Source organism: Yoonia maritima (assembly GCF_003003285.1).
GTDB classification, from domain to species: Bacteria; Pseudomonadota; Alphaproteobacteria; order Rhodobacterales; family Rhodobacteraceae; genus Yoonia; species Yoonia maritima.
Window position 1 is genome coordinate 1 of the sequence record NZ_PVTP01000001.1, and the last position, 229,767, is coordinate 229,767.

Here is a 229,767-nt window from a genome sequence, read left to right on the forward strand (position 1 = left end):
TTTGATTGCTCAAGCTATCATTACAAATCCCGTCGCACCGATCCGGCCGCGTTGAAAAAGCGCATTAAAGAGATTTGTGAGACTCGCGTTCGATATGGGTACCGACGCGTTCATTTTGTGCTTCAACGAGAGGGATGGCATGTGAACATCAAGAAAACCTATCGTATTTACAACGAAATGGGGCTGCAATTGCGCAACAAGACCCCGAAGCGGCGTGTCAAAGCCAAATTGCGCGATGACAGACAAGACGCTGTACAGACGAATGATGTTTGGGCGATGGATTTTGTGCATGACCAGTTGGCAACGGGACGTAAATTACGCGTTCTGACAGTTATTGATACGTTCTCGCGCTACGTTCCCATTCTTGACGTCAAGTTCAGTTATCGCGGCGAAGATGTCGTAAATTCCCTTGAAAGGGTCTGCGTCGATATTGGTTACCCCAAGACCATTCGAGTCGATAATGGGCCGGAATTTATCTCAAGGGACCTTGATCTGTGGGCTTACCACAAGGGCGTAGTTCTAGATTTTAGCAGACCGGGCAAGCCAACCGACAATGCCTTCATCGAAGCCTTCAACGGCAAGTTCCGTCAAGAATGTCTGAACGCGCATTGGTTCTTGAGCCTTGCAGATGCCGCAGAAAAGTTGGAGACTTGGCGTAGATACTACAATGAAGAACGGCCCCACAGCGCGATCGGGAATAAGTCTCCGATCATGCTAGTAAAATCAGACGGTGACACCAGCCCACCAATCTGACGAAAGCCGGAAATATCTAGATCCAGGTGGTCCAAGGTTGGGGGCAAGTGCAACCGGGCAGTTTACCATCATCAAAAACGGTGTCGAAATAGGTAGCCAAAACCTTGGCGTAGATGCTGTTCCTGATGATGTCGAACGCGATTCAAATCTGATCGGGCAGTCCAACTGGTTTTACGACGATGATCTTGATGGAACGGTGGAATCTTTAGTTGTTACCACCACGTTCGAGAACGGTATCGATATTACCGATACGCAATCACTTGAGATGGTCGATGATCTGACGCTGACCAATGCTGACGAGGTTATTGACGCATCAGGGACCACATCCAATTTAGTTGCCGACGGTAGCGGTGGGGCGGACACGATCACGGGCGGCTCAGGTGACGACGAGTTAACCGGCGGTGATGGAAACGATACGATTTCGGGCGGGGGAGGAAACGATACCTTAACCGGCGATGGCGGGTCGCCGGGCGAAACCACTGCAGTAGATTACAGTGATATCTCTGATCCCAGCGGTGACGGGTCAATCATCGATAACGGCGATGATGTAAGCAACGGATTCACCGTTAATGCCGGGAACGTTGATGTAAGTTATTCATTTGTTGATCAAAGTGGCAACGCTACGTTCACGTACGAGACAAATGAAGGGCAGTATATTGATGGCCTCGATGACGAGGTTGATCAACAAGCTATTCGGTTAGGCGGTGGTAACGCGAGTAACGGTGTTACGCCGACCTCTACAACAACGATTAGCTTTTCGCCCGAGAACCCGGATGTTCCTGACGAAGTTGAAAATGTATCGTTTCGTATCAACGACATCGATGACAATAATTGGAACGACGTCATCCGAATTCAGGCGTTTGATGCGGACGGTAACCCGGTTGAGGTCACCTTAACAGGTAGCCCAACAATGACGTTGACTGACACTGATGGGGTGTTAGGAAATGATACCGCTCGTGCGAATAACACCGGCGATAACCTAAACTCTGCGAACCCGAACGGTTCGTTGTTGGTTGAAATCAACGGACCGGTATCTTGGATAACGATCGAATACAGTAACGGCGAAACCAATAGCCAGCGTGTGGATCTAACCGAGCTGAGCTTTGATCCGGTTTCAAGTGGTTCCGACGATATTCTTGATGGTGGGGCTGGCGACGATACGCTCTATGGTGGGATTGGTGCCGATACGTTGATCGGTGGTACTGGCAACGACACTCTGGACGGTGGTGCCGGTGATGACTCGCTCGCTGGCGGAGGAGATAATGACTCGCTTGATGGCGGGGACGGTAACGACACGCTTGATGGTGGTTCCGGGAATGACACGCTCGATGGTGGTATCGGCGACGATACACTGAGCGGTGGTGCTGGCAACGATACGATCAGTGGCGGTGCTGGCACCAATATCGCTACCGGCGGTGGTGGGGATGATACGTTTGTTTATACAAACGGTGAAGGCTTAACGATCAATGATTTTGGGACTGGTGCGACTGACGCTAATGATGGCGACGCGACCAACAATGACTACATTGATCTGACCCCATACTATACAAACCAAAAAGAGCTCGAGGCCGATTTGGCCGACGATGGTTTGCTGAACCAAAGTGCGACTGGTGACGATGTCGATCTTACCGATAATACAGAACTTACCGGTACAATCACCGGTTTGTCCGGCTTGGATGGTATCACAGCATCAGAGCTTCTTGAGCAAACAGGCGTGGCATGTTTCGCAGCGGATACGTTGATTGAAACGACTGCAGGTGAGCAGGAAATAAATCGCCTATCCACTGGTGATTTTATTATGAGCACCGCGGGCCAGTCGCTTGAGATCAAGTGGATCGGTGGGCGCGAAGTGACCGCACAAGAGCTTGCTGATAACCCGAAGCTGCGCCCAATTCGTATCACGGCAGGTGCACTTGGCAACGGTTTGCCCAAACATGATCTGTTGGTTTCGCGTCAGCACCGAATGCAGGTGTCGTCCAAAATCACGCAGCGCATGTTCGGCGAGCAAGATGTTCTTGTTGTAGCGATTAAGTTAACTGAAATGCCTGGTATCTTGATTGACGAAACCGTTGATAATATCACTTATTACCACATGATGTTTGAAAAACATGAAGTGGTTCTGGCGAATGGTGCCCCATCAGAGAGCCTGTTCACTGGTCCCGAGGCACTGCGGTCTGTTTCTGATGAAGCACGCGAGGAAATTCTAACGATATTCCCGCAAATCGCCGACATTGACTATGGTTGTGAGCCGGCGCTGCCGCTTATCGAAGGTCCTGCGCGCCGCAATTTAATCGCGCGTCATGCCAAAAACGATCGAGCGCTTTTGGAAACGTGGAATGGTTCTGCATCACTTCGTTGAATGGTGCTTAACTACAAGTTTTTCAAAGAAAATTCAGAGCGGTAACTTCGTAGCGGCAGTCATACCATGAAGTTACCACTCTGCGAAGAAGCGTAACTGGACCAAGACGGGCAGGTCGTCGGTCGCAATTATAACGTCTAATGAGGCGCGCCATTTCCTAAATCGTCAGATGAAGGTCATTTCCGTGAGTGGTGTTTGCGTCAGGCGCCTTAGTAGATTTCTTCTTAACCTTATTGATAAAGAAAAAATTATCTTGTGCACTCGGGCAAAGGACTTGTTTGCGTTCTCAAAAGCGACGGGGAACTATCCTTTCGGGTAGTTAAAAGAGCCCAGCTTCACGCGCGATTAGCGCAGCTTGGGTTCTGTTTGTCGCATCAACCTTGCGGAATAGCGTTTTCATATGAAGCTTTACCGTGGGCTCTGTGATGTCCAAATCACGCGCGATTTCTTTGTTGGATTTGCCTTCGGTTACGCCTTTTAGAACATCAAGTTCGCGAGCAGTTAATTTTGCAGCAAGAGCGTTCGTGGGGGATTCTTCCGCGCTCGTCATGAAGTCTAGCGGGGCATATTGTTCACCCATCGCCATAAAGCGGACCGCATTGATCATGGACTTGGCGGGCAGAGTTTTCGGGACGAATCCCGCAGCGCCCGCTTCAAGCGCCTGTTCTGCGATTTCGCGCGTCGCTTCACCAGAGATAAGAGCGACACGTTGACCGCCATCTAGAACAAGAGTTTTAGAAAGTCCGGAAAGACCGTTCATTCCGGGCATGTTATAGTCGAGCAAGATAAGATCATAGTGTGGGTCATCTTTGATGCGCACGTGTGCAGCGTCAAGGGTTCCGACAGCGGCGACCTCCATGCCGTTGCCGTTTTCCAAAAACATAACAAGAGTATCACGAAGAAGCTCGTGATCGTCGGCTATCAAAACTCTCACAGATTATCCTTTCGACCACGTCATGGGTATGATGTTGATTATGTACTGATTTGTTATGGAACGTCACGTCACATTTTGCAGTAAAAGTGTATCCGGATGAGCCCCCCCCATCACTAAAGGTACATAATCGGCTCAGTTGCACCATACACCTATCCAATTGCGTGATTGGAGCTAGAGCAGCTTTAATACATTTTGCCTAGGTAAGTTAATTTGTCTCCCGCTGCGCTGCTAACGGGGTGAGTTAGTTTAGTGGCGGGATGCCGCGGTCTAAAAGTTCCTCAGGGTGCTTAAAGGCAGTTGTTCGTTCGAGAGCCTTAGCACAAGACACCTACCCGTTGGGGTAGGTGTCTATACATTTGCCTTAATGAGTGAGCAGTCGTTTTATGTAATACAAGTTCTAGGTGAGTAATTAGGAGACATTGATGTCCTACGTAAAAAGAATTTTCATATCCGCTTTGACCGCTGCAGTGGCTGCAACCGGTAGCGCAAAAGCGGACGAACTTACGGTACCTGAGAATGAAGTGATTTTGACCGTCAGTGGCGATATTGGTGTCATGAACATTGACCACACCGCACAGTTTGATCTTGCGATGCTGATGGATATTGATGCTGCGATTATTGAAACCGCCACGATATGGACAAACGGCTTGCAGACGTTTCAGGGCGTACCGTTGGATGTACTACTTGAATGTCTTGAGGTTTCTACCGGTACTTTGCTGGCGACCGCAATCAACGACTATACAGTTGAAATTCCAGTTTCAGACGTCGTGGAAGGCGGGCCTATGATTGCCTACATGTTGAATGATGATTTTATGTCTATTCGCGACAAGGGGCCATTGTGGATCGTGTACCCCTATGATGATAGCGCCGACTACCGCAGCGAAGTTATTTATTCGCGCAGCATCTGGCAGCTGGATCGGATCGAAATCGTACAATAGTGCGAGCGATCCCGCCGAGGGGGGGGCGACCGTTGAAGATCGATGTGTCCAAACAACGTTGGATCGGCCACGCGTATCTCGTGTTTGCGGGCTTTGCTATTATGGGCGCCATCGCATTTTTATCAAGTGCGGTAGCGCGCGATTTAGACGCGTTGGCGTCGGCTAGCTCTGACAATGTTCAATGGACCGTTTCACAGACGGAAGTAGAGTTCCTCGAATTCACAAAGCAAATCAATATGATCGTTGGCAGCCCTGATATCGGGCTTCAGGAAATGCGCAAACGATTTGATATTTTTTACAGTCGCATCGATACACTGCAATCGGCGTCAGTATATCGCGCTTTGCAAGAACAGCAGGCTTACGCAATTGCACTTGAAAATGTACGGCAGTTTCTAGACGAGACTGTTCCCCTCATTGACAGCGATGATGCTGTTGTGCGTGCTGGTCTTGTTGGAATGATGGAAAGTGCAGAACTTATGCGCCCGCAGGTCCGGCAGATTGCGAACTCTGCCTTAGATTACTTTGCCACCGAAGCGGACCGGCGGCGCCAGGTCTTTGCGACGACCTTGCTCCAGCTTGCAGTGCTTGTGTTGGTTCTGATTTTTGTTCTTGCCTTAGCGATCTATTACTTGCGGCGTTTGAATTTTTTGAACATCAATCGCCGGCGCGAATTGCAAGAATATGCTGAACGGATGAACACGGTTATTCAGACGTCGTTGGATGGTGTGATTGTCGTTGATTCCACCGGACAAATTTTGGCGTTTAATGCTGCGGCTGAATCTATGTTCGGCTATCGCACAAGCGAAGTTTTGGGCGATACGCTTGGCCCATTGATTGTGCCTGAGCACTTGCAGGCAGCGCACAAGCGAGGGATGAAACGCCTGCGGACAGGCGGGGAACGCTATATCGTTGGTAAAGGCCGGGTGGAACTTGAAGCCAAGCGTTCCAACGGTGAGGTCTTTCCTGTCGAGCTTGCGGTACAGTCCGCAAACACAGATGCGGGTGAAATTTTTATTGCGTTTGTCCGTGACATTTCTGCAAACGTTAAGGCCGAAAAAGAACTTATTTCAGCGCGTGATCGGGCGCTTGCTGCGGATCGATTGAAAACTGACTTTTTGGCGACCATGAGCCACGAAATCCGTACGCCTCTCAATGGGTTGCTAGGCAATCTTGCCTTAATACAAGATACGCAGCTTTCTCATCAACAAGAGCGGTATATCCGCAATATGAAAACATCAGGCGACCTGTTGCTGAGGCACGTAACAGACGTGCTAGACATTTCGCGTTATGACGTTGGTCAGCTCGCATTACGTGAGGTTCCCGTGAACCTCGCTGATTTGATTCAAGCGATCGTTGATAGTCAAAGTGGAATGGCGTCTGCCAATCTTACAACCGTCGATTGGAAATGGGAGGGTGAGCCGACAGAATGGGTTCTATCTGATCCAGATCGGTTGCAGCATATTTTGATGAACCTTGTCGGTAATGCCGTGAAATTCACCAAGGCAGGCAGCGTTATGGTTTCGATTGCCGCTAGAAATATTGAAGCGGACAATTATGAAGTGCGTTTTAATGTTGCCGACACAGGGCAAGGCATTGATGAAAAACTACGGTCGCGGATTTTCGACGACTTTGTGACGGGGACAACAGCTTACGACCGCACAGTTGGCGGAACGGGGCTGGGTCTTAGTATTGCGCGCCGATTTGCAACGGCCATGGGCGGAGAGATCACTGTGACTAGCGTAGTGGGTGAGGGTAGCACATTTAGTGTCACACTTCCGCTGAAGGCGACTGAAGCAGTGGTTGATGACGTGCTCGAACCGACGCCAGATCAAACGAGTATTGGGCTCAATATTCTCGTCGTGGAGGATAACGAGATAAACCGTGCCGTTGTACGGGGTATGTTGCACGCTGACGGTCATACAACCACCGAAGTTCACGACGGCGCCGCTGCGGTCGAAATCGCAGCCGAGCATGCCTTTGACCTGATATTAATGGACATAAGTATGCCAATTATGGATGGGCGTGCCGCAACACGCGCGATCCGTGGCGGCACAGGGAAATGTTCGAAAACCCCTATTATCGCTCTGACAGCGAATGCAATGGCGAACGAACAACAAGCCTTTATCAAAGACGGCATGAATGGAGTGTTGACAAAGCCATTGTCGCGGATTGCATTGTTAGAGGTGCTTCATCGCATTTCAAACGAAATTCGGGAGAATGATCCTGTAATGACTGACAACAAAAACCAAAATGAAATGCGCGAAATTTTAGGTGAAGAAGCCTACGAGCAGCTCAAAGTTCAGTTCATCACCGAGGTCGATGAACTGCATCTATGGCTGAGAGAAGTCCAAATTCATGAGCTGACTGAAGTCGCCGCGCGCTGCCACAAAGTTGCAGGCAGCGCCGCTGTCTTTGGTGCGACTGATTACCGTACAAAGCTGATCGACATCGAGAACGCAGCCAAAGCCGACCAACGTGATAAGGTCGCGACGGCAGTTGCATCCCTACCAGAGGTTTGGGGTTCCGTTAAAGAGTGGGTTTAAAACCTACGACAACGGGCCACACTGTTTGCTGCTTTGCCTTAATGACCGGATGCGATCTTGATCTGTAACAGATCCACATTGTGTTCTGTCAATGCATCGCGTTCGTTATCAAAGCGAGACCACACAACATAGTTAGTTTAACAGTACATCGTGTGATAGCGTGTCGTCGTTGCTGAACATAAGCCGCTGAGCGGGTCGTAGCCTCGTACCTAGGTACTGCCACGCCGGAATGCCTGCACGCATGGCGATACCCCCCATTTTTAATGGGGTTCAGCCATAGAATTCATGCGGCTGTTTTTGGTTGTAAGCTCTGGGCCAAACACGGGGCTCTCAAACGAAATACGCTATCGCGAGGCATCGTAGCTGCGCGACAGCGTGGCAGGTTTATTTTACCAATTGAAGATCACCGGACCGTGACAAATCACTGCCCGGTGATCGTCTTATGGGGAAATCGTGACGTCGAATGACACGGAATCTGCTTCTCCTGGTTCATAAACGCCAGTGCAATCCCAGCGGAGTGAGCCAGCATATCCCGCCACGTTGTTGGTTGGCTCAGATACCACGCAGATCAGACCATTACCCAATGTCGTGGGGCTTGCGATAGGGGATGCTAGCGCCGTGTACGACGGGGTTTTGTCATAGATGATCACGTCCGTTGCGACGGTGTCGCTCGGGTTTGATAGGTAGATGCGGTATTGTAGAATGTCGCCTATCGCACCTCCGTTTGACGCGCCTTCGGGGGTGTTTTGAGTGATATTGCGGACGGTCTTTGACAGCTCTAACCGACCTTCGCCGCCCCCAGCAACAACCCGGTCGGTGTTTTTACTGGTGCTCACCACAGTGGTGTTGGTCAGCAATGTCGATGCGATGATATCGTAGGTGTACGCGCTTCCCGCTCCAATGCCAGAGTTCGCAGTGACACGCGAAACGAGGCACACGCGATCCCCGGTAGAGACTGAAATCGGAGCCGTGATGACGGTGTCCGGTGTCGCGTCACAGCCTAGGTCACGATACAGCGTCGCGCTAAAGCTGTTCGCCGGTGACATCGCAGGGTTGGCATAGGAAAAGTCGACAGTGCCTGATGTGAATGCGGTGTATTCGTGACGAAGTGCAACGACTTGGCCGCTTTCAACACTCGCTTCTTGATCACGCGTGAGAGTCGGGGCCTTTACCAAGCCTAAGTCCAAGCCTGCGTAGTTGCTGTTCGCATCTGGCGTGAAAGTGTAACGGCCATCGTGCGGATCACTGTTGACCAAAGAAGGTAGGCCAGTTGTGTTTTCCGAGACCGCTATCAGGCCGGGTAGCGGGGTGACCGTGACCGTTAGTGGGCCAGTGTATGCGCCGTCCAATCCGTAGGCCCAGCTTCCGTCTGCTGCGATGGTTGGGTTAGCGATAAGGCTACCTGATCCATCCAAGATCGACAGAACTGCGCTTTGGGTGCCGACTTCGGCGCCATTTGGCACCGCATCATGGGGCGTGCCGCTGTTGATGCCATTGTCTAGGAACACGGTGCCAGAGAGCAAGCGTTCGCCCGTATCTAGAACGACTGTCACGCTTGCTTCGTCGTCGTCCGCAATACCGTCGTTCAGATCGTCGGTGACAATGCCGACGCCTGGATCACTGTCAGGATCTTCGACCGAACTTGCCGTGATTTCGGCGACATTGGTGTGGTTGCCGGTTGCCAGCATCGTTACGCGAATTTTAAGCGTCTCAGTCGCGCCGATCGCAACACTGCCGACGGTCCAAAGTCCGGTTGCCGGATCATAGGTGTCGCCCTGTGCCGCAGCATCATCTGAAACATATGCAAACCCACTGGGCAGGATGTCGTTCACAAGAACCCCTGCTACAGCTGCCGGGCCATCGTTGGTCACAGCCAAAACAAAGTCTAGTTCTGTACCTGCAAGGGCAGATGTTATCGTTGACCCATCGGCTGCCAATTCGACAGTCTTGATGATAGATAGATCTGCCAGTCCAGCGATAAAGCCAAAGTCCAGTCCGCCACGTGTACTACCAGCGGTTACCCTGATCCCTGACAGGGGGTTAGGTGTCGCTGAGGTATATCCGGGTGGAAGGTCGGCATCATTTTCTTCGACTTCGATCCGATAGGTGAATTGCGCCGATAGGTTTTCCACAAGATAGCTGCCATCGGCTGTGCTTACGACAGATGTAACCAATGTGTCGTCTACGGTCGTTCCCGGCGTGCCGTTGTCATTATAAACGTCGACGGAGATGTTAGGGATACCTGTTTCACCAATCTCGAACGCGCCAGACCCATTGGTATCTTCGTAAACTGTCCCAGCTAAGGCACCTTCTGGAGGAAGTGGTCCAAGCCGTGATGGACAACCTGCGCCGTCGTTGCGGAATTCTTCGCTGATGCTCAGTACGCTGATAAGCTGACGCTCTGCAGAGCCATTACCCGCGATGCCTACATCAACTTCGTACATTTCGTTTGATATGTTTTGGTTCACGTACATACGGCCATAAAAGTCAAACCAGATCGCGCCATAGTCCGCTGTCCAAACTGCAGGGCCAAACTCAACGGGCGTGCGTGTGCCAGCTGCACCACCCGCGGGATCAAAATAGAATAGGCGATTTGTTACATGGTTTACGCCATAGATCATTCCGTCATTTGGGTTGAATGCAATGTCGAACGGGTCAACAGATGATGTCAGCGTCACACGTCCCAGATCAATGGGGTTCAAAGGATCGCTGATATCTAACAGTTGGAAGTCGTTTGTATTTTGAACCTGATAGATCATCACCCCATTGGATAGAATATCGCCCGAGTTATAACCCGTTGCTGCGGATAGTGGGAGCGCTGCCACAACATTGAAACGGCCCAAAGAATCAAGCTGTACAAGGTCACGTTCAAATTCGCGCACGCCGTAGAACAGCCCATCAATAGCGTTGTAACCCCAGCCACCGTTATACGCGACACCCGCAGGTGAACCGATGTTCGTGACATCAATCGTGTGGCCACCAGATCCATCTTCGGTGAATACTAAACGCTGCAATTGTGAATCAACCCGCGCGATGCGGTAGAGAGTCCCGTCACATGTGAACGGGACAGCACCCGCAGATAGCACAACTCGGTAGTCCTCGACCTCGCCGTCAAAATTCAATCCATCAAATGGATCTGCAGCAAAGCCACTAGATGTCGACCAACGCAGCCGGGCGTAGCTGTAGCCACTTACAATGTTGTTAGGCACAGCAATGTCTAGGCTGATTTGGTTGTTGAACACCCCGTCGGTGTCGCCAGTGCCACCGTCACGGTAGTCTGTTGCGACTTGTTCTGACGCATCAAAAATTCCGTTTTGGTCAAAGTCGATCCAAACCTGTAGGTTCGTAATACCTTCTGTCACAGGAATACCAAGTGCGAGCTGTGCGCTGAGTGTTTCATGTGTTTGCACTGTTAACGATACCGTTGTTCCAGCCTCAAGGATTGGGAATGAGACAATGGAATCTTCATCATCGGCTCCTGCAAAGTCATCTGCGTCGGCCTCAACGCTATGTTGTGGAACAGTTTCAGAGTCAGGCAGAGCTGCGCCGAGGTAGATTTCGTTGACGATAATATTGCGCGGATCACCATAGCTTGCAGGTGCATCACCACGGTCAACAAAGTCGGCCGCAGCAATGACGAGAGAATAATCTTCGGCCTCGCCGTCGACTGCAAATGCAGATGGGCTTAGACCTGTGCTGGATGAATACCGAAACCGAGCGAAAGTTGTATTCGTTGTCGCGTCAGATGGAACAGCGACATCAACTTGGATCACGCCATCGCCCGCAACATTATCAAATGCCGTACCATCGTCGCGCAAATCTACAGCAACACGTTCACCAAGAGTCTCTTCAAATAGGCCGTTGCCATTAAAGTCGATCCACCCTTGCAATGCCCCATTGCCGGTCACGGTAATATCAAGTGTGCTGATTGTCCCTTGAGTGAGAAGCGGAAATACGATGGATTCTTCATCGTCGGTGTCGAGCAAGTCATCTGCGGTCGCTGCCGCGTCAGACTGCGCCACAAACTCTGCATCCGGTGGGACCGTACCAAGATAGATCGTCGGTATATCAGGGACAGAGTGCGGGGCCGTCAAATAGCTGACAGGTGCATCACCAAAGTCAAAACCATTACCTTCGAAAACGGATACAGTGACTTTGGCACGGTCACAATCGTCCGGAGTAATTGCATCACACAACCGATATTCAATCTCGTAAACACCAGCAGGTACGCCGACAGGCACCACAACGCGGCCAGCGTTTGCGCCGGCGGTTTCTAGCACCGGAACAGGATCGCCCGCATTTGCTGGTGTGGCTGGGCTAATGACTTCTATGGTTGCATTCAGCGGTGTAGCAGGGAGTCCGTTGATTGTATCGTTGGTCATCACCTCGCCAGCGGTACCGCCAGCAAGCGTATTTACCGGTGAAGCGGTGTAATCGTCATCTTCGGCAACAACGTTCGCTGAGATGTTCGAAATGGCACAGAGCAAGATACCAGATCCGCGAGTCGCTGGATTTGTTGAAGTACCAGTATATCCATGAATGAACTCACCTTCTGTGAATGTATCGAATTCGTAGGTTACGTAGTTGTCAAAATCTGTTTCGTTGGGTTCGTCCGTCCAATCAAGCGGGTTACCTGTTTTAGCCGGGTCCATAGCGATGGCGGAACCGCCGCTTGAGAACGACGCTAGCGGGGCCGTGTTGAAAAATGAGATCGCTGTCGCGGGTTCAATTGTGCCAACGACATCAGATGAATCATCGCTAGCTCCGCGGCTGTCGACATCAGTTTGTTGGAAGATAAGACCGTTTACGCGACTTTGATCAATCACTGTGCCTTGCGGGTTGGCAGGGGTGGCCGAACCATCCTGCACTAAGCGTATGTTGTACGTAACATAACCGTTGTCAACGGGGATCATGCGCGCTTCGAAACTCGTCGAGAGGCGCAAATCAATCGCGTTGCTGATTTGCGTTAGCTGAAAGATGACATCGATTGCATTGCCGCTCGAATCTGTTGTCACGTCTTCGTATAAAAATACGTCATTTGTCGTGGGCGATGCCGCGCTTCCTGAACCAGCAAGCTGTGTGCGTGGCTTATTCAGCAACGACACTGGCGTACAGGTTTGTGGGCCCGGCTGGCCTGGTAACAAAAGCGTCGAAAGTGCCAATGTCTGTGGATTCGACTGCAAGCGCGAAACAAATGGTTGCCCAATTGTGCCGATGCCTGCCGTGGCCGAACTGTCAACCGCACCAGTGAGTACATCAGCGGCAGTTACGGTGTAGGGCGCCGTACATGTTACTGTTCCGCCGGGCGCAACAGGGGCAGAGATCGCTGGGCAAGTCACCGTTCCCAAAAGGTCATCTTCAATAATGATGTCTTGGTTCGTGTTAAAGGGGAGGGCGCCAGTATTTGTTACAACATATTGGTAGGTTACGCTGTCGCCGGCAAACCCGGTTGCGGGCGACACTGTCCGAGAGAGCGATATGGTCTGCGGTACGTTGAAATCTGCATCAGAAAAGAACCCGCCGCCACGTGCTGCCGGATTTTCACCGAAAAACAAAGGACGCACGTTACCGATGGATTCATCATAAAATACTGTTGCCGTGGATGTATCGTTTGGAAAGGTTGCGACGACCGTTCCGGTATCATCATTGGGTGAGCTCGGCGACGTGCCAAAGCCGTCAACATATATACATTGCGCCTGGTTTGCAGCAAGTGCACCGGTCCCACCTGACCCAACGCCGGGTCCTACGAGCACGACAGGTGTCGCTGCAACCGTTGCCAGCGTAGGGTTCCCGTTGTCGCCGGTGATGGTCACAAAATCACATCGGTCGCTCGCGTTGTTATTATCTGATGCGTCAATATCAACGACGCTAATTTGTAAGCTATCGACAGGAAATCCGATCCCGCCGGATGAAAAGCTGATAGATGTGCTGACGGTCGCATCACCGATATTGGCCTGTCCTGCGGGTGCATCCGCGACGAGAATCAGGCTTTCTACATTGCCGCCAAAAATAGTGTCGTCGTTCGGGGAACTTGCTGGACCATAACTTGCGAACGTACCAAAAGCTTGGATAGCCGTGTCAATTTCAAAGCCATATTGGTCTTTCAGAACATATGTGAATGGGCCAAGAGCACCCTCCGGCCAATCGATCACGCTCCAATCGAGGCTGAAATCGCCAGCTTGCATTTTGGTCGGTGCGACTGCTGTCGACAGCGATGCCAAAGCGAGGGCCATCAGCCCCGCTTTGCGACGGACAGAACAGGACAAGGGGAATTTCTTTGTAATCGTCACAACATCAACCTCTCTGTACGTGCCAAATAGTCGGCGCGACATAATTCAACTTTCTCGTCAGCCATACGCGCCTAAACCTGTGATTGTGGGTTTTCGGCGCGGAATATGGTTCTGCTTAGATATCATCCTAGTAAATTGCATCTCGGTGCACCAAAGAGCGTATGCACATACCTTAGAGCATTCGGGTGATACACTATACTTCCGGATAGTATCACACATTGTCCGAAGTTCGATTTCATCATTGCGATGCAATATTTGCGCGATCACCCTTGGATTGAATTTATCACGCGTTAGTAAAAAATGGTTTGCCCCCGGTAGAGAGCTAACCGGGGGCAAACACAACGCTCGCAAAGTGGGCGGTTCCTGACTAGTTCAGAAGCGCAGTTGGGGGGCAGTCGGCTGTCTGAAAATAGACGCCATTTCCCGGTCAAATGTGGCCCAAGTGATGGTTGCTCGGTTGCCAGCATAGCCATCATAAGCGGACCGTCCGGTACTTGTTGGCAAACCAGCCCAAACCTTTGCGAGGTTGTTCATAAATCGTGTGCGGCCAATGCGGCCTTCGGTAAATGCGTCATATCCAGCATCCTTCAGCAAGATATCGGCAAGGTTGTCCTGCAAAGCAGGCGAGAATCTCATGTTGTGGGAATACCCGCCACGGCGCATCAGATCCCGTAGGGTGGATGGAATGAACTGATATCGTCCAATTGCATGCGGTTGACGTGGCGTCGCCTCGACCCAAGCCAGAACCTGTCCGACAGTCATATTCGTGGGTAAATCACTTGGCAGCCGTGTTGCGCCATGGTGTATGGTATCGTATCCGCGCGAGTCTGCTTCAGCGACCGCAATCAACGACAGAAGTCTTGATATTGAGCTTCCATTTGCTTGGAACTGCAACCGCGAATGTGACTGTCGTTGGCTTGCTACCCATTGATTCAAGCCGCCCGTCGTTTGCGCCGCTTTCCAAAACTGAGCAGTCGATATGGTGTCCCATTCGTGGCTGCTAGAAATGCTGTAAAATCCCGATAAATCAATGTCTTGTGCCGCCGCAGGACTAGCCAAAAGCGCGCAAAGGGAAATGAATATATGTCGTTTAATACCGGTCATACTCGTATCCTTGTTCAACGTAACAACAATAATTTCTGTCTCGGTTACCTTGCCATGCGTCGCGGCGGTTGGCGTGCTAGAGAAAGGATAATTAACAAGAACAAAGGATAGTTCACGCGACTTTAGGATAGTGTTGATGCCGAATGTAGTGTCGCGCTGGGCGGCGTATATGCTGCTCAGATTCCCGCTTTGACCCGGCGGTTGTCATATTGCCATAGGCCGATTTTACAGATTAGGTGCACGGCTTGCAGTCGAATCTCTATTGAGATCGCACGGTCTGCGTGCAACGCTATATTCAATTGTAAATTCTATGTATGATACCTTCGATGCCGTGTGTCTTCTCGAATAAGTGCATATGAAACGTCGGTTTTTGATGGATACGGAACGCGACGACGCGCTTAGCGAAGGTGGCAGTAAAGTAATATGGTCGCCCGTCCGTTTGGTTCGCGGGGGGAAAGAAGAGGGTACTGATGAAGATTTTAATTGCTGATGATCACGACATGGTTCGCGAAACGATTGCTTTATACCTACAACAAGAGCACGGCGAAAATGTTGTCCAAGCATCCAGTTTGGATCATGCGCTTACATCGATACAAAACAGCCCTCCTTTTGCTTTGGTGCTCCTTGATTACGAGATGCCAGGCATGAATGGGCTAGCGGGCCTTGAACGCACGCTTGCGGTGAATGGGGGCAACCCAGTTGCGTTGATTTCGGGAACAGCGAACAAATCCGTGGCTGAAAAGGCGTTGGGCATGGGGGCGGCTGGTTTCTTGCCAAAAACAATGGCTGCGAAATCGATGATTAACGCGGTGAAGTTTATGGTGATGGGGGAAATCTACGCCCCGCTTGATTTCATGACCGCAGAAGAAGAAGAGAATGCCGCCGCCAGTCAATTATCCCTGCGTGAAAAGCAGGTGCTAAAAGGAATTGCCGAAGGTAAATCCAATAAGGAAATCGCCCGTGACATCGATTTGCAGGAAGTCACGGTCAAGCTGCATGTGAAGACATTGTGCCGTAAGCTTCAGGCCAAGAATAGAACGCAAGCTGCAATGATCGCACGTGATCGACATATGATCTAAAAGAAAGCACCCAGTTTTTTGCACTGTGCGTCATTTGTATTCCGACTCTGATTGGACCCTTGCGTTGCTTTAAAGTGAGAATTTAAAGCCGAACGTCCAAAGGTGTTCGTAGTCCCCCAAATGTTCATCCCCGGGCAAATACTGAATGAATAGTGGGATTTTGTCATGCGTAAACTCTATTCCACCGATCGCAATTATGTCTGACCCGCCAACGCTAACGGGGGTGTCACTACCGGTATTAGGATAATGTGCAAAGCCAATAAAGGGATGAACATAAAAGCCGCCCGCGCTTATGCTTACAAAATCTGATGTAAACGTGGCTGATGCTGCAACTTTGGAAAAGCTGTTTTTGTGGACCCCTAACCGTGTACTTGCCATGTCACAGTCCCATGAAACAAAGATGCCAGGGTTGAATTCATCAAAATCTTGTTGTGCGTTTATGTGATTAGACCCGATCAAAACTGCGATCCCGTCTGGTTTCAGAATTTCACAATTTTCAGCAAAAATGGGACTGGCTATCGTTGTAAGAGCAACTGCAAACAGATGTTTTCTCATAGATGTGGATCCCTCTTTTCTTTGGTGACCTGCTGACCTTATGGGCATTTGATAAACGGTAAACTGCTAAGTTTGAGTTTATTTCCAAGTATGCGATGTCCCAACTTTGTAAGTTTTAGCTATAAACTGTGCTGTGCTTTAGCGGACATTCAGCTTGGCTGTGCTGCATCTATTGCCAGCATATTCTCTTAACGACGTTGCCAAGTAGCCGTTCTATATTGACCTTCATTGATACGATGAATTTGTTCATTTGACTGTGATAATTCTCACAAAACCAAGGAAATTGGTTTTGCGATTCTCCGCTGTAAAGGATGTGAGAATGGGTGTTTTCCCTTAGCTAAGGTAATTTCACGCCCGCTTTGCACCAGTAACCGTTCAGCTTCTGCTAGGCCGAATATACTTACCTACACCTTCGGATAGTCGTTTAGCTAAAGAGCCATGTGGTGACCTTTTGAGAGGATACCGCTGTCCCCTCCTTTCTAGAAATATTGAGACATCGACCTGCACTGGATTGCCCCAGAGCAGTCAATTTCAAATGCCTAGCTGACGATGCGTCGGCCCTTGAGAGAAGGAAAAGAAATTATGTCTATCAATGCAATTGCTTCAGCGATCAAGTTTTCGCTTGCTCCAGCGCTGGCACTTGTCGCGCACACGGCGGTCGCCCAAGATCTGAGCAGCACCGCGGATTACAAAATCGTTGAGATGTCCGCCGAAGGTGAAGAAATGCTTGTGCAGCGCAGCGAAGTGCGTCCCGGCGAAATCATCGAATACACGCTGACCCACAGCAACAACACTGAGATGGAGATGAATGGCCTTTCAGTGTTCGCACCCGTTCCGGAGGGCGTCACGCTCGCACTGGGCAGCGAATATTCAAGCGTTCAAGCGCAATTCGAAATCCAAGCCGAAATCGATCCGGATCAAGATGGTCTGGAGTGGTCGACGTTGCCAGCAATGCGCACCGTGATCGCCGAAGACGGTACGAAAATTCAAGAACCTGTTCCCGCTGAAGCCATCGAGGCGGTGCGTTGGAACTTGGAGGTCGCCCTCGCTGGCGGCGAGGCGACATTAAACACCTATCGGGTGGTCGTTAACTGAGCGGACGAAGCCCGCTCAGTTTGGTCGGGTTTGTCAATTTTAAATCGTAGAAAAGGTACAAGACAGTGAAATATCAAAAAATCTTACTCTCGAGCAGCGCTCTCGTTGCAGCAGCATTCGCTGGATCGACGGCATTTGCTGCGCCACCTGACGCAGGGACTGTGATCGGCAACCAAGCGGTTGCGACATATACAAACGGCGCAGGTGACACGATTACCGTGACATCAAACAAAGTTGAAACTGTTGTTCAGCAAGTTGCAGGCGTGACATTGACGTCCGACAACACAGAAAAAGTCGCACCCGGTGGTAAGGCATTCTTGCCGCACATCATCACCAACGATGGTAACGGTCCAGATGCGTTTGCGCTGACTGCGACTGAAGGCGCGGGCGGTTATGATTTTGCGTCTGTGACGTTCTACGCTGATGCCGACATGGATGGTGTCGCGGATAACGCCACTCCAATTACACAAACACCAACATTGGCCGCAGGCGAACGCTTTGGTGTTGTCATTGATGCAACAGCGCCGTCAACAGCAACGGCTGGTCAGACAGAAACGCTGACAGTTGCCGCAGCCAGTATCCTGACAGCTGCTGTTACATCGACGAACACCGATACTCTGACAGTTTCATCGCAAGCGATTATGGAGTTGGTCAAATCGATGGTTGTCGACAAAAGCGCAGGCGACCCAAATATCGTTGACGCAGGCGATACGGTCACGATCACGTTGACCTATTCGAACACCGGCTTGGCTGCAGCGACAGCATATGCGGTCGAAGACATTATCGACACGAACCTACCATACACGGTCAACTCTGCTCAGTGGTCAGATCGCGCTGTAGCGGGTGGCATGGATGAAACAAACGGCACCGGTGTCGATGCAACGAACGGCTCTGGCGAAACAATCGTCTACCAAGTCAACGCGGCCACAAACACGATCGATTTTACAATCTCAAACGTTGATCCAGGTCGTACAGGGTCGGTTACATTCGAAACAACAATCGGCACGCTTGCTGATGCTGGTTTGATTGAAAACACAGCCACACAGTCTGACGTGACTGGCAACTATCCACCATCAAATACCGCGTCTGTTACAGTTGATCCGCAGTACGCGCATGTGATGGACGATACGTACACGCAAGCTGATACAACTATTGTACGTTCGGCAACGGATGATGGCGCTGCAGGTGACGACGAAGTGACTGAAACCAGTGACGTGTCACAAGGTGGTGTCATTGCGTTCGAATTCGTTGTTGGAAACGACTCTAACAAAATTGACAGCTATACGCTCGACTTTGCAGATGTTGATTTTCCAGCAGGCACATCCTTCCGCTTTGTTGGCGCTGATGGCATCACGCCAGTTGTTGGCAGTGTCGGACCACTTGCACCGGGTGAAGCAACGAAAGTGACCTTGCTAGCAACATTGCCAAGCAACACAGCACCTACAGCTGCTGGCGCAACGAACTACACAGCGACAGTGGATGCGACTTCGGAAGCATCAGGCCAAGTGAACAGCTCGACTGCTGAATTCACAGGTGCTGTTCAGGCTGCTTCGGTCGATTTGGAAAACCGCGTCGCGGGTTCCGAAGGTGACGGCGCTGCGCCTACGAACGGTGGCAACCCATGGGTGATCACAAATACAGATCCTGGCGTTGCAGTTAGCTTCCCGATGTCGATCGAAAACCAAGGTCCAACGTCTGACAGCTACAACCTGTCTTTGGCAGCTCCACTGCCTGCAGGATGGTCGGTCGAATTCCAATTGGCAGACGGCACAATTGTAACCAACACTGGCACAATCCCATCTGGCGCGATCGCTGATATCGTTGTCGTGATCACACCTGAAGATGGTGCCGCACCACAGGATCAACTGGTTGAAATCGTACTCACGTCGCCTGTTTCAGGTCAAAGCGATAGTATCGTTAACCAAGTCACTGTGAACGAGGTCATCGACGTTGCAATCGTTGCGGATCAGACGGTCCAAGCTGCACCGGGTGGTGTTGTCGATATCCGTCACACTATCACCAACGAAAGTAACATCACAATCACTGAAGGTGCGATCACGCAAAGTGGTTTGACTGACTTCTCTGGTGCAATCTACTGGGATCAGAACGCTGATGGTGTCCTTGATCCATCTGATCCTGTCATCGACAACTTTGATGATATCGGTGGCCTTGCAGCAGGTGATTCAGCATCGCTGATCTACCGTGTGCAGGCAGGTTCCGTACCGGGTGTTTCTGAAATCGGCACACTGACGTTGGCAACGAGCCTGAACGGTGCGACCAAGACAGATGGCGATACAGCAGACAACGCTGTTGAAGATCGTATCGTGGTTGTTTCCGGTGACGTGACTTTGGTGAAAACCCAAGCCATCGATCCAACCTGCACAGGTGTTGTCGGAGCCTTTACGAAGGACCGCCAAGACGTCGAGCCAGGCCAGTGTATCCGCTACCGTGTAGAAGCCAGCAACACAGGCACCGCGCCAGTTGCAAACGTTGAAATCAAGGACGTTGTCCCTGCTTACACCACGTTTGAAAATTGCGGTGGCACATGTGACGCGACGGTTACACCAAGCGGCACCAGCACAGTGACGACAGCGACTGCTCCGAACATTGCCAGCTCTCACGGTACTGTTGATCCGGGCAGCAACGCGACACTCGAATTCACCGTGAAGGTGGATGAGTAAACCGTACTCACGGCTACAGCGTTTTTGTAGCTGATGACAAAGTCTCTCCCGGTTCAAAATCGGGAGAGACAGTTACCAGAGTTTTAGCGTGTTCCTTGGTTGAAGGTTGCAAAAAATGGAAAAGTTAAGGTCTTTAATATCCTCTACCGCCAGTATTGGCTTAGTATTCGGGGCAACATTATTCGGTTCTGCAGCTGACGTAACAGCCGCACCAGCAGCTTCAGGGTTGCGCATTGTAAACATCGCGGGGGCGACTTATTTCAATCCAAATTTGGGTGTGGTTGAAACAATATATTCCAACCCAGTAGAGGCAATTGTCGCAGAAGTTCCTGCCATCGAAGTGATTGGCTACTCTGACCTGACGCTATCACGTGGCGCAGTAGATCAGCATCACTTTGAAGTTTGGAATACAGGTAATACTGACCTTGCATTTAATGTGGCTATGGATACCTCGTTCGAAACCGGCGTGGTATCGACGAGCACTCTATTTTGGGATCAAGACGCCGACGGTATCATTGATGAAAACGAACCACGTATTGATCCCGGCTATGAAGTGTCATTGCCGATGGGCGAAAGCTTGAACTTCATCTACAGCTTTGGCGTTAGTGATCAAGTTGATCCGGGCGATATCGCGCTTTCGGGTCTAAATGTATCACCGCGTAGCTTGACCTCTGACGCGACAGTTGCGGGAAACCGCAAGGCGGCTGGACGTATTGTGATCGTCGAAGCTGGATTGGAAGTTTTGAAATCAGCATCGCGTCGCGCGGTTGATGGCGGCGAAGAGCTGACTTATAAAATAGCACTGCGCAACAACTCTGAAACTGCAATTGCGCCATATGGTGAAATCGACGGCAACGTCATTCGCATCGACGGCAGTGAGCGCCGCGGCGTTCTGGTACGTGATGTTGTACCGCTGAACACAGTTTTCACCGAATTTGGAAACTCTGCTGAGTTGCAGCGGCTTTACCATCTTCGGGGCCAGTTGGCGCAGGACTACCAATCTGCGGCCCCCAACGACCTGAGTGAGGTTGACGCCGTCGCATTTTTCCTTCCGCAAGAATACACTGTTGGTCGGTCGACTGATTTGTATTTCTCCGTATTCGTTCGCGATGATCTGGGTGACATGATTGTCCGAAACACGGCGGACACATATCTGCCTAATGCCGATGGTGTTGATACAATCCAATCAAATACCGTGACACTGCGCTATTCTTCGGACGCAGGTGTTGCTCTGGATTTTGTTGCGCCTGATACGCTTGAGAATACGGAATACGGTATCATCGGGTCTGACGCGATGCTGCGCCTAACGTCTGGTGCGTGTAACGTAACGTTGGGCGTCGATACCATCGATATCACTGTAATGAGCCGCATCACAGGCGACACAGAGACGATCAGCGCGCGTGAAACTGGTGCGAACACAGGCGTGTTTTACACTGCGGCCTTGCCGATGGCCTATATGGCTGATGCGGTTTCGGGCGATGGTGTTATCGCGACGACTGATGGCGATATCCTGGATAGCTACACCCTGTGTAGCGGTGAATCTGTGACCGATGTTTTGATCGTGAACCCTGGGAATTTTGTGTTCAACAGCGTGACTAATGCGCCAATCGAAGGAGCGGTTGTACGTATTGTGAACGCTGCTGGCGACGTCGTTACTGAAACAACAACTGATCAATTGGGTTTCTTTGCACTGGGCGAAGTTGCCGAGGGAGTTTATTCCTACTCAGTCACACCGCCACGCGATTTTGCTTTTCCTTCGTCACGCCTAAGCTTTCCGAACTATGACCGCCAGACTGACAATGAAGTGTCATACGGCGAAGCATTCCGTCACGCTGGTGGCGCGATGCATGTCGCAGATATTCCACTGGATCCATATTATGGCGTGCCATTGTCGCTTGAGAAATCAGCGGACAAGGACCAAGTACGCACAGGTGAATTCGTTGTCTACACAATCGATGCAACCAATAACATGGACGAGGCGCTGATTGGCGCTGAAATCCTAGACCGTTTGCCCGCTGGTGCGGTTTATGTTGCAGGTTCGACATTGCTTGACGGTCAGGCATGGCCGGATCCGATCGCTGACGGAACTGGTGACTATCGCTTTGAAATTGGCAATATGTTGCCCCTGCAAGAGCGTGAGCTGACATATGTCCTGCGCTTTACTTCATTGGCACGCGTTGGCCGCAACTATAACACCGCAATCCTTGACGGCCGTCAGGCTGGCACAGGTGATTACCGTTCGTCCAACATCGCGAGCACCTATGTTACGCATGATAATTCTGGCGGTGTGTTTGCCCGCGAAGCATCAATCGTTGGGTCTGTGTTCATGGATTGTAACGGTGATGGTCTGCGCGACGGCCCAGAGGAACCCGGTGTGCCCGGCGTTAAAATTGTAACCCAAAGCGGGTTGTCAGTTGTGACAGACATTGACGGTAAGTATTCTTTGTTCGGTCTGCGCCCTGTATCGCATGTGCTTGCGGTTATGGCGGATACGCTGCCTGTTGAAACAGAGGTCACAGTCACACGAACCACAGATATGCTTCGTGGTGGTTCACGTTTGGTGCCGCTGACACGTGGTGAATTGCAGACAGAAAACTTTGCCTTGGCGTCCTGTACGCCTGAGGCATTGGCAGACGTTGCTGACCGTGGAACCACATTCGCAGACCGTCACAGCGGTGACAGCAACACGATCTCTGATTTGCCAATGACACCGTCGCGTGGCGATCAGCGTTCGGCGCGTACAGAAGCAGGGATCGCGACAACGACGCAAATCTACACTGCAAACCGTCGTGCAGGTGCAACACCCGCGCCAGAGCTTGCTGAAAAAGCCCAGGCAACATCAGTTGACCGTCAAGGTCTTGAGCCTTTGATGCGTAGCCTCACTAATGAACCAGGCTTTATCGGTCTAACCGATGGCCAAGCCATGAGCCGCCGCACTGTCAACATTCAGGTGAAAGGCCCAGCTGATTTGACACTGAGCGTTCGCGTGAACGGCGATACAATTTCGGCTGCCCAGATCGGTGAACGTTCTGTTCTCGCAAGTGAAAACCTACAAGCGATGGCATATATCGCGGTTCCGCTGAGTGCTGGTAAGAACTCTATTGTTCTGGTGGGCGCAGACCCGTTTGGCAATGAGCGCGTTCGCGAAGAAATCACGCTGACTGCACCGGGAGACCCTGCAAAGATCGAGTTGATCGTTCCCGAAACTGCGTCTGCGACGCCAGGATCTATCGTGCCAGTTGTTGTACGTATTCTTGATGCTGCTGGCATGCCGCTTGATGCGTCTAGCACTGTCACACTGCGTGCACGCAACGCGACGTGGGATGTCACCGATATTCGTGACAACCAGCCGGGCCTTCAGGTTTATATCGACAATGGCGAAGCGACATTTGGATTATTGGCACCGCAAACGACGGGGCCGGACCTTATCGAGGTGCGCAGTAGCTTTGATAATGTCGAAGCCGAGATCTTGTTCACTCCAGACTTAGATGAACGTATCATGGTTGGCGTCATCGAGGGGGCGGTCGCACTGAATGGCCGTGGGGATCTGATCGAGGAAAACCGCATCAGTCCGTTCGAAGACACCGCAACAGGCCTGCGTGGCGAAGTATATCTTAAGGGCCGTATTCTGGGTGATGCACTGCTGACCCTGCGCTATAGCTCTGACAAAGATACAGATGATCGTTTGTTCCGTGATATCCGCGGCGACGAATACTATCCTGTTTACGGCGATAATTCAGAGCGTGGCTTTGACGCGCAATCATCTGGTAACCTTTATGTCAAAATCGAAAATGGACAGTCTTACGTTCTGTATGGTGACATGGCGATCGAAGCGGAAAGCTCTGCTTTCCGCCTAGGTGGGTACAACCGCGTTGCAACCGGTGCAAAGGCGCACTGGGAAAGCAATGATGTGTCTGTGTCCGTTTTTGCCGCACATATCGCGCAGCAGCAGCAGGTACGCGAAATCGCAGGGCGGGGTGTATCTGGGCCATATGATCTTGACCTTGATGGGTATCTTGAAGGCTCTGAAAAGATCGAAATCCTGATCCGTGACAGCGAAACCGGCAACGTGCTCGAGACATTCGCACAGCGCCGTGGAACTGACTATGTGTTGGATTTCTTCCGCGATGCAATTGTGTTTAACACGCCAGTGGCACAGGCCGATGCCGATGGTAATCCGGTCAGCATTCGCGTGACCTATGAAACGGAAGGCGATGATAGTGATCGTTACTGGTTGTATGGCGGTGAAGTGTCTTACCAAGCGACCGAAGCGACAAAAATTGGTGCGCGTGTTGTGCACGCTGACGCTGATGGTGTGTCGGTCGAACGTGAACGTATTCGTGCGGTTTATATGCGGACTGAACTTAGCCGTGCTGCGAACGTAGAAATGGAACTGGCCCAGTCTGAAAATAACGCTGGCGATACAGGAAACGCAGGCCGTATCGCTTATGAATTCGATGGCGCAGTTAGTACGCTGAAAATCGAGGCAACGCGCACCGATGAACATTTCGATCCGTCGGGCGCAAACACGCGCGCTGACAGCGATTTGGTGACCATCGACTTTGACCGTAAGCTCACTAGTAAAACAAGCGTGAACACGAGTGCACGTTATCTGGCTGACCGCATCGCCGATACAGAAACCGCGAGCTTGGAACTTACCTACAATCGCAAGGTAAATGACCGGCTAAGCAGCAGCATTGGCGTGCGGAGCAACGTTGATTTATCAGCAGAAGGGCAACCAACAGAGACATATGTTTTGTTGGGTAGTACTTGGCAGCCTGAATCTGCGCCATCACTGACGTTCACATCTGAACTTGAAGTTCCGGTTGAGGGAAGCCCGGTCACAACGGCTAATCTTGGTGCGAACTACCGTTTCGGCGAGGGATGGACATTGGGCGCATCTGTGGGCATCGAGTCCAACAGTCAAACCAACGAAGACAAAGTGACTGATGTACAGCTAAGTGCCGACTACCGCATTGGAGAGCTGGTTTCCGGCTACACCAACTACACTGCTAGCGGGAACGATCTTGAGCGTGCCCAAGTGGTGCAGGGGTTCCGCGCAGATTGGGCGATGAACGAGCAGCTTAAGCTACAAGCGAACTTTGAGCACACACAGCCATTGGGTGAAGACGGCAGCGCGCTGACCAGCCTATCTGTTGGTGCGTCTTGGGAAGCAGAAGATCGGTCTTGGATCGTTGACATGGATGTTGATCAAACATTCGAAGATGCAGGGCGGACGATTTACGGTGACTTTGGCACGGCTGCGCAAATCTCGCCTGATCTGACATTCCTTGCGCGTTCGCGCATCGGTGTTGATCGTCGCGGCGATGGCCCGGACCACATACGTCACCGCGCGCGGGTTGGGGTTGCATATCGGCCTGTCGATGATGCGCGTTTGAACATGCTTGCTTGGTATGAGCAGCAACTCGAAAAGCGCGAGCAGACTAACACAACACATCTGTGGTCCATCGACGGCACATACGAAGCTAGTGAAACAGTGAAGTTGAATGCAAAATATGCAGGCCAAGCCACCGAAATCAAAGTGGGCGAAGGTGCGAACACCGTGAATGCTGAAACTATGACACAGCTTGTGCAAGCAGGCATCGAATGGGACTTTGGCAATGACCAATGGATTGCGGGTCTGAACCTGATGCATCTTTGGGATGACGCGGACACAAGCACAAATGCAATCGGTGCAGAGCTAGGATACGCGTTCGACGAAGGCGCGATGCTATCTTTGGGTTACAATAAGTCCATAGGTCGGTCACCAATCAACAGCCCGCTGACCCAAGAAGGCATGTATGTTCGGATGCGCATCATGCTTGATGAAACCCTGTGGGACCGTCTGGACCAGTTCGGACAAAAGTAAGCCTAGGGTTTGCGAACGGTCACTGCGACCATGTGAAAACAAGTTGATGCATCAACATTGATATGTTGGTGCATCATTGTTTTTGGGTGCGTTCACACTCAATGATCCGCAGTTTTCCACTTATCCGGCGTAACGTAAACAACGCTGTCTTCAATGCTGACCATCATATCGCCGTCCTGGATACTTACGTTCATCTTCATGGACCGATTTGCTAGTTTTGCCAGCTCACTGGTGTGATCCTCGGAAAAGTTCACGACCTGAAGGTTATCAAAGCGGGTGGTGCTGTTTTTGATCTTTTCCCACCACATGTCAGCGGTCCTGCCGCCGTAGCTGTAGACAACCACCTTGTCAGCTTTACCACAGGATTGGCGGACAATCTTTTCACTAGGAAGTCCAAGGGCAACCCATAGCTCAAGCTCACCGCTCAGGCTTTTTTGCCAAATATCAGGCTCGTCATCGGTGGATATGCCCTTAGTCATTTCCAGTTGCTCGTCTGCGTTCAGCGCGAAAGCAAGAATGCGCACCATGAGCCGTTCATCCGTTTCAGAAGGATGTTTGGCAACGGTTAGTTTGTGAGTTTCATAATAATGACGATCCATATCGGACACGGAAAGTTCAACTTTATAAATGGTGGATTTTTGCGCCATGATATGTCCCGAAAATGCAAAGAAAGAGATGCCTAATGCGTCGCCACATCATAAACAAAATCGGCCAAATGGCCGATTTTGCGATTAAAAATGAGTGGGTGGCGGAGGCTCAGTCCGCCATTATGTTTATGTGTGACTCGTAGTGACTTGAAAACAAACGAATAGTGAAGACTTAATGTTTTATTATGTATGCCACAATGTATATCAGTTATTTGGACTGCAGCATCTGTTTGTGCCACGTGGCGCTACAGGAATTGTCTCCAAAAATTTGTTTGAAAAAGGTTGATCTGTCATGCTAACCGCTAATAAAGTCTTCAAGATAGGTGAATGTCTGACGTCAGCGCCTATGGGTGCAAATAGGGTCATTTGCTAAGAGAGTGTTTGTTGCTCATCGTAACCACCGAGGAGTGGACGATGAGAAAGACAACGAAGAGCCCCGGCGAGAAGATCGTCAGAGACATCAAACGTGCTACCCGCAAACATTATTCATCCGAAGAGAAGATCCGCATCGTGCTGGATGGCCTTCGTGGCGAGGACAGCATCGCTGAACTGTGCAGCCGTGAAGGGATCTCGCAGGGCATCTATTACAAATGGTCCAAGGACTTCATGGAAGCTGGTAAAAAGCGTTTGGCCGGCGATACGGCGCGTGCAGCAAACACTGATGAGGTGAAGGAACTGCGCCGGGAGGCAAAGGATCTCAAAGAGGTGGTTGCAGAACAGACGCTCGAACTCCGTTTACTTAAAAAAAGCATGACAGGCGATGGGGGCGACCACGAATGAGGTACCCTGCATCCGAAAAGTTAGAGATCATTCGTTTGGTCGAAGACAGCCATCTGTCTGCGAGTCTTACGCTGGCCAAACTGGGGATCCCTAGGACAACGTTCTACCGCTGGTATGATCGGTATCTGCAACGCGGTGAGGCCGGATTGCAGGACCAATCCCCTAAACCAACGCACGTCTGGAACCGTGTCCCAACGGAAGTGAAGAGCAAGGTCGTTCAGCTGGCGCTGCAGGAGACGGAGCTGTCACCACGTGAGCTGGCGGTGACGTTCACTGATCAGGAGCGCTACTTTGTGTCGGAATCCACTGTGTACCGCGTACTGAAGGCTCATGATCTGATCACCAGCCCTGCCTTCATCGTCATCAAGGCAGCCAATGCGTTCAAAGACAAAACGACTGCGATCAATCAGCTTTGGCAGACGGACTTCACCTACATCAAGGTTCTAGGCTGGGGCTGGTTCTATCTCAGCACGGTCCTCGACGATTACAGCCGCTACATCGTCTTCTGAAAGCCCTGCACCAACATGCGGGCTGAAGAGGTGACGGATACACTGGACCTCGCGTTGCAGGCATCTGGCTGCGATCAGGTGCATGTCGCCCACAAGCCGCGTCTGCTCAGTGACAACGGTTCAAGCTACGTCTCAGGGGATCTGGCCGAATGGTTGAAAGGGAAAGGCATGAAGCACTCTCGCGGTGCACCATAGTCTTCAAGCGCTAGCCTTTGTGAATGCATGTTGTCATGAGTATCAGCTTGGCGCTCGGTTGATACTCTCACAAAGCCGACAAATCCCTTCGGCTTCTTTTGCTTTTGCATCCTTGTTGTACCCTGTTTGTGTGTTTGATCTATGGTTTGTTAATGGTGTCATATGCGGTATTTGTTTATTGATAACAATAAGTAAGTTAGTTGTTGTGGGGGTGTTGAGAGCTTAAGCTTGAAACATCCTTTTGGGGTGGATTGAAGCTGTAGTTTGACTCTGTAATGCCAATAGCAATGCGGGCGGCATAATCATCACTGCGCCGGACGACGAACGTGGTTTTCTGGCTAAAATCGCGGGCGCAGCCTTGCAGTATGTTCATTTTTTGTTCTAATTGACTTTATGCCAGCCGGACACCCGCCAATCAGAGCACATCCTGCCAAGCCGTTCCGCACTTTGCGTGATGCGGCCGTCAGCGGTGAGGTTGTTTTGATACGTTGCGGACTATGTCGACGTGGTGCGACGTTCTTAGCGTCCGACCTTATTCAGGTCGTTGATCCTATGCATCCGGTTCATCTGCCGCCATTTGGCTGTTCGAAATGCGGGACAACTGAATATATCGATATTAGAATGGCCACACCACAATCGAAGGACGTTGGCCTAATGCAGGTTCGGCGATTGGTGGGGAGCAAGAAGGTCTGGCTTTGGCAGGACAAGGTTTTGGGGGAATAGGAATGTGTAACCTCTATTCAAGCACCACTGCCGTTGAGGCGATGCGCCAGATGTTCGACGTTAAACCCGCCAACAGTCATCTGGGCAACGCGGAACCTCGGACTGCAGTCTGGCCAAAGTACCCAGCCCCAGTCGTTCGCCTGACCCCGACGGGCGAGCGTGAACTCGTCGAAATGAATTGGGGCTTTCTGACCATGAACATCAGCAAGAAAACGGGGAAGGAACTGAAACCCGCAGCATGGAACAATGCGCGGGCCGATAAGGTGAACAGCAGCGGTCTTTGGAAAGAGAGCTTTCAGTTGCGGCGGTGCCTTGTTCCGGCATCGAGTTTTCGTGAAGCCAAGGGACAGCGGCCAGCGACAGACTATTGGTTTGCACTCAAAGGCGATGAACCACGTCCGCCATTTGCCATGGCTGGTCTATGGCAGCAGGTTCCAGCATCTCTTCGTCGCGACGATAGCAGTGACCTGACACACACAATCATCACCACCAGCGCCAACGAGATTGTACGTCCGGTCCATCCCGACCGCATGCCGGTCATCTTGCACGCAAAGGACTATGAAACATGGCTCACAGGGTCACCAGACCAGGCTCAGTCGCTGCTCCAACACTTTCCGTCTGAACTTATGACAATCGTGCAGCACGGGACTGGCGTGTTGGTTGATACTGGAACATGATTAACGTGGGTTAGGCTACGATCAAGGAATAGTTTTTCAACACAATGGGCGGATTCCGGTCATTCGCTGCAGGTGCTAATTGCCCGGCACGCTGCCTGCAAAGCTGCTGTTCGCTACACTCAGAACAGCGCTCCACAGGATAGGAAGATGAGTAATCCATTGGGAATGAAATGTCACAAGATTGCGCATCGAATTTGTTAGTTTATTCGCTTCGGATCTTTGACCTCTTGCAGAAGAACTCCCTCGAGCTCTTCTAGAGCAAATCGAAGATCAGATATCGCCTCTCGAATTTCACCGTGCGGGTCGTTTTGATCATCTCCCTTTTCCTTATCGTACACTACAACCTTCAAGACACTTAGAAAGCGTGTTTCTTCGTCTGGATCGGCAATGTCGGCAACCTCGGCAAGCTGGTCTTGGTCGATATCGAGCTCTGCCACGACTTCCTTGATCAACATGGAGGCCAAACATGTAGCATGGTGCTTCAGTTTTCTGGCCAAGCTGAGTTTATCCTCATTGGGACCATTCGGCGGTTCGAACGGCGTCCGGATTTGGAACACTGGATCACCAGTGGATAGCTGTAGCTCCATGGCAGAAAGTGCTTTTTCATATCGTTGCATTGGATTTCTGCCAAGGTAGTGGCGTCGTTCCCGCCAAAGCTTCAAGATCAGATCAGCAGTGTCTTGTTTGAGTGTTCCATCTTCCTCAGAGGTGATCATCTGCTCCGACAAGTAAGCAGCCATCCACTTTGCTGTTATGTCACGGTCATCCAGTTCACTGATGAGCTTACGCCCAAGCTCCTCTATCGCCTGATCTCGTTTCGTACGTTCCGTCGCGACCGAGCCGGATGACTTCGACTCTCTTTTGTGCGACTCGTTTTCTTCTGTTTTGGCCATAGTCGCTCCCAATTGAACGTTCAAAATTCACAGTTGCTATTAAATCGCATTCAAGTTCATCCATGCATTTTCGCAGGCTATGTTTGGTGATGCACAATCGATATCCGTCGATAAAGGAATATGATCTATGCCGCATAGACCTTTCGCTGTCGTTCGGAGTAGTGCTCCAAGTACGGTAGCGCAAATCTGTGATCCCATTTTCTGCAACACCCCACGACTGAGATGACAAAGCGCCAGCTGAAATTTGAAGGGCATCCAAAAGCGCGCTTGAAGGGGCAGCTTGAATACCTCGTGCGTCAACGGGAAAACGGAGATCCGGAGGCTCAAAGACTAGTTAATCATGCCTTCTGAGAGTTGGCATTGTCCACATTATGGGACGTCCGCTTTGGGGAAGCCGCGTCGCAGCAACTCTGGACGTGACGAGTGACCGCTACGGGCCGTTCTTAAAAGGGGGTGGCGGGACCCAATTGGCAAAATGCTGCGACCGATCTGATGGCGGCAGTGAGCCCAAAGCTACAGATGCTGCAAGACGCATGAATGTCGGCTTTGCACTGCCTAGGGTCCAGTGTGCCGTTAAGGGTCCGTCGCATTCGAAAGCGAATATTGGAAGAGGTCATTCAAGCCCCCCTTGGTACACTATCTAGCTTTGCTCAGATTCCCACCATTCGTGCATGGCGTGGAACATTTTTGTCAGCGCAATGGCGCGAGGCGTCGCGGTGTATTCGACCCGTGGTGGCACTTCGGCATAGATTTTGCGCGATACCAATCCATCCCGCTCGAGCGCGCGTAACTGATTGGTCAACATGGTCTGTGTTACCCCGTCAATCAGACGACGCAACTCATTAAAGCGCTTGGTTCCTTGGAAAATCAGGATCTGGAGTACGATCAGCTTCCATTTGCCACCAATCAATTGAGCGATGTCCGGCATCGGACAAAGGGCTGATGGTTCATCACCACGCACAGCGTTCTCTGCGTCTTTTCTGTCAAGCGCCATTGAGGTCTCCTTATCCAATAGTATCATTTTCCGCACTATATACGAAAATTCTGCCTTCTTGTGCTTTAATACCATAGAGTTAATTCTCTCCTAAGCAAACAGGAGAGAGAAAAATGTCGCTTGTTTTACATTTGTTCAGCGGTGCGCCAACAGGATGGCGCGTGCATCTGGGTCTGACGTTCAAGAACCTAGCCGCCGACATTCGCAGACTCAGTAACGATGACAAAGACCAGCTTCGTCCAGAGTTTTTGGCCATTAGTCCGCGTGCCAAGGCCCCTGTATTGGAAACCGAAACTGGTGTTGTGCGGGATTCGATCGCAATCCTAGCTTGGCTCGATCGTGCGTATCCAGAAAACCCGCTCTTTGGCTCAACCCCCGCGCAAGCGAGTGAAATTTGGCAGATAACAATGGAGTGTTGCGAATACTTGCGCGCGGCAAACCACCAGCTTTTATCGCGGGTTTTCCCAAGTGACGGATCGGTGCCAAGCGAGGGTAGCACCGAGCGGGACGCGCTCCAACTGGGTGCGAAAATGGCCCATGCTGAATGTAGATACCTCGAAGATATCTTGTCGGACGGACGTCTCTATCTTGGCGGTGATGTACCGAGTGCCGCTGATGCGGTCGCGTTTCCAGAAATTCGACTGCTTCAACGCGGCGTTGAAACAAAACACGCACTGATGTCGGCTTTTGGATTTGGGAACCCTCCAGAGACCTACCCTCACACAGCCTCCTGGAAGGCTCGTCTGAATGAGGATCCCCGTATCGCCGCCACCCTGCCACCTCACTGGGGTGAAACGCCTCAATCAACCAAGCCCGCTGCCTAACCAATGGAGACTAATTCTATGACCCACCCAAACACTGTAACCCGCGCTGAGTGGCTCGAAGCCCGCCGGGCACTGCTGGAGCAAGAAAAAGCGCATACCAAACAAAAGGACGAAATCACAAAAGCACGCATGGCACTACCCAGAGTGCTGTTGGAAAAAGAGTACGTCTTTGAGACAGAGGGCGGAGAAGTGCAGCTGGCTGATCTGTTCAAAAGCCGAAGCCAACTGATCGTCTACCACTTTATGTATGGACCCGAATGGAAAGCTGGTTGCGTCAGTTGCTCCTTTTGGGCCGACAGCTTCAACGGCCTCGCCCCGCATTTGGCAGAACGCGACACGGCATTTGTCGCGGTTTCGAGCGCGCCTATGTCGATGATTACCTCTTTCAAGAAACGCATGGGTTGGGACTTTGAATGGGTGTCTTCGCGGCCAAACACATTTAATGCGGATTTCAATGTGGGATTCTATCCAGATCGACCCGATGACTCTCCCATGATGTACAACTTCAAAGAAATTGAAGCTGCTCAAATGGACGAAATGCATGGCACAAGCGTTTTCGCAAAAGGCGGCGACGGTTCAATCTATCACACCTATTCGACCTACGGCCGTGGACTAGACATCACCAATGCTGCCTATGCTTACCTCGACATGACACCCGCTGGTCGAAATGAACCATCCAGTGGTAACCCGATGGCTTGGGTGAAACACCATGATGCATACTAAAGCCAGGCAACCGCCTGAGTTGGCAGCCCTCATATTTCCAACGCTTCTGGCCTGCTTCTGCTGGACTTATGTTCTGGCAGGAGCAGGCACAGGAATGAGCATTTGGGCAATGAGCACTCTGCAGTTGCCTCCGCCTATAGATATTCCACGCATGGCAACAAACTGGTCGACTCAATATGTGCTGATTGTAGTTGGAATGTGGTGGTCGATGATGATTGCCATGATGCTGCCGGGAGCAATGATCCATGTTCATTCGCGGAGATTTCCAGCCGGGCCGTCAACGCGGTTCTTTTTCCAATACGCCCTAATCTGGCTGGTATTCAGCTTTGCCGCGACGGGCCTTCAGTTCGCTCTGGAACAGCTTGGGCTGTTTCATGGAATGAAGATGTGGAGCATCAATGGGAACCTTTCAGTTGTTTTTCTGACTGCTGCGGGCGTTTATCAATTCCTACCGATGAAACGGACTGCACTAGCCAAATGTAGCTCGAACGGCAATGACGTCTCAGAGGCTATGTCAGGCTGGTACTTCGGCACTCATTGTCTGATGGCCTCTGCGCCGCTGATGTTGTTGCTCTATGTCGGGGGGGCGATGAACATATTTTGGATTTTTGGCCTGTCGGTTGTTGTTACGATCGAAAAATGGCGGCCACGGGCCCCAGCGTTTTCCAACTTTTTCGGTGTGACATGCTTTCTAATGGCGGCTTACATCTGAGATTAAGGCTGCCAAAACCGGTCTCAACTGCACGATGGATATGCAGAAGTTGCAAAGCGGACCTCTGGAAAGTGATGTTGATAGTCGGGTTTGTCCGTATAGCTGACCTCGGGCGTATCAGAATGTTGTGCTCATTCGCCAATGTCGGCTTTCGGGAAGCTGCATCGCAGCGTCGATAGTCACGGCCAATGTCAGCGAAGGGCCGGAAGCGGCACTCGACATGAAGGGCGGATTACGGACGTTCGCTGCGGTTGCGAAAGTTTGTTTCTTCAGACAGTGAAGCAGACCTAAGGCTGCATGTAGTTCGATCAACCGCAGAGAACGGCGGCAAAGAGGCCTCTTCAACGAATGCTGTTCGTTGCACCAAAGGCTGCTATCTTTATGTTTGGGTAAGTTTCTGCTCTCGGAAAAGTCACATGACATGTGTCTCTTGCGGCCGACCACTCTGGCCGCACATAGACCCACGGGGCGGGCATTGCCACAACGCCGCAAATCATCGCGACGCATCAAACCTGCCCGATATAAATCGAAGTCAGACCCAGCGGTGCCTTCAATTCAGTCGCCCTGCCGCGACTATTGAAACCAGCGCATCGACGTGGAGTTCGATGACGTCAATGGCCCTAAATCCAGGCGTTTGATTGTCGAATGCCAATCCCAGATCCGTTCCTGCAAGCAACACAGCGTCTGCCTGTTGGTCGTCGATCATTGCCTGCCCCGCTTCGAAAAACAACATGCGTTGTTCCTCACTGCAAATGCCAGTTTCCGCCATTTTCATGTAGGCGCTCCAAACACTCTCAAACTGATCTTGGGGCACAACAACCTCAACGGTTTTTAATAGGCCAAAGAGATTGGTTTCAAGGGTGGTTCGACTTCCCAGAATGCCTAAGGTTTTTATCCCGTTATCATGGCAATACGTCTCGATGATGCCCGTGCCGTCCATCAGCGTCATGGGTGATATGGCCTGCGTTTCTTCAAAGCAGAAATGTCCGGTAATGGCGGTGATCAATGCGATATCACTGCCTGCGCCAGCGAGGCGATCAAGGTGCGTCGCGAAGACCTCTGCCTGCTCTGCTCGCTGATCTTCGGCTGCTCGCTGCAGCAAAGCGTTCATATCAGCATGTTCAATCGTCAGTGACAGCAGCAATTCTGCCTTTTTGAATGCTGCAATCAACCGAGTGTAGTAGGATATCGTAGCAGCTGGTCCGAGGCCGCCGATGAGTCCGATATGCATGTTTCAATCTCCAAGTCTAAAAGCAGTTTCGGCGTGCCGTGCTCTGGTTGGCGTGCTCTAAGGTTTAGACTCGCAAGGTTTTTTGCCCGCCGTCAGGATTTCATGTTGCAGGTCTCCGTCGTCGACTGCGCGGGCTAAAATCAAGGCCCCGATCATTTGAGACATTCCCTGAAGCGCCTTTGTCCGACTCTCGGGATTGTTGCCGAGTGCTTGGGCCAAGTGTTCAATTTGCTGCGCGACAGCGTTTGTAAATATAGTTTGCAACGCCGGACGTTGACGAGTCGCCTCTGACGCAAGCGCGGCATAGGCGCAGCCTTGACCCACCGCCGGTACATGCCGAGGCGACAAGTACCACTGCGCTAGGGCGGCAAAAGGGTCGCTTTTCCCCTCTATCGTCTTTGCCCAAAGCTCGAAATTGTCGTTTAGCGCCAATTCGGTCGCCTCACATTCAAGCGCTTCCTTGTTCTCGAACTGCTTATAGAAACCGCCTTGGGTCATCCCCGCCGCCTTCATCAAGCCAGCGATGCCGATGCCATCATAGCCATGAGTACGAAACTGCTCGCTGGCCGTTCGCACAACATTTTGCCGGTTTTTCTGCGCTGTCTCGCGGCTCACTCTCATTGGCTTATCCCTTGTGCTAACGCCATCGTTCCCTCCCGCTGGGGTGGGCCGCAGGGGAGTTAGCTTAGATATAGAGCGACATCTAACTTACTGTCATTTAGATTTCAATCGAACTCTATCGTTGACTCTTTTAAATTACGATTTAAATCTAAAAGAACATCCCAACCAAGGACCATACCATGCACGATGCCAAAAATGCCGATCCGATATTTGCTCCGAGTGTAATGCCCGACGTCCCCTTTGGTGTCGCCCGCCCCGAGCAGGTAATCGGGCTTTCCGGACTCGAAGCCATTCGCGCGATTCCGTCCGGGGCTTTGCCCGCCCCACCGATGGCGCAAGCTATGCAGCAATGGATTGAAGTAGCCGACAAAGGCCATGCAGAATTTCGTGGTAACCCGTCTAACGCGTACCTGAATCCTATGGGGCTCATACATGGCGGCTGGACGATGGCTCTGTTGGACAGCGCGATGGGCTGTGCGGTGCAGACCATTCTAGACGCGGGCGAGATGTACGTGTCGCTCGGAACCGAGGTGAAGTTCCTGCGCCCCATCACCGTAAAAACAGGACAAGTCCGCGCCATCGGCACGGTCATTGATCGCACACGACAGACCGCTTTGGCCGAAGCGCGTGTCGAGGATCAATCAGGTCGCATCCTTGCGACGGGAACAAGTACCTGCTTTTTGAGATCAGCTATTCCGTCGCCCAAAGCGGAGCGTCAAGGATGAGCGCCGCGGTTGATCCCATCGTCATCTGCGCCGCAAAACGCACGCCATTAGGGGCGTTTCTAGGCGGAGCCAGATCACTGAAAGCGGCCGAGCTGGGTTCCGCCGCTATCCGCTCTGCGGTTGAAACAGCGGGCCTCGCACCCGAACAGGTTAGCGAGGTCTTGATGGGTTGCGTGCTTGGCGCAGGTCAGGGCCAAGCGCCTGCCAGACAGGCGGCAAGAGGCGCAGCGCTGCCAGATCACGTCGGGGCAACGACCATCAACAAGGTCTGCGGATCGGGAATGAAGGCGATCATGATGGGGTGTGATCTGTTGACACTGAACAGGGCTGATGTGGTTGTGGCTGGCGGAATGGAATCCATGTCGAATGCACCATTTCTACTTCCAGAAATGCGCAGCGGGCGCAAGGCAGGCGTGGGCGCGGTGTTTGATCACATGATGCACGATGGCCTTGAGGACGCCTATGAAGCCGGACGCCCTATGGGGTCTTTCGGCGAAGCTGCGGTGGAAAAATACGGCTTCACCCGCGTCGAACAGGACGCCTTTGCGATTGAGACGTTAAAACGGGCGCAGGCGGCGCAAGCATCAGGTGCCTTTGATGACGAGATCGTCGCATTGAAAGTGCCGACGCGGAAAGGCGAAGTTGTCATTTCGCAAGATGAAAAGCCGGGAATGGTGGACCCCGCCAAAATTCCGAACTTGCGGCCCGCATTTCAGACAGATGGCACGATCACTGCGGCAAGCGCATCTGCAAATGCAGATGGGGCGGCCGCGCTGGTCCTTACGCGGCAATCATTTGCACAGGCCGACGGATTGCCAATTCTGGCGACGATCACTGCTCAAGCGTCCCACGCCCAAGACCCCGCATGGTACACCACCGCCCCAATTCCCGCGATTGAGAAGCTGCTTGAGCGCGCAGGGTGGCAAGCGGATGATGTCGACCTTTGGGAAATCAACGAAGCCTTCGCCGTCGTCGCAATGGTTGCCGCAAAAGACATTGGCATTCCCCGTGACAAACTGAACGTCAACGGCGGCGCTTGCGCGCTTGGCCACCCCATCGGCGCAACAGGTGCGCGGCTTGTCGTCACCCTTTGCCACGCGCTGGCGCAACGTGGCCTGACACGAGGCGTTGCCGCCCTTTGCATTGGCGGGGGCGAAGCAACCGCCATCGCCGTCGAACTCAACACGAAATAGGAAATTAGAAATGCCACTGGATACAGACCATGCGAACAACAGCAACTTCACAGACGTAAACGGACACCAAATCGCTTGGCGCAGCACGGGCGCAGGACAGCCGCTGTTGATGCTCAATCGGTTTCGCGCATCTATAGATGATTGGGACCCTGCGCTCATTGAGGCTCTGGCCCGTCACCACCAAGTGATCACTTTTGATAACGCTGGTGTCGCCGCAAGCGGCGGCTCAGTTCCCGAAACACTCGAAGGGGCTGCAGACATCGCGATGGGATTGGCAAAGACCTTTGATCTGGACAGGCCTCATGTGCTGGGCTGGTCCATGGGGGGCATGATCGCCCAGATCATCGCCGCCAAATATGGCGATGAGGTTGGCGGTGTTGTTCTTGCGGCGACCACGCCCAGTTTTGTGCTGGAAGGGACAGTCCCAACACCACAGGAATGGCTGGCGACTGCAACAAAAGAAGAGAACACCCCAGAAGACATGCAGTTTCTATTTTATGCAGACACTGAAGCCAGCCGCAGCGCAGGCCTGTCCTCTCTCGCACGCATTGGCCAAGGCAATGCGACCGCAGGAGCAGCGTCCAAAACAACGATGCATACTGTTGGCGCTCAGGGGGCTGCAACGCGCAAATTCTTCTTCGGAGAAGACGGAGCGTTCAAAGGATTAAACGATATCAGCGCCCCTGTGCTTGTGGCAAATGGTGACAGGGACAGGGCCTTCGCAGTTGAAAACTCGCTTGCGTTGGTGCGTGCAATACCCGACGCGCAGTTGGCCATCTATCCTGATGCGGGACACGCGTTTCTTTTCCAGAACGCCGATCAGTTTAGCGAAGATGTGACGCGGTTTCTCGCTGGCCTTTAGATTCTGGTGCAAGGACATTTTCTTTCGGTTCGTGCATTCGCTATTTGCACTGAATGCGCCATTCGATCGCGTTGACCAGCGCAGTCGGCACAACACCATTGGAAACAAATACCGCCTATTAGTCTTGGCACTTTATGAGATTAGAAAAGTCCAGCTCAGCTCGCGGAACTTGCTTTGTTTGTATTTCGCGCAGGCGCAAGGGTTCCCATCGTAATTGTTGAGCTGCCGAAGGATCTGCTGCTCCCTTGCTTGATCCTCAAAAGAGTGATGTAGGCCGTAGAGTGTATGTTTTTCGGTCTCCATTAGCGTGTTGTCACGCAAGAATTTGTTAACCGTAGCAGACAAGCTGGCTGATGATCCTCGATAGCGCGGGAAGCCTAATGGAAACTCGCGTAGCGCATCTAATGATACGCCAAGCAATGGAATAACGCGTTTGGCATTGCGGCTTTTTAGGTGCCTACCTACAGCCTCAATGGAAATATGTGGTACGTCCGCCTCCAGCTTGATGCATTCTGGCGTCAGAGCCGCCAATTCGGAAGGGCGTGCGCCTGTGTTGATCATCGCCAAGACGATCGCATGTGCCTCTCTATTCAGACCTGACATGGCATCTGGCGCGAGCAGTTTTTCTTTGATCCATTCTTTGGAGAAGGGTGGTCGCTTACCAGCTTCACTCTGCTTAAAGCTAAGGTCAGAAAGTGGTAAAACAAGATTTAGGCGTTTCATTGTGTTGACCGTTTTGAGTATGCCGCTCAAATGTACGAGGTCTTTGTTAGCCGCATTTGCCGTTAACCCATCGTTTTGGATTCGATGCATCCACCATTCACGAAAATCAAGCATGTTGTCTGCGGAAATATCGTTAATCACCACATCACCAATGACGGATATAAAGTTCTTAATCGCCTTTATGCGTGGGTTTTTCCAGCGGCGTAACTGATCCGGTGATTTACCGAGTACTTTGTCAGTTGTAAGCTTCCAGTAGATTTCAAGAGCGCCACTGACGGTGATTTTGGCTCCTGGTGCCCCGCCAAGTGTGGCAGTTGCCTCATGTCTATCCGGTATGCCGTTGTGAGATGGTACTGCTTCGACCCGGCGTAGCACTTCTTCTAGCGGCAGCGCTGCTACGCGGCCAACGTCAAGGTACCTAAAACCACGAACTGCTGCCAACTCCTTTGCGGCTTCCAATCGTTTGTCTGCATCGCTCGTATCGCCTGCGAGGCGCGCTTCCCACCCCTCAATCAGTTGAGCCCATATGGTGTTCGCTTTATCTGTCGCGATAGACTTCGAGTCGGTGTGCAGTGATAGGTTTATTTGAGTGCGCGGCTCTACGACCTGATAACGCGTTGGAACGCGCCGGTAGAGTTGATATTTTTTTCCACGTAGTCTGATCACCACCGGCCCCGTCACATTTCAAGCAGCTATTTGCTTTGAGTGTATCGTAATGTGGTGCGGTTTGTATATCAAAATTGCTCATTGAGCGATGTCTGTTGTGCGTATTGCATGTAGATTTTTAATAAAATCAGTGTGTTGATAGTGCTGTATCGGTGAGTGGGTGGCGGAGGCTCAGGGATTCGAACCCTGGGAGGACTTTCACCCTCGTCGGTTTTCAAGACCGGTGCATTCGACCACTCTGCCAAGCCTCCGTTGGGCGGTCTCTAACGGGTCCGAAATGATTCGAAAAGCACCTTTTTGCAATGGGGAATTCCGCCGACAATTTTCTCAGTAGGGTTCCATAAAGGGCGAGGGGGCGTTATCGTCCACGCAGACAGGTGCTGCGTTGGTGTTTGGCGTTATTTTGCGATCAATCCGAACCAGTAGCGGGCAGAAATAAAAGCGACTGGTAAACAGTCGAAATCCCCTTAATTATGGGGCGCAACGTAGGGGCGAAAGAAATGACGGGCAAAAAATATTCTAATAATGTCTCAAGACCGCTGGTTTTGGCGCTTGTGACGCTGACGGGGTTGGCCGCTTGCGATGAGAATGGCGATTTTTCGTTTCCAAGCAAAGATGATGCAGCGGCTGAGACAAGCAGTCAGCCAACAAGGCAGCTTGTTCAAACAGATAGCGATGTCGAACGACCCGATGTGTTTGAAGTAACTGACCGTGGTTTATGGGATGGTCGCCCATCTTTGGGCGGTGTTTGGGTGGCGCATCCGGACGTGTCTGACCCAGAACGCGTTATGATCCGGAACCCAGAAAACGGGAAATCTGTTATTGGTGCGCTGTTCCGCCGTGAACGTGAGAACCCCGGTCCGTTGTTGCAGGTATCATCTGATGCCGCCGAGGAACTAGGCCTATTGGCAGGTGCCCCGACAGAGCTGAATGTGGTGGCTTTACGTCGTGTTGAAATCGAAGTGCCTGAAGAACCAGTTGAAACACCAGACGAAAACCCAGTTGTTGCAAGCCTTGCTGCGCCAGTTGGCGTCGCTGAAACCAGCTTGGATACGGAAAGCGACAGCCCGTCGGCGGCGGCACTGCCTGATGCACCTTCCGTTGATCCCATTGCGGGCGCTGCTGCTGCTATCGCTGCGGCCGAGGCAGGGTTGGCCGATGGTTCTACCCCGACCGAGGTCACGGTACCTGTTGCGGCGGCCGCGACCGGTGATGCAACGGCGCCATTGGCGCAAGTCGGTGTCTTTAGCGTTGAGCGGAATGCAAACGGCGCTGCGCAAAAAATCCGTAACGCAGGCATAAAGGCCAATGTGGAGCCATTTGATGCCGGTGGCCGTACTGTGTGGCGTGTTGTTGCTGGGCCAGTGTCTGACGATGCGGCCCTAGAGCAGTTGAAAGCCATTGGTTTTGTTGACGCGTTTGTTGTTCCAGCCGAGTAACACCCAAAAATTCGGAGAATTGATCAAATGATCTTATCCAAACTACGTTTCGCCGCGATTGCGCTTTGCTTTGGTGCCACTGCCAGTTTCGCGCAAACTTTTGATACTGCTGCGCGCGCTGCATATGTCTTTGATCAGACGACAGGAACAGTGCTGTTGGCTAAAGAAGAAGATGTGCCGCTTCCTCCGGCATCAATGTCCAAGCTCATGACCGTCTATATGGCGTTTGAGGCAATCGCGGATGGGCGTTTGACCATCGACGAAGAATTGCCCGTGTCGTCCCACGCCGCTGCCTATACAGGGTCGTCGATGTTTTTGGATACAACTGATCGTGTCAGCGTCGAAGACTTGTTACGCGGTGTGATTATTCTGTCTGGCAATGACGCGAGCGCTGTTTTAGCCGAAGCATTATCGCCTGATGGGTCCGAAGCCGGTTTTGCCCGTATGATGACCCAACGTGCGCATCAGATGGGCATGGTTAATTCAACCTTTGCTAACTCTAACGGGTGGCCCGCCGCGGGACATCGCATGTCTGTCGAAGATCTTGGTATTCTAGCCGATCATCTAATCCGTGATTTCCCAACCTATTACCCGTTGTTCGCCGAACGCGAATTCGCCTTTGATGGCCGTGTTCCTTCGAACTCACGTAATCGTAACCCGGTCCTATCGCTGGGTATTGGCGCTGACGGGCTGAAAACAGGTCACACCTCAGAGGCAGGTTATGGGCTTGTTGGATCTGCGAAGCAGGGTGATCGTCGTATTATTTTCGTTCTAACAGGGCTTTCGTCAGAGCAGGCACGCGCCGAAGAAGCAGAGCGTTTGGTCAATTGGGCCTATCGCCAGTTTGCACAAAAGGATGTGGTCGATGCGGGGCACCGTATCGCAACAGCAGACGTTTGGCGTGGTGCTGCGCCGACCGTGGGGTTAACTGTCGCCGAAGATCTGTCTTTGTTGGTGCCAGTCCTGAACCAAGGAAATGTTGAGGCGCAGGTCGTTTATAACGGACCCATCGAAGCGCCCATTGCTGCGGGCGATCAACTGGCAGAGCTGGTCATCAATCTTGATGGTTTGCCGGAAAAACGCGTGCCGCTTATCGCAGAAGCCGACGTGCCAGAAGGCGGCTTTGCGACGCGGTTGCGGACGGCTGCAACGGTGCTATGGACCAAATTCGGCCCGCAATCATCAGAGGCACCCGAAGAGGCATGACCACGCCCAAGTTCATTACGTTTGAAGGCATCGACGGTTCCGGAAAATCCACGCAGTCACGGTTGTTCGCAGATCATCTGCGGGCGCAGGGGCATGATGTTATCTTAACGCGCGAACCGGGCGGTAGCCCGGGTGCCGAAGAAATCCGGCAGCTTGTCTTAACGGGTGACCCGGATCGTTGGTCTGCCGAGACCGAGATTTTGCTATTCACGGCAGCCCGCCGTGATCATCTGGAAAAAACTATCCAACCGGCCTTGGCCGCTGGAAAGATCGTTATCTGTGACCGCTTTGCCGATAGCACTCGCGTTTATCAGGGTGCGACACGTGGTGATCTTCGCACGATGGTCGACAGCCTGCACGTACTGATGATCGGGCGCGAACCTGATCTGACCTTTATTATCGATATGGACCCAGCTACGGCGCTTGAGCGTGGTCTAGCGCGTAAATCTGGCGAAGACCGGTTCGAAGACTTTGGTTTGGGTTTCCAAGAAACGCTGCGCCACGGATTTCTAGCGCTGGCACATGCCCATCCCAATCGCTGTGTGCTGGTTGATGGTAATCGGACGCCTGAACAAATTGCCAGTGAAATCGCGGCCCATCTATGACTGTAGATACACTCCCTGAACCCGACCGGATCGAGGGCGCACCCCATCCGCGTGAAACAGCAATGCTGTTTGGACAGTCAAAAGCCGAAGCTGATTTTCTAGACGCGTTTCAATCCGGGCGGATGCATTCTGGCTGGTTGATCACGGGGCCGCGCGGTGTTGGTAAGGCCACGCTCGCGTGGAAGATTGCGACGTTCTTGCTGGCTGACGAAGGCGTCGGGCTGTTCGGTGATCCCACGCTTTATGTCGATCCAGAGCATCCAGATGCGCGGCTCGTGCATTCTGGCGCGCATCCGCGCCTATCGGTGATCCGTCGCCCTTGGGATGAAAAGACAAAGAAATTGCGCAGTGAAATCACTGTCGATGCTGTGCGCACGCTTAAAACATTTTTTCAGATGTCATCAGCGGATGGTGGGCGGCGTGTCGTGATTGTCGATGCGGCGGATGAATTGAACCGGAACGCTGCCAACGCGATCCTGAAAGAACTGGAAGAGCCGCCTGCGAACACGGTGATTATGCTGATCGCGCATCAGCCATCACGTCTATTGCCGACGATCCGGTCTCGGTGCCGGGAGTTACGCTGCAGTTCTTTGAACGCATCCGAATTGCAGCAAGCGCTAGAACAATCTGGTCACGCGGCTGACAACGCTGAAAGTCTTGCGGCCTTGGCTGGCGGTTCGGCAGGCGATGCGATCCGGCTATTGAACCACGATGGCCTGCAATTGTACGGGGAGCTAATCAAGCTATTCGAGGGAATGCCACGTATCGACCGGCCAGCGGCGCTCAAACTTGCGGATAGCTGCACAGGGCGTGCGGCCGATGTGCGCTTTGGTATGACGCTAGATTTGATTGATCTGTTCTTGTCGCGTGCCGCGCGGGCAGGGCTGATGGGTGAACCCAACGCCCAAGGCGCAATGGGCGAGGCCCGTTTGCTGACACGGATATCCCCGGATGATCGGATGGCCCGCAAGTGGGCGCAGCTTCAACAAGATTTGTCGAACAGATCTCGGCATGGGCGTGCGGTGAACCTTGACCCTGCTGCGCTGATCCTTGATATCATTTTCAAGATAGAAGAGACGGCGCTAGGCGTCGCTGCAGCCTGAAAGCCGCGCCATGAGCCAACCAACAATCGTCGATAGCCACTGCCACCTAGATTTTCCGGATTTCGAAGGCGAACTGCCTGATGTCATCCAGCGCGCATTAGATGCGGGCGTAGAACGGATGGTGACAATTTGTACCCGGCTTGATGCAGAACCCACAGTCCGCGCCATCGCCGAGACATATTCACCTGTCTACTATGCGGCTGGTGTTCACCCGATGCGTGCTGGCGAGGAACCATTGGTCTCGGCTGATCAACTGATCAGTTTTGCAAAGCACCCTAAGTTCGTCGGTGTTGGTGAGACCGGTTTAGATTACCACTACACTGCCGAAACCAAGGATATCCAACAGGAAAGCTTGCGGGTGCATATCGCTGCGGCACGCGAAACAAAGCTGCCACTGATTATCCACGCGCGTGCCGCTGACGATGATATGACTCGGATACTGTCCGAGGAATATGCGAATGGTGCGTATACTTGCGTAATGCATTGCTTTTCTAGCTCTGCCGAGCTTGGCAAGGCTGCACTGGACCTTGGGTTCTATCTGTCGATGTCAGGCATCGCTGCGTTCCCGAAAAGCAAAGAACTGCGCGATATTTTCGTGAGCGCGCCGATTGATCGGATATTGGTCGAAACGGACAGCCCGTACCTTGCGCCACCGCCGCACCGTGGCAAACGCAATGAGCCAGCTTACTCGGCACTGACCGCTCGCGTGGGTGCCGAAGCATTTGGTATGGACTACGCCGACTTTGCTCGCCAAACGACCGAGAACTTTGATCGGCTGTTCTGGAAAGCCGCGCGATGACAGATACCCTCACGGTTACCATTTTGGGCTGTGGTTCCTCTGGTGGGGTGCCAAGGCTTGGTGGGCTGTGGGGCGACTGTGATCCGACCAATCCCAAAAACCGGCGTCGCCGTTGTTCTATTCTACTGACCCGATCAAACGGGCAGTGCGAAACGCGGGTCTTGATCGACACGTCACCTGATCTGCGCGACCAACTGTTAGATGCAGATGTCGGGACCTTGGATGCCGTTATTTACACACATGGCCATGCTGACCATGTGCACGGGATCGACGATCTGCGGATGATCGTGTTCAACACACGTAAGATGCTACCTGTCTGGGCTGACGCGGAAACGGCTTTGGGTTTACGCAAACGTTTTGGGTACATCTTTGAAACCCCAGCAGGGTCATCTTATCCGCCGATCTGCGAGCTAAATGAAATTGCCCATGATGTGACTGTTACCGGGGCAGGGGGCGCGATTACGCTGTCGCCCTTTACAGTCAGTCATGGTGAGATCGACGCGCTTGGTTTCAGGATGAATGACGTTGCCTATATCCCCGACGTTTCCGGGATATCAGAGGCCGCGTGGGGCCAACTCCAAAACCTAGACTGCTGGATTATTGATGCGTTGCGCCGTTCGCCGCATCCTTCGCATTCACATCTTGAACAAACGCTGAATTGGATCGCAAAGGCGCAGCCAAAACAGGCAGTTCTGACAAATATGCATAACGATTTAGATTACGCGACGGTGGCGGCTGAAACGCCCGCGCATGTCGTGCCTGCCTATGATGGTATGACCCTGACGTTCGACGTTACCTGACCTTTATCAAGGAAGGGTTAAGCAAAGATTTGCGGCGCAGCCGTATCTAAAGGAATGGCTACTGATGACCGCGCTTATTGATGTGATTTTGCCCGTCTTTTTTGTGATTGGGTTTGGATACCTTGCAGTTTGGAAAGGTTATTTTGACGATAGCGTTGTCGATGGGTTGATGAAGTTCACCCAAGGCTTTGCGATCCCCTGCCTTTTGTTTCGTGCAATTTCGACGTTGGATTTGCAGCAAAACTTTGATGTGGCGTTGCTGTTTTCATTTTACACGGGGGCCTTGGTCGGGTTCGCCGCTGGTTTTGTTGGTGCGCGCGTGTTTTTCAAACGTGACTGGGAAGACTGCGTTGCTTTCGGGTTTTGCGGCCTATTCTCAAATTCGTTGCTATTAGGGCTGCCAATTACGGAACGTGCTTATGGCCCCGATGCGCTGGAATCCAACTATGCCATCATCGCGATCCATTCGCCGTTTTGTTACGGGGTTGGCATTACCGCGATGGAGATCGTGCGAAATTGGGGCGGAAGCGTCGCGGCGCTGCCACGCAAGGTGCTGACGGCGATGTTTAGCAACGCACTCATTATTGGTATCAGCCTTGGGTTTGTCGTGAACCTTGGTGGTATCCCGCTTCCTGGTGTTTTAACTGACGCGGTTGACCTTGTTGCACGGGCGGCTTTGCCTGCGGCGCTGTTTGGCTTGGGGGGCGTGCTTTATCGCTATCGACCTGAAGGCGACATGCGGGCGATTTTGTTCGTGGTGTCGATTTCGCTTTTGCTACACCCCGCAATCGTGTGGGTTCTTGGCGGGATGAATGACCTTAGCACGTCTGCCACAAGGTCTGCGATCCTGACCAGCGCGATGGCGCCCGGTGTGAATGCTTACGTCTTTGCCAACATGTATGGTCGGGCTCGTCGCGTTGCAGCCTCTGCGGTTCTGATGGGCACGGGGCTATCGATCATTACTGTCTGGGGCTGGTTGCACGTTCTTCCCTGATACGGATGATCAGAAACGAAAAAGGCGGGCCGTGATTGGCCCGCCTTTTGTGTTCAGAAAGTAGAATTGTTAGCTTGGTGACATACCGCGCAGGCGCTCTGACCGGCGACGCAGCAGTTCTACAGTGGCCAGCAGCAAGATCGAGATGCCAACCAAGACAGTCGCAACCGCTAGGATCGTCGGGCTGATTTGTTCGCGCAAGCCTGTGAACATCTGCCATGGCAGTGTTTTCTGTGCAGCGGCACCCACAAACAGGACCACGACGACCTCGTCAAATGACGTGATGAAGGCGAACAAGCCGCCTGAGATCACACCGGGCAGGATCAGTGGCATTTGGACCCGAAAGAACGTCACAGTAGGCGTTGCACCCATGTTTGCGGCTGCACGTGTCAGTGACTGGTCAAATCCCACTAGCGTCGCAGTCACAGTGATGATGACAAAAGGGATGCCCAGTGCGGCATGTGCCAAGATGACCTTGATATAACCGGATAGGGATTTGGAGATACCAAAGGTTTGCTCCATCCAAAGGCCCATCTGGCTGTAGAAAAAGAACATACCTGTCGCCGAGATAATCAATGGAACGATCATCGGTGAAATCAGGATCGCCATGATCCCACGGCGGAAGGGCACGTGCGATTGCGACAGACCGATAGCGGCCAACGTGCCCAGTGAAACCGAGATGATCGTCGCGAACGGCGCGATGATCAGAGAGTTCTTGAGCGGTCTGATCCAGTCAGGGTTCGTAAAGAAATCACGGTAGTGTTTCAGAGAATATCCCTCTGGGTCCAACGCGAGCATCTTTGGCGTGAACGTAAAGAAGTTCTCTGCGTTAAACGACAGTGGGATGATGATGATAATCGGGGCGATCAAGAAAAACAGGATCAGCCCCACGATAACGCGGAAAGAATAATACCAGATCTTCTGACCGGTGGTTGCGTAGATTGGCAAGCTCATCAGATCAGCCCCCTAGTTTCACGTTGTCGATGCCGACGATCCGGTCATAGGCCCAGTAAAGCGCCAGAACGATTGCCAACAAGATTGCGCCAAGTGCCGCAGCCAAGCCCCAGTTAAGCGAGCTAGAGATGTGGTATGCGATCCGGTTCGAGATAAAGACGCCCTTCGTCCCACCCACGATTTCAGGCGTGATGTAGTAGCCAATAGAAAGGATGAACACGAGGATCGAACCAGCGCCGATACCCGGTACGGACTGCGGAAAGTAGACGCGCCAGAAGGCTGTCCAGTTTGTAGCGCCCAGTGACTTCGCCGCGCGCAGGTAGGTAACTGGGATCGTCTGCATGACGGAATAGAGCGGCAAGATCATGAATGGCAGCAGGATATGTGTCATCGCGATGATCGTGCCTGTTGCGTTGTTGATCAGGGCCAAACGGTTGTCATCGGCAACAAAACCGATCCAGACCAGCAGATCATTAATGACCCCTTGGTTTTGAAGTAGAACTTTCCATGCGGATGTCCGAACAAGAAGTGATGTCCAGAATGGCAATAGCACAAGAATCATCAGCATGTTTGCTTTGCGCGCTGGTAGGTTCGCGAGCATCCAAGCGACTGGATAGCCAAGCAGGATACAGCTGATCGTAATTGTCATCGACATCAGCATCGTGCGCCAGAACAGGGTCAGATAGATCTGCTCGTTCTCTGGCTGCCATGCGACGCCTTCGTTTGTTTTCTGAAGATCAACAGAGTTCAAGAAGTAGCCATTCGTGTAGGCAGGGCTGTAGGTATAGATCGTTTCCCAAACCTCTGGGTTTTTCCAGTCGTCGTCAAAACCTTCAAAGGTGGCAACTACGTCTTCGGTCTCAAAGCTAGGGACTGCCGTCGCTGCAGAGCTAACGAGGCCGGATAGTGGGCCTGTGACCTCTAACGATGGGTTCGCGGTTAGGTCGTTATAAAGCGCCAAGTAGACAACATGCCACGGCTCTTCCTCGGCGGGGCTATCGTTGTCTTCGGTTTGGATCACACGTGCAAAGTCCGCATAAATGCTGGCAGTCTGCGGTAGAACGGTCTTAGCGGCGCGGGACATGATGAATGCAGGCTCATCGCCCGTGCCATCCCATGCCTCTCGTGCGGCAATCCATTTCGGATCAGCGAGTAGGCCGACCCACGTTGCAGGTTCTTCCCACGCTGGATCAAGCGCGACGAACTGATCGGTATAAACTTCGCCGATGTCGTCAACCTTACGGCCCGATTTGCGGAACAGGGACGAGATACCGGACATTTCATAATTCAGGCGGCTGCCAAGGCGCGTGTGCTCTTTCAGCTCGACTGCGACCATCAAATCTTGGGCAAGCGCATCGAAGACAGGGGCAGGGGGGACGGCATCAGCGTCGTGGTCCCAGCTATCAAGCGCCTCGACCGTGCGTGGAATTGTATCGCCAACGATCTGGTTCTCGACCGAGCGGAACAACATTTGTCCGATCGGGATAATGAACGTCAGCATAATGAACAAAAGCAGGGGCGCGATTAACAGCAACGCGCGCATCTTTTGGCGGCGTAATGCGCGGTTTAGGCTTGCCTTGAGTGGTGTGCCGTCTGCGGCAAGGACTTGCTCTGCCATGGTTTAGACCCCTTCGACCAAGATGATCATACTGGTTGCGTTTTCGCGGCGAATACGCGCGACCTCTTGGTATTCTTTGGAATAATATAGCGCTTTGGCGCTATCAAAGTCTGGAAACTCAAAAATCACGTGGCGGTCAAAGTCGGCCCCTTCGGGCGTTTCGGACTGTCCGCCGCGGACAATGGGTGTGCCGCCGTAAGCTTCGATCATGGGCGTATCTTTGACGATATACTCCTGATAGGCATCAGGATCGTTCACGGTGATATGACCGATGATATAGCCTTTTGGCATCTTGAATTCCCGTAGATGAAAATACGCAAGGTAGGTTACCCCACCTTGCGTAATTATTATGGCTTATTGAGCAAGCCAGCTTTGGAATTTTGCATCCAGATCGTCGCGGTAATCAGCCCACCATTCGTAGTTGTACAGGAAGGTGTTTGTCGCGTTTGCTGGGTCTGTTGGCATGTGTGGTGCCATGTCGATACCCAGTGTTGCGTGCTGACCAACAAGCGGCGCAGAAGATGCACGTGCAGGACCGTACGAGATGTATTTCGCTTGGTCAGCAAGACGCTGTGTGTCTGTTGCAAAGCGGATGTAGTCCAGTGCGCGTGCTTCACGCTCTGGGCTTAGGCCCGCTGGAATAATCCAACCGTCAAGGTCAAACACTTGCGCGTCCCACAGCATGCCAACTGGCTGCTCTTGCTCAACGATCAGGCTGAACAGACGGCCGTTGTATGTTGTACCCATGACGACTTCGCCATCAGCCAAAAGCTGTGGGGTGTCGGCACCAGCAGACCACCAAACAACGCTGTCTTTGATTGTGTCTAGCTTAGCGAATGCTTGCGCTTGGCCTTCTTCTGTTTCCAGAACGTCATAGACGTCTTCTTTTGCGACGCCGTCACAAAGCAAAGCCCATTCCATGTTGTTGATTGGGCGCTTTTCAAGCGAACGCATGCCTGGGTATGCTTCAAGATCGAAGAACGCACAGATAGATGTTGGCGCAGTGTCACCAACAAGGTCAGTGCGGTAGCCAGCAGTTGTCGAGTAAACGATCTGCGGGATAAAGCAATCAGATACGATCAGATCGCCAAAGTCGTCAGAAGCAGAAGAACCGTCATCGCCGGGTGCAAGCTGCTCGTCAGCGTCGATTTCCAGTGCAAGACCTTCGTCGCACAGGCGGATCGCGTCTGATGCAACAACGTCAACAACGTCCCATGTCACGTTGCCAGCTTCGTTCATCGCGCGCAGTTTGGCGACCGCTTCGTTCGAGCTTTCATCGTTGACGATAGTGACGCCAGTCATTTCCATATAGGGGTCGTGATACGCGGCTTGTTGTGACGCAGAGTATGCGCCGCCCCAGCTAACGATGGTCATTTCGTCTGCCATGTGGCCGTCTGCAAATGCAGTTGAACCGGCCAGCGTCAGAGCCGAAGTGGCCATGAGTGCTTTGGTCAAAGTCATTGTAGTCTCCCGTTATTATACCCGGTTTAGTTCGTTTGAGCCGGCCCTCCGGGTGAAGGCCTGCCCTATTTCAGCCGTTACGCGTCGAGCGCGCGGCAATCTTCTGCAAGCCAACCAATTTCGATTTGGCTTCCCGGTGTCAGACGGACTTGATCGGGGGCATTGCGTGTTTTGATGATGAATTCGTCGGTTCCAGCAACCCGAAGCCGCGTGCGGAAGATGTCACCCATATAGATGAACTCCAACACTTCGGCCTTTAGCGTATGTGCATCTGGACTTAGGCGGGATTTGTCGAACTCAACGCGTTCTGGACGGATCGATACTTTGGTACGTTCGCCTACTTTGCTGACATTTACTGGGATCGCGTCGATCACATCGCCACTGTCCAGTTTGACAATACAGGTGTTGCCTTTGATTTCCTGAACGACGCCTTCCAACGTGTTGTTTTCACCAATAAACTGCGCGACAAAGCTGTTTTGCGGCGCTTCGTACAGCTCATCAGGTGGCGCAAGCTGCTGAATTCGACCATCGTCGAACACTGCAACGCGGTCTGACATTGTCAGGGCTTCGGTCTGGTCGTGGGTCACGTAAACCACGGTAATACCCAATTCATGCGCAAGGTTTGTGATTTCAAACTGCAGCGTTTCCCGCAGCTGTTTATCAAGCGCGCCAAGCGGTTCGTCCATCAAAACAAGTTCTGGTTCAAAGACCAGCGCACGCGCAAGGGCGATCCGCTGTTGTTGACCACCCGAAAGCTGGGCAGGGCGGCGCCCTGCGAAATCTTGCATCTGCACCATACCAAGTGCGCGCATAACTTTTTCTTCGCGGTCCGACTTGCCAATTTTACGTACTTCCAATGGGAAGGACAGGTTTTCGGCGACGGTCATGTGCGGGAAAAGCGCATAGTTTTGGAAAACCATGCCGATGCCACGTTTATGCGGCGGGATGTTGTTGATCGAAACGCCATCAAGCCGGATCGACCCATGTGTAGCAGTTTCAAAACCAGCCAACATCATCAGGCAGGTGGTTTTCCCAGACCCTGACGGCCCAAGCATTGTAAGGAATTCACCCTTAGGCATTGATAGGTTCAGGTCCTTTACGACCAGATTTTCACCATCATAACTCTTTTGTACGCGTTCAAATTCTACGAACGCATTGTCGCTCTTGGCTTCTGACAAACCAGTTCCCCCGAGGATTGGCATTTTCGCCTCTAACTAAAACGGTCATCACAATGTTTTGCAACGCGAAAGGCGGAGTTTTTTTGTTTCAGGCCGTTTGCGTTAATAACTGGTGTGTATTTAGATAAATTATATCGTAAATTCCGAAAATTTGGTCGTTTTGGCTTTTCATCAATACATGCTCTCGTGTGCTGGTTGTGGTGCTCTAGACATTGTTGGGCACCTTAGTTGCACGCGTATCGTGCGATTGCGACTAATTGTGATGCAGAAGCGCCGTTGGTGAGATGGATGACCTGTTTACAGTTGCGAATAATTCTCATATGCATCTGCTGGCAGTCACAGATTGGAGCTTTGCTATGCGTCACCTATTAAAATGCACATTTTTTGGGCTTGTGGCTTCGTTGGCCGGAAATACTGTTTTGGCAGACGATGAACGGTTCAAAGCTGTTACCACATTTACAGTGATCGCGGACATGGCGCGCAACGTGGCAGGGGATGCAGCAATTGTTGAAAGCATCACGAAACCCGGGGCCGAGATACACGGATACCAACCGACACCGCGTGACATTATTCGCGCCCATGACGCTGATTTGATCCTATGGAATGGGCTGAACCTTGAACTTTGGTTCGAACAATTTCTTGCAAATCTTGGCGACGTGCCCAGTGTAACACTTACCGATGGTATTGTGCCAATCGGTATCACTGCAGGTGAATACGAAGGTAAGCCCAATCCGCATGCATGGATGAGTTTGGAAAGCGCTTTGATTTATGTTGACAATATCCGCGACGCCTTTGTCGCGCATGATCCGGATAATGCGGCGATTTATGCCGAAAATGCCGATACCTATAAGGCAGAGATCGCGGCAGCGATTGAACCGCTACGCGCAGCAATTCTTGAAATACCCGATGATCGGCGTTGGTTGGTCAGTTGCGAAGGTGCGTTTAGCTATCTTGCGCGTGATTTCGATATGCATGAACTATATCTATGGCCCATCAACGCGGACAGCCAGGGTACGCCGCAACAGGTGCGCCGGGTGATCGACACAGTACGCGATAACGATATTCAGGCTGTGTTTTGTGAAAGCACCGTATCGCAATCGCCTGCGCAGCAGGTCGCCCGTGAAACCGGGGCAAGCTACGGTGGCGTTCTCTATGTCGATAGTTTGACCGAAGAAGACGGTCCGGTGCCAACCTATATTGATTTGTTGCGTGTGACTTCAGAAACGATTGCAACGGGACTAGCTGAATGACCGCGAAGCCAGGCATTATCGCAGACGATGTGACTGTTACTTACCGAAATGGTCACACCGCATTACGCCACGCCAGTTTTGAGATTCCGTCTGGAACGATCACTGCGTTGGTGGGCGTCAACGGCGCAGGTAAGTCTACATTGTTTAAGGCGATCATGGGATTTGTCCCTGCCGCGGGTGGCAGTATCAGTGTGTTGGGGATACCAGTAAAAGAAGCCTTGCGGCAGAATATCGTCGCCTACGTCCCGCAGGCCGAAGAGGTCGATTGGTCTTTTCCGGTATTGGTCGAAGACGTCGTGATGATGGGGCGATATGGCCACATGGGGTTCTTTCGCACGCCTAAGCAGGCCGACCGCGATGCGGTAACTTCAGCGTTGGCGCGTGTCGGGATGGAAGATTTCCGCCATCGTCAGATCGGTGAATTGTCTGGCGGGCAACGCAAACGCGTATTCCTTGCCCGCGCATTGGCGCAGGAAGGCCAAGTCATCTTGCTTGATGAACCCTTCACTGGTGTCGATGTCCAAACTGAAGAGGCGATTGTTCAGCTGTTGCGCGATATGCGCGACGAGGGGCGTGTGATGCTCGTTTCGACTCACAACCTTGGTTCGGTCCCAGAGTTTTGCGATCGGACAGTATTGGTCAAGGAAACGGTGCTGGCTTACGGGCCAACGGAAACGACATTTACCCGTGAAAACCTAGAATTGGCATTCGGAGGGGTTCTGCGTCACTTTGTGATCGGTGGCTCTGACCTGCACGACGATGACGACGCTCGGCAGATCCGCGTGATCACCGACGATGAACGTCCCTTCGTCGTCTATGGCCATGACGAAGGCGACAGCACATGATCGAAACGCTGCTTCAGCCCTTTGGTTACAGCTACATGTTTAACGCCATGTGGGTCAGTGCTTTGGTCGGCGGGGTATGTGCGTTTTTGTCTGCATATCTGATGCTTAAGGGGTGGTCTTTGATCGGTGACGCGCTGTCGCATTCGATCGTTCCGGGCGTCGCTGGGGCCTATATGCTGGGGCTTCCGTTTGCGTTGGGTGCTTTCGCCGCTGGCGGCTTGGCGGCCGGGGCAATGCTATTCCTGAACCAAAGGTCGGGACTAAAAGAAGATACCATTATCGGGATCATCTTTACTTCGTTTTTTGGGCTTGGCCTGTTCATGGTGTCGTTATCGCCCACATCGGTAAGCGTTGAAACAATCACGATGGGTAATATCCTTGCCATTACGCCATCCGACACGCTGCAACTTGCGATTATTGGTTTCGTGACGCTGGCGATCCTGTTGGCAAAATGGAAAGACCTGATGGTCACGTTTTTCGACGAAACTCATGCGCGGTCTATTGGGCTGCGCGTGGATCTGTTGCGGGTGGTGTTCTTTACATTGCTATCAGCGTCATGTGTTGCGGCGTTGCAAACGGTTGGTGCATTCCTTGTGATCGCGATGGTCGTCACACCGGGCGCGACGGCTTATCTGTTGACCGACCGTTTCCCGCGTCTGCTGATGCTTAGCGTCGCCATTGGGGCAGGAACCAGCTTTGTCGGGGCCTATCTTAGCTATTTTGTTGATGGGGCGACTGGCGGGATTATTGTGACGCTCCAAACGGTGATTTTCTTGGCGGTCTTTATGCTCGCGCCCAAGCACGGCTACCTCGCTGCCCGCCGCCGCGCAGCCGAAGCATTGAGAGCGTCATAATGGAAACCTTGTTATTTCCCTTTCAGTTCGCGTTCATGAACAAAGCTTTTTTGATGATGGCAATCATCGCGGTGCCAACAAGCCTGCTGTCATGCTATCTCGTCCTCAAGGGGTGGTCATTGATGGGCGATGCAATCAGCCATGCGGTGCTACCTGGTGTCGTGATTGCATATCTGCTGAATATTCCGTTGATTATCGGGGCATTTGTGGCCGGGATGGTCTGTGCCGTGGGCACGGGTTTTCTGTCGGAAAACAGCCGAGTGAAACAAGATACGGTGATGGGGATCGTGTTTTCCGGGATGTTTGGATTTGGGATCGTGCTGTACACGAAAATCTCGACCGACGTGCATTTGGATCACATTCTTTTCGGAAACATGCTTGGCGTCGGCACGGTAGACCTGTGGACTGCGGGGATCATCGCGGGCTTTGTTGCTGCAGTGATCTTGGCGAAACGACGCGATTTCCTGCTGCACGCTTTTGATCCGGTTCAGGCCCAAGCTGTTGGACTGCGGGTTGGATGGCTGCACTACGGGCTGCTTTCTCTGATTTCGCTGACTATTGTTGCAACGTTATCTGCCGTCGGGATCATTCTGGCGATTGGTCTGCTGATTGCGCCCGGCGCAATTGCTTTTTTGTTAACAAAGCGGTTCGAATTTATGCTGCCCATTGCCGTGGCCGTGACACTGTTTTCCGGAATTGCAGGCGTCTACATTAGCTTCTTTATCGACAGCGCACCGGCACCAACGGTCATCCTTGTTCTGACAGCAATCTTCATTGCGGCTTTTATCCGGGCAGGGCGCAAGACGCGCCAAGCCGCTGCCGTTGTTTGATTTTTATTGATCCCAAACGCGTTGCATGAAAGCCTGCCTTTAGGGGCAGGTGAGTAGGCAAGACATATGGGGGATATCTGGGAAGGATTGGTCGCTGGCTTTTGGCTGGTTGTGACCCTTGATCCTGATCTTGTCGAAATCACGCTACGGTCTTTGCAAGTTACAGTTACGGCGACAGTGATCGCATCGCTGATTGCGCTTCCCTTTGGGGCTTGGTTGGCAATCAGACGGTTCAGACACAGGCGAGCGACAATTGCTGTACTGAATGCATTGATGGGCCTGCCGCCCGTTGTCGTCGGCTTGATCGTGTATCTGCTGTTGTCGCGTTCCGGCCCGTTTGGAGTGTTTGGCCTGTTGTTCACGCCCACCGCGATGATTATCGCGCAGGTCATTATTATCACACCGCTTATTGCGTCTATCGCCCATCAGTCCGTTCGCGACATCTGGGCCGAATATCATGACCTCCTGATCTCGTTTTCCACCACTAAACGCCAGCGGATTGCCACACTGATTTGGGATGGCAGACGGGCACTAATGACGGCAGCGCTGGCTGGTTTTGGCCGTGCCATAGGTGAGGTTGGCGCGATCATGATTGTCGGTGGTAACATTGACCATGCGACGCGCGTGCTGACCACAGCGATTGCACTTGAGACTGGAAAAGGCGATTTTGCCTTGGCGCTGGGCTTGGGCTTTGTCTTGATCGCTTTGGCGGTCGCGGTGAATATCGCAATTCACGCGATCGGCCAGACAGAGAGTGAGGGGAAATGGTGACCCCAATCCTTCCACTCGAGGTGTCACAGGCGTTGGTGAAACGTCGCGGTAAGACGCTGTTGGGGCCGGTTGATCTGACGGTTTCACAAACAGGGTTTACCATTGTGATGGGGCCGAATGGCGCGGGTAAAACGACATTCTTGCGCACGCTTCACGGGTTGGAGCGGCTATCGAAAGGAGAAGTAATATGGCAGGTTCCATTGACCGAAGCGCGGCTACGACAAGCCTTCGTCTTTCAAACGCCGATCATGTTGCGGCGCAGCGTGAGGGATAATCTGACCTATCCACTAACCCTGCGTGGAACCAAAAAAGCAAAGGCCCGCCAATTGGCCGAAGATTGGGCGCGTCGTGTTGGATTAGGCGGTGCGCTTGACCAACAAGCACCGCAATTATCTGGCGGCGAAAAGCAGAAGCTCGCATTGGCGCGGGCGCTGATATTGGACCCTGATATCATTTTTCTAGATGAACCCTGTGCTAATCTAGATGGGCGTGCCATGCGAGAGATTGAAACGATCCTGCTAGACGCCTGCGACGCGGGTACGCGCATCATCATGGCGACGCATGACATTGGCCAAGCCAAACGGCTGGCGACGGATGTTGTGTTTCTCATGCATGGGCATATCATCGAAAACAGCCACGCAAAGGATTTTTTCGCGGGGCCGAAAACGCCGCAAGCTGCGGCCTTACTTCAGGGAGATATTGTAGAATGATCCGCGTACTTGCATGTGTGTTGGCATTAACTGGTACTGCGTCTGCCGCCGAAGATTTAAAAATGGCGGTGACGACTTCGTTTCATAATTCTGGTTTGTCCGAAATTTTGTTGCCTGCGATCAAAGAAGACACCGGAATTGATGTACAGCTTTTGGTCGTTGGGACGGGGCAGGCGCTGCGTCTTGGCGAAGCAGGCGACGTTGATGCGATCTTTGTGCATTCGCGCGCCTCAGAGGAAGCGTTTATTGAAGGTGGCTATGGCACCCATCGCCGCGAAATTATGTACAACGACTTTGTCTTTGTCGGGCCTGGCGCAGACCCTGCTGCAATTGCGGAAGCCACCACCGCGGCCGATGCGCTGACCCGCATTGCGCAGATAGAGGCACCATTTGTAAGCCGTGGCGACGATAGTGGCACCCACAAAAAAGAGCTGTCTTTGTGGGATGCCGCCGGTGTGTCACGTGGTGGTGATTGGTATCGTCCTGTCGGGGCAGGGATGGGGGCATCCCTGAACACGGCGGCGGGTATGAATGCCTATATTCTTGCTGATCGCGCGAGCTGGCTCAACTTTGGAAACAAGGCGGATTTGGCACTGCTGTTTTCTGGCGACCCAGTGCTGTTTAACCAATACGCCTATATCCCAGTGAACCCGGAACTGCATCCGCATGTGAAGAATGAGCTGGCGATAGAATTGGAAGGGTGGCTCACGTCGCCACGTGCTGCAACATTGATCAACGAATATACCATCAGCGGTGAAACCTTGTTTACGTTCAACGCGCAGCCCGCGTTTTAGGTGGCGCGATCAAATTTCGCTAAATTTGATCTGGCTCATCCAGCGAACCATGAACCGCAAACTGATCCAGCCCGGCAGATTGCGGTTCAACCATGCGGTAGCTTTCTTTCACGCCAGCCTCTGTTAATTCACGACTAACCATCAGTAGCGTGTTGGGTGGTTGATCCGCGCATAGATCGCACATCTGGCTGATCTCTTCGTTCGCCACGCCCAGTGCGGCCTCAATGTTCGGTGCGCCATAGTGGCTGACGAAATGGGCGGCGAGCGCGTGTGTGAGCGCATCCAATTCCTGGTCTTCGATCTTTGTGATCGCGATGACAGTGACACGCCCGAATGTCTCGAGTCCCAACCATCCGTTGGAAAATGCCTGCCGCGCTTTGCCTGATAGGTCGCCTTCAGACCAGTTTGAAAATTCAAAACCGCCTGAAATGCACCATTCGCCGGTGCGTGCAGGGGTATGAAAGATCATCTGATCGCTTTCGTCGAAATGGATCGCACGGGCAAGGAAGCGGTCGGTCATACGGGCTCCAGTAATGTGGTGAGTGGCATCAGGATCATGACATCGTCTGATTTGGACAATAGCCCCAGATCAGGATCAAGGCTCAGTTCGCCTTCGTTTTTCTGCCATAGCACGGTGAATTCAGCGTGAATCGGGCGCGTACCTTCATCCAGCCAGCGGTTGATCCAGACAAGCGTATGCCGCGCCCAGCCTTCAAGTAGATCAACTGGGGTGATGTCAGAACAGCCTTCTGCATATAGTGCAGTGATATCAGGCGTTTCGCCCGGCGCGTCATTCTCGGGCCACAGCGGCACGGTCAGTCCGATAGTTAGCCAATCGGGCAATTGATTTTGCGCGCCTGTTGCGCTTTGCGCCGTCAACGCGCCGCATGCCGCCCCATTGACGATGATTGTACCGTCCCACTTGAGGTGCACGGCAACCTCGGGCGGGGCCACGGACCCTAGCGCGTTTTGAAAGCCGATGCCGCAGACCGGAAGCATCGCCATTGCCTGTGCAAGCGGAACTTCGGGGGCAAAGATGATCGCGGCGCGTAGATCGCGGCCAGATAGATTGTATACGATTGTTCCTGCGTCGCAGCCCTGACGCGCCATGTCGACGGCGACTTGCATCGGGTCATCGACGGTTGCCTGTCCCGTAAATAGTGGAGGGAAGACTGGTCCGGTCATGCATCTCCGCTTTCGATCAGCTTTCGTGCAACGGCGCGAAATGCTTGCGCTGGTGGGCTGTCAGGCTTTGATACCACAATCGGTGCACCGCCATCCGCAGCAAGGCGGATATCCAAGTGCAGTGGTAGCTCTGCCAGCAGGGGCACGTCCAGTTTGGCCGCCTCTTGCGCAACGCCACCGTGACCAAAGGTGTGTTCTTCGTGGCCACAGTTCGAACAGATGTGGGTGCTCATGTTTTCGATCATGCCGATGATGGGCGTGCGCAGTTGTTTGAACATGTCGATCCCTTTGCGGGCGTCCAGTAGCGCGATGTCTTGTGGGGTGGACACGACAATCGCGCCAGACAGGTCGAATTTCTGCGCCAGCGTCATTTGGACATCGCCGGTCCCGGGGGGCAGGTCCACGATCAGGACATCAAGCGCACCCCATTGGACTTGGTTCATCATCTGCTGCAACGCGCCCATGAGCATAGGACCGCGCCAGACAACGGCCTGATCTTCGTTTTGCATCAGTCCAATCGACATCATCGTGACACCGTGGTTGCGCATGGGCAGGATGGTCTTGCCATCAGGAGAGGCAGGGCGCCCAGAAACGCCAAGCATCCGTGGTTGCGATGGTCCATAGACATCTGCATCCAGCAACCCAACGCGTCGCCCTTCGGCTGCGAGCGCACAGGCAAGGTTGGCAGAAACCGTTGATTTTCCAACGCCACCTTTGCCAGATGCAATCGCGATGATCCGATCAATGCCGGGTACCTTTTGTGGGCCTGTTGGTTCCGACTGACGGTTTGGTTTCAGATCGGGTGGGGTAGCTGGCGTGCTATGCGCAGTCATAATTGCCGAGACTGCTCCAATGCCGGGTATGGCTTTCAGTGCTGCCTCTGCTGAGGCGCGCACAGGCTCCAATTGCTGTACAAGCGATGGGGCAACTTCGAACACGAAACGCACGTTGCCCTCATCCACGGATAGCGCCCGCACGAGGCCCGCTGCCATGATATCGTCGCCAGTAATGGGGTCTTTGATCGTCTTTAGGGTCGCGATAACCGCGTCACGGGTAATTGTCACTTTAGTCGTCCTGCCCCGTGATAGTGCCAGTCACGACATGTTCAAGATCTAGGTCCCCGATGGTCAGTACGACCTTGGCTTCAAATGATTTTCCGGCAGTGTCCGCGCCACGCATTGCCTCTTCGATTGCTTGTTGGGACGTGACCCCCACCTGTTTTAGAAACTTGCGCATGGACATGTTGAAATCGTCGCTCATGGGTTTTCCTTATTAATGATCGCGGCGCTTGGACAGGTAGTCGTCTGTCGTGCGAACGCGTGGGCGTTCTGCGCCGGTGAGTGGGTTGTCAGTAGAATGATACTGGGCCTGAATACGACAGTTGTCGCACATTTGAATCATCTTGGCAGCGTCAGGATTGCCAAACATCGCATGTTTGCCAGCCAGCTTTTCAGTAATCATCTCGATTGTGGATTTAACACCAAATAGGCTGCCGCATTCGATACAGGCGAAAGGTTCTTCTTCGTTTAATACGATTTGGGTCAGTGCCGTGTCAGTCGTGTTTAGGCGCGGTTCAAGCGTGATCGCTTTTTCCGGGCAGATATTGCTGCAAAGCCCGCACTGCAGGCAGGCATCTTCTTGGAACCGAAGCTGTGGCATGTCGGGGTTGTCAGCCAATGCACCCGATGGACAAAGCGAAACACAAGATAGGCACAGTGTACATGCATCGGTATCAACCAGAACAGCGCCATAGGGCGCGGTTTCAGGCAGCGTGATGATATCTGTCGGGTTCAGTGCCTTGGTGGCTGTGCGTGTCACCTGACGGCGTGTGCCAATCGGCAGGATCGGGGTTTCGACTGCGATGCTTGGAGTCGCGTCATATAATGCATCCGACATCGCATCAGGATCGGTCACGTCAAGAAGGGGCACTGCGCGACCGCTAAGCGCTGCGGCTAGTGCTGCCTCTTGTGTTATCGTGGCTCGGTCGGATTTGGGTGAAAGCAGAACGTGGACGTCTGCAAAACCTGCGCCAAAGGCGGCGAGCATCTCGGCATGACCAAAGCCAGCGAGCGCAGAAACTGCGAACGGGATTACATCACTCGGCAGACCGCGACCAAATCGAGCGGAAAGCTGTATCGTCTCAGCACCGTGTTCATCATCGTGAACCAACAGGCGGGGGTTCTGACCACCTGCATTACGGTATGTCCGTGCGAGCGTTTCAAGCCGTCGGAAGGTATCGTCGACGGGTGGGGCGTCATAGGTGATAGCGCCTGACGGGCATAAGGAAGAACATGCACCGCAGCCTGCGCAAATCAGCGGGTCAATCGCCACATGATCACCTGCGGATGTGATTGCCCCAGTTGGGCAGGCGTTTAGACAGTTAGAACAGGCGGCCTGTTCAGCACGTGAATGGGCGCAAAGGCTTTCTTCTAGTTTGACATAAAGCGGTTTTTCGAATGTCCCGACCATTTGTGCCGCATCAAAAACGGCCTTTGCCACGGATGGCGCGTGTTTCGGATCAGCACGAAGATAACCGTCACGCTTTTCATGTGCCGGGAACAGCGGGCTGTTGCCGCTTAGATCAAGGATAATATCGCAATGTGATTGGGCGCCATCTTGAGGGGCGGTGAATCGCTGTGCGCCGCGGCCAGTTGGGTCGACCTCTTGCAGAGCATCAAAATGGATTTCAAAATGTGCCAAACTGCCAGCCGCACGTGAGATCTGGCCCTTCACTGTATCAAAACTGCCACTCACTGGGGCATCATCCGCCGCAGTCAAAAGCAGCGTGACGCTTAGGACCTCTGCCAGTTGGGTGGCGGCGTCTATTGCGACGGGGCCTGTGCCGATAATCAGGCAAGTCCCTTCCGACGTGATATCGCGTACCTTTGGTTCAGGACGTGGCAAAAGGCCTTCGGCGATAAGGGCAGACATCTTTGGCGTGGGGGCGGTTTTGTCGGCCGTCCATCCAGCACGGTCACGTATGTCAACAAATTCGGGTGCGCTGACATTGTGGTCGTAGGCAAGTTCTTGGAAGCGTTCAGTTTCTTGCCCGCAGGCAATTATCACATCACCGCTACAAATTGCCTCCTTCGCGATCGCGATTTCGTGGGTGCAAAGTGCGGTGTGGACCTTGGAACACGATAGCCCGGTTGCGGCCGAGATCGCCTCTGGGTCGATCTGCTGTGTCCCAGAACAATCGCATGAAATCAGTCGCTTGCCGTGGGTTGGCTGGCTTGTCATTGGCTGTCTCTCCCCGCTCTACGTCACCGTAGTACGACGAGCTTAGCCATTGCTTGTCCCGCAATCAAACCCCAAAAATGCGGACACGCGATGCTGCGCTGCGGCGTAACCGCGTGATAATAATGCTTTTTTTGAAATCGGTTTTGGTGCAGCATGCTATTAGATTCTGGAAGAGGCAGCTTTGATACGCAACCCACAACAGTATCAGTCCATGCCAATGGGCATTGTCGTGCGTCGTACCCCGGGTGCAACGCGCTGGGCGAAATGGGCGTGGCGTGCGGTAGCGGTTCTGCCCGGTGCGGGTCCTGCTGACTGGGCAATTCTACGTGAAGAAGGTGACGTTGCTGAATTTCATGCACAGACGGTGCAACTGGAATTACATGGCGCCGAATGCGAAGCTTACCTAACCGGCATCTCAGATAAGGAACCTGCGATTTATGTGGTCATGCGTGGCACTGATGACGCAGCGCGCCCATTCCATGTGACATTGGTGACTGCATCACCTTACGAGGCCCAAGATTACGCTGACAATGGTGAAGACATTGTCGAGAAAGTTCCAATGCCTGCTGGCTTAGTTGCTTGGGTTCGTGATTTTGCACAGGCCTACTTTGAAGAAGAAGTATTCGTTAAGCGTCGCCGCGATCGCAAGCGCGTTGATGGTGCCGAAGATGGTGTAGGCGATGCAAGGATTGCGCAGCTTACCGACGTTTACCGTGCCCCGGCTCGCAAGGGGACAGTCGCATGACACAAGATTTCTGGTCACGCCGCAAAGCAAAAGTCGCTGCCGAAACAGAGGCGGAGACGGAGGTTGCAGTCGCAGAGCCAGAAATGACCGATGCCGAGGTCCTAGCTGCATTTGATCTGCCTGATCCTGATACGCTGATTGCGGGTGATGATATCAAAGGATTTATGGCGAAAGCTGTTCCAGACCACCTGCGCCGCCGGGCGTTGCGTCGGTTGTGGCGGCTGAACCCGGTTTTGGCGAATGTCGATGGCCTAGTCGATTATGGCGAAGACTTTACCGATAGCGCCAAAGTCGTCGAGCACATGCAAACAGCTTATCAGGTGGGCAAGGGCATGCTGACGCATCTTGAAAAATTGGCCGCACCGCCAGAGGTCGTGGCCGAAGACGCAGATGAAGAACCAGAAGAAGCGCCAGTTCAGATTGACGCAACGGTTACAGCCTACGCCGAAATTGAAACCGAATTAGACGAAGCCCCCGCACCGCGCCGTCGCATGCGCTTTGAATATCAGCAGGAGGTGGCATCGTGACAGCAATGCCTGACATCGCCCAAGTACATCCAGAGGACCGCATGCGTGCGGACCTGTACAATTTCCTTGGCGTGCTTTTGGCAGGGCCACCAGATGAAATGCTCCTTGCGCAATGCGCATCGCTTTCGGGTGATGACACGGCGCTTGGCCAAGCGATTGCGCAATTGGCGCAGGTTGCACGCGTTTCAAAGCCCAAAGCGGTTACACGTGAATTCAACGCATTATTCATCGGCCTTGGGCGCGGTGAACTGTTACCATTTGCCAGCTACTATTTGACGGGTTTCTTGAACGAAAAACCACTCGCGGTGCTACGCGCCGATATGTCTGCACGCGGAATAGCGCGGGCAGAAAACGTATACGAACCAGAGGATAACATCGCATCTTTAATGGAAATGATGGGCGGTTTGATCGTAGGTCGCTTTGCTGGCGGCGTCGCTGACCTAAACGCGCAAAAGACATTTTTTAACAAACATGTCGGCCCTTGGGCTGGGCATTTTTATAGCGACCTCGAGGCGGCAAAGAACTCTGTTCTTTACGCATCAGTGGGCGCAGTTGGACGAGAGTTTATGGGGATCGAACGCGAAGCGTTTCGAATGATTGCGGAGTAGTCCGCGTATTATCGGCGGCTTGGCCGCAATAAGTAAGGGGAGTGTATCTGATGGCAAAGAGCAAAGAGGACGGCAGCAGCCGCCGCGATTTTCTCAAACTTGGGGTGGCCGCACCAGCGGCAGCAGCAGTGGCGGTTTCGGGAACCGAAGCTGCGGCACAGCCGGTTGATCCGACCTCGGACAAGATGCAGGACACCGCACATACCCGCGCATATTTCGAGAGCGCCCGTTTTTAATGGGTGTCTAATTTAATAACCGAGCAAGCCCGCATTGACGGCGCCAGCAAGGGAGACAAGACATGTTAAGAAAGAAGACGACAGGCACCGCGCGCCGCGCTGGAATTCAATCAACCAGCACCAAAGGGGCCATTGATCGCCGTACATTTTTGCGCGGATCTGGCCTGACCATCGGTGGTCTAACTGCCATCGCCGCCACTGGCGGCACAGTCACCGCAGCAAACGCCCAAGAGGCGATGGCCGGTGCCGTTGAAACCATTAAATCAGTTTGTACCCACTGTTCCGTCGGTTGCACGGTCTTAGCCGAAGTCGATAACGGTGTTTGGGTTGGACAAGAACCCGCTTGGGACAGCCCGTTCAATCTTGGTGCGCATTGCGCAAAAGGGGCGGCCGTTCGGGAACACGCCCATGGTGAACGTCGCCTGCGCTATCCGATGAAACGTGAAAACGGCGAATGGGTTCGCATTAGCTGGGAACAGGCCATCGATGAAATCGGCGATGGTATGATGAACATCCGCGAAGAAAGCGGCCCGGACAGCGTTTATTGGCTGGGATCAGCTAAGCACAATAACGAACAAGCCTATCTATTCCGCAAATTTGCGGCCTATTGGGGCACAAATAACGTCGACCATCAGGCGCGTATTTGTCACTCGACCACTGTTGCTGGTGTGGCGAACACATGGGGCTATGGCGCCATGACCAACAGCTACAATGATATGCATCTGTCAAAGGCGATCTTTATCATCGGCGGTAACCCGGCCGAGGCGCACCCTGTTTCGCTACAGCATATTCTAAAAGCCAAAGAGCAAAACAATGCGCCGTTGATCGTGTGTGATCCGCGCTTTACCCGGACTGCGGCACATGCCGACGAATTTGTGCGCTTCCGTCCAGGTTCGGATGTTCCGCTTGTTTGGGGTATTCTCTGGCACATCTTTGAAAATAGCTGGGAAGATACTGAATTCATCCGCACCCGCGTTTGGGGGATGGATCAGATCCGTGAAGAAGTCGCGCGTTGGACACCAGACGAGGTAGAGCGTGTAACTGGCGTTCCCGGTGAACAGCTGCGTCGCGTGGCGTTTACGCTTGCGAACAACCGTCCCGGCACCGTCGTTTGGTGCATGGGTGGCACACAGCACACCACAGGCAACAACAACACCCGCGCATACTGCGTGTTGCAGCTTGCGCTGGGTAACATGGGCACTTCGGGTGGTGGCACAAACATCTTCCGTGGCCATGACAACGTGCAGGGGGCTACCGACCTTGGGGTGCTGTCGCACACATTGCCCGGATACTATGGCCTTGCCGAAGGATCATGGAAGCATTGGTCGCGTGTCTGGAACGAAGACTATGACTGGCTACAAGGGCAGTTCGAATCCAAAGATATGATGGAATCCACCGGTATTCCTGTTTCGCGCTGGATTGATGGCGTCTTGGAAGACCCTGAAAACATGGATCAACCGAACAAAGTACGGGCCATGGTTCTTTGGGGGCATGCGCCCAATTCGCAGACCCGGATGAAGGAAATGAAAACCGCGATGGAAGAGCTTGATATGCTTGTCGTCGTTGACCCATATCCGACCGTATCGGCAGTTCTGCACGACCGCACAGACGGGGTCTACCTGCTTCCGGCATGCACACAGTTTGAAACACGCGGATCAGTAACCGCATCAAACCGGTCGTTGCAGTGGCGTGACAAGGTCGTTGAGCCACTGTTCGAAAGCCTGCCAGATCATGTGATCATGGCAAAGTTTGCGAATAAATTCGGTTGGGCAGACAAATTCTTCCGCAACATCGAGATGGAAGACGACGAAACGCCGAATATCGAAAGCATCACCCGCGAATTCAACAACGGTATGTGGACGGTTGGGTATACTGGGCAAAGCCCAGAACGCATTAAGCTTCATATGGCGAACCAGCATACGTTCGACAAAACGACGTTGCAGGCGATTGGTGGTCCGGCTGACGGGGACTATTACGGTATGCCATGGCCATGTTGGGGCACGCCCGAGATGAACCACCCAGGCACGCCTAACCTCTATGACATGAGTAAGCCTGTCTCCAAAGGTGGTCTGACTTTCCGTGCCCGTTTCGGTGTGGAACGTGATGGCGACAACCTCTTGGCCGAAGGCGTCTATTCCGCAGGCTCTGAAATCACGGATGGTTATCCTGAATTCACCTATCAGATGCTGATTGATTTGGGTTGGGACAGCGATCTAACCGATGCTGAAAAACGTGTCATCGGTCATATTGCGGGCGTCGAAGGTATGACCTCTGATGTGGGGCAGTCTGATGACGGCGCCGATGAAGAAGTCGGCGAGGCAGGCATGTCGCCGTTCCCATCTGACTATGATGGGCGTGTTTCTGGGATTAACTGGAAGACTGACCTTTCTGGCGGTATCCAGCGCGTTGCGATTAAACACGAATGTGCGCCCTTTGGGAACGCCAAGGCGCGTGCAGTCGTCTGGACATTCCCTGATCCCGTACCCATCCACCGTGAACCGCTTTATTCGAACCGCCGGGATTTGGTGGCAGATTATCCGACCTATGAGGACCGGAAATTCTACCGTCTACCAACGCTTTACGCGTCGATCCAAAAGAATGATTTTTCAGAAGAGTATCCGATCATTCTGACTTCGGGTCGATTGGTTGAATATGAAGGTGGCGGGGATGAAACCCGGTCAAACCCATGGTTGGCCGAGCTTCAGCAAGACATGTTTGTCGAGATCAACCCGCGCGACGCTAACAACCTTGGTGTTCGTGATGGCACTCAAGTTTGGGTCGAAGGCCCAGAAGGCGGCAAAGTCAAAGTAATGGCCATGGTTACTGAGCGGGTCGGGGCTGGCGTTGCCTTTATGCCGTTCCACTTTGGTGGCCATTTTGAGGGCGAAGACTTGCGGGGCAAATACCCCGACGGTGCGGACCCTTACGTCTTGGGCGAAAGCACCAATACCGCACAGACCTATGGCTATGATTCAGTGACCCAGATGCAAGAGACCAAAGCGACCCTCTGCAAAATCTGGACAGCGTAAGGAGAAGTAAGATGGCAAGAGCAAAATTCCTCTGCGACGCCGAACGCTGCATTGAATGCAACGCCTGCGTCACCGCATGTAAAAACGAACACGAAGTCCCTTGGGGCATCAATCGCCGCAAGGTGGTCACGATCAACGACGGCAAACCGGGGGAAAGATCAATCTCGGTTGCTTGTATGCATTGTTCAGACGCGCCCTGCATGGCCGTTTGCCCAGTCGATTGCTTTTACCAAAGCGAAGACGGGATCGTGCTGCACTCCAAAGACCTGTGCATCGGTTGTGGCTACTGCTTTTATGCATGCCCATTCGGTGCGCCGCAGTATCCGCAAGCGGGTAACTTTGGATCGCGGGGCAAGATGGACAAATGTACCTTCTGTTCCGGCGGCCCCGAAGAAAACCACAGCACCGCAGAATTCGCCAAATACGGACGTAACCGGATCGCCGAAGGCAAACTGCCGATCTGCGCCGAGATGTGTTCAACAAAGGCGCTGCTGGCGGGCGATGGTGACACGGTCTCCAGCATCTACCGCGAACGCGTTGTGGCGCGCGGGTTTGGATCGGGCGCATGGGGCTGGGGCACAGCCTATGATCAAAAGGGCGGTTAAGCCGTTCACATCAGGCGAGGGGGCTCATCTATGATCCGGGCATTTATTGCAGGTCTTGTGATTTGTTTATTGGCGCTTAGCGCACGGGCGCAGGATGTTCCTGCGCCTGATAGAAGTGCGACCGGTGGCGCACAGACGCTTGCCGATATCCTTGCGCGCCAAGATGCACAAAAGATCGATGACCGTTTTCGTCGTGACAATATCGGTGATCCTGCCGCTGGCGATACGACACAACCATTGGGCACGCGCGGTGGGCAATCGGACCCGGATTTATGGCGCGCGCTCCGCTATGATGAGGCGGACGTGACGACGCAATCGCGAGGGCCAGCTGGTGATGTGCTGATCCAAGATGGCGGTATGCGCTGGCTCAAGTTTCGCCAAGGGCCGCTGGTGACCTATGGCGGTTACTTGTTGCTTGGGACCATTGGTTTGCTTGGGCTGTTCTATCTTATTCGTGGGCGGATTCGCATTGATGGTGAAAAAACAGGGCGCACGATTACGCGGTTCAAAGCGATAGAGCGGTTCGCACACTGGCTGATGGGCGGCTCTTTTATCTTGTTGGCTCTGACTGGGCTTTTGTCCCTGTTTGGTCGCAAGTTCATCATACCCGTTTTTGGTCATGATAGTTTTGCGATACTCGCGGTCGCATCGAAATGGGTTCACAACAACGTATCTTGGGCCTTTATGATTGGCCTAACGATGGTGTTTTTTATGTGGGTGCTCGAAAATATTCCCAATCGCCATGATCTGAAATGGGTCGCTGTCGGCGGTGGGCTGTTGAAAAAGGGTGTGCACCCGCCAGCAAAGAAATTCAACGCCGGTCAAAAGGTGATTTTTTGGTCGGTCATTTTGCTGGGTAGTTCGATCTCTGTTTCGGGACTGTCGCTGTTGTTTCCATTTGAACTGCCAATGTTTGCTAAAACATTCGCGCATCTCAACGAATTCGGACTGCCGCAATTTTTCGGCTTGGGAGAGCTCCCTGCAGTGTTAACGCCCCAAGAAGAAATGCAATATGCGCAGCTATGGCATGCAATTGTGGGCTTTATTCTTATCGCGATTATCATTGTACATATCTACATTGGGTCTGTCGGCATGGAGGGCGCGTTCGATGCAATGGGCAATGGCGAAGTCGAAGAGCAATGGGCGCGCGAGCATCACAGTCTTTGGGTGGATGAGGTGAAGGCCAAGCAGGCCAAGGCCCAAACCACCGCAGTAGAATAGGACGAGGGTGATATCATGAAAACGATGCTCTTGGCTTTTTGTGCCGTGATCGGGATTGCGGTAATTGCCTATTTTGGCTTGCACGCGGTCGGCTTTGGGGCGGCTGAATCAACCGCGAGCACAGCTGTACGCCTTCCTGATTAATCCAGATAAACTGTTAACGGACGTTGCGTAAATTGGGGGCTAGCACCCGTTTTCTAAATCGTTATAGTTTTCCCGAAACAAGGGAGGATTTCGATGAAAACGATTAAGGGACCAGGACTGTTTTTAGCGCAGTTCGCGGGGGATGAGGCACCGTTCAATACTTGGGATGGGATCACGAAATGGGCTGCAGACTGCGGCTATAAGGGCGTGCAAGTTCCCAGTTGGGATGGACGTTTTATTGATTTGGCTAAGGCCGCGTCATCCAAAGACTATTGCGACGAGTTCAAAGGTCAGGCTGCCGCGAACGGTGTCGAGGTGACAGAACTGTCAACGCACCTACAGGGTCAGTTGGTTGCAGTGAACCCTGCATATGACACTGCCTTTGACGGATTTGCTGCCCCAGACGTCCAAGGCGACCCGAAGGCACGTCAAGCTTGGGCGGTTGAGCAGGTCAAGATGGCGCTGTCCGCATCAAAGCATATGGGTATTTCTGAGATGGCGACGTTTTCCGGCGCGCTGGCTTGGCCCTATATCTATCCATGGCCGCAACGGCCGGCTGGTCTGGTCGAAACCGCTTTTGACGAACTCGCCGCGCGCTGGCGTCCAATTTTGGATCACGCCGAAGATTGCGGTGTTGATGTCTGCTATGAAATCCATCCGGGCGAAGACCTGCATGACGGCGTAACATTTGAGATGTTCCTAGAACGCCTAGATGGTCACGCGCGTTGCAACATGCTGTATGATCCGTCGCACTATGTGCTGCAGTGCTTGGACTATCTGGACAATATCGATATCTACAAAGACCGGATCAAAATGTTCCATGTCAAAGATGCAGAGTTCAACCCTACCGGCCGTCAGGGCGTATATGGCGGCTATCAGTCTTGGGTCGATCGGGCAGGGCGGTTTCGCAGCCTAGGTGATGGTCAGGTCGATTTCGCAGCGATCTTTTCCAAGATGGCCGCTAATGATTTCAGCGGCTGGGCCGTTGTCGAATGGGAATGCTGTCTGAAACACCCAGAGGATGGTGCCCGTGAAGGTGCGCAATTCGTCAAAGATCATATCATCCACGTGACAGAGCGTGCCTTCGATGACTTTGCCGGTGGCGATGTTGATGATGCCACTAACCGTAAGATGCTGGGGATATAACATGACACATAGGCCAATTAGACTTGGTATGGTGGGTGGCGGAAATGACGCCTTTATCGGCGGTGTCCACCGGATTGCAGCCCGTATTGATGGCTGCTTTGATTTGGTGGCGGGGGCACTGTCATCCACGCCGGAAAAAGCGCAAGCCTCTGGTGCTGCACTGGGGCTGTCGCCTGATCGCACCTATGACGATTTCAAAGCGATGGCCATCCGCGAGGCACGCCTGAAAGACGGGATCGAGGCGGTGGCGATCGTGACGCCCAATCACGTGCACTATGCCGCTGCCCGCGAATTCCTAAAGCGGGGAATTCACGTGATCTGTGACAAGCCGCTAACTGCGACGATGGCCGACGCCAAAAAGCTGGTGAAGGCGGCGAACGACAGTGATGCGCTGTTTGTCCTAACCCACAACTACACTGGTTATCCCATGATACGCCAAGCGCGTGAGATGGTGGCCAATGGAGATCTTGGGAATATTCGCCTTGTTCAGGTGGAATATGTGCAGGACTGGCTGACCCAACAGGACGACAGCAAACAGGCCGCGTGGCGCACCGATCCTGAACGGTCGGGGCTTGGTGGATCAACCGGTGATATTGGAACCCATGCGTTCAATCTCGCAAGCTTTGTGAGTGGGCTGACGCTTGAAAGCCTAAGTGCGGATTTGCAGTCCTTCGTTCCAGGGCGTGCATTGGATGACAACGCCCATGTGATGATGCGTTATGAAGGCGGTGCGCGAGGTACGCTGTGGTGTTCCCAAGTTGCCCCCGGTAACGAAAACGGCCTGCGCTTGCGTATCTATGGCGACAAGGGCGGGATTGACTGGCATCAGGAAAACCCAACGCAGCTTTGGTATACGCCGTTTGGTGAACCCAAGCGCCTGTTAACCCGTGGTGGTGTCGGAACTGGCGATGCTGCGGCACGTGTGACCCGAATTCCAGCCGGACACCCCGAAGGGTATCTGGAAGGGTTTGCTACCATCTACAACGAAGCCGCCGAAGCCATAGAGGCCCACAGGGATGGTAAGCAGGTCAGCGCAGACGTGCTTTATCCGACCATCGAAGATGGCCTGCTTGGTATGCAGTTCGTTGACGCTTGCGTTCGGTCGTCCAAACGCGATGCAGCTTGGGTAAAACTAGCGGGCTAGCTTACGCGCGATGTCTTCGGAAAGAACGAGCAGCGCCGCCGCCTGTGCGTTGGCGATGCTCGACAGTTCTTGATCCGCCATTGGCTGGCTGATCGCAAAGCGATGTGCGCTGTTTGGAAAATCGATCCCATCGCCGCCCACGAAGAATTGGCCAGACAGGCGGAATACACCGTCTGCACCCGCCAGCATTTGGGTAACGCGAACATCAACCGCAACATCGGGCAGGCCGACAAACGGCCAAGGATCGGGGCCGACATCGGTGTTGAGGATGTCACCAACCGTGTCCGCGATCGTAAGTGTCACAGCGCGTTGCGGATCATCCGCCCAAAGGACGCTTTCGTTACTGCTGATCAAACCACTTGGGCCTTCAACCGCCAGCTCTTCGGCTGCGGCGTAGGTCGGCAAGGATACGGTACGGACCATGGCGCTACGTACCAATGGGCGCAGTTCCAATGCAGAAGGTGCAGCAGTTAGCGCAAGCCGATCAGCGGGTGCAGAACAGGCCGCCATTGCGGTAAGAGCTAGAAAGGTGATCTTTTTCAACATCGTTAACGTCCTGTTAGCAGTGAACTCGGGTTACGTTGGATTGTCCGTGCAAGCGACGTAAGCGCGTCGGCAGCAGATTGAATGTCACGCATGGTTGCCAGCGTTTCTGCGCTAAACCGGGACCTTTCACCATAGCTGGAAATGACGGCTTCGGTTTGTGACACGAGGCTGTTTGCGCGAGCGGATAGATCCGGCAGCCCTGCAACCGCTTCTTCGATTGCTTGGGCGGCTTCGTTCGCTGAAGCCAGTGCGGCGTTGACGTTTTCGATCGCCCCACCTTCGCGGACCTCAGCCAAGAACAGGCGCATTTCTTCCAAAGCCCCATTGAGAGCGCCGGGTAGGTCCATCGTATCGTCACTCGCTATCAATGCGTCGATTGAATCAAGCGTGCTGTTGGCAGAGGCAACCAGTGCGTCAAGTTCAAGCGCATTGGCTTTTGCTGTCAGCGCCTCGATTTGGGCGGTGATCTCTGGAAGGTTGCGCGTAGCTTCTTCGATGTTGGCAGCTGCTTGGCTGGCGCTGGTGATCGCGCCGTCAAGGTCGCCAACAAGATCAAGCTCGGTCGCGCGGCTGACAATCGCGTCAAGCTCTGCAATGACATCACGCAGGTCTTTGGGGACGCTTTGTAGGTCGTCGTTTGCGATGAGTGCCCGGCTTTCGTCAAGCAAGGCTACCAATGATTCAGGTGCCATGCGCGTATTTTCATCGTTGGCTAACCGTTCGATGCTGTCCATCAGATCAATTGCACCGTCCATCAGTTCTTCGACCGGTAGCGCATTGATCCGCGCGAGGACGCCTTCTGCTGTAGCCGCGACATCGGAAATTTGTGATTCAGTGCTTGGAATGACCGGGTAGGGACCTTCAGTAATCGTCATGATCGCAGGAAGCGCATCTTCGATTTCGACCAGTTGGATCATCAATGTCCCAGACAAAATATTACCCGTTACCATGCGGGCACGTAGGCCGCGCGCGACGAAATCTGACAGCAATGCAATTGCGTCATCGGTTGTCGAGCCTTCGGGAAGCCCAAGCCGTGCCGGTTCAATTGCCAGAACCGTTTGTAGACGTACTTGCGCTGTGTCGCCTTCACCAACAACGATCGCGCTAATTTCGCTGACTTCACCAACACGGATACCTTGAAAACGCACTTCTGACCCTGTGGTCAGGCCGCTTACCGATTGTTCGAACAGCACAGCAACGTTTAATACTTCGGCGTCAGGGTCCGTGAACAGACTATCACGGGCGGTCTGTTCATCGTAGAAAATAGAAAACGTATGCCCGTCATCCACCGGGTCGCCGCCAGACACCACCGTGTCAAAGGCAACACCACCTTCAATCAGTGACGCGAGCGAATTCACATCAAGCGATACGCCACCGGTGCCGAATGAGACCGAAAATCCAGATGTGTCCCAAAACCGGGTGCTTGTGGTAATCCGGCGGTCATAGGGACTTTCGATGAAGGCTGAAACGACGACTTCGGTCCCGTCGTAATTCAATTCTGGTTTTTCTAGGTACCCGACTTCAATACCTTTGTGCAAAACAGGAGACCCCGCTGATACGGTACTCCCTTCAGTCGTTCGCAGTACAACGCGTGTGCCGCGTTGCCCCGCCAAAGTCAGAACAGGCGTTTCGAGACCAAAGAATTCCTCTTGGGCGACGTCCGCTTCTGTGTCCCAGTTGCCCTGAATGTAGACGCCAGACAACACGGTATCGAGACCAGTAATGCCGCGTACCGATACGTCGGGCCGGACGACCCAAAACTGTGCATCGTCATCAAGGTAAGGGGCGACTGTCTTATCAACACGCGCATGCACCAAGACATCGCCAAGACCGGGGGCAAATTCGACTTTTTCCACTTCGCCGACGGTGACATCGCGGTATTTAATTAGGGTTTCACCGGCGGCGATCCCTGCGGCATTTTCAAAGCTGATTGTAATCAGCGTGCCGCGATCTGCATAGTTTTGCCATGCCGCAAAAAGCGATACTGCCAGCGCAAAGATCGGAACAATCCAGACCAAAGACAGCCGACGCCATATGCGTTGCTTTACCGGGCGCACATCCATTGGTGCGGGGCCTGTCGAATTCGTTTCACTCATTCTGCATCCTATCGGCGTCCCATATCAGCCGAGAGTCAAAGCTCTGCGCTGCTATCATCGTAAAAATCACTGATAAAGCAAAGCTAACGGCTGCGATACCAGGGTTTATCGTTGCGATTGTATCGAGTTGCACGAGGGCAGAAAGGATTGCAACGACAAACACATCAATCATCGACCAGCGTCCAATAAATTCTACCAGTTCATATGCTTTGTGGCGTTCGTGTTGTTGACTGTTTGATCTGCGCTGAACACTGAGCGCGAGATAAATCACCGCGATAAACTTTCCGATTGGTATCATCACGGATGCAACAAAAACGATGATCGCAATCCCCCACGATCCATGGTGCATCAAGTCCACAACACCGCCAACGATGGTGCTTTCTGTATGTTCCACCAAAGTGTTGGTTAGCAGCATGGGGTATAGATTTGCGGGGATATACGCGATCATCCCGGCGATCAGCCAGGCCCAAACTTTTTGTAGGCTTTCAGTGTCGCGGCTTTGCAATGGGCCATCGCACCGTTTGCAATAGCGCACACCCTGTGGGTGTACTTGTCCGCACCGTTGACAAGCGACCAATCCCGCCTCACGGGCGGATATTAGTCCGGTTACTGTTCCAGAGCTTCCCAAATCGAATACCTACAAATCATTTGATCTTTTAGGACGGTGATAATCACAACCCCAGCAAAGGCCCAAAATGCGGGGCCCACAGTGACTGCGGCTAAACCCGCAACTTTAACAAGCGCAACTGTCACGCCGACAATGAAAATTTCGGCCATGCTCCATGGCCGCAAACGTTCCGCAAGGCCAAACGCGCGTTTCGCGCCCGCACGTGGCGGCTGTTCCCGTACTAAAGGACCAAGGGCATAGATCAGCGCGCCAAGCCGAATGAGCGGAATAACCACAATAAAGAACGCGACAGCGACGGCTAGCGGGATCGCATAGCCTTCGTTAAACGCGAGCACGGCATCTACAACTGAAGTTGCGTTGTGTAACCCCTTGGCATCAAGTGTTAAAAAAGGAAAGCTCACCGCAGCGATCATCATAACAAACGCTGTCAGCGCAAGGCTGATAATGCGTGCCATCGCCGCGGGCTGTGACGTCATCATGATCGTTCCACAGCGCTGGCAGTATGCGCGGGTATGATCAGGCAAATCTTGCGCTACATGCAGCGTGTCACACTGATGGCATGCAACAAGATCGTCCAAAGGTGGCAGTTGGTGCGACAAAGCGGGCGACGTCCTATTTATATCAGGGGCTTGCCCCTTGTGGGTGGCGAAGTTATCGCGTGTCTTACAGATAGGGTAGGCCCCACACTACGACAACGCAACAAAGTGAGAAATTTAAAAATGGCTCAGACTGTATTTGCGGCGGCAGCGACGCCGATCATTCCAATTGTCGGTAATGATGGCTTTCCTGTGCATCGTATTTTCTGTGTCGGCCGCAATTATGCGGCCCATGCTGCTGAGATGGGCCATTCAGTAGACCGCGAGGCACCGTTCTACTTCAATAAATCTGCTCATTCGTTGCTGCTGTCTGGCAACGACATGCCGTACCCGCCGCGCACGCATGATTTGCATCATGAAATGGAGCTCGTTGTCGCGATTGGCGCGCAGGCAAAGAATGTCACGGCTGACAAAGCGATGGATGTGGTGTTCGGCTATGCCTGTGGGCTGGATATGACGCGCCGCGACTTGCAGGCCGCAGCCAAAGACAAACGCCGCCCGTGGGACACTGGCAAGGATTTCGAGAACGCTGCGATTATTGCGCCGATCACAGTCGCGGCCGACGTTGGTCCATTAAAAGATCAAGCCATCCAGTTAACGGTAAACGGTGAAACACGCCAAGAGGCAACGCTGGCCGACATGGTCTGGTCAGTGCCAGAAATCATCGCGGACCTTTCGACCCTTTATACCTTGCAGCCTGGTGATTTGGTCATGACCGGCACGCCGGCAGGTGTTGGTGCAGTGACCCCGGGCGATGTTTTGCGCGGCACAATTGGTGACCTTACACCAGTCGAGACAACAATAACCTAGGCCGCTAGGGTGCAGATATTGCTACACTTTATTATTCAAAAAACTGCGCGCTTAATGGCGCTTCTTGGCGGACTTGTCTTATGTTTGGTCATCGTTGCCGTCTGTATCAGCGTCGCAGGGCGCGAAGCTGCTGACCTCGCGAACACCGGATATCTGGGTGCTTTGGGGGCTTGGCTACTGGACATCGGGCTTGGCCCAATCTTGGGTGATTTTGAATTGGTTGAGGCAGGCACTGCCTTTGCGATCTTTGCATTTTTGCCGATCACACAACTATCTGGCGCCCATGCGCGTGTTGATATCTTTACGGGCGGTTTTAGCGCGAAGACCCAGCATCGGATTGATACATTCTGGAGCATCGTGATGGCAGTGATCGTCTTGCTGATCACATGGCGGTTGTTTGAGGCGCTTCAAGATAAACACAGATATGGCGACACGACTTATCTGATCCAATTCCCCGTATGGTGGGCCTATGCGGCCTGCTTTGGGGCGGCATTGGTTGCCTGCGCGATCAGCCTGTATTGCGCGGCAATGCAGATCATGGGGAAAGAATACGATGCTCAGTGATCTTGCTCTTGGGTATTTGTCGTTCCCAGTTCTGCTTTTGCTTATCTTTGCGCGTGCGCCGATTGGTTTGGCGATGCTGATCTGCGGGATCGGTGGGTTATATTTTGCGACAGACGGCACGACGGTGTTCATGGCGCGCCTCAAGTCAGAGGTCTATTCGACGTTTTCAAACTATAACCTTTCGATCATTCCGATGTTTTTATTGATGGGTCAGTTCGCCACGCTTTCTGGCATGTCACAGGCGCTGTTTCGCGCAGCCCAAAGCTGGCTGGGCCACCGCAAGGGTGGCATGGCGATGGCCGCTGTTGGGGCCTGTGCTGGCTTTGGCGCGATTTGCGGGTCGTCATTGGCCACTGCCGCCACCATGAGCAGGGTCGCCCTCCCAGAGCTACGCAAATACGGTTATTCTGGCGGGTTTTCGACGGCGACGCTCGCGGCGGGCGGAACATTAGGTATCCTGATCCCACCGTCAGTGATCCTTGTGATCTATGCGATGCTGACAGATCAAAACATCGCCAAGCTTTTTGCCGCAGCGATAATTCCCGGTATCTTGGCCGCTGTTGGCTACATGCTGACCATTGCGATTTATGTTCGCCTTCACCCGGACGAGGCCGGAACACACCCAAGCATGCCATTTGGCGAACGCTTCAAGGCATTGATGGCGGTCTGGCCTGTGTTGCTGGTCTTCGGTCTTGTTGTAGGGGGCATTTATCAAGGGTGGTTCACGCCGACAGAAGGGGCCGCTGTTGGCGCCGCTGGAACGGGGTTGATCGCCTTACTTTCGGGAAGCCTGAACTGGAAGGTTCTGCGCGATAGTATTCTTGAGACGGCGACAGGTACGGGGATGATCTTTTTCATTGTCTTAGGTGCTGCGTTTTATAACGGGTTTCTTGCGCTGACCCATGTGCCACAAGAATTGTCGGGCTGGGTGACAAGCCAAGGCTTTAGCCCATGGGCGGTAATGATCCTGATCTTGGTGTTTTATCTGATCTTGGGTTGCTTGATGGACAGCCTTTCAATGATCCTGTTGACGGTGCCGATCCTATGGCCAGTAATCAGTTCACTTGATTTCGGCATGACAACCGAGGAACTAGCAATCTGGTTTGGCATCATCGTTTTGATCGTCGTCGAGGTGGGGTTGATCACGCCACCCGTGGGGATGAACCTATTTATTATCAACAGTATGGACAAAGAGACGCCCATCACGGCGACCTATCGCGCCGTGATGTTCTTTGTCGCGTCTGACATTGCGCGTGTTGCAATACTGTTGCTTTTCCCCGCGATAACGCTGGTCTGGATTAGGTGATCACGTCGGGAGCGTCGCGTCCGGTGCGTGTCTTGATTTCGGCCAGTTCTTCGGCGGCAGCGATGACTTCCGCAAGTGCTTCCTCAGGCGTCAGGTGCAGCTGGTTCGGCGACGTCTCGACCCGTTCAAGATAGACACGGATTGTTGCACCTTGGGTACCTGTGCCAGACAGGCGAAACACAACGCGCGAACCACCTGAAAACATCACGCGAATGCCCTGACCGCTGGTGTAGCTATCATCAACCGGATCACGATAGGCGAATTCGTCTGCCTCGGTCACCGTAAGCCCCGCGACGTGATGGCCCGGCAGGCTGCCAAGTTGGCTGCGCAAGTGATCCATCAGACCGTTGGCTGCATCGCTATCGACCGCCTCGTAATCGTGGCGAGAATAATAGTTGCGCCCGTATGTCGTCCAGTGATTGTCCATCAGAACAGCGACTGAATGACCGCTAGCCGCGATAATGTTCAGCCACATTAAAACAGCCCAAAGCCCGTCTTTTTCACGGATATGGTCAGAGCCGGTGCCAGCGCTTTCTTCGCCGCATAGGTTTGCTTTGCCTGCGTCGAGCAACGTGCCAAAGAATTTCCACCCGGTTGGCGTTTCAAAACATGGGATGCCCTTGGCCTTGGCAACCCGGTCAACGGCACCAGAGGTCGGCATAGACCGCGCGACGCCGGAAAGCCCCGCTTTATATCCGGGCGCAAGATGCGCATGCGCCGCAATCAGCGCAAGACTGTCGGAAGGGGTGACATAGGCTCCGCGACCCACAATCATGTTGCGGTCGCCGTCGCCATCGCTGGCCGCGCCAAAGTCGGGTGCGTCGTGCCCAGTCATAATGTCCATCAATTGATGGGCCCAAATTGGGTTTGGGTCGGGGTGGCCACCGCCAAAGTCGGGCGAGGGAACACCATTCAGCACGGTCCCCTTAGGCGCACCAAGTGTCCCTTCAAGGATCGCGGTCGCATAGGGGCCGGTCACCGCATGCATCGCGTCAAATGCCATACGAAATCCACCTGCAAACAGCGCACGGATTGCTTCAAAATCAAATAGTTCGCTCATCATTGCGGCGTAGTCTGACACGGAATCAATGACGGACACTTTCATGTCACCAAGTGTGGTCTCGCCAATTTTGGCAAGGTCGACATCATGGGCGTCAAGGATACGATATTCTGTCAGGGTCGTTGTCTGTTCAAAAATCGCTTGGGTCACGGCCTCGGTGGCTGGGCCGCCGTTGGCCATGTTGAACTTCAGCCCAAAGTCGGCGTCGATGCCACCGGGGTTGTGGCTTGCCGATAGGATAAACCCATCATCCGTTCCCAGCTTGCGGATCAGATGTGATGCAGCCGGGGTGGAAAGGATGCCGTTTTGGCCCACGATGACATGTGTTGCACCGTTTGCTGCGGCCATCCGCAAGATGACTTGAATAGCGCGGTCATTGAAATACCGACCGTCGCCACCAACAACAAAGGTTTTGCCAGACGCACCTCCAATGCCGTTTAAGATTGATTGAACGTAATTCTCTAAAAAATGCGGGGCCATGAACACGCGGGTTTGCTTGCGCAACCCCGATGTGCCAGCTTTTTGACCGTCAATTGGCTGGGTTGCAATAATCTGTGCTGTCATAATCAAGCCTATGTCGTTGTGCCGGGCTGCGGTTGCCCATCAAATGTAAAAGCGCACGGTAATGCATGATCGATCACGCGTTGTGCATTCGGAATGTCGTTACCTTCGGCGCGTCGGGTTGCGACAGCGCTCGAATAGCTAAGGCTTAGCCAGCGATGGATAAGCCGCGCCCGTAATTCGGGCATCGGAACTTCGAGCCGGACAGTCACGTCCCAAAGCGTTGCAAGATCGCGCCAAGGTGCCTCATCGAACATGAGGTAATTACCTTCGACGATGATGAACTGCGCATCTGATGGGACTGTGACTGCGCCTGCAATCGAAATGTCGCGGGTGCGATCAAATTTTGGGGCGTAAACGTCGTTGCCCAGTTTAAGCGCGCGGACAAGGCGAATAAAACCATCAGCATCAAAGGTTTCAGGCGCGCCTTTGCGTTGAACCAACCCTTTTTCCTCTAGAACGGTGTTATCAAGGTGGAAACCATCCATTGGTACGACAACCGCTTTGCGGCGCTGCGCATTCAGGCGGCGCGCGACTTCGGCTGCGAGCGTTGTTTTGCCACAAGCCGGTGCGCCGGTGATTGCGACCAGCTGTCTGGCATCACCTTTTTGCAAAAGGTTTTCAGCCAGTGTGTTGATGTGAAGTGTTAGGTTATCCAATGATCTATGGCCTGTGCTCGGGCTTTGCCCCTGTTTTACGTTGAGCCTATCGATAGTTCCAAGCACTGGCGACAGGTTTCTTGTTTATGTGCTGATGATTGCCGATTGTTAAGCGGGAAACGTGGCAATCCTTTCGACCTTGCCCTAGGTTGATGCAAAGGTTGAAGGTGGCGACAGGTGCTAAGGTGATTTCCAAGTTAAAGCGCGTCTGGCATATCTTTTATGCCGTTTGGCAAACTGCCGGAGAAAAGCATCTAGGTTTGATTGCTGCTGGCGTGGCATTCTTTGGCATATTCGGGATCTTTCCCGGCATTGCTGCGGTAATCGCGATCTTTGGGTTGTTGGCGGACCCCGTCGTGATTTCTGAGCAGCTGGTTTTGATGGATGAAATCATCCCGCCTGATGCTTATCGACTGTTGTCGTCACAGATAAACCGTTTGGTTCTTGCTCCACCTGAAAAACTTGGTTGGGCGACCGTGGTATCCATTTCCGTTGCGCTTTGGTCGTGTCGTGCGGGTGTCGGGGGGTTGATCGGTGGCTTGAATGCGATTGCGGGCCAGCGGCAGCGTAATGGCATTTTACAGGTGTTAATCGCATTTGCGCTGACAATTGCATTGGTCTCGCTTGCGATTGTTGCGTTGACCGCTGTTGTCATTCTGCCGATCGTTCTTGCGTTCGTCCCCGTAGCTGCGTCAACTATCTGGATTGTGGAAGGGACGCGTTGGTTGATCGCACTCGGGGTATTGATGATGGGGTTGAGCTTACTGTACCGCTTTGGTCCGGCACGTATTGGCCCGCGTGGGCGCTGGATGACTGTCGGTGCATTTACGGTGATCATTCTTTGGGTCGTTGTATCAATTGCACTGTCGTACTACCTGACTAATTTCACAAGCTATAACGAAGTCTATGGATCAATTGGTGCGGTGATTGGTCTTTTGCTGTGGCTGTATGTGACAGCCTATTTGATCTTGCTTGGCGCCGCCCTCAATGTCGAAGTTCATGGGTATGATGTGCCGCCATCCACAGGCGACACGTCATTTTTGGACGAAAACTAGGTAACCGCTGAACGGGCCTGATATGCGGGGCTATTCCAAAGCTTGTTTTGCATGACGTCGGCGATGATGCTGATTGCTTGATCAACATCCTCCGCGTCGATGAATAGTGGCGTAAATCCAAACCGCATGATGTTGGGCGCACGAAAATCGCCAACAACGCCACGGGCAATACAGGCCTGCATCGCCGCATATCCTTGATCAAACGCGAACGAAACCTGACTGCCGCGCTGTTCAGGGTCACGCGGGCTTGCAAGGGTTAGCATAGGGCAGGTGGCCTCGACGCCTTTGATGAAGCGTTCGCTGAGTTCGATCGAAGCGGCACGCAGTTTGCCCATGTCGACGGTGTCCCAGATATCCAACGCAGCACTCAACGCGGCCATTTGAATGACCGGGGGCGTACCAACACGCATGCGTTCGATTCCAGTGCCGGGGCGATAATCGAGGTCAAAGGCAAAAGGGGCTTCGTGTCCCAACCATCCAGACAGCGCGGGCTGACAGTTTTCGACATGCTGAGGTGCCACATAGATGAACGCCGCTGCCCCCGGTCCACCGTTGAGGTATTTGTAACTACATCCAACCGCAAAGTCGGCGTTGCATCCCATAACGTCGACAGGCAATGCGCCAGCTGAATGGGCCAAATCCCAAACGGTGACGGCCCCGACCGAGTGCGCCTTTGCAGTCAGATTGGCCATATCGTGCATCCGTCCGCTACGGTAATCGACTTGGGTCAGCATCAATACCGCGACTTCGTCGTTGATCGCGTTCTCAATGTCCTCGGGGGCCACGACGCGTAGCTCATGACCGCGACCAAGTGCCTTTATCAACCCGTCCGCCATGTAGATATCAGACGGAAAGTTGCCGCTGTCAGTCAGAATGACTTTGCGATCCGGGACCAAATCAACCGCCGCAGCGAGCGCTTGGTAAACCTTGATAGATAACGTATCGCCAAGCACGACATACCCTGTCGGCGCGCCAATCAACCGACCGATACGATCACCTAAGTTGGTCGGTTGTGCCATCCAACCGGCCTTGTTCCAGCCGGTGATTAGCATTTGTCCCCATTCGTCGCTCACTGTCTGGGCAACCCGTGATTTGGCCGCCTTGGGAAGGGGGCCAAGCGAATTGCCGTCGAGATAGATCATACCTTCTGGCAGGTCGAACTGTGCCTTCGTGACGCTAAAATCTGTCATAGGCCGACCAACATCACGAATAGCGCGAGTACCGCCGGGATAGATTGGAAGTAAAGTGCAGACTTAATGTCGCTTAGGTAGCCAACGACTCCAGCAACAAGCACACAAGCTACGACAAACGCGACCAGTTGGGTATTTCCCAACAGCATGCCAACAATAATGCCCGCCGCCAGAAACCCGTTATACAAACCTTGGTTCAGCGCGAGCGATTTTGTCTGCGTGGCGAATTCTTCGGTCGTACCAAAGACGCGCCGACCGCGCGGTTTGTCCCACAGCAGCATTTCAAGAACCGTGATGTAAACATGGATCGCAGCAACGATCAGCGCGAGAATTGTTGAAAGCATTTGCTTTTCCTTTTTAGGGGCAGGTTTGACCGCCCGCGATTTCAATCGTTTGACCGTTCACGCTGCGTGCACCATCGCTGCAAAGCCACAGCGCGGCTGATGCGATTTCATCGACACCCAGCAGTTTGTTATGCCGGTTGCCTGCGGCCATTCGTGCGGTTGCATCATCTTCGGTCATACCAAAACGGGCTTGCATGCCTGTGATCTGATTACGCACGATATCGGTGTCCACATAGCCGGGGCAAAGCGCGTTGAACGTGATGGGGCGGCCCATGTATTCCTCGGAAAGCCCATGAATAAGGCCAATGACCCCATGCTTGCTCGTGGTGTAGGGGACCGCGTTTTTCAATCCGCGTACCCCAGCGATTGAGCTGACAGCAATCATCCGGCCCGGCGTGTCGTCGATCAATGTTTCAAGAGCCGCCTGTAGGGTCAGAAACACACCGTCCAGATTTGTGGACATCATTTTGCGCCAATCTGAGAGGCTGGTTTTCGCGAATGACCCGGCAGTGGCGATGCCCGCATTTGCAACGCAGATTTGGATCGGTCCACGTTCTTTGGCTGCCTGCGCGATACCGTCACGAACTGATGCCTCGTTCGATACATCCATTTCAAGCGTGTGTAGGCGTGGATGTGCCTGTGCCAGTTCCGCCAGCTTTTCGACGCGGCGACCCGTGATCGTCACCTCTGCGCCGGCATTTGCCAATGCCACAGCAATCGCCGCGCCGATGCCCGTGCCGCCCCCGGTCACAAGTGCATGTTTCCCTTGGTGTTCCATCGCAAATCCCCCTTTTGAAATGCATGGTATCTCGCGCTGAACAATGGACAAGCCCAATCGCCCAAGTCAGTGTGATAAGGGCGGAATAGGGCGATCTGTTTTGTGTTGATTGTCGTTGTGTCGTTACGTTTAGTTAGAAGACTGTTTGTAGTCCTGTTTTCGAGATGTTTTATTGTCCTGATGAGGGGTGAATCATACCAAAAGTTTCGCGCAAAATTTGCGCGTTTTGTACGAGAAGCGCACTGTCCGTATGGGCTGTTAGCGTATGACATAAGGAAAACAGGGGTTTGGGAGTTGTAATATGCTAGTCTGCCATATAACAAATCGCGGATTGCTGACTGATTAATGGGGGATTGTCTGTGAAAATCGGCACACCAAAAGAGACGTTTGAAGGCGAGAATAGGGTCGCGATGACCCCGGCCTCGGCCAAAGATTTGCAAAAGCTGGGCTATGAATGCTTGATCGAAACCGGCGCGGGCACGGCTGCTGGTTTTTCGGACCAAGCTTATGCTGATGCTGGCGTTGAGGTCGTAAAAACGGGTGCTGCGCTGTTCAAGGCGGCTGATATCGTCGCCAAGGTTCGCCCACCGTCAGACACCGAAGTAAAGCGGTTGCGCGATGGGCAGACGCTGATTTCCTTCTTCTATCCAGCGCAGAACGCTGAGCTGATGGACGCCGCCAATAAAAAAGGCGCAAGCGTTATCGCGATGGACATGGTTCCGCGCATCAGCCGCGCCCAAAAGATGGACGCGCTTTCGTCGATGGCAAACATCGCCGGTTATCGCGCCGTGATCGAGGCTGGTAACAACTTTGGACGTTTCTTTACCGGGCAGATCACAGCGGCAGGTAAAGTTCCGCCAGCAAAGGTACTGGTCGTGGGGGCAGGCGTTGCCGGTCTTGCTGCGATTGGTACGTCAACCAGTCTTGGTGCGATCACATATGCATTCGACGTACGCCCAGAAGTGGCCGAGCAAGTTGAATCTATGGGCGCTGAATTTGTGTTCCTTGACTTTGAAGAAGAACAGCAAGACGGCTCCGCGACAGGCGGTTATGCCGCTGTTTCTAGCCCTGAATTTGCGGCGGCCCAATTGGCCAAGTTCCGTGAAATCGCGCCAGAAATGGACATCGTTATCACAACAGCCCTGATCCCAGGCCGCGACGCGCCAGAGCTATGGACCAAAGACATGGTCGAAAGCATGAAGCCGGGTTCGGTTATTGTTGACCTCGCGGCTGAACGTGGCGGTAACTGCAAGCTGACCGTAAAAGATGAAAAGATCGTCACGGAAAACGGCGTGACAATCATCGGCTACACAGATTTCCCAAGCCGGATGGCAGCGCAGGCTTCAACGCTTTACGCGACGAACATTCGCCACATGATGACGGATCTGACGCCCGAAAAAGACGGTGTGCCAAATCACAACATGGAAGATGATGTGATCCGGGGGGCGACTGCGACCCATAAGGGGGAAATTACTTTCCCACCGCCACCGCCCAAAGTGGCAGCGATTGCTGCTGCTCCGAAAAAGGAAGCTCCAAAAGAGCTAACAGCTGAGGAGAAGCGCGCGAAGGAAGTTGCTGACTTCAAAGCACAAACCAAAAACCAAGTGACCCTTCTAGCCGTTGGTGCGGCGCTGTTGCTTGGCGTCGGCCTTGTCGCTCCGGCCAGCTTTATGCAGCACTTTATCGTCTTTGTGTTGTCAGTATTCGTCGGCTTCCAAGTCATTTGGAATGTCTCGCACTCGCTTCATACACCGCTGATGGCGGTGACGAACGCGATTTCATCAATCATCATACTTGGTGCGCTTATGCAGATCGGATCAGGGTCAGCCCTTGTGATCATTCTGGCGGCACTGTCGGTCTTTATGACTGGTATCAACATCTTTGGTGGTTTCCTCGTGACACGGCGCATGCTCGCCATGTTCCAGAAGTCGTAAGGGAGTAAGGGACAATGGATTTCGGATTTACAACAGCGGCCTATGTGGTCGCAGCGATCCTCTTTATCCTCTCGCTTGGGGGGCTTTCGGGGCAGGAAAGCGCAAAACGCGCTGTATGGTATGGCATCGCAGGCATGGCGCTTGCGGTTGTCGCAACTCTAATCGGACCGGGTTCTGGTCTATGGTTCTTGTCGCTAGTACTGATCGCTGGCGGTGGTGCCATCGGTTACATGCTGGCCACAAAGGTTCAGATGACCCAAATGCCAGAGCTGGTCGCAGCGATGCACAGCCTCGTTGGCTTGGCCGCAGTGTTTGTCGGCTTTATCGCCCACTTTGAAATCGGGAATGTACAAAGCGGCATTTACGGCGATGATCTGGGCACGTTCGCTGACCTTATCGCGCATAAGTCAGCGGTTGAGATCAACATCCTGCGCGTTGAGCTGTTCCTTGGCATCTTTATCGGTGCGGTTACGTTCACAGGTTCGGTCATTGCGTATGGCAAGCTGGCTGGCAAAGTGAACTCTGCCGCGACGAAACTGCCGGGCGGTCACATGCTGAACGCGGGTGCTGCGATTATCTCAGTGATCGCGCTGATCTGGTACTTCAATACTGGTGCGTTCCTGCCTCTGTTCGTGATGACGCTGATGGCGCTGTTCATCGGTTATCATCTGATCATGGGAATTGGTGGCGCGGATATGCCTGTCGTTGTTTCCATGCTGAACAGCTACTCTGGCTGGGCGGCTGCCGCGATTGGTTTCAGCCTTGGCAACGATCTGTTGATCGTGGTGGGGGCGCTGGTTGGTTCTTCTGGTGCGATCCTGTCCTACATCATGTGTAAGGCGATGAACCGCAGCTTTGTTTCCGTGATCCTTGGTGGCTTCGGAGGTACTGCTGGGCCGCAGATGGAAGTCGAAGGCGAGCAGGTTGCGATCGATGCAGACGGTGTTGCAACTGCGCTGAACGAAGCTGACAGCATCATCATCATCCCCGGCTATGGCATGGCGGTGGCGCAGGCGCAGCAAAGCGTGTCTGAACTGGTGCGCAAGCTACGTGCCAAGGGCAAGAACGTGCGCTTTGCCATTCACCCTGTTGCGGGGCGTCTGCCGGGCCACATGAATGTGCTACTAGCCGAAGCCAAAGTGCCCTATGACATCGTGATGGAAATGGACGAGATCAACGAAGATTTCCCTGATACGGATGTTGCTATCGTGATCGGATCCAATGACATCGTGAACCCAGCGGCGCAAGACGATCCAAACAGCCCAATCGCAGGGATGCCTGTTCTGGAATGCTGGAAAGCGAAACAGGTGTTTGTATCCAAACGTGGTCAAGGTACTGGCTATTCCGGCATCGAAAACCCGCTGTTCTTCAAGGAAAACACGCGGATGTTCTATGGCGACGCGAAAAAGTCATTGGACGAGCTGCTGCCAAAAATCGACTAAGTTTGGTGGATTAAAATCCACCCTACGCAGGCCTCGCCATTTATTTGGCGGGGCCTTTTCGTTTTGCTGAGGACATGCTTCCAACGAATGTTAGAAGTTCGTGAGAACTTGGTGGAAAGCTAACGGCGACTAAAATCCCCGTAGTGGTTGCCGCCATATTAGCAAGAAATAGTTCCCACCTTACTGCTAAAGAATAGTTGTTTTTACTTGCCGTTAAGCTACCGCGTGAGCGACCCTGTAGATGCAGCCGCAGATATGGAGACTTCGTATGCCAGTCACAGTTGGCCCGATCACCCTATATATGGGCCCCGATACCGTGGGTGGTCCAGATAGCCTTGAGGCTCCGATTATTGAGTTCATCGGTGCCGCCCAGAATGAATTGTTGGTCTGTGTGCAAGAGCTTGACCATCGACCAATCGCAGACGCCCTCATTGCCGCGTCGCGATGCGGTGTGCGCGTGCGTGCGATTATGGAGCAGGATTACCTGCGAGAGAAAAACGCACCTGATCCCGATAGTCTTGGTACGCAAGAGGTAAACCGCGAATTACTGATGCGTATCTTGCGGGCGGGGGTGGACGCCAAAGCGGATTATAACCCAGCCATTTTCCATCAGAAATTTATGATCCGCGATCGGGCTTCTGTCCTGACTGGGTCGACCAATTTCACGACAACGGGTGTGACCAAAAACCTGAACCATATCTGCGTGATCCATGACGTCGAGGTCGCCCGCGAATATGGTCGTGAATTTCGGCAACTTCGGCAGGGGACATTCGGCGCACGCAGCCTATTGATGCCGCGCAAACCGCTTGAAGGGCATGTCGTGGGCGGCATTCGTATCAAACCACTCTTTGCGCCGGATCACATGCCAGAGATGGAGTTCATTAAGCAGATGATCAAGGCGGAGAACCGGATTGATTTTGCAGTTTTCACATTTGCGCAATCTTCAGGAATTGACGATGCACTGGTGAATGCACAACAAAAGGGATTGGTTGTGAACGGCGTTTTGGACCGGCGCCAAGCCAACCAAAAATGGGCGTCGAAACGCACCCTGACTGATGGCGGTGTAACATTGCACCAAAACCGCACGGGTACTGGCGTGCGCAAAATCCACCACAAGCTGATGGTTATGGATGATGGGCTGACGATTGTTGGTAGTTACAACTACACTGGTCCCGCGAATTTGGTGAATGATGAAAACATCATCGTACTAGGTGATCTTGATTTGCCTGACGGTGCAGACCGCGATGCGCAGATGGCGCTTGGCACTTATGCACGCTCCGAAATTGAGCGCATCATCACGCAGCAGTCAGAGCCGATCCCCGTTTGACGATTTTATGCTTGAGCTGGAGTGCACTCCAGCTTGTAGGCTGAGACGAATCAAAGACAAAGGTGGATAAATTATGCTGATTGGCGATGTTGCGAAGCAAAGTGGTCTGACGGTCGATACCTTGCGGTTCTACGAGAAAATTGGGTTGATCGCGCCGCCGATGCGCAATGACGGTGGGCGGCGTGTCTATGGCGAAGACGTGCTTGGGTGGATCAAGTTCTTAGAACAGTTGAATGCGACAGGAATGAAGCAGGCGGATCGTATCCACTATGCCGCTTTACGCCAGCAGGGGGATGCGACCCTAAGCGAGCGGCGAGAAATGTTAGAATTACACCGGGAAACGATCAAAGAACAGCTTGCGTTGATGCAGGATACCTTGGCTCTCATGGATCGCAAGGTCGCCGCTTATCAGGAAATGGAAGCCAAAGCGAAAGGGCACTAAGATGACGTTAACTGCATTAGAAAAAGGGCGTGCGCATATCGCGAAGATGAGCCCGGGTTTGGAAGAAACGCTTTCAGGCCGTTATGATCACTTAGTACCTGATATGGCCGAAAGCCTGATTGAATGGGCATATGGACGCCATTATGTCCGCGAAGGCTTGGATGTGAAAACCCGGCAACTTTGTACTGTGGCAGCATTGACGGCGTTAGGTGGCCAGACCGGTCCGCAGCTTAAGATTAACATCGCACATTCACTGGCAGTCGGGGTGACAGACAAAGAACTGGCCGAGGTCATTTGGCAGATGTCGGTTTATGGGGGCATGCCCGCAGCAATAAACGGTTTGAATGCTCTGCTTGAGGTGCAAGCAGAGCATTAGGTTTATTGACCGCGAATACGTGGGTCTAGCGCGTCACGTAGCCCGTCACCGATATAGTTGACGGCCAAAACAGTCAGTGAAATCGCGAGGCCAGGCCAGATGACGCGCTCTGGGAAAGCAGTCATCCGGTCGACGCTATCAAACAGGATTTTCCCCCATGTGGGGAAATCTGATGGAAACCCAAGTCCAAGGAAAGACAGCGCGCTTTCGGTGATGATAGCGGTGGCAAGACCCAGTGTCGCTGACACCATAATCGGTGACATTACGTTAGGCAGTAAATGCCGCGTTATCATACGGCGGGCAGGGGTCCCGATAGACCGCGCTGCCAATACAAATTCACGTTCTTTCAGCGCCATAACATCACCACGGACGATCCGCGCGGTTTGCATCCAAGATGTGATCCCGATGCCCGTCACGATCAAAATGAAGATCCCGTTTTCTGGCCCAAAAGTAGCACGCAGCGGGTCGCGGAATAGCAGCATCATGACCAGTAAAAGTGGCAGCAATGGCAGCGCAAGAACAAGGTCCGTAAAGCGCATCAACAGCCCGTCCAGTCGCTTAAAGTATCCTGCCAGAACCCCGATCAACGTCCCAAGGAACACGGCCAATATCATCGCGGTCCAACCAACGGCCAGCGACACCCGACCACCCGCCATGATGTTCGCCATGATATCGCGGCCTAGGTTGTCGGTGCCCATCGGGTTGGCCCATGCGACTTTGGCGTCGCCGCCGAACAATCCCATGTAGATCGGTCGCACGTTTTTATTACGGATATTGAGCTTACCCGGGTCCACGTCCCAAAGCACAGGACCAAGCGTGACAAACAGCGTGATGAAAATCAGAAAGCATAACCCGGCGACAGCACCTTTGTGCGTTCTAAACTGTGCCCAGACATCCCACCATTGGTTGCGTGGTTTTTCGACGGCGTTCAGGGTGGCATCAGTCATAGCGGATCCTCGGGTCAAGAATGCCGTATAGAACATCGGCAATCAGGTTCATCATGACGATCAGTACCGCCAGCAGGAATGTGATGGTCATGACCATCGGGATGTCGTTGCCTTGCAGCGCGATAATCAGCAACTGCCCAAGCCCGTTCACTTTGAATATCTGTTCGGTAATGATGGCTCCGCCAAAGATCGCGGGGATACCAAGCGCGATAACGGTCACAACTGGGATCATCGAGTTGCGCAGCACATGCTTTAGAACCACGACGCTTTCGGTCATGCCTTTGGCACGGGCAGTGCGGACGTAATCTTGGGTTAGGTTGTCGAGCATGGACGCACGCATGTATCGGCTGACTTGCGCCGTTGTTTGCAGGGCTAACACCATGACGGGCATCACCATCTGGCGCAGCTGAAACACAAAGCTATCCCAGTCGCTTACCACATGGGTAGTATCATAGATTGATGGGAGCCACTTGAGTTGAACCGAGAAAATAACGATTAGCAATACGCCGGAAAAGAAAGGCGGAACAGAAAAGCCGATCATCGACACGAACGTCCCCGCCTGATCAAAGACTGAATACTGGCGGTATGCACTGATGATCCCAATCGGCAGGGCAATCAGCACGCCGACGACATAAGACATACCAACCACCCAAAGTGTCTGCGGCATCCGTTCTGCGATGATTTCGAATACAGGGCTACGGGATTGAAAGCTAATGATCCGTTGCGCGCCATCGGCAAAGTTAGTCCCAAAGGCATTATCGATCCAATATTGGGGTTCGACGATAAAGAACTGCTTTAACCAAAGCGGAAAGCGCACCCACCAAGGTTCGCCAAGTCCCAGCGCAAGGCGCATTTTTTCTTTGACCTCGGGCGGGATGGTCAACGGCATTTGCGCCATTGGATCGCCAGGGGCGAGCTCAAGTAACATGAAGATCACGAAAGCGATGAACAAAAGCGTCGGGATCGAGATGAGCAATCTGCGAATAGTATAGATCAGCACTGGCAACGCCTTTGGTCAGAACTTTGGAGAAGAGGCAGGGCGAAAGAAGTCCGCCCTGCATTGCTTTGAAACAGGGGTGGGTTAAAACCCACCCTACATGGCCTTAGCGGTTGTCGCCGACACGGTACCAATCAGCTGCGTTCCACAGCTCACTGTCCCATGTGTTCAGTACAACGCCTGCAAGGCTGTTTGCATGCGCCGAGACGCGACCGCGATCAACCAGTGGCACGATGGTCATCGTGTCTTTGGTCAACATGTCGTTCAGCGCAATCGCGATGCGGCTACGCTCTGCTTGATCGGCTGTGGCGCCCAGTTCTGCGACCAATGCGTCATACGCAGGATCACAGAAACGGTTGATGTTTTCACCCTGCCACTGGCTTTCAGGCTTTGGTGCCTTATCGCAAGTGTATTGGCCAAGGTAGGCCTGCGGGTCGGTGCCATCAAAGTTGTTAGCGTACATTTCAACGTCTGCATAAAAACGCTGGAATGTGTCAGGCGAACCTGGGTCGCCACCAAAGAAGACAGAGGAATCGATATTGCGCAGTTCGGTTTCAACACCGATTTCGCCCCACCATTCTTTGATCAACGCTTGGAAATCCTGACGGACTGCGTTTGTCGATGTTTGGTAAAGGATGCGCAGTTCAACGCCATCTTTTTCACGGATACCGTCGCCATTGCTGTCGACCCAACCTGCGTCATCCAGCAGCGCATTTGCGCCTTCGATATCTTGGACCAAGCAACCTGTGTTTTCAGTCGACGCATAGATTTCGGGGCCAGGAACAAGGTTACAAGTCGGACGACCAGCCTGACCATAGCCAACTTCGACCAGAAGGTCGCGATCGATAGCCATGGAAAGCGCACGGCGCACAGCTTCGTCGCTCAGGAACGGGTGAGGTGCAGCAGCGGTGGCACGAACGCCTTCCTCCAAGGATGGAGATGGGTCGGTCATGTTCATTTCTAGACGTTCGACCAATGTGCCAAATGCCGATACAGGTGTACCAACGCCAGCTTCGGCCATGGATGCGATGACATCGGGTGCCAGTTGCAAGTTCCAAGCATAGTCAAATTCGCCGGTTTCCAGAACGGCACGACCTGCAGCAGTCGCGTCACCGCCACCTTTGAAAGTCACTGTTGCAAATGCTGGTTTGCTTGGGTCACGGTAGTTGTCGTTTGCGACAAGTTCGATCACGTCATTTGTACGGAAATCAGTCACAACGAATGGACCAGTACCAATTGGGCCAAAGTTAGCGTCCGTACATTCCGGGGCCTTAGCGCCAAGACATTCAGCGAATTGTGCGGCTTGGATGATTGGGGACTGCCCGCCCATGAATGGCTGATATGGGTTTGGCTGTGCTGCACCAAAAGTGACTTTTACAGTCAGGTCGTCCAGCGCTTCAACAGTTTCCACACCATCAAATTTTGACAACTGGGCGCAACCGCCTTCTGGGTCCATGCAGTATTGTGCCGTGAAAACGACGTCTGCGGATGTTACAGGTGTGCCGTCTGACCAAAGCAAGCCTTCTTTTAGCTTCCAAGTGATTGTCGTCAGGTCTTCGGAGACACCGCCGTTGCCTACCGTCGGAATCTCTTCTGCCAGATAAGGAACCATCGCACCTGTTTGATCATAGCGCGCTAGAGGCTCGATGATCAGGCTGGATGCTTCGATGTCTTTTGTTCCGCCCGACAGATATGGGTTTAGGATTGATGGCGCTTGCCAGTAAATGATGTTGAGCTGACCGTCGCGACCGCGTTCGCCTTCATGCGCATCGGCAAATGCCATTGGCGTAAGGGCGACTGTCGCAACAGCACTAAGCAGAGCTGTCTTGAGTTTCATCTTATCTTCTCCTTGTTGGTGCTCTTGTTTGACCTCGGGACCTGCCGTTTAATCGGCAGTGTCGTTTGTATTTTGGTAAAGGTGACACGCCGTGAAACGGCCTGGCGCGACCTCAAAATATTCGGGTTCTACTGTTTTGCAGATATCCATCACGGATGGGCAGCGGGTACAAAAATTGCAGCCCTCCGGTGGGTTCGCTGGCGACGGCACATCGCCTTGCAAAACGATACGTTCGTTACTCGTCGCGAGGCTGGGGTCCGGTTCGGGTACAGCCGATAGCAATGCTTTGGTGTAGGGATGCAGCGGTTCTGCGTATAGCTCTTCTCGGGGGGCGAGTTCGACGATTTTGCCAAGATACATCACCGCAACGCGCGTCGCGATATGGCGCACCATTGATAGATCGTGGCTGATGAACAAGTAGGTCAGACCAAGCTGTTCTTGCAAGTCTTCAAGTAGGTTCACGACCTGCGCCTGAATAGATACGTCAAGGGCGGCAATGGGTTCATCACAAACGATAAATTTGGGGTTCAGAGCAAGTGCACGTGCGATCCCAATACGTTGACGCTGTCCGCCGGAAAATGCTTGCGGATAGCGTTTGGCAAACTGGCGGTTCAGCCCAACGGCATCCATCAGTTCGCCTACCTTCTCACGCTTTTCAGCTTCGGAAAGCTTGGTGTGTTCGTCCAAAGGTTCTTTGATGATCGCCTCAACGGTCATACGTGGGTTCAAAGACGCTTGCGGGTCTTGGAACACCATCTGCATGGTCGGGCGCATTTTACGCAGCTTGCTTTGTGAGGTATCGCCGATCTCTGCACCGTCAATCGTGATTTCACCCGAAGTGATATCGTACAGGCGCAACACGGCCCGTCCACATGTGGATTTGCCGCAGCCTGATTCACCAACCAAACCCAGCGTTTCGCCTTCCATGACGTCAAAGCTGACACCATCGACGGCTTTTACTTCGCCGACACGTCGTCGCAAAAGTCCGGCGTGAATAGGAAAGTGCATTTTTAGATCGCGCACGCTGACCAGTGGCGTTTGAGGGGTATCAAGCATCGCGGGGTGCTCCGGTACGGGCGTTATAGAAACAAGCGGCGTCGTGACCGGCACCTAAATCATAGCGTTGCGGGTTTTCATTTTCGCAACGGTCAAACGCGACATCGCAACGATCGCGGAACGGGCAAGATGCGGGTGCCGCTGTCATAATAGGTGGCTGACCTTCGATGACGGTTAGCCGGGCCGCGCGTTCGCCATGGATCGTGGGGATCGTTTTTAGCAACGCACGTGTATAGGGGTGCTGCGGATCATTAAACAGGTTCGCCACTGGTGCATGTTCAACCACCTGACCACCGTACATAACCATCACGCGGTCGGCGATCCCTGCAATTACACCTAAATCATGGGTGATCCAGATAACCGCCATGCCCAGTTTGGTTCGTAATTCTTTCATGAGTTCAAGAATTTGGGCCTGAATAGTGACGTCCAGCGCGGTGGTTGGTTCGTCAGCGATCAATACTTGCGGATCACAAGCCAGCGCAATCGCGATCATCACGCGCTGACGCATTCCGCCTGAAAACTGGTGTGGATAATCGTCCAAGCGGCGCTTGGCGTCTGGAATGCCAACAAGCTCTAGCAGCTCTTGCGAACGTACCGCGGCCTGTTTCTTTGACATGCTCATGTGTTTGCGCAGCGGTTCCATGATTTGGATACCAACAGTAAACACTGGGTTAAGCGAGGTCATCGGGTCTTGGAAGACAAATCCAATCTTGCCGCCACGCACTTTGCGCAGTGTCTCTGCATCGACGTTGAGCAGATCCTTGTCGTCAAACATGACGGACCCGTTGCGCACATCCGCAGGCGGAGAGGGCAGGAGCCCCAGCAACGACATCATCGTGACAGATTTTCCCGACCCACTTTCGCCAACAACGCCCAGCAGTTCGCCGGGACGCAGTGAGAAACTCACGTCATTTACGGCGTGCACTTCGCCGGATCGAGTTTTGAATACAGTTTTGAGGTCCCGGACATCCAGAACAGGCAAAGCCCCATCGGGCATATAGAACCTCCCACGTGGTTCGGATTAATTATTAGCACATCCACTGTTTTTTAGGCATTGTGGATTTTTACCAAACGGTAACATTTATTTTAGGGGCCGCAAGGCGTTTCAAGTTTGCACCTGCTGCATAACCACGCAAGACTGTATTTGCTGACACTTTAAACAGATGCTCATTCAAGTGGCGGCAATTGTAGCAAAAGAAGGAAAACGTATGACGCTCAGCGCGCGCGCTCTCATGGATCGTTTGGTTTCTTTTCCGACGGTTAGTACGGATAGTAACCTAGAACTTATTGAATTCGTTGAAGTATATTTATCAAGCATCGGCGTGGATTCGCATCGCGTGCCAAATGAGGATGGAACCAAAGCGGCAATTTACGCCCACGTCGGACCGCAGGTCGATGGAGGAATCGTTCTATCAGGACACACTGATGTGGTCCCTGTGGAAGGGCAGAATTGGGACAGTGATCCGTTCACGGTGACGGAACGTCAGGGCAACCTTTACGGTCGTGGCACATGCGACATGAAAGGCTTTGATGCGCTTGCTTTATGGGCAGTGACACTCGCCAGCCAAAAAGAATTAAAGCGCCCACTGCAAATCGCACTTAGCTATGACGAAGAAATTGGCTGCACCGGCGCACCACCCATGATTGAACATATGATCAGTAATGGAATGCCACGCGCGGATACCGTTATCGTTGGTGAACCATCAATGATGAAGGTCGTTACCGGGCATAAAGGTGGCATCGGATATCATATGCATTTTCATGGATTCGAAGTGCATTCATCGCTGCTTCATACGGGTGTCAGTGCAATCATGATGGCGGCGAAACTGATTGATTGGGCGAATCAGGTGAACGCGGAAAACGCAGCCAAACCAGTCATAAGTATTAATGCGGGTTTTGTGCCACCTTATACGACACTGCATGTTGGGACGATTAAGGGCGGTACCGCGCACAACATTACCGCAAAGGACTGCACTTTTGATGTGACGTTCCGGGTTGTACCCGGCGAAAGTATCACGCTTTGGCGTGCGCGGTTCTTGCAAAAGGTCGCTGATTTACAAGCCGAGATGAAAAATATCCATCCAGATGCGGGAATCACAGCGGAACAATTCTTTGTTCTTCCGGGGTTGGTACCTGAAGCAGACGGCAGTGCAGAATCAGTAGCGCGTCAATTGTCTGGTGCAAATGATAGCGATGTCGTCAGTTATGGCACAGAAGCCGGGCATTTTCAGGCACGTGGATATTCGGCTGTGGTTTGTGGACCGGGCAACATTGCACAGGCCCATCAGCCAAATGAATACATCAGCACCGAACAATTCCAACAAGGTGAGGCGTTCATGACCGCTCTCATTGAAAGACTTAGCTAAAATGATGCCGTTTCCAATTTCTATCGACGACCCGATCTCGTACCCCGGACCTCCCCCCTCAGACACAGATGTCGTCGTTGTCGGCGGCGGAATTATTGGCGTTATGTCTGCGTGGGAACTCGCTAAGCGCGGTGTCAAAGTCGTGTTGCTGGAAAAAGGCCGCATCGCCGCAGAGCAATCGTCGCGGAATTGGGGATGGATCCGGGCGCAGGGCAGGGACGCGGCCGAAGTCCCTATCATGCAAGAAGCAGCCACGATGTGGCGTCAGATGGCAGATGAGATAGGCGAAGATATCGGATTACGCCAAAGTGGCGTCACCTATCTTGCGGAGAATGAAAAAAATCTTGCTCGTTACGAAGGGTGGCTGCCGATCGCACATGATCACGGGCTCGATACGGTGTTAATGAGCGCGAAAGAAACGGCCGCAAAATTTGAAGGATCAGCCACCACTTGGGCCGGGGCATTATGGACGCCGGGTGATATGCGTGCGGAACCTTGGGTTGCTGTGCCCGCGTTGGCCCGCGCTGCTGTCCGCGATGGCGTAACAATTGTGGAAAGTTGCGCCGCGCGCATGATCGAAACCAAAACAGGACGCGTGTCTGGTGTCATCACAGAATCGGGCACCATTAACGCATCATCTGTTGTTGTTGCCGGCGGGGCTTGGTCATCACTATTTCTGCGTCGTCACGGTGTCAAAATTCCACAGCTATCTGTGCGTGCGACCGTCGCGGCGACCGCGCCTGTTGAAAACGTCCACGATGGTGCCGCCGTCGATGATCGACTTGCATTTCGCAGACGTCAAGACGGCGGATATACCTTGGCTGCATCGGGGTTTCATGAGCTTTATGTAGGACCAGATGCGTTTCGGGCCTTGGGGAGCTTTGCCGGGCAGTTAATGCAAGACCCACTAGGGACACGGCTAAAACCAGTGCCACCTCGAGATTATCCAGATGCTTGGGGTACCTCACGCCGCTGGGAGGCAGATGCCGTTAGCCCTTTTGAGAAAATGCGCGTGTTGGATCCTGCACCGAACATGAAGAAAGTCGCGAGCATGGCTAAGTCATTTGCCGATACCTATCCACAGCTGGGTAAATTCGAGATTACGACAGCTTGGGCTGGTATGATTGATACCATGCCAGATGTTGTTCCCGTTGTAGACACCGTCAAGGAAATGCCCGGCCTGACGATTGCGACAGGGATGTGTGGTCATGGGTTTGGCATCGGTCCCGGCTTTGGCCGATTGGTTGCCCAGCTTGTGACGGGTGAGACCCTAAACCATGACATTAGCCGATTCCGGCTTTCCCGCTTTCACGACGGGTCCAAGCTGACGCTTGGCCCTAACCTTTGACCCACCTGTGACCTGTGCACAAACACGACACGATCACGCCTTACCTACTGGAGAGACCCAAATGCCCGTCAAAAACCGTTTTGCAGAGCTGCTGCCAGAAATCACCGCATGGCGACGAGACTTGCACGAAAACCCTGAAATCTTGTTCGAAACGCACCGGACCTCCGCGATGGTTGCCGACAAGCTTAAGGAATTCGGATGCGATGAGATCGTGACTGGCATCGGACGTACCGGCGTCGTTGGTGTGATCAAAGGTAAGACAGATAGCTCTGGCAAGGTGATTGGCCTGCGTGCGGATATGGACGCATTGCCAATCCACGAACAAACCGGGCTTGAGTACAAATCAAAGACTGACGGCGCAATGCACGCCTGTGGTCATGACGGCCACACAGCAATGCTACTGGGGGCTGCTAAATACCTGGCAGAGACGCGGAACTTTGACGGGACCGTTGTTGTGATCTTCCAGCCAGCAGAAGAAGGTGGCGGTGGCGGTCGCGAGATGTGCGAAGACGGCATGATGGACCGCTGGAATATCCAAGAGGTATACGGCATGCACAACTGGCCGGGCCACGAAGTCGGATCATTTGCCATTCGCCCCGGCGCGTTTTTTGCTGCCACAGACCAATTCGACATCACCATCGAAGGTCTGGGCGGACACGCAGCCAAGCCGCATCAGACAGTCGATTCTGTCGTTGTTGCCGCCCATGTCGTGACGGCGCTACAAACAATCGCCAGCCGAAATGCCGACCCAGTTGATCAGGTCGTTGTCTCTGTCACATCAATCGAATCTTCGTCCAAAGCGTTCAACGTCATTGCGCAGCGCGTCCATCTAAAAGGAACCGTGCGTACGATGTCGAAAGAGATGCGTGATCAAGCGGAAACACGTCTCAAAGCCATCTGCGAAGGGACAGCGGCGACATTTGGCGCGACTGCTGAAGTGACATATTATCGTGGCTACCCATGTATGGTGAACCACGAAGAACAGACTGAATTTGCTGCAGATGTGGCGAAGTCAGTTTCAGGCGACTGCGAAGATGCGCCACTGGTCATGGGCGGCGAAGATTTTGCATTCATGCTCGAAGAACGCCCGGGCGCGTATATCCTAGTCGGAAACGGCGATTCCGCCGACGTGCATAATCCGCATTACAATTTCAACGACGATGCCATCCCGGCGGGCTGTAGCTGGTGGGCCGAAATTGTTGAGAAACGTATGCCTGCTGCCTAACAAGAGGGGTGGGTTAAAACCCACCCTACGATCAGCCGCCTGTGTGTGACATGTGGCGGCTGACTTGTCCGTCGACCTTTTGCCGGGAATAGTCGAAATCGTGCCCTTTGGGCTTTAGGGCAATTGCGGCGCGGATGGCGTCGTCGAGCTCGGCGTCAGCTTCGGAGGCGCGTAGCGGACTGCGTAAGTCTGAATGCCCTTCTTGACCCAGACAGGTATAAATCTCGCCTGTGCAGGTGACCCGCACACGGTTGCAGCTTTCGCAAAAATTGTGGGACAGGGGGGTGATAAAGCCAATCTTCTGGCCTGTGCTTTCCATCCGTATGTAACGTGCCGGCCCGCCGGTTTTCTCGGCCAACTCAGTAAGGTCGGAGCGTGTAGCAAGTTGCGCACGCAGGTCCTTGAGCGACCAGTATTGACCAAAGCGATCTTCGTTGCCGATGTCGCCCATTGGCATGACCTCGATAAAGGTCAGATCCATATCGCGGGATGCACACCAATCAGTCAGCGTGAACAACTCGTCTTCGTTAAATCCCTTAAGCGCAACAGTATTGATCTTCACCCGTAGGCCAGCCTTTTGGGCGGCGTCAATGCCGCGGATCACTTGGGGCAGGCGGCCCCAGCGCGTGATGTCAGCGAATTTTTGTTCATCCAGCGTATCCAACGATACGTTAATCCGGCGGACCCCGGCAGCGTATAGATCGTCAGCAAAGCGTTCGAGCTGGCTCCCGTTTGTTGTGACGGTCAGTTCTTTCAACGCGCCACTATCAAGGTGCCGGGACATGCTGCGGAAAAACGTCATGATATCGCGACGGACCAAGGGTTCACCGCCCGTGATGCGCAGCTTTTTGACGCCAAGCCGAATAAAGGCTGAACACATGCGGTCGAGTTCTTCGAGTGTCAGTAGTTCTTTCTTTGGTAGAAAGGTCATGTTTTCGGACATGCAATAGACGCAGCGGAAATCGCAACGATCGGTTACCGATACCCGAAGGTATTCAATGGCGCGGGCGAATGGGTCGATCAATGGCTGGCTCATGCAGGTAACGTAGGGATGCGCGTTGATGAGCGCAAGCGCGCTGAGTGGTGTTGTAACCTTCCAAGGTGCTGATTAGGTTCACAGTATGAATGCAAAACTGATCCTCCCGCTTGTTGCCTTGGCTGGCTGTACGACACCTTCGTTTCAGGGTGTTTTCGCCCCGGCGAATACACCAGAGGTGTCCGCACCAACACCTACTTTGGACGAAACGCCTGCGCCGCCGCCAGCAAATGCCACAACGGTCGCACAATTTGACACAACAACAGAAGATGAACGCGCTGCGGCAGTGACGCAGGTTACAACCGCAGAGACACGTTTAGGCGTTTCAATTGCATCGCTTGGGTCGCCTGCAGACCCCGGGATTTGGTTGAAAACCCCGCTGGTAGATGAACTTAGCAAAGGGCGGATTGTTTATAACGGCGCCTCGGTGAACGTTGAATTGCGACCATCAGCGCGCGCGCCCGGCTCTGGCAGCCAAATCAGCCTTGCCGCGATGCGATTGATCGAAGCGCCGCTGACGAGCTTGCCGGAGTTGGAAGTGTTCAAACAATAGGTGGATTAAAATCCACCCTACGCCGGCAAGTTACGCTGGGCGGTTTTAACTGTAGATGGCTTCATGTCAGCAGCGTGGCGGGTCAAGAACATTTGAACGCGATCTGTGTCGTGTTTGGATAGCTCGCGTAGCCAAAGCCCCAACGCTTTTTGGATTTGACGGTCTTGATCGGTGATATAGCCAGCCGCCCATCCCATGACACGATCACGTACTGCAAGATCAGTCGGCTTTGGATTGTTTTTCTTTGTCCACGGTAGCGTCATGGTAAGTGCTGCGCGACGTGTCCACATGTGATCGGACACAGCCCATTTTGCGACGTGATCCAGACGGGTTGGGTCAGCAACAAGACGTTTTTGTCCTGCGGTGCTGACTTGATCTGCGATGGCCTCCTCGTCGAGATCAGGGACCCACGACGCGATCAAAGCCCATGCTTCGCTGTCGTCGGGGCGGATACGTGCCTGAACAAGCAATTTAGCGGCAGCGATGCGCGCTTCGTGGACATTACTTTTCCATAGCCCACGGGCCAGCGTAAGACGCGCGTCAAGGTCATCTTCGGCACGCCATTCTTTGACCATGTCGTCGATCGCCGGATTGGTCAGACCAAGGTAGGGGCGGTCGACCTTGTGGTACCGGTGCATTTCTGCGGCTTTGGCTGGATCGCCTGCTGCGCGTAATGCGTCCAAGGCTTCGCGTTTTGTGGTCATTCTACTGTCACCGATTTGGCTAGGTTACGTGGTTGGTCCACATCAGTACCCTTTGCGATGGCGGTATGATAGGCCAATAACTGCGCCGGAACCGCATAAAGGATCGGCGCAAGGAATGGATCAATTTCGGGCATTACAATCGTATCCCAGACACCTTGTCCGGCCTCGGCTGCGCCTTTCTGATCGGTGATTAAAAGAACCTTACCGCCGCGGGCCATGACTTCTTGCATGTTCGAGATTGTCTTGTCGAACAGCGCGTCACGCGGTGCCATGACAATCACTGGCACATGTTGGTCAACTAGTGCGATCGGCCCATGTTTCAATTCACCGGATGCGTAGGCTTCGGCGTGTATGTAGCTGATTTCTTTGAGCTTAAGCGCACCTTCGTGGGCGAGAGGATACATCGCGCCGCGTCCCAGAAAAAGGATATCGCGTGCTTCGGACAGCTCGGATGCGACGGATTTTATTTTATCTTCGACCCCAAGTGCCAAGTTTAAGATACCCGGCATACCGCGCAGGTTGCCCAGCTTTTCAGAGAGTTCGGCATCAGTCATTCGGCCACGCGCATGTGCGGCGTTCAAGGCAAGGATTGCCAGTGTCGTTAGTTGGCATGTGAAGGCTTTGGTTGACGCAACGCCGATTTCAGTACCTGCTAAGATTGGCAAAGAAAGGTTGCTTTCGCGTGCGATCGAGCTTTCGGGGACATTTACGACGGACACGATTTTTGCTGCTTTGCCGTCCATATAGCGCAGGGCAGCCAAGGTATCAGCGGTTTCACCTGATTGGCTGACGAATAGCGCAACGGTGCCCGGTGTGACCGGTGGTTCACGGTAGCGAAATTCTGACGCGACATCGACCTCTACCGGAATGCCCGCGATTTGTTCAAACCAGTATTTGGCAACCAAACAGGCATAGAACGCTGTGCCGCAGGCAACCATCGTCATGCGTTCGATTTGCGTGAAATCCAAGCCCGGTTCGGGCAGGGTCACGGCGGTTGCGTCAGCATTAATATAATGGGCGAGAGCGCCCTGCAGCACTGTTGGCTGCTCGGCGATTTCTTTGGCCATAAAATGTTTGTAACCGCTTTTGTCGACCTGCGCGGTGTCGATCTGGATCGTCTTAATCGCGCGATTAGCAATGTTTCCCGCACGGTCACGGATTTCGATTGAGGTGCGAGTGATGACTGCCCAGTCACCTTCCTCTAGGTAGCTGATCCGGTCTGTCATTGGGGCCAGTGCGATGGCATCGGACCCGACGAACATTTCTCCATCGCCATAACCGATTGCGAGGGGGGACCCTTTGCGCGCTGCTATGAGGAGATCTTCTTCGCCATCAAATAGGAAACAAAGAGCATATGCACCTTCGAGCCGGGCAATCGTTTGCGCTGCGGCATCCACAGGCGATAACCCTTGATCGCGGTAGTGCTGGGCGAGCAGCGCGACGGTTTCTGTATCGGTGTCCGTTTCGAACCCGATGCCTTCGGTGGCAAGAAACTCGCGTAGTTCGCGGAAATTTTCAACAATACCGTTGTGCACAACCGCAACGCCGCCAGCGCGGTGGGGGTGAGCGTTACCAACATTTGGGACGCCATGTGTTGCCCAACGGGTATGCCCGATCCCTGCCTTGCCTGCGAGCGGTTCATGAACAAGCAGATCGGAGAGGTTCACCAGCTTTCCAACGGCGCGACGGCGGTCCAGCCGCAGGTCATTCACAGTTGCGATTCCTGCACTGTCGTAACCGCGATACTCGAGCCGCTTTAACGCCTCGACTAAGATTGGCGCGGCTTCGTGATTTCCGAGCACACCTACAATACCACACATGGTTATTTTCCTTTTGCTTTAAGCGCACGCAATCTGTCGAACAGACGTACAGCGAGGCCAGCTTTGTTTTCTTGACGTGCACGGGCAAGGGCTAAATCGCCAGCAGGGACGTCACGCGTGATGATCGAACCAGAGCCAGTCATTGCCTCCGCGCCAACTTCGACAGGGGCAACCAGCATAGTATTCGATCCTATAAAGGCATCAGGCCCGATGGTTGTCTTGTGCTTAAAGAAACCGTCGTAATTGCAGGTGATGGTACCCGCGCCGATATTCGCGCGTGCGCCAATGGTTGCGTCGCCGATATAAGACAAGTGATTTACTTTGGCCCCTTCGTGAACCTGGGCATTCTTGATTTCGACGAAGTTCCCAACCTTTACGTCTTCGGCCAGCTCTGCGCCAGGGCGTAGTCGGGCATAAGGTCCGACAATTGCGCCGCGCGAAACATGGCAGCCTTCTAGATGTGAAAACGCGCGGATGGTTGCGCCCGTTTCAACGGTGACACCCGGCCCGAAAACGACATTGGGTTCGATAACTGTATCACGTCCGATAAAAGTATCATGAGCAAAGAACACGGTCTCTGGCGCGGATAGCGTCACACCGTCATTTTGGGCGTTCGCACGGGCGCGAGACTGATATAATGCTTCTGCACGTGACAGCTCTGCCCGAGAGTTGATACCAAGTGTTTCGGATTCGTCGCAGCGCACAACGGTCGCAGATAGGCCGCGTGCACGTGCAATCCCAACGATGTCGGTCAAATAGAACTCTTCAGCGGCGTTATCGTTTCCGACGGCGTCGATTAGATCAAAAAGAGCTTTTGAGTTAGCTGTAATAACGCCGCTATTGCAGAGAGTTACAGATCGTTCTTCGTCTGTTGCATCTTTGAATTCGACGATCCGATCTAATTGATCGTCTTTGGTGATCAATCTACCATAACGTTCAGTTACGTCTGCCTCAAATCCTAAAACAACCACATCGTGGGTTAGCCGCGCGGCCGTCATCGCAGCAAGCGTTTCTGGGCTGATAAATGGGGTGTCGCCATAAAGAACAATCGCGTCGCCGTCGAAACTAGATAGGGCTTCGCGGGCTTGTGCGACCGCATGCGCAGTACCAAGCTGTTCCGATTGCAATACGATTGTCGCATCTGGGTCATAGGCTTTCGCAGCTTTTTCGACCTCCGCTGCGCCATGCCCTGCGATTACAACAGTGTGTTCGGGATTGAGTGCGGCACCGGCCTTCATGGCATGCACAAGCATGGGCGCGCCAGCGATCTGGTGCAGCACCTTTGGCATGTCAGAGTTCATGCGGGTGCCCATACCGGCGCCAAGAATAATTAATGCGGTCGTCATTATTGCCTCAACCTATCTATTTGGTCCGTCTTCTACTTGGGTTTTTCATTATCACAAGGGGCAAGGGCTTCACATCAGTTTACATGGCGTTACAGATGGTGCCGACTGAATTCAAAAAGGGCCATCATATGCGCACCGTTATCTTTGACCTTGATGGAACACTTGCGGATACCAGTGGTGACCTGATCGCAGCCGCCAATAGCTGCTTTCGTGGGCTGGGTTTAGGTGATCTGCTGAATGTCGAACATGATGCAGGCACTGCATTACGTGGTGGGCGCGCAATGTTGACGCTGGGCTTTTCACGAGTTGAGGGCTTTGATCAGGATGAGGTTGATCGCCAATACCCGTTTTTGCTGAACGCTTATGCGGAAGACATCAACAGCCATACGGTGTTATACCCCGGCGCGATGGAGGCCGTCGAACAGCTTAAGTCATTGGGCTATGCTGTCGGTATTGCCACTAATAAGCCCGAAGGCCTTGCTGAAACCTTGATGCAAAGTCTTGGCGTGCGTAATGAATTCGCATCGCTTGTTGGGGCAGATACGTTGCCCGTTCGCAAGCCAGACCCAGAGCATCACTTTGAAGCGGTGCGCCGCGCGGGTGGGGACCCGCTCCAGTCCTTGTTGGTTGGCGATACTGCAACTGACCGTGATACATCCCGCAATGCTGGCGTGCCTTCTGTGCTTGTGACGTTTGGGCCGGGGCCGGATGATGTGCGTGCGTTAGAGCCTGAAGCAACGATTGATCATTTTGATGAATTGATCGGTGTCGTGTCAAAGTTGATCGGGTAACTATTGACGGCGCTAGATTTGGTGCACAAAGTTCGGCAATGAACGAGATTTTTACAGGTAGTTTCACCCAGCAAGAACCAATCCCTGCCGAAGGGATAGCTGCAGTGAACGTGGTTATGCAGCATGGGCGCCTGCATCGTTATAATACGGTGGACGGCGAAGTGGCCGAGGTCGCTTTGCTAGAGGAGGAATTCGCGGCCACTGTGGGCGCGAAATATTGTCTTGCAGTGGCGTCGGGTGGCTATGCGATGACGACTGCTTTGAGGGCATGTGGTGTCGGGCAGAGCGACCGAGTTTTAACCAATGCGTTTACCCTTGCCCCTGTGCCCGGTGCCATTGCTGCGGTGGGCGGGGTGCCCGTCTTTGTTGGCGTAACAGATGCGCTTGTGATCGACTTGGATGATTTGGCTGCCAAACTTGACCAAGCCAACGTACTGCTTTTAAGCCATATGCGAGGGCATATCTGCGATATGGAACGCCTGATGGCATTGTGTGACGCGGCTGGTGTGATTGTGATCGAAGATTGTGCGCATACGATGGGGGCATCGTGGAATGGCGTACCAAGCGGTCGATGGGGGCGTTTTGGGTGCTATTCGACGCAAACCTACAAGCACATAAATTCCGGTGAAGGTGGGCTGCTGATTTCCAATGATGCCGAAGGAATGGCGCGCGCAATCATGTTGTCTGGCAGTTATATGCTTTTTGACCGGCATCGCGCCGCGCCCGAACCCAAAGTGTTTGCTCAAATTAAGTATGAAACGCCAAATATCTCAGGTCGTATGGATAACCTGCGCGCGGCGGTATTGCGTCCTCAGCTAAGGCATCTGTCTGAACAAGCCGACAAATGGAACGCGCGCTACCGCGAGGTTGAAAGCGGACTGCGTGGTGTGCCGGGGTTAAGGCTGATTGATCGCCCGGAAAGCGAAAGTTTTGTCGCATCGTCATTTCAGTTTCTTTTGCTGGACTGGACAAGCGATGCGGTGAAGGATGTGATTCTACGCTGCGCGCGTCGCGGCGTGGAATTAAAGTGGTTCGGTGGTGCAGAACCCAAAGGGTTCACATCGCGCTACGACAGTTGGAAATACGCGCCAAGCACGCCGATGCCGCAAACAGATCGCGTATTGGCGGGTATCGTTGATATGCGATTGCCACTGACCTTTAGCATTGAAGATTGCGCGCTGATCGCGCGAATTATCCGCGCAGAGGTGAATAGGGTGTTTCAGGCGCAATGTTAACGGCGTAGTTCCGCCGTCCAACACATAAGGTCGAAATTCTGTCGCACTTCTGACTGAATTTGCCACTAACCGGTGCCAAAAGGGGAACTGAATGCCTTTTAGTTGGCCTACATTTGAACAAGCATTGTATCGGATCACACGGCTACGGCGCGTGATCTTTACGTCTGTTATTTTGGCCGGTTTGGTTCTTTTGCTTGTTGGTGCTTTGGATCCGACCACATTACCCATGCAGCGAGCTGCTAGTATCCTTTTGATCGTGAGCACGGTGATTATCGCACATGTGGTATTGTTTCCGAATGTTCCGCTCGAAGCTCTAAGTCTGTCGATTTCGATAAGCGGTTTCATGGCTGCTGTACCTTTGTTGAGTGTGCTCGGGAATTTTGCGCCGATGCCGTATCGCGATGCGGCTTTGGTACTGCTGATTGGTATGGGGATGCTGCTGGTTATCGTTGTCATGCTTGTTGCGCAGTTCTTAATCGAAGCAATTATCTACGTTGGCCCGGTGGTTCACTTTCGTCTAAAAACACATTTGGACGTTCCTTTCGCTGCATTTGTTGCAAGCCGGCAATTTGGTTTACGCCCAGATACGCGCCGTGGACGTGTCATGACGGGTAGCGCGGATGATAAGGGGTTTTTTGATGTGGCTGTGGTCTCGCAGCATGACTTAGACCCCGAAGACCCCACACAGCCAATGGTGGTGAAGCTAGACGCAAAGGTGCTAAAGTCCGACGTGTCAAACCACGAAGTCATGTTGGTACTTGCTGACGGCGCGGTGACTGTGACGTCGTATAGATTTGTCGCCAAAGACGATGGTTGTCAGGTTAAAATTACTGAAATACCCGGTGATTTCACACTTGGAATGCATGCTGTTTTTTGGCTGATGGACCAACAAACAGATAACTTGGTTGAAGTCGCCGAACTGTTGCAGGGTGGGCCAAGTTGCGCGAATGGCTTGTCGCATGCTGTATCGCTCCTTTCGATCGCCGGTATGATTTTATCCCCCCGGCAGCCTTTATTGGATTAAGCCTGCCTTTGTCCCCCTGATCTTATTGACCCTTCTTAGGGGCAGGGGTATGCAGCAGATAGCTATATTTAGGTGTGCGTAGACGCATGCTGTGCCAAAAAGGACCCGCTATGCAGGAAATGCTTGCTGAATATCTGCCGATCATGATTTTTCTGGGGCTGGCGGTCGCGTTGGGATTGATCCTGATTCTTGCGGCGGCGATTGTTGCGGTGCGTAACCCTGACCCTGAAAAAGTGTCGGCTTATGAATGTGGGTTTAACGCGTTTGATGATGCGCGGATGAAATTCGACGTTCGGTTTTACCTCGTTTCGATCCTGTTCATTATCTTTGATCTCGAAGTTGCGTTCCTGTTTCCGTGGGCTGTCGCATTCAAGGACATCAGCATGGTCGGTTTTTGGTCAATGATGGTGTTCTTGGGCGTTTTGACCGCAGGCTTTGCTTATGAGTGGAAAAAAGGCGCGCTCGAGTGGGAATAACCTAACTCTGTCGTTGGAATTTTTGAATGCCGGTTGCAATTGCGATCGGCATTTTTGTCATGATGTGCGACGTTCAATGCCGCCATGCACATTATCGGTTAAATTCAGCGCTATTCGTTGGAAACTGATCTGATTGATAGGCTGTAAGCGGCTGTGCTGTCTTGACCTTAGGGGGGACCAAGCGTAGTTCCTAACTTGCAAAAGGTAGGCCCTTGGTCTGCATGGTAACTGATAAGGAAAGACGCACTTATGGGGATCGCCACCGGCCCGAACGATGCGGGCGCCGACAAGGAAGCTGCCACCCAGACCCTTAATCGCGAATTGCAGGACAAGGGTTTCCTTGTGACCAGCACCGCAGATATGATTAATTGGGCGCGCACCGGATCACTGCACTGGATGACCTTTGGTCTTGCATGTTGCGCCGTGGAAATGATGCACACGTCTATGCCACGCTATGATCTGGAAAGGTTTGGCACAGCGCCGCGGGCTTCCCCACGTCAATCTGATCTGATGATCGTTGCTGGTACGCTGACCAACAAAATGGCGCCGGCGCTGCGCAAGGTTTATGACCAGATGCCCGAACCGCGTTACGTGATTTCTATGGGATCATGCGCAAACGGCGGCGGCTATTATCACTATAGCTATTCAGTTGTACGTGGTTGTGATCGCATTGTGCCTGTTGATGTCTATGTGCCGGGTTGCCCGCCAACCGCCGAAGCACTGTTGTACGGTATCTTGCAGCTGCAACGCAAAATTCGCCGGACCGGGACGATCGTGCGCTAAGGCGCGTGCTGAAAGGAAATAATATGACCGAAGCACTCAATGAACTCGGCGCTCTTTTAGAAGCCAAGCGCAACGACTGCGTCCTGTCGTGGGAAGTCACCCATGATGAGCTGACCGTCACTGTCGCACCGTCCTCGCTTGTTACGTTTGTGGAGTTTTTGAAAACCGATCAGGCCTGCAAATTTTCCAGCCTTGTCGATATCACGGCAGTTGATTACCCAAGCCGGGCAAAGAGGTTTGACGTCGTTTACCACTTTCTTAGCATGTATCAGAACCATCGCATCCGACTGCGCGTTCAGATTCGCGAAGATGAAATGATGCCGTCAATTTTGTCAGTTCACCCTAGTGCGAACTGGTTTGAGCGTGAGATTTTTGACATGTTCGGGATTCTGTTTTCTGGGCACCCAGATTTGCGCCGCATCCTGACAGACTATGGTTTCCGCGGATATCCGCTGCGCAAGGATTTCCCGACAACGGGTTACACCGAAGTGCGCTATGATGAAGTGCAAAAACGCGTCGTTTATGAACCAGTGAAGCTGGTCCAAGAATACCGCCAGTTCGACTTTATGTCACCATGGGAAGGGGCCCAATACATCCTGCCTGGTGATGAAAAAAAAGAGGAGGCGAAGTAATATGATGGACGGGAATATCCGTACGAATACGTACGATGACGGTTCTACTGACGCCGCGACGGACGAACAGCAAATTCGTAATTTCAACATCAATTTTGGCCCGCAACACCCTGCGGCCCACGGTGTGTTGCGCTTGGTTCTGGAGCTAGACGGAGAGATTGTTGAGCGTTGCGATCCACATATCGGGCTGCTGCACCGTGGCACTGAAAAGCTGATGGAAAGCCGCACTTATCTGCAGAACCTGCCGTATTTTGATCGGTTGGATTATGTGGCGCCGATGAACCAAGAACATGCTTGGTGTCTTGCGATTGAAAAGCTGACAGGCACCGAAGTGCCGCGTCGCGCATCGTTGATCCGCGTGCTCTATTCTGAAATTGGCCGTGTGCTAAACCATTTGTTGAACGTCACGACACAAGCGATGGATGTTGGCGCGTTGACCCCGCCACTGTGGGGCTTTGAAGAACGCGAAAAGTTGATGGTGTTTTACGAGCGTGCCTGCGGTGCCCGTTTACACGCGGCTTACTTCCGTCCGGGGGGGGTACACCAAGATCTTCCTGATCAACTGATCGAAGACATTGATACTTGGGCTGTTGAGTTCCCTAAAATTCTTGCCGACATTGACGGGCTGCTAACAGAGAACCGCATTTTCAAACAGCGTAACGCTGATATCGGCATCGTCACCGAAGAAGACATCCAAGAATGGGGTTTTTCTGGTGTGATGGTGCGCGGGTCGGGCCTTGCTTGGGATTTGCGCCGTTCACAGCCTTATGAGTGCTATGACGAATTTGAATTCCAAATTCCGGTTGGTAAAAACGGCGACTGCTATGACCGTTATCTGTGTCGCATGGAAGAAATGCGTCAATCCACTTCGATTATCCGTCAGGCCTGCGAAAAGCTACGCCATGAAAAGGGTGATGTGATGGCACGCGGTAAGATGACCCCGCCAACGCGCGGCGAAATGAAGACATCGATGGAGTCTTTGATCCATCACTTCAAACTATACACCGAAGGTTTCCACGTACCTGCAGGCGAAGTTTACGCTGCCGTCGAGGCACCTAAAGGTGAGTTTGGCGTCTATCTGGTCGCTGACGGATCAAACAAACCTTACCGCGCAAAACTGCGTGCGCCGGGTTTCTTGCATTTGCAGGCGATGGATCACGTGGCCGGTGGTCACCAACTGGCTGATGTTGCTGCGATTATCGGTACGATGGACGTCGTATTTGGTGAGATCGACCGCTAATGGGTTCGATCACGGTTGATATTTGGCTGCTGATGCTTGGTGCCGTTTCTGGCATAGCTGGTGGGCTTGTTGCGCGTGGCCGTGGTCGGTTTGTAAAATCTGCGATTGCTGGTGCAATTGCTGTGTTTCTGGTGACGTTGCTACGTGGCCAACTTTGAACCGCTTAGCGGATATTGGAAGGAATAGAAGACATGAAGCGTAAACTGATCGGTCTTTCGTTTGTTGTGCTTTCGGCCTGTACTGGCGGAACGTTTCAAGTGCCTGATTTTCGTCCTGATACTACGCCAGCGCCTGTGCCGGTTATTGCGCCTGTGGTTAATCCGCTGTCTGCCAAAGAACGGTTTGTCACCACAGTTGAACAAAACGGCTGTGTTGTGAACGAAAGCAACTCTTCCATCGTTCTTGCCGATGCGACGTTATCTGTCGAAGATCTGGGCCGCATCATGAACGAACTGAAAGCCGAAGGACGAGGGCAGGTTGCTGCCGATCAGCGGTCGTTTGAAATTATTTCCGCGAAGTGCCCATAATGGAATCCGTCAGCATGATTAATAATATCGGCCTGCCGGGCCTGCTGCTTTTGTTAGGTGGCCTTAATCCTGGTGGGATTGTTCCCACCACCTTGTTTGCACTGACCACATCAGCCGCCGTAATGACTGGGATAAACTAATGCTACGCCGCCTATACCACGAACAACCAGCCACGTTTGCATTTACGCCTGATAACCAAAAATGGGCCGAAGCGCAGACAAAAAAATTCCCCGAAGGGCGTCAGGCTTCCGCCGTGATCCCGCTATTGTGGCGCGCCCAAGAGCAAGAGGGATGGTTGACCCGCCCTGCAATTGAACACATCGCCGAGATGTTGGACATGGCCTATATTCGGGTGCTTGAGGTCGCGTCGTTCTACTTCATGTTCCAATTGCAGCCTGTGGGTTCGATCGCACACATTCAGGTTTGCGGCACGTTGTCGTGTATGATCTGTGGTGCAGAAGATCTGATTGGTGTCTGTAAAGACAAGATCGCTGACAAGGCGCATACGTTATCTGCTGATGGTAAATTTTCTTGGGAAGAAGTCGAATGCCTTGGTTCATGTGCGAACGCACCTATGGCCCAAATCGGCAAAGACTATTACGAAGATTTGTCCGCGGCACGTCTTAGCGAAATCATTGATGAACTAGCTGCAGGGCAGGTACCTGTGCCGGGGCCACAAAACGGTCGTTTCGCGGCCGAGCCGCTTAAGGGCCTGACGTCGTTGCGCGGCTATGACAGCGGAAAGACCAAGTATAACGCAAGCGTGCAGGCTGCTGTTGATATCGGTGACACGGTCAAGCGTATCGATGGCACCGAGGTTCCGCTATTGACGCCATGGATTAATGACGGCAGCGCTGCCCCTCAAAAGCCGAAAGCTGCTGACAAACCCAAAGCTGCGAAACCTGCGGCGAAGAAGCCGATCGATAAGACGGGTATCACGAAACAAGAAGCCGTCGCGAAATCGAAGGGTAAGCCGGAAGTGCAACCCGCACCGGCTGCAGACGTCGCAGAGAAAAAGCCACGGACAATGAAGGCACCACGCAAAGCAGGTGCCGATGATTTGAAACGCATTAGCGGTGTCGGTCCAAAGCTAGAGGGCGTCTTGAACGAACTTGGCTTTTGGCACTTTGATCAAATCGCAAAATGGACAGACGCAGAGGTCGTTTGGGTTGATAGCCGGTTGAAGTTTAAAGGCCGTATTGTGCGCGATAACTGGACTGCACAAGCTGCTGAGCTCGCAACGAAAGGCTAAGAACGCGGCGATTGGGTCGCATATTTGGCCTAATCGCTTGATTTTTCGACCTTTGCGATAAAATGTTTAGGTTTTTTCATCCTGACGGGTAATTGTTTCGGGAAGCGCGGTTCGGGAATGCCGAAATTGGCCGTGCTTTGACGAAACAGGACGGCGTCGGCGTGCTGCCGTCCGAGGGAGACTGAAAAGATGAACGAAGCAAAACCTATTACCACGCGTATGATTGCGATTGCGGCCTGTTTTGGCGGTGTTCTGGCTCTGCTCTTGCTGATTTTTAGCAAGCTTGGCTTTTTGGGCGCACTTTTGATTGGTTTGATTGTTGCAGCGATTGTTCTTGTTGTCCTGATGTTCGGCTGGGCCGACGCATTCATAAAGCCCGTTGAGCCACCAGCGTCTGCTGCTGCGACTCCGGAAACGACGCCTGCACCAGAAATGGCACCTACTCCGATTGTGGAACCTATTACGGCTTCACCAATTGTTGAACCAACGACAGAGGAGGTCGCGCCAGCGCCTGAACCTGTTGTTGAGCACGCGCCTGAACCGGCTATAGAAGCAGCGCCAGTTGCCGAACCAGAACCAACCCAAGCGGACCCAGTCGAAGAAGCGCCTGTCGCTGTTGCGGCAGAAGACGCCGGAAAACCTGTTGCACTAAAGGCTGCACGTGAAGGTGGGGCGGACGATCTGAAAAAGATCAAAGGCGTTGGTCCAAAGCTTGAAGCTATGCTCAACGGTATGGGAATTTACCACTTTGATCAGGTTGCATCATGGGGTGCGTCGGAACAAAAATGGGTAGATGAAAATTTGCAGGGCTTTAAGGGTCGTGCAACCCGTGACAAATGGGTAGAACAAGCCAAGACACTGGCGGCTGGCTAAGCCATCAGGTAAAGAAAACGAAAGGCGGCGTCGCAAGGCGCCGTTCCACACATGAGCCAAAAAACAGATGAAAAACAGGCAAAGGCCGGACAACGCACCGCGTTGATTCTTGCCGGAACTGGTGCTTTATGGATTTTGGCTACATGGGCGGGGTCACATTTCGGTTGGTCCATTCGGACACGCGCGTTATTTGACCTTGCAGCACTCGCTGGTTTTGGCTTTGCGCTGTGGCAGACATTTCAACTCTGGCGCGCGCGCCAGAACGACAAGGGCGAAAGCTGATGCTCAAAGACGAAGACCGTATTTTCACCAACCTTTATGGTATGCACGAGCGTACCTTGGCAGGCGCACAAGCACGTGGTCATTGGGATGGTACAGCCGCTATTATCAAAAAAGGGCGTGACTGGATCGTAGACGAGATGAAAGCCTCGGGCCTGCGTGGTCGTGGCGGTGCGGGCTTCCCGACTGGTTTGAAGTGGTCGTTCATGCCTAAAGAAAGCGATGGTCGTCCGTCTTATCTTGTCGTCAACGCCGACGAATCTGAGCCCGGTACATGTAAAGACCGCGAAATCATGCGCCACGATCCGCACACGCTGGTTGAAGGTTGCTTGATCGCGTCTTTCGCGATGAACGCGCATGCCTGCTATATCTATATCCGTGGCGAATACATTCGCGAACGCGAAGCGCTGCAAGCCGCCATTGACGAAGCATATGCTGCTGGTCTGGTTGGTAAGAACGCTGCGAAATCCGGTTGGGATTTCGACATTTACCTGACCCATGGGGCAGGGGCCTATATCTGTGGTGAAGAAACTGCGCTGCTAGAAAGCCTTGAAGGCAAAAAAGGTATGCCGCGGATGAAGCCGCCATTCCCTGCTGGTGCTGGTCTTTATGGCTGCCCGACAACTGTGAACAACGTCGAATCAATCGCTGTAGTACCGACGATCTTGCGTCGCGGTGGTGGTTGGTTCTCTGGTATTGGCCGCGCGAACAATGCAGGGACGAAGCTGTTTGCGATCTCAGGTCACGTGAACAATCCATGCGTCGTCGAAGAGGAAATGGGTATCACCTTTGAAGAGCTGATCGAAAAGCACTGCGGTGGTATAAAGGGCGGCTGGGATAACCTAAAGGCTGTGATTCCTGGGGGTTCATCAGTTCCAAACGTACGCGGCGAAAATATGCGCGATGCGATTATGGACTTTGATGGCCTGAAAGAAAAAGGGTCCTCGTTGGGGACTGCTGCCGTGATTGTAATGGATCAGTCAACTGACATGATCAAAGCGATCTGGCGTTTGTCAAAATTCTACAAGCACGAAAGCTGTGGTCAGTGCACGCCTTGTCGCGAAGGTACCGGCTGGATGATGCGCGTTATGGAGCGTTTGGTAAAAGGTGATGCATCGGTTGAAGAAATCGATATGCTTTTTGATGTGACCAAACAGGTTGAGGGCCACACAATTTGTGCGCTTGGTGATGCGGCCGCATGGCCAATTCAGGCTCTTATCCGGAATTTCCGGGACGATATTGAAGACCGGATTAAACATAAACGTATTGCGGGGATTGCTGCAGAATGATCATACGCGGAGTAATGTTAGGAGCAGCTTTAAGTCTTGCTGCATGTGCAACGGGACCGGGCGCAGCGCGTTCGTTCGATGATCCGGCGGTGCAAAAGCTATATAACATGTCGACACCACTGTATTATGCGACGCTTAAGGTTGCGAACGATGTTGCGCGCAGCTGTCCTCGTTATCGCTATGATGCGATCTTGGATGCGGAGTTGAATGAAAAACGCAACGAAGTCGGCCGGGGTTCGCTGTCTGCCATTCCGTTGCGTGTCGCTATTGAAACTGAAACAGGTGTGAGCGAGCGTAGCTTTGTCGCAAAACACGGCGTTGAGCTAACGGGTGCTGATCTTTGTGGCGCCGCTGACGCCGAAACGCTTGAAGGTACTGCACTAAGCGCGCTTTTGGTGCCGGTCTAAACGCCAATGGCATTTCGCAATATTCTTGATGGGGCCGCCAGTTTCTGCGCGGCCCTTGTCACGCTGACCGTTTGTGGCTTGCCTGCGTGGTTTACAGTTGTCGCTGTGCGGTCCGAAGTTGCGCCAATTTGGGCGTATGGTGCGGCCGCTGGGCTTGCGATCATTGGGGTGATTTTGACCGTCGCCTTTTTGCGTAAGTCGTTTGCAGGGATTGCTCCAACACGCCAACGTAGGCGTTGATACCCATGCGTAAGCGGGGATCGTTCGGCGTTTTGTCACCTAAAATCCCCCGTTGATATTGAATAACGTCGCGACAAACACACATTGAGGTTCAGCTAAGCGCATGAATCGCCTTCGCCTCATAGGAGAGACCGCATGACGAAAACATCAGGGATTGTCGCTGCAATTACTATTGCTGTCACTGGCATGGTTAGCCCTTTAGCCGCGCAAACACCGCTGAAGGATGTCGCTGAGGTGCGCAACGGTATTATCTATGTTGGTATGGCATATGAGATTTCGCGCAAATGTGATGACATCGGTGCGCGCACTTGGCGTGGGTTGAATTATCTTCAATCTCTGAAGCGGCGCGCAAGTGACTTAGGGTATTCGGATGCTCAGATAGATGCCTATGTTGATGATGACGCTGAAAAAGATCGTTTAGAAAGCATCGCACGGCAGCAACTTAGGCAGCTCGGAGTCGTTCCTGCAGAGCCCGCGACATATTGCGCCGTAGGACATGCGCAAATCGCTGCAAATACGCGCGTAGGCTGGTTGTTGCGCTAACACGCAGAATTTGACATGAAATTTGGCGTCTTTTTTGCCAAACCGACTGGCATCATGTTCCCGGTCGCGCTAGAACGCGTCCAACGCGGTCCCACCTCATATCGTTGGGGAAGGCGCGAACGGGAATATAAAGGCACGCCATGTCTGATCTACGCAAAGTCGTCATTGATGGAACTGAGGTCGAAGTTGATGGGGCGATGACCCTGATTCAGGCCTGTGAAGAAGCTGGGATCGAAATCCCGCGTTTCTGTTATCACGAACGTTTGTCGATTGCGGGTAACTGCCGCATGTGTCTGGTCGAGGTCGTAGGCGGCCCACCAAAGCCTGCTGCGTCATGTGCAATGCAGGTGCGCGATTTACGCCCCGGCCCAGAAGGCCAGCCGCCAGTTGTGAAAACCAATTCGCCCATGGTCAAAAAGGCCCGTGAAGGCGTGATGGAATTCTTGCTGATCAACCACCCTCTTGATTGTCCGATCTGTGACCAAGGTGGCGAATGTGATCTTCAGGATCAGGCGATGGCATATGGTGTAGACTTTAGCCGTTTCCGTGAACCAAAGCGCGCGACCGACGATCTGGATCTTGGCCCGCTTGTTGAAACCCATATGACGCGCTGCATTTCCTGCACACGCTGCGTACGTTTCACGACCGAAGTAGCAGGCATTTCGCAGATGGGTCAGACTGGCCGCGGCGAAGATGCTGAAATCACCAGCTACCTTGGAGAGACGCTTGATTCTAATTTGCAGGGTAACATCATCGACCTTTGTCCCGTTGGCGCGCTGGTGTCGAAACCATACGCATTTACGGCCCGCCCATGGGAACTGACAAAAACCGAATCTATCGACGTTATGGATGCGCTTGGTTCTAACATCCGCGTTGACACCAAAGGCCGCGAAGTGATGCGTATCATGCCGCGGAACCACGACGGTGTGAATGAAGAGTGGATTTCAGATAAAACACGTTTCGTTTGGGACGGCCTGCGTCGCCAGCGTTTGGACACGCCATATATTCGTGAAAACGGCAAACTGCGCAAAGCAGGTTGGGGCGAGGCATTGACTGCTGTCGCTGCGGCGATGAAGGGTAAAAAACTTGCTGGTCTTGTTGGCGACCTAGCACCTGTCGAAGCGACCTTTGCGTTGAAGCAATTGATTGAAGGGCAGAGTGGTATTGTTGAAAGCCGTATTAACGGTGTGAAACTGCCTGCTGATAACCGCTCTGCCTATGTTGGTACTGCGGCGATCGAAGACATTGATGATGCAGAAATGATTCTGCTGATTGGCACTGATCCTCGTCTTGAGGCACCAGTGCTGAACGCCCGTATTCGCAAGGCTTGGTCAAAAGGCGCAAAAGTTGCCCGTATCGGCGAAGCCACTGCCCTTACTTATGATGTCGAAGAATTGGGAACTGATCGCGCTGCGTTGGAAAAACTGGCAGCGATGGACCACTCGGACAAACAGGGCGTTCGCGGTGTTGTCATCATCGGGCAGGGCGCATTGAACGAAGTCGATGGCGAGGCCGTTCTGGGTCAAGCTATGAAGGCAGCCGGCAAAGCGGGCGCAAAGTTCATGGTGCTGCACGCTGCGGCATCACGTGTTGGAGCGCTTGATGTTGGTGCCGTTGCCGAAGGTGGCATGGACGCCGTTTCAGACGCAGAAGTTGTTTATAACCTTGGCGCGGACGAGGTGGATATCGCCCCCGGTGCATTCGTGATCTATCAGGGTTCACATGGTGATCGTGGTGCGCACCGCGCCGACATCATCCTGCCGGGCGCCGCCTACACCGAAGAAAACGGATTGTTTGTAAACACCGAAGGCCGTCCGCAGCTTGCGCTGCGCGCCAGCTTCCCACCGGGTGAGGCAAAGGAAAACTGGGCAATCTTGCGGGCGCTGTCCGCAGAATTAGGGGCGACCCTGCCGTTTGATAGTTTGGCGCAGTTGCGTCAGGCGATCGTCGCGGCGCATCCGCATTTGGGTCAGATTGACGAAGTCACGGAAAATGAATGGAAACCGATCCCGGTCAAAAAACCGGGTAAGGCGGATTTCAAGTACGCAATCACGGATTTCTACCTGACAAACCCAATCGCACGCGCGTCTAGCCTGATGGCTGAACTGAGTGCGAACGCCAAAGCACGGAATAATCCTGCGATGGCGGCGGAGTAAGACGGGGCTTGCCCCATGAATTTCGGCCCCTTGGGCTGGTACCTGCGGCGTGACATAAATACGCGCTGCATCAAAATGAGCACCGCCCAAAACGGTGTGAGGGAATAAAGATGGTCGAGTTCTTCACCAATACCAACCTTGGGATCGTTCTTGTGATCTTGGCGCAGTGTTTGCTGGTTCTGATCCCCCTGCTGCTGGCGCTGGCGTTTTTGATGTACGGCGACCGCAAGATCTGGGCTGCGGTTCAGATGCGCAAAGGGCCAAACGTCGTTGGTGCATTCGGTTTGCTGCAATCATTTGCCGATTTCTTGAAGTATATCGTCAAAGAAATCGTCGTGCCTGCGGGTGCAGACAAGTTCGTCTTTTTCCTCGCGCCGATGATTTCTTTTGTCCTCGCCGTTGTTGCTTGGTCGGTCATTCCGTTTAACGACGGTTGGGTTCTGTCTGATATTAACGTCGCGATCCTGTTCGTCTTTGCTGTTTCCTCGCTCGAGGTTTACGGCGTGATCATGGGTGGTTGGGCGTCTAACTCGAAATACCCATTCCTTGGCTCATTGCGGTCTGCCGCGCAGATGATTTCTTACGAAGTCTCACTTGGCCTGATCATCATCGGTGTGATTATCTCGACCGGTTCTATGAACTTTGGCGACATCGTTGCGGCCCAAGACGGGAAGGGCGGATTGTTCAGCTGGTACTGGGTTGCGCACTTCCCAATGCTGTTCCTCTTCTTCATCTCTGCGCTGGCCGAAACCAACCGCCCACCATTTGACCTTCCCGAAGCGGAATCAGAATTGGTTGCGGGTTATCAGGTTGAATACTCATCCACACCATTCCTGTTGTTCATGATCGGCGAACTGATGGCCGTGGTGCTGATGTGCGCTCTGATTTCACTACTGTTCTTTGGTGGATGGTTGTCACCGCTGCCGTTCTTGCCGGATGGCATCCTGTGGATGATCCTGAAGATGGCAATGTGTTTCTTCATGTTCTCGATGGTAAAGGCGATAACACCACGCTACCGCTATGACCAACTGATGCGGATCGGCTGGAAAGTATTCCTGCCACTGTCACTGGCTTGGGTTGTTTTAGTGTCGTTCCTCGCAAAATTTGAAGTACTCGGCGGCTTCTGGGCCCGCTGGACGATGGGAGGCTGATATGAGCCAAATGGATTACACCCGCGCAGTAAAGTATTTCCTGCTTCAGGATTTCTATGTCGGTTTTAAATTGGGCCTGAAGTACTTCTTTTCGCCCAAAGCGACGTTGAACTACCCGCATGAAAAGGGGCCGTTAAGCCCTCGTTTTCGTGGTGAGCATGCTTTGCGTCGTTATCCAAACGGCGAAGAGCGGTGTATCGCTTGTAAACTCTGCGAGGCGGTTTGCCCTGCGCAGGCGATCACTATTGATGCGGAACCTCGTGATGATGGTTCACGCCGTACGACACGTTATGACATCGACATGACCAAATGCATCTACTGCGGTTTCTGCCAAGAAGCCTGCCCAGTTGATGCGATTGTCGAAGGTCCGAATTTTGAATTTAGCACCGAAACCCGCGAAGAACTTTATTATGATAAAGAGAAACTGCTGGAAAATGGTGACCGTTGGGAAGCTGAGATTGCGCGCAATCTCGAACTCGACGCGCCGTATCGGTAGGGGACAAGACAATGGGCGCTTGGGGCGTAGGATCACTCGACAATGACGGCAGCCAAGATTGGCTAACGGATTTTAACGAATTCGGAGCATCTGCTGCATCTGATATTCTTGACGCTTGCTCAGACGCAATCGCCAGTGGGTATGTCGAAAGCGACATCGGCTCTGCGATTGTTGCATTGGCCGAAGTTGTTGTCGCAGCGCTTGGTAAACCGGATGAGGATCTGGCTGACCAACTTGAAGAACCCGTTGAAAATCACAAAGATGCGTTGTTGGACATTGATAATGTGCAGGCTCGTACAAGCGAGGCGTTGGAAGCACTGACCGCCGACGCCGACAGCTCTGAGCTATATGATCTTTGGCAAGAGGCGGATGAGCTTGAGCAATGGCTGTCCCAGATCAGTGCATTACGTACGAGGTTAGACGCGGCATGAGTGATCAAAACCCATTTGAAGCCATGATGAAGATGGGGCAGGACTGGGCCAAATCGATGAATGTCGATATGGATGCATTTACGCCAAAAGGTTTTGAAAACCTATGGCCGACGATGTCCAAAGAAACGATGGAAATGTTCTTTGGCAAGGGCGTTAACCCTGAAGGGCTTGATGCAAAGACGCGTCTTTTGTTGACCCTTGCCGGGTTGACCGTTTTGGGTGCGCAGGCTGAAGCACAAATCAGGCTGACAGTTCGGCATTTGACCGAAGCAGGTGCCACGAAACAGGAAATCGCTGAAACGATCGCCCAGATGGGTATGTTTGGCGGTGTACCTGCAATGAATAAGGCCATGGAATTGGCCAACGAAGTGTTGGAAAAGGACGAAACCGCATGAGTGTTTTCGCGTTCACATTTTATCTGTTTGCGATCACGACGGTCGTGGGTGGGTTGTTTACCGTCATCAGCCGGAACCCAGTGCACTCTGTGCTTTGGTTGATCCTTGCATTCCTGTCATCGGCGGGCTTGTTCGTGACCCTTGGCGCAGAATTCGTCGCGATGCTGTTGATCATCGTTTACGTTGGGGCGGTCGCAGTACTTTTCCTATTTGTTGTCATGATGTTGGACGTCGACTTTGCCGAACTAAAGGCGGAGATGGCGAAATACATGCCACTGGCTTTGTTGATCGGGATCGTGATCATCATGCAGCTGGCGCTGGCATTCGGCGTCTGGGGCTTTTCTGACGGTGTTACCGACCGTGTTGCGGCACCGCAGGGTGACGCGAATAACACTGCGGCCCTCGGGATGCTGATTTACGACAAATACATCATGCTCTTCCAATTGGCTGGTTTGATCCTGCTGGTTGCGATGATCGGGGCGATCGTCCTGACATTGCGCCACCGCGTGGACATCAAACGCCAGAATGTGATCGCGCAAATGCACCGTGATCCAGCGAAGGCAATGGAACTCAAAGACGTAAAACCGGGGCAGGGGCTATGATTGGACTTGAACATTATCTCGCAGTGGCTGCTGCGCTATTTGTCATCGGCATCTTTGGTCTTTTCCTGAACCGAAAGAACGTGATCATCCTGCTGATGAGCATTGAATTGATGCTGTTGGCGGTGAACATCAACTTTGTCGCGTTCTCAAGCTATCTGAATGATCTGGTTGGTCAGGTCTTTACGCTATTCGTTCTGACCGTTGCCGCCGCCGAGGCCGCGATTGGTCTGGCTATTCTGGTCTGTTTCTTCCGTAACCGCGGAACCATCGACGTTGAAGACGTCAACGTGATGAAGGGCTAACGCAAATGGAAACCACCATCCTTTTTGCCCCATTAGTGGGCGCGATTATTGGCGGCTTTGGTTGGAAGCTGATCGGCGAGACCGCCGCGCAGTGGATCACCACAGGCTTGCTGTTCCTTGCGGCGTTTCTGTCGTGGATCGTGTTCCTAACGTTCGACGGCACGACCGAGACAATCCACATCCTGCGTTGGATCGAAAGCGGCACACTGTCGACTGATTGGTCGATCCGTATGGACCGTCTGACCGCGATCATGTTGATCGTGATCACGACGGTTTCTGCGTTGGTGCACCTCTATTCATTCGGCTACATGGCCCATGATGAGCATTTCAGCGAAGGTCAGAACTACAAGGCCCGCTTCTTCGCGTATCTGTCCTTCTTTACCTTTGCGATGTTGATGTTGGTGACTTCCGACAATCTTGTTCAGATGTTCTTTGGCTGGGAGGGCGTGGGCGTCGCATCATACCTGCTGATCGGTTTCTACTACAAAAAACCGTCTGCTGGTGCAGCTGCGATCAAAGCGTTTGTTGTGAACCGTGTCGGTGACTTTGGTTTCGCGCTAGGTATCTTTGCACTGTATATGATGACCGACAGCATCCGCTTTGATGACATCTTTGCTGCAGTGCCGCAGCTAGCGGAACAAAACCTGCACTTTCTTTGGAGAGACTGGTCCGCAACGAACCTGATTGCGATGCTTCTGTTCATCGGTGCGATGGGTAAATCTGCGCAACTGATCCTACACACTTGGTTGCCTGACGCGATGGAAGGCCCGACGCCTGTGTCAGCGCTGATCCACGCTGCGACCATGGTTACTGCGGGTGTCTTCCTTGTTTGCCGTATGTCACCGCTGATGGAATACGCGCCGGAAACGACGAACTTCATTGTGTTCCTTGGTGCGACGACTGCATTCTTTGCTGCGACTGTTGGTCTGGTTCAGAACGACATCAAACGCGTCATTGCGTATTCTACCTGTTCACAGCTGGGCTATATGTTCGTTGCTGCGGGCGTTGGTGTTTACTCGGTCGCGATGTTCCACCTGCTGACGCACGCGTTCTTTAAAGCGATGTTGTTCCTTGGCGCGGGCTCTGTGATCCACGCGATGCACCACGAACAAGACATGCGGAACTACGGTGGTCTGCGCAAAAAGATCCCTTACACATTCTGGGCGATGATGATCGGTACGCTTGCGATCACAGGTGTTGGTATTCCGCTAACGCACTTTGGTTTCGCTGGCTTCTTGTCCAAAGATGCTGTGATCGAAAGCGCATACGCAGGTACTTCTGGTGGTTATGCCTTCTGGATGCTGGTTATTGCGGCATTCATGACAAGCTTCTACAGCTGGCGCCTGATGTTCATGACGTTCTACGGCGAAGCACGTGGCGACAAGCATACGCATGACCACGCGCATGAAAGCCCGAAGGTAATGCTGATCCCATTGGGTGTTCTTAGCCTTGGTGCGATCTTTTCTGGGATGCTTTGGTACAACTCGTTCTTTGGTGATCACCATAAGGTCGAAGTGTTCTTTGGGATTTCGGATGCGGAACTGCATGTCGAAGACGCTCACGGCGAAACTGATGACTACGCAGTCGCAACTGATACACATGCCGAAGTCGACGATCACGCGGTTGCAGATGAACACGCATCGGTGCCCGGTAAGGGCGCGATCTTTATGGCCGATAATAACCATGTAATTGATGACGCGCACCATGCACCTGTTTGGGTGAAGGTATCGCCATTCGTTGCGATGATCCTTGGCTTGGCTTTGGCTTATCTGATGTACATTCGTCGCCCCGATCTACCGGCCAAATTGGCCAAGCAGCAGGCGCCGCTTTACAACTTCTTGCTCAACAAATGGTACTTTGATGAGCTGTACAACTTTATCTTCGTTCGTCCAGCAATGGCGATCGGGCGGTTCCTGTGGAAGCAGGGCGATACAAAACTAATCGACGGTGGGATTAACGGTTTGGCAATGGGCATCATTCCATTCTTCACAAAGCTCGCAGGACGTGCGCAGTCTGGCTATGTGTTCACTTATGCGCTGGCAATGGTCATAGGGATTGCGGTGCTGCTGACCTGGGTCACGATGACCGGGGGGGCAAACTAATGGGCAACATTCTATCGCTGACCACGTTTATCCCGCTATTGGGTGCTGTCATCCTTGCGCTTTTCCTGCGCGGTGATGACGCTGCCGCCCAGCGGAACGCCAAATGGGTCGCCATGGTGACCACATTGGTTACATTCCTGACTTCGCTGTTCATCTTGTCGAACTTCAACCCTGACGACACTGGGTTCCAAATGGTCGAGACACGGTCTTGGCTTGCTGGCTTGCAGTATAAGATGGGTGTTGATGGTATCAGCATTCTGTTCGTTATGCTGACTACATTCCTGATGCCGCTTGTTATTGCGTCCTGCTGGAACGTCACAACACGCGTCAAAGAATACATGATCGCTTTCCTGATCTTGGAAACTTTGATGCTAGGCGTGTTCATGGCGCTTGATCTGGTGCTGTTCTACCTGTTCTTCGAGGCCGGCCTGATCCCGATGTTCCTGATCATCGGCATCTGGGGTGGTAAAAACCGGATCTATGCATCCTTTAAGTTCTTCCTATACACCTTCCTTGGCTCAGTGCTGATGCTGGTTGCGATGGTTGCGATGTTCTCGCAAGCGGGCACCACAGATATTCCGACACTGATGACATTCACGTTCGGGTCTGAAAACTTCAGCATCCTTGGCGTCCAGATCGTTGGTGGTATGCAGACCCTGCTATGGCTCGCGTTCTTTGCAAGCTTTGCCGTGAAAATGCCAATGTGGCCTGTGCACACATGGTTGCCAGATGCGCACGTTCAGGCGCCGACAGCTGGTTCGGTCGTGCTGGCGGCAATCCTTTTGAAGATGGGTGGTTACGGTTTCCTACGCTTCAGCCTGCCAATGTTCCCAATCGGGTCCGAGGTAATGGGGCCGCTGGTTCTATGGCTGTCCGCAATCGCGATCGTCTACACGTCGCTGGTCGCACTCGTCCAAGAAGACATGAAAAAGCTGATTGCGTATTCTTCTGTAGCCCACATGGGGTACGTGACGATGGGGATCTTTGCTGTGAACCAGCAGGGGATCGACGGTGCGATTTTCCAGATGATCAGCCACGGCTTTATCTCTGGCGCGTTGTTCCTGTGTGTTGGTGTGATCTATGACCGCATGCATACACGTGAAATCGACGCTTACGGTGGTCTGGTTAATCGGATGCCTGCATACGCGCTGATCTTTATGTTCTTCACGATGGCAAACGTTGGTCTGCCTGGCACATCTGGCTTTATCGGCGAATTCTTGGTTCTGGTTGGTATCTTCCAAGTGAACACTTGGGTTGCTGCTATCGCGACAACGGGTGTTATCTTCTCGGCGGCTTATGCGCTGTGGCTGTACCGCCGCGTTGTGATGGGTGACCTGATCAAGGAAAGCCTGAAGACAATCTCTGACATGACTAAGCGTGAAAGGGTGATCTTTGTCCCACTGGTTGTCATGACCCTGCTGCTGGGTGTTTACCCAGCACTGGTTCTGGACATCATCGGGCCAAGCGTTGCTGCGCTGGTTGAAAATTACGAAACGGCTGTGGCGGGGTTTGAAACCGTCGGCCAAGTTGCGTCGCATTAAGGAACGGATGACATGATTTCCGCAGATATCCAAATCGTCATGCCTGAAATCCTGCTGGCAGTTTATGCCATGCTGGCCCTTCTTGGCGCTGTTTACACAACTAAAGACAAGATGGCGTCACTGCTGACTTGGGTGACTTCTGGTTTGTTTGTTTTGCTGGCCCTTTGGATCGGCATGAACGGGCAGGGCACACAGACAGCCTTTGACGGCATGTTCAACGACGACGCTTTTGCGCGTTTTGCTAAGGTCACAATCCTGCTGTCCGCTGCAGCGGTACTCGTGATGTCCGAAGCCTATATGAAACGCCGCGGTCTGCTGCGTTTTGAGTACCCAATTCTGGTTGCACTTGCTGTGGTCGGGATGATGGTCATGGTGTCAGCTGGCGACCTGATGGCGCTTTACATGGGGCTAGAGCTGCAATCGCTTTCACTCTACGTCGTGGCGTCGCTGCGCCGTGATAGCGTGAAATCAACCGAAGCAGGTCTGAAGTACTTTGTTCTGGGTGCGCTTTCATCTGGTCTACTGCTGTACGGTGCATCGCTGACCTACGGTTTCGCAGGTACGACACTATTCAGCGGCATCATCGAGGCAACTGCACATCACCCATCACTGGGTCTGTTGTTCGGGATCGTCTTCTTGCTGGCCGGTTTCGCTTTCAAAGTATCTGCAGCACCATTCCACATGTGGACTCCAGATGTTTACGAAGGCTCGCCAACGCCGGTAACTGCGTTCTTCGCGACTGCACCAAAGGTTGCTGCGATGGCATTGTTTGCGCGCGTTGTGCATGACGCGTTCGGCGATATCGTTAGCGAATGGCAGCAAATCGTGGCGTTCTTGGCTGTTGTTTCCATGTTCCTTGGCGCGATTGCAGCGATCGGTCAAAAAGACATTAAACGTCTGATGGCTTACTCTTCTATCGCGCATATGGGCTTTGCCTTGATGGGCCTTGCTGCTGGTACTGCGCTGGGTGTGCAGGCGATGCTGATTTACATGGCGATCTACGTCACCATGAACGTTGGTACATTCGCGTTTATCCTTGGGATGGAGCGAGATGGTCGCCCGGTTACGTCGATTGAAAGCCTTAAGATGTATTCAAAGCGTCAGCCGCTACGCGCGCTTGCAATGCTGGTGCTGATGTTCAGCCTTGCTGGCGTGCCGCCAATGGTTGGCTTCTTCGGTAAATTTTATGTGTTGCGTGCAGCATATGACGCGGGCCTTGGCTGGTTGGCTGTGGTTGGCGTGATCGCATCTGTTATTGGTGCGTTCTACTATCTGCGCATCGTTTACTACATGTACTTCGGCGAAGAGACTGACGCGCTTGACGGTAAGATGAACCCAGTTCTTTGGACATTCCTGATGGCCTCTGCACTGATTATGCTTGTTGGCGTCGTGAACCTGTTCGGAATCGAACCAATGGCCGCTAGCGCGGCAGCAGCGCTTGTCAACTGACGGTACACACGCGCATTGGCCTACGGGCTATGGGCGTGTGATCCACGATAGTGTGGATAGCACAATGGCCGAGGCTGCGCGCCTCGCGCTAACTTTAGAACAACCCACTTGGATTATGGCCCGCACCCAAACCGCTGCACGCGGTCGGCGCGGTCGTCCATGGATCGTTCCCGCCGGAAACTTAAACACGACTTTGGTTTTTAAACCGGGCTGTAGCCCGGCCGACGCGGCAAAGCGGTCTTTCCTTGCCGCGAACGCGCTTCAAGCCGCACTTGCGATTTATGTCCAACCAGAAAAACTTGCGCTGAAGTGGCCTAATGATGTGCTGCTTTCGGGCGGTAAGGTCGCGGGCATTTTGCTTGAAAGTAGCGGGCAGGGTGGAGTTGTTGACTGGCTGTCGATTGGGATCGGCGTGAATTTGGCCCATACACCGGACGGCGTGACAGACGCGGCCTTTGCCCCAACGAGCCTACGTGCCGCTGGTGGCTGGGATGTAGTCCCAGAAGATTTTCTATCTGTTCTTGCTGATGCCTACGCCACGCAAGAAGAGAAGCTGCGGACGATCGGTTTTGCAGGTATCCGCGACGACTGGTTATCCAAGGCTGCACGGCTAGGAGAAGTCATCACCGCTCGTACGGCGCGCGAAGAAATTACAGGACTGTTTGAAACGGTCGATCTGGATGGCAATCTTGTTTTGCAAACAGCGCAAGGGCCGCGGGTTATTCCCGCTGCCGATGTCTATTTCTGATAAGGGGACGCTTCATGCTTTTGGCAATTGATTGCGGCAATACCAATACCGTGTTTTCGATCTGGGACGGCAAATCGTTTATTGCGACTTGGCGTACCAGCACCGAGTGGCAGCGTACAGCGGATCAATACTATGTCTGGCTGTCCACGCTGATGGAATTCCAAAAGATCGACGTGGCCATCAACGAGGTGATCATCAGCTCTACAGTGCCGCGCGTGGTGTTTAACTTGCGCGTGTTGTCGGATCGGTATTTCAATTGCAGACCTTTGGTCGTCGGCAAACCTGATTGCCTGCTGCCCCAACCACCACGCGTTGACGAAGGTACACAAGTTGGCCCCGACCGCGTGGTTAACGCCGCTGGCGCATTTGATCGCCACAGTGGCAACCTGATCGTCGTCGATTTCGGCACCGCGACCACCTTTGATGTTGTGGACACTGACGGGGCCTATGTTGGAGGTGTCATCGCACCGGGCGTGAACCTCAGCCTTGAGGCGCTGCACAATGCGGCAGCTGCCTTGCCACATGTCGACATTTCGAAACCTCAACGCGTTGTGGGCACAAATACTGTTGCCTGCATGCAATCGGGGGTCTTTTGGGGTTACATTGGCCTAGTCCGCGAGATATGTGCGCGGATCAAAGCAGAACGTGGCGTCCCGATGCAGGTCATCGCGACCGGGGGGCTTGCGCCTTTGTTCCAACAGGCCGAAAACCTGTTCGACGCGTTTGAAGACGACCTGACGATGCACGGCCTGACCGTGATCCACAAATACAACAAGGATAACACATGACCGACCGCCTGATTTACCTGCCTCTTGGGGGCGCCGGCGAGATCGGCATGAACGCTTATGTCTACGGATATGGCGCGCCGGGTAAGGAACGGCTGATCGTGGTCGATCTGGGCGTGACATTCCCTGATATGGACGGCACGCCGGGCGTTGACCTGATCCTGCCAGACATTGCGTGGCTTGAGAAACGCAAATCCCAGATCGAAGGTATCTTCATCACCCACGCGCACGAAGACCATGTCGGCGCGATCGGGCACTATTGGGAACGTCTGGGTGCGCCGGTTTATGCGCGTCCGTTCACCGCGAATATTGCACGGCGCAAGCTGAGTGAACATGGTTTGCCGGACAGCGTTGTAAACGTCGTTGATGTCTATCCACAAGTTATTGATTGCGGCCCGTTCAAAGTCTCCTACCTGCCAATCAGCCACTCTATTCCGGAAAGCGCTGGCTTGTTGATCGATACGCCTGACGGCCGCGTGCTGCATTCGGGTGATTTTAAGATCGACGAAACCCCAGTGGTCGGCGACCCATGGAATGCGGCGCTTTGGGAAGAAGTCTCCAAAGACGGTGTTAAGGCGCTTGTCTGCGATAGTACGAACATCTTTTCCAATGCAGAAGGCCGGTCCGAGGCCACAATCGGTGATGCAATCGCTGACATGATGAAAGAGGCGACAGGGATGGTCGTTGCGACAACCTTCGCTTCGAACATCGCACGTTTGAAAACGCTGGCAATCGCCGCGCAAAAAGGCGGCCGCTCTGTCGTGCTGCTTGGCCGTGCGATGCGCCGCATGGTAGAAGCCGCCACCGAAGTGGGCATCCTGAAGGGCTTCCCGCCAGTTGTATCGCCCGAAGACGCGCTGAACATGCCGCGTGAGAACGTGATGCTGTTGGTGACCGGATCCCAAGGCGAACGCCGTGCCGCATCCGCGCAGCTTGCCCAAGGGTCATATCTGGGCTTGAAGCTAAAGGAAGGGGACACCTTCCTGTTCTCATCAAAAACTATTCCTGGGAATGAGCGTGGTGTAATCCGCATCATGAACCAGCTGTCTGAACTGGGCGTTGACGTGATCGACGATGCGGGTGGCAAATACCACGTGTCGGGCCACGCGAACCGCCCTGATCTGGAAACCATGCACCAGATCGTAAAGCCGCAAATCTTGATCCCAATGCATGGCGAACACCGTCACCTGCGCGAACATGTGAAGGTTGGTAATGCAGCTGGGCTTACGGGTATCGTGGCTGTCAACGGTATGATGATCGACCTGTCAGGCAACGCGCCTAGGGTCGCTGAATACATCGACACAGGTCGGACATATCTCGATGGCACAGTGCAGATCGGCGCAATGGATGGCATCGTGCGCGACCGCATCCGCATGGCGTTGAACGGGCACATGATTGTGACGCTCATCATCGACGAAAACGACGAACCACTAGGCGATCCATGGGTCGAAATCTCTGGGCTTGCCGAAACCGGCCGCAACAACGCAGCCTTGGTCGAAGTCGTCGAAGAAGACCTGAGCCAATTCATCAACCGGGCCAACGCCAAAACTTTGCGTGACGAGGTAAAGCTGGAAAAAGAGCTTAGAACAATCGCACGCCGTTCCGCTCAAGGCGAGATCGGGAAAAAGCCGGAAGTGACGGTGATTGTCAGCCGGTTGGGCTGAGTTTGTGAAGTGGGTGGGTTAAAACCCACCCTACGGTCATTGGTCAGCCGTAGCCTAGAATAGTTTAGTAGTGATGCAGATTCTAATTTAGTTGCAACAGGCCAAGCAAAATCGCGACCCGTATGTTCGGACCATGTGAGGTGAACTCGGAAGAATAGATCTTCTAAGCTCATATGGGCAACGATCACATCGTCGGTGCAATCTGATTTTGCGACAATAACGAGTTAGTCTAGATGTTGCGCGAGTAAATGAGACTGCCCAACTTCATTTCTAAGTTGACTGGTCAGACGCATCGACAAATCGGTGTCGACACTCGACCAATCCGACGCATCTGGAATATTGAGTTGAAGGTGCTCGGGGAGGGAGGGAGTTCAACCCTTCGCCCGTTCCTCAAAGCTGAGTGCGATAAATGCGGGTGTGTCGTCGCCCATACCTACGATAGCAGGACCGTTATCACGTGGCTGGTTGCGGCCGCGGCTGCTGCGAGGCCGTTCTTCGCGTGGCTTTTGCTCGCGCTTGGGCTTTTCTTCGGGTTTCGGCGCGTCGGCTTTTACTTCGGGCTTTGCGTCTTCTGTCTTTTGATCAGACTTGCGGCTACGTGACCGGCGTACGCGTTTTGGTTTTTCGGCGTCTTCGTTTACCTCGGGGGTAGCTGCCGGGGCAGGGGCCGCCTTGGTCGGGATATCCAGACGTGGAATTTCTTCTTTGACCAGTTCTTCGACAGCCGCGAGATTTTTTTCGTCGCGTGATACGCAGATCATGATCGCGGTGCCAGTACGCCCAGCACGGCCCGTACGTCCAATGCGGTGAACATAATCTTCGGCGTGGCTAGGCACATCGAAGTTGAATACATGGGTTACGGCCGGAATATCGAGGCCTCGCGCAGCAACATCTGATGCCACAAGGAACCGCAGCTTGTTGTCACGGAACGCTTCGAGCGTGCGTGTCCGGTGGGCCTGATCCAAGTCACCGTGAATTGGCGCAGCCTCATAACCGTATTTGTTCAGTGATTTTGCAACGATATCGACGTCCGACTTGCGATTACAGAAAATAATCGCGTTTGTGCAGCTATCGCCTTCTTCGTCGATCAGGGCCCGCAGCAGAGCACGTTTTTCGGAAGGCTCTTTACGTTTGTCGGACCCATTGAACACCACAACACCTTGTTTGATGTTCGTGTTTGTTGTCGCCGCGCGGGCCACTTCGACCTTGGCGGGGTTCGACAGGAACGTATTGGTGATCCGTTCGATTTCAGGTGCCATGGTGGCCGAAAAGAACAGTGTCTGACGCGTAAACGGCGTGCGTTTAAAAATTTCTTCGATGTCCGGGATAAACCCCATGTCGAGCATGCGGTCGGCCTCGTCCACGACCATGATTTTCACATCAGTCAGGATCAATTTGCCGCGTTCTAGGTGATCAAGCAGGCGACCAGGGGTCGCGATCAGCACGTCGACACCTTTGTCGATCAACTTGTCTTGGTCTTTGAATGATGTACCACCGATCAGCAGCGCTTTGGTCAGTTTTGTGTATTTGGCATAGGCGTCAAAGTTTTCAGCAACCTGCGCAGCAAGTTCCCGCGTCGGCGCAAGAACAAGTGACCGTGGCATACGGGCACGTGCGCGCCCGCGGCCTAGCAATGTGATCATTGGGAGTGTGAAACTTGCCGTTTTCCCTGTGCCAGTTTGGGCGATTCCAAGAACATCGCGGCCTTCAAGGGCAGGGGGGATGGCCCCAGCTTGAATAGGGGTCGGTGTTTCGTAGCCAGTTTCGGCGACAGCTTTTAGAACCTTGGCGTCAAGGTTCAAGTCTGAGAATTTCGTCATGTGCGTCCTAAGTGTGCGGGTTCGATCCGCATATGTGAAAGGACGCAATTTCCCCAGCGCCCCGGCGTCGACGACCAATATCGTCGACTGAGCGCATACCGAAAAACATGCTTAGGGTCAAGCGAAGCGCCATACCGACTACATTTGGGTAGCAGTCAATCCAGCTCTCGGGTTAGGATTCGACGATAACGGCGTTTTCCAAAATCGCCGCGTTCCATGTCTGGGGATCATGAATGGGTGTCATGTCGCCGCGAAGCGTAATACGTGCCCCTTCTTCAAGTCCCGGAATTGCGGTTTCAAGTGAAACTTGGACGCTTGCCCCGTGACTTGGGTCACCGCAAAACGGGCAAAATCCCATGTCAGAAACAAGCACCAGTTCACGTATATCAGAACCCGGAGTTAACGGCACAGCATAGCCTGTCAAAACCATACCTTCACGCCCGTTCTGGATCGCAGCAGGGAAAGTTTTGTTCACCTGATATGATGTGTCCGTTATGACCTCATCTACGGTGATCCCGCGCAAGAGGTCCCAGTCATCCGCCCAAGCACCTGTGGTGATTGTGGATAGGGCAACGGTTAGAGCAGTGGTGCTTACATTTTTCATGTTCGTCTCGTGCTTGATGCGTTGAACTGTGTACGAAGATCTTACCGGAATACCGATGAATTAAACATCTTTGTCCGTACTATGACAGCGATATTTTGCTGTGCCAACTCACTATCGCGTGCGCGCCCAAGCAGGCGCGCGCTGCGCTTATACCATCATTTCCTTAGTCGCGGTTAGTTCGACGTCTGGATAGTCGCGGCCCACGCGGTCAATGTCCCACTGTAGGCGGGTTAGAAATACCGTGTCCCCGTCGTTATCGGTCGCGATATGCTGTTTGTTTGCGTTCGCAAATTTATCAATTGCGTCTTTGCCGCCGGACACCCAGCGTGCGGACGTGAATTGCGATTGTTCAAAGCGAACTGGCAGCCCGTATTCCATCTCGATTCGACTAGCGAGGACTTCGAACTGAAGCGCGCCAACAACGCCAACGATGAAACCGGAGCCGAAGGTTGGTTTGAACACCTTTGCAGCGCCTTCTTCGGCGAATTGCATCAGCGCCTTTTCAAGGTGCTTGGCTTTCATTGGATCGCCTGCGCGACACGCCTGCAGAAGTTCGGGCGCGAATGACGGAATGCCGGATACGCGAATTTCTTCGCCTTCGGTCAATGTGTCACCAATCCGTAGCTGTCCGTGGTTCGGGATGCCGATGATATCGCCAGCCCATGCTTCCTCGGCGAGTTCACGGTCAGCGGCTAGAAACAGCACTGGGTTGCTGATCGCCATTTGCTTTTTGCTGCGTACGTGCGTCAGCTTCATGCCGCGTTGGAAGTGACCGGATGCAAGCCGTACGAACGCCACGCGGTCCCGGTGTTTTGGGTCCATGTTCGCTTGAACCTTGAACACGAATCCCGCGACCTTGGTTTCTTCGGGGGCGATGTTGCGCGGTTGCGCAGATTGAATTTGCGGTTCAGGGCCGTAGGTGGCCAATCCATCCATCAATTCCTTAACCCCGAAAGAGTTCATAGCAGACCCAAACCAGATCGGTGTCATTGATCCGTTCAGAAGCGCCTCTGGGTCAAGTGTTGGCAGTAATTCCTTGGCCATCTCGATTTCTTCGAGGAACTTTTCAAGCAAATGTGCCGGAACATGTTCGGCCAGTTTAGGGTCATCCAAGCCGCTGATTTGGATGCTTTCAGAAATCTTGTTCCGATCCGCTCGGTCCATCAGTTCGAGCTTGTCACGCAAGATATCGTAACAGCCGATGAATTCACGGCCAACGCCAATGGGCCAAGATGCAGGCGTGACATCAATCGCAAGGTTTTCTTGGATTTCGTCAATGATCTCGAATGTATCGCGGCTTTCGCGGTCCATTTTGTTGCAAAACGTCAAAATCGGCAGGTCGCGCAAACGGCAAACTTCGAACAGTTTTTGCGTTTGGCTTTCAACACCCTTGGCGCCATCAATCACCATGACAGCAGCATCGACCGCCGTCAGCGTGCGATAGGTATCTTCCGAAAAGTCAGAGTGACCGGGCGTATCAACAAGGTTGAAACGATATTTTTCGAAATCAAACGACATTGCGGATGCCGAAACCGAGATTCCGCGGTCTTTTTCCATCTGCATAAAGTCAGAACGGGTCCGTCGTGCTTCGCCTTTTGCACGCACCTGACCCGCCATTTGGATGGCACCACCATACAAAAGGAATTTTTCGGTCAAGGTTGTCTTACCAGCATCCGGATGCGAGATGATCGCAAAGGTGCGGCGGCGGGCAATTTCTGCGGGAAGTTCAGGGCGATTTGTCATGGCAGATGCTTTATGCGTTTGCTGGACAAAGGGCAATCCACAGTGCGCTTAACGATTGCTTTGGATTCGTTCGCTAAGCTGTCTGGATGTTCGATCTAAAACACATTCTATTTTGCTGCATCATGTTGCTGGCTGCCTGTGGCGGGGGCGGCGGGGAAAGCGCGGGAAGCGGGATTGACCCGCGTATCGCCCGGATCGACAGCTATGATGCATTGAATGCGCGTGTGTTGGGGGATCAAAGCATCGGGGCCATCGGTATGTCCATCACCCCAGATGGCGCGCTGCCCGCTACAGGGACTGCGGAGTTTGAGGGTTTCGCTACAATACGTGTTGAAAACCCGGACACACCTCTTGTTCTCTACGGCGATGCGAATGTCGCAATCGGATTCGATGACCACTCAGTGCATGGCGGGATGGATCGTTTCTTCGGGACAAATGCTGACGGGGCTGTCACTGATTACAGTGGTGGGATTGTCATTGATGGTGGGTCTGTCAGTGATGGGCTATCGCTTGAGTACGGCGGAACGCTTGAGGCTGCAGGCGACACTTTGACGTTAAGCGGGACGATGAACGGTGCGTTTTTTGGTGATCCGGTGTCAGCGATTGCTGCCGCCGATTATGAGCCAGAAGGCGCATATAACGGTGCTTCCATTGATGCGACGGTTATTATCGTCGGTGAAGGTTCAGGCGCACCTTAACCGGTCGACGCGCGGCGCAATAAGTTGGCGACATCAAGCTTTGGCACAAGGTTGCCTTGAATTTCATAGCCTTGGTGATTGCGTGGCGTATGATTTTGCAACGCACCGTTTTGTGCAAGGGCGCTTCGGCTTCGTTGGTCGATCAGATGAGACTCTGCTGCGATGCCTTCGGCAAAGATGATATAATGTTCGTCAAAAACAAGTTGAAAATAATCAACAAACCCACCCTTGCGGCGAATCACAGTTGTGTTGTCGATAAGGTGACGCGCTTTGATCAGGACCTCTGCGCGTCCTGCGCCAAGGTAGTCTTCGCGTTGATATACCAATAATCTATGATCGGGGCGCAACACCAAATCGTTTTCGTTGTGCAGCGCGCCTTTGGTGATGACGACAGGCGCAAAGCGACCGGTGGCGCGCAACGTGCATTGGCCAACCATTTTAATCGGCTGCCGTCCGCTGTCGCGTGTCAGTATTTGATCTCCGGCTACAAGACTTTCAATCGGGCGCATTTCACCGCTGCCCATTGTGATCAATGTACCGTGTGCAAACGATCCGCCAGCTGCTTGCGCAAACCGGGTGGTCGCGGAATGCCGTTCGATGCCGATGAGCCTGTAATCTGTCCCAAGCACAAATTCACCCAGCGGGAGGATGTAGATTGCCTTTGCAATGTCATCCGAAACCTCGACTAAAACGAGCGCTTCTTGCGTACCCCCGTCCGGGGCAATCATCGTTAGGCAAGAATCGATATGCACCAAATTATGTGCGCCATGTGCACGGCGCAGCGACTCGCCGTTATCAAGGAGTGATAAATCGGAGCTGCGTGCATGCGGATGTAGCCGGTAGATATCATCCATCACCAAGTCGTCGGCAAATGATATTGTATCACCGATGCGTACGCCTTCGGTTGCCGTAAAATCTTCGGCCATATAGATATCAACGCTAAGTGCATGGTCCGTCATGCTTTACTAGCTACACGCGTATGCCGGTGAATGGAATAGACCCGGCGCGACCGTAGTGCTAGGTCTTTGACAAATCAAATTCGGAGGACATCCCATGGATCTTGGCATCAAAGGTAAACGCGCGCTTGTCTGCGCTTCTTCAAAAGGTTTAGGGCGCGGTTGTGCCGAAGCGCTTGCCGAAGCTGGCGTCAATCTGGTGCTGAATGCACGTGGGGCAGAGGCGCTTGAGGCGACCGCCGCCGAGATTCGTAGTAAATATGACGTGTCGGTCACGACTGTTGCCGCTGACGTGTCTACCGAAGACGGGCGCGCTGCGCTTTTGGCAGCAGCGGGTGATGTTGATATCTTGGTTAATAATGCTGGTGGGCCGCCTCCGGGGGTATGGTCTGACTGGGATCGCGACGATTTTATTGCAGCATTGGATGCGAACATGCTTGCGCCAATTGCGCTGATGAAAGCGTTGATGCCGGGCATGATTGACCGTGGATGGGGGCGCGTTGTGAACATCACATCTGGATCGGTAAAAGCCCCGATTCCACAGTTGGGTTTGTCGAATTCGGCCCGCGCGGGTTTGACCGGCTATGTTGCTGGCACATCGCGTCAGGTTGCGCAGCATGGCGTTAACATCAACAACCTGCTGCCGGGCATTCATGCCACCGATCGCGCCGCGAGCCTAGATGCGGGCGTATCAAAGGCGCAAGGTATCGATATCGCTACCGCAAAGGCGCAGCGCGAGGCAACGATCCCTGCGCGCCGTTACGGTACTGCAGCCGAATTCGGCGCGGCTTGTGCGTTTTTGTGTTCGCAGCATGCTGGGTTTATTGTTGGTCAGAACCTTGTCGTCGATGGTGGCGCGATCAACGCGACGATCTGATGGCGCAGGGCTTCAGCCTAAAAGACCAACTGTTCAATACCGATACTGTTGGACGACTTGGTGATCACTTTGAAAAGGCGGGCGTCTTTGATGCCGCCCCCTTTGTGACGGATGTGATGGCGCAAATCGCCCCGCTAGAGCTGAAGGCACGCATCAATATGATGGCTGACGTATTGGCGGGGTATTTACCGGCCGATTTTAATGCGGCGTCAGACGCGATTTTAGCTGCGTTGCCACCGGCATTAGATCCAACAAAATCGGACGATGATTTCGGCCATTTTATCTATGCACCGTTAGGGGTGTATGTCGAAACACGTGGTATTGAAAACCATCACGAGCGAAGCCTCTATTTACTTGAGCAAATCACGCAGCGGTTTTCGATGGAGTTTTCAATTCGGGCGTTTTTAAACAATCATGAAGCCGCGACGCTTGAGCGGATGCAGGATTGGATTAGTCACGATAGTTATCATGTTCGGCGTTTAGTGTCCGAAGGAACAAGGCCAAAGCTGCCGTGGGGGCAGGGCATCGGGCTTACCTATGATCAGACTTTGCCGCTTTTGGATCAGCTTTACAGCGATAGCACCCGGTTTGTGACACGATCGGTGGCAAACCATTTGAATGACATTACAAAAAAAGACGGTGCTTTGGTGGTTGATCGTCTAGACGCATGGCAAGCGGCACGTGGGCAGGTAAAGTCCGAGCTTGATTGGATACGCAAACACGCGTTGCGTGGATTGATCAAGTCAGGTGACCCCGCAGCTATGGTGCATCTTGGATATTCGCCAAATGCAAAAGTGACGGTGTCTGATTTTTCTATTGTACCTAGAGTTGTGACTGTCGGCGACACTGTTGACGTTTCACTTAATATAACTGCCGAAGAGAACACGCCGTTGATCGTCGACTATGTGATCGATTTTGTAAAATCGAATGGCAAGACAGCGCCAAAGGTTTTTAAGCTCAAGCAGTTGGAAGTCAAAGCGGGGCAGACCGTATCGATCTCCAAGAAACACAAGTTCAAAGGGGATGCGACGACGTTCCGTCTTTATCCCGGTGCGCATCGCATTCACTGTCAAGTAAACGGGCGTGTTGTGCAAAGCCTTGATTTCGATCTGCGAAGCTTGCCCTAACACGCATCGCTTGTTAGGTGCGGAAAATCCAAATGTTTCAGTCAGGGATAACCCCCCTTCCATGCAAGCCCCCCGCCTAGAGATCAAAAATATTGTCAAATCATTTGGCGGCCGTCGGGTTGTTGATGATGTAAGTCTTCATGTAATGCCGGGCCAGGTGACCTGTCTTTTGGGGCCGTCTGGTTGCGGCAAATCAACGACGCTCCGCATTATCGCGGGCGTCGAAATGCAAGATACTGGCACGATCCATGTTGATGGGCAGTTAGTGTGCGACACGATTCACCGGGTGCCACCCGAAGGGCGGTCAATCGGATTAATGTTCCAAGATTTTGCTCTGTTCCCTCATTTGAGCGTGGGGCAAAATGTCGCTTTCGGTCTTAAGAAGGGCCGTGACGTTGGTGCCCGCGTGCAAGAGCTTTTGAACAAAGTGGGCATGTCGCGCTACATTGATGACTACCCGCATCAGTTGTCTGGCGGTGAGCAGCAGCGTGTCGCGTTAGCGCGCGCATTGGCACCGCGTCCCCGGATTATGTTGATGGATGAACCGTTTTCAGGTTTGGATGACCGCCTGCGCGACGATATCCGTGATGAAACGCTCGAAGTGTTAAAAGGTGAAGGTACCGCCGTTCTGCTCGTTACACATGAACCCGGAGAAGCGATGCGCATGGCTGATGAAATCGCGCTTATGCGGGACGGTGAAATTGTTCAGCAGGGTGCGCCGTATAATATCTACAACACGCCAGTAGATTTAAAGTCTGCCTCATTCTTTAGTGATATCAATGTTATAAGGGGTGAAGTTAAGGGCGCTTTGACTGAAACACCTTTCGGCCAGTTTCTTGCGCCGGGTGTGCCCGATGGTACGGCTGTTGATATTGTTATCCGCCCCCAACACTTAAAAATTGACTTTGACCGCGGTGGGCGTGGACCCAACCCAACCTCGGTTGATGGCACGGCTGCGCGCTGCGTGGTCGAACGCGCACGGTTTATTGGTGCATCGAGCCTTGTTGAGTTTCGAATGGATCATGATGGCTCTGTGCTGAAAGCGACCGTTCCATCTGTGTTTTTGCCAAAGCCGGGTACCCCCCTTTGGTTGATGATCCGGCGCGATCGATGTTTCGTGTTTCCGGTTGGGTGAACGATAGCTACATAGATAGTCGGAGTGGTTCAGGCATAGCCAATTTTACCGCGTCATTATATGTGATAAAGGCCCATCTTAAATTAAGACTGTTGGCGTGTAGAAGGGGCTTATTTGGTATGTCTAATCCGGAAATTGGGTATCAGCCCGATATTATCGAAGAGTTTCGGACCGCAAACGTTAAGGGACAGCCTACTTCACTCAATATGCACTATTTCAAGGCGAAAGGGACCGGTCCATCGCCGGTGTTTGTTTGGCTTCACTCTGGCGGTTTTCGAACTGGACGCATCTCTCATAAAACCCATCGGATGTTAGCACGCTGGTTGACAGCGGCTAATATTTCCGTGGTTTTTCCCGAGTATCGACTGAAATCACGTCCAAGAGATTTGACAGATGTATCGAGACAAGGTCTGGAGGCATTGGAGATCTATGCGCGTCCCGATTTTCCAGGTGGCTTTCGTGGTGCCGCAGCGATGGCCGCTTTGGAAGATGCTATCGCTTTCTTAGCGTGGCTCGAGAGTAAACGAGATGAGTACGCATTTTCAGGGCCGATTGTGTTGGGGGGAAGTTCAGCCGGGGCGATCACTGCATTAAACGTGGTCTATCTTGCTCCGTTGCTTGAAATGACTAAGCAAGAAGTTGGAGGCGTAATATCCTGTTCTGGCGGATACGCGTATTCGCTAACGCCACCACTGGTGACCACTCCAGTGTTTGCTCTTCATAACCCGTCAGACCCAAGAGTACCCTCTCAGCCTATCATCGATCTTGCGAGTAAAAATTCGACAATAGAATTGATGTTGTCGGACCAGAACCATCATGGTTCTTGGAGCCTATCACCAAATGAAGCACGCCATAAAGCTTTTGCGCGTATGATTGGTAAAGTACGTGAATTCAGTGGTGTGAATGCGGCATAGCCGTGTTCAGTTTTATAACAGCTAATGAGGCTTTGCCCCTGACTAGCTGGAAGTCACTTCGAACCGGCGACCAAAATGTGATTTATGTGATACGCGCTTTGCTTATTCTTGCTGCGCGTCCACCGCGTCGTTTTGTTATTTTGCCTGCGCGGCTTGGTAAATCTGTCATGATTTGGTGACGGGCTGCGGGTGTCATTTGTAACCATGATCCAATTTCGTCGATGCTCCGAAGGCAGCCAGTGCAGAGCCTGCTTTCGGGGTGAATGACGCAAATTTTAATGCAGGGGCTTTCGATTTCATTGCGTGACCAGACGCCATCAGTATCATCTGGTCCGCTCATGATGCGTTCCTTAGATTCGCGAGCCTATCCAACATGCCTTGTAGAATATATCCGGCGGCCACGTGATCAATGACCTCGCTGCGCCGTTTGCGTGATGTGTCAGCTTCCAGCAAGGCGCGTTCGGCTGCGACCGTGGATAAGCGTTCGTCCCAATAGGTGATTGGCAAATCAGTGAGGCGTTCTAAATTGCGTGCAAACGCACGTGTTGCTTGGCAGCGCGGCCCCTCTGAGCCGTCCATATTCATTGGTAACCCTAAAACGATCCCTTTGATCTGGCGCGCCGTCGTTATCTCAAGCAGCTTTTCCGCGTCGATGCCAAATTTCTTACGTTTGATGGTTTCAAGCGGCGTGGCGACGTTCTTCATCAAGTCGGATACGGCGACACCGATTGTGACAGTTCCCAAATCCAGCCCTGCTATCGCCCCGAAGTCGGGGATGGCTGCGGCGAATTCCTGAGGCGTCTCACAGATCATTCTTGTATTCCTGCTTGCTCAGCTGCGTTGCGCAGCACTTCCATCGCCGCGTCGTTCGCACCAAATACATCTTGCGCCTCAACCCAGATGCCTCGGGCTGCATCCTGGTCGCCCAATACGCTATATGCTGTGATCAGTCGCGCCCAATCTGATGGTGATCCGCCTTCGTTTGCAAGCCGCGCTAATAAGCTTGCGACCATGCCTGCAATCATGGCGTCACGATCGGCTTGTGACATGTCTTGGGCGTTTGCGATATCAGCGACAGATGGGCCGCGCACTTCGGGTAGGGTGTAATCGACACCTGCGCGGAATGCGGCGCCTTCGATTTGAGAACGCGCTGACGCGACATGAAAATTCTGCGCGTCGCCGTTTTCAGCAATGTCACGCCACAGTCGATACGCGAAATCAGGGCGGTCGGTCTGATTATATAACGCACCAAGGTAATAACGCCCTGCGATATTCTGATCGTCGCGACCTAATATTTGGCGGATGGTTGTTTCTGCTTCGGGTGAAATCAGGCCGTTGGCTGCTGCAACTTGCAAGTCAACAAGGCGTTGTAAATCATCCGTTGATGCGTTTCCTGTGATCGAAATCAGGTGCTCTTGGGCGCGTGCCGCCGCTGCGAAATTACGCAGTTCTGCTTCGTGAAAGGCAAGGCGCGACCAAACTTCAGTGTCGTTTGGTCGTGTGGGAGCGATGACACGCAATTTTGCAATTGCATCAAGGTATTCTTGGGGCACTTCAACCGGGGCAGCTACAGGGGCTTTGGATTCAAGCTCAGCTTGTGAGGGGCGGTTTGCGCGCATTTCTTGGCTGGCCGCCAGACGTGCTTTAAGAGGTAAGTCACCATATCCTGGCGCGCCGAGGCTTGCGTAAATGCCGAACGCCGACACTGCTATCAACGCGACGCAGCTATAGATAATCATCGGGCGCGACTGCGTTGATGTTTGCGCAGGGCTTTCTGACTTGCTCGCGGCGAGCAGGCGGCGTGCGACCTCTGCGCGGGCGCGTTCGGCTTCATCAGCAGGCAACACACCACGTTCAAGATCGCGTGCGATCTCAGAAAGTTGGGCCTTATATACTGCAATATCGGGGTTTTCAGTGTTGATGGAGGGCGCACGTTTCATCGGCGCGGTCAAAACACCCGCGACACCTAAGGTTAGCAGTCCGCAAATTAGCCAAAAAATCATTATATTCCACCGATAGCGTTCGGTCTGACATAGCGGCCAGTGGCCTTGCTGAAAAGGGGCTGCGGTGTACTGGCGACTGAGGCGAAATGCCCTATGTCGTAAAATGACGGTCAGACGCCGCACATAGTATCCTCTTGGTTCTGCGATGCATACAGATAGAATGTAAGCCAAGGATCTGACCAAACTAGGGAATCGATGATCGCATGAAACGTTATTCCGCCTTTGCCATCACCCGCGAAGCTATGCGCCAGCACACCGGTTGGGACCGGGCCTGGGCCAAGCGTGAACCCAAAAAGAAATACGATGTAATTATCGTTGGGGCAGGTGGCCATGGTCTGGCGACGGCCTATTACCTTGGTAAGAACTTTGGCATCACGAATGTTGCGATCTTGGAAAAGGGCTGGCTTGGTGGCGGGAATACCGGCCGGAATACAACGATTATTCGTTCCAATTACCTCCAAGACCCATCCGCCGCGATCTATGAAAAGTCCCGCAGCCTATATGAGACCATGTCGCAGGACCTGAACTATAACGTCATGTTCAGCCCGCGTGGCGTGATCATGCTGGCGCAAACCCAGCACGAAATTCGTGGCTATCAGCGGACAGCGCAGGCGAATGCGCTGCAGGGCGTGAAAACAGAATGGATCGGTCCGCAGCGCGTCAAAGAACTGTGCCCGATCATGAATATCGATGGACCGCGTTACCCTGTTCTAGGTGGCTTGTATCAGGAACGTGGCGGAACGGCCCGCCATGATGCGGTCGCGTGGGGCTATGCGCGTGCCTGTTCTGACATGGGCATGGATGTCATTCAGCAATGCGAAGTAACCGGCGTTCGCCAAGAAAACGGCAAGGTCGTTGGTGTCGATACCAGCAAGGGGCCGATTGATTGCGATAAACTGGGTATGGTCGTGGCGGGTCACGCCAGCGTACTTGCCGAGAAGGCCGGTTTCCGACTGCCTATGGAATCAGTCGCGCTTCAGGCGTTGGTGTCAGAGCCGATCAAACCCTGCATGGATGTCGTTGTGATGGCGAACACCGTCCACGGCTATATGTCCCAGTCCGACAAAGGTGAGATGGTTATTGGCGGCGGTACAGACGGTTATAACAACTACACGCAACGCGGGTCGTTCCACCACATAGAGGAAACCGTACGCGCTTTGGTCGAGACATTCCCAATGATATCGCGGCTTAAGATGCTGCGCCAGTGGGGGGGGATCGTCGATGTAACGGGTGACCGCTCGCCGATTCTTTCAAAAACGCCGGTCGATGGTATCTTTGTGAACTGCGGCTGGGGCACCGGCGGGTTCAAAGCAATCCCTGGGTCGGGCTGGGCCATGGCCGAGCTGATGGCCAAGGGACAATCACCACTGACCGACGAATTCAGCATGTTCCGCTTCCGTGAAGGCAAGTTCATTGATGAAAGCGTTGCGGCCGGGGTTGCTCATTGATGACGCATAGTCCGTCAGTCATAAAAAACGGCATTCCTATGGCATCCATAAACCACGCGGCGGGTTTTGGCTTACCTGTGGTTGCGTATTCGGCTGTGAATAGCCAAAATTTCGCGGGGAATTTCGCGTATCTTTCAATGTTCAGCGGGATCAGCAAAGTAGACGCATCACAGCAAGGAGATGCGACATGCTTGATTTTACAAAAAAACCTCGGCGCAGCCGCGGCGGTTTTTCTTTCTTCTTCGGCGTGGGCATCGCGTTTGCTGCGATGCTTGCCGTCATTTTTGCGATGGGCCAAGCCTCTGCACAGGCCGCTCCCCACGGTCCTGCGCCGATCTACCCCATCACTGTGTCTACGCTTGACGGCACGCCTGTCTCTTCAGGAGCAGGCACCTTTTAACTACTCTCATACTTCTTCCCAAGTCGTGAAAGGCGGGCGCAGCAATGCGTTCGCCTTTTGCTCGTGGGTTCTGCGTCCGACCCTAAATACCGAGGCTTCGCTATGCTAATCTTGCATTGTCCCTATTGCGGCGTTGATGCCGATGAAACTGATCTACATGCAGGCGGCCAAGCGCACCTGAAACGCGAAGGGCCGGGATCGTCGGACGAGGCATTCGAAGATTACCTGTTTATGCGCGAGAACCCAAAGGGCGTCCATTTCGAGCGCTGGCGTCATGTCTATGGCTGCGGCAAGTGGTTTCACGCAGCACGCTGCACATCAACGCTAGAGGTGTTCGGAACCTATCCGGCCCAAACCCTAGAGCCACCACAAGACATCAAAGACAAGATCTCTGGGACGCGACCCGGCTGGTCATGGGGGATTTTTAAATGAGCACCCGTCTGGCCGGAATGGGCCGTTTGATTAATAATAACAAAGCGGTATCGTTTACCTTTAACGGAAAGCACTTGCGTGGGTTTGAGGGCGATACGCTTGCGTCGGCATTGCTGGCGAATGACCAGATGCTGATGGGCCGTTCGTTTAAATATCACCGTCCGCGTGGCGTTGTGGCCTCTGGTGCCGAAGAACCAAACGCCTTGGTGAACCTTGGTGAAGGCGGGCAGTTTGAACCGAACCAGCGCGTCACCACGACAGAGCTGTTCGACGGTCTAACCGCGACCTCACAGAACCACTGGCCGAGCCTCGAGTTTGACGTCGGCGCGATCAACACTGCTTTCTCTCGGTTTTTGCCGGCTGGGTTTTACTACAAAATGTTCATGTATCCGCGTGCGTTTTGGAAACATGTCTATGAACCGATCATCCGCCAGTCCGCTGGTTTGGGCAAAGCCCCGAAAGATCGCGATAGCAGCACCTATGAACATTTCCATGCGCATGTCGATGTATTGGTCGTTGGCGGTGGTATCGCTGGGCTTGCTGCGGCGCTTGCTGCGGGTGAGCGTGGCGCTCGTGTTCTGTTGGTTGAACAGGGTGCATATTGGGGTGGCCGTGCGGTAGTTGATACGCCAAAGATCGACGATTTACCTGCAGAGGAATGGATTAACAGCACCATTCAAGCACTTGAAAGTATGTCAAATGTTGACATGCGTTTGCGCTGCATGGGGGCGGGTGTCTATGACCATGGTTATGCCTTGGCCTATGAACGTCTTACAGATCACACGCCAGAGGTCGAAGGTCCACGCCACCGTTTGTGGCGCATTCGCGCAAAGCAAATTGTGACAGCAACTGGCGCGATTGAACGTCCACTATCGTTCGCGGGCAATGACATACCCGGCGTGACCTTGGCTGCTGCCGTGCGCGACTATGTTGTGAACTATGGCGTGTCGCTCGGCGACCGTACTGTGGTTGTGACGAATAACGACGACGCCTACCGGACGGCGATTGTGCTTAAGCGAGCGGGGCTAGATATCCCAGCGATCATCGACGCCCGCGCTGAGGCGGAAGGCCCGTTGATTGATGAGGCGCGCAACCTTGGTATCCGCGTTGAGCTTGGCAAAGGCATTGCCAAAGTCAAAGGCGGCAAACGCGTGAAATCGGTTGGTCTTTGTGCCCAAGCTGGTGAAGGCGCGATCCTTGAGGAAATCGAATGTGATTGCGTCGCGATGTCGGGTGGTTGGTCGCCTGTCGTGCACCTTTGGTCACATTGCGGCGGTAAACTCGTGTGGGATGCAGGTCAGGTTATGTTCCGGCCCGACCATGAAAAGCCGCCAACAGGTGCTGATGGGCAGCCATTTGTGAACACTGCCGGTATCGCGAACGGCCACCTATTCACGGCCGAGGCGGTTGCCGATGGCTGGGCAGCTGGTCGCGCAGCGGCCAAGGCGGCAGGTCACGCAAAACGTGGTGGCCAAGCCCCGATGGGCGAAGATATCGAGGAAGGTCCGATTTCTGCTGTTTGGCTGATGCCGCAGGGTGCTAAACACGCGTTACGATCTAAGGCGTGGTTGGATTTCCAGAACGACGTTAAGGTTTCCGATGTTCAGCTTGCTGCGCAAGAAGGTTTTGAAAGTGTCGAGCATGCAAAGCGCTATACCACGCTGGGCATGGCCACGGATCAGGGCAAGCTAAGCAACATCAACGGTCTGGCGATCCTGTCGAAATCGTTGAATGCGGATATCCCCAATGTGGGGACGACGACGTTCCGTCCGCCTTATACGCCGATCTCTATGGGGGCGATTACAGGTGCTGCGCGCGACGAGCTGTTCCAGCCAATCCGGAAAACCCCTGTTTCTGACTGGGCCAATGCAAACGGCGCAGATAATGAACCCGTCGGCCAATGGCGCAGGCCCTATACCTATCTGCGTGGCGAAGAAACGGTGCATGACGCCGTGAACCGTGAGGTGCGCAATGCCCGTGAAAACGTTGGGCTATTGGATGCGTCAACGCTTGGTAAGCTGATCGTCAAAGGCCCAGATGCGGGCAAATTCCTTGATCTGATGTACACCAACATGATGTCCACGTTGCCTGTCGGTAAATGCCGGTATGGTCTGATGTGTTCTGAAAACGGGTTCTTGATGGATGACGGTGTCGTTGTTCGGATGGATGACAACACGTGGCTATGTCACACGACGACCGGCGGCGCCGAACGCATTCACGCCCATATGGAAGACTGGCTGCAGTGCGAATGGTGGGACATGCAGGTCTATGTGGCCAATGTGACCGAACAATACGCTCAGATCGCGGTCGTCGGTCCCAAGGCGCGCAAGCTCTTGCGTAAACTGGGTGGCGATATGGATCTGTCGGCTGAGGCGCTGCCATTCATGCAGTGGAAGGCCGGAAAAATCGGCGCATTTGACGCGCGTGTTTTCCGGATCAGTTTCTCGGGTGAATTATCTTACGAGGTCGCTGTGCCTGCCGGGCAGGGTGCTGCGTTCTGGGACGCACTGTTTAAGGCAGGAGAAGAGTTCGGCGTGATGCCTTACGGTACCGAAGCGCTGCACATTATGCGTGCTGAAAAAGGCTTTATCATGATCGGGGATGAGACTGACGGGACCGTGATCCCGCAGGATTTGAACCTAAATTGGGCGCTATCCAAAAAGAAAGAAGACTACATTGGCAAGCGTGCACACACACGCAGCCATATGGCTGATCCAAATCGGTGGAAACTGGTAGGCTTGGAAACTGTCGATGGGTCTGTCTTGCCTGATGGCGCTTATGCGATTGCCGAAGGCGACAACGAAAACGGCCAACGCAATACACAAGGCCGCGTAACATCGACCTATTATTCACCAACCCTAAATAAGGGGATCGCTATGGGGCTTGTCCATAATGGCCCTGATCGCATGGGCGAGGTGATTGAATTCAACAAGGTTGACGGCACAACCATAGCCGCAAAAATCGTCGATCCGGTGTTCTACGATAAAGAAGGGGAAAAGCAGAATGTCTAATGCAGTCAGCGCATTGAATGGCAAAGTTGCCCCAGGCGAGGTCACAATCCGCGAGGCGGGCCTGCGTGGCATGATCACGCTGCGCGGCGATCTGTCCGACAGCAAACTGAAATCTGTCTGCACCGGACTTTCTGGTGTCGATTTACCTATGCCCGGCCACGCGAACTGCGTTGGTGAAAAGGGGCTTTGCTGGATGTCACCCGATGAAATGCTGGTCCTCGTGCCATATGCCGAAGTCGACGCCGCGTTGGAATTGATCGCAAAGAACCTGAAAAAGAAACACCATCTGGCAGAAAACGTGTCTGATGCGCGTGCGCTGATCTTTGTTGAAGGAGAATATTCACGCGACATGATAGCAAAATTGGCCCCTGTCGACTTGCATCCAGACGTGTTTCAACCCGGCAGTTTTCGACGCACGCATCTCGGCCAAGTGGCCGCTGCCTTTTGGATGCGGGACGTCGACACGTTTGAGGTCATTTGCTTTCGATCCGTTGCGGATTATGCATTCAATCTGCTTGAGACCTCTGCAAAGGCGGGGGCCGTGGGGCACTTTAATGCAAGGTAAATCAGACTATTGCAGGGAGTCATATGTGGCACGTGCTGCATTGACCTTTTGCAGGTTTGTGCAGGTCCAACTATATATCGCGCGGTAGGGTTCAAGTAACGACATGCCTAGCGGCGTTAGCGCGTATTCGACAGCGACAGGGGACGTGCTGCGCACAGTCCGCGAAATAATCCCATTGCGTTCCAATTTGCGCAATGTCTGCGTCAGTGATTTTTGTGATACGCCTTCAAGACAGCGTTTTATACCGTTGAAGCGGTGCGGACCGGTATCGAGTACTGATAAAATCATCATCGACCATTTGTCTGCAATTTCTGCAAACAACAGACGGTTAGGGCAATCTACGGTGAAATGTTTGGTCTCGGTGTTATCTTTGGGCATATGGTTTCCTCGAGTAAACCTAGTGAACCATTAGTGCCTAATTGAAACTAAGTCTATAAAATATACTTAGGCGTTGTAGATCATATGGAGTAGATCAAATGACGCTTGATAACCCAGCAACAACAGCGGATGTAGCGCCGCTTTTTAAACCATTTAAAAATGGATCGCTTGAACTAAAAAACCGAATTGTCATGGCGCCGATGACACGTGGCATGGCGCCAGACGGTGTCCCCGCGCAACAAAACGCTGATTACTATGCACGCCGCGCTGCGGGCGGCGTAGGGCTTATTTTATCCGAAGGGACGGTTATTGATCGCCCCGTTTCACGCAATGAACCGGGAATTCCTTTTTTTCATGGTGACGCTGCGTTGGCGGGTTGGAAAACTGTTGCTGATGCCGTGCATGCGGCGGGTGGCCGTATTGGCCCGCAGATTTGGCATACGGCCACCGCGCCCAGCTCTAGCGGATGGGAAGCGGATGCCCCGATGGAAAGCCCATCGGGTCTGTTTGCGCCGGGTAAACCAAGCGGCAATGTCATGACTGAAAAGGATATCGAAGATACGATCGCAGCATTCGCAAGCGCCGCCGCTGATGCAAAGCGTTTGGGCTTTGACGTGGCTGAACTTCATGCGGCGCACGGGTATTTGATTGACCAGTTTTTCTGGGAAGGCACAAACCAGCGTGAAGATGGATGGGGCGGTAAAACCTTGGCCGAACGGTCCCGTTTCGCTGTTGAAGTTGTCAAAGCCGTTCGCGCGGCCGTTGGTCCAGATTTTCCTGTAATTTTACGCCTGAGCCAGTGGAAACAACAGGATTACGCGGCGCGATTGGCGGCAACACCTGATGAACTGGAAGCATGGCTTGCGCCATTGTCAGACGCAGGCGTTGATATATTCCACTGTTCACAGCGTCGGTTCTGGGAGCCTGAATTCGCAGATATCGATGGCGAAGATGGTTTGAACTTTGCTGGTTGGGCCAAGAAAATCACAGGAAAGCCGACGATTAGCGTTGGCTCGGTCGGGCTGGACGCCGATTTCTTTAGCGCCTTTTCTGGTGGTGGTTCAGCGAATGTTGGGATCGAGAAGCTATTGACCCGACTGGATCGTGACGAATTCGATTTAATCGCGGTTGGACGCGTGTTGCTGAGCGACCCAGAGTGGGCCGAGAAGATCCGGACAGGTGATACGGCTTCGTTGTTGGGTTTTGATCCGAGCGATCTGGGCAAACTAACCTAAGCCATAAACACATAAGGGGTGCCGCAATTGATGTGGCACCCCATACTATGAAAGTCGTGTTTGGTTTCGCCCCGAGACGATAAGAACAAGCAATGCCAGCGTCGCCCATACTGTTGAAAGCAAGATCACGGTGCGAAAACCTGAAAATTGCGCCACAAGCCCCATCATAGGGCTCGCAATGAGACCACCTATGTACAGGCTGTTCATATATAATGACGTCGCCCGGCCAAGGCGATCACCTGCAAAGCTTTGAATGTAGAGCAACCCGACGGCGGCGAAGATGCCGTAGTACAACCCCTCTAGTGATGCGCCGATAACGAGGTGCGACAGTGACTGAACGTTTGCCAATGTGATAAATGCGCTGATAGCGACGACTGCTGCGACACCAAGACAGCGCCTGACACCCAAGTTCGTAATTAACCAAGGTGTCGATAGGATTGCTAGAATTTCAATGAACGTCTTTATCGAAAACGACAGGCCAGCCGCATAAACCGGGAGTCCCGCCTCGCGGATATAGAACAATGGCAATGAACTTGTGGTTGCCGAATGTGCGAGCGAAAAAAGAAGACACACGCCTGCTGCAGTCCACATCGCTTTGGCATTGTCAGACAGGCTTCCAACATCTGTTGACGGGTCTTTGATCCGCGATTGCTTTACGAAATCGCTCGGCATGACCTTCCACCATAGGGTGGCCCAAACGGCTGTCAGCACGAGCGCGCTGATCATAACATAGCGTGCACCAAACGCGCCTGCGATCAGAAAGGTGACGGCCGGGGCGATCATCCAACCAAGTGATGTTGTTGCACGCAGGTAGGAATTGTAACGCGCGATGTCCCATGCGTTTTGTTCCGCACTTAGGCGACCAAAGCTGTACATGGTCGACACCGCAGCGTTTGATAACGCAAAACATGGGGCGCAGATAATTATCAATACGACGTAGGTTTCAAAAACCAGCATCACAGATAATGCAAAGCCGAATGCCAATATTGATGTCAGAATCAGTGGGGCGATGCGCCTGCCGTTATCGATCCATTCACCATAAATGCGGTTTACAACCACCGTCAAACTTAGGGTCAACATGGCGTAGATGCTGATCAACCATGGGTCTTTGCCCAATACTTCGACAATGTATACACCCATAAATGGGATAAGCGATGCGGTGCATAAAGTGCCGGATAACAATAGAAGAAGAATAAAAACTGCGCGCGGGCTTTTGAAGCTAATCATACATTTGCCTGCTATCCCCGGATTGTAACAGCTGTGCAACATGGTCAATCGCGTGATGAATGTGCTTTAATGAACAAGGTGCTGTGAACAACCACTTCTAGCAGCTCTAGCCCTTGACGTTGCGCCGCTATGTGACATGTATCATTGCATCCTGTCCTCAACACAGAAAGTTAAGACAATGGCTTTTACACTCCCTGATCTTCCATATGCTCACGACGCACTTGCGGCGAAAGGCATGTCTGCAGAGACGCTGGAATTCCACCACGATCTGCACCACAACGCCTATGTCACCAACGGTAACGCAGCGATTGCTGGCACCGAATGGGATGGCAAGACTCTCGAAGAGATCATCGTAGGCACCTACAACGCGACATCTGTTGCGCAAAACGGTATCTTCAACAACATCTCGCAGCTTTGGAACCACAACCAGTTCTGGGAAATGATGGGCCCAGACGGCAACGCGATCCCAACCGAGCTTGAAAAAGCATTGGTTGAAAGCTTTGGCTCTGTTGAAGAGTTCAAAAAACAGTTCAGCGCTGCGGGTGCTGGTCAGTTCGGTTCAGGTTGGGCTTGGTTGGTTAAAGACACTGATGGCGCTCTGAAAGTGACAAAGACTGAAAACGGTGTGAACCCACTTTGCTTTGGTCAGACTGCGCTGCTTGGTTGTGATGTGTGGGAGCACTCATACTACATCGACTTCCGTAACAAGCGTCCAGTTTACCTGACCAACTTCCTAGATAACTTGGTCAACTGGGAAAACGTTGCAGGCCGCCTGTAACACTATCCTGACAAGCTGATTTGAAGGCCCGTCACGCATCGCGTGGCGGGCCTTTGTCTTGAAAACGCGCAAGCGCATACATATATATTTGGCTAGACCATTAATAACTAAACCTATTTCCGCGCAGGCCATGCGCATCTAGCCACGCGTCGCTGCATTCAGCAGGCGAACGCGCCCACCGACAACCGGCAAGAGGATCACTACGAATGCTTTCGTAGAGTCGATTTTTTTGCGTGCCGTGACAAAACCGATCTTTTGAAAGGAAACCAATTTGATTTTATTGCGCAGCTTGCCTCTGTCACTATCCATTTTGTGGCGCTTTTTACTCGTGATGCCGCTATGGGTTCTGTTTTATACAGTTATTACTGCTTTCACCGTCTTTGGCAGTCTCATGCTGATTGGTAGCAATATGATTGTGACCGTTTTCGCGCTCATAATTTTTCCGTTTGCGACGATGGCGATCATATACATTCTTTCGATGCATCCTTACCTGATTGGTATTCGAATTGGCTTGCAGGTTCTGGGTTTTAAAACGGACCCATCGCAAAAGCGGTTGCTTATCGGGGCCACTGGCTATGGTTTGCTTGAAGCAATCGTAGCGTTCATTTTTACAGCATTTCTGTTCGCGGGCTCCTTGATTTTGCTACAAAGCGAGGTTGGACTGGCTGCAGCTTTGAACGTTGACCCAACGCTTGATCCCATCGCGACCCTATCCCATGAATTGGCATTTGGTGCGCTGACGCTGCTTTCGTTTCTAAGTGCTGTTGCTGTAATGGCGTTGCGTGCGGCGATCCTTCCTGCGCTGGCAAGTTTCGCAGCGGGACGTAGTCCCAATCGCGTTTCTTATTCGCCGGTAGATGGATTTGGGGCAAACTTTGTTATGATGATGCTGTTGATGCTGATGATCACCGGGATATCTGCCGTGATCATTCCGTTTGCGGGGGATGCTTCTGAATATCTGGGGCTGATCAATCTGTTGACCAATGAGCTGGGAGAGGTTGTCCTGTTCGTCTTTGGTGATAAAGATGTGTCGTTCACGATGCTCCATGCGTTTATAATTTGTGGGGCGATTATCGTATCGGTTTGGCTGTTTTGTCTACAATGCGCAGGGGCCGCACTTAGCTATGCAAGCCGGGCGGACCAAAGCATTTTGAACCGCAAAGTCGCCGTTCAAGCCCAGCAAGCACGTTCCGAGGATATTGGTGAATTGCTACGGTCACGGATGCAAAAACATCAAAAATAGTGTACAATATTTGAACAGGGGGGAACGGTTTCATCCAACTCCCTTGTGGACAATGTTTTGGCGCCGTGGGACACAATTGCATCTGCTATTGAGGCTGCAATGACTGGTCCGACTTTACCCGAAATTCAAACGGCTGCTGACCTATTGTCTGGCTCCCTTATTCATACACCAATCCTACCGCTTGCGTCCGCGCGTTGGGAAGGTATTTTGCCCGACTGCGCAAGCATGACGGTCAAGCTAGAGCTGTTTCAGCAGGCGGGTTCGTTCAAGGCGCGTGGTGTCTATTTGGGGCTTAGCCGACTGGATGGCGCCCAGCGCGCTGCTGGTGTGGTTGCTGCAAGTGGCGGGAACCATGCGCTTGCTGTGTCTTGGGCTGCGCAGGCTGCAGGTGTTGATGCGTTGATATGTATGCCGCGTGCGGTTGACCCGTCCCGTATTCAAGGTTGTGAGGCCTTGGGTGCCACTGTTCAGTTATACGATGACATGGCAGCCGCCTTTGCCGCGATGAACGATGCTGCCGACGCGGGGCGTACTTTGATGCATCCGTTTGAAGGTGAACATATGACGCTTGGCTCTGCGGTCTGCGGGGCCGAATACCATGCCCAAGCCCCACAGATTGATACCTACGTCGTACCCATTGGGGGTGGGGGCCTGATTAGCGGGATGTCCTGCGCGATCAAACAGTTGAACCCGAAGGCGAGCGTCATTGGTGTTGAACCATTCGGCGCGGATAGCATGTATCGCAGTTTTGAGGCAGGCACACCCGCGACACTGGATCGGGTCGATACCATCGCCGATAGCCTAGGTGCGCCCTATGCAATGCCATATTCCTATAGCGTCGCGCGGGCAAATGTGGACCAGATCGTGCGTGTCGAAGATGCTGAACTGCTAAATGCGATGAACCACTATCAACGGATCCTGCGGATCACGGCTGAACCGGCCTGCGCTGCGTCGCTTGCTGCTGTGCTGGGGCCGTTGCGCGATGATCTGGCTGGACGGCATGTTGGGATTATCGCTTGTGGGTCGAATATCTCGATTACCCGGTATGCTGCGTTGATGGGTGATCTTGCGCAATGACCGACACGGTCAAGGGCATCATCGCAATTGTTGCGACCTGCGTGATCTGGGGGCTATCCCCGATCTATTACAAAGCATTGTCACATGTACCCCCGCTAGAGGTGCTATCGCATCGCGCGCTTTGGTCGTTCCTGCTGTTCGCGGTGATATTGATCGTGCAGCGCCGGTTTGGTCAGATGTTTAGCCTGATCCGCGAACAACCTGTACTGATGGGGCTGGCCGCGCTGATGATTTCCGCGAATTGGTTTCTGTTCATTTTATCGTCGCAGATTGATCGGTCGACTGAGGCGAGCGTGGGGTATTACATCTATCCGCTGCTATCGGTGTTGATCGGGCGCTTTGTCTTGTCAGAGCCGCTAAGCCCGCTGAAATGGATCGCAATTGGCTTGGTCTTTACTGCGGTGACGGTACTGACCCTTGGGCTTGGCGTTGTTCCGTTTGTGGCGCTTTCACTGGCTGTGACATTCGCGATCTATGGGCTGATCAAGAAGGGCGTCTCGGCAGGGCCAGTTCTAACGGTCGCGACAGAAGTCACGCTGGTGCTGCCCTTGGCAGTTATCTGGCTAGCGGGCGTGCATTTTGCTGGGTTCGAAGGGTTTAAGCCGACCACAGGCGGGGCGTTCGGCAGTAACTGGCGTGATAGTATCTTGCTGATCTGCGCGGGGCCGATCACGTCGATCCCGCTACTGATGTTCAGCTATGGCGCGCGCCGGGTGTCGATGGCGACAACAGGCATCGCGTTCTACATCAACCCGACCCTCCAGTTCTTGGTCGCCGTGCTGATCTTTGCGGAGCCATTCGGCACCGTGCACATGATCGCATTCCCAATGATCTGGGCAGCGGTGGTTCTGTATTCGGTGACAGCAATCCGGCAGGACAGGGCGGCACGTTAGGTTTTGCCAAGTAAGCGGCCAAGGAATGAGCGTGGTTTTGGTACCTGTCCGCTTGGCATTGAGAGCTTCGGAGTTTCATCCGTAGCCTCTTGCTCTTTCACAAACTGCAAGCCTGTTAGATTGAGTTTCATCAATCTCTCGGCGAACTCATCCGAGAACATGCGATCAGAATAGGCTTTGTCGACCCAAGCATGGCGTCCGCCAATAGCTTCGCTTGAAAAGACAATGCGGTCGTTTTCTCTCTGACCCAATGGGCTTGGATCCCACCACCCACGTTCGCTTAGTGGTGGGTAGCAATGCTCTCTACTGAGCGCACGAATACGGTGACAAGCGACAAACCAATACCGCAATGCGACCATCTCACCTTTGACATAAATCTCCATTGGCCAGAATTGATGAACGTCGGGTTCCAGCTCTTCCAGCAGATCTTTGAGGGTCTCGCATACTAGCAAGCTCCCACCCAGATAAGTTTCGACGTCCAACAACGGGACGCGATCAATACTCCACGGTTCACGGCTAAGCTTTGTCGGAATATGATCAGGTTTCAACGGTCGCCCCACGGCTCCGGTACCATCTACTATTCGATGCCCGTCATCCTGTGAGTTATCAACCAGTCTTATCAACGATCGATCACCATCCATATCCTCAAACGACGAGTTTCCTCGGCGTTCTTTGGCGTGAAAGCTTTCCTCAGGAAGTGGATGACCGCCTGTGATGAAATAAGCCATTATGGCTCCCTAACGATCTAAAGGGCTTCTTTCAGCGTCACCTCAAGCGATGCCACGTCAGGTACGATGGAAACGTAGGACAGGATATCGTCGCCGGCAAAGTCCTCCTTCACGACGTGTTCTAGCAACGTCCAAAGCGGGTCCCAAAACCCGTCGATATTCAACAGTACGATTGGTTTCGCGTGAAGTTTGAGTTGCCGCCAAGTGAGCGCTTCAAAGAACTCATCCAGTGATCCGGCCCCACCGGGCAGCACGACCACAGCGTCGGCGTTCATGAACATGACCTTTTTGCGTTCGTGCATGGTTTCGGTGATGACAAAGCTATCAAGGTCGCGCTTGCCGACTTCCCAATCCATCAAGTGGGTGGGGATCACCCCGAATGTGTTGCCGCCTGCGTCTTGGACCGCATTTGCGACCCGGCCCATCAGCCCGACATCACCCGCGCCATAGACCAGTCGCCAGCCATTTTTCACCAGCATTTCGCCGGTTGCTTTGGCCGCCTCTGCGTATGCGGGAGCAACGCCATCGCGGGACCCGCAATAGACGCAAACGGATTTAGGAAATGTGGACATGGGCAACCTTTTTGCGCAGCTAAACTTTGACGCCTGATTGTGGCGTTGTTACGGTGACTTAAGCATGTGCGGTAGGGACACCGATTACAATGGCTTGTTAGGGGAAAAGACGTGACCGAAGAAACCAAATCAAACACCGTTCCGATAATGCTAGGCGCAGTGGCTGCCGTTGTTGTTGGGGTAGGTGTTGTTATGTTTGTGCCGCAGGCTGAAATCTCGGGGATACAGGACCAATCAAGTGCGGATATGTCAACGCCGACAGTTTCTACGACACCAGTAGAAGATGTCGCTGAGGCGTCGTCGTCGCGCAAGCCATTTAGCCCGCAGTTTGACACATTCCGTGTTGAGGCAGATGGCAGTATGGTCGTCGCCGGACGTGCGGAACCGGGGCAGGTGATTGCAATTATGCTTGCCGGCGAAGAACTGGAAAGAGCAACAGCTGATGCGTCTGGTAATTTCGTGGTCTTACCCTTGGCCGGAGTATCGCCGCTTCCGCGCAGTTTAACGCTGATTGCTGATCCCGACGGGAAGGCCGTACAGTCCGAGACAAGCTATATCGTGTCACCAATCGCTGCGCCCGAAGTCGTTGTGGCGGCGTTAGAGCCGCCAGCGCAAGATCCAGATGTAACGCAGGACGAAATTGAAACCGCTGCGCCCCCAAGCCTTGAGGGTGAAGATCCGACTCCGACGCCAGATACGCCTGTTCGTCCAGAGCCCAGCGCCGAACCTTCCAATGTGCCGCAGGTGCCGTCAGCACCAACAGTGTTGCAAGCGGATGCTGATGGTGTGCGTGTTGTGCAGGCAGGGCCAAGCCTTGATACACCCAATGTGGGGCTTGATGCGATCACCTATGATCCCGAAGGTGAGGTGCAGCTATCTGGTCGTGCAGTCGGTGATGGTTCTGTGCAAGTCTATCTCGATAACGAACCTGTTTCGACGTCGCCTGTGACCGAAGGTGGCGACTGGCGCATTGACCTGCAGGATGTGGAAACAGGTGTGTATACTCTTCGTGTGGATGAGGTGGACACAGCGGGTGCAGTTGTGTCCCGGCTGGAAACGCCATTTAAACGCGAAGAGGCTGCGGATGTTGCCGCAGTTTTGGCGGAAGACACGCAAGTGGATGGTTTTGACGTTGCTGTTCGCACCGTTCAACCGGGTTCGACGCTATGGGCAATTGCCGAAGAAAGTCTTGGAAATGGCGTTTATTACGTCCAAGTATACGAGGCCAACAGTGATTTGATACGGGACCCTGATTTGATTTACCCTGGTCAGATTTTCCGTATGCCCGAGATCAATCAATAGCCCCATAGGGCTGGTATTCAGGCTAATGGCCCCCTAATTAGAGGGGCTGCTAGCCGGAGTGCCCACATGCGTCGTTTATCCACTACCTCTGCCAATCTCGATAACACTAAAGTGCAGGGATGGGATGTAATCCGCCGCGTTGCGCCGTACCTATGGCCCGACGGGCAAACATGGGTCAAACGCCGGGTTGTTCTGGCGATGATGGTGCTTTTCACTGCTAAGCTGATCGCGGTCACGACCCCTTTGTTTTATAAGCAGGCCGTTGACGCACTAGCCCCAGAGGGCGCGTCGGCTGCGACGTTCTTGGGCTTTGGCGCTGTTGGCCTGACATTGGCCTATGGCATTGCCCGGCTCATGAACGTCGGCTTTCAGCAGCTACGCGATGTCGTGTTCACCCCAGTGGGGCAGCGTGCATTGCGGCAGCTCGCGCTTGAGACATTCACACATATTCATCGTCTTTCGATGCGCTACCACATCATGCGCAAGACGGGCGGGTTAAGCCGTGTGATCGAACGCGGTGTGAAGGGCGTTGAATTCTTGCTGCGCTTTTTGTTGTTCAGCATCGGTCCGCTGGTGCTTGAATTGCTGATGATCGCTGCCGTTCTCTTTTTCCTATTCGATGTTTGGTACTTAGCCGCTGTTTTTGTGACGATCTCACTTTACATCGCCTTCACGTTCAAAGTGACCGAATGGCGGGTGAAGATCCGGAAGGTGATGAATGAACAGGATACCGACGCCAACCAAAAGGCGATTGATAGCCTACTGAATTTTGAAACCGTCAAATACTTTGGTGCCGAGAAATGGGAGGCTGACCGCTACGATGGCGCGATGGCCGAGTACCAAAAGGCAGCGATACGAACCAACTATTCTTTGGCTTTTTTGAACTTTGGTCAGTCGTTCCTGATCACCAGTGGCCTTGTCGCTGTCATGGTGATGGCAGCGATTGGTGTTGAACGCGGTGATCTGACTGTGGGCGATTTTGTGATGGTCAACGCTTACATGATCCAAATCACGATGCCGCTGAATTTCCTTGGGACTGTGTACCGCGAAATTCGCCAGGCATTGATCGACATGGGCGATATGTTTGATCTGCTCGAACAACCTGCCGAGGTCCAAGATAAGCCATGTGCCAAGCCGCTAGCTGTCACTGGTGGGCAGGTGACATTGGACAACGTTGCTTTCGGTTATGATGCAGAGCGCCCAATTCTGAAGGGGATAGACCTGACAATTGAATCTGGGCAAACAGTTGCGATTGTTGGTTCGTCTGGTTCGGGGAAGTCTACAATAGGGCGTCTGTTGTTCCGCTTTTATGATGTGAATGGCGGTGCCTTGCGTATTGACGGCCAAGATGTACGTGACGTGACCCAAGACAGCCTGCACGCTCAAATCGGTGTCGTGCCGCAGGATACGGTGCTGTTTAACGACACAGTGCATTACAACATTGCCTATGGCCGTCCTACTGCTTCCGAGGATGAAATTGTCGCCGCAGCGAAGGCCGCGAAAATCCACGATTTTATCGTCAGCCTACCAGATGGTTACCAAACCACGGTTGGCGAACGTGGCCTTAAGCTTTCTGGTGGTGAAAAGCAGCGGGTCGGCATTGCGCGAACGTTGCTAAAGAACCCGCCGATTCTGCTATTGGACGAGGCGACTTCGGCGCTGGACACGCAGACCGAAATGGAAATTCAGGCAGAGCTGAAGGCGATGGGGCAAGGGCGTACTGTCATTACGATCGCGCACCGCTTGTCAACGATTGCCGATGCAGATCAGATCGTCGTGCTTGAAAATGGTGTGATCGTTGAGCAGGGCAAACATGATGCGCTGCTGGCGCAGGCCGGTCGTTATGCGAATTTATGGAACCGACAGTCCGAAGAGGAAGTTGCCCTACTGTAGCGTCAAAATGCGCGGGTAGGGCAACATGCAGCAAGAGACACCAGTTTCGGATATCGTCGACAAAATCGATGAGACTGTGACTGACGATAACGTCAGAGCAGAAGAACTCCTTGGTGCTTTTGGTCACAGTGCGTTGCTGCCAACGCTGATTGTTCCGGCTTTGCTGGTCACATCACCGCTTAGCGCTATTCCGTTCTTTTCGTCGCTTTGTGGCATCGCAATAGTCCTGATCGCGATCCAAGGTGTGTTCGGCCGTGCGCGGCCGTGGCTGCCCCAGTTTCTACGACGCCGCCGACTGCCTGCTGAAAAGACGCATAACGCGACTAAGACCATGGGGCGTGTCGCAGGTTGGCTGGATGCTGTGACCCACCAGCGCTTTCAGTTTCTTGTTGTGGGACCTGCGCGACCCGTCATCTATTTGATATGTGCCTTAGCGGCGTCAATGATTCCGCTGTTAGAACTGGTGCCGATGTCATCGTCGTTGATTGGGGCAGGGGTATCGTTGCTTGCAATTGGCATGCTTGCACGTGACGGCATATTTGCTGTCGTCGGTTTCTTGTTTGTTTGCAGTGCGATGGCACTGCCTTGGTTCATTTTTGCACAGGGCTCTGCGCTCTTGACCTGATTGCCAGATCATTCCTTCGGGAATAACGTGACAGCGATTCACACAATTTCAGGTCCTCCCATGCCCATGTTACGCGCTGCCCTTATTCTAGGGCTTCTTTCTGCTGTTGGTCCCTTTGCGATCGACATGTATCTTCCAGCTATGCCCGCGATTGCCGCTAGTCTGAACGCCGATGTTTCGGCGGTTCAGCTAACGCTGACCGGTTACTTCGTCGCCTTTGGTCTTGCGCAGTTGTTTTACGGCCCATGGGCCGATCAGGTCGGGCGCAAGCTACCGCTTTATACTGGGATCGGTATTTTTATCATCGGTTCGATTGGCTGTGCGACAGCCCCGACCATTGGTTGGCTTATCGCGGCCCGTGCCGTTCAAGGGCTAGGTGGTGCCGTATTGATGGTTGTGCCGCGCGCGATCATTCGGGACATGCACACGGGAACCCAAGCCACAAAGCTGATGGCAATGGTTATGCTCGTGATTTCTGTGTCGCCCATGCTTGCTCCGCTTGCGGGTAGTGGCCTGATCGCGCTGGGCGATTGGCACATCATCTTTTGGGTGCTGGCCTTTGTCGCAATGCTAAGCTTGGCGCTGGTCGGGACTGTATTGCCTGAAACATTGACCGAAGAACACCGGGTGAAAGTGAACTTCGCCAACCTTTGGCAAGGCACCAAAGTCCTGATGCGTGATCCAGTCTTTATGGGGCTGACACTGATCGGTGGATTTGGGTTTTCCAGCTTTATGGTTTTCATCGCCAGCGCGGCGTTCGTCTATACCGAAGAATTCGGGCTTAGCCCAACAGGGTTTAGCATCGCCTTTGCTGTAAACGCGCTGGGCTTTTTTGGTGCTTCACAACTTGCCGGACCACTGGGCGAGAAATTTGGTATTTTGCCGGTGATGCGCTGGGCGATCATTGGGTTTGCAGGCTTTACTCTTGTGTTGCTGCTTATCGGTCTCGCAGGTTTCGCGAGCCTCTACGTCATCATCGCTGGCCTGTTTTTGGCCAATGCTTGCCTCGGACTCATTCTGCCAACGACAATGGTGGTCGCACTTGATCCGCATGGCGACATTGCCGGCCTTGCGTCCAGCCTTGGTGGAACGCTTCAGATGGTTACTGGTGGCGTGATGGTCGTCATCACCGGATTGTTCTTTGACGGAACAGCTGTTCCGATGATCGGGGCAATCGCACTTTGTGCTGTTCTGGCGCTTGTTTTGGCGCTGCGAACGCTGGGCATTATGTCGAAAGAACAAGCCGCATCAGCGGCCGCAAGCTGATAAATTTTCTGTGTAATGTTGATTAGGCGCCCCTTCGGGCGCCTTCTTACTTGTCCATCTGGCCAGCTTCGCGATATGAACGCAAAAACAGAATAGCGCGTTTTGCGTTAATTGGGGGCCAAGGTGAGCAACTCGGACAGTTTTATCGATGAAGTCACCGATGAGGTGAAGCGCGACAAACTCTATGCACAAATGCGGAAATACGGCCCCATTGCCGTGGCTGTGGTGCTTGCGATTGTTGGCGGTGCGGCGTGGACCGAATATCGGTCAGCCCAAGAACAAGCCCGCGCAGAGGCCGCAGGTGATGCAATTTTTGATGCGTTAGAAGAAACCGATGCCGAAGCCCGTGCCGCAGTGTTTGCCGATCTGCCTATTGAAGGTGATGCAAATGCGATTGCTGCACTGATGGCCGCATCATCCCAAGTCGATGCTGGTGAGTTGGACTCGGCTGCGTCAATTTTGACTGCATTGGCCGCTGACGACACGGCCCCAGAAATGTACCGTGATTTGGCAGCCTTAAAGTCCGCTATGCTGCCTAATGACGACACCGCTGCCAAAATTGCAGCGCTTGAACCACTGGCCCGGCCCGGTCAGCCCTATTATTTGCTGGCGATGGAGCAAATCGCTTATGCAAATCTTGAAAGTGGCGATACCGATGCTGCGATCACAGTGTTCCGTCAAATTGAAGAAGATGCTGCATCATCAAGGGGCTTGCGCGAGCGGGTGCAAAACTTGATGATCGCTTTGGGCGAACCGATGCCCGAGCCAGTGGCACAATAAAACTTGGATTGGAACGCACCGTGACGGCAAAAACAATTCTCGGCGCGAGCCTTGCAATCGCGCTTTTGGCTGCTTGTGGCGAAGAAGACGTGATCCTCCCCGGAGAGCGGTTTGCACTACGTGATACGCCTGTGTTCGAAAACACTGTGCAACCCATCAGTCTTCCTCAGGCGCGGGCGAATGCTGATTGGACGGACCGCAATGGTGGTCCTTCGCATCAGATCTCGCACCCAGCGCTTGGTGCGACGCTTACACCTTTGTTTACTGCTCCGATTGGTGCTGGCGACAGCCGTCGGGCACGGATTACAGCAGAGCCCGTTGTAGCAGGTGGGATTGTCTATACCGTTGATGCACGCGCAACTGTAACCGCAACGACTGTAGATGGCCGCACTTTGTGGTCACGTGACCTGACGCCAGCCCGTGCACGCACTGCTGATGCGTCTGGGGGCGCGGTTATGGTCGGCGGTGGACGAATTTATGCAACCACCGGATTTGGAGAGATCACATCGCTTGATGCCGCGACTGGCGCGACCATCTGGGTGCAGGACCTTGATGCGCCGGTAAACGCATCGGCGACATTGCGCGATGATCTAGTTTACGTCGTTGGACGCGACAGCACGGCTTGGGCGTTGGATGTGAACGACGGCCGTATTCGCTGGCAGCAAAATGGCACACCTTCGGTTGCGAATTTTGATAGTGGCGCATCGCCTGCTGTTTCGGGTGACACTGTTATTTTGCCATTCCCATCAGGTGAAGTGATCGCAACTTATCCTGCTGGCGGTATTCGTCGTTGGTCCGCGGTCGTTTCTGGCGATCGCCTTGGCCGCGCCGCATCGTTGGTCAGCGATATCGCCGGTGATCCCGTGATCGCGGGAGACCGGGTTTATGTCGGTAACTTTGGCGGCCGAATCGTTGCGCTTAATTTGAAGGACGGAAGCCGCATCTGGACTGCGTCCGAGGGCGCGCTTAGCCCTGTATGGCCGGTTGACGATGCCGTTTTCGTTATCAACGATGTGAACGAACTTGTGCGACTAGACGCAGAAACGGGGAACCCGGTTTGGCGCGTCGACTTACCGAACTTTACGGAAGGTAAAACAAGCCGTCAGCGCCGTGTTTATGCACATTATGGCCCTGTTCTGGCTGGTGGACGTCTGATTGTGACATCCTCAGATGGCTTTATCCGACAGTTCGATCCGACCTCTGGTGCGCTCATTGGGACCATTGATTTACCTGGAGGCGCGGCCTCAGCACCTGTTGTTGCAGGGCAAACGCTGTACGTTGTTAGCAAAGACGGCAAATTGCATGCTTTCCGTTAGCCGCTGATTGGTGTATCGGCGGGCCTCAACATCCGTCAGGAGCCGAAAAAGATGAGTTTTACCCTTGCTATTGTGGGTCGTCCCAATGTGGGCAAGTCCACGCTGTTCAACCGTTTGGTTGGCAAAAAGCTGGCTTTGGTCGATGACCAGCCGGGGGTAACGCGCGACCTACGCGAAGGCGAGGGGCGGATCGCGGATCTACGATTCACCGTGATCGATAGTGCTGGTCTGGAAGAAGCCACCGACGACAGCCTTCAGGGCCGTATGCGCCGCCTGACAGAACGTGCCGTGGAAATGGCCGATGTCTGCCTGTTCATGATTGACGCGCGTGCGGGTGTTCTACCTGCTGATATGGTTTTCGCGGAAATCCTGCGTAAGAAAAATGCAAACGTTATCCTTGCTGCCAACAAGGGCGAAGGCAAAGCCGCCGATGCAACAATCTTAGAGGCTTATTCGCTTGGCCTTGGCGAACCAATTCGTATGTCTGCTGAGCACGGCGAAGGCATGGGTGAATTGATGGATATGTTGCGCCCGATCTATGACGAACACGAAGAACGCGCTGCCGCTGACGCGCCAGAGGTTGATGTTGACGTTGGTGAAGACGACGAAGACGCACCACGCGTTCCAACAAATGCCAAGCCGCTTCAGATCGCTGTTGTCGGTCGCCCCAATGCGGGCAAGTCCACGCTGATCAACAAGATCATCGGCGAAGAGCGCCTGCTGACAGGCCCAGAGGCTGGCATCACCCGTGACGCAATTTCCGTCCAGCAAGACTGGGGCGGGGTGCCTATGCGGATATTTGACACCGCTGGTATGCGTAAAAAGGCCAAGGTTCAGGAAAAGCTAGAAAAGCTATCCGTTTCTGACGGTCTGCGCGCTGTTAAATTCGCCGAAGTTGTCGTTGTCCTGTTGGACGTTGAAATCCCATTTGAACAGCAAGATTTGCGGATCGCTGATTTGGCCGAACGCGAAGGCCGAGCCGTCGTTGTTGCCGTCAACAAATGGGACATCGAAGACGAAAAGCAAACAAAGCTGAAAGAACTGCGCGAAAGCTTTGAACGCCATTTGCCACAGCTGCGCGGTGCGCCTTTGGTGACTGTGTCTGCTAAGACAGGCAAGGGTCTTGATCGTTTGCAGCAGGCCATCATGCGCGCCCATGATGTGTGGAACCGCCGCGTGAGCACCGCGAACTTGAACCGCTGGCTTGTTGGGATGCTGGAACAGCACCCGCCACCCGCGCCTGGCGGTAAGCGCATCAAGATGCGTTACATGACCCAAGTAAAGACGCGTCCGCCTGCGTTTGTTGTGATGACCTCGCACCCTGATTTGATGCCGGAAAGCTATAAGCGATATCTTATCAATGGCTTGCGTGTCGATTTTGATATGCCAGGTACGCCGATCCGTCTGTACCTGCGTGATCAGGGCGACAAGAACCCATACAAAGACAAGAAGTCTTCGCAGCCTTCACGTCTATCTAAGCACCTTAAGAAGGGACCGAGTGACCGCTAGACGCGACGCTTAGTCCCAACAACACCACCGCCCCAATGCCCGCCAGAATACTGACACCAAGAGGGGCGGTGCCGTTTGCCACAACAATACCAACCAGCGCCCAAACCACAGCAAGCCCATAGGCTGGTCTGCGGCTATGGCGCATGGTGGTAAGCGTAACGATCAGCGCGCATATGATACCTATATAAGCCCAACCCAGCTGATCTGTTAGTATGCCGTATCCTGCTGCAGTGCTGCCGAGTGACACAAAAGAAGCTGCTGTCAGCCATCCTGCATAAAGCCCAATTGGCGCCTGAAAAGTCCAACGGTCATTTGGTGTGCGCAGCAGTGCCATGATGGCGGTGATCATCATCACAAAGATCAATATAGTGGCCCATATCGCACTCGTGTTTGCGATGGCTAACCACGGTGTGCCCACGGCAAGACTGACGATCAGCGGCGCGCGCGCGCGGTCCCATCTGGGGTCATCTTTGTGTTTCCAAAGCCCGTAAGCGGCTGACACCACGAGCCATACATAGATCACCCCCCATATCGCAAAAGCGTAACCTGCTGGTTGGATCGGCGGTTTAATCTGCGGAATAGGCAATTGATCAGCCGTAAACCCCGAAAAAGGGCTGGTCAGGAATGGCGATCCCACAAACGTCAATGTGAGGATGAGTGTCAATATTGCGCGCATGTTCTTCATATAGCACGATTTAGGTCGCGTTTGTAAAAATCAAATACAGGGTAGGGAATTGCAGACTTGCCAGTAAATGGCGGTTTTTCCCACCATATGCCTATTTATGGGGATGGATTTATTATGAAACGGATTGCTATTTTTTGTGACGGCACCTGGAACCGCCACGATGCAGAACACCCAACCAATGTTGTACGGCTTGCCCAAGCGGTGAAGCACACCGCGACAGATGGGCACAAACAAGAGGTGTTTTATGTGTTGGGTGTCGGCACGGGTCGCGGGTCAAACAAGGTGGCACGTTGGCTTGATCGTACGTTGGGCGGTGCGATGGGTATCGGCATGGTCGAGAATATCGAGGACGCATACCGCGGTCTTGTCTTCGCCTATGAACCGGGTGACGAGATTTACATCTTTGGTTTCTCGCGCGGGGCGTATACTGCGCGGTCACTTGCGGGGCTCATTCGGTCTTGTGGTATCCCGCCACGCCAAAATGTGCACCGGTTGGGTGAGGCCATGGCCCGCTATCGTTCGCGCGACAAGAATACCCACCCAGACGATCCCGAAAGCTTTCTCTTCCGCTCTGATTTCGCGCCCTACACGGCGACAAGCAAGGCGGAATGGAACTGGCGGCTAAAGACCCGCCCGCACCTATGTGTCAACCTTGGGATCAATTATCTGGGTGTTTGGGATACGGTCGGTGCGCTGGGTGTTCCGGGCCATTGGATCACCGCTAAGCTGTTCAACAAAAAACATCAATTTCATGACGCACACCTGAGCAGCATGGTTAAATCCGCCCGCCATGCCGTCGCAATTGACGAGCGTCGCAAGACGTTCCCGCCAGCGATGTGGTCAGAAAAGCTGGATGTGATGAACCGCGCGGCACTTGGCCTTGATGCCGACGTTTCGCTTGATCCAAAGAGCCGTACAGAATGGGCATATCGGCAGGAATGGTTCCCGGGAGATCATGGATCGGTTGGTGGTGGCGGTGACCGCGTTGGACTGTCGTCGTTTGCCTGTGACTGGATCGCCGAAGGGGCAGGGCGTGCCGGGCTTGAGATGGATAGCACGGTGTTGGAGCGCGTGCGTGAAACGCGAAATATTCGCGAACCGTTGATCAATCAAACCCGGATCGGGCTGATGAAGAAAGCGATGCTATGGAGCGCTATTGATCGTGATGGCCCGACACGGGTCGAAGATGTCAGTCAGATCACGTTGGATCGGATCGCGTGTGACAAGGACTATAAACCCAAAACACTGGCCAAGGTCATGACCAAGTTGCAAGAGCAGATCACCAGTGATGATCTGCTCCCGCCTGATTAAGCCAGTTGGCCGTCGGCAGAAATGCGTGTTTTGCCAGCCAAGTAGGGGTGCAATACGGCTGGTAGATCAACAGAGCCGTCTTCTTGCTGGCCGTTCTCTACGACGGCGATCAAGCAGCGGCCCACTGCAAGGCCAGAGCCATTCAACGTATGCACATACTCTGGCTTGCCGCCAGCCGCAGGTTTGAAACGCGCGTTCATGCGGCGTGCTTGGTAGTCACCAGCAACCGAAATTGACGCGATTTCACGGTAGGCGTTCTGACCGGGAAGCCAGACTTCGATATCATGGGTTTTGCGCATGCCTGCACCCAGATCACCTGTGCACAGAACAACGGTGCGGTAAGGAAGACCAAGCTTATCAAGAATGGTTTCCGCGCGCTTCGTCATCGCAAGGTGTTCGGCTGCGCTATCTTCTGGCTTTGTGACGCTGACCATTTCGACTTTTTCGAATTGGTGCTGACGCAGCATGCCGGATGTATCACGACCGGCCGAACCAGCTTCCGAGCGGAAACACTGCGTATGCGCGACATAGCGACGGGGCAGGTAGCTTTCTTCGATGGTTACACCGTTAACGATGTTGGTCAGCGTGACCTCTGCCGTAGGAATAAGCCACCAACCGTTTGTGGTTTGATAGCTATCTTCGCCGAATTTCGGCAGCTGACCCGTACCATACATCATTTCTTCGCGAACGAGCACAGGGGTGATGGTTTCGGTCAGGCCGTGTTCGTCGACATGTGTATCAAGCATGAACTGCGCAAGCGCGCGGTGTAGCCGTGCGACAGCGCCCGACAACAGCACAAAGCGGCTACCAGACAGTTTTGCAGCGGTTTCGAAATCCATGCCCGGGCGAATGCCGGGGATGTCGTAATGCTCGACCGGCGTAAAGCTAAAGTTGCGCGGGGCACCTTCGCGGTTGATTTCGACGTTATCTTCTTCGTCTTCGCCGTCTGGAATGCCTTCGTCTGGCAGGTTCGGTATGCGCATCAACAGATCGTTTAGCGCAGCATCTTGGGCTTTCGCTTCGTCGTTGAGTGCGGCGATTTGCGATTTCTTTTCAGCAACCAATGCACGTAGGCGTTCAAACTCTGCTTCGTCACCGCGACCTTTGGCGGCCCCGACTTCTTTAGCCGCTTTGTTGGCTTCAGCTTGCGCAGTTTCTGCTGCCAAGATCTTGGCACGACGGGCTTCGTCGAGTTCCAAAATTTCGGACGACGCAGCCGAGATCCCACGACGAGACAGAGCCGCATCAAAAGCGGCGGGGTTGTCACGGATGGCGCGAATATCGTGCATAGCATCGGTCCTTATTGGCGTTAATTCTGCGGGTGATATGCCCCATCTTGGGTTTCAAGTGAACCCGAAACTGGGATGGTGCACATGATTTAGAAACGAAACGTCGCAATTGTCATGTTTTCATGGATTTTCGGCGGCTTTAGCTGTAACAACGCGAGTAGCTAACGTCGTGTTCGCGTGGGGTTGGGTGCTTCTGAATGGTGGAAAACGATGGCTACTGTTACACTTACCTTACGCGGAGATCAGCTGGGTACTTATTCAAGTTTGTCGGCCAACGGTAACAATGCTGGCCGCAAAGTAAACCTGACTGACGTCGAGGCGCTTGGGGCAAGTAGTAAGATTTTTACTGTCGTTGTCGAACAGGTCAATAGCGGCGTCACAGAGTTTCAGAACGGTCAATTTGTCACGATACTCGACAGCAGCGGCAATGTCGTCATGCTGAGGACATCGATAAACCCTGATGCTGAACAAGGGATGGCGGCAGGTGACGAACACCTGATCATTGTTAACTCCAATTTCATTATTGATTTAGGTGGCGTACCCGTTGGGCCTGCAAGTGTGCGGTATGATAGGGACGACCAAGCCGCAGTCGCCGGAGAAGGTGATGACGATGGTGAATTGGATTTTTCAGAATTCCCGTGTTTTGGTCTTGGAACATTAATTGAAGCAGCGACTGGGCAGGTCCCCGTTGAAAACCTGTGCCCTGGAGACTTTGTAAAGACGGTGGGTGGGTATTTGGGACGCGTTATTTGGGTAGGGCGGCGTGAAATTGCTCTTAACGCTGAAACGAATAAGCAACGCCCAATTCTATGCCGCAAAGGTAGTCTTGGGGTGGATATTCCGCGTCGTGATTTGATTTTATCACCACAACATAGGCTGTGTGTTGGTGGGGCAGTCGTCAAAGACCTATTTGGTGATGAACGGGTTCTTGCTCCTGCAAAGGGGCTAACTGCGCTTCGCGGGGGGCGCTGGATGAAGGGTAAGAAAACAATTACCTATGTATCGATTTTGTTGGATACGCATGCTGTGATGTATGCAGAAGGCGTACCGGCAGAAAGCCTGTACCCGGGCAAGCAAGCGTTAAAAACACTTGGTCCCGTGCTAAGAGAAGAGCTTTATGCGCTTATTCCTAATCTGAAAGAGCAGGGTGTCGAGGCATACGCACCACCTGCCTTGCCACTGATCACGGTTCGTTCAGCAGCCAAACTTGTAAGGCGACTTGCACAGAGCGCAGCGCCGCAGCCGGATGTTGAGCAAAATTTCGCGATCCAGAGCCGCTAAGTAATCAAGCGCCGGATTGTGTCGCGGGTTTCCTGTTTCCACTGCATATAGACTTGCATCTGGTTGCTAATTGCTTATCTCGCCAGTAACGTGCCGCGACTTTTGGGTCGTACGGCCCTTGCGAATTTAAAGGATTGCGAAATGAGACCTCAAGACCTGATAATGCTGCTATTGATCTTCGGGATCATGTATTTTTTGCTTATCCGTCCACAGCAGAAAAAGCTGAAAGAGCATCAAACAATGCTTGAGGCACTGCGCCGCGGCGACCAGATCGTGACCCAAGGTGGCGTGAAGGGCAAAGTGGTTAAGGTAAAAGATGACAACGAAGTTGAAGTCGAAATTGCTGCAGGTGTGATTGTGCGTGTGGTTAAATCCACCATCACGACCGTTCTGAACAAAACCGAACCGGCGAAATCCTAACCGCCGAAGGGCCGCGTCATGCTGAATATTTCGATGCCAAAGCAGATCCTGATTTGGGGAACTGTTGTTATTGGCCTGCTGTTTGCGATGCCCAATGCGTTTTATACGCGGGTAGAAACACATAATGACGCGGTCGCTGTCATTGACAGCGGGCAAACCAATGCCACGCTCGACGCAGACGCGGCCCAATGGCCAAGCGTATTGCCTTCGGGTCTTGTGAACCTTGGGCTTGATTTGCGTGGTGGCGCGCATCTGCTGGTCGAGGTTGCGCTGGAAGAGGTGCACGGATCGTATCTAGAGGGTTTCTGGCCAGAAGTACGTGATACGCTTGCTGCTGAACGTGACGCTGTAGGTTTTGTAACGCGTGATGACAGCCCAGCTGATGAACTGCGTGTACGTATTTCTCAGGTGGATGGTGCCGCACGTGCGTTGGAACTGGTGCGCGGTCTTGGCCGCCCGGTGACATCCTTGACAGGGGCGGCCGGTAGCAATCTGGATGTGTCCATCAACGGTCCTGTCCTGACGATTAAGCTCAGCGAGGCCGAACAGGTTGCCATGAACGACCGCACGATGGCACAAACGCTAGAAATCGTGCGCCGTCGTATCGACGAAGCTGGTACACGCGAACCAACCATTCAACGCCAGGGCACTGATCGTGTATTGATTCAGGTTCCCGGCGTTGGTTCCGCACAAGAAGTCATCGACCTGATCGGTACAACTGCCCAGCTAACGTTCAATTCGGTTTTGGGTAGCACGAGCGACCCTGCGCAATCGCCTGGTACTGGCAATATCCTTGCGCCGGATGCCGAAAACGAAGGGTTGTTTTACATTCTGGAAAAGCGTGCGGTTGTAACCGGCGAAGATCTGGAAAACGCGCAGCTTGATTTCGACCAAAACGGGTCACCTGCTGTTGCATTCCGCTTTAACACGACTGCCGCACGTAAATTCGGTGATTACACGTTAGAAAACATCGGTTCACCATTTGCGATTGTTCTGGATGGCGAAGTTATCTCTGCGCCACGTATCCAAAGCCACATTCCGGGCGGTTCGGGTATCATCACCGGTAACTTCACTGTTGAAGAAGCAACCAATCTTGCGATCTTGCTGCGTGCTGGCGCACTGCCTGCACCGCTGACCGTGCTCGAAGAACGCACTGTTGGCCCCGAGCTGGGCCAAGACAGCATCGACGCAGGTAAAGTCGCTTGCATTGTCGCTGGTATCGCGATTCTTGTGTTTATGGTTCTTAGTTATGGCCTGTTTGGCGTGTTCGCAAACATCGCGCTGATCATCAACGTCGGGCTGATCTTTGGTCTGCTGTCGATCATTGGTGCCACACTGACGCTGCCGGGTATCGCTGGTATCGTGCTAACCATTGGTATGGCAGTCGACGCAAACGTCATCATCTTTGAACGTATCCGCGAAGAACTGAAAACTGCCAAAGGTGCGGCACGCGCCATTGAACTCGGTTATGAAAAGGCCCTGTCATCGATTATTGACGCAAACATCACGACGTTTATCACTGCTGTGATCTTGTTTGTGATCGGCTCTGGCCCGGTCAGCGGTTTTGCCGTGACGTTAGGCTTTGGTATCGTTACGTCGGTCTTTACCGCCATCTTTGTAACCCGGTCACTGATCGTGATCTGGTTTGCCCGCGCCCGTCCTAAGACAATTGAGGTTTAAAATGCGCTTGAAACTTGTACGCGATAACACCTCCATCGACTTTTTTAGTAAGGCACGGATTTGGCTTGGTATTTCCATTGTAATGATGGCTGTGGCGCTTGGGTCGTTTCTGATCCAAGGGCTTGCCTTTGGGATCGATTTCCAAGGTGGGACAAGCATTCGTACCCAGTCTGAGGTCGCAGTTGATGTCGCGGCCTACCGCGGCGCGCTCGAGCCGTTAGGGCTTGGCGATGTTTCTATCGCAGAGGTCAACGATCCAAGCTTTGCGGACAATCAGCACGTCGCAATGATCCGTATTCAAGCCCAAGAGGGCGACGAGCGGATCGCGTCTGACACTGTCGATGCAATCCAATCCGCGCTGGTTGGGCTTGATCCGACAATCACGTTTCAGTCGATTGAATCCGTTGGTCCGAAAGTATCAGGCGAGCTGATCAACACCGCTATCTTGGCTGTGACTTTGGCTGTTGCCGCGATTTTGTTGTATATCTGGATGCGGTTCGAATGGCAGTTCGCGGTCGGCGCGGTGTTGGCGCTGGTTCATGATGTGCTGCTAACAATTGGTATCTTCTCAGAACTGCAGATCAAATTTGATCTCGCTATTATTGCCGCACTACTAACGATCGTCGGTTATTCGATCAACGATACGGTGATTGTATTTGACCGGGTGCGTGAAAACTTACGCAAGTATAAGCAAAAGGACCTCAAAGAGGTGCTGAACCTGTCTATCAACGAAACGCTTAGCCGGACGTTGATGACATCTGTCACCACCTTGTTGGCGCTTGTGTCTTTGTATGTTCTGGGCGGCGATGTGATCCGTGGATTTGTCTTTGCGATGATCTGGGGTGTTGTCATCGGTACCTATTCGTCGATCTTTGTTGCTTCGACTGTTTTGCTTGTCTTGGGTGTAAAGCGTGACTGGTCTAAAAAGGACCCAGCCGCCGGCACGCGCTATGCACACTTAGATCAATAAGGATGCCCGATGCGTTTGAATGAAATCAACTATAACGATGCGACCCCGGTCGATGGATATGGTCCAGGTTTCTTTCGCATCGGTGGCACGAAATATGACGGCGCGGTCGCGGCTTTCGCGGCCGGTGTAAAGGCATGGGGCGGCTATAAAGATACTGCCACTTTGCTCGAGCAGGCCGAAACGCTGGATGTTTTGTTTGTGGGCACGGGCGCAGAGGTCGCGCATTTGCCCGCCGATTTTCGTACTACGCTAGAAGACGCCGGTATCGGGGTCGAGGCGATGGCATCGCCTGCTGCCTGCCGGACTTATAATATTCTACTGTCAGAAGGGCGCCGCGTCGCTATCGCCCTGATCCCCGTCTAATGCTGCGCGTTAGTAACATGACATGTGCGCGGGGCGGGATTCCTGTGCTAAGCGACATAAGCTTTGACGTACCCGCAGGGCAGGCACTGATCCTGCGAGGCCCAAATGGTATCGGGAAAACGACGTTGCTGCGGACATTGGCGGGGCTGCAACCCGCTTTGGCTGGCGAAGTCGAGCACCCGGCGGACGAGGCGGCCTATGCGAGCCACGCTGACGGTATCAAAACCGCACTAAGCGTCACCGAGAATCTGACGTTTTGGGCCGATGTTTACGGCCAACCAGTCCCTGACGATATTTGGGACACCTTCGATTTGGCCGATTTGCGAGAGCGCATTGCCGGCACGCTTTCTGCCGGCCAAAAACGGCGACTGGGTTTGGCGCGTCTTGGCGTGATCGGGCGCAAAGTGTTGTTTTTGGATGAGCCTACTGTGTCGCTTGACGGGTTTTCGGTTCGACTGTTTGCCGACTGGCTGCAAAACAAGCACCTTGCCAGCGGCGGTGTAGCTGTGATTGCGACGCATATTGACCTTGGCGTTACCGCACCTGAACTTGACCTGACGCCATTCAAATCAGCGCCAGAGGCAGGTGGTGCCACAGACGAGGCATTCTTGTGATCGCTTTGCTCCTGCGTGACCTGCGGCTTGCGGTACGGGCAGGGGGCGGGTTCGGATTAGGGCTCGCGTTTTTCCTGATCGTGGTTGTTCTTGTTCCCCTTGGGGTGGGGCCTCAGACCGAATTGCTATCGCGAATTGCGCCAGGGATTTTGTGGGTGGCTTCACTTTTGGCGGCCCTTCTTTCGCTGGACCGCATTTTTGCGTTGGATTTTGAGGATGGGTCGCTGGGCTTGCTCGCGACATCTCCGTTGCCTTTAGAGGGGGCCGCATTGGCCAAGGCGCTCGCGCATTGGATCACGACGGGACTGCCGCTGACGTTGGCCGCGCCCGCGCTTGGGTTTCTGTTGTCGCTCGCGCCAGAAGCCTACAAATACCTACTTTTGTCGCTGTTGTTGGGAACGCCTGCGCTGTCGATGATCGGGACGTTTGGCGCGGCGTTGACAGTCGGGTTGCGTCGCGGAGGATTGCTTTTGTCGCTACTCGTGTTGCCACTTTACGTTCCGACGTTGATTTTCGGGGCAGAAGCCGTGCGACGTGGCGCTGATGGTTTGGACCCAACTGGCGCTTTGATCCTGCTTGGCATGATTACGGCTGGGTGCTTTGCGGTGTTGCCGTTCGCGACTGCGGCCACGTTACGCATCAATCTGCGTTGATCGGGCGCAACGAGCAGGATAGGTAATCGAAATGTCGATCTGGGAATATGCAAATCCGAAAAAGTTTATGGGCTGGACAACGCCTGTGCTGCCCTATGCTTTTGGGCTGGCCGCGTTGTGCCTGATTGTGGGCTTGGTCTGGGGCTTTTTCTTTACGCCTGACGATTACCGCCAAGGATCGACGGTCAAGATTATTTACCTGCACGTCCCAGCCGCGCTAATGGCGATTAACGCATGGATCATGATGCTGGTGGCGTCCTTGATTTGGGTGGTGCGTCGGCACCACGTGTCGGCACTGGCAGCACGGGCCGCTGCGCCCGTAGGGCTGACAATTACACTGATTGCGTTGTTCACCGGTGCAATCTGGGGGCAGCCGATGTGGGGCACCTATTGGGCATGGGACCCGCGGCTTACGTCATTTCTGATCTTGTTTCTGTTTTACCTCGGCTACATCGCCCTGTGGGAGGCGATCGAAGACCCGGACACCGCCGCTGACCTAACATCTGTCTTGTGCATGGTCGGGTCGATCTTTGCGATCTTGTCGCGCTACGCGGTGAATTTCTGGAACCAAGGGCTGCATCAGGGCGCGTCACTGTCGCTCGATAAAGAGGAAAACGTATCAGACGTTTTTTGGCAACCGCTTGTGATTTGCATCGCTGGGTTTGTTCTGTTGTTTGTTGGACTGGTGCTACTGCGCACCCGTACTGAAATCCGTGCCCGCCGTATCCGGGCCCTAGAAGCGAGGGCGCGCCGTGCCTGATTTGGGAAAATACGCAGTTGAAGTCCTAGCTGCCTATGGTGTGAGCCTTGGGCTGTTGGCTGTCGTCGTTCTGCTAAGTTGGCGTCGATCTGTTCGCGTGCGGACTGCCTTGGAACGGATTGAAAACAATGGCTAAAATATCGCCTTTGATGATTGCACCACCCGCAATATTCGCAGCACTCGCTGGCATGTTTGCAGTCAGCATGTGGCAGGGTAAAAACGATGATCTGCCGTCCACATTCATTGGTCAACAAGCATCCGCCGTTCCGGTCGAGGCCGTAAATGGCACCAACCAGATCACTGATGCGGACCTACGTAGTGGTGAAATCACACTGGTGAATTTCTGGGCGAGCTGGTGCCCGCCTTGCCGTGCCGAGCATCCGCAACTGTTGGAACTTGCGGAACAAGGATACCGGATCGCAGGTGTCAATTTCCGCGATGCGCAGGATCAGGCGTCTGCCTATCTAACAGATTACGAAGACCCATTCTTTGCCACAGGGTTTGACCTGCGGGGCAGAGTGGCCATTGACTGGGGCGTCACCGCACCGCCCGAGACATTCATTGTGGATGGGGATGGAACTGTGCTGTTCCGGTTCGTTGGGCCCCTAGTCGGATCTGATTATGAGCAGCGGTTTTTGCCGGAGTTGATGAAGGCGATTGAGTAAGTTGACACTAGTTGGTTAGCGGGCCATCTGCTGATTGAGCGGCGGGCAAGTCGAGGATTGTTAGCGCCTCTAAGCCGCCAATGATTGAATCAATCGCAATTGTTGCGAGGATCATGCCCATCACCCGGCTGATCACACTTGCGCCTGTATTGCCGATAATACGGTGAACATAGGTGGCGACCAGCAGCAATCCCAAGGTAAAGATCATCACCAACACTAACAGGCCCGCAGTAATTGCCTGTTCGATCAACGGTTGTTCGTGATTGTCGGTTAGAACGACCACGGCCAACATTGCGCCGGGCGAAGCGATCGACGGCATGGCAAGCGGGAAAACTGCCCCTGCTAGGTGGTCCTTTCCGGCTTCTTCGATTTCGGTCTCAGGTTTTGAGTGCCCAAATATCATCGTAAGGGCAAAGAGAAATAAGATAATCCCACCTGCGATTTGAAACGACCCAAAGCGTAAGCCTAATGCCTCTAGCATGAACTGTCCGCCGACTAAAAAGCCAATCAAGACCAAGGTCGCAATCACGACTGCACGCAAGGCATAGCGTCTATGTAGATTTGCGGGGACTGAAGCGACCGCGAACAAAAAGACCGGGATAGAACCGACAGGGTCGATGACAACGAATAGGGTAACAAATTCACGAAGCAGGTTGGGCCAATCCACTAGAGACTCATTTATTTTAGGGGCAATAATTATGTCCTAAACGTAGTCACTGCTCGGATCAATCAACGAGCCCGTCGATGACGTAGATATTATCTGGTTTAACTTAATATGCACGAAAAAGGCCCGATCAAATTGACCGGGCCCTTTGTGTTGATATCGGTCCAGTTTAAGACGCTTTTGCCAAGTTCCGTAGAACATAGTGCAGCACGCCGCCGTTTTCGATGTATTCAATCTCGACCGCTGTATCGATCCGGCATTTGACCGTGATCTCTTTGGTGGTACCGTCTGCCATTGTGATCTGTGCAGTCATTTCCTGCAGCGGTTTCACGGCATCCAGACCTTCGATGGTCACTGTTTCTTCGCCAGTCAGGCCAAGCGTTTTGCGGCTGTCGCCGCCAGTGAATTCGAATGGAACAACGCCCATACCAACAAGGTTAGAACGGTGGATACGCTCAAAGCTTTCTGCGATGACCGCTTTGACACCTAGCAGGGCCGTACCTTTGGCTGCCCAGTCACGCGAAGACCCCGCGCCGTACTGTTCACCAGCAAAGATCACAAGCGGTGTGCCTGCTTCTTGGTACTCCATCGCCGCGTCAAAGATCGAAGTCTGCGCGCCATCTGGGCCTTTGGTGTAACCACCTTCGACGCCGTCCAGCATTTCGTTCTTGATGCGGATGTTGGCGAATGTGCCGCGCATCATGACTTCGTGGTTACCACGACGAGACCCGTAAGAGTTAAATTCGCGCACAGGCACCTGACGTTCGATCAGGTACTGACCGGCAGGGGTGGTGTCTTTGAACGAACCGGCAGGGCTGATGTGGTCGGTTGTGACCATGTCGCCGAGTACGGCGAGAACCTTTGCGTTCTCAACGTTTTTGATTGTGCCTGCATCCTTGGACATGCCGCGGAAGTAGGGTGGGTTCTGAACGTATGTCGAAGCCGCTGGCCAGTCGTATGTTTCAGAATCAGGTGTCTGAACGGCTTGCCACTTTTCGTCGCCTTTGAAGACGTCCGCATATTTCTTGAGGAACGCTTCGCGGGTAACTGTCTTTTCAACCAGTTCGTTGATCTCTTGGTTGGTTGGCCAGATGTCTTTCAGGTAAACGTCATTGCCGTTTTTGTCCTGCGCGATTGGATCAGTGGCAAGGTTGATATCCATTGTACCGGCCAGTGCATAAGCCACGACCAAAGGAGGCGACGCAAGGTAGTTGGCGCGGACGTCAGGCGAGATACGGCCTTCAAAGTTCCGGTTACCTGATAGAACAGATGTCGCGACCAGATCGCCTTCGGCGATCGCATCAGACAGTTCTTTTTGGATTGGACCAGAGTTACCGATACATGTTGTACAGCCGTAACCAACAAGGTTGAAGCCGATTTTGTCCAGATCTTCCTGCAGGCCAGCGGCCTCTAGGTATTCGGACACAACCTGTGAACCAGGTGCCAGCGATGTCTTAACCCAAGGTTTGCGATCCAGACCAAGTGCTGCCGCTTTGCGTGCCACCAGACCCGCGCCGATCATGACATATGGGTTAGAGGTGTTGGTGCAGGATGTGATCGACGCGATCACGACCTTGCCTGATTCCATAGTGTAGTCTTCGCCAGCGACTGGAACTTCTTTGCCCATTGGGCGCTTGAAGGTGTTTTCCATTTCGTTTGCGAAGGCGGTCTTTGCGCCTGTCAGTGCAACGTAATCCTGTGGGCGCTTTGGACCCGAGATCGCGGGGACGATTGTACCCATGTCGAGGTGCAGTTTTGCGGTGTAGATTGGGTTGTAGTCCGCATCGCGCCAGAAACCGTTTTCCTTGGCGTAGGCTTCGACCAGCGCAATGCGGTCTTCGTCACGGCCAGTGTTACGCAGGTAACGCAGTGTTTCGTTGTCGATTGGGAAGAAGCCACATGTCGCGCCATATTCTGGTGCCATGTTCGCGATTGTCGCACGGTCTGCGAGTGGCAGACGGTCCAAACCTTCGCCGAAGAATTCGACGAATTTGCCAACAACGCCAAGCTCGCGCAGCATTTCGACGACTTTCAGCACAAGGTCAGTACCTGTGGTGCCTTCAACCATTTCGCCTGTCAGCTCAAAGCCGACAACTTCGGGGATCAGCATGGAAACTGGCTGACCCAGCATCGCGGCTTCGGCTTCGATACCACCAACACCCCAACCAAGAACAGCAAGGCCGTTCACCATGGTTGTGTGAGAATCAGTGCCGACCAATGTGTCAGGGTATGCAACTTCGACGCCGTTTTGGTCTTTGTCAGTCCAAACAGTTTGCGCAAGGTATTCAAGGTTCACTTGGTGACAGATACCTGTGCCCGGTGGCACAACGCGGAAGTTGTTGAATGCTTTTTGGCCCCACTTAAGGAACGTATAGCGTTCTAGGTTGCGTTCGTATTCGCGGTCCACGTTCATTTGGAACGCACGTGGGTTACCGAATTCGTCGATCATGACCGAGTGGTCGATGATCAGATCGACAGGGTTCAGTGGGTTAATCTGCTGTGCGTCGCCACCAAGTGCCACGATACCGTCGCGCATCGCTGCAAGGTCAACAACAGCTGGAACGCCGGTGAAATCCTGCATCAGAACGCGGGCAGGGCGGTAGGCGATTTCACGTGGGTTTTTACCGCCATTGTCAGCCCATTCAGAGAATGCTTTGATATCGTCTACAGAAACCGAAAATCCGTCATCTTCAAAGCGTAGGAGGTTTTCTAGCACGACCTTGAGAGCGGCAGGTAGTTTCGAAAAGTCACCCAGACCAGCGGCTTGGGCGGCAGGAATAGAGTAGTAGGCGACCGACTGGTCCCCAACGCTTAGGGTTTTGCGGGTTTTGGCTGTATCAGCGCCGACTGTGATTGTCATGGCTATCCCTTTCAAAGGCAATTGCTGTGTAAGGCTATTTCATATTTCTGCATCAAGCAGCGAGAGCGTACAAGAGGCTGTTCATTTATTTGTATACTATTGTACACAATTCAACCTGTTGCCATTGAAACATACATAACAAACTGTTCTCAATTCATTGATTGGTCATTACAGCCGGGTCGGGCTACACCGATAGACAACTTGTAATAGGACGAACAATGCGTACGATTTTCTCTACTATTGCTGTATTTGGGGCCCTTCAGATAACCCCAATCATAGCACAAGCCGACCCGGTGGTCGTGGAGTTATATACGTCGCAAGGCTGCTCATCTTGCCCTCCGGCAGATGAAATGCTCCACGATTTAGCACAGCGTGATGATGTTATCGCGCTCGCGCTTCATGTGGATTATTGGGATTACATCGGCTGGACCGATATTTTTGGCAGCGCCGAGAATACAGCACGACAGCATGCCTATGCCCGCGCCGCACGTGCCACAACGGTCTATACACCACAGATGATTGTCGGTGGCGTCGATCATGTTATTGGATCACGACCAATGCAGGTGATGGATCTAATCCAAACTCATGGGCGCAACGATTATCCAGTTTCGGTGTCATTGTCCCGGACCGATGATCAGCTTCAGATATCGGCGACATCGACCGAGATCAGCAATTATATCGTGGAGCTCGTTCGCTATATTCCGACAGCGATCGTCGATATTCAGCGTGGAGAAAACGCAGGTCGTCAGCTGGAATACACAAATATTGTAAGCTCTCTTGATACAATCGCAGAATGGGATGGGGCAGGTACGCTTAAAATTACCGCAACCACACCCGGAAGCGATGCAGTCGTCGTGTTGGTTCAACAAGGCGGACACGGACCAATCGTTGGAGCCGCCCAGCTGCGTTAACCGTCTTTACGTGCTTTCCAGCGGCGGTGAACCCAAAACCATTGTGCAGGATCACGTGTGATTTGCGCCTCAAGCCGTTGGGTCATTTCGGTCATCATCATTTCAGGCGTCCCGGTTTTAATAGGCGCCTCAACTTCGATAGCGAACGAAAGCCCGTCTGGTTGCCTGATCCCGAAATAGGGGATGACCAAAGCGTCCATCTTAATCGCGATGTCAGCAGCAGATGTCGCGGTATGCGCAGGCTGTCCTAAAAACGGAATTTTGACGCCCTTTGCTGACACGTCAAATAGCAACGTTCCCATGCCGCCGGATTTCAAATGCCGGGCAAATCCCATTGTGCCGCGGCGACCCTGCTCAAACACGGGGCCGCCCCATGACGTCATCGTCTTCGCATAGTGGGCGTTAAAATACGGGTTCAGCATGGGCCGGTAAAGCCCCCCAATGGTGTGGCCCATCGCGGTTAGTATTTGGCGTGGGGCTTCGTGGTTGCCGTAGTGTGCCGTCACAAAGATTACAGGGCGCTGTGTTTTGGCTGCCTCTGCAAGCGGTTCAAGCCCTTCTCCGGTTGGCACTGTGCCGCTAATACGATTTGAAAATTCTTGCCAAGCGTAGTTTTCGATTAATGTCCTACCAAAGTTGTCACAGCAATCGTGTGCTATTTGGCGTCGTTTGTCGACAGCCATGTTCGGATAAATGAATTTGAGGTTTTCTTCGGCACGCTTTTGATAGCCAGCCAAAGGTGCGACCGCGCCGCGCAGGGCGCGCCCCATCGCAGGTACCCGCCGTTCATAAGGGAGACGCAGCATCGTACCGATGAGGCCGCGCAGAACACGATCTGCAAGCCAATCGGCGGTGGTACCTTTGGGTGTCTTTCTCGTGCTCATCTAAAAACTCGCGCCTGAATGTCGATTGATTTGGCGCGGAGCGCATGAGACCGTTTCATGCGCTATGATTAATTCAAATTACTATCATCTGTCCACGCGCTATTCGTTATCGTTTGCGTCAGGGTCAATAAATTCAATGGCTCCGTTTTCAGCTAATTCACGAATTGCAGTTGTCACTGCCGACATCGCCGTTTCGGCATCTGCTTTTTTGACTGCTCCGATTTCTTCTGCATCTTCGCGCATTTGAGCGGCCATCCGTTGCGAAACATTACCTAAGATAAACTCAGCGGCGGCAGACAGTGGGCCTTCGTCAGCTAAAGCCGCGGCAATTGCGCGTGTAAGCGATTCTGCTTCTACCGGTCGAATGCAGGCTGAAATGTCGGCAGGTTTGATCCGCACTGGGATATCTTTAAACGTAAAGATTGCTTTGCGTAGATCTGTTGCGAATGCAGGGTTTTCGCTATCAAGCCCTTCAAGAAGATCTTCACGCGTTTCTGCAACGGTCGAATTCAATATCGCGCCTAGTCGCTGGACTGGCGCATTTTCAAAGGCGTGATCGGCTGTGGTTGCATAATTTTTGGCTAGGGACTGGCCGATACGGTGGACGACATCTGGTGTTACCTTAGCGGTAAGTGACATGGCATATGTTATCCGGCGCGCGAGCTCTCCGGGAGTTTTTGTAAGAACCTCTGCTGCTTTTCCCACTGGCAGTTTTGATAGCGTGACTGCGCTTATCTCCACACTTTCGGTCGTCATAATGTCAATGATCCGGGATACTGGAAGGGCCGAGACAATTGGCCAGTGGTCGCCGTGCCGCACGCTGTCTGTCTGCTCTCTTAACCGTTCCGCAAGCGCCGGAGTGAGGTGTGCTGAGAGTGCATTAATTGCGTTATCTCTGGAGCCTGGAGCGCTCATTCCGACTGCCTCTAGCTGTGTTGTGAATTCCTTAGCAACCGATGCGACAGTCGTACGATCAACGAGGCGAATCGCTCCGAGTTCTTCGGTTAATAGCTCTTGTAGCGATTCGGGAAGTTGAGACAACGACAGGTTGCCGCCATCACTGATCATCATCTGGACGATCATTGCAGCCTTTCGTCGGCGAGAAATCGCCGACGTGCTGTGGTCGAGGGGTTTTAGTGTCATACCCCCGTCTAGCAAGACGGGGTAAATGAATGGTTATAGCGACAGCTTATGAGCCAGGATGTGTGAAAGAAATCGATAGGTTTTTCAGTTGTTGCACAGTCTCTGGTGTCAATTGCGCCTTGTCTGCAGTGTTCGAATGCAAGTATTTAATTTTGCTATATATTTCAGATATTTCTTCATCCGTGAATTCACGATCTACGCGCGCACAGCCGCATATGCTAAGGCTATCGTCTGTTTTTATTGTACAAACCATACCAAACTTCATTCCGTGGTCTGCAGCTTTTTGCATGACGCCAGCAGGATCTTCCAATTCCGACCAACGGCAGGTCCCGGTGTTTTCGAATCCCCACGCTACCATTGGATCAGACATGACCAATCCGTTTTGTGAATAGTAGTCGAGCCACGCCTTAGGGTATGATTGAAACATAAACTTTGGTGTTGTGTATGCGATATGAAAGCCAAGTGCATATCCCGCCGGGGCGAGTTCACCCAAATTTTCCAGAATCTCACTTATGTTTAGTTCCGTTTGTGACATTCAGTTACTCGCTTTCCGGTTGCCAATGGTGGTCATATGGCAATACTCTCTGACAAAGTATTGTTCATTTGTATTGTACAGAAAACAGTGCAGAAGCAACAAGGCCTTTGTCAGAAATCAGAGGTTCGGGGAAAACGGATGGCGACATTGATGGGTCCGGACGAAATTGAGCAGCTCGCTCCGTCCGGATATTATATTGCGTTACGGATAGGATTTGCCTTTCCAATGGAGGAGGTGAATGCCTTCCCTCCTGAATGGGTGCAACACTATACGGCGCAGCGCTTTATGCTGTTCGATCCAATAGTTAGATGGGCTTACAGCAATGTCGGAATTTGCCGATGGAGCGAAATTCCACTCGATGATCCTAAGCGGATTATCGCTCAGGCGAAAACCTTTGGTCTGAGATATGGCGTCACTGTTTCCGTTTTTGATGGTAATGTGGATGCTCAACGTTCCTTCGCGTCATTTACGCGCGCTGATCGCGAATATACAGACCTTGAGGTGAAACTCTTAAAGGCTTTACTCGTTAGGCGGCACAATGAAACGGCACCTCCTACAAACTTAACACGCGCAGAATTAGAGGCGCTGGGTATGGTTAAAGATGGAAAACGCTTGAAGGAAATCGCCTTTGAGTTGAGTGTTAGCGAGGGCGCTGTAAAGCAGCGTTTAAAGAACGCGAAATTGAAATTGGGGGCTAAAACGGGCACCCAAGCTGCGGCACTTGCGAACCAGTACGGCCTAATCTGAAAAATACTATCAATTTTTTTATCACTTATTGAAAATTTGGCGCTAATTTGTTGGAGGCACGAAATTCGTGACAATCAACAGATGTAAACTGGCGTCAATATCGCTTATCGGTAGAGAGAACCCACCATGGAAAATATTTCGTTTAATTTTGCTCAGCTTCACCAGTACGGAACTGCCTTTTATGAATTTCTTGCATTGCGCAAACAGTTCTTCGTAGACCAGCTTGGTTGGGATATCCCGCACGATGATAGCGTCGAAATGGATCAGTATGATAACCCTAACGCACATTATTCGTTAGTACTGCGCGATGGTAAGGTGATCGGCGGAATGCGCGCGATGGCAACGACAGCGCAGTGGGGATCGCATACTTATATGCTGCGCGATGCGGTTGCTGGAAAACTGATTGGTATTCCAGAAGACATCATCAAAATTGCGACCGTCACGCCGAATGTTTGGGAGGCAACGCGTGTTGTCATTTCGGACGAGGTCAAAACGCAAGCTGAACGGTCTGAGTGTCTGGGTCTTGTGCTTGACGGTGTTGTTGATCAAGCCACTGCAAATGGCGGTACTGAAATCATGGCGCTTTGCCCGCCGGTTTTCGCACGTACTTTACGCCAGCTCGGGTACGATGTTGATTTGATCGGTGATCCTTACGTGAACTGCCACGATAATCGCCGCTATGTCGCGATGAGTATGCCTGCGAAACATCGCCGTAAAACGAAAGTCGCGAATAGTGCAGCTCAGGTTCGGAAGGTTGGCGTTGCGGGCGCACAAGCGCCGCTACACGCGCCATCAGTTAAGTAAACCTATTTAAAGGTCGGGCGGAGCATTTCCGCCCGACCTTTAAGCTTTCATTTATCGCCGAAAACGCGTTTGAAGATCGTTTCAACGTGCTTTGTGTGGTAGCCAAGGTCGAACTTTTCTTCGATCTCTTCGGGTGACAAGGCGGCAAGGACTTCGTCATCGCCTAGCAGTTCTGTTTTGAAATCTTTCCCTTGCTCCCAAACTTTCATCGCGTTGCGCTGAACCAGTTTATAGGCGTCTTCGCGGCTGACGCCTGCTTGGGTAAGGGCAAGAAGAACGCGCTGAGACATCACGAGACCACGGAACTTGTTCATGTTGGCAAGCATGTTGTCAGGATAGATCACTAGTTTTTCGATCACGCCAGCCAAACGGTGCAGGGCGAAATCCAGCGTCACTGTGGTATCCGGGCCGATCGCGCGTTCGACAGAAGAGTGGCTGATGTCCCGTTCGTGCCAAAGAGCCACGTTCTCCATTGCAGGAACAACAGACATACGCACCAGACGGGCAAGACCAGTCAGGTTTTCAGTCAGCACAGGGTTACGCTTGTGTGGCATCGCGCTAGAACCTTTTTGGCCTTTAGAGAAGAACTCTTCGGCCTCAAGAACCTCAGTGCGCTGCATGTGGCGGACTTCGGTGGCGATGTTTTCGATGGATGATGCGATAACGCCCAGCGTTGCAAAGAACATTGCGTGGCGGTCACGTGGGATGACTTGGGTGCTGATAGGTTCAGGCGATAGGCCCAATTTCTCGCAAACGTGTTCTTCGACCGATGGGTCGATGTTTGCGAATGTGCCGACAGCGCCAGAGATAGCGCCTGTTGCGATTTCTTCGCGCGCTGCAACAAGACGTTTCCGACCGCGATCCATCTCTGCGTAGAAACGTGCGAAAGTCAGACCCATTGTTGTGGGCTCTGCGTGAATACCGTGGCTACGGCCGATGCGAACGGTGTCTTTATGTTCGAGGGCACGGGTTTTCAGTGCGGCTAGAACGCGGTCCATGCCGGTAAGTAGCAGGTCAGTGGCGCGAACAAGCTGAACATTGAATGTCGTGTCTAAAACATCAGAAGATGTCATGCCTTGGTGAACAAAACGGGCCTCTGTTGAACCGATGTGTTCGGAAAGGTGGGTCAAGAACGCGATGACATCGTGTTTTGTGACCGCTTCGATTTCGTCGATGCGCGCAACATCGAATTCGACGTCTTTGGCTTTCCAAACAGCCGCAGCGCTTTCTTTTGGGATCACACCAAGCGCGGCCTGAGCGTCACAGGCGTATGCCTCGATCTCGTACCAGATTTTGAATTTGGTTGCGGGTTCCCAGATTGCGGTCATTTCCGGGCGAGAATAGCGAGGGATCATGAGATAGCACCTTTCTTGGGGTGGGCAGCAATGTTCCCCCGCGTCATAAGGGGCAAGGGCCAAAGGCTCAAGGGACAGATGGCACGAAGATGGCGGTAATGCTGAGCGCAGACGAATTTACGGGTTCATGGCAGCTGTCACGTGTTATCACAGACCGTCACAGTGATCAGGCTGGCACATTGCTGGGGACGGCGCGGTTTGAAACGGTCGGGGCAGGGGCACTGCTATATACTGAGGTTGGAGAATTACGCTTTGGAACCAGCCCGGCGATGACTGCAACCCGATCTTACCGTTGGCAGTTTGTGGGCGATGCAGTCGATGTTCGTTTTGATGACGGTGCCGCATTTCATAGCTTCAGGCCATCAGGTCACGCACAAGGCACAGATCACCCATGTGGCGCGGACTTCTATCAAGTGCGCTATGACTTTTCCAAATGGCCGCAGTGGCAGGCAACATGGCAAGTGATTGGTCCACGTAAGGATTACGAATCTGCTTCCTGCTACTGGCGTTGAGCTGCACAAACACTGCACATCATGTCATCTCGGCGTGCACTTGCAGCCTGTCTAACGTGGATTAGACGTTGTTAAGTGGAACTGATTTCAATGAATGCTATATTTGCTCGCTTTGCGGGTTTTTCGCTTTTTATAGTTTGTGCCGGGATTGCCGTAGGGTTTGCGGGGGCGCTGCATCCGTTTGCTGATAGCCTTTCCTTGCTACGTATACCGTTGGGGCTGATAAGTCTTATTGCGTTGGCGTTTCCAATGACACGTGCATTACGCTGCGTGGTGGCTGTAGCAACCGCCGCTGCATTGCTCACTACCGTGCCTTTGCTTATTCACTCTCAAAAAGCGGGAAGCTTTACCCTATATACAAAAACCTCCTGTATCGAAATGATAAGCTGGGTTTGCTTGCGGATGACATTCGTGCAAGCGGTGCGCAGGTCGTGACGTTGCAAGAAGTAGGCACGCGCAATGATGTGTTTCTTACCGCTCTTGAGGGTGACTATCCGTTTCAGCATTTATGTAGATTTACGGGCTGGAGCGGGGTCGCCGTATTGTCGAAAATTCCATTCGTGGACGTGCCGCGTTGCTCGGGTAAAACGGGTGTTGCTGCCGTGCAAATTGAAAGCGAAGGTTTGCTGGTGTGGGTTGCGTCTGTGCATTTGCCATGGCCGTATCCGTACACCCAAGCTGAATCTACGAAATCTGCCGTTGCATTATTAGAACAGCTAGACGGGCCTGTCGTGATTGGCGGCGATTTCAACATATTTCTATGGGCGTCATCTGCAAAGCAGATTAGGCAAGAATCGGATACGATAATAGCTGGGCCTGTACGCCCTACCTATAACCTGTATGGGGCTCCGCTATTCCTAGATCATGTTTATGCGCCCGGCGGAGGCAGTGTTCGTTATCGCAATTTGTTGGGCTCTGATCATTTGGGTGTGTTGGCGCGTTTGTCTTTAGAACGATAGGCATGACAAACAAAAAAGGCACCGCGTTAGCGATGCCTTTTCCAATACTGTGAACTGCGAGATTAGCAGCTGTAGTACATTTTGTATTCCATTGGGTGTGGTGTGTGTTCGTATGCGTACACTTCTTCCCATTTCAGTTCCATGTAGCCTTCCAGTTGGTCTTTGGTGAATACGTCACCTTGGATCAGGAAGTCATGGTCAGCTTCGAGTGCTTCAAGCGCTTCACGAAGTGAACCACAAACAGTTGGGATGCCTGCCAGTTCTTCTGGTGGCAGATCGTATAGATCTTTGTCAGATGAGGGGCCCGGATCGATTTTGTTTTTGATGCCGTCAAGGCCAGCCATCAGAAGTGCTGCGAAGCACAGGTATGGGTTGGCTGCTGGATCAGGGAAACGTGCTTCGACGCGTTTTGCCTTTGGGTTTTCCGCCCAAGGAATACGGACACAACCCGAACGGTTTGACGCAGAGTATGCGCGCAGAACTGGTGCTTCAAAACCTGGGATCAGGCGCTTGTAGCTGTTTGTTGATGGGTTTGTGATCGCGTTCAGCGCTTTCGCGTGCTTCAGAACACCACCGATGAAGTACAGGGCTTCTTGAGACAGGTCTGCGTATTTGTCGCCAGCAAAGAGAGGCTTACCTTCTTTGAAGATCGACATGTTCACGTGCATACCAGTGCCGTTGTCGCCTGCGATTGGCTTTGGCATGAATGTCGCGGATTTGCCGTATGCCTGTGCAACGTTGTGCACAACATATTTGTATTTCTGGATTTCGTCAGCTTGGTGCGTCAGCGTACCAAAAATCAGGCCCAATTCGTGCTGGCAAGACGCCACTTCGTGGTGGTGCTTGTCAACTTTCATGCCCATGCGCTTCATGGTGGAAAGCATTTCGGAACGCATTTCTTGTGCGTCGTCCACTGGGTTCACAGGGAAGTAGCCGCCCTTAATGCCAGGACGGTGGCCTGTGTTGCCCATCTCGTACTCAGTGTCTGTGTTCCAAGCGCCGTCGATGGCGTCAACTTGGTAGGACACTTTGTTCATGGAAACTTGGAAGCGAACGTCGTCGAAGACGAAGAATTCAGCTTCTGGACCAAAGTATGCCGCATCGCCGATACCTGTGGATTTCAGGTACTCTTCAGCTTTTGCTGCTGTGCCGCGGGGATCACGGTCGTATGCTTCCATTGTGTCTGGCTCAACCACGTTACAGTGGATGCAGATCGTTTTTTCAGCATAGAATGGGTCAACATAAGCACTGCTTGCTTGTGGCATCAGTTTCATGTCGGATTTGTCGATGGATTTCCAACCTGCGATGGAAGAACCGTCAAACATAAAGCCATCTTCAAGGAAGTCTTCATCAACGAGATCAGAAACGACAGTTACGTGCTGCAGTTTACCGCGTGGATCAGTGAAACGGATGTCGACGTAGTCGGCTTCTTCGTCTTTGATCAGTTTGAGAACAGCTTTGTTGTCCATTTATTGGTACCTTTCTTAGCGTCTTTGGTATTCTTTAAGGCCGCAGAGTGAATCCGAGGCGTTGATTTTACAGCGCGTCGTCGCCAGATTCGCCGGTCCGGATACGGATGGCTTGTTCGACTGGGGACACGAAGATTTTGCCGTCGCCGATCTTGTCGGTTTTTGCAGCGCCAATGATTGCTTCAACGGCGGCATCGACCTGATCATCGGCCAAAACGACTTCGATTTTTACCTTTGGCAGGAAATCGACCACATACTCTGCACCGCGGTACAGTTCGGTGTGACCCTTTTGGCGGCCAAATCCTTTGACCTCGACAACAGAAAGACCCTGCACGCCCACTTCTTGGAGTGCTTCTTTCACTTCGTCGAGTTTGAATGGTTTGATGATCGCTTCGATCTTTTTCATAGGCCGCGACTCCCCTAGCGGTTATTTATGGTGGTCAGAACATTTCTGTTGCATCGGGACAATTCGTGGCGAACCTTGAAGGCAGATGCAACGGGGTAAAGAACACCAACTGATTAAATATTGTGCAATTGTCCCGAAAAATGTGCGAAATGTAAATTGGAATGCCTAAGCGATGACCGAACTTTTAACTGCTGCCCAAATGCGCGCCATCGAAGCGGCTGCGATTGCCTCTGGCGAAGTCACTGGGTTGGAGCTGATGGAGCGCGCGGGGCGCGGCGTTGTTGAGGCCATCTTTGAGGAGTGGCCTGAGCTTGCGCCGTCTTGGGGGCCAACCCCCAAACCCCCAGAGTATTTGTTGCAAGATGATGAAGAGGGGAAGCTTAGGGCAGTCGTGCTATGCGGGCCGGGGAATAATGGTGGTGACGGTTTTGTTGTCGCGCGGCTGTTGCATGAGGCCGGGTGGGGCGTTGAGGTGTTTTTGTATGGTGATGCAGAAAAGCTGCCACAGGATGCGCGGGCGAATTATGAGCGGTGGATGAAGGCTGGAACGATAGCGATGCTAGATACTTATCTGGCTCGCAGAAAATGGGGATGTGATATTCTCATCGACGCCCTTTTTGGTACGGGCCTGTCACGTCCATTATGCGGTTTTGGTGACCTATTCTGGAATACTTCGGATGCCCGTGATTGCCATGTTCCGCAATTTGGACATCCACGTGGGAGACCCGCGATTGTCTCCATCGATATTACAAGTGGCGTTTGTTCTGATTCTGGCCGTGCGTTTAATCTAGAAGATTGTAATCCCAACGCCATTTCGGCGCATCTTACCGTGACATTTCACCGAGCAAAACTGGGGCATTTCTTAAGTGAAGGGCCGCAGTACACAGATAGGGTTATTGTAAAAGATGTTGGGCTTACTCTGAGACCTAATGAGGTACGTCCAGTTGTGACCATTTCAGCGCCTTACGCCAATTGGTTAGAAAAGGATGATGATCACAAATACAAGCATGGACACGTTCTAATCCTTTCGGGCGGTGTGGGAAGCGGCGGTGCGGCAAGGCTTGCAGCGCGTGGTGCTTTGCGGATTGGTGCTGGTGTGGTGACGGTGGGGTGCCCAGCGGCGGCACTTGTAGAGAATGCGGCGCAGTTGAATGCTGTCATGCTTCGGGAGATAGGAGATAGTGGTGATCTTGCTGACGTCTTGGGGGATGAACGGATCAATGCGCTTTGTGTTGGGCCAGGGCTGGGGCTGGGTGATCGGGAGCGTGAATTAGTCAGCTTCATCCTAGGTGAAGGTGGTGTGAAGCCGCGCCCGACAGTGTTGGATGCGGATGCGTTGACGCTACTGGCGGCAGATCAGGAGTTGTTCAGTAGATTGCATTCCGATTGCGTTTTGACTCCTCATGCTGGGGAATTTGCACGGTTGTTTCCGGATATTGCTGAAAAGCTGAACGCACCTTCGAGTGTGGGGCCGTTCTACTCAAAGGTGGATGCAACACGTGATGCGGCAAGGCGGGCAGGATGTGTCGTGTTGTTTAAGGGGGCGAACACGGTGATTGCGGATCCTAAGGGGGGATGCAGCATCAATACATCTGTATATGATCGGAGGGCGCCGTGGTTGGCGACTGCAGGTTCAGGGGACGTCTTGGCGGGGTTTATCGCTGGAATTATGGCGCGACAGTTTGCGCCAGTGTATGCAGCTTGGATGGGAGCATGGCTTCATACAGAATGCGCGATCAAGTTCGGTCCGGGGCTGATTGCAGAGGATTTACCAGAACAGCTACCTGCGGTTTTCCGGGATTTGGGCGTGTAGCTGAAAAAAAATCGCGATAAACGAAAAAATCGCATTTTCCCTCTCGCATCCCGGAGATAGCTTTGCTAGGTAGCGCCAGATCGACGCTTCGGGCGTTGAAAGTGCGGGTGTGGCGGAATTGGTAGACGCACCAGATTTAGGTTCTGGCGCCGCGAGGCGTGGGGGTTCGAGTCCCTTCACCCGCACCATTTTGATGTTCCCAATATGATCAACCTATGCCCGTCGGCATTGTGCGACGACCATTTGTCGTCGTGACCTTTTAAAATTTGTCGTCGTGACCTTTTAAAAGAAGGGTGTGCGCTGAAAATCCTTATCCCTTGGGGCTTCGGGCACGATTGCCCTTGCAAGCCTTGCAGCGCATCCCTAGAAGTGCCTTCGATTTATGTGGCCACGCCTTGCGCGGCCTGACGAAGATATGCGTGGTTTCCACGCCAGACGACTTGAAAAGGACGCTACCATGCAGGTCACAGAGACGCTGAACGAAGGTTTGAAACGCGGCTATACCATCACCGTTACCGCGGCTGAATTGGATGCCAAAGTTGAAGAAAAGCTGAAAGAAGCTCAGCCTACCGTCGAAATGAAGGGCTTTCGTAAAGGTAAAGTACCTATGGCACTGCTGCGCAAGCAGTATGGCCAGCGTCTTATGGGCGAAAGCATGCAGGAAGCCATCGACGGCGCCCTGAGCAAGCACCTTGAAGAATCTGGTGACCGTCCTGCGGCACAGCCAGAAATGAAAATGACCAACGAAGACTGGAAAGAGGGCGACGATGTTGCCGTTGAAGTTTCTTACGAGAAACTGCCAGAAATCGCAGAGACAGATTTCAGCAAAATCAAGCTAGAGCGTCTGGTTGTGAAAGCTGACGAAGATTCCGTGAAAGAAGCGCTGGATAACCTTGCGTCTTCACCACAGGCCGTCACTTACGAAGCGAAAAAGACGCAAGCCAAGAAAGACGACCAAGTCGTTTTGGATTTTGTTGGTAAAGTTGACGGCGAAGCATTCGAAGGCGGCGCTGCAGAAGATTACCCATTGGTTATCGGTTCTAACTCTTTCATTCCTGGCTTCGAAGACGGCCTGTTGAAAGTGAAAGCTGGCGAAGAAAAAGACATCGAAGTAACCTTCCCAGAAGATTACCAAGCTGAGAACCTTGCTGGCAAAAAAGCTGTTTTCACCTGCACAATCAAAGAAGTGAAGGCACCAAAGGCGCCTGAGCTGGACGATGAGCTGGCGAAAAAATTCGGCGCTGAAGATCTGGAAGGCCTGAAGGCACAGATCACTGAGCGTCTAGAAGCTGAATACACCGGTGCGTCACGTGCCGTTGCAAAACGCGCGCTGCTGGATGAGCTGGACAAAGTTGTTTCTTTCGACCTGCCAGAATCTTTGGTTACTGCTGAAGCAAACCAGATTGCACACCAGCTGTGGCATGAAGAAAACCCAGAAGTTGAAGGTCACGATCACCCAGAGATCGAACCAACTGACGAGCACAAGAAGCTTGCTGAACGTCGCGTAAAGCTGGGTCTTCTGTTGGCTGACATCGGTCAGAAGGCTGACGTGAAAGTCACCGATCAAGAAATGACACAAGCGATCATGAACCAAGCGCGCCAGTACCCAGGTCAAGAGCGTCAGTTCTTTGAATTCGTACAGCAGAACGCTCAGTTCCGTCAGCAACTGCAGGCGCCAATGTTCGAAGACAAAGTCGTTGACCACATTTTTGAAAAAGCTGCGGTCACTGACAAAGAAGTCAGCAAAGACGATCTGCAAAAAGCTGTTGAGAAGCTCGAAGAAGAGTAAGACCAACACCAGATTCATTCTGAAAAAGGCGCTCCAGTTCGGGGCGCCTTTTGTTTTGAGAGTGTAGCCAAATTAGATCTGGCCCAGCCGTCCCATCAGAGGCTGGGTCAGATTTGTCAAAGCGTGATGCGGAACAGAGCGAATCCAGATTCGCTGCTGCCTGCGGGTGTGATGGTCATGCCTGCAACGCTGTCAGCGTATTCTGCGCCAGCGGGTCCCGTTTCAAAGATGACGGTGGTGCCGTCCATCGGTACAAATGACCAATTCGCATCCGCGCGTGGGCTGACCGTACCTTTGTCGACGATGTAGCGCACGATCACGTCGCGATTCGTGTCGGGCCCTTCAAAAATGACCGTCGATCCATCTGCACCGGGGAAGCTGCCGCCACCCGATGCCCGGTAGTTGTTCGTCGCAAGGATGAATTCTTGCGATGGGTCGATAGGCGCACCATTGAACTGTAGGTTTACGATCCGGTTTGTATTGGCGTTGATCACTTCGCCTTCACGGTCGAACATCGCCGGTTGGGATAGATCAATTTGGTAGGTAACCCCGTCGATCACATCGAAGTTGTAGCTTGGAAAATCAGGGTTCAGTAGCACTGCATCGGATGAGCCGGGTTCGATTTGGTTGAACATCCCGGCGCTGCGTTCGAGCCAGTTCTTGACCTGCGCACCTGTTATTTTCACGGCCCGCACTGTGTTGGGGTAGAGGTACAAGTCCGCCACGTTTTTGATTGCCACGTCGCCAACGGGAACGTCGGTGAAGTATTCCGGACCACCACGACCACCAGCCTTGAACGGAGCGGCGGCCGATAGGATCGGTAACCCTTCGAATTCGGTGCCGACCATTTGTTCCGTGATGTACCAAGTTTGTGCGTTCGATACGATTTGAACGGATGGATCATCGGCGACCAGCGCAAAATAGCTGTGAAGCGGTGCATCGGTTTTACCGACCGCTGTGCGCACATAGGCGAGCGTCTGATCGTGGATGTCTTGAATTGATTCCAAAACAGGCACGAAGTCTTCGACTAGCGGGGTGATGCTACGGTCTTCTTCGCGACGTGAGATTGGGCGCGCCTCGGACGTGTGCGAAAGAACCCGCCATCCGTTGCCGTCACGTTCAAGCAGTAGATCGACCAGTCCCATATGACTGCCCCAAAAGCCGCCCATCACGCCGGGTTTGCCGTTGATCGTTCCGGCTGCGACATCGACGCCCGCCCAGTCGTCATAGTTTGAGGACGGGAAGACGAGGTGGCTGTGGCCTGTCAAAATCGCGTCGATGCCGTCAACGCCTGCCAAAGGAATTGCTGCGTTTTCCATGCCCTCGGTTTCGTTGGCTTCGCCGATACCAGAATGGCAAAGCGCGACGATAATGTCTGCGCCTTGCTCCTTCATCTGTGGAACATATGCACGCGCGGATGCGACGATATCGCGGGCCTGCACGTTGCCTTCTAGATGCTTTCGGTCCCAGTTCATGATCTGTGGTGGCACGAATCCAATCAAACCGATTTTGATCGGGTGTGTGACACCGGACCCGTCGGTCAGCGTGCGTTCAAGAATCGTGTAAGGCGGAAGCAGCGTTGTGTCCGCAGTCGGTGTCGCGCCCATTTCTTTGACGACGTTGGCAGAAACCACAGGGAAGGCGGCACCAGCGACCGATTTCATCAAGAATGGAATGCCGTAATTGAATTCGTGGTTGCCAAGCGTCGATGCATCAAACCCGAGTGTGTTCATCGCGGTGATGACAGGGTGCATATCACCTTCTTTCATGCCGCGTTCATAGGCGATGTAATCGCCCATCGGGTTCCCCTGAAGAAAGTCACCATTGTCGAGAAGCAAAGAGTTCGTCGATTCTGCGCGCACACCTTCGATGATGGACGCTGTGCGGGCAAGGCCGACCGTATCGACAGGGCGATCAGCGTAATAATCGTAAGGAAAAACATGGACGTGAAGGTCAGTGGTTTCCATCAAACGCAGGTGCGCCTGATTGGTGGCTGCGCTGACCGAAAACGGATGCATCGCGATTAGCCCAGCAGAGCCCGCGATAAAGTGGCGACGATTTAAACGAAGTGACATGAGATAATCCCCCGGATTTCTAGATGTTTGATCAGTAGACATCTGGATGCGGTTTGTAACAAGGGTGTGTTTGTTGCCGGGATCGGTCCCAATAATTGAATGCTTTGCTTTGGTCGTAAGTTGTTTGAATTGCTACAAAAATAGTCAGTTTGGCGATTTTCGCTTCGGTATCGTTTCTGTTCGAAACGTGATTGGCGGGGGGTGAGCGTGCGTATCATCCGGGCTATTTCGCAGCATATGCCTTGGACCCTGACGGCAATAATATTGAAGCAGTTTATCATGGGCGGGCCATACGCTCAGCCAAGAGTGTGGTATTTAGTACGCCGGATGAGGGTTAGTAGCTTTACTCGACCAGCGTAAAAGTTTGCGCGCCGAAATGTCCGCTTACTTGTCCGCTTCCTGCGATGCCGCGTTCGTCGATTGCGATCTCGCCTGATACGCGGCGTTCGCCATTGCGGTCGGTTTCAACATATTTGAACCCCGTGTCGGTCGCTGTCGTGATGCGGGTCCATCGGATGCGTTCATCGTTGGGGCGGATTTCAGTATACCGGCACTTGCCGAGCGTACGGGTGCAGTCATGAGGTTGATAGCGCACTTCGTAGCCGTCAGAGCGTTGCCACGAAAGGTAATTTCCATTGCCATCAAGCCGTGTGGTAAATGCCGGTGTTCCGGTTGGGCTAGGGCCGCGATAGCTTTCGATTAGGTAGTCGTTGCCTTGGCGTCCTTTGTACATGTGATGGATCAGGCCCGAACGGCTTTGATCCACTGAGACATAATCCCCGGGCGAAAGTAATTCGGGTTTCCAACGAATGTCACCGACTGGTACGGCGCAAGCCGCTATCGTGGAAGTCAGAATAAGGGGGGCAAGAATTTTCAGCTTTATTCTCCTGTCCTGCCGACTGTAACTAATTTGTGCGCCTATAATATGGCTCGTGGCAGGGTACTCGTTTAAAAAAGGCCGCCCCAAATGGAGCGGCCTAATATACTGTAAAAGCAGAACGAATTAGTCTTCGTCGTTGCTTTGTGCAGGTGCTTCGTCGTCGTCACCGAATTCGTCAGCGGCAGAGCCGATGTCGTCAAACAGTTCCTGAATTTCGAATTCAGCAGCTGCTTCTTCTTCGGCTGCGAGTTCTGCGATAGATTTACCAGCTGCTTGCAGCTCGGCTTCTTCTGCGGAACGTGCAACGTTCAGTGTGATTGTTGCAGCGACTTCTGGGTGCAAGTTGACGGTTACGTCGTGCAGGCCCAAGTCTTTGATCGTTGCAGACAAAACAACTTGCTTTTTGTCGACTGTAAAGCCGGCTTCAGTTGCTGCTTCAGATGCGTCACGTGTTGTGACAGAACCGTAAAGCGAGCCAGCGTCAGATGCAGAGCGGATGATGACGAATGTTTCGCCGTCTAGCTTTTCAGCCAATGCCGCTGCTTCTGTTTTGCTTTCAAGGTTGCGTGCTTCAAGCTGAGCTTTTTCTGCTTCGAAACGTGCAAGGTTTGCAGCGTTTACGCGCAGTGCTTTGCCTTGTGGCAGCAGGAAGTTACGTGCGTAGCCTTCTTTAACAGAAACGACTTCGCCCATCTGGCCCAGTTTGGCCACGCGCTCAAGGAGAATGATATCCATGTGTTGGTGTCCTTACTTTACTGCGTATGGCAGCAGGGCAAGGAAACGCGCGCGTTTGATCGCCTGGGCGAGCTTACGCTGGTTCTTGGCGCCAACAGCTGTGATACGGGCTGGAACGATTTTGCCGCGCTCAGAGATGTAGCGCTGCAAAAGGCGAGTGTCTTTGTAGTCGATCTTTGGCGCGTTATCGCCTTCAAACGGATCGGACTTACGACGACGGAAAAATGGTTTAGTAGCCATGATTGTTGTCCTTATCTAAGATCTGATTAGCGGCGCTCGCGGCGTTCGCCACGTTCTTCGCGTTTCTGCATCTGTACAGATGGGCCATCTTCGTGTGCGTCGACTTTGATAGTCAGCACGCGCATGACATCGTCATGAAGCCGCATCAGACGTTCCATTTCCTGAATCGCAGGAATTGGCGCATCAGTCCGCAGCAGGGCGTAGTGACCCTTGCGGTTTTTGTTGATCTTATAGGCCATCGTTTTGACGCCCCAGTATTCGTTTTCCAGCAACTTGCCGCCATTGTCGGCAAGAACGGATCCGAAGTGTTCGATAAGTGCTTCAGCTTGCGAGTTGGAAAGATCCTGACGCGCAATCATGACATGCTCGTATAGCGGCATGCGTACTCCATTCATTATCAGCGCATTTCAAAGCGTGGGGCAGTGACCCTTTCTGCACCCCACCCACGAGAGACTGCGCAGTTCAACATTACACAGAAAGGTTGCGGCCTTATACAGGTCCAACCGGGTGATGCAAGTATCAAAGCCCTATTTTTATTGGTTGGAATTGGCCGTCATTTGTTTTCTATAACCTGCCATGCCAATGCCTATTTGTCGCCCTGATTTACTATTATTTCACATGAAAACGACATTAAGGAGACGTCATGACGGGAAGCGTGGCAACTCAATTTTCAGGTGGTCAGGGTCAAATGGCAAAATCAACTAACTTTGCAGTAGAAGACACTTTTTGGGGATACCAAATTCGTTCTGGCCGTGCGCCGGCGATCGGTGTGGTTATGGCGCAGTTGCTATCGTACTTTTTTGGGGCGTGCTTTATGATTGCTGCGGTCAGCATGGTTGCCATGCCGGTGTTGTTTTTTAACGGTGATGTTGGCGTGATCCGCCTTGCTGCGTCAGTTTTGTTTGCAGCGGTTGGTTTTTATTTGCTGTGGTTTGCAAGCCGCGGGTCACAGGCAGAAGTCCATGTCGATACAAGCGTCGGCGAAATTCGCGAGGTCATCAGTAACCGTGCAGGCAAGCCAACCACAATCGGTGCTTACGGTTTTGACGCGATTGGCGGTGTTTACATTGAACCCCAGCCGGAAAGCGCCTTTGCATCGCTTGTCCTACAGTATCGCGACACTGATCAGCGAGTATGCGTGGCCGAAGCAATTGAAGCGCAACTGATTCCCTTGCGTGATCGATTGGCGCAAGATTTGATGATCGCGCCGCGTAGTGCAGCCTAAGGAAACATGTCGACAACGCTGGTTACTGTGTTGTCGAACACAATTTGTTCAGAATTGCAGAATTGCTTTGTGCGGTGATGCACCTTCAATAGAGGGTGTAAACTACTCACAACTGGAGATTCCAATGAAGAACGTACTTTTCGCAGCCGCAGTCGCTGCATCATCAATCGCCGCACCAGCATTTGCAGCCCCTGAGGCATATGTGCTGGATGCAAGCCACAGCCAAATCATGTTCACATATAACCACCTTGGTTTTTCGACCGGCATGGGCATGTTTTCTGGTTTTGAAGGCGAAATCAGCTTTGACGCCGAAGAGCCAGCAGCATCAAGCGTGAATGTTTCATTCCCTGTGCGCAGCATGCTGACAGGCTGGGAAGGGCGTTTCGAACACTTTATGTCGGGTGACTTCTTTGGTGCCGATGAGGACGAAATGGTGACATTCATGTCTACAGGTATCGAGGTTACTGGCGACAACACCGCGTTGATCACAGGTGATTTGACGTTGAACGGTGTGACGAAATCTGTCGTGCTGGACGCGAAACTGAACCAAACTGGTATGCACCCAATGGCTGAAAAAGAATGGGCAGGCTTTGACGCGACAACAACGCTGCTGCGTTCTGACTACGAAGTAGGTGCATTCGCGCCATATGTCAGCGATGAAGTCGAAGTCATGATTTCTGTTGAGGCGATGAAGGCTGAATAATTCAGCAATTCGCTAGAAAAATTGGCTGCGCCTTAGGGGACCGAGGAGCAGCCTTTTTTGTTATCGTGTGGCGGTTAGGTTGATGTTAACCCGCACGTCAAATCCGAGACTGCTTTCGTCTGCCATGCTTTGCCCGATTTGATAGTCGCGCCGATCAAGCGCGAGCGATCCTGCCATCTCGGCGGTATCCCCATCAAGATTAAGCACGAAGGGGAGGGTGATAGGCAGCGTGATATCTTTGATCTTTAGCGTGCCGGTTGCCAGATATGTACTGCCGTCGGCCGTAATGTCCGCGTCAAATGTCGCTGTGGGAAAGGTGTCAGCAGCAAAGAAATCTGTGCCCATTGCCTGATCGCTAACCGATCCAAGGTGCAACGACCCGATCGCGATTGTTGTTGTTACGTGGCCAAGCGTACCTGTCGCAGTTGGGTCAAATTCGATGACAGAGGTCCAATCATCGAATTGTCCCGATATCGGGTTTCCAAGCTGGCGCACCGTGATGCCGATAGTTCCGCCCGTCACCATCCAATCCGACGTGACCTGTTCCAATGCTATAGCGGGTTCGCGGTCTCCGTGCGAAAGCATTCCAGCCGCCGCAGCACCGCCTGCCGCGACAATATAAATGCCGAGCGCAAAGATGGGTGCCATAATCGCTTTTTCACGTTCAGATGTCTCTGGGACTTTCGATTGCTTGAACCACATGCGGGTCAGCGTCGCGTCTTTGTCGATAATTTGGTGTTTTAGCGCGCCAACAATATGTAGCAGGATCGAAACGATCAGGATTTTGCTCCAGACCCAATGCAGGCCCGAAAAAAATTCGGCAAGTGTTTCGCTTTGAGGAATAAACGGAAGGCTTTGGCCGATTGGCAACCAAATAGGGGCAAATCCAGAAGTGGCTGCGTGATGTAGCCATCCTGACAGTGGCACAACGACCAAGGCGACATAAAGTAGCCAATGCACAATATGCGCAACCAGCGTTTCTAAACGGCGGTCTGGATGGAGATCCCCCGGTTTTGTCTGGGTCAATGCCCACAAGATGCGCGCCAAAGCCACAAAGAATATAATGACGCCCAGTGTCTTGTGAGCCGAAAATAGCGGCACCTTAAGGGGCGCATCAAAGGCGAGGTCTTCGGCAATCAGGCCTAAAGGAATTACGGTGAGAATCAGTAAAGCGGTCAGCCAATGAAAGGCTTTGGTGACCGTACCGTATGTGCTGGCGGTATTTGTGGCGGGCATTGTCGTTCTCCGAATTATTGCGAGCACGCTATCACCAGCGTGGATTCGCGCAAATGATTGAGTATGTGTGCCAGCTTACAGGCTTTGTGCATAACCGATCAGTTGACGGGTTGCTTGTGCGCTATGTCACAGCAAGGTAAGCCTGACCGCAAATAACATATCAAAGAGGAGAGGTCTGATGCGGGCATTCGTATTTCCGGGCCAAGGTGCGCAAACGATTGGAATGGGACGGGCACTCGCCGATGCATATCCGGCGGCAAAGGCGATTTTTGACGAAGTCGACGACGCGCTTGGCGAAAACCTATCTGGTTTGATTTGGGAGGGTGATATTGCTGAACTCACGCTGACCCGAAATGCGCAACCTGCATTGATGGCGACATCCTTGGCGGCGATGCGTGCGCTTGAGGCAGAAGGCGTTACCATTTCCGCTGCAAGCTATGTTGCCGGGCATTCGTTGGGCGAATATTCGGCCTTGGCCGCGGCTGGCGCATTGACTGTTGCAGATACCGCGCGTTTGCTGCGCGTACGTGGCACGGCAATGCAAGATGCCGTGCCTGTCGGCGTTGGTGCAATGGCCGCGATTCTAGGGCTGGATTTCGCGACAGTTGCCGAAATTGCCATAGAAGCCGCGCAGGGCGAGGTTTGCCAAGCTGCAAACGATAACGATCCGGGGCAGGTGGTTGTGTCAGGGCACAAGGCCGCCGTTGAACGGGCAACCGCGATTGCCAAAGAAAAAGGCGCAAAGCGCGCGTTACTATTGCCAGTAAGCGCCCCATTCCATTGTAGCCTGATGGCCCCGGCAGCTGCCGTGATGGCCGAGGCACTAGATGATGTTGAAATCAAAACACCATCTGTACCGTTGGTCGCAAACGTTGAGGCAAGTAGCGTCACCGACCCTGCTGCGATCCGTTCATTGCTTGTGGAACAGGTAACGGGCTCTGTGCGTTGGCGCGAAAGCGTCGCTTATATGGCGACGAAAGGCGTGACTGAAGTGTTCGAAATCGGCGCTGGTAAGGCGCTATGCGGGATGGTTAAACGTATTGACCGCAGCTTGACTGCAACCGCAGTTGGTACACCAGAAGACGTCGTTGCTGTTGCTGCTGCGCTAAAAGATTGAAGAAGGAATTGGAAATGTTTGATTTAAGTGGAAAAAATGTCCTGATTACGGGCGCTTCTGGTGGCATTGGCGGGGCAATTGCAAAGGCACTGCACGGCGCTGGTGCAACAGTTGCATTGTCCGGTACGCGGGTTGAACCGCTTGAGGCATTGGCCGCAGAGTTGGGCGACCGTGCACATGTGCTGCCATGTAACCTAAGTGACGCAGACGCAGTGAATGCATTGCCAAAGCAGGCTGCTGACGCGATGGGGTCTGTCGATGTATTGGTGAACAACGCTGGCATCACGCGTGATAATATCTTTATGCGTATGTCGGATGAAGAATGGTCTTCGGTTCTAGAGGTCAACCTGACATCGACCATGCGTCTGTGCAAAGGTGTGATCCGCGGCATGATGAAGTCTCGCTGGGGGCGCATCGTGAATATTTCGTCGATCGTTGGCGCAACAGGCAACCCAGGGCAGGCGAACTATGCTGCATCAAAGGCTGGTATGGTCGGGATGTCCAAATCCATCGCCTATGAAGTTGCGAGCCGTGGAATCACCGTAAACTGTGTTGCTCCCGGTTTTATTACCACTGCGATGACCGATAAGCTGAATGATGAGCAAAAGGCTGGTATTTTGTCGCAAGTTCCTGCCGGTCGTATGGGCGATGCCGAAGAGATTGCTGCGGCAGTTTTGTATCTTTCTAGCCCAGAAGCTGCTTATGTTACCGGTACCACCTTGCATGTGAACGGCGGGATGGCCATGCTCTAAACGCCGGGCATGAAATCGTTTGCCTAAGCGGAATTCTCTGCTATAGGCCACCCAGATTTGCCGAAAAAAGTGCATGTGACGCCACGTCGGATGTTTGCTGCGCAGATCGGTTAATCCCCGTAAGGGGATAGTTAAGTCGGGCAACAGCCCAAATCAGAACGGGCATTAGCCCAGAAAGACGTGAGGAATTGACATGAGCGACGTTGCAGACCGCGTACGCAAGATCGTAGTAGAGCATCTTGGTGTTGAAGAAGACAAAGTGACGGAAACTGCGTCCTTCATCGATGATCTTGGTGCAGACAGCCTTGACACTGTTGAGCTGGTTATGGCGTTCGAAGAGGAATTCGGTATCGAAATCCCTGACGACGCTGCAGAAACCATCCAGACATTTGGTGACGCGGTTAAGTTCATCAACGGCGCACAATAAGCCGTTATCAAAGAACAAGGAAACGGCGCCATTACGGCGCCGTTTTTTTGTATGAAGGTTGTTTTGAGCGCCTCTCGTGACTTAATAGCAACCCAACCCGTTAATGAGTGTTGTGCCAATCTGGTACTTATAAGTTGAGCAGTAATGGGCAAGAGTTGTTCCTTTGTCGGCAACCCGATGCTGGCGTAGTGACGCGGACTTGCTCCTATGCTGTTGGCTAGGTTATTAGTGCATTCAAATACGCCAAAAGGTGAGGGCAGAATATGCGTCGTGTCGTTGTAACAGGCTTGGGTTTGGTAACCCCGCTAGCTGATGGAGTCGAAAAATCCTGGGAACGGATTTTGGACTGTCAATCTGGCGCTGGTAAAATTACGGGCTTTGATCCCAGCAAGGTAACCACGCAATATGCGTGTGAGGTTCCGTTGGGCGATGGCACCGATGGTACATTCAACGCCGACAAATACATGGATCCAAAAGAACAGCGTAAGGTCGATACCTTTATCATGTTCGGTATGGCTGCTGCCCAGCAAGCGATTGAAGACGCTGGTTGGATGCCCGAAGATCGTGAAAGCCTCGAGCGGACCGGTGTTCTTATGGGCTCTGGTATCGGTGGTTTAAATTCGATTGCGAACACTGCTGTGATGATGGCCGAAAAAGGCCCGCGTCGCGTTTCCCCATTTTTTGTGCCGGGTGCATTGATCAACCTGATTTCTGGTCAGGTTTCGATCAAATACGGTTTCCGTGGTCCGAACCACGCTGTTGTGACCGCATGTTCAACTGGTGCGCACGCGATTGGTGATGCATCGCGTTTGATCCAGCACGGCGATGCTGACGTTATGGTCGCTGGCGGTGCTGAAGCTGCGATTTGTGAAATCGGTATTGCGGGCTTTAATGCCTGTAAGGCACTGAGCACAAAATATAACGACGATCCTGCAAAGGCGAGCCGCCCTTGGGACGAAGACCGTGACGGTTTTGTCATGGGCGAGGGATCTGGGATGGTCGTGCTTGAAGAATACGAACACGCCAAAGCGCGTGGTGCTAAAATCTATGCAGAGGTTCTTGGTTACGGGCTGAGCGGCGACGCACACCACATCACAGCCCCACCACCTGATCACGAAGGTGCAGAGCGCGCGATGCGTGCTGCTTGCCGGAACGCGGGGATTGAACCGACGCAGATCGATTATGTGAACGCGCATGGTACTTCGACGATGGCTGATACCATTGAATTGGGCGCTGTTGAGCGTTTGGTTGGTCCAGAGGCAGCGGCAAAACTGACGATGTCTTCAACCAAATCAGCGACGGGTCACCTTTTGGGTGCCGCTGGTGCGATTGAAGCCATTTTCTCGATCCTTGCGATCCGTGATCAGGTTGCACCGCCGACAATCAACTTGGACAATCCTGCGGTTGAAACCAAAATTGATCTTTGTGCGAATGCAAAGCGCGAGCGTAAGATCGACATCGCATTGTCTAACTCGTTTGGCTTTGGCGGCACGAATGCTAGCGTCGTGTTCGGAAAGGTCACCTAATGTGGCGCCATATCGCGTCTAATTTTCTGACGTTCTTTATTGTTGCTTTGTTCCTCTTGGTCGGTGGTATCGGCTGGGGAATGAAGCAATATTCTGCGCCGGGCCCCTTGGAGCAGGCAATTTGTTTTCAGGTCGATCGTGGGACGAACATGTCTCGTGTCGCTTCGAAACTGGTTGATCAAGGTGCAATTTCGTCTGAGTTCATTTTTGAGACGGGCGCGGATTATTCTGAGAAATCTCATCTTTTGAAGGCTGGTAGCTTTCTGGTTCCAGAGCAGGCCTCGATGGAAGAGATCGTGAGCATTGTGACACGTGGTGGTCAGAATACTTGCGGTACCGAAGTCGTTTACCGTGTTGGCATCAACAAGATGCAAATTCAGGTTCGCGAGCTTGATCCGGCGACGAACCGTTTCATTGAACTTGTGAACTATGATCCGTCCGAAGTTGAGACGCCTGCGGAATACACCGAAGTCCGTGAAGCATCCGATACCCGGTATCGTGTTGCCTTGGCCGAAGGTGTGACTAGCTGGCAGATCGTAAACGAGCTGAGCGCGATTGATATTCTGGTTGCTGACGTGCAAGAGACCCCGCCTGAAGGTTCGCTTGCGCCTGATAGCTATGACGTTACGCCAGACACGCGTGTGTCATCGATCATTGCGCAGATGACAGAGCGGCAGTCTGCGATCATCGCAGAGGCATGGGCAGAGCGTGCAGATGGTTTGCCTTTGGAAACTCCAGAAGAAGCAATGATTCTGGCAAGTATCGTCGAGAAGGAAACAGGTGTTCCTGAAGAACGTCGTCAAGTTGCGAGCGTATTTGTGAACCGCTTGAACCAAGGCATGAAGTTGCAAACAGACCCCACCGTCATCTATGGTATCACGCAGGGTGAGGGGATTCTGGGTCGTGGTTTGCGTCAAAGTGAATTGCGTGGTGAGACGCCTTGGAACACTTATGTGATTCCGGGGCTGCCGCCGACACCGATTGCCAACCCTGGCCGTGCGAGCATCGAAGCGGCGCTGAACCCAGATAGCACCGAGTATATCTTCTTTGTGGCTGATGGTACTGGTGGCCACGCATTTGCGACAACATTGGACGAACATAATCGCAATGTTGCCCGCTGGCGCGAGATTGAAGCTGAGCGTGCATCTGACAATTAAGATGCTGTAAAGGTTAATAAAAATTCAGCCGAGGGTGCGCGTCCGTACCCTCGGCTGATTGACTTTTGGGCCTGCCTGTGCCTATAGTTGTCGTGCTAGAAGGCGTCGATTATCGCCTCTCGATGTAACGGAAGTTCACCCCTTACAGGCGAATATACATGAACAAATTAGACGATCAGGGGCAGGTGGCCACTGATGATGCATCGGCCCGCGTGACCGAGATTGCGGAGCTATATGTGAGTGTTCGGAATACTATCCGTCACATGATTGCAGAAATTGGGCTGCCGACTGATGTGGCCTCTAAACCCCTTTTGACAAAGCTAAGTGAATTACAATCCGCGCATCTCAAGGTGCTTGCGGCAGAGGAGGCGTTTCATGCCCAACAGCAAGCCAATCAGTCCGACGCCGATATCGACTATGACGCCCTGCGCGCTGACATCGGGAGCCAACTTGATCGCCTCCGCGCCGCGACTGACGCAGGTTGAGTTTCTCAAACAACTGACGCCTGCGCAGGTCGCAGCGCTGCCTTATCTGTTCGACTTTTGGGCTTTGCAACATCAACTACCACCTGACGGTGACTGGCGCACTTGGGTCATTTTGGGCGGTCGCGGTGCGGGCAAAACGCGGGCAGGGGCCGAATGGGTGCGTGCGATGCTGGAAGGGCCACGCCCCACGGTGCCTGGTCGTGCCCGCCGCATGGCGATTGTAGCCGAAACGATGGATCAGGCCCGCGAGGTAATGGTTTTTGGTGAAAGCGGCATTATGGCCGTCAGCCCGCCGGATCGTCGCCCAGATTGGATTGCCACGCGCCGCTTGCTGGTTTGGCCCAATGGAGCGCAGGCGCAGTTGTTTTCTGCACACGAACCAGAAAGCCTGCGTGGTCCGCAATTTGATGCCTTGTGGGCGGATGAACTGGCGAAGTGGCGCAAAGGTGGTGACACGTGGGATATGTTGCAGTTTGGGTTGCGGTTGGGTGATCACCCTCAGGCGTGCGTTACGACGACACCGCGCCGTGCAGCAGTACTGCGTGATTTGCTTGAGATGGACACGACCGTGGTCACCCGTGCGCCGACGCAGGCAAACCGGGCAAACCTTGCACCGAGTTTTATCGCTGAGATTGAGGCACGTTATGGTGGTACGTCTTTGGGCCGCCAAGAAATCGACGGTACGTTATTGGATGACGTTGATGGTGCTCTTTGGGGGGCTGATCAATTGGCAGGGATGCAGGCCGATCATTTGCCGCCCTGCACGCGGGTCGTCGTTGCGATTGATCCGCCGGGGACATCGCACAAGGGATCCGATGAATGTGGGATTGTGGTTGCTGGTGTCGTGATGCATGGCCCCCCACAGGATTGGCGTGCCTACGTGTTGGCTGATGTGTCTATGTCTGCGGCGCGGCCAACGGATTGGGCGCAAGCTGCGATCAATGCGATGGACCGGTTTGGCGCGGATCGTTTGGTCGCTGAGGTTAATCAGGGGGGGGACATGGTCGAGGCCGTTTTACGGCAGGTTGATCCATTGGTGTCTTATCGGTCTGTTCACGCCTCAAAGGGTAAGGTCGCGAGGGCAGAGCCGATTGCCGCGCTTTATGAGCAAGGTCGTGTGTGGCATGCACGTGGGTTAGCCAAGCTGGAAGACCAGATGTGTCAGTTAACGACGCAAGGTTTCGTCGGCCGTGGATCGCCTGACCGGGTCGATGCGTTGGTTTGGGCGCTTTATGATCTGATGATTGAACCGGCCCAAAATTGGCGTAACCCCAGCATTCGCGGGCTTTGATCCCGTTGCGTAGGGGTGCGTACGCATCCCTACCATCTTTGTAATCATTTAAATGCAAATTGTTTTCATGGATCGCAGACGGTCATCAACGGCCGATTGGCACCAAAGGAGTTTTGAATGTTTGAATTCTTGAACCGCACTGCGTCGGATCAGCCGGTGGCTGAGGTCAAAGCCTCTGCCACGGGGCGTGTGATGGCGATGTCCGGTGCGGGCCGTGTGGCGTGGAGCCCGCGTGATGTCGTGTCACTGACCCGGACAGGGTTTGCGAATAACCCGATCGGGTTTCGTGCAGTTAAGATGATTGCTGAGGCGGCCGCTGCCGTACCGGTCGTTCTACAGGATGCAGAGCGCCGCTATGACACCCATCCGGTGTTGGCACTGCTGAACCGTCCAAATGCCGGGCAGGGCCGCGCAGAGTTGCTTGAGGCGTTGTTTGGTCAACTGCTATTGACCGGGAACGGTTATCTTGAGGCTGTCGGCGATGACGGTCTGCCGCTTGAGATGCATGTCTTGCGCTCTGACCGGATGTCGGTTGTGCCCGGTGCTGATGGTTGGCCGATGGCCTATGAATACAGTGTGAACGGTCGCAAGCATCGCTTTGCGGTTTCAGATGGGCAGGGTCCGATTTGCCATATTAAGAGTTTTCACCCGCAGGATGATCATTATGGACTGTCTGCTTTGCAGGCTGCTGCGAATGCGGTGGATGTTCACAACGCTGCTTCGCGTTGGTCAAAGGCGTTGCTGGATAATGCAGCCCGGCCATCTGGTGCGATTGTGTATCGCGGTGCGGATGGGCAGGCATCACTGTCGGCGGATCAGTATGATCGCCTGCTGAGCGAGATGGAAACCCAGCATCAGGGTGCCCGCAATGCTGGTCGTCCGATGTTGTTAGAAGGTGGATTAGACTGGAAGCCGATGGGGTTTTCGCCATCAGATATGGAGTTCCAGAAAACCAAAGAGGCCGCCGCGCGTGAAATCGCGATTGCCTTTGGTGTGCCGCCGATGCTGTTGGGGATTCCGGGCGATGCGACCTATGCCAATTACCAAGAGGCAAACCGCGCGTTTTACCGTTTGACTGTGTTGCCGCTGGTCACGCGCGTCACAAGTACGATTGCGGATTGGTTGTCCGATTTCACCGGCGAGCGGATCGAGCTGCGCCCGGATCTAGATCAAATCCCAGCGCTTTCAGCTGAACGAGATGCCCAATGGCGTCGCGTGGGCGAGGCTGCGTTTTTGACCGATCCCGAAAAGCGTGCGTTGCTTGGTCTTCCTGCGGTCGAGGTTGGCGATGCCCGGTAAGGTCGTTGATCTGAAAGGCAAGCCACACAGTGAAGTGAAACCTCCGGTTTCGGATTTCTGGTTTGCCCAAGTTGATGTGCGCCTTGGTCGGATCGAATTCATGGTCACGCGGTTAGAACGTCAAATATGGGCCGTGGTCTGCGGCTGTTTTGGCCTGTTGGTTTTCGAAATTGTGAAAGCACTGAGCGGGAGAGCGCTATGAGTTTGGAACATAAATTTTGCCAGTTGGGTGCTGATGTCACAGTCACAGATGGATCGGTGATTAGTGGCTATGCATCCTTGTTTGGAAAGGCTGATCAGGGCGGTGATACTGTGGTGCCGGGAGCATATGCCGTGTCACTGGCACAGGGTCGCCAGATCAAGATGCTATGGCAGCACGACCCCGCCCAGCCGATTGGCGTTTGGGACGAGGTTCGTGAAGACGCCAATGGCCTATGGGTTAAGGGCCGATTGCTGACTGATGTTGCTAAGGGGCGCGAGGCCGCCTCATTAGTCAGCGCCGGCGCGATTGATGGGCTGTCTATCGGATATCGCACCGTGAAGGCCCAAAAGAACGACAAGGGCGGACGCCTTTTGTCTCAGTTGGAGCTGTGGGAGGTGTCTTTGGTCACATTCCCCATGCTTCCCGATGCGCGTGTAGCGGCCAAGGGGGATGATCCTGCCGCCGGTGCGATGCGTGAATTGGCAGCGGTGTTTGAAGATGCCCGCCGTTTGATGGCGCGGGACTAACCCCCGCCGCACCACAATCAAAGGAAGATTGATGAGCAAGACTGAGAGCGATTCTCGGGTCGGGGAAGATGTGTCTCCTGCCCGCGAGCTGAATGTGGCCGTTGCCGGTTTCATGAGCGAATTCAAAGACTTTTCTAACGGCATTAATGCCAAACTTCAAAAACAGGATGACCGGATGAACAAGCTGGACCGTAAGACAATGATGAATGCCCGCACAGCGTTGGCGACAAATGCTGCTGAGGATGCGCCGCACCAAAAGGCGTTTGCAGCTTATCTGCGTTCAGGGGATGATGACGCGCTGCGCGGTCTGGAACTTGACGGCAAGTCGCTGAATACGTCAATTGCGGCTGATGGTGGCTACTTGGTTGATCCACAGACGTCGGACACCGTGAAGGGTACCCTTTCTTCGACGGCGTCGATCCGTGCGATTGCGAATGTCGTGAACGTCGATGCGACGTCGTATGATGTGCTGGTTGATCATACCGAAATGGGTGCGGGCTGGGCGACCGAAGCGGGTTCCGTGGCTGAGACTGACACACCGCAGATCGATCGTATTACGATCCCACTGCACGAATTGTCTGCGCTTCCAAAAGCGTCGCAGCGTTTGTTGGATGACAGCGCGTTCGACATCGAAGGTTGGCTGGCCGGTCGTATCGCTGATAAATTCGCTCGTTCTGAAGCGGGCGCGTTTATCAATGGTGATGGCATCGACAAACCTACGGGTCTGATGACATATCCAACTGTCGACAACGACATTTGGGCTTGGGGTAACATTGGCTATGTGCCGACAGGTACAGCCGGTGGGATTGATGGCGGCGACGCTATCGTGGACCTTGTTTATTCGCTGGGTGCTGAATATCGCGCGAACGGCACATTCGTGATGAATTCCAAGACGGCTGGCACAATTCGCAAGCTGAAAGACAATGATGGCCGTTTCCTCTGGTCTGATGGTCTGGCTGCGGGCGAGCCTGCGCGTCTGATGGGTTACCCAGTGCTGATTGCCGAAGACATGCCTGATATTGCGGCGGACGCGATGGCGATTGCCTTTGGTGATTTTGGTGCGGGTTACACCGTTGCTGAACGTCCTGATCTACGCGTCCTGCGCGATCCGTTCTCGGCCAAGCCACATGTGCTGTTTTATGCCACGAAACGTGTTGGCGGTGCCGTCAGCGATTTTGGCGCAATCAAGCTTTTGAAGTTCGCGACCAGCTAAGGCTGGCGTGAAAGCGGGGGCGTGATCGCCCCCGGTCCCCGGACGCATTCAAGGCGATCCTGTGTCGTCTAGCAGCTTCCTTCCGTCCGAGTGATGCAGGGTGGCCTGCGTCCGGGGTTCTTGACCTTAACGGTCCCAAGATCAGAAGATTTCGGAGATAATCCATGATGTTAGTCGAAGAGACCACCGTGCCGCAATCGGCGCTACCGGTCGCACAATTCAAAGACCATATGCGCCTTGGTTCGGGTTTCTCGGATGATGGGTTACAAGACGGCGTGCTAGAAAGCTATCTACGCGCTGCCATGGCCGCAATCGAAGCGCGCACTGGTAAGGTACTTATTGAGCGCGAGTTTAGCTGGACGCTGACCGCGTGGCGCGATGCCCGCCGTCAGCCGCTGCCTGTTGCCCCTGTGAGCGCGATTTCGTCCATGACCCTGATCGCGATGAGTGGTGATGAGGTTATTCCTGATGTGGGCGCTTGGTATCTGGAACCAGATATGCAGCGCCCCAGCATAAAGGCGAGCGCCGCTGCGCTACCGTCTATCCCGACAAATGGTACCGTGCGCGTTGGGTTGATGGCTGGCTTCGGTCCCGAATGGTCAGATTTGCCTGCTGATTTGGCGCACGCCGTATTGATGTTGGCTGCGCATTATTACGAGTTCCGTCATGAGGTTTCGCACGGCACTGCGTCGATGCCGTTTGGCGTGTCTGCCTTGATCGAACAGTACCGCACCGTGCGTCTGTTTATGGGGAACCCGGTATGAAAGCCCCGCGTTTGAACCGCGCGTTTGTGTTAGAGGCCCCTTTGCAGGTGAGCGATGGCGCTGGTGGCTATGTTCGTGAATGGCAGCCGCTGGGTATTCATTGGGCAGCGGTCAAGGCTGGCTCTGGTCGTGAGGCGGCCGCGTTTGCTGCGACTGTTTCACGTGTTCCTTACCGGATCACGGTGCGCGCTGCGCCCCAAGGTGCACAGTCGCGTCCCGTTGCAGGTCAGCGTTTTCGCGAAGGTAACCGCATTTTCAACATTACGGCAGTAGCTGAGCAGGGCAGTGATGGCCGGTTTCTGACCTGTCACGCGCTTGAGGAGACAGCATCATGAGCTACGGAGTTGCTTCAGCGCTGCAAGCCGCCGTCTATGGCCAATTGTCGAATGATCCCGATCTTATCGGTCTTGTTGGTACAGCAATCTATGACGCGTTGCCTAGTGGCGCACTACCACCGTTGTATGTGGTGTTGGGTGCCGAAGATGTACGTGATGCGTCGGACAAAACTGGCGGCGGTGCGCTGCATGAATTTACGGTGACTGTTGTGACCGAGCGCGCGGGGTTTTCGACTGCAAAAACCGCCGCCGCCGCCGTGTCTGACGCTTTGGTTGATGCTGATCTCACGCTGACCCGCGGCGCACTGGTGTCCCTGAGTTTTTACAAGGCGAAGGCCGCCCGTGTTGGCACGGGTGACGTCCGCCAGATCAACCTGATTTTCCGCGCGCGTGTCGCGGATGACGCTTAATCCCTAAAAGGAGTACTGGCTATGGTAGCCCAGAACGGTAAAGACCTGCTGGTCAAAATTGATATGACAGGCGGCGGTTTGTTTGAGACGGCCGCGGGCCTGCGTGCGACCCGGATCAGTTTTAACGCTGAGAGCGTCGATGTTACGAGCCTTGAAAGCACTGGCGGATGGCGTGAATTGCTGGGAGGTGCAGGTGTTAAGACTGCATCGATTTCGGGGTCAGGTGTGTTTAAAGATGACGCGACTGATGAACGCGCGCGTCAGATTTTCTTTGATGGTGAGACCCCAAATTTTCAGGTGATCATTCCTGACTTTGGGACTGTCGAGGGCCCATTCCAGATCACGTCGATTGAATACGCTGGGTCGCATAACGGCGAGGCAACCTATGAGCTGTCGCTTGCATCGGCGGGCGCGCTGACCTTTACGGCGTTGATCTGATGGCGAACCCTTGGACCGGCGAAGCCGAGGTGCGCATTGATGGCGTGTCACACATTTGCAAACTGACTTTGGGCGCATTGGCCGAGCTTGAGGCGCGTTTGGGTGAAGGGTCATTGATTGACCTGATCCGCCGGTTCGAGGGTGGCGCGTTTTCAAGCCGCGATGTGATGGCGGTCGTTGTCGCGGGGCTACGCGGCGGCGGATGGCGTGGGACTTCTGATGATTTGATGACCGCCGAAATTGAGGGTGGCCCCATCGGGGCGGCACAGGTGGCGGCGACTTTGCTCGCGCGTGCCTTTGCCACGCCCACATGATCGGGCTGGATTGGCGCGGTTTGATGCAGGCTGGGCTGCATGGATTGCGCCTGACGCCGGATCAGTTTTGGGCGCTTACCCCGGCTGAACTGCAAATCATGCTGGGCCTTACCCAAACGTCGCCCCCAATGGGCCGGGACCGATTGGCCGAATTGCAGACCGCATTTCCTGATGTGGATAAGGAGAATTTGGATGGATGATTTGGATAAGATTGATCAGTTAGAGAGTGATGTCAGTGCGCTAGAGCAGACAATTGGTGATGCGTCGCAAGTCACCGCAGCCTTTGATAGCCAGTTGCGCGGCGTCCAAGGCGCGCTGGCGGATACGACACGCGATTTAGGTAATCTTGAACGCGGGTTTTCTGGTGGGCTTCGCCGTGCGTTTGATGGCCTGGTTCTGGATGGCATGAAGTTGTCCGACGCGCTGAGCGGTCTCGCGCAATCCATGATCAATACTGCCTATTCGGCTGCTGTTAATCCGGTGATGAACCACATGGGTGGTGTTTTAGCTGATGGTTTGAACTCGGCCGTGTCGAGCTTGATGCCTTTTGCCGATGGTGGTGCGTTTACCCAAGGACGCGTGATGCCATTTGCCAAAGGTGGTGTTGTGAGCAGCCCAGTGACCTTTCCGATGCGCGGTGGCACCGGGTTGATGGGGGAGGCCGGGCCAGAGGCGATCATGCCGCTGTCGCGTGGCGCTGATGGTCGTTTGGGCGTGCGTACCCAAGGGGGCGGTTCTGTGACTGTGAATATGAATATTACAACGCCAGACGCCCAGAGCTTTCAACGGTCCCAAGGGCAGGTTGCGTCACAGATGGCGCGCGCCTTGGGCCGTGGCCAACGTAACCGATAGGAGAAGAGCTGATGGCATTTCACGACATAAGATTTCCCGCCTCGCTGAGTTTCGGTTCGGTGGGCGGCCCGGAACGCCGTACCGATATTGTGACGCTTGCGAATGGGTTTGAAGAACGCAACACGCCTTGGGCGCACGCCCGTCGTCGTTATGACGCGGGTATGGGGTTACGGTCACTTGATGACGTCGAAACCTTGATCGCGTTTTTTGAGGCCCGCCAAGGCCAGCTTATTGGGTTCCGTTGGAAAGATTGGAGCGATTTCAAATCTTGCTCTCCATCAAAAGGGATTGATGCAGAGGACCAGTTGATCGCGATTGGGGATGAAGTCACCGCCCAGTTCCAACTAACCAAGACTTATCGGTCTGGTGACACAACATACGCGCGTCCGATTTCTAAGCCTGTTCCAGGTTCAGTGCGTGTGTCGATTGGCGGCGTGCTGCAGCAAGAAGACGTTGATTTTAGCATCGACAGCAACACGGGTGTGCTGACTTTTGGTCATCCGCCAGATGTTGGTTCAGATATTCGTGCGGGCTTTGAATTTGATGTGCCAGTTAGGTTCGACACTGATGCGATCATGACGTCGGTTTCGAATTTTCAGGCTGGCGAAGTTCCCAATGTTCCAATTGTGGAGGTCCGCGTATGACCGTCGCAGCATTGCACGCGCATTTGGCGACTGGGGCCACGCATGTCTGCCATTGTTGGGCGCTAAAGCGTGCCGATGGCGTGACCCTAGGGTTTACGGATCACGACGTGGCTATCGACTTTGACGGTATCACATTTACCCCAGAAAGCGGGTTAAGCGCGCGTGCGCTGGCCAGTACCACAGGCCTGTCTGTGAACAACACCGAAGCGATTGGTGTGCTGTCTGCGGCGGCTATTACCGAAGCGGACATTGATGCGGGGCGCTATGATGGGGCGGAAGTGACGACTTGGTTGGTGCAATGGGATAACCCAGCGGCCCGGCAAGTGCGGTTTTATGGCACGTTAGGTGAGATCACGCGGGCGCAGGGTGGTTTTCAGGCAGAACTACGTGGATTGACCGAGGCGCTGAACCAACCGCAGGGCCGATCTTATCTAAAGACGTGTAGTGCGGTTTTGGGTGATCGGCGATGTGGCGTCGATTTGGATGATCCGGCGTTTGCGGTTACGACTGAACTGACCTCCACAACCGATGGTCAGGTGTTTTCGTTCGCTAATCTGTTTCCGTTCAATGACCGCTGGTTCGAAGGTGGTCAGCTTATCGTTGAGACCGGTAAGGCGGCCACGCTGCGCGGCGTGATAAAGTCGGATGTTGTGGTTGAAGGAATCCGTAAGGTCACATTGTGGGAGCCGATCCGCACCACAATGGAAATCGGTGATCGTGTTAGCCTGATCGCAGGTTGCGATAAGCGTGCGGCGTCGTGCCGAGAAAAATTCAGCAATTTCATTAACTTTCAGGGCTTTCCTGACATCCCCGGTGACGATTGGCTGGTGAGCGTACCGCGGAGTAGCGGCGTGAATTCCGGTGGGAGCCGCAGCCGATGACGCCTCCTATCGTAGAGGTGGCTCGGGATTGGATTGGCACGCCTTATCTACATCAAGCGTCTGTTCGGGGTGTCGGGTGCGATTGTTTGGGATTGCTGCGCGGTGTGTGGCGGACCCTTTATGGCGCTGAGCCTGAGCTTGTGCCAGCCTACACGGCGGATTGGTCCGAGCCGCAGGGACAAGAGGCGCTTTATCAGGCGGGGTTACGTCATATGGATGATGTGACGGGAACGCCTTTGGCGGCAGGCCAGGTTTTGTTGTTTCGAATGCGTAACGGGGCTGTCGCAAAGCATATTGGTATTCTTTCAAACGCGGGTAGCGTCCCAGCATTTATTCATTCGTATTCCGGGCATGGCGTGGTCGAAAGCCTGCTTTCTGCCCCTTGGCGTCGACGCATCGCCGCGCAATTTGAGATTTCAAAAGGATAACTAGTCATGGCGACAATCGTTCTTTCCGCAGCTGGTATGGCTATTGGCGGTTCAATCGGTGGCACTGTCATGGGGCTGTCTATGGCGACCATCGGTCGTGCAGCAGGCGCTGCGATTGGCCGTCACATTGATCAAAAGATCATGGGCGCAGGTAGCGAACCTGTTGAAACGGGGCGTGTTGATCGTCTGCGTTTGACGGGCGCGAATGAAGGCGCTGACCTGCAGCAAATCTATGGCCGTATGCGCGTTCCCGGGCAGGTAATTTGGGCGTCGGAGTTCAAAGAAAGCAGTAAGACATCTGGCGGCAGGAAAGGTGCGCCGCCGACGCCTGAGGTCAAATCGTTCTCGTACACCGTCAGCATTGCGATTGCGCTTTGTGAAGGTGAGATTAGCCGGGTAGGCCGGATTTGGGCCGATGGCACCGAGGTGTCGCAAGATGATCTCAACATGCGCGTCTACACAGGCGCGATGGACCAACAGCCCGATCCCAAGATCGCCGCAGTGGAAGGGGGTGAGAATACCCCTGCCTACCGAGGCACCGCCTATGTCGTGTTCGAAGACATGCCGCTTGCGCAGTTCGGTAACCGGATCCCGCAACTGACGTTCGAAGTCATGCGCGCCGGTGAAGAAGAACTGGGCGATCTGGTTACGGGTGTCGCCCTGATTCCGGGTACAGGTGAATACGGGCTTGCTACCTCGCAGGTCTATATGTCGCCGTCATACGGTGAACAGGTCGCGGTTAATACGAATTCACCCCTAGGGCAAAGCGACTTTAGCGTCTCTATGGATGCGTTGCAGGGCGAAGTCCCGGCGTGTCAGTCCGTTGTTATGGTGGTCTCTTGGTTTGGTGATGACCTGCGCTGTGGTGAATGCCAGATCATGCCGAAGGTAGAACAGCGCCAAGTCGATGCGGAAGCGATGCCTTGGGGGGTGTCAGGTGTCACTCGTGCCACAGCCGAGGAAGTTCCCGAACTAGATGGTGCGCCGGTTTATGGGGGGACGCCAACCGATGCTTCTGTCGTTGAGGCACTGCGCGATATGAAGTCTCGCGGTCTATCGCCCGTGTTCTATCCGTTCATTCTGATGGAGCAGCTAAGCGATAATACTTTGACCGACCCGTGGACCGGGAACCCCGGCCAGCCTGCACTGCCTTGGCGTGGACGCATCACGACGACGCTTGCCCCATATATGGATGGCACTACTGATGGCACCGCAGGGGCAGTGTCCGAGGTGTCGGCATTTATGGGGCATGCGACTGCGTCTGATTTCAGCGTTGATGGAACGACCGTTAGCTATACTGGCCCTGCTGATTGGGGGTATCGCCGGTTCATCCTTCATTATGCACACCTATGTGCAGCAGCCGGTGGCGTGTCCGCATTTTGTATCGGGTCCGAGATGCGGGCGTTGACCCAAATCCGTGGTGACGGGAACAGTTTTCCTGCTGTAGATGCCCTGCGCCAGCTGGCAGCTGACGTCCGAGCGATCCTTGGGACAGATTGTAAGATTAGCTATGCGGCTGATTGGTCTGAATACCACGGGTACCAACCCGCAGGGACTGCTGACAAACTATTCCATCTCGACCCGCTGTGGGCTGATCATAATATCGATTTCATTGGGGTCGATAACTACATGCCATTATCCGATTGGCGGGATGGGGACGATCACGCTGATATAGAAGCCCAATCTATTTATAACTTGGATTACTTGCGCTCCAACGTGGCTGGAGGAGAGGGGTATGATTGGTACTACACGACACCGGAGGCACGCGAGGCCCAGCGTCGCACGCCGATCACTGATGGAGAAGGCGAGCCGTGGGTGTGGCGCAATAAGGATTTTCATGGCTGGTGGTCTAACCCGCACCATAACCGAATAGATGGGGTCCGAGAGGGGAGCCCAACAGCGTGGATCCCCGAAAGCAAACCGATCTGGTTCACTGAATTCGGCTGTGCCGCCATTGATAAGGGCGCGAACCAACCCAACAAGTTCATTGATCCCAAATCATCAGAGTCCCGATTGCCCCATTACTCTAATGGGAACCGTGATGACTTTATGCAGATGCAATACCTGCGTGCCGTGTACGGGTATTTCAGCGAAGTCGCGAATAACCCGGTCTCAACGGAATACGGGGGGCCTATGGTCAATACGAGCCGTATGCACGTATGGGCATGGGATGCGCGGCCATATCCGTTCTTTCCCGGTAACCGGACGCTCTGGTCTGATGGAGACAACTATGCGCGGGGGCATTGGTTGAATGGACGGGTGAGCAACCGCGCATTGGCCTCTGTGGTTGCCGAGATATGTGAGCGCTCTGGGGTGACACGCTATGACGTGTCACGGCTATACGGTGTGGTGCGGGGTTTTGCCGTGCCCAACATCGGCTCTGGCCGCTCTGCGTTGCAGCCATTGATGATGGCCTACGGCTTTGATGCGATGGAGCGCGATGGTGTGCTTGTCTTTGAAAACCGTGCTGGGCGTGCGGATCATGTGCTGACGCATGATGATCTGGCCATTGATACCGAAAAGGATCAATCAATAGCGCTGACGCGCAGTCCAGCCGCCGAAGTCGCAGCGCGTATTCAGCTGGTTCACCTTGACAATGATGGTGACTACGAGGCCATTGCCGCAGAGGCAGTACACCCAGACACCCAAACCTATGGGGTTGATAAGACCGAAGTTCCGCTTGCATTGACCCGGACAGAGGGGCGCAACACGGTAACCCGCTGGTTACAAGAGGCGCGTGTTGCGCGAGATCAGGCCAGCTTTGCCTTGCCGCCGTCGCAAATGCAGGTTGGGGCAGGTGACGTTGTCGCGCTGGATACCATCGATCATCGTGGTCGCTATCGTGTTGACCGGGTTGAAGAAGCCGGTTTGCGATTAATCGAGGCCACGCGTATTGACGCCGAAGCCTATCGTGGCCAGACATTTGACGGTGACGGACCCGTGTTACAGCCATATGTCGGCCCAGTCCCTGTTGAGGCGCTCTTCATGGATCTGCCGATGTTAACTGGCGATGAACTACCCACTGCTCCCTACGTCGCCACGGCAGGGCGTCCTTGGCCTGGTAGCATCGCCCTTTATGGCTCATCCGAAGATAGCGGTTACACGTTGCAGACCGTGATGGATCGCTCGGCCACGATTGGTCTTACCGCAGGTGTGGTCAGACAAGGGCCTAGTGGTATTTGGGATCGGCAAGCTGGGCTTGAGGTGAGATTGATCAACGGGGAACTTAGTTCTTCCAGCGATGCTGCCGTTTTATCAGGTGCGAATACAATCGCGATTGGTGACGGGACGCCCAATAAATGGGAGATCATCCAGTTTCGTAATGCCGTGCCTATCGCAGAGCGCACATATCGTCTGACTGGTTTGCTGCGTGGGCAGGCGGGTAGTCGTGGGGTAATGCCAGACGAATGGCCTGTCGGGTCGCGTGTCGTTGTGATGGATGGCACACCAGAGCAAATCACCAGTGCGCCTGCACTGCGCGGTCTTCTTCGGCATTTCCGCTACGGCCCTGCAAAGCGCCCAATGAACGACGCCAGCTATCGCTATGCGCTGCATACGTTCAAGGGCAATGGGCTGCGCCCTTATCCTGTGGCACATTTGCGATCCAAACTTATTGCCGATGCCATTGAGCTTTCATGGATTCGAAGCTCGCGGATCGACGGGGATATCTGGGGCGAAGGTGATATCCCGCTTGGCGAAGAAAACGAAACCTACCAAATATGCGTGATGCAAGACGGCATCGTGCGGCGTCAGGAAACCGTTGATACGCCAGTCTGGTCCTATAGCGACAGTATTCGCGCCGCAGAGGTCGGGTCATTGCCCTACCGGATAGAGGTGGCACAGGTATCAACACGATACGGCGCTGGGCCATTCATGGGGGTGGATATGCAGGTGTAACCATGCGTCCGGTCCAACTGGCCGATCTTGAAGTCGCCGTGTGGGTGCTATTGGCCGTGCCAGTGCCCGCACGGCACCAGATGGTCATTCAATTATACCAGGAGGCGTCAATTGCTGAGCAGTACCGAAAAACGACAGGAAAACTGCATCCTCTGTATGGAAACGGGACGCTCATGTCGGCAGCACAGAAACACGCAATGATGCCTCGAAATGCCTTTTGCGATCCAGATTACTTGCGGTGCATGGCAATTCTTGCGACCGAATTGTCGGTCGATCGCGATCGGTGATACATAAAATCACAGCTTTGTTCTTGGCGACAGTACCCTATATGATCTACACAAAGGGTCTGAAACGCAAAGGATACCCCTATGGCACATCTGAAACCCTCACTGCGCGAACTTGATCCAGTTTGGCAGCGCATCTGTTCCGAGGCAGAAGAAGCTATCAAAGCAGAGCCTTTGATCGGTGGTATGATTCATGCCTGTATCCTGCATCACAACAGCTTTGACGATGCTTTGGCTTATCGGCTGTCGATGAAGCTCGCATCGCCAGAGATGTCCGAGCAAATCATCCGCGAAATTGCCGACGCAGCTTACGATGATGACGCTTCGCTAACGGCTGCCGCGCGCGCCGATATCGTGGCAATCTTTGATCGTGATCCAGCTTGTCACCGTTTCTTGCAGCCGCTCATGTTCTTTAAGGGCTTTCAGGCCGTACAGGCATACCGCCTAGGTCATTGGCTCTGGCTGCAAGGCCGTCGCGATCTGGCTTACTTTGTACAGATGCGGGTGAGCGAACTTTTCGGCGTTGATATTCACCCAGCCGCGAAGATCGGGCAGGGGATCATGATTGATCACGCGCATTCCATCGTTGTTGGTGAAACTGCTGTGGTTGGTGATAATGTTTCGATGTTGCATTCCGTCACGCTTGGCGGGACAGGCAAAGAAGATGACGACCGCCATCCTAAGATTGGCAATGGTGTACTCATTGGCGCGGGTGCCAAGGTGCTAGGGAACATTACGGTGGGACATTGTAGCCGGGTTGCTGCGGGGTCAGTCGTTCTTGATGATGTGCCGCCAATGAAAACTGTCGCAGGTGTACCAGCTCGGATCGTAGGCGAGGCAGGGTGTTCTCAGCCGTCGATGACGATGAACCAGTTTATCGACACAAAATAAGACCTAAATCGTCGAAACACGATGCAAAGCGGGGCAAATATGCCCCGCCTTTGTGTATTATGCAGCGCGAGTTGGCGTGATTTCTAGCGATCCACGTGTCGCATCTGAATATGGGCAAACGTGATGCGCGCCGGCAATCAAATCGTCTGCAACATCATCGGCAACGCCGGGCAGCGAGACTTCGATCTCGACTTTGATACCGAACCCATCATCATCGCGTGGTCCAATGCCGACAGTTGCAGTGACTTCTGCATCTTCGGGCACAGCAATCTTTTTACCACGCGCGTATGCTTTCATTGCACCAAGAAAACAGGCCGCGTAGCCAGCGGCAAACAGTTGTTCAGGATTTACACCTTCACCACCAGCACCACCAAGTTCCTTAGGGGTTGCCAGTTTGAGATCGAGCGCGCCATCGTGGGTTTTTGACGTACCATCGCGTCCCCCCGTTGCAGTCGCCTTTGTGGAATAAAGAACTTTTGAAGCAGGCATATCGATTCCTTTCATTTGATTGTGCAATAATATTTATCGTGCGATATTAATATGTCAATGCTTGCGATTGTATCGCGTGATAACTAAATTGGCATCACAGGAGATACCGATGACTACATGTACGATCACGCTTGACGATATGATTTGCTTTGACGTTTACGCGGCAAACTTGGCAATTGGTCGACTGTATAAACCATTGCTGACGCAGTTCGGCGTTACCTATCCTCAGTACCTTGTGTTGATGTCCTTGTGGGAAAAGGACGGACAGACTGTCGGCGAGATAGGCGCTTTACTCGGACTAGAGAGTTCGACGCTGACGCCTTTAATCAAACGATTGGCCACAGCGGGTCTGGTGACGCGCCTGCGCGCGGTTGAAGACGAACGCCGAGTCCATATTTCGTTGACCGACAAAGGGCGTGATATGGCGAACAGTCGCGATCAAATGGCTGAATGTTTGGTCGGCGCAGCTGGTCTGACGTTACAAGAGTTTGGACAGCTAAGGGAATTGCTTCGTAAGCTGCGGTCGAACCTAGCATAATCTCAAGTCACCACAAATAGACGTCTGCATTTCAACGGGCTTGTACTTTGATGCGAATCGTAACATTAATAGTTACATGAAAAAAGATAGCCGCCTTTCCTCTGTCTTGCATGCGATTCTTCATATGGCAGAGCAAGATAAGCCTATGACGTCTGACGTTCTTGCGATGTGTATGAAAACCAATCCTGTTGTCGTGCGTCGCACGATGGGCTTGCTGCGCAACGCGGGGTTAGTCACGTCTGAACGGGGGCATTCAGGTGGGTGGCGTATCTGCGCCGATCTTAACAAAGTGACGTTGTACGACCTTCACGACGCGCTCGGAGAGCCCTCTATATTTGCGATCGGTAATCGGCATGAAAGGCCTGACTGCTTGGTTGAACAGGCGGTGAATGCAGCGCTGGACGATGCATTTGCCGATGCACAAGCGCTTTTGATTTCACGTTTTAAGACCGTAACACTTGCAAAACTTGCCGATGACTTTGCACATCGGCACGCGAAATACCGACAACAAAAGGAATAAATCATGACCTATGACGTGATCGTCATCGGGGGCAGCTATGCCGGAATGGCCGCTGCCCTGCAGCTTCTACGCGCCCATAGGAATGTGCTGATTATCGATGCAGGCGAACGACGCAATCGGTTTGCGGCACACGCGCATGGGTTTTTAACCCAAGATGGCATTGACCCTGCACAAATCGCCGCAACAGCGAAAGCGCAGCTAGAACAATATCCGACACTGAAATGGGTGACGGGTAAGGCTGTTAACGCGCAGGGCGATAAAGACGACTTTCAAGTAATAGATGATAAAGGCGAGGTTTTTCACGGCCGTCGTGTGATCTTTGCTATGGGGGTGTCGGACACATTGCCTGACATAGAAGGCTTGCGTGATCACTGGGGTAAACGCGTATTTCACTGCCCTTATTGCCATGGTTATGAGCTAGGCAAAGGGCATATCGGTGTCATTGCAACCGGGCCAATGTCTCTCCATCAGGCGCGGTTGATGCCGGAATGGGGGGATGTTACGCTTTTCTTGAACGACGCGTTGACGCTCGATCATGAAACGCAAAAAATGTTGATGGCGCGCGACGTGTGTATTGAAACGACGCCCATTACTCGGCTTGATAATAATGCGGACGTTCTGCTTGAAGACGGGCGCAGGCTGTCCTTTTCAGGTCTATTTACAGCGTCCACAAATGCGCCAACTTCGCCAATCGCAGAAAACCTTGGCTGCGCAATTGTTGAAACGGGATTTGGCACCATGATCGATACCGACAATGGAAAGCTGACCAGCATTCCTGGTGCATACGCATGTGGGGATGTGGCGCGGGTCCCACATTCTGTGTCGCTTGCTGTGGGGGATGGCGCATGGGCTGGTGCCCAAGTACATGCGTCTCTTGTTTTTGGATGACGAAATAAAGCCCGGGGTTGAATTGGGCGGGCAATAAGGTATTTCCTTTTTTGGTAATGCCTTATTCGCGCCATATATTTTAATTCTATTAATGGTGAAAAATTATGACTTTATTTATTTCATGAGAATACTATTTTGACGGTCAATTGGCGAAGATGATTATATGGCAGATTTACCTCAGTCCGATCGAATGCTACGCAAGTCCATGCGCCACTTAGCGAATATTGACCAGTCCAATGCGCAGGTATCTGACCCATCAAAATCACTCCCTCAAGACTGGTTTGATCTGTCTCAATCGCAACTAATAGATTTGGGTGCATTCTTTTTTTTAGCATCGTTAACGCGATTTCATCGTCCGCGATCACTGGCCGGTGAATTTGCAAATTTTGAACCTGCACTGAGGCTTAATCAGTACCGGATATTTCGATCAAACGGTTTTCCACGATCATTCATGACTTGGGCGGGGCTTAATCCACCAGCAGAACGGAAATTCGCAGTCGACCAGTGCCCTTTGGCGCCAGAGGACTGGAATTCGGGGACATCAAAATGGGTGGTCGATTGGGTTGCGCCATTTGGCCATACTGCACAAATGATCAAGGTTCTGGCAAAAAATGACCAAGAGCTTTGCGTGCGCACCTTGTGGCACAACCGCACAGGCACGCGTGCGCGGGTTATCGAATGGTCCCGTGTGCGGACAGATGCGCCGATTCAGGTCTCATCTTACGGGCGACAGCAGTTCGCACGTGTTCTGGAAGGGAAATAGGGTATGGGCGCACCAACGATTGATGGGGATATTGTCGGGAGTGTTATCGAAGACAGCGGTGATATCGTCAGTGGTGACTTGGACGATGTCGGCTTATTGACTGGAAATGACGACGATACATGGACCATTTCGCTGAACAGTACCTATGGAAGTGCAGCAATCAATGCGGATGGTCAATGGACATACACGTTGGACGATACGAATGCGGTCGTAAATGACTTGGATCCGGGCGAGACCTTAACAGATACCTTCACAGTCAGGATGGTCGATATCAACGGCGGGTCAGACACGCAGGAAGTTACAATCACGATCTCAGGCGTCTTTTGCTTGTCTGGCGATATGCGGATTGAAACGGCGACTGGTCTAATGCGTATTCAGCATCTTAAGGTTGGTGATCGTGTGTTAACCGAAAACGGCTATCAGAAAATTAGATGGATAGGGTCCCGCAAGTTAGGTGAACATGAATTTGCGAATAACTCTAAATTCCGCCCGATCCGGATTATGACTGGGGCATTAGGAAATAACCTACCAGAGCATGATTTAATTGTATCGCGTCAACATCGTATGCTCGTAGATTCCAGTATTGCAGAGCGTATGTTTAAAGGTGCTCGTGTCCTCGTGCCTGCGATTAAGCTAGCCGCTTTACCTGGTATTTTCGTCGACGATAGCATTGATTCTGTTGAGTACTTTCACCTGTTGTTTGATCAACACCAGATTATTTATGCCGAAGGTGCACCCACAGAAAGTCTATATACAGGACCTGAAGCATTAAAGTCCGTCGGCCCTGATGCGCGGGAAGAGATACTGGCAATTTTTCCAGAACTCGCCAACCGAGACTACGCTGCGAAGCCTGCATACCCAATCCCGCCCGGAAAACTTCAGCGCGAGTTGGTGGAGAAGCATTTGAGTGACTTTGAGCCGGTTATGCGTTCAGTAAGCAATGATTAAAATAGCCCTGCAAATGTGCAGGGCTATTTTTAGTGCGGTTTCTAGGCCAGCATTGTCATTGGGTTTTCAAGGTTGTCCTTGATCGCGTTCAGAAGGTTTGCACCCAGAACGCCGTCAATCACGCGGTGATCGACTGACAATGTGCTGGACATGATGGTACCAACGGTCAGCTCGCCATCCGCTCCGACGATCGGTTTCTTGACGCCCGCACCAACCGCCAGAATGGCCGAGTGTGGTGGATTTATGATTGCGTCAAAGTTGTCGATGCCGAACATACCAAGGTTGGAAATCGCGAACGACCCGCCTTGATATTCATGCGGCGCAAGCTTGCGATCGCGCGCCCGGGTGGCCAAGTCTTTCATCTCGCTTGAGAGGGCAGACAGGGATTTGCTGTCAGAGTCCTTCAAAACTGGGGTGAACAAACCACCATCAATGGCCACAGCAACTGCGACGTCAGACTTTTCGAACTTCAGCGTGCGGTCACCAGCCCAAACAGCGTTGGCCTCGGGGACTTGCTGTAGTGCAAGCGCGCAGGCTTTGATGATAAAGTCGTTGACCGACAGCTTCACGCCACGTGGTTCAAGCTGTTTGTTCAACTGGCTACGGAATTTCAGCAGGGCATCAAGGTTGATGTCACGGCGCAGATAGAAATGCGGCACCGACTGTTTTGCTTCGGTCAGGCGGGCAGCAATAGTTTTGCGCATCCCGTCCAGTTTGACTTCTTCGAACGGACGATCCGCATATGTTTTTAGAACCGCATCCGTTGATGGGCCAGCCGCCAATTTAGCAGCAGGCGCGTCAGCCTTGGCAGCTGCGGGTGCAGCAGCAGCTTTCGGTGCAGCGGTCGCGTTTTCAACATCTGCTTTCACGATACGACCATGTGGGCCGGAACCGGTGATCGCGGCCAGATCAAGACCTTTGTCTGCAGCGATACGACGTGCCAAAGGTGTCGCAAACACGCGGTTACCATCTTTGACAGGTACAGCTGGGGCAGGGGTGGCGACCTTATCGGAGCCCCCAGCGGGGGCCGCCTCTGCGGTCGCGGCAGGCTGCGCTGCCGGTGCTGCCGTAGGCGTCGCGGAAATGTCATCTGCGCTTTCGCCGTCTTCCAGCAAGATGGCGATCACATCGTTGACCTTCACACCTTCAGTGCCTTCGGCGATCAGGATTTTACCCATCACGCCTTCGTCGACGGCTTCGAATTCCATCGTGGCTTTGTCAGTTTCGATCTCGGCCATGATGTCACCAGAGGAAACAGTGTCGCCCTCTTTGACGTGCCATTTGGCCAATGTGCCTTCCTCCATCGTGGGGGACAGGGCGGGCATCAGGATTTCTGTAGGCATCGCGTTGTCTCCTTAGCGGTAGGTCACTTTTTTGCAGGCGTCGACAACTTCGTCGGCGGTCAGCAAAGCGTGTTTTTCAAGGTTGGCTGCATATGGCATTGGAACGTCCTTGCCGGTGCAAGTGATGACTGGGGCATCGAGATAATCGAACGCCTCTTGCATGATGACGCCGCTGATATAGCCACCGACTGAACCCTGCGGCCAGCCTTCTTCGACGGTGACGCAGCGGTTGGTCTTGCGGACAGATGCAAGAATGGTTTCGGTATCCATCGGGCGCAATGTACGAAGGTTGATCACTTCGGCGTTGATGCCTTCTTCGGCCAGCTTTTCTGCTGCAGCCAAAGCGTAAGTCATGCCAATGCCGAAGGACACGATGGTTACATCGTTACCAGTGCGTTCGATCTTGGCCTTGCCAAATGGAATGGTGAAGTCATCCATGACGGGCACATCGAATGACTTGCCGTACATGATTTCGTTCTCAAGGAAGATCACCGGGTTGGGGTCACGGATCGCAGTCTTCATCAGACCTTTGGCATCCGCCGCAGAGTAAGGCATCACGACCTTAAGACCTGGAATCTGCATGTACCAAGCTGCGTAGTCTTGGCTGTGCTGAGCACCCACGCGTGCTGCTGCACCGTTTGGACCACGGAACACCATCGGCGCACCCATCTGACCGCCAGACATATACAGCGTCTTGGCAGCAGAGTTGATAAGATGATCAATGGCTTGCATAGCGAAGTTAAATGTCATGAACTCGACGATTGGCTTTAGTCCACCAAAGGCAGCACCAGTTGCGATACCAGCAAAACCGTGTTCGGTGATCGGCGTGTCAATCACACGCTTTGCGCCGAATTCATCCAGTAGACCTTGGGATATCTTATAGGCGCCTTGGTATTCGGCAACCTCTTCACCCATCAAAAACACGTCTTCGTCGCGCCGCATTTCTTCAGCCATCGCATCACGAAGAGCCTCGCGAACGGTGGTAGATTTGACTTCAACATCAGCGGGCCAATCGGGTGTCGTGTCCACAGCCGGGGCCGCAGGTGCCGCAGCAACGGCCGGGGCGGCCTGCGGTGCAGCAGCGGCGGGTGCCGCAGCCGGGGCAGGTGCTGCGCCGGCTTCTGGAACAGCTTCGCCTTCTTCAACCAAGATCGCGATGACGTCGTTCACTTTGACACCTTCGGTGCCTTCAGCGACGACGATCTTACCAACGATACCTTCGTCAACGGCCTCGAATTCCATCGTGGCTTTGTCGGTTTCGATTTCGGCCATGATGTCGCCGGATGAAACAGTGTCACCTTCTTTGACGAGCCACTTGGCAAGCGTGCCTTCTTCCATTGTTGGGGAAAGGGCGGGCATGAGAATTTCGGTTGCCATGGCTTACGCCTCCACTTCTGCGTAAATGTCTGTCCAAAGCTCTTCCAATGCTGGCTCTGGGCTTTCCTTTGAGAACTCAGCAGCGTCGTTGACGATCGCTTTGATCTCTTTGTCGATGGCCTTCAGGTCATCTTCGGTTGCGTGTTTGCCGGTCAGCAGCATGTCCCGGACCTGTTCAATCGGGTCACGTTCATCACGCATTTTCTGGACTTCTTCACGGGTCCGGTATTTCGCAGGGTCAGACATAGAGTGACCACGGTAGCGATATGTTTTGACCTCTAGGATGTAAGGGCCTTTCCCGGCACGGCAGTGCGCAACAGCACGTTCACCGGCGGCTTTCACAGCCAGCACATCCATACCGTCAACTTCTTCGCCTTCGATACCGTAGGCCGCGCCACGTTCCCAAAGCGATGGGGACTTGGTTGAGCGCACAACAGATGTACCCATGGCGTAACCGTTGTTTTCGATCACGAAGACAACAGGCAAATCCCAAAGTTCAGCCATGTTGTATGTTTCATAAACCTGACCTTGGTTCGCAGCGCCATCACCAAAATAGGTAAAGGTCACGCGGTCATTGCCTTTGTACTTGTCAGAAAACGCAAGACCGGCACCCAGAGGCACCTGAGCACCAACAATACCGTGGCCGCCATAGAAATGCTTCTCTTTCGAGAACATATGCATTGAGCCGCCCTTACCTTTAGAAAACCCGCCTTCGCGGCCAGTCAGCTCTGCCATGATGCCCTTGGGGTCCATGCCGCAAGCCAACATGTGGCCGTGGTCGCGGTAAGATGTGACGCGCTTGTCGCCTTCTTCCGCTGCAGCCTCTAGGCCAACAACAACGGCTTCTTGTCCGATATAAAGGTGGCAGAAACCGCCAATCAGGCCCATGCCGTACAGCTGGCCTGCTTTTTCCTCAAATCGACGGATCAGCAACATTTCACGGTAATGACCCAGCAATTCCTCGGCTGAGACGTTTGGTTTCGCGGCGGCCTTTTTGGGCGGCATGGGGGCTCCTCCAGCGTTTTTGCAATATAGTTTAATGTTAAACTATCTTATAAGGGAAGTGTGCGCGGATTACGAGGGGTAAAGTGAAGTGGGTGCGATGTGGGTAATGTGAAGCTTCAATATTACGAAGTTTTGCGTAGCCTGCACTGCTATATGTCGTTTGGTGCGGGCCGCAGCGAAAGATAACTACGAGCCCAATTCAACCGATGCTGCGTCGCAAATCAATGGCTGCTTTTTCAGTATTCAGAGCAATTGCGTTTGACTGGTGTCGGTGCTCTATGATGGGCTGATATACGAACTTGTCCGAACATTTTGGTCTCGCGGCACACTATCCAATCAAAATCCAGCGTTTTGGACGCGGACATCCTAATAGAGGCCGTGATGTTAAAAACTGTTACCATTGAAGAACGCGCTGTCCCGTGGTTTTGGGCACTGATGTCCGGTGTGATAGGGCTGATGTTTCTGGCATTCGGTTTTTGGCTATTTGTAACCTTAACAATAGACACTCTGCGCTTCTTTTTCGGAAACGCGCATCCCCCTGAGCGCTATGTTTTATTCCCATTTGGCATAATAATTTCAATACTGCTCGGGGCTTTGCTTGTTTGGGTGTTTATTAACCCATCTAAAAAGCTGGTCTTCGACGCGGCCACGCAAGACGTTCGTGTGAAATATCGTTATCCGTTCGGCTATACACGCAATGACGTGTTTGCGCTGAAGGAAATAGGCCAGCCAGAAGTGGTTTGGCATAGAAATTCTGACTACTCTGAAGGCGGGTACTGGAAGCTCACGGTGACATTGCCTGATGGCCGTAAGGTCGAACGTCGGCCACTGGATTCTACGACGGCAGACCAAAAAGAGCAGGCCAAAGTATGGCAAGCAGAAATTGAAGCAATGCGCCAGTAGCACCCTTTTTGCTTCAGGCTCCACTCCGTCAATGTAAATTCATTCGACATCTTCCCTCGGAAGCAGCCCTTGGCGCAACGGCCGTGAACGGCAGCAAAGTCCCGCACAGCAGACTTTTGGGATGGTGCAAATGCTACCGAATAACGACTTCATCCGCCCGAATTAGCCCCAGTACGTCGCGGGCTTGTTGGTCGAGCAGGTCAAGATCAAGGTAATTGTCCGACAGGCGCGAGGTGAGGTTTTCCATGCGCCCCACCTCCGCCTGAAGGATTGCCAGTTCCTGTTCCAGCGCGACGCCCTCCGCTTGGATCTCAATACGTTTGAATAGACCGTAATCCCCTTGCACAGCGGCAAAGGTGAAATACAGCCCAAGCATTAACGCGCCTAGGAAATACAAAAGGGTGCCCATCGGGGGGCGGTTACGTCGGAACATGTGCTTGCCTCAAATGTCACCTCTTGCGGGTAACTGAAGCTAGAATCGCACAGATGATTCGGAATGTGAATCCCCTATTTTCCATAAATAGGGGATAATCACATATTTTTAGCGGCTTTACGCTTTGCCGCGGTAGATATCCATCAGCTTGCCAAGCATCGCCAATGCATCGTCGCGATCGCGCTGGAACGAGTTACGTCCGATGATCGAACCATTGCCGCCGCCATCGCGAATTGCGCGCGCGTCGTCATAGACCGCGTCAGCACCTTTGGCTGCACCGCCAGAAAAGACCATCAGGCGGCGACCGCCCAATGTGCTTTCGACACAGTGCTTGACGCGTGCGGCTTGCGTGGAAATGTCGATACCTTCGGCTTCATACACTTTTTTCGCTTCGGGCAGGGACAGATGATCGGTCGACAACTTGATCTTGATGATATGCGCGCCCAACAACCCAGCGATTTGTGCCGCATAGGCGGCGATATCGATCGCTGTTTCACCGTCTTTGTCCAGTGCTTCACCGCGTGGGTAAGACCATATCACGGTCGCAATGCCTTTGGCCGCAGCTTCACGGCGCATTTCGGCAATGTCGCTGAACATGTTCAATGCGGCGGACGACCCAGGGTACACCGTGAAGCCAATTGCAGATGCGCCGAGACGCAGCGCATCATCTACAGACGCAGTAATCGCCTGCGTTTTTGGGGCTGCATCAGGGATAAGGGAATTGGCTGAATTCACTTTAAGGATGGTCGGGATTTGACCAGCGAATGTGTCGGCGCCAGCCTCTAACATCCCCAAGGGTGCGGCATAGGCGTTAAGTCCGGCATCAATGGCAAGCTGAAAGTGATAATGTGGATCATAGGCTGCGGGGTTTGGTGCAAATGACCGCGCCGGCCCGTGTTCAAATCCTTGATCAACTGGAAGGATGATCATCTTA

At 53.2% G+C, this 229,767-nt stretch carries 225 protein-coding genes, 2 tRNA genes and 2 pseudogenes (1 of these 229 only partly in view); 157 read left to right on the forward strand and 72 right to left on the reverse strand.

The window, feature by feature from the left end; all coding sequences use genetic code 11:
• Positions 1–753 (forward strand): IS3 family transposase (locus CLV80_RS00005; RefSeq protein ID WP_106353445.1); only part of this gene is annotated, 753 nt, incomplete at its 5' end.
• Positions 731–3,112 (forward strand): Hint domain-containing protein, encoded by a 2,382-nt coding sequence (locus CLV80_RS18730; protein ID WP_106353448.1) that lies wholly within the window; start codon positions 731–733, stop codon positions 3,110–3,112. The genes CLV80_RS00005 and CLV80_RS18730, both read left to right, overlap by 23 nt.
• Before the next feature lie 319 nt (positions 3,113–3,431).
• Here the strand turns inward: CLV80_RS18730 and CLV80_RS00015 are convergent, their stop codons facing one another.
• Positions 3,432–4,046, reverse strand: coding sequence for a LuxR C-terminal-related transcriptional regulator (locus tag CLV80_RS00015; protein ID WP_106353450.1), 615 nt, complete (start codon positions 4,044–4,046; stop codon positions 3,432–3,434).
• A gap of 422 nt (positions 4,047–4,468) precedes the next feature.
• On the opposite strand from CLV80_RS00015, the gene CLV80_RS00020 reads away from it, so the two are divergent.
• The gene (locus CLV80_RS00020) at positions 4,469–4,984 is read left to right on the forward strand and encodes a putative pterin-binding protein (protein ID WP_106353452.1); all 516 of its coding nucleotides are present in this window, start codon (positions 4,469–4,471) and stop codon (positions 4,982–4,984) included.
• Between the two features lie 32 nt (positions 4,985–5,016).
• Complete coding sequence (locus CLV80_RS00025; RefSeq protein ID WP_243394322.1) at positions 5,017–7,527, forward strand: hybrid sensor histidine kinase/response regulator; 2,511 nt, start codon at positions 5,017–5,019, stop codon at positions 7,525–7,527.
• Positions 7,528–7,967: 440 nt separating this feature from the next.
• On the opposite strand, the gene CLV80_RS00030 is transcribed toward CLV80_RS00025, so the two are convergent.
• Both CLV80_RS00030 and CLV80_RS00035 read right to left on the reverse strand, forming a co-directional pair.
• Positions 7,968–13,859, reverse strand: a complete 5,892-nt coding sequence (locus CLV80_RS00030) for a GEVED domain-containing protein (RefSeq protein ID WP_106353454.1) — start codon at positions 13,857–13,859, stop codon at positions 7,968–7,970.
• Between the two features lie 330 nt (positions 13,860–14,189).
• Positions 14,190–14,921, reverse strand: coding sequence for a lysozyme family protein (locus CLV80_RS00035; RefSeq protein ID WP_106353456.1), 732 nt, complete (start codon positions 14,919–14,921; stop codon positions 14,190–14,192).
• 470 nt (positions 14,922–15,391) lie between these two features.
• Between CLV80_RS00035 and CLV80_RS00040 the strand changes: the two genes are divergently transcribed.
• On the forward strand, positions 15,392–16,000 hold the full coding sequence (locus tag CLV80_RS00040; protein ID WP_106353458.1) for a response regulator transcription factor: 609 nt from the start codon (positions 15,392–15,394) through the stop codon (positions 15,998–16,000).
• Positions 16,001–16,069: 69 nt separating this feature from the next.
• Here CLV80_RS00040 and CLV80_RS00045 read toward each other — a convergent pair whose 3' ends face one another.
• Complete coding sequence (locus CLV80_RS00045; protein WP_106353460.1) at positions 16,070–16,555, reverse strand: hypothetical protein; 486 nt, start codon at positions 16,553–16,555, stop codon at positions 16,070–16,072.
• Between the two features lie 582 nt (positions 16,556–17,137).
• Here CLV80_RS00045 and CLV80_RS00050 point away from each other — a divergent pair.
• The 3 genes from CLV80_RS00050 (at position 17,138) to CLV80_RS00060 (ending at position 26,200) form a co-directional block, all read left to right on the forward strand.
• Positions 17,138–17,650: a DUF11 domain-containing protein gene (locus CLV80_RS00050; protein ID WP_165793274.1), complete on the forward strand. Its 513-nt coding sequence runs from the start codon at positions 17,138–17,140 to the stop codon at positions 17,648–17,650.
• Positions 17,651–17,715: 65 nt separating this feature from the next.
• Positions 17,716–20,331 (forward strand): beta strand repeat-containing protein, encoded by a 2,616-nt coding sequence (locus CLV80_RS00055; protein ID WP_106353464.1) that lies wholly within the window; start codon positions 17,716–17,718, stop codon positions 20,329–20,331.
• Positions 20,332–20,557: 226 nt separating this feature from the next.
• Entirely contained in the window at positions 20,558–26,200 is a 5,643-nt protein-coding gene (locus tag CLV80_RS00060; RefSeq protein WP_207766453.1) for a DUF11 domain-containing protein, read from the forward strand.
• 98 nt (positions 26,201–26,298) lie between these two features.
• Here CLV80_RS00060 and CLV80_RS00065 read toward each other — a convergent pair whose 3' ends face one another.
• Complete coding sequence (locus CLV80_RS00065) at positions 26,299–26,847, reverse strand: YaeQ family protein (RefSeq protein WP_106353468.1); 549 nt, start codon at positions 26,845–26,847, stop codon at positions 26,299–26,301.
• 414 nt (positions 26,848–27,261) lie between these two features.
• Between CLV80_RS00065 and CLV80_RS18600 the strand changes: the two are divergent.
• Together CLV80_RS18600 and CLV80_RS00090 are read left to right on the forward strand one after the other, a co-directional pair.
• Positions 27,262–28,328, forward strand: a pseudogene (locus tag CLV80_RS18600) (IS3 family transposase); the annotation flags it as partial.
• Positions 28,329–29,056: 728 nt separating this feature from the next.
• The gene (locus CLV80_RS00090) at positions 29,057–29,731 is read left to right on the forward strand and encodes an SOS response-associated peptidase (protein WP_106353476.1); all 675 of its coding nucleotides are present in this window, start codon (positions 29,057–29,059) and stop codon (positions 29,729–29,731) included.
• Between the two features lie 197 nt (positions 29,732–29,928).
• Here the strand turns inward: CLV80_RS00090 and CLV80_RS00095 are convergent, their stop codons facing one another.
• Both CLV80_RS00095 and CLV80_RS00100 read right to left on the reverse strand, forming a co-directional pair.
• Positions 29,929–30,624, reverse strand: coding sequence for a hypothetical protein (locus CLV80_RS00095; protein ID WP_106353478.1), 696 nt, complete (start codon positions 30,622–30,624; stop codon positions 29,929–29,931).
• A gap of 640 nt (positions 30,625–31,264) precedes the next feature.
• The gene (locus CLV80_RS00100) at positions 31,265–31,618 is read right to left on the reverse strand and encodes a winged helix-turn-helix transcriptional regulator (RefSeq protein WP_106353480.1); all 354 of its coding nucleotides are present in this window, start codon (positions 31,616–31,618) and stop codon (positions 31,265–31,267) included.
• A gap of 113 nt (positions 31,619–31,731) precedes the next feature.
• Between CLV80_RS00100 and CLV80_RS00105 the strand changes: the two genes are divergently transcribed.
• From CLV80_RS00105 to CLV80_RS00115, 3 genes are all read left to right on the forward strand, one after another.
• Positions 31,732–32,442 carry a glutathione S-transferase family protein gene (locus CLV80_RS00105; RefSeq protein ID WP_106353482.1) on the forward strand — a complete coding sequence of 237 codons (711 nt, stop codon included), beginning with the start codon at positions 31,732–31,734 and terminating at the stop codon, positions 32,440–32,442.
• Positions 32,443–32,460: 18 nt separating this feature from the next.
• The gene (locus CLV80_RS00110) at positions 32,461–33,165 is read left to right on the forward strand and encodes a DUF899 domain-containing protein (protein ID WP_106353485.1); all 705 of its coding nucleotides are present in this window, start codon (positions 32,461–32,463) and stop codon (positions 33,163–33,165) included.
• A 94-nt stretch (positions 33,166–33,259) separates the two neighbouring features.
• Complete coding sequence (locus CLV80_RS00115) at positions 33,260–33,877, forward strand: DUF2182 domain-containing protein (protein ID WP_207766456.1); 618 nt, start codon at positions 33,260–33,262, stop codon at positions 33,875–33,877.
• 550 nt (positions 33,878–34,427) lie between these two features.
• On the opposite strand, the gene CLV80_RS00120 is transcribed toward CLV80_RS00115, so the two are convergent.
• Positions 34,428–35,108 carry an aspartate/glutamate racemase family protein gene (locus CLV80_RS00120; RefSeq protein WP_106353489.1) on the reverse strand — a complete coding sequence of 227 codons (681 nt, stop codon included), beginning with the start codon at positions 35,106–35,108 and terminating at the stop codon, positions 34,428–34,430.
• A 57-nt stretch (positions 35,109–35,165) separates the two neighbouring features.
• The gene (locus CLV80_RS00125) at positions 35,166–35,729 is read right to left on the reverse strand and encodes a TetR/AcrR family transcriptional regulator (protein ID WP_106353491.1); all 564 of its coding nucleotides are present in this window, start codon (positions 35,727–35,729) and stop codon (positions 35,166–35,168) included.
• Positions 35,730–35,908: 179 nt separating this feature from the next.
• Between CLV80_RS00125 and CLV80_RS00130 the strand changes: the two genes are divergently transcribed.
• Genes CLV80_RS00130 through CLV80_RS00140 form a run of 3 tightly spaced genes read left to right on the forward strand, consistent with a single transcriptional unit; the run spans position 35,909 to position 38,509 of the window.
• Complete coding sequence (locus CLV80_RS00130; protein ID WP_106353493.1) at positions 35,909–36,454, forward strand: PaaI family thioesterase; 546 nt, start codon at positions 35,909–35,911, stop codon at positions 36,452–36,454.
• Positions 36,451–37,647 carry an acetyl-CoA C-acyltransferase gene (locus CLV80_RS00135; protein WP_106353495.1) on the forward strand — a complete coding sequence of 399 codons (1,197 nt, stop codon included), beginning with the start codon at positions 36,451–36,453 and terminating at the stop codon, positions 37,645–37,647. Before CLV80_RS00130 ends, CLV80_RS00135 begins: the two co-directional genes overlap by 4 nt.
• 10 nt (positions 37,648–37,657) lie before the next feature.
• Positions 37,658–38,509: an alpha/beta fold hydrolase gene (locus CLV80_RS00140; RefSeq protein ID WP_106353497.1), complete on the forward strand. Its 852-nt coding sequence runs from the start codon at positions 37,658–37,660 to the stop codon at positions 38,507–38,509.
• 132 nt (positions 38,510–38,641) lie between these two features.
• Here CLV80_RS00140 and CLV80_RS00145 read toward each other — a convergent pair whose 3' ends face one another.
• Entirely contained in the window at positions 38,642–39,898 is a 1,257-nt protein-coding gene (locus tag CLV80_RS00145) for a site-specific integrase (protein ID WP_106353499.1), read from the reverse strand.
• A gap of 161 nt (positions 39,899–40,059) precedes the next feature.
• A tRNA-Ser gene (locus CLV80_RS00150) sits at positions 40,060–40,149 on the reverse strand.
• A gap of 249 nt (positions 40,150–40,398) precedes the next feature.
• Here CLV80_RS00150 and CLV80_RS00155 point away from each other — a divergent pair.
• The 7 genes from CLV80_RS00155 to CLV80_RS00185 all read left to right on the forward strand — a co-directional run bounded on the left by CLV80_RS00155 (position 40,399) and on the right by CLV80_RS00185 (position 46,844).
• A complete protein-coding gene (locus CLV80_RS00155) occupies positions 40,399–41,337 on the forward strand; it encodes an SPOR domain-containing protein (protein WP_243394325.1) in 939 nt (312 codons plus the stop codon).
• Between the two features lie 27 nt (positions 41,338–41,364).
• Positions 41,365–42,543 carry a D-alanyl-D-alanine carboxypeptidase family protein gene (locus CLV80_RS00160; protein ID WP_106353503.1) on the forward strand — a complete coding sequence of 393 codons (1,179 nt, stop codon included), beginning with the start codon at positions 41,365–41,367 and terminating at the stop codon, positions 42,541–42,543.
• Entirely contained in the window at positions 42,540–43,148 is a 609-nt protein-coding gene (tmk, locus tag CLV80_RS00165; protein ID WP_106353505.1) for a dTMP kinase, read from the forward strand. Before CLV80_RS00160 ends, tmk begins: the two co-directional genes overlap by 4 nt.
• Entirely contained in the window at positions 43,145–44,251 is a 1,107-nt protein-coding gene (locus tag CLV80_RS00170; protein WP_106353507.1) for a DNA polymerase III subunit delta', read from the forward strand. Before tmk ends, CLV80_RS00170 begins: the two co-directional genes overlap by 4 nt.
• 10 nt (positions 44,252–44,261) lie before the next feature.
• Positions 44,262–45,050: a TatD family hydrolase gene (locus CLV80_RS00175; protein ID WP_106353510.1), complete on the forward strand. Its 789-nt coding sequence runs from the start codon at positions 44,262–44,264 to the stop codon at positions 45,048–45,050.
• Complete coding sequence (locus CLV80_RS00180) at positions 45,047–45,850, forward strand: MBL fold metallo-hydrolase (RefSeq protein ID WP_106353512.1); 804 nt, start codon at positions 45,047–45,049, stop codon at positions 45,848–45,850. Before CLV80_RS00175 ends, CLV80_RS00180 begins: the two co-directional genes overlap by 4 nt.
• A gap of 64 nt (positions 45,851–45,914) precedes the next feature.
• A complete protein-coding gene (locus CLV80_RS00185) occupies positions 45,915–46,844 on the forward strand; it encodes an AEC family transporter (RefSeq protein ID WP_106353514.1) in 930 nt (309 codons plus the stop codon).
• A 69-nt stretch (positions 46,845–46,913) separates the two neighbouring features.
• Here CLV80_RS00185 and CLV80_RS00190 read toward each other — a convergent pair whose 3' ends face one another.
• The 5 genes from CLV80_RS00190 to CLV80_RS00210 form a co-directional block, all read right to left on the reverse strand.
• On the reverse strand, positions 46,914–47,798 hold the full coding sequence (locus tag CLV80_RS00190) for an ABC transporter permease (protein WP_243394326.1): 885 nt from the start codon (positions 47,796–47,798) through the stop codon (positions 46,914–46,916).
• 4 nt (positions 47,799–47,802) lie between these two features.
• Entirely contained in the window at positions 47,803–49,416 is a 1,614-nt protein-coding gene (locus tag CLV80_RS00195; RefSeq protein ID WP_106353518.1) for an ABC transporter permease, read from the reverse strand.
• A gap of 3 nt (positions 49,417–49,419) precedes the next feature.
• A complete protein-coding gene (locus CLV80_RS00200; protein ID WP_106353520.1) occupies positions 49,420–49,707 on the reverse strand; it encodes a DUF1330 domain-containing protein in 288 nt (95 codons plus the stop codon).
• A 63-nt stretch (positions 49,708–49,770) separates the two neighbouring features.
• On the reverse strand, positions 49,771–50,877 hold the full coding sequence (locus CLV80_RS00205; RefSeq protein WP_106353522.1) for an extracellular solute-binding protein: 1,107 nt from the start codon (positions 50,875–50,877) through the stop codon (positions 49,771–49,773).
• Positions 50,878–50,954: 77 nt separating this feature from the next.
• Positions 50,955–52,079 (reverse strand): ABC transporter ATP-binding protein, encoded by a 1,125-nt coding sequence (locus tag CLV80_RS00210; RefSeq protein WP_375342182.1) that lies wholly within the window; start codon positions 52,077–52,079, stop codon positions 50,955–50,957.
• Between the two features lie 332 nt (positions 52,080–52,411).
• Between CLV80_RS00210 and CLV80_RS00215 the strand changes: the two genes are divergently transcribed.
• The 7 genes from CLV80_RS00215 to CLV80_RS00245 all read left to right on the forward strand — a co-directional run bounded on the left by CLV80_RS00215 (position 52,412) and on the right by CLV80_RS00245 (position 58,109).
• Complete coding sequence (locus tag CLV80_RS00215) at positions 52,412–53,305, forward strand: metal ABC transporter substrate-binding protein (RefSeq protein WP_106354391.1); 894 nt, start codon at positions 52,412–52,414, stop codon at positions 53,303–53,305.
• Positions 53,302–54,150 (forward strand): manganese/iron ABC transporter ATP-binding protein, encoded by an 849-nt coding sequence (locus CLV80_RS00220; RefSeq protein ID WP_106353524.1) that lies wholly within the window; start codon positions 53,302–53,304, stop codon positions 54,148–54,150. The genes CLV80_RS00215 and CLV80_RS00220 overlap by 4 nt, the downstream gene beginning before the upstream one ends.
• Positions 54,147–55,004 carry a metal ABC transporter permease gene (locus CLV80_RS00225; RefSeq protein WP_106353526.1) on the forward strand — a complete coding sequence of 286 codons (858 nt, stop codon included), beginning with the start codon at positions 54,147–54,149 and terminating at the stop codon, positions 55,002–55,004. Before CLV80_RS00220 ends, CLV80_RS00225 begins: the two co-directional genes overlap by 4 nt.
• Positions 55,004–55,834: a metal ABC transporter permease gene (locus CLV80_RS00230; protein ID WP_106353528.1), complete on the forward strand. Its 831-nt coding sequence runs from the start codon at positions 55,004–55,006 to the stop codon at positions 55,832–55,834. The genes CLV80_RS00225 and CLV80_RS00230 overlap by 1 nt, the downstream gene beginning before the upstream one ends.
• Before the next feature lie 66 nt (positions 55,835–55,900).
• Positions 55,901–56,605, forward strand: coding sequence for an ABC transporter permease (locus CLV80_RS00235; RefSeq protein ID WP_106353530.1), 705 nt, complete (start codon positions 55,901–55,903; stop codon positions 56,603–56,605).
• Positions 56,599–57,315, forward strand: a complete 717-nt coding sequence (locus tag CLV80_RS00240; protein ID WP_106353532.1) for an ATP-binding cassette domain-containing protein — start codon at positions 56,599–56,601, stop codon at positions 57,313–57,315. Before CLV80_RS00235 ends, CLV80_RS00240 begins: the two co-directional genes overlap by 7 nt.
• A complete protein-coding gene (locus CLV80_RS00245; protein WP_106353534.1) occupies positions 57,312–58,109 on the forward strand; it encodes an ABC transporter substrate-binding protein in 798 nt (265 codons plus the stop codon). Before CLV80_RS00240 ends, CLV80_RS00245 begins: the two co-directional genes overlap by 4 nt.
• Before the next feature lie 19 nt (positions 58,110–58,128).
• Here CLV80_RS00245 and CLV80_RS00250 read toward each other — a convergent pair whose 3' ends face one another.
• From CLV80_RS00250 to CLV80_RS00270, 5 genes are read right to left on the reverse strand one after another with little or no spacing between them, the layout of a single operon-like run.
• A complete protein-coding gene (locus CLV80_RS00250) occupies positions 58,129–58,629 on the reverse strand; it encodes a DUF6505 family protein (RefSeq protein WP_106353536.1) in 501 nt (166 codons plus the stop codon).
• On the reverse strand, positions 58,626–59,294 hold the full coding sequence (locus CLV80_RS00255) for a biotin/lipoate--protein ligase family protein (RefSeq protein WP_106353538.1): 669 nt from the start codon (positions 59,292–59,294) through the stop codon (positions 58,626–58,628). The genes CLV80_RS00250 and CLV80_RS00255 overlap by 4 nt, the downstream gene beginning before the upstream one ends.
• Positions 59,291–60,358, reverse strand: a complete 1,068-nt coding sequence (locus tag CLV80_RS00260; RefSeq protein ID WP_106353540.1) for an Mrp/NBP35 family ATP-binding protein — start codon at positions 60,356–60,358, stop codon at positions 59,291–59,293. The genes CLV80_RS00255 and CLV80_RS00260 overlap by 4 nt, the downstream gene beginning before the upstream one ends.
• 1 nt (position 60,359) lies before the next feature.
• A complete protein-coding gene (locus CLV80_RS00265; RefSeq protein WP_106353543.1) occupies positions 60,360–60,554 on the reverse strand; it encodes a DUF6494 family protein in 195 nt (64 codons plus the stop codon).
• Between the two features lie 12 nt (positions 60,555–60,566).
• A complete protein-coding gene (locus CLV80_RS00270; RefSeq protein ID WP_106353545.1) occupies positions 60,567–62,534 on the reverse strand; it encodes a 4Fe-4S binding protein in 1,968 nt (655 codons plus the stop codon).
• A 211-nt stretch (positions 62,535–62,745) separates the two neighbouring features.
• Here CLV80_RS00270 and CLV80_RS00275 point away from each other — a divergent pair, with 211 nt between their 5' ends.
• The 10 genes and pseudogenes from CLV80_RS00275 to CLV80_RS00315 all read left to right on the forward strand — a co-directional run bounded on the left by CLV80_RS00275 (position 62,746) and on the right by CLV80_RS00315 (position 71,939).
• Positions 62,746–63,279: a DUF3305 domain-containing protein gene (locus tag CLV80_RS00275; protein ID WP_106353547.1), complete on the forward strand. Its 534-nt coding sequence runs from the start codon at positions 62,746–62,748 to the stop codon at positions 63,277–63,279.
• Positions 63,258–63,806: pseudogene (locus CLV80_RS00280) on the forward strand (DUF3306 domain-containing protein); the annotation flags it as partial. The gene CLV80_RS00275 and the pseudogene CLV80_RS00280, both read left to right, overlap by 22 nt.
• A gap of 5 nt (positions 63,807–63,811) precedes the next feature.
• Positions 63,812–64,414: a TorD/DmsD family molecular chaperone gene (locus CLV80_RS00285; RefSeq protein ID WP_106354394.1), complete on the forward strand. Its 603-nt coding sequence runs from the start codon at positions 63,812–63,814 to the stop codon at positions 64,412–64,414.
• A gap of 50 nt (positions 64,415–64,464) precedes the next feature.
• Positions 64,465–64,650: a twin-arginine translocation signal domain-containing protein gene (locus CLV80_RS00290; protein ID WP_106353551.1), complete on the forward strand. Its 186-nt coding sequence runs from the start codon at positions 64,465–64,467 to the stop codon at positions 64,648–64,650.
• 62 nt (positions 64,651–64,712) lie between these two features.
• Positions 64,713–67,679, forward strand: coding sequence for a formate dehydrogenase subunit alpha (locus CLV80_RS00295; RefSeq protein ID WP_106353553.1), 2,967 nt, complete (start codon positions 64,713–64,715; stop codon positions 67,677–67,679).
• Between the two features lie 11 nt (positions 67,680–67,690).
• Entirely contained in the window at positions 67,691–68,284 is a 594-nt protein-coding gene (gene fdh3B, locus CLV80_RS00300) for a formate dehydrogenase FDH3 subunit beta (RefSeq protein WP_106353556.1), read from the forward strand.
• A 30-nt stretch (positions 68,285–68,314) separates the two neighbouring features.
• On the forward strand, positions 68,315–69,505 hold the full coding sequence (locus CLV80_RS00305; protein WP_106353558.1) for a formate dehydrogenase subunit gamma: 1,191 nt from the start codon (positions 68,315–68,317) through the stop codon (positions 69,503–69,505).
• A gap of 15 nt (positions 69,506–69,520) precedes the next feature.
• Positions 69,521–69,649 carry a hypothetical protein gene (locus tag CLV80_RS18735; protein ID WP_279338286.1) on the forward strand — a complete coding sequence of 43 codons (129 nt, stop codon included), beginning with the start codon at positions 69,521–69,523 and terminating at the stop codon, positions 69,647–69,649.
• Positions 69,650–69,742: 93 nt separating this feature from the next.
• On the forward strand, positions 69,743–70,795 hold the full coding sequence (locus tag CLV80_RS00310) for a sugar phosphate isomerase/epimerase family protein (RefSeq protein WP_106353560.1): 1,053 nt from the start codon (positions 69,743–69,745) through the stop codon (positions 70,793–70,795).
• A 1-nt stretch (position 70,796) separates the two neighbouring features.
• The gene (locus CLV80_RS00315) at positions 70,797–71,939 is read left to right on the forward strand and encodes a Gfo/Idh/MocA family protein (RefSeq protein WP_106353562.1); all 1,143 of its coding nucleotides are present in this window, start codon (positions 70,797–70,799) and stop codon (positions 71,937–71,939) included.
• On the opposite strand, the gene CLV80_RS00320 is transcribed toward CLV80_RS00315, so the two are convergent.
• Genes CLV80_RS00320 through CLV80_RS00335 form a run of 4 tightly spaced genes read right to left on the reverse strand, consistent with a single transcriptional unit; the run spans position 71,928 to position 75,688 of the window.
• Positions 71,928–72,485: a PqiC family protein gene (locus CLV80_RS00320; protein WP_106353563.1), complete on the reverse strand. Its 558-nt coding sequence runs from the start codon at positions 72,483–72,485 to the stop codon at positions 71,928–71,930. The two genes, CLV80_RS00315 and CLV80_RS00320, sit on opposite strands and share 12 nt — an antisense overlap.
• Positions 72,486–72,487: 2 nt before the next feature.
• A complete protein-coding gene (locus tag CLV80_RS00325) occupies positions 72,488–74,581 on the reverse strand; it encodes an MlaD family protein (RefSeq protein WP_106353565.1) in 2,094 nt (697 codons plus the stop codon).
• Complete coding sequence (locus tag CLV80_RS00330; protein ID WP_375342184.1) at positions 74,574–75,179, reverse strand: paraquat-inducible protein A; 606 nt, start codon at positions 75,177–75,179, stop codon at positions 74,574–74,576. The genes CLV80_RS00325 and CLV80_RS00330 overlap by 8 nt, the downstream gene beginning before the upstream one ends.
• Before the next feature lie 8 nt (positions 75,180–75,187).
• The gene (locus CLV80_RS00335) at positions 75,188–75,688 is read right to left on the reverse strand and encodes a paraquat-inducible protein A (protein WP_311135513.1); all 501 of its coding nucleotides are present in this window, start codon (positions 75,686–75,688) and stop codon (positions 75,188–75,190) included.
• 240 nt (positions 75,689–75,928) lie between these two features.
• Between CLV80_RS00335 and CLV80_RS00340 the strand changes: the two genes are divergently transcribed.
• The 3 genes from CLV80_RS00340 to CLV80_RS00350 are packed head-to-tail and all read left to right on the forward strand — an operon-like array spanning position 75,929 to position 78,485.
• The gene (locus tag CLV80_RS00340) at positions 75,929–76,615 is read left to right on the forward strand and encodes a fumarylacetoacetate hydrolase family protein (RefSeq protein ID WP_106353569.1); all 687 of its coding nucleotides are present in this window, start codon (positions 75,929–75,931) and stop codon (positions 76,613–76,615) included.
• A gap of 9 nt (positions 76,616–76,624) precedes the next feature.
• Positions 76,625–77,179 carry a TRAP transporter small permease gene (locus CLV80_RS00345; protein WP_375342183.1) on the forward strand — a complete coding sequence of 185 codons (555 nt, stop codon included), beginning with the start codon at positions 76,625–76,627 and terminating at the stop codon, positions 77,177–77,179.
• Positions 77,169–78,485 (forward strand): TRAP transporter large permease, encoded by a 1,317-nt coding sequence (locus CLV80_RS00350; protein WP_106353573.1) that lies wholly within the window; start codon positions 77,169–77,171, stop codon positions 78,483–78,485. Before CLV80_RS00345 ends, CLV80_RS00350 begins: the two co-directional genes overlap by 11 nt.
• On the opposite strand, the gene CLV80_RS00355 is transcribed toward CLV80_RS00350, so the two are convergent.
• On the reverse strand, positions 78,478–80,109 hold the full coding sequence (locus CLV80_RS00355; protein WP_106353576.1) for an alpha-D-glucose phosphate-specific phosphoglucomutase: 1,632 nt from the start codon (positions 80,107–80,109) through the stop codon (positions 78,478–78,480). The genes CLV80_RS00350 and CLV80_RS00355 overlap by 8 nt on opposite strands.
• A gap of 8 nt (positions 80,110–80,117) precedes the next feature.
• Positions 80,118–80,765, reverse strand: coding sequence for a nucleoside/nucleotide kinase family protein (locus CLV80_RS00360; RefSeq protein WP_106353578.1), 648 nt, complete (start codon positions 80,763–80,765; stop codon positions 80,118–80,120).
• 167 nt (positions 80,766–80,932) lie between these two features.
• Here CLV80_RS00360 and CLV80_RS00365 point away from each other — a divergent pair, with 167 nt between their 5' ends.
• Positions 80,933–81,820, forward strand: a complete 888-nt coding sequence (locus CLV80_RS00365; protein WP_243394331.1) for a YihY/virulence factor BrkB family protein — start codon at positions 80,933–80,935, stop codon at positions 81,818–81,820.
• On the opposite strand, the gene kynU is transcribed toward CLV80_RS00365, so the two are convergent.
• Genes kynU through CLV80_RS00380 form a run of 3 tightly spaced genes read right to left on the reverse strand, consistent with a single transcriptional unit; the run spans position 81,817 to position 84,132 of the window.
• Positions 81,817–83,010, reverse strand: coding sequence for a kynureninase (gene kynU, locus CLV80_RS00370; RefSeq protein WP_106353582.1), 1,194 nt, complete (start codon positions 83,008–83,010; stop codon positions 81,817–81,819). The two genes, CLV80_RS00365 and kynU, sit on opposite strands and share 4 nt — an antisense overlap.
• Positions 83,007–83,354, reverse strand: coding sequence for a DUF1304 domain-containing protein (locus CLV80_RS00375; RefSeq protein ID WP_106353584.1), 348 nt, complete (start codon positions 83,352–83,354; stop codon positions 83,007–83,009). The genes kynU and CLV80_RS00375 overlap by 4 nt, the downstream gene beginning before the upstream one ends.
• 13 nt (positions 83,355–83,367) lie before the next feature.
• Positions 83,368–84,132, reverse strand: a complete 765-nt coding sequence (locus CLV80_RS00380) for an SDR family NAD(P)-dependent oxidoreductase (RefSeq protein ID WP_106353586.1) — start codon at positions 84,130–84,132, stop codon at positions 83,368–83,370.
• A gap of 359 nt (positions 84,133–84,491) precedes the next feature.
• Between CLV80_RS00380 and CLV80_RS00385 the strand changes: the two genes are divergently transcribed.
• The 5 genes from CLV80_RS00385 (at position 84,492) to CLV80_RS00405 (ending at position 89,653) form a co-directional block, all read left to right on the forward strand.
• Positions 84,492–86,066 carry a Re/Si-specific NAD(P)(+) transhydrogenase subunit alpha gene (locus tag CLV80_RS00385; protein ID WP_106353588.1) on the forward strand — a complete coding sequence of 525 codons (1,575 nt, stop codon included), beginning with the start codon at positions 84,492–84,494 and terminating at the stop codon, positions 86,064–86,066.
• A 14-nt stretch (positions 86,067–86,080) separates the two neighbouring features.
• The gene (locus CLV80_RS00390; protein WP_106353590.1) at positions 86,081–87,508 is read left to right on the forward strand and encodes an NAD(P)(+) transhydrogenase (Re/Si-specific) subunit beta; all 1,428 of its coding nucleotides are present in this window, start codon (positions 86,081–86,083) and stop codon (positions 87,506–87,508) included.
• A 268-nt stretch (positions 87,509–87,776) separates the two neighbouring features.
• Positions 87,777–88,835 carry a phospholipase D-like domain-containing protein gene (locus CLV80_RS00395; protein ID WP_165793278.1) on the forward strand — a complete coding sequence of 353 codons (1,059 nt, stop codon included), beginning with the start codon at positions 87,777–87,779 and terminating at the stop codon, positions 88,833–88,835.
• 73 nt (positions 88,836–88,908) lie between these two features.
• Positions 88,909–89,277 (forward strand): MerR family transcriptional regulator, encoded by a 369-nt coding sequence (locus CLV80_RS00400; protein ID WP_106353594.1) that lies wholly within the window; start codon positions 88,909–88,911, stop codon positions 89,275–89,277.
• A 1-nt stretch (position 89,278) separates the two neighbouring features.
• The gene (locus CLV80_RS00405; protein WP_106353596.1) at positions 89,279–89,653 is read left to right on the forward strand and encodes a carboxymuconolactone decarboxylase family protein; all 375 of its coding nucleotides are present in this window, start codon (positions 89,279–89,281) and stop codon (positions 89,651–89,653) included.
• A 2-nt stretch (positions 89,654–89,655) separates the two neighbouring features.
• On the opposite strand, the gene CLV80_RS00410 is transcribed toward CLV80_RS00405, so the two are convergent.
• The 5 genes from CLV80_RS00410 to CLV80_RS00430 form a co-directional block, all read right to left on the reverse strand.
• Positions 89,656–90,600 (reverse strand): ABC transporter permease, encoded by a 945-nt coding sequence (locus tag CLV80_RS00410; RefSeq protein ID WP_207766458.1) that lies wholly within the window; start codon positions 90,598–90,600, stop codon positions 89,656–89,658.
• Complete coding sequence (locus CLV80_RS00415; protein WP_106353600.1) at positions 90,593–91,600, reverse strand: ABC transporter permease; 1,008 nt, start codon at positions 91,598–91,600, stop codon at positions 90,593–90,595. The genes CLV80_RS00410 and CLV80_RS00415 overlap by 8 nt, the downstream gene beginning before the upstream one ends.
• A 103-nt stretch (positions 91,601–91,703) precedes the next feature.
• Positions 91,704–93,434 carry a peptide ABC transporter substrate-binding protein gene (locus CLV80_RS00420; protein WP_106353602.1) on the reverse strand — a complete coding sequence of 577 codons (1,731 nt, stop codon included), beginning with the start codon at positions 93,432–93,434 and terminating at the stop codon, positions 91,704–91,706.
• A 48-nt stretch (positions 93,435–93,482) separates the two neighbouring features.
• Complete coding sequence (locus CLV80_RS00425) at positions 93,483–94,490, reverse strand: ABC transporter ATP-binding protein (RefSeq protein WP_106353604.1); 1,008 nt, start codon at positions 94,488–94,490, stop codon at positions 93,483–93,485.
• Positions 94,483–95,487 carry an ABC transporter ATP-binding protein gene (locus CLV80_RS00430; RefSeq protein WP_106353606.1) on the reverse strand — a complete coding sequence of 335 codons (1,005 nt, stop codon included), beginning with the start codon at positions 95,485–95,487 and terminating at the stop codon, positions 94,483–94,485. Before CLV80_RS00430 ends, CLV80_RS00425 begins: the two co-directional genes overlap by 8 nt.
• A 211-nt stretch (positions 95,488–95,698) precedes the next feature.
• On the opposite strand from CLV80_RS00430, the gene argE reads away from it, so the two are divergent.
• The 3 genes from argE to CLV80_RS00445 all read left to right on the forward strand — a co-directional run bounded on the left by argE (position 95,699) and on the right by CLV80_RS00445 (position 99,429).
• A complete protein-coding gene (argE, locus tag CLV80_RS00435) occupies positions 95,699–96,856 on the forward strand; it encodes an acetylornithine deacetylase (protein ID WP_106353608.1) in 1,158 nt (385 codons plus the stop codon).
• A 4-nt stretch (positions 96,857–96,860) separates the two neighbouring features.
• A complete protein-coding gene (locus tag CLV80_RS00440) occupies positions 96,861–98,204 on the forward strand; it encodes an NAD(P)/FAD-dependent oxidoreductase (protein ID WP_207766475.1) in 1,344 nt (447 codons plus the stop codon).
• A 61-nt stretch (positions 98,205–98,265) separates the two neighbouring features.
• On the forward strand, positions 98,266–99,429 hold the full coding sequence (locus CLV80_RS00445) for a M20 aminoacylase family protein (RefSeq protein WP_106353613.1): 1,164 nt from the start codon (positions 98,266–98,268) through the stop codon (positions 99,427–99,429).
• Positions 99,430–99,460: 31 nt separating this feature from the next.
• Here the strand turns inward: CLV80_RS00445 and moaA are convergent, their stop codons facing one another.
• On the reverse strand, positions 99,461–100,465 hold the full coding sequence (gene moaA / locus CLV80_RS00450) for a GTP 3',8-cyclase MoaA (RefSeq protein WP_106353615.1): 1,005 nt from the start codon (positions 100,463–100,465) through the stop codon (positions 99,461–99,463).
• 85 nt (positions 100,466–100,550) lie between these two features.
• Here moaA and CLV80_RS00455 point away from each other — a divergent pair, with 85 nt between their 5' ends.
• Positions 100,551–101,018 carry a D-galactarate dehydratase gene (locus CLV80_RS00455; protein ID WP_165793279.1) on the forward strand — a complete coding sequence of 156 codons (468 nt, stop codon included), beginning with the start codon at positions 100,551–100,553 and terminating at the stop codon, positions 101,016–101,018.
• A 17-nt stretch (positions 101,019–101,035) separates the two neighbouring features.
• Here the strand turns inward: CLV80_RS00455 and CLV80_RS00460 are convergent, their stop codons facing one another.
• Genes CLV80_RS00460 through glmU form a run of 3 tightly spaced genes read right to left on the reverse strand, consistent with a single transcriptional unit; the run spans position 101,036 to position 104,888 of the window.
• A complete protein-coding gene (locus tag CLV80_RS00460; protein WP_106353617.1) occupies positions 101,036–101,722 on the reverse strand; it encodes a DNA alkylation repair protein in 687 nt (228 codons plus the stop codon).
• Positions 101,719–103,542: a glutamine--fructose-6-phosphate transaminase (isomerizing) gene (gene glmS / locus CLV80_RS00465; RefSeq protein WP_106353619.1), complete on the reverse strand. Its 1,824-nt coding sequence runs from the start codon at positions 103,540–103,542 to the stop codon at positions 101,719–101,721. The genes CLV80_RS00460 and glmS overlap by 4 nt, the downstream gene beginning before the upstream one ends.
• A gap of 2 nt (positions 103,543–103,544) precedes the next feature.
• Positions 103,545–104,888, reverse strand: a complete 1,344-nt coding sequence (glmU, locus tag CLV80_RS00470; protein WP_106353621.1) for a bifunctional UDP-N-acetylglucosamine diphosphorylase/glucosamine-1-phosphate N-acetyltransferase GlmU — start codon at positions 104,886–104,888, stop codon at positions 103,545–103,547.
• Between the two features lie 128 nt (positions 104,889–105,016).
• Between glmU and CLV80_RS00475 the strand changes: the two genes are divergently transcribed.
• The 30 genes from CLV80_RS00475 (at position 105,017) to CLV80_RS00610 (ending at position 130,301) form a co-directional block, all read left to right on the forward strand.
• Positions 105,017–105,679, forward strand: a complete 663-nt coding sequence (locus CLV80_RS00475; RefSeq protein WP_106354400.1) for an HAD-IA family hydrolase — start codon at positions 105,017–105,019, stop codon at positions 105,677–105,679.
• 38 nt (positions 105,680–105,717) lie between these two features.
• Positions 105,718–106,914: a DegT/DnrJ/EryC1/StrS family aminotransferase gene (locus CLV80_RS00480; RefSeq protein WP_106353623.1), complete on the forward strand. Its 1,197-nt coding sequence runs from the start codon at positions 105,718–105,720 to the stop codon at positions 106,912–106,914.
• Between the two features lie 91 nt (positions 106,915–107,005).
• A complete protein-coding gene (locus tag CLV80_RS00485) occupies positions 107,006–107,938 on the forward strand; it encodes a hypothetical protein (RefSeq protein ID WP_106353625.1) in 933 nt (310 codons plus the stop codon).
• 110 nt (positions 107,939–108,048) lie between these two features.
• Positions 108,049–108,414, forward strand: a complete 366-nt coding sequence (locus CLV80_RS00490; protein WP_106353627.1) for an NADH-quinone oxidoreductase subunit A — start codon at positions 108,049–108,051, stop codon at positions 108,412–108,414.
• Between the two features lie 249 nt (positions 108,415–108,663).
• Positions 108,664–109,197 carry a NuoB/complex I 20 kDa subunit family protein gene (locus CLV80_RS00495; RefSeq protein ID WP_106353629.1) on the forward strand — a complete coding sequence of 178 codons (534 nt, stop codon included), beginning with the start codon at positions 108,664–108,666 and terminating at the stop codon, positions 109,195–109,197.
• Positions 109,198–109,220: 23 nt separating this feature from the next.
• A complete protein-coding gene (locus CLV80_RS00500) occupies positions 109,221–109,829 on the forward strand; it encodes an NADH-quinone oxidoreductase subunit C (RefSeq protein ID WP_106353631.1) in 609 nt (202 codons plus the stop codon).
• Position 109,830: 1 nt separating this feature from the next.
• Positions 109,831–111,069, forward strand: a complete 1,239-nt coding sequence (locus CLV80_RS00505) for an NADH-quinone oxidoreductase subunit D (RefSeq protein ID WP_106353633.1) — start codon at positions 109,831–109,833, stop codon at positions 111,067–111,069.
• Positions 111,069–111,227 carry a hypothetical protein gene (locus CLV80_RS18340; protein ID WP_165793280.1) on the forward strand — a complete coding sequence of 53 codons (159 nt, stop codon included), beginning with the start codon at positions 111,069–111,071 and terminating at the stop codon, positions 111,225–111,227. The genes CLV80_RS00505 and CLV80_RS18340 overlap by 1 nt, the downstream gene beginning before the upstream one ends.
• Before the next feature lie 33 nt (positions 111,228–111,260).
• Positions 111,261–111,596: a hypothetical protein gene (locus tag CLV80_RS00510; protein WP_243394334.1), complete on the forward strand. Its 336-nt coding sequence runs from the start codon at positions 111,261–111,263 to the stop codon at positions 111,594–111,596.
• Positions 111,597–111,610: 14 nt separating this feature from the next.
• Positions 111,611–111,736 carry a hypothetical protein gene (locus CLV80_RS18740; protein ID WP_279338287.1) on the forward strand — a complete coding sequence of 42 codons (126 nt, stop codon included), beginning with the start codon at positions 111,611–111,613 and terminating at the stop codon, positions 111,734–111,736.
• On the forward strand, positions 111,736–112,848 hold the full coding sequence (locus CLV80_RS00515) for an NADH-quinone oxidoreductase subunit E (protein WP_106353636.1): 1,113 nt from the start codon (positions 111,736–111,738) through the stop codon (positions 112,846–112,848). Before CLV80_RS18740 ends, CLV80_RS00515 begins: the two co-directional genes overlap by 1 nt.
• Before the next feature lie 189 nt (positions 112,849–113,037).
• A complete protein-coding gene (locus CLV80_RS00520; protein WP_106353638.1) occupies positions 113,038–113,721 on the forward strand; it encodes a helix-hairpin-helix domain-containing protein in 684 nt (227 codons plus the stop codon).
• A 51-nt stretch (positions 113,722–113,772) separates the two neighbouring features.
• Entirely contained in the window at positions 113,773–114,003 is a 231-nt protein-coding gene (locus tag CLV80_RS00525; protein ID WP_106353640.1) for a DUF5337 domain-containing protein, read from the forward strand.
• The gene (gene nuoF, locus CLV80_RS00530) at positions 114,003–115,289 is read left to right on the forward strand and encodes an NADH-quinone oxidoreductase subunit NuoF (protein ID WP_106353642.1); all 1,287 of its coding nucleotides are present in this window, start codon (positions 114,003–114,005) and stop codon (positions 115,287–115,289) included. Before CLV80_RS00525 ends, nuoF begins: the two co-directional genes overlap by 1 nt.
• Positions 115,286–115,696 carry a hypothetical protein gene (locus CLV80_RS00535; RefSeq protein WP_106353644.1) on the forward strand — a complete coding sequence of 137 codons (411 nt, stop codon included), beginning with the start codon at positions 115,286–115,288 and terminating at the stop codon, positions 115,694–115,696. The genes nuoF and CLV80_RS00535 overlap by 4 nt, the downstream gene beginning before the upstream one ends.
• Before the next feature lie 6 nt (positions 115,697–115,702).
• Positions 115,703–115,936, forward strand: coding sequence for a hypothetical protein (locus CLV80_RS00540; protein WP_106353647.1), 234 nt, complete (start codon positions 115,703–115,705; stop codon positions 115,934–115,936).
• Positions 115,937–116,071: 135 nt separating this feature from the next.
• Entirely contained in the window at positions 116,072–116,479 is a 408-nt protein-coding gene (locus CLV80_RS00545; protein ID WP_165793281.1) for a DUF5333 domain-containing protein, read from the forward strand.
• Positions 116,480–116,619: 140 nt separating this feature from the next.
• Complete coding sequence (gene nuoG / locus CLV80_RS00550; protein WP_106353650.1) at positions 116,620–118,635, forward strand: NADH-quinone oxidoreductase subunit NuoG; 2,016 nt, start codon at positions 116,620–116,622, stop codon at positions 118,633–118,635.
• Positions 118,636–118,745: 110 nt separating this feature from the next.
• Positions 118,746–119,786 (forward strand): NADH-quinone oxidoreductase subunit NuoH, encoded by a 1,041-nt coding sequence (gene nuoH, locus CLV80_RS00555; RefSeq protein ID WP_106353652.1) that lies wholly within the window; start codon positions 118,746–118,748, stop codon positions 119,784–119,786.
• Position 119,787: 1 nt separating this feature from the next.
• The gene (gene nuoI / locus CLV80_RS00560; RefSeq protein WP_106353654.1) at positions 119,788–120,282 is read left to right on the forward strand and encodes an NADH-quinone oxidoreductase subunit NuoI; all 495 of its coding nucleotides are present in this window, start codon (positions 119,788–119,790) and stop codon (positions 120,280–120,282) included.
• An 11-nt stretch (positions 120,283–120,293) separates the two neighbouring features.
• Positions 120,294–120,713 (forward strand): DUF4259 domain-containing protein, encoded by a 420-nt coding sequence (locus tag CLV80_RS00565; protein ID WP_106353656.1) that lies wholly within the window; start codon positions 120,294–120,296, stop codon positions 120,711–120,713.
• Positions 120,710–121,108, forward strand: a complete 399-nt coding sequence (locus CLV80_RS00570; RefSeq protein ID WP_106353658.1) for a carboxymuconolactone decarboxylase family protein — start codon at positions 120,710–120,712, stop codon at positions 121,106–121,108. The genes CLV80_RS00565 and CLV80_RS00570 overlap by 4 nt, the downstream gene beginning before the upstream one ends.
• Complete coding sequence (locus tag CLV80_RS00575; protein ID WP_106353660.1) at positions 121,105–121,710, forward strand: NADH-quinone oxidoreductase subunit J; 606 nt, start codon at positions 121,105–121,107, stop codon at positions 121,708–121,710. The genes CLV80_RS00570 and CLV80_RS00575 overlap by 4 nt, the downstream gene beginning before the upstream one ends.
• Positions 121,707–122,012, forward strand: coding sequence for an NADH-quinone oxidoreductase subunit NuoK (nuoK, locus tag CLV80_RS00580; protein ID WP_106353662.1), 306 nt, complete (start codon positions 121,707–121,709; stop codon positions 122,010–122,012). The genes CLV80_RS00575 and nuoK overlap by 4 nt, the downstream gene beginning before the upstream one ends.
• A 5-nt stretch (positions 122,013–122,017) precedes the next feature.
• A complete protein-coding gene (gene nuoL, locus CLV80_RS00585; protein WP_106353665.1) occupies positions 122,018–124,114 on the forward strand; it encodes an NADH-quinone oxidoreductase subunit L in 2,097 nt (698 codons plus the stop codon).
• Complete coding sequence (locus CLV80_RS00590; protein ID WP_106353667.1) at positions 124,114–125,655, forward strand: NADH-quinone oxidoreductase subunit M; 1,542 nt, start codon at positions 124,114–124,116, stop codon at positions 125,653–125,655. The genes nuoL and CLV80_RS00590 overlap by 1 nt, the downstream gene beginning before the upstream one ends.
• Positions 125,656–125,667: 12 nt before the next feature.
• Entirely contained in the window at positions 125,668–127,104 is a 1,437-nt protein-coding gene (gene nuoN, locus CLV80_RS00595; protein WP_106353670.1) for an NADH-quinone oxidoreductase subunit NuoN, read from the forward strand.
• Positions 127,094–127,852, forward strand: a complete 759-nt coding sequence (locus CLV80_RS00600; protein WP_106353672.1) for a biotin--[acetyl-CoA-carboxylase] ligase — start codon at positions 127,094–127,096, stop codon at positions 127,850–127,852. The genes nuoN and CLV80_RS00600 overlap by 11 nt, the downstream gene beginning before the upstream one ends.
• A 14-nt stretch (positions 127,853–127,866) precedes the next feature.
• Positions 127,867–128,640 (forward strand): type III pantothenate kinase, encoded by a 774-nt coding sequence (locus tag CLV80_RS00605; RefSeq protein ID WP_106353674.1) that lies wholly within the window; start codon positions 127,867–127,869, stop codon positions 128,638–128,640.
• Complete coding sequence (locus tag CLV80_RS00610) at positions 128,637–130,301, forward strand: ribonuclease J (protein WP_106353676.1); 1,665 nt, start codon at positions 128,637–128,639, stop codon at positions 130,299–130,301. The genes CLV80_RS00605 and CLV80_RS00610 overlap by 4 nt, the downstream gene beginning before the upstream one ends.
• 371 nt (positions 130,302–130,672) lie before the next feature.
• On the opposite strand, the gene CLV80_RS00615 is transcribed toward CLV80_RS00610, so the two are convergent.
• The 3 genes from CLV80_RS00615 to CLV80_RS00625 form a co-directional block, all read right to left on the reverse strand.
• Positions 130,673–132,121, reverse strand: coding sequence for a DEAD/DEAH box helicase (locus tag CLV80_RS00615; protein WP_106353678.1), 1,449 nt, complete (start codon positions 132,119–132,121; stop codon positions 130,673–130,675).
• A gap of 172 nt (positions 132,122–132,293) precedes the next feature.
• Complete coding sequence (locus CLV80_RS00620) at positions 132,294–132,725, reverse strand: hypothetical protein (RefSeq protein ID WP_106353681.1); 432 nt, start codon at positions 132,723–132,725, stop codon at positions 132,294–132,296.
• A gap of 147 nt (positions 132,726–132,872) precedes the next feature.
• On the reverse strand, positions 132,873–134,468 hold the full coding sequence (locus CLV80_RS00625; protein WP_106353683.1) for a peptide chain release factor 3: 1,596 nt from the start codon (positions 134,466–134,468) through the stop codon (positions 132,873–132,875).
• Between the two features lie 86 nt (positions 134,469–134,554).
• Here CLV80_RS00625 and CLV80_RS00630 point away from each other — a divergent pair, with 86 nt between their 5' ends.
• On the forward strand, positions 134,555–135,166 hold the full coding sequence (locus CLV80_RS00630; RefSeq protein ID WP_106353686.1) for a hypothetical protein: 612 nt from the start codon (positions 134,555–134,557) through the stop codon (positions 135,164–135,166).
• On the opposite strand, the gene CLV80_RS00635 is transcribed toward CLV80_RS00630, so the two are convergent.
• Complete coding sequence (locus CLV80_RS00635; RefSeq protein WP_106353688.1) at positions 135,163–136,125, reverse strand: Hint domain-containing protein; 963 nt, start codon at positions 136,123–136,125, stop codon at positions 135,163–135,165. The genes CLV80_RS00630 and CLV80_RS00635 overlap by 4 nt on opposite strands.
• A gap of 94 nt (positions 136,126–136,219) precedes the next feature.
• Between CLV80_RS00635 and CLV80_RS00640 the strand changes: the two genes are divergently transcribed.
• The 4 genes from CLV80_RS00640 to CLV80_RS00655 all read left to right on the forward strand — a co-directional run bounded on the left by CLV80_RS00640 (position 136,220) and on the right by CLV80_RS00655 (position 140,175).
• Complete coding sequence (locus CLV80_RS00640; RefSeq protein ID WP_106353690.1) at positions 136,220–136,999, forward strand: SDR family oxidoreductase; 780 nt, start codon at positions 136,220–136,222, stop codon at positions 136,997–136,999.
• Positions 136,999–138,126, forward strand: coding sequence for a YhaZ family DNA alkylation repair protein (locus tag CLV80_RS00645; RefSeq protein ID WP_106353692.1), 1,128 nt, complete (start codon positions 136,999–137,001; stop codon positions 138,124–138,126). Before CLV80_RS00640 ends, CLV80_RS00645 begins: the two co-directional genes overlap by 1 nt.
• Positions 138,127–138,187: 61 nt before the next feature.
• Entirely contained in the window at positions 138,188–139,261 is a 1,074-nt protein-coding gene (locus CLV80_RS00650) for an ABC transporter ATP-binding protein (RefSeq protein ID WP_106353695.1), read from the forward strand.
• Positions 139,262–139,380: 119 nt separating this feature from the next.
• Positions 139,381–140,175: an alpha/beta hydrolase gene (locus CLV80_RS00655; RefSeq protein ID WP_106353697.1), complete on the forward strand. Its 795-nt coding sequence runs from the start codon at positions 139,381–139,383 to the stop codon at positions 140,173–140,175.
• An 82-nt stretch (positions 140,176–140,257) separates the two neighbouring features.
• On the opposite strand, the gene CLV80_RS00660 is transcribed toward CLV80_RS00655, so the two are convergent.
• Genes CLV80_RS00660 through ccmI form a run of 3 tightly spaced genes read right to left on the reverse strand, consistent with a single transcriptional unit; the run spans position 140,258 to position 142,178 of the window.
• Positions 140,258–140,515, reverse strand: a complete 258-nt coding sequence (locus tag CLV80_RS00660) for a DUF1289 domain-containing protein (protein ID WP_106353699.1) — start codon at positions 140,513–140,515, stop codon at positions 140,258–140,260.
• Positions 140,512–140,988: a Holliday junction resolvase RuvX gene (gene ruvX / locus CLV80_RS00665; protein ID WP_106353701.1), complete on the reverse strand. Its 477-nt coding sequence runs from the start codon at positions 140,986–140,988 to the stop codon at positions 140,512–140,514. The genes CLV80_RS00660 and ruvX overlap by 4 nt, the downstream gene beginning before the upstream one ends.
• Positions 140,985–142,178, reverse strand: coding sequence for a c-type cytochrome biogenesis protein CcmI (gene ccmI / locus CLV80_RS00670; protein ID WP_106353703.1), 1,194 nt, complete (start codon positions 142,176–142,178; stop codon positions 140,985–140,987). Before ccmI ends, ruvX begins: the two co-directional genes overlap by 4 nt.
• 203 nt (positions 142,179–142,381) lie before the next feature.
• Between ccmI and CLV80_RS00675 the strand changes: the two genes are divergently transcribed.
• From CLV80_RS00675 to CLV80_RS00695, 5 genes are all read left to right on the forward strand, one after another.
• Positions 142,382–143,626, forward strand: a complete 1,245-nt coding sequence (locus CLV80_RS00675) for a sarcosine oxidase subunit beta family protein (RefSeq protein WP_106353705.1) — start codon at positions 142,382–142,384, stop codon at positions 143,624–143,626.
• 187 nt (positions 143,627–143,813) lie between these two features.
• Positions 143,814–144,026: a hypothetical protein gene (locus tag CLV80_RS00680; RefSeq protein WP_106353707.1), complete on the forward strand. Its 213-nt coding sequence runs from the start codon at positions 143,814–143,816 to the stop codon at positions 144,024–144,026.
• A gap of 102 nt (positions 144,027–144,128) precedes the next feature.
• On the forward strand, positions 144,129–144,458 hold the full coding sequence (locus CLV80_RS00685; RefSeq protein ID WP_106353709.1) for a sarcosine oxidase subunit delta: 330 nt from the start codon (positions 144,129–144,131) through the stop codon (positions 144,456–144,458).
• Positions 144,455–147,469, forward strand: a complete 3,015-nt coding sequence (locus tag CLV80_RS00690) for a sarcosine oxidase subunit alpha family protein (protein WP_106353712.1) — start codon at positions 144,455–144,457, stop codon at positions 147,467–147,469. Before CLV80_RS00685 ends, CLV80_RS00690 begins: the two co-directional genes overlap by 4 nt.
• Positions 147,462–148,034 carry a sarcosine oxidase subunit gamma gene (locus CLV80_RS00695; protein WP_106353714.1) on the forward strand — a complete coding sequence of 191 codons (573 nt, stop codon included), beginning with the start codon at positions 147,462–147,464 and terminating at the stop codon, positions 148,032–148,034. The genes CLV80_RS00690 and CLV80_RS00695 overlap by 8 nt, the downstream gene beginning before the upstream one ends.
• A gap of 6 nt (positions 148,035–148,040) precedes the next feature.
• On the opposite strand, the gene CLV80_RS00700 is transcribed toward CLV80_RS00695, so the two are convergent.
• Positions 148,041–148,412: a winged helix-turn-helix transcriptional regulator gene (locus CLV80_RS00700; protein ID WP_106353715.1), complete on the reverse strand. Its 372-nt coding sequence runs from the start codon at positions 148,410–148,412 to the stop codon at positions 148,041–148,043.
• 98 nt (positions 148,413–148,510) lie between these two features.
• Here CLV80_RS00700 and CLV80_RS00705 point away from each other — a divergent pair, with 98 nt between their 5' ends.
• Positions 148,511–149,647, forward strand: a complete 1,137-nt coding sequence (locus CLV80_RS00705) for an NADH:flavin oxidoreductase (protein WP_106353717.1) — start codon at positions 148,511–148,513, stop codon at positions 149,645–149,647.
• A 45-nt stretch (positions 149,648–149,692) separates the two neighbouring features.
• Here CLV80_RS00705 and CLV80_RS00710 read toward each other — a convergent pair whose 3' ends face one another.
• Positions 149,693–150,874, reverse strand: a complete 1,182-nt coding sequence (locus CLV80_RS00710; protein WP_106353719.1) for an MFS transporter — start codon at positions 150,872–150,874, stop codon at positions 149,693–149,695.
• A 178-nt stretch (positions 150,875–151,052) separates the two neighbouring features.
• On the opposite strand from CLV80_RS00710, the gene CLV80_RS00715 reads away from it, so the two are divergent.
• The 4 genes from CLV80_RS00715 to rarD all read left to right on the forward strand — a co-directional run bounded on the left by CLV80_RS00715 (position 151,053) and on the right by rarD (position 154,865).
• Positions 151,053–151,652: a superoxide dismutase gene (locus tag CLV80_RS00715; protein ID WP_106353721.1), complete on the forward strand. Its 600-nt coding sequence runs from the start codon at positions 151,053–151,055 to the stop codon at positions 151,650–151,652.
• A gap of 271 nt (positions 151,653–151,923) precedes the next feature.
• Positions 151,924–152,895 carry a hypothetical protein gene (locus tag CLV80_RS00720; RefSeq protein WP_133169732.1) on the forward strand — a complete coding sequence of 324 codons (972 nt, stop codon included), beginning with the start codon at positions 151,924–151,926 and terminating at the stop codon, positions 152,893–152,895.
• A gap of 99 nt (positions 152,896–152,994) precedes the next feature.
• Positions 152,995–153,972 carry a threonine ammonia-lyase gene (locus CLV80_RS00725; protein ID WP_106354406.1) on the forward strand — a complete coding sequence of 326 codons (978 nt, stop codon included), beginning with the start codon at positions 152,995–152,997 and terminating at the stop codon, positions 153,970–153,972.
• The gene (gene rarD / locus CLV80_RS00730) at positions 153,969–154,865 is read left to right on the forward strand and encodes an EamA family transporter RarD (RefSeq protein WP_106353725.1); all 897 of its coding nucleotides are present in this window, start codon (positions 153,969–153,971) and stop codon (positions 154,863–154,865) included. Before CLV80_RS00725 ends, rarD begins: the two co-directional genes overlap by 4 nt.
• Here rarD and CLV80_RS00735 read toward each other — a convergent pair.
• Both CLV80_RS00735 and CLV80_RS00740 read right to left on the reverse strand, forming a co-directional pair.
• Positions 154,862–155,593 (reverse strand): imm11 family protein, encoded by a 732-nt coding sequence (locus CLV80_RS00735; RefSeq protein ID WP_106353727.1) that lies wholly within the window; start codon positions 155,591–155,593, stop codon positions 154,862–154,864. The genes rarD and CLV80_RS00735 overlap by 4 nt on opposite strands.
• A 17-nt stretch (positions 155,594–155,610) precedes the next feature.
• Positions 155,611–156,165: an LOG family protein gene (locus CLV80_RS00740; RefSeq protein ID WP_106353729.1), complete on the reverse strand. Its 555-nt coding sequence runs from the start codon at positions 156,163–156,165 to the stop codon at positions 155,611–155,613.
• Between the two features lie 111 nt (positions 156,166–156,276).
• On the opposite strand from CLV80_RS00740, the gene CLV80_RS00745 reads away from it, so the two are divergent.
• The 7 genes from CLV80_RS00745 (at position 156,277) to der (ending at position 164,856) form a co-directional block, all read left to right on the forward strand.
• Entirely contained in the window at positions 156,277–157,467 is a 1,191-nt protein-coding gene (locus CLV80_RS00745; protein ID WP_106353731.1) for a LysM peptidoglycan-binding domain-containing protein, read from the forward strand.
• Positions 157,468–157,533: 66 nt separating this feature from the next.
• Positions 157,534–159,360 carry an ABCB family ABC transporter ATP-binding protein/permease gene (locus CLV80_RS00750; RefSeq protein ID WP_106353733.1) on the forward strand — a complete coding sequence of 609 codons (1,827 nt, stop codon included), beginning with the start codon at positions 157,534–157,536 and terminating at the stop codon, positions 159,358–159,360.
• A gap of 25 nt (positions 159,361–159,385) precedes the next feature.
• Positions 159,386–159,985 (forward strand): exopolysaccharide biosynthesis protein, encoded by a 600-nt coding sequence (locus CLV80_RS00755; protein WP_106353735.1) that lies wholly within the window; start codon positions 159,386–159,388, stop codon positions 159,983–159,985.
• 66 nt (positions 159,986–160,051) lie between these two features.
• A complete protein-coding gene (locus tag CLV80_RS00760; protein WP_106354408.1) occupies positions 160,052–161,251 on the forward strand; it encodes a multidrug effflux MFS transporter in 1,200 nt (399 codons plus the stop codon).
• A 123-nt stretch (positions 161,252–161,374) separates the two neighbouring features.
• Positions 161,375–162,031 carry a tetratricopeptide repeat protein gene (locus CLV80_RS00765; RefSeq protein ID WP_106353737.1) on the forward strand — a complete coding sequence of 219 codons (657 nt, stop codon included), beginning with the start codon at positions 161,375–161,377 and terminating at the stop codon, positions 162,029–162,031.
• A 20-nt stretch (positions 162,032–162,051) separates the two neighbouring features.
• Positions 162,052–163,347, forward strand: coding sequence for a PQQ-like beta-propeller repeat protein (locus tag CLV80_RS00770; protein ID WP_106353739.1), 1,296 nt, complete (start codon positions 162,052–162,054; stop codon positions 163,345–163,347).
• Positions 163,348–163,398: 51 nt separating this feature from the next.
• Positions 163,399–164,856, forward strand: a complete 1,458-nt coding sequence (der, locus tag CLV80_RS00775) for a ribosome biogenesis GTPase Der (RefSeq protein WP_106353741.1) — start codon at positions 163,399–163,401, stop codon at positions 164,854–164,856.
• Here der and CLV80_RS00780 read toward each other — a convergent pair.
• Positions 164,831–165,520, reverse strand: coding sequence for a TspO-related membrane protein (locus CLV80_RS00780; protein WP_511261306.1), 690 nt, complete (start codon positions 165,518–165,520; stop codon positions 164,831–164,833). The genes der and CLV80_RS00780 overlap by 26 nt on opposite strands.
• Positions 165,521–165,655: 135 nt before the next feature.
• Here CLV80_RS00780 and CLV80_RS00785 point away from each other — a divergent pair, with 135 nt between their 5' ends.
• Positions 165,656–166,852, forward strand: a complete 1,197-nt coding sequence (locus CLV80_RS00785; protein WP_165793283.1) for a T6SS phospholipase effector Tle1-like catalytic domain-containing protein — start codon at positions 165,656–165,658, stop codon at positions 166,850–166,852.
• On the opposite strand, the gene serS is transcribed toward CLV80_RS00785, so the two are convergent.
• On the reverse strand, positions 166,849–168,141 hold the full coding sequence (serS, locus tag CLV80_RS00790; RefSeq protein ID WP_106353747.1) for a serine--tRNA ligase: 1,293 nt from the start codon (positions 168,139–168,141) through the stop codon (positions 166,849–166,851). The two genes, CLV80_RS00785 and serS, sit on opposite strands and share 4 nt — an antisense overlap.
• Positions 168,142–168,351: 210 nt before the next feature.
• Between serS and CLV80_RS00795 the strand changes: the two genes are divergently transcribed.
• The 10 genes from CLV80_RS00795 (at position 168,352) to CLV80_RS00840 (ending at position 175,547) form a co-directional block, all read left to right on the forward strand.
• A complete protein-coding gene (locus tag CLV80_RS00795; RefSeq protein WP_106353750.1) occupies positions 168,352–169,422 on the forward strand; it encodes a Hint domain-containing protein in 1,071 nt (356 codons plus the stop codon).
• 141 nt (positions 169,423–169,563) lie between these two features.
• Positions 169,564–169,842, forward strand: coding sequence for a preprotein translocase subunit YajC (gene yajC / locus CLV80_RS00800; RefSeq protein ID WP_106353752.1), 279 nt, complete (start codon positions 169,564–169,566; stop codon positions 169,840–169,842).
• A gap of 18 nt (positions 169,843–169,860) precedes the next feature.
• Positions 169,861–171,522, forward strand: a complete 1,662-nt coding sequence (gene secD, locus CLV80_RS00805) for a protein translocase subunit SecD (protein ID WP_106353754.1) — start codon at positions 169,861–169,863, stop codon at positions 171,520–171,522.
• Position 171,523: 1 nt separating this feature from the next.
• Entirely contained in the window at positions 171,524–172,492 is a 969-nt protein-coding gene (gene secF / locus CLV80_RS00810) for a protein translocase subunit SecF (protein ID WP_106353756.1), read from the forward strand.
• A 9-nt stretch (positions 172,493–172,501) separates the two neighbouring features.
• Entirely contained in the window at positions 172,502–172,855 is a 354-nt protein-coding gene (locus CLV80_RS00815; RefSeq protein WP_106353759.1) for an Mth938-like domain-containing protein, read from the forward strand.
• Positions 172,855–173,469, forward strand: coding sequence for a heme ABC exporter ATP-binding protein CcmA (gene ccmA, locus CLV80_RS00820; RefSeq protein ID WP_106353762.1), 615 nt, complete (start codon positions 172,855–172,857; stop codon positions 173,467–173,469). Before CLV80_RS00815 ends, ccmA begins: the two co-directional genes overlap by 1 nt.
• Positions 173,466–174,122 carry a heme exporter protein CcmB gene (ccmB, locus tag CLV80_RS00825; RefSeq protein ID WP_106353764.1) on the forward strand — a complete coding sequence of 219 codons (657 nt, stop codon included), beginning with the start codon at positions 173,466–173,468 and terminating at the stop codon, positions 174,120–174,122. The genes ccmA and ccmB overlap by 4 nt, the downstream gene beginning before the upstream one ends.
• Positions 174,123–174,153: 31 nt before the next feature.
• Positions 174,154–174,882 carry a heme ABC transporter permease gene (locus CLV80_RS00830; RefSeq protein ID WP_207766460.1) on the forward strand — a complete coding sequence of 243 codons (729 nt, stop codon included), beginning with the start codon at positions 174,154–174,156 and terminating at the stop codon, positions 174,880–174,882.
• Positions 174,875–175,018: a heme exporter protein CcmD gene (ccmD, locus tag CLV80_RS00835; RefSeq protein WP_106353769.1), complete on the forward strand. Its 144-nt coding sequence runs from the start codon at positions 174,875–174,877 to the stop codon at positions 175,016–175,018. Before CLV80_RS00830 ends, ccmD begins: the two co-directional genes overlap by 8 nt.
• Positions 175,011–175,547, forward strand: a complete 537-nt coding sequence (locus CLV80_RS00840; protein ID WP_106353771.1) for a DsbE family thiol:disulfide interchange protein — start codon at positions 175,011–175,013, stop codon at positions 175,545–175,547. Before ccmD ends, CLV80_RS00840 begins: the two co-directional genes overlap by 8 nt.
• Before the next feature lie 7 nt (positions 175,548–175,554).
• On the opposite strand, the gene CLV80_RS00845 is transcribed toward CLV80_RS00840, so the two are convergent.
• Both CLV80_RS00845 and acnA read right to left on the reverse strand, forming a co-directional pair.
• Complete coding sequence (locus tag CLV80_RS00845; protein ID WP_106353773.1) at positions 175,555–176,214, reverse strand: MarC family protein; 660 nt, start codon at positions 176,212–176,214, stop codon at positions 175,555–175,557.
• A 166-nt stretch (positions 176,215–176,380) separates the two neighbouring features.
• The gene (gene acnA, locus CLV80_RS00850; protein WP_106353776.1) at positions 176,381–179,071 is read right to left on the reverse strand and encodes an aconitate hydratase AcnA; all 2,691 of its coding nucleotides are present in this window, start codon (positions 179,069–179,071) and stop codon (positions 176,381–176,383) included.
• A gap of 218 nt (positions 179,072–179,289) precedes the next feature.
• Between acnA and CLV80_RS00855 the strand changes: the two genes are divergently transcribed.
• Entirely contained in the window at positions 179,290–179,982 is a 693-nt protein-coding gene (locus tag CLV80_RS00855; RefSeq protein ID WP_106353779.1) for a DUF1223 domain-containing protein, read from the forward strand.
• On the opposite strand, the gene CLV80_RS00860 is transcribed toward CLV80_RS00855, so the two are convergent.
• The 3 genes from CLV80_RS00860 to CLV80_RS00870 form a co-directional block, all read right to left on the reverse strand.
• Entirely contained in the window at positions 179,979–180,866 is an 888-nt protein-coding gene (locus CLV80_RS00860; RefSeq protein WP_106353781.1) for a lysophospholipid acyltransferase family protein, read from the reverse strand. The two genes, CLV80_RS00855 and CLV80_RS00860, sit on opposite strands and share 4 nt — an antisense overlap.
• 99 nt (positions 180,867–180,965) lie before the next feature.
• Positions 180,966–182,009, reverse strand: a complete 1,044-nt coding sequence (locus CLV80_RS00865) for a FliG C-terminal domain-containing protein (RefSeq protein ID WP_106353783.1) — start codon at positions 182,007–182,009, stop codon at positions 180,966–180,968.
• 46 nt (positions 182,010–182,055) lie between these two features.
• On the reverse strand, positions 182,056–182,544 hold the full coding sequence (locus tag CLV80_RS00870) for an autoinducer binding domain-containing protein (protein ID WP_106353786.1): 489 nt from the start codon (positions 182,542–182,544) through the stop codon (positions 182,056–182,058).
• Positions 182,545–182,580: 36 nt separating this feature from the next.
• Here CLV80_RS00870 and CLV80_RS00875 point away from each other — a divergent pair, with 36 nt between their 5' ends.
• Both CLV80_RS00875 and CLV80_RS00880 read left to right on the forward strand, forming a co-directional pair.
• Complete coding sequence (locus CLV80_RS00875; RefSeq protein ID WP_311135509.1) at positions 182,581–183,291, forward strand: helix-turn-helix transcriptional regulator; 711 nt, start codon at positions 182,581–182,583, stop codon at positions 183,289–183,291.
• Between the two features lie 126 nt (positions 183,292–183,417).
• Complete coding sequence (locus CLV80_RS00880) at positions 183,418–184,095, forward strand: acyl-homoserine-lactone synthase (protein WP_106353788.1); 678 nt, start codon at positions 183,418–183,420, stop codon at positions 184,093–184,095.
• Between the two features lie 47 nt (positions 184,096–184,142).
• Here CLV80_RS00880 and purB read toward each other — a convergent pair whose 3' ends face one another.
• Complete coding sequence (gene purB, locus CLV80_RS00885; protein WP_106353790.1) at positions 184,143–185,450, reverse strand: adenylosuccinate lyase; 1,308 nt, start codon at positions 185,448–185,450, stop codon at positions 184,143–184,145.
• A 98-nt stretch (positions 185,451–185,548) separates the two neighbouring features.
• On the opposite strand from purB, the gene CLV80_RS00890 reads away from it, so the two are divergent.
• The 3 genes from CLV80_RS00890 to CLV80_RS00895 all read left to right on the forward strand — a co-directional run bounded on the left by CLV80_RS00890 (position 185,549) and on the right by CLV80_RS00895 (position 186,921).
• Positions 185,549–185,962 (forward strand): DUF6314 family protein, encoded by a 414-nt coding sequence (locus CLV80_RS00890; RefSeq protein WP_106354412.1) that lies wholly within the window; start codon positions 185,549–185,551, stop codon positions 185,960–185,962.
• Positions 185,963–186,037: 75 nt separating this feature from the next.
• Positions 186,038–186,397 carry a hypothetical protein gene (locus tag CLV80_RS18345; protein WP_165793284.1) on the forward strand — a complete coding sequence of 120 codons (360 nt, stop codon included), beginning with the start codon at positions 186,038–186,040 and terminating at the stop codon, positions 186,395–186,397.
• Positions 186,355–186,921, forward strand: coding sequence for an endonuclease/exonuclease/phosphatase family protein (locus tag CLV80_RS00895; RefSeq protein ID WP_207766462.1), 567 nt, complete (start codon positions 186,355–186,357; stop codon positions 186,919–186,921). Before CLV80_RS18345 ends, CLV80_RS00895 begins: the two co-directional genes overlap by 43 nt.
• 62 nt (positions 186,922–186,983) lie before the next feature.
• Here CLV80_RS00895 and glnA read toward each other — a convergent pair whose 3' ends face one another.
• Both glnA and CLV80_RS00905 read right to left on the reverse strand, forming a co-directional pair.
• The gene (gene glnA, locus CLV80_RS00900; RefSeq protein ID WP_106353794.1) at positions 186,984–188,390 is read right to left on the reverse strand and encodes a type I glutamate--ammonia ligase; all 1,407 of its coding nucleotides are present in this window, start codon (positions 188,388–188,390) and stop codon (positions 186,984–186,986) included.
• Positions 188,391–188,457: 67 nt separating this feature from the next.
• Positions 188,458–188,796, reverse strand: coding sequence for a P-II family nitrogen regulator (locus tag CLV80_RS00905; RefSeq protein WP_045996366.1), 339 nt, complete (start codon positions 188,794–188,796; stop codon positions 188,458–188,460).
• A 172-nt stretch (positions 188,797–188,968) separates the two neighbouring features.
• On the opposite strand from CLV80_RS00905, the gene CLV80_RS00910 reads away from it, so the two are divergent.
• From CLV80_RS00910 to tig, 3 genes are all read left to right on the forward strand, one after another.
• Positions 188,969–190,609: an NAD(P)H-hydrate dehydratase gene (locus tag CLV80_RS00910; RefSeq protein ID WP_106353796.1), complete on the forward strand. Its 1,641-nt coding sequence runs from the start codon at positions 188,969–188,971 to the stop codon at positions 190,607–190,609.
• A 103-nt stretch (positions 190,610–190,712) separates the two neighbouring features.
• Positions 190,713–190,797, forward strand: a tRNA-Leu gene (locus tag CLV80_RS00915).
• A 269-nt stretch (positions 190,798–191,066) separates the two neighbouring features.
• Positions 191,067–192,398 carry a trigger factor gene (gene tig / locus CLV80_RS00920; RefSeq protein WP_106354414.1) on the forward strand — a complete coding sequence of 444 codons (1,332 nt, stop codon included), beginning with the start codon at positions 191,067–191,069 and terminating at the stop codon, positions 192,396–192,398.
• 116 nt (positions 192,399–192,514) lie between these two features.
• Here tig and CLV80_RS00925 read toward each other — a convergent pair whose 3' ends face one another.
• From CLV80_RS00925 to rpsF, 5 genes are all read right to left on the reverse strand, one after another.
• Complete coding sequence (locus CLV80_RS00925) at positions 192,515–194,473, reverse strand: bifunctional 2',3'-cyclic-nucleotide 2'-phosphodiesterase/3'-nucleotidase (protein ID WP_106353798.1); 1,959 nt, start codon at positions 194,471–194,473, stop codon at positions 192,515–192,517.
• Positions 194,474–194,816: 343 nt separating this feature from the next.
• Entirely contained in the window at positions 194,817–195,239 is a 423-nt protein-coding gene (locus tag CLV80_RS00930; protein ID WP_106353800.1) for a hypothetical protein, read from the reverse strand.
• Between the two features lie 237 nt (positions 195,240–195,476).
• The gene (rplI, locus tag CLV80_RS00935; RefSeq protein WP_106353802.1) at positions 195,477–196,088 is read right to left on the reverse strand and encodes a 50S ribosomal protein L9; all 612 of its coding nucleotides are present in this window, start codon (positions 196,086–196,088) and stop codon (positions 195,477–195,479) included.
• Between the two features lie 12 nt (positions 196,089–196,100).
• Entirely contained in the window at positions 196,101–196,328 is a 228-nt protein-coding gene (gene rpsR / locus CLV80_RS00940; protein ID WP_106353804.1) for a 30S ribosomal protein S18, read from the reverse strand.
• A gap of 26 nt (positions 196,329–196,354) precedes the next feature.
• Positions 196,355–196,708, reverse strand: a complete 354-nt coding sequence (gene rpsF / locus CLV80_RS00945; RefSeq protein WP_106353806.1) for a 30S ribosomal protein S6 — start codon at positions 196,706–196,708, stop codon at positions 196,355–196,357.
• 263 nt (positions 196,709–196,971) lie between these two features.
• On the opposite strand from rpsF, the gene CLV80_RS00950 reads away from it, so the two are divergent.
• On the forward strand, positions 196,972–197,553 hold the full coding sequence (locus CLV80_RS00950) for a hypothetical protein (RefSeq protein ID WP_106353808.1): 582 nt from the start codon (positions 196,972–196,974) through the stop codon (positions 197,551–197,553).
• 124 nt (positions 197,554–197,677) lie between these two features.
• Entirely contained in the window at positions 197,678–198,256 is a 579-nt protein-coding gene (locus CLV80_RS00955; protein WP_106353810.1) for a YceI family protein, read from the forward strand.
• 60 nt (positions 198,257–198,316) lie between these two features.
• On the opposite strand, the gene CLV80_RS00960 is transcribed toward CLV80_RS00955, so the two are convergent.
• The gene (locus CLV80_RS00960; protein WP_106353812.1) at positions 198,317–199,492 is read right to left on the reverse strand and encodes a cytochrome b/b6 domain-containing protein; all 1,176 of its coding nucleotides are present in this window, start codon (positions 199,490–199,492) and stop codon (positions 198,317–198,319) included.
• Between the two features lie 178 nt (positions 199,493–199,670).
• Here CLV80_RS00960 and fabD point away from each other — a divergent pair, with 178 nt between their 5' ends.
• The 24 genes from fabD to cysE all read left to right on the forward strand — a co-directional run bounded on the left by fabD (position 199,671) and on the right by cysE (position 219,626).
• Entirely contained in the window at positions 199,671–200,609 is a 939-nt protein-coding gene (gene fabD / locus CLV80_RS00965; RefSeq protein WP_106353814.1) for an ACP S-malonyltransferase, read from the forward strand.
• Between the two features lie 14 nt (positions 200,610–200,623).
• Positions 200,624–201,361 carry a 3-oxoacyl-[acyl-carrier-protein] reductase gene (fabG, locus tag CLV80_RS00970; protein ID WP_106353816.1) on the forward strand — a complete coding sequence of 246 codons (738 nt, stop codon included), beginning with the start codon at positions 200,624–200,626 and terminating at the stop codon, positions 201,359–201,361.
• A gap of 193 nt (positions 201,362–201,554) precedes the next feature.
• Positions 201,555–201,788, forward strand: a complete 234-nt coding sequence (locus CLV80_RS00975) for an acyl carrier protein (RefSeq protein ID WP_045996352.1) — start codon at positions 201,555–201,557, stop codon at positions 201,786–201,788.
• A gap of 263 nt (positions 201,789–202,051) precedes the next feature.
• Positions 202,052–203,314 (forward strand): beta-ketoacyl-ACP synthase II, encoded by a 1,263-nt coding sequence (fabF, locus tag CLV80_RS00980; protein ID WP_106353818.1) that lies wholly within the window; start codon positions 202,052–202,054, stop codon positions 203,312–203,314.
• Positions 203,314–204,471, forward strand: coding sequence for an endolytic transglycosylase MltG (gene mltG / locus CLV80_RS00985; protein WP_106353820.1), 1,158 nt, complete (start codon positions 203,314–203,316; stop codon positions 204,469–204,471). The genes fabF and mltG overlap by 1 nt, the downstream gene beginning before the upstream one ends.
• Positions 204,472–204,629: 158 nt before the next feature.
• Positions 204,630–204,956 (forward strand): hypothetical protein, encoded by a 327-nt coding sequence (locus tag CLV80_RS00990; protein ID WP_106353822.1) that lies wholly within the window; start codon positions 204,630–204,632, stop codon positions 204,954–204,956.
• Positions 204,889–206,247 (forward strand): DNA-packaging protein, encoded by a 1,359-nt coding sequence (locus CLV80_RS00995; RefSeq protein ID WP_106353824.1) that lies wholly within the window; start codon positions 204,889–204,891, stop codon positions 206,245–206,247. Before CLV80_RS00990 ends, CLV80_RS00995 begins: the two co-directional genes overlap by 68 nt.
• A 117-nt stretch (positions 206,248–206,364) precedes the next feature.
• Positions 206,365–207,546: a phage portal protein gene (locus CLV80_RS01000; RefSeq protein WP_106353826.1), complete on the forward strand. Its 1,182-nt coding sequence runs from the start codon at positions 206,365–206,367 to the stop codon at positions 207,544–207,546.
• The gene (locus tag CLV80_RS01005) at positions 207,536–207,748 is read left to right on the forward strand and encodes a hypothetical protein (RefSeq protein WP_106353828.1); all 213 of its coding nucleotides are present in this window, start codon (positions 207,536–207,538) and stop codon (positions 207,746–207,748) included. Before CLV80_RS01000 ends, CLV80_RS01005 begins: the two co-directional genes overlap by 11 nt.
• Complete coding sequence (locus CLV80_RS01010; RefSeq protein ID WP_106353830.1) at positions 207,745–208,275, forward strand: HK97 family phage prohead protease; 531 nt, start codon at positions 207,745–207,747, stop codon at positions 208,273–208,275. Before CLV80_RS01005 ends, CLV80_RS01010 begins: the two co-directional genes overlap by 4 nt.
• Before the next feature lie 31 nt (positions 208,276–208,306).
• Entirely contained in the window at positions 208,307–209,488 is a 1,182-nt protein-coding gene (locus CLV80_RS01015) for a phage major capsid protein (RefSeq protein ID WP_106353831.1), read from the forward strand.
• 164 nt (positions 209,489–209,652) lie between these two features.
• Entirely contained in the window at positions 209,653–210,252 is a 600-nt protein-coding gene (locus CLV80_RS01020) for a head-tail connector protein (RefSeq protein WP_106353833.1), read from the forward strand.
• Complete coding sequence (locus tag CLV80_RS01025; protein ID WP_106353835.1) at positions 210,249–210,587, forward strand: head-tail adaptor protein; 339 nt, start codon at positions 210,249–210,251, stop codon at positions 210,585–210,587. Before CLV80_RS01020 ends, CLV80_RS01025 begins: the two co-directional genes overlap by 4 nt.
• A complete protein-coding gene (locus tag CLV80_RS01030) occupies positions 210,584–210,997 on the forward strand; it encodes a DUF3168 domain-containing protein (protein ID WP_106353837.1) in 414 nt (137 codons plus the stop codon). The genes CLV80_RS01025 and CLV80_RS01030 overlap by 4 nt, the downstream gene beginning before the upstream one ends.
• Before the next feature lie 21 nt (positions 210,998–211,018).
• Complete coding sequence (locus CLV80_RS01035) at positions 211,019–211,435, forward strand: phage major tail protein, TP901-1 family (RefSeq protein WP_106353839.1); 417 nt, start codon at positions 211,019–211,021, stop codon at positions 211,433–211,435.
• Positions 211,435–211,749, forward strand: coding sequence for a gene transfer agent family protein (locus CLV80_RS01040; RefSeq protein ID WP_106353841.1), 315 nt, complete (start codon positions 211,435–211,437; stop codon positions 211,747–211,749). The genes CLV80_RS01035 and CLV80_RS01040 overlap by 1 nt, the downstream gene beginning before the upstream one ends.
• Positions 211,746–211,949, forward strand: a complete 204-nt coding sequence (locus CLV80_RS01045; protein WP_106353843.1) for a rcc01693 family protein — start codon at positions 211,746–211,748, stop codon at positions 211,947–211,949. The genes CLV80_RS01040 and CLV80_RS01045 overlap by 4 nt, the downstream gene beginning before the upstream one ends.
• Positions 211,942–212,601 carry an RcGTA-type gene transfer agent tail tape measure protein gene (locus CLV80_RS01050; protein ID WP_106353845.1) on the forward strand — a complete coding sequence of 220 codons (660 nt, stop codon included), beginning with the start codon at positions 211,942–211,944 and terminating at the stop codon, positions 212,599–212,601. Before CLV80_RS01045 ends, CLV80_RS01050 begins: the two co-directional genes overlap by 8 nt.
• Before the next feature lie 11 nt (positions 212,602–212,612).
• Positions 212,613–213,245: a DUF2460 domain-containing protein gene (locus tag CLV80_RS01055; RefSeq protein ID WP_106353847.1), complete on the forward strand. Its 633-nt coding sequence runs from the start codon at positions 212,613–212,615 to the stop codon at positions 213,243–213,245.
• Positions 213,242–214,126, forward strand: a complete 885-nt coding sequence (locus CLV80_RS01060) for a phage/gene transfer agent baseplate hub protein (protein WP_106353849.1) — start codon at positions 213,242–213,244, stop codon at positions 214,124–214,126. The genes CLV80_RS01055 and CLV80_RS01060 overlap by 4 nt, the downstream gene beginning before the upstream one ends.
• Positions 214,123–214,554, forward strand: a complete 432-nt coding sequence (locus CLV80_RS01065; RefSeq protein ID WP_106353851.1) for a C40 family peptidase — start codon at positions 214,123–214,125, stop codon at positions 214,552–214,554. Before CLV80_RS01060 ends, CLV80_RS01065 begins: the two co-directional genes overlap by 4 nt.
• Before the next feature lie 6 nt (positions 214,555–214,560).
• Entirely contained in the window at positions 214,561–218,451 is a 3,891-nt protein-coding gene (locus CLV80_RS01070) for a baseplate multidomain protein megatron (protein WP_106353853.1), read from the forward strand.
• Between the two features lie 2 nt (positions 218,452–218,453).
• Positions 218,454–218,738, forward strand: coding sequence for a DUF7742 family protein (locus CLV80_RS18535; RefSeq protein WP_106353855.1), 285 nt, complete (start codon positions 218,454–218,456; stop codon positions 218,736–218,738).
• Positions 218,739–218,819: 81 nt separating this feature from the next.
• Positions 218,820–219,626 (forward strand): serine O-acetyltransferase, encoded by an 807-nt coding sequence (cysE, locus tag CLV80_RS01080; RefSeq protein ID WP_106353857.1) that lies wholly within the window; start codon positions 218,820–218,822, stop codon positions 219,624–219,626.
• Between the two features lie 57 nt (positions 219,627–219,683).
• Here the strand turns inward: cysE and CLV80_RS01085 are convergent, their stop codons facing one another.
• Positions 219,684–220,115 carry an organic hydroperoxide resistance protein gene (locus CLV80_RS01085; protein WP_106353859.1) on the reverse strand — a complete coding sequence of 144 codons (432 nt, stop codon included), beginning with the start codon at positions 220,113–220,115 and terminating at the stop codon, positions 219,684–219,686.
• A 109-nt stretch (positions 220,116–220,224) separates the two neighbouring features.
• On the opposite strand from CLV80_RS01085, the gene CLV80_RS01090 reads away from it, so the two are divergent.
• The 5 genes from CLV80_RS01090 to CLV80_RS01110 all read left to right on the forward strand — a co-directional run bounded on the left by CLV80_RS01090 (position 220,225) and on the right by CLV80_RS01110 (position 223,772).
• Positions 220,225–220,653: a MarR family winged helix-turn-helix transcriptional regulator gene (locus CLV80_RS01090; protein WP_106353861.1), complete on the forward strand. Its 429-nt coding sequence runs from the start codon at positions 220,225–220,227 to the stop codon at positions 220,651–220,653.
• Between the two features lie 76 nt (positions 220,654–220,729).
• The gene (locus tag CLV80_RS01095) at positions 220,730–221,173 is read left to right on the forward strand and encodes an RrF2 family transcriptional regulator (RefSeq protein ID WP_106353863.1); all 444 of its coding nucleotides are present in this window, start codon (positions 220,730–220,732) and stop codon (positions 221,171–221,173) included.
• A gap of 3 nt (positions 221,174–221,176) precedes the next feature.
• On the forward strand, positions 221,177–222,061 hold the full coding sequence (locus tag CLV80_RS01100; RefSeq protein WP_106353865.1) for an NAD(P)/FAD-dependent oxidoreductase: 885 nt from the start codon (positions 221,177–221,179) through the stop codon (positions 222,059–222,061).
• Between the two features lie 163 nt (positions 222,062–222,224).
• Positions 222,225–222,824, forward strand: a complete 600-nt coding sequence (locus tag CLV80_RS01105; RefSeq protein WP_106353867.1) for a toxin-activating lysine-acyltransferase — start codon at positions 222,225–222,227, stop codon at positions 222,822–222,824.
• 3 nt (positions 222,825–222,827) lie between these two features.
• Entirely contained in the window at positions 222,828–223,772 is a 945-nt protein-coding gene (locus CLV80_RS01110; RefSeq protein WP_106353869.1) for a Hint domain-containing protein, read from the forward strand.
• A gap of 41 nt (positions 223,773–223,813) precedes the next feature.
• Here CLV80_RS01110 and CLV80_RS01115 read toward each other — a convergent pair whose 3' ends face one another.
• The 3 genes from CLV80_RS01115 to pdhA are packed head-to-tail and all read right to left on the reverse strand — an operon-like array spanning position 223,814 to position 227,497.
• Positions 223,814–225,115: a pyruvate dehydrogenase complex dihydrolipoamide acetyltransferase gene (locus CLV80_RS01115; RefSeq protein ID WP_106353870.1), complete on the reverse strand. Its 1,302-nt coding sequence runs from the start codon at positions 225,113–225,115 to the stop codon at positions 223,814–223,816.
• 12 nt (positions 225,116–225,127) lie between these two features.
• Positions 225,128–226,492, reverse strand: coding sequence for a pyruvate dehydrogenase complex E1 component subunit beta (locus CLV80_RS01120; protein ID WP_106353872.1), 1,365 nt, complete (start codon positions 226,490–226,492; stop codon positions 225,128–225,130).
• A gap of 3 nt (positions 226,493–226,495) precedes the next feature.
• Positions 226,496–227,497 (reverse strand): pyruvate dehydrogenase (acetyl-transferring) E1 component subunit alpha, encoded by a 1,002-nt coding sequence (gene pdhA / locus CLV80_RS01125; protein WP_106353874.1) that lies wholly within the window; start codon positions 227,495–227,497, stop codon positions 226,496–226,498.
• A gap of 381 nt (positions 227,498–227,878) precedes the next feature.
• Between pdhA and CLV80_RS01130 the strand changes: the two genes are divergently transcribed.
• Complete coding sequence (locus tag CLV80_RS01130; protein WP_106353876.1) at positions 227,879–228,400, forward strand: hypothetical protein; 522 nt, start codon at positions 227,879–227,881, stop codon at positions 228,398–228,400.
• A gap of 133 nt (positions 228,401–228,533) precedes the next feature.
• Here CLV80_RS01130 and CLV80_RS01135 read toward each other — a convergent pair whose 3' ends face one another.
• Positions 228,534–228,833 (reverse strand): FtsB family cell division protein, encoded by a 300-nt coding sequence (locus CLV80_RS01135; RefSeq protein WP_106353878.1) that lies wholly within the window; start codon positions 228,831–228,833, stop codon positions 228,534–228,536.
• Positions 228,834–228,950: 117 nt separating this feature from the next.
• A protein-coding gene (locus CLV80_RS01140) for a class I fructose-bisphosphate aldolase (protein WP_106353880.1) crosses the window boundary here: on the reverse strand, positions 228,951–229,767 show its 3' portion. Its footprint extends 113 nt past the window's final position; the window shows 817 of its 930 coding nt (coding positions 114–930); its start codon lies off the right edge, out of view; it ends in the stop codon at positions 228,951–228,953.

Excerpts from the sequence above, each read along its gene's own strand:
- CLV80_RS00065 (WP_106353468.1), bottom strand. The coding sequence starts at position 26,847 with ATGGCGCAAAAATCCACCATTTATAAAGTTGAACTTTCCGTGTCCGAT.
- CLV80_RS00500 (WP_106353631.1), top strand. The coding sequence starts at position 109,221 with ATGACCGAAGCACTCAATGAACTCGGCGCTCTTTTAGAAGCCAAGCGC.
- CLV80_RS00630 (WP_106353686.1), top strand. The coding sequence starts at position 134,555 with ATGTTCGATCTAAAACACATTCTATTTTGCTGCATCATGTTGCTGGCT.
- serS (WP_106353747.1), bottom strand. The coding sequence starts at position 168,141 with ATGCACGATATTCGCGCCATCCGTGACAACCCCGCCGCTTTTGATGCG.
- CLV80_RS00990 (WP_106353822.1), top strand. The coding sequence starts at position 204,630 with ATGAACAAATTAGACGATCAGGGGCAGGTGGCCACTGATGATGCATCG.
- CLV80_RS01045 (WP_106353843.1), top strand. The coding sequence starts at position 211,746 with ATGATCGGGCTGGATTGGCGCGGTTTGATGCAGGCTGGGCTGCATGGA.
- CLV80_RS00230 (WP_106353528.1), top strand. The coding sequence starts at position 55,004 with ATGGAAACCTTGTTATTTCCCTTTCAGTTCGCGTTCATGAACAAAGCT.
- CLV80_RS00220 (WP_106353524.1), top strand. The coding sequence starts at position 53,302 with ATGACCGCGAAGCCAGGCATTATCGCAGACGATGTGACTGTTACTTAC.
- CLV80_RS00430 (WP_106353606.1), bottom strand. The coding sequence starts at position 95,487 with ATGCCCGATGGGGCTTTGCCTGTTCTGGATGTCCGGGACCTCAAAACT.
- CLV80_RS00475 (WP_106354400.1), top strand. The coding sequence starts at position 105,017 with ATGCGCACCGTTATCTTTGACCTTGATGGAACACTTGCGGATACCAGT.
- CLV80_RS00140 (WP_106353497.1), top strand. The coding sequence starts at position 37,658 with ATGCCACTGGATACAGACCATGCGAACAACAGCAACTTCACAGACGTA.
- CLV80_RS00335 (WP_311135513.1), bottom strand. The coding sequence starts at position 75,688 with ATGATGACGTCACAGCCCGCGGCGATGGCACGCATTATCAGCCTTGCG.
- glmS (WP_106353619.1), bottom strand. The coding sequence starts at position 103,542 with ATGTGTGGTATTGTAGGTGTGCTCGGAAATCACGAAGCCGCGCCAATC.
- CLV80_RS00705 (WP_106353717.1), top strand. The coding sequence starts at position 148,511 with ATGACGCTTGATAACCCAGCAACAACAGCGGATGTAGCGCCGCTTTTT.
- CLV80_RS00105 (WP_106353482.1), top strand. The coding sequence starts at position 31,732 with ATGTCGCTTGTTTTACATTTGTTCAGCGGTGCGCCAACAGGATGGCGC.
- CLV80_RS00270 (WP_106353545.1), bottom strand. The coding sequence starts at position 62,534 with ATGACAAGCCAGCCAACCCACGGCAAGCGACTGATTTCATGCGATTGT.
- CLV80_RS00645 (WP_106353692.1), top strand. The coding sequence starts at position 136,999 with ATGGCGCAGGGCTTCAGCCTAAAAGACCAACTGTTCAATACCGATACT.
- tig (WP_106354414.1), top strand. The coding sequence starts at position 191,067 with ATGCAGGTCACAGAGACGCTGAACGAAGGTTTGAAACGCGGCTATACC.
- acnA (WP_106353776.1), bottom strand. The coding sequence starts at position 179,071 with ATGACAATCACAGTCGGCGCTGATACAGCCAAAACCCGCAAAACCCTA.
- CLV80_RS00375 (WP_106353584.1), bottom strand. The coding sequence starts at position 83,354 with ATGCTTTCAACAATTCTCGCGCTGATCGTTGCTGCGATCCATGTTTAC.
- CLV80_RS00950 (WP_106353808.1), top strand. The coding sequence starts at position 196,972 with ATGACGGGAAGCGTGGCAACTCAATTTTCAGGTGGTCAGGGTCAAATG.
- CLV80_RS01070 (WP_106353853.1), top strand. The coding sequence starts at position 214,561 with ATGGCGACAATCGTTCTTTCCGCAGCTGGTATGGCTATTGGCGGTTCA.
- fabG (WP_106353816.1), top strand. The coding sequence starts at position 200,624 with ATGTTTGATTTAAGTGGAAAAAATGTCCTGATTACGGGCGCTTCTGGT.
- CLV80_RS00315 (WP_106353562.1), top strand. The coding sequence starts at position 70,797 with ATGACACATAGGCCAATTAGACTTGGTATGGTGGGTGGCGGAAATGAC.
- moaA (WP_106353615.1), bottom strand. The coding sequence starts at position 100,465 with ATGAGCCAGCCATTGATCGACCCATTCGCCCGCGCCATTGAATACCTT.
- CLV80_RS00955 (WP_106353810.1), top strand. The coding sequence starts at position 197,678 with ATGAAGAACGTACTTTTCGCAGCCGCAGTCGCTGCATCATCAATCGCC.
- CLV80_RS00680 (WP_106353707.1), top strand. The coding sequence starts at position 143,814 with ATGCTTGATTTTACAAAAAAACCTCGGCGCAGCCGCGGCGGTTTTTCT.
- CLV80_RS00710 (WP_106353719.1), bottom strand. The coding sequence starts at position 150,874 with ATGATTAGCTTCAAAAGCCCGCGCGCAGTTTTTATTCTTCTTCTATTG.
- rpsF (WP_106353806.1), bottom strand. The coding sequence starts at position 196,708 with ATGCCGCTATACGAGCATGTCATGATTGCGCGTCAGGATCTTTCCAAC.
- CLV80_RS00620 (WP_106353681.1), bottom strand. The coding sequence starts at position 132,725 with ATGAAAAATGTAAGCACCACTGCTCTAACCGTTGCCCTATCCACAATC.
- CLV80_RS00795 (WP_106353750.1), top strand. The coding sequence starts at position 168,352 with ATGGCTACTGTTACACTTACCTTACGCGGAGATCAGCTGGGTACTTAT.
- CLV80_RS00660 (WP_106353699.1), bottom strand. The coding sequence starts at position 140,515 with ATGAGCGGACCAGATGATACTGATGGCGTCTGGTCACGCAATGAAATC.
- CLV80_RS00050 (WP_165793274.1), top strand. The coding sequence starts at position 17,138 with ATGTCTATCAATGCAATTGCTTCAGCGATCAAGTTTTCGCTTGCTCCA.
- CLV80_RS00440 (WP_207766475.1), top strand. The coding sequence starts at position 96,861 with ATGCCGTTTCCAATTTCTATCGACGACCCGATCTCGTACCCCGGACCT.
- CLV80_RS00700 (WP_106353715.1), bottom strand. The coding sequence starts at position 148,412 with ATGCCCAAAGATAACACCGAGACCAAACATTTCACCGTAGATTGCCCT.
- CLV80_RS01100 (WP_106353865.1), top strand. The coding sequence starts at position 221,177 with ATGACCTATGACGTGATCGTCATCGGGGGCAGCTATGCCGGAATGGCC.
- CLV80_RS00115 (WP_207766456.1), top strand. The coding sequence starts at position 33,260 with ATGAGCATTTGGGCAATGAGCACTCTGCAGTTGCCTCCGCCTATAGAT.
- CLV80_RS00240 (WP_106353532.1), top strand. The coding sequence starts at position 56,599 with ATGGTGACCCCAATCCTTCCACTCGAGGTGTCACAGGCGTTGGTGAAA.
- CLV80_RS00515 (WP_106353636.1), top strand. The coding sequence starts at position 111,736 with ATGCTACGCCGCCTATACCACGAACAACCAGCCACGTTTGCATTTACG.
- CLV80_RS18535 (WP_106353855.1), top strand. The coding sequence starts at position 218,454 with ATGCGTCCGGTCCAACTGGCCGATCTTGAAGTCGCCGTGTGGGTGCTA.
- CLV80_RS00425 (WP_106353604.1), bottom strand. The coding sequence starts at position 94,490 with ATGCTTGATACCCCTCAAACGCCACTGGTCAGCGTGCGCGATCTAAAA.
- CLV80_RS00395 (WP_165793278.1), top strand. The coding sequence starts at position 87,777 with ATGCCAGTCACAGTTGGCCCGATCACCCTATATATGGGCCCCGATACC.
- CLV80_RS00640 (WP_106353690.1), top strand. The coding sequence starts at position 136,220 with ATGGATCTTGGCATCAAAGGTAAACGCGCGCTTGTCTGCGCTTCTTCA.
- CLV80_RS00485 (WP_106353625.1), top strand. The coding sequence starts at position 107,006 with ATGCCTTTTAGTTGGCCTACATTTGAACAAGCATTGTATCGGATCACA.
- CLV80_RS00035 (WP_106353456.1), bottom strand. The coding sequence starts at position 14,921 with ATGACCGGTATTAAACGACATATATTCATTTCCCTTTGCGCGCTTTTG.
- ccmA (WP_106353762.1), top strand. The coding sequence starts at position 172,855 with ATGCTGCGCGTTAGTAACATGACATGTGCGCGGGGCGGGATTCCTGTG.
- nuoI (WP_106353654.1), top strand. The coding sequence starts at position 119,788 with ATGAGCCAAATGGATTACACCCGCGCAGTAAAGTATTTCCTGCTTCAG.
- CLV80_RS01085 (WP_106353859.1), bottom strand. The coding sequence starts at position 220,115 with ATGCCTGCTTCAAAAGTTCTTTATTCCACAAAGGCGACTGCAACGGGG.
- secD (WP_106353754.1), top strand. The coding sequence starts at position 169,861 with ATGCTGAATATTTCGATGCCAAAGCAGATCCTGATTTGGGGAACTGTT.
- CLV80_RS00615 (WP_106353678.1), bottom strand. The coding sequence starts at position 132,121 with ATGACGAAATTCTCAGACTTGAACCTTGACGCCAAGGTTCTAAAAGCT.
- CLV80_RS00290 (WP_106353551.1), top strand. The coding sequence starts at position 64,465 with ATGGCAAAGAGCAAAGAGGACGGCAGCAGCCGCCGCGATTTTCTCAAA.
- CLV80_RS00030 (WP_106353454.1), bottom strand. The coding sequence starts at position 13,859 with ATGTCGCGCCGACTATTTGGCACGTACAGAGAGGTTGATGTTGTGACG.
- CLV80_RS00160 (WP_106353503.1), top strand. The coding sequence starts at position 41,365 with ATGATCTTATCCAAACTACGTTTCGCCGCGATTGCGCTTTGCTTTGGT.
- CLV80_RS18340 (WP_165793280.1), top strand. The coding sequence starts at position 111,069 with ATGGGTTCGATCACGGTTGATATTTGGCTGCTGATGCTTGGTGCCGTT.
- CLV80_RS01130 (WP_106353876.1), top strand. The coding sequence starts at position 227,879 with ATGTTAAAAACTGTTACCATTGAAGAACGCGCTGTCCCGTGGTTTTGG.
- CLV80_RS00610 (WP_106353676.1), top strand. The coding sequence starts at position 128,637 with ATGACCGACCGCCTGATTTACCTGCCTCTTGGGGGCGCCGGCGAGATC.
- CLV80_RS00285 (WP_106354394.1), top strand. The coding sequence starts at position 63,812 with ATGCCTGACATCGCCCAAGTACATCCAGAGGACCGCATGCGTGCGGAC.
- CLV80_RS00650 (WP_106353695.1), top strand. The coding sequence starts at position 138,188 with ATGCAAGCCCCCCGCCTAGAGATCAAAAATATTGTCAAATCATTTGGC.
- CLV80_RS00625 (WP_106353683.1), bottom strand. The coding sequence starts at position 134,468 with ATGACAAATCGCCCTGAACTTCCCGCAGAAATTGCCCGCCGCCGCACC.
- CLV80_RS00455 (WP_165793279.1), top strand. The coding sequence starts at position 100,551 with ATGAATGCAAAACTGATCCTCCCGCTTGTTGCCTTGGCTGGCTGTACG.
- CLV80_RS01115 (WP_106353870.1), bottom strand. The coding sequence starts at position 225,115 with ATGCCTACAGAAATCCTGATGCCCGCCCTGTCCCCCACGATGGAGGAA.
- CLV80_RS00520 (WP_106353638.1), top strand. The coding sequence starts at position 113,038 with ATGAACGAAGCAAAACCTATTACCACGCGTATGATTGCGATTGCGGCC.
- CLV80_RS00310 (WP_106353560.1), top strand. The coding sequence starts at position 69,743 with ATGAAAACGATTAAGGGACCAGGACTGTTTTTAGCGCAGTTCGCGGGG.
- purB (WP_106353790.1), bottom strand. The coding sequence starts at position 185,450 with ATGATCCCTCGCTATTCTCGCCCGGAAATGACCGCAATCTGGGAACCC.
- CLV80_RS00045 (WP_106353460.1), bottom strand. The coding sequence starts at position 16,555 with ATGAGAAAACATCTGTTTGCAGTTGCTCTTACAACGATAGCCAGTCCC.
- CLV80_RS00155 (WP_243394325.1), top strand. The coding sequence starts at position 40,399 with ATGACGGGCAAAAAATATTCTAATAATGTCTCAAGACCGCTGGTTTTG.
- kynU (WP_106353582.1), bottom strand. The coding sequence starts at position 83,010 with ATGACAGATTTTAGCGTCACGAAGGCACAGTTCGACCTGCCAGAAGGT.
- der (WP_106353741.1), top strand. The coding sequence starts at position 163,399 with ATGAGTTTTACCCTTGCTATTGTGGGTCGTCCCAATGTGGGCAAGTCC.
- CLV80_RS00855 (WP_106353779.1), top strand. The coding sequence starts at position 179,290 with ATGCGTACGATTTTCTCTACTATTGCTGTATTTGGGGCCCTTCAGATA.
- CLV80_RS00510 (WP_243394334.1), top strand. The coding sequence starts at position 111,261 with ATGAAGCGTAAACTGATCGGTCTTTCGTTTGTTGTGCTTTCGGCCTGT.
- CLV80_RS00575 (WP_106353660.1), top strand. The coding sequence starts at position 121,105 with ATGAGTGTTTTCGCGTTCACATTTTATCTGTTTGCGATCACGACGGTC.
- CLV80_RS00420 (WP_106353602.1), bottom strand. The coding sequence starts at position 93,434 with ATGAAACTCAAGACAGCTCTGCTTAGTGCTGTTGCGACAGTCGCCCTT.
- CLV80_RS00020 (WP_106353452.1), top strand. The coding sequence starts at position 4,469 with ATGTCCTACGTAAAAAGAATTTTCATATCCGCTTTGACCGCTGCAGTG.
- CLV80_RS00830 (WP_207766460.1), top strand. The coding sequence starts at position 174,154 with ATGTCGATCTGGGAATATGCAAATCCGAAAAAGTTTATGGGCTGGACA.
- nuoF (WP_106353642.1), top strand. The coding sequence starts at position 114,003 with ATGCTCAAAGACGAAGACCGTATTTTCACCAACCTTTATGGTATGCAC.
- CLV80_RS00245 (WP_106353534.1), top strand. The coding sequence starts at position 57,312 with ATGATCCGCGTACTTGCATGTGTGTTGGCATTAACTGGTACTGCGTCT.
- CLV80_RS00130 (WP_106353493.1), top strand. The coding sequence starts at position 35,909 with ATGCACGATGCCAAAAATGCCGATCCGATATTTGCTCCGAGTGTAATG.
- CLV80_RS00215 (WP_106354391.1), top strand. The coding sequence starts at position 52,412 with ATGCGTCACCTATTAAAATGCACATTTTTTGGGCTTGTGGCTTCGTTG.
- CLV80_RS01000 (WP_106353826.1), top strand. The coding sequence starts at position 206,365 with ATGTTTGAATTCTTGAACCGCACTGCGTCGGATCAGCCGGTGGCTGAG.
- CLV80_RS00225 (WP_106353526.1), top strand. The coding sequence starts at position 54,147 with ATGATCGAAACGCTGCTTCAGCCCTTTGGTTACAGCTACATGTTTAAC.
- CLV80_RS00975 (WP_045996352.1), top strand. The coding sequence starts at position 201,555 with ATGAGCGACGTTGCAGACCGCGTACGCAAGATCGTAGTAGAGCATCTT.
- CLV80_RS01040 (WP_106353841.1), top strand. The coding sequence starts at position 211,435 with ATGGCGAACCCTTGGACCGGCGAAGCCGAGGTGCGCATTGATGGCGTG.
- CLV80_RS01025 (WP_106353835.1), top strand. The coding sequence starts at position 210,249 with ATGAAAGCCCCGCGTTTGAACCGCGCGTTTGTGTTAGAGGCCCCTTTG.
- CLV80_RS00255 (WP_106353538.1), bottom strand. The coding sequence starts at position 59,294 with ATGACCGGACCAGTCTTCCCTCCACTATTTACGGGACAGGCAACCGTC.
- CLV80_RS00685 (WP_106353709.1), top strand. The coding sequence starts at position 144,129 with ATGCTAATCTTGCATTGTCCCTATTGCGGCGTTGATGCCGATGAAACT.
- CLV80_RS00875 (WP_311135509.1), top strand. The coding sequence starts at position 182,581 with ATGGCAATACTCTCTGACAAAGTATTGTTCATTTGTATTGTACAGAAA.
- CLV80_RS00090 (WP_106353476.1), top strand. The coding sequence starts at position 29,057 with ATGTGTAACCTCTATTCAAGCACCACTGCCGTTGAGGCGATGCGCCAG.
- CLV80_RS01110 (WP_106353869.1), top strand. The coding sequence starts at position 222,828 with ATGGGCGCACCAACGATTGATGGGGATATTGTCGGGAGTGTTATCGAA.
- CLV80_RS01135 (WP_106353878.1), bottom strand. The coding sequence starts at position 228,833 with ATGTTCCGACGTAACCGCCCCCCGATGGGCACCCTTTTGTATTTCCTA.
- CLV80_RS01005 (WP_106353828.1), top strand. The coding sequence starts at position 207,536 with ATGCCCGGTAAGGTCGTTGATCTGAAAGGCAAGCCACACAGTGAAGTG.
- CLV80_RS00995 (WP_106353824.1), top strand. The coding sequence starts at position 204,889 with ATGACGCCCTGCGCGCTGACATCGGGAGCCAACTTGATCGCCTCCGCG.
- CLV80_RS00325 (WP_106353565.1), bottom strand. The coding sequence starts at position 74,581 with ATGAGTGAAACGAATTCGACAGGCCCCGCACCAATGGATGTGCGCCCG.
- CLV80_RS00405 (WP_106353596.1), top strand. The coding sequence starts at position 89,279 with ATGACGTTAACTGCATTAGAAAAAGGGCGTGCGCATATCGCGAAGATG.
- CLV80_RS00295 (WP_106353553.1), top strand. The coding sequence starts at position 64,713 with ATGTTAAGAAAGAAGACGACAGGCACCGCGCGCCGCGCTGGAATTCAA.
- CLV80_RS00695 (WP_106353714.1), top strand. The coding sequence starts at position 147,462 with ATGTCTAATGCAGTCAGCGCATTGAATGGCAAAGTTGCCCCAGGCGAG.
- CLV80_RS00305 (WP_106353558.1), top strand. The coding sequence starts at position 68,315 with ATGATCCGGGCATTTATTGCAGGTCTTGTGATTTGTTTATTGGCGCTT.
- CLV80_RS00605 (WP_106353674.1), top strand. The coding sequence starts at position 127,867 with ATGCTTTTGGCAATTGATTGCGGCAATACCAATACCGTGTTTTCGATC.
- argE (WP_106353608.1), top strand. The coding sequence starts at position 95,699 with ATGACGCTCAGCGCGCGCGCTCTCATGGATCGTTTGGTTTCTTTTCCG.
- CLV80_RS00910 (WP_106353796.1), top strand. The coding sequence starts at position 188,969 with ATGACCGAACTTTTAACTGCTGCCCAAATGCGCGCCATCGAAGCGGCT.
- CLV80_RS01060 (WP_106353849.1), top strand. The coding sequence starts at position 213,242 with ATGACCGTCGCAGCATTGCACGCGCATTTGGCGACTGGGGCCACGCAT.
- CLV80_RS00535 (WP_106353644.1), top strand. The coding sequence starts at position 115,286 with ATGATCATACGCGGAGTAATGTTAGGAGCAGCTTTAAGTCTTGCTGCA.
- CLV80_RS00865 (WP_106353783.1), bottom strand. The coding sequence starts at position 182,009 with ATGACACTAAAACCCCTCGACCACAGCACGTCGGCGATTTCTCGCCGA.
- CLV80_RS00320 (WP_106353563.1), bottom strand. The coding sequence starts at position 72,485 with ATGTTGAAAAAGATCACCTTTCTAGCTCTTACCGCAATGGCGGCCTGT.
- CLV80_RS01090 (WP_106353861.1), top strand. The coding sequence starts at position 220,225 with ATGACTACATGTACGATCACGCTTGACGATATGATTTGCTTTGACGTT.
- CLV80_RS00205 (WP_106353522.1), bottom strand. The coding sequence starts at position 50,877 with ATGACTTTGACCAAAGCACTCATGGCCACTTCGGCTCTGACGCTGGCC.
- CLV80_RS00490 (WP_106353627.1), top strand. The coding sequence starts at position 108,049 with ATGCAGGAAATGCTTGCTGAATATCTGCCGATCATGATTTTTCTGGGG.
- CLV80_RS01065 (WP_106353851.1), top strand. The coding sequence starts at position 214,123 with ATGACGCCTCCTATCGTAGAGGTGGCTCGGGATTGGATTGGCACGCCT.
- CLV80_RS01010 (WP_106353830.1), top strand. The coding sequence starts at position 207,745 with ATGAGTTTGGAACATAAATTTTGCCAGTTGGGTGCTGATGTCACAGTC.
- CLV80_RS00635 (WP_106353688.1), bottom strand. The coding sequence starts at position 136,125 with ATGACGGACCATGCACTTAGCGTTGATATCTATATGGCCGAAGATTTT.
- mltG (WP_106353820.1), top strand. The coding sequence starts at position 203,314 with ATGTGGCGCCATATCGCGTCTAATTTTCTGACGTTCTTTATTGTTGCT.
- CLV80_RS00120 (WP_106353489.1), bottom strand. The coding sequence starts at position 35,108 with ATGCATATCGGACTCATCGGCGGCCTCGGACCAGCTGCTACGATATCC.
- nuoH (WP_106353652.1), top strand. The coding sequence starts at position 118,746 with ATGGTCGAGTTCTTCACCAATACCAACCTTGGGATCGTTCTTGTGATC.
- CLV80_RS00460 (WP_106353617.1), bottom strand. The coding sequence starts at position 101,722 with ATGACCACAAAACGCGAAGCCTTGGACGCATTACGCGCAGCAGGCGAT.
- CLV80_RS00480 (WP_106353623.1), top strand. The coding sequence starts at position 105,718 with ATGAACGAGATTTTTACAGGTAGTTTCACCCAGCAAGAACCAATCCCT.
- rarD (WP_106353725.1), top strand. The coding sequence starts at position 153,969 with ATGACCGACACGGTCAAGGGCATCATCGCAATTGTTGCGACCTGCGTG.
- CLV80_RS00590 (WP_106353667.1), top strand. The coding sequence starts at position 124,114 with ATGGGCAACATTCTATCGCTGACCACGTTTATCCCGCTATTGGGTGCT.
- cysE (WP_106353857.1), top strand. The coding sequence starts at position 218,820 with ATGGCACATCTGAAACCCTCACTGCGCGAACTTGATCCAGTTTGGCAG.
- CLV80_RS00040 (WP_106353458.1), top strand. The coding sequence starts at position 15,392 with ATGAAGATTTTAATTGCTGATGATCACGACATGGTTCGCGAAACGATT.
- CLV80_RS01015 (WP_106353831.1), top strand. The coding sequence starts at position 208,307 with ATGAGCAAGACTGAGAGCGATTCTCGGGTCGGGGAAGATGTGTCTCCT.
- secF (WP_106353756.1), top strand. The coding sequence starts at position 171,524 with ATGCGCTTGAAACTTGTACGCGATAACACCTCCATCGACTTTTTTAGT.
- CLV80_RS00785 (WP_165793283.1), top strand. The coding sequence starts at position 165,656 with ATGAAACGGATTGCTATTTTTTGTGACGGCACCTGGAACCGCCACGAT.
- rpsR (WP_106353804.1), bottom strand. The coding sequence starts at position 196,328 with ATGGCTACTAAACCATTTTTCCGTCGTCGTAAGTCCGATCCGTTTGAA.
- CLV80_RS00815 (WP_106353759.1), top strand. The coding sequence starts at position 172,502 with ATGCGTTTGAATGAAATCAACTATAACGATGCGACCCCGGTCGATGGA.
- CLV80_RS00340 (WP_106353569.1), top strand. The coding sequence starts at position 75,929 with ATGGCTCAGACTGTATTTGCGGCGGCAGCGACGCCGATCATTCCAATT.
- CLV80_RS00100 (WP_106353480.1), bottom strand. The coding sequence starts at position 31,618 with ATGGCGCTTGACAGAAAAGACGCAGAGAACGCTGTGCGTGGTGATGAA.
- CLV80_RS01055 (WP_106353847.1), top strand. The coding sequence starts at position 212,613 with ATGGCATTTCACGACATAAGATTTCCCGCCTCGCTGAGTTTCGGTTCG.
- CLV80_RS01105 (WP_106353867.1), top strand. The coding sequence starts at position 222,225 with ATGGCAGATTTACCTCAGTCCGATCGAATGCTACGCAAGTCCATGCGC.
- CLV80_RS00725 (WP_106354406.1), top strand. The coding sequence starts at position 152,995 with ATGACTGGTCCGACTTTACCCGAAATTCAAACGGCTGCTGACCTATTG.
- CLV80_RS00735 (WP_106353727.1), bottom strand. The coding sequence starts at position 155,593 with ATGGCTTATTTCATCACAGGCGGTCATCCACTTCCTGAGGAAAGCTTT.
- CLV80_RS00195 (WP_106353518.1), bottom strand. The coding sequence starts at position 49,416 with ATGGCAGAGCAAGTCCTTGCCGCAGACGGCACACCACTCAAGGCAAGC.
- CLV80_RS00525 (WP_106353640.1), top strand. The coding sequence starts at position 113,773 with ATGAGCCAAAAAACAGATGAAAAACAGGCAAAGGCCGGACAACGCACC.
- CLV80_RS00675 (WP_106353705.1), top strand. The coding sequence starts at position 142,382 with ATGAAACGTTATTCCGCCTTTGCCATCACCCGCGAAGCTATGCGCCAG.
- CLV80_RS00250 (WP_106353536.1), bottom strand. The coding sequence starts at position 58,629 with ATGACCGACCGCTTCCTTGCCCGTGCGATCCATTTCGACGAAAGCGAT.
- CLV80_RS01050 (WP_106353845.1), top strand. The coding sequence starts at position 211,942 with ATGGATGATTTGGATAAGATTGATCAGTTAGAGAGTGATGTCAGTGCG.
- CLV80_RS00925 (WP_106353798.1), bottom strand. The coding sequence starts at position 194,473 with ATGTCACTTCGTTTAAATCGTCGCCACTTTATCGCGGGCTCTGCTGGG.
- CLV80_RS00445 (WP_106353613.1), top strand. The coding sequence starts at position 98,266 with ATGCCCGTCAAAAACCGTTTTGCAGAGCTGCTGCCAGAAATCACCGCA.
- CLV80_RS01120 (WP_106353872.1), bottom strand. The coding sequence starts at position 226,492 with ATGGCAACCGAAATTCTCATGCCCGCCCTTTCCCCAACAATGGAAGAA.
- CLV80_RS00135 (WP_106353495.1), top strand. The coding sequence starts at position 36,451 with ATGAGCGCCGCGGTTGATCCCATCGTCATCTGCGCCGCAAAACGCACG.
- CLV80_RS00110 (WP_106353485.1), top strand. The coding sequence starts at position 32,461 with ATGACCCACCCAAACACTGTAACCCGCGCTGAGTGGCTCGAAGCCCGC.
- CLV80_RS00265 (WP_106353543.1), bottom strand. The coding sequence starts at position 60,554 with ATGAGCGACGATTTCAACATGTCCATGCGCAAGTTTCTAAAACAGGTG.
- CLV80_RS00235 (WP_106353530.1), top strand. The coding sequence starts at position 55,901 with ATGGGGGATATCTGGGAAGGATTGGTCGCTGGCTTTTGGCTGGTTGTG.
- CLV80_RS18740 (WP_279338287.1), top strand. The coding sequence starts at position 111,611 with ATGATTAATAATATCGGCCTGCCGGGCCTGCTGCTTTTGTTAGGTGGC.
- CLV80_RS00565 (WP_106353656.1), top strand. The coding sequence starts at position 120,294 with ATGGGCGCTTGGGGCGTAGGATCACTCGACAATGACGGCAGCCAAGAT.
- CLV80_RS00350 (WP_106353573.1), top strand. The coding sequence starts at position 77,169 with ATGCTCAGTGATCTTGCTCTTGGGTATTTGTCGTTCCCAGTTCTGCTT.
- CLV80_RS00175 (WP_106353510.1), top strand. The coding sequence starts at position 44,262 with ATGAGCCAACCAACAATCGTCGATAGCCACTGCCACCTAGATTTTCCG.
- CLV80_RS00170 (WP_106353507.1), top strand. The coding sequence starts at position 43,145 with ATGACTGTAGATACACTCCCTGAACCCGACCGGATCGAGGGCGCACCC.
- nuoN (WP_106353670.1), top strand. The coding sequence starts at position 125,668 with ATGATTTCCGCAGATATCCAAATCGTCATGCCTGAAATCCTGCTGGCA.
- CLV80_RS00180 (WP_106353512.1), top strand. The coding sequence starts at position 45,047 with ATGACAGATACCCTCACGGTTACCATTTTGGGCTGTGGTTCCTCTGGT.
- CLV80_RS00655 (WP_106353697.1), top strand. The coding sequence starts at position 139,381 with ATGTCTAATCCGGAAATTGGGTATCAGCCCGATATTATCGAAGAGTTT.
- CLV80_RS00905 (WP_045996366.1), bottom strand. The coding sequence starts at position 188,796 with ATGAAAAAGATCGAAGCGATCATCAAACCATTCAAACTCGACGAAGTG.
- CLV80_RS01020 (WP_106353833.1), top strand. The coding sequence starts at position 209,653 with ATGATGTTAGTCGAAGAGACCACCGTGCCGCAATCGGCGCTACCGGTC.
- CLV80_RS00355 (WP_106353576.1), bottom strand. The coding sequence starts at position 80,109 with ATGACAGCACAGATTATTGCAACCCAGCCAATTGACGGTCAAAAAGCT.
- fabD (WP_106353814.1), top strand. The coding sequence starts at position 199,671 with ATGCGGGCATTCGTATTTCCGGGCCAAGGTGCGCAAACGATTGGAATG.
- CLV80_RS00495 (WP_106353629.1), top strand. The coding sequence starts at position 108,664 with ATGGGGATCGCCACCGGCCCGAACGATGCGGGCGCCGACAAGGAAGCT.
- CLV80_RS00890 (WP_106354412.1), top strand. The coding sequence starts at position 185,549 with ATGCTGAGCGCAGACGAATTTACGGGTTCATGGCAGCTGTCACGTGTT.
- glnA (WP_106353794.1), bottom strand. The coding sequence starts at position 188,390 with ATGGACAACAAAGCTGTTCTCAAACTGATCAAAGACGAAGAAGCCGAC.
- CLV80_RS00570 (WP_106353658.1), top strand. The coding sequence starts at position 120,710 with ATGAGTGATCAAAACCCATTTGAAGCCATGATGAAGATGGGGCAGGAC.
- CLV80_RS00540 (WP_106353647.1), top strand. The coding sequence starts at position 115,703 with ATGGCATTTCGCAATATTCTTGATGGGGCCGCCAGTTTCTGCGCGGCC.
- fabF (WP_106353818.1), top strand. The coding sequence starts at position 202,052 with ATGCGTCGTGTCGTTGTAACAGGCTTGGGTTTGGTAACCCCGCTAGCT.
- yajC (WP_106353752.1), top strand. The coding sequence starts at position 169,564 with ATGAGACCTCAAGACCTGATAATGCTGCTATTGATCTTCGGGATCATG.
- CLV80_RS00390 (WP_106353590.1), top strand. The coding sequence starts at position 86,081 with ATGGATTTCGGATTTACAACAGCGGCCTATGTGGTCGCAGCGATCCTC.
- CLV80_RS00505 (WP_106353633.1), top strand. The coding sequence starts at position 109,831 with ATGATGGACGGGAATATCCGTACGAATACGTACGATGACGGTTCTACT.
- CLV80_RS00715 (WP_106353721.1), top strand. The coding sequence starts at position 151,053 with ATGGCTTTTACACTCCCTGATCTTCCATATGCTCACGACGCACTTGCG.
- nuoL (WP_106353665.1), top strand. The coding sequence starts at position 122,018 with ATGGAAACCACCATCCTTTTTGCCCCATTAGTGGGCGCGATTATTGGC.
- CLV80_RS00840 (WP_106353771.1), top strand. The coding sequence starts at position 175,011 with ATGGCTAAAATATCGCCTTTGATGATTGCACCACCCGCAATATTCGCA.
- CLV80_RS00125 (WP_106353491.1), bottom strand. The coding sequence starts at position 35,729 with ATGAGAGTGAGCCGCGAGACAGCGCAGAAAAACCGGCAAAATGTTGTG.
- CLV80_RS00410 (WP_207766458.1), bottom strand. The coding sequence starts at position 90,600 with ATGACTGATGCCACCCTGAACGCCGTCGAAAAACCACGCAACCAATGG.
- CLV80_RS00860 (WP_106353781.1), bottom strand. The coding sequence starts at position 180,866 with ATGAGCACGAGAAAGACACCCAAAGGTACCACCGCCGATTGGCTTGCA.
- CLV80_RS01095 (WP_106353863.1), top strand. The coding sequence starts at position 220,730 with ATGAAAAAAGATAGCCGCCTTTCCTCTGTCTTGCATGCGATTCTTCAT.
- CLV80_RS00185 (WP_106353514.1), top strand. The coding sequence starts at position 45,915 with ATGACCGCGCTTATTGATGTGATTTTGCCCGTCTTTTTTGTGATTGGG.
- CLV80_RS00690 (WP_106353712.1), top strand. The coding sequence starts at position 144,455 with ATGAGCACCCGTCTGGCCGGAATGGGCCGTTTGATTAATAATAACAAA.
- nuoG (WP_106353650.1), top strand. The coding sequence starts at position 116,620 with ATGTCTGATCTACGCAAAGTCGTCATTGATGGAACTGAGGTCGAAGTT.
- CLV80_RS18735 (WP_279338286.1), top strand. The coding sequence starts at position 69,521 with ATGAAAACGATGCTCTTGGCTTTTTGTGCCGTGATCGGGATTGCGGTA.
- glmU (WP_106353621.1), bottom strand. The coding sequence starts at position 104,888 with ATGACGACCGCATTAATTATTCTTGGCGCCGGTATGGGCACCCGCATG.
- CLV80_RS00400 (WP_106353594.1), top strand. The coding sequence starts at position 88,909 with ATGCTGATTGGCGATGTTGCGAAGCAAAGTGGTCTGACGGTCGATACC.
- nuoK (WP_106353662.1), top strand. The coding sequence starts at position 121,707 with ATGATTGGACTTGAACATTATCTCGCAGTGGCTGCTGCGCTATTTGTC.
- ruvX (WP_106353701.1), bottom strand. The coding sequence starts at position 140,988 with ATGATCTGTGAGACGCCTCAGGAATTCGCCGCAGCCATCCCCGACTTC.
- fdh3B (WP_106353556.1), top strand. The coding sequence starts at position 67,691 with ATGGCAAGAGCAAAATTCCTCTGCGACGCCGAACGCTGCATTGAATGC.
- CLV80_RS00095 (WP_106353478.1), bottom strand. The coding sequence starts at position 30,624 with ATGGCCAAAACAGAAGAAAACGAGTCGCACAAAAGAGAGTCGAAGTCA.
- tmk (WP_106353505.1), top strand. The coding sequence starts at position 42,540 with ATGACCACGCCCAAGTTCATTACGTTTGAAGGCATCGACGGTTCCGGA.
- CLV80_RS00380 (WP_106353586.1), bottom strand. The coding sequence starts at position 84,132 with ATGGAACACCAAGGGAAACATGCACTTGTGACCGGGGGCGGCACGGGC.
- ccmI (WP_106353703.1), bottom strand. The coding sequence starts at position 142,178 with ATGATTTTTTGGCTAATTTGCGGACTGCTAACCTTAGGTGTCGCGGGT.
- CLV80_RS01030 (WP_106353837.1), top strand. The coding sequence starts at position 210,584 with ATGAGCTACGGAGTTGCTTCAGCGCTGCAAGCCGCCGTCTATGGCCAA.
- rplI (WP_106353802.1), bottom strand. The coding sequence starts at position 196,088 with ATGGATATCATTCTCCTTGAGCGCGTGGCCAAACTGGGCCAGATGGGC.
- CLV80_RS00200 (WP_106353520.1), bottom strand. The coding sequence starts at position 49,707 with ATGCCAAAAGGCTATATCATCGGTCATATCACCGTGAACGATCCTGAT.
- CLV80_RS00210 (WP_375342182.1), bottom strand. The coding sequence starts at position 52,079 with ATGCCAATCCTCGGGGGAACTGGTTTGTCAGAAGCCAAGAGCGACAAT.
- CLV80_RS00190 (WP_243394326.1), bottom strand. The coding sequence starts at position 47,798 with ATGAGCTTGCCAATCTACGCAACCACCGGTCAGAAGATCTGGTATTAT.
- CLV80_RS00545 (WP_165793281.1), top strand. The coding sequence starts at position 116,072 with ATGACGAAAACATCAGGGATTGTCGCTGCAATTACTATTGCTGTCACT.
- CLV80_RS00750 (WP_106353733.1), top strand. The coding sequence starts at position 157,534 with ATGCGTCGTTTATCCACTACCTCTGCCAATCTCGATAACACTAAAGTG.
- pdhA (WP_106353874.1), bottom strand. The coding sequence starts at position 227,497 with ATGCCGCCCAAAAAGGCCGCCGCGAAACCAAACGTCTCAGCCGAGGAA.
- CLV80_RS00870 (WP_106353786.1), bottom strand. The coding sequence starts at position 182,544 with ATGTCACAAACGGAACTAAACATAAGTGAGATTCTGGAAAATTTGGGT.
- CLV80_RS00275 (WP_106353547.1), top strand. The coding sequence starts at position 62,746 with ATGCCAATGGGCATTGTCGTGCGTCGTACCCCGGGTGCAACGCGCTGG.
- CLV80_RS01035 (WP_106353839.1), top strand. The coding sequence starts at position 211,019 with ATGGTAGCCCAGAACGGTAAAGACCTGCTGGTCAAAATTGATATGACA.
- CLV80_RS00880 (WP_106353788.1), top strand. The coding sequence starts at position 183,418 with ATGGAAAATATTTCGTTTAATTTTGCTCAGCTTCACCAGTACGGAACT.
- CLV80_RS00755 (WP_106353735.1), top strand. The coding sequence starts at position 159,386 with ATGCAGCAAGAGACACCAGTTTCGGATATCGTCGACAAAATCGATGAG.
- CLV80_RS00740 (WP_106353729.1), bottom strand. The coding sequence starts at position 156,165 with ATGTCCACATTTCCTAAATCCGTTTGCGTCTATTGCGGGTCCCGCGAT.
- CLV80_RS00960 (WP_106353812.1), bottom strand. The coding sequence starts at position 199,492 with ATGCCCGCCACAAATACCGCCAGCACATACGGTACGGTCACCAAAGCC.
- CLV80_RS00760 (WP_106354408.1), top strand. The coding sequence starts at position 160,052 with ATGTTACGCGCTGCCCTTATTCTAGGGCTTCTTTCTGCTGTTGGTCCC.